Here is a 225,883-nt window from a genome sequence, read left to right on the forward strand (position 1 = left end):
AAACGGAGCCGCACCCGGCAACGTACGACGAGGCTCAGGGAACGACACCGCCCCGCGCAGCGGACCCGCGCCGCAGGCGCAACGGCGAAGAAGCCAAGCACGTACGAAGGCGCCCCGCGCAGCGGCCCCGCGCAACGGCGAGGAAGCCAACAACGTACGGCGAGGCTCAGGGCAACGACACCGCCCCGCGCAGCGGACCCGCCCGCCGCAGGCGCAACGGAGCCGCACCCGGCAACGTACGACGAAGCCCCGCGCAGCGGCCTGGCTGTCCCGTTCGCCTGCGGCCTTTACACGCTGGGCGGCAAACTGAAACAACTGTTGACGGGCTGATCAGGAGGGCGCCCCGGCGCCGGCCCGTCCCGCGCGTGCGGCACCCGGGCCGCACGGGCCTCGACGAGAGGGTGGACGTCCATGGCCGAACTGCACGATCTGACCGCGCTGGAACAGGCCGCGGAGATCCGGTCGGGGGAGCTGTCCCCGGTCGAGCTCACCGAGCACTACCTCACGCGGATCGACCGGCTGGACGACACTCTGGGCGCCTTCCTCACCCGCACCCCGGAGCTCGCCCGCAAACAGGCCACGGAGGCCGAGAGCGAGGCCGTCGCGGCCCGCCGCGAGGGCCGGGCGCTCCCGCCGCTGCACGGTGTCCCGGTGCCCGTGAAGGACCTCAACCGCGTGGCCGGGGTGCGCTGCACGATGGGCTCGGCCGCGCTGGCCGACCACGTCCCGGACACCGACGACCACGTCGTCACCGCGCTGCGCCGGGCCGGCACGATCCTGCTGGGGAAGACCAACACCCCCGAGTTCGGGCTGCCCTGCTACACCGAGAACGCCCTCGCCCCGCCCGCCCGTACCCCCTGGGACACCACGCGCTCGGCGGGCGGCTCCAGCGGTGGCGCGGCCGCGGCGGTGGCCGGCGGGCTGGCGCCGGTCGCGCACGGCAGCGACGGCGGCGGGTCGATCCGCATCCCGGCGTCGGCGTGCGGGCTCTACGGCATCAAGCCCAGCCGCGGCCGGATCGGCGCCGGCCCCCTGCTGTACGACGTGACGGGCCTGAGCACCTCCGGCCCGCTGGCCCGTACGGTCGCCGACGCGGCCGTACTGCTCGACGTGATGGCGGGCACCCTGCCCGGCGACCCGTACGCCGCGCCGGCCCTGCCGCCCGGCGAGACCTTCGTCGGTCAGGTCCGCCGGGACCCGGGCCGGCTGCGGATCGGGGTGCTCGCCCAGCCGCCGCTCCCGGACGTCGAGGTGCACCCCGACTGCCGCGCCGCGGTCGCGGAGACCACCGCCCTGCTCGGTCAACTCGGCCACGAGGCCGAGGAGGTGTCGTTCCCGACCGACGACCGGATCCTGCACGCGTTCACCCGGGTCTGGTCGGTGATGGCCGCCAACCATCCCGTCCCGCCGGACGGCGAGGAGCTGCTGATGCCACTCACCCGCTATCTGCGGGCCCGCGGCCGGGAGGTCTCCGGCACCGCCTTCGCCAGTTCCCTGCACGCCTTCCGGGTGCTCGCCCGGAACCTCGCCGACGGCCTGATGCCGCCCGACACCGGCTACGACGTGCTGCTCTCCCCCACCGTGGCCGCGCCGCCGCCCCCGGTCGGCGCACTGCGCAACGACGCCGATCCGCAGGCCGAGTTCGCCGCCGTCGGCCGCTTCACGCCGTTCAGCGCCTTCTACAACGTCACCGGCCAGCCCGCGGTCAACGTCCCGCTGTACTGGAACGCCGAGGGGCTGCCGATCGGCGTGATGCTGGCCGGCCGCTACGGCGACGAGGCCACCTTGATCGCGCTCTCCGCACAGCTGGAGGCGGCCCGCCCCTGGGCCCACCGCAAGCCGCCCCTCTGGTGAGCGAACGGGCCGGGGCGCACCGCGCGGACCCGGCCCTGGGCCACCGGCTCTAGTCCTCGTGCTCCCCGGGCGCGCAGCTCCACGTGTCCGGGGTGCAGGTGCCGGCCGTGGAATCGGCGTCAGCGGCGGCACCCTTCGGTGCGCGGGCCGGGGCCGAGTCCGTGACGCGGCGGTCCACCCGGAGCCGGCGGGCGCCGGGCCCCTGATCGCCGAGGTTGTCGTAGGGGTTGGACAGTGCGCACTTCTCCATGGAGAGGCAGCCGCAGCCGATGCAGTCGGTCAGCCGGTCGCGCAGCTCGACGAGCTGGCTGATCCGCTCGTCGAGTTCGGTGCGCCAGACCTCGGAGAGCCGGGCCCAGTCCGCGCGGTTGGGGGTGCGCTCGTCCGGCAGCTCCGCCAGGGCTTCCCGGATCACCGCGAGTGGGATCCCGACCCGCTGCGCGGCCCGTACGAAGGCGACCCGGCGCAGCGTCTCCCGGGTGTAGCGGCGCTGGTTGCCGGCCGTGCGGGTGCTGCTGATCAGTCCCTTGGACTCGTAGAAGTGCAGTGCGGAGACGGCCGCGCCGCTGCGCGCGGAGAGCTGGCCGACGGAGAGCTCGTGGACCTTGAACGGAAGCTGGGGCACGTCGGCAACCCTACGGCCTGTCCGGTGGTTCCCCGGTGCGGTCTCCGGCCGGGGCGTTGACAGCGGGCGCCCGCCCTCGCATGCTGAGCAAGCGCTTAGTAACACGGCTGAGGAGGCGGACGAGGATGGCAGAGCCCCGGGTGTTCGGGTCGGTCGAGGAGCTGCGGGCGGCGGTCGGTGAGGAGTTGGGTCCCAGCGACTGGCTGGAGGTCGACCAGAAGCGGATCGACCTGTTCGCGGAGGCCACCGGCGATCACCAGTGGATCCACATCGACCAGGAGAAGGCCGCGGCCGGACCGTTCGGCACGACCATCGCGCACGGCTATCTGACGCTGTCGCTCCTGCCGGTCCTGGTCCCGCAGTTGCTGCGGGTGGACAACGTGAAGATGGGCATCAACTACGGCACCAACAAGGTGCGGTTCCCGGCCACCGTCCCGGTCGGCTCGCGGCTGCGGGCCCGGGCCCGGATCGCGGAGGTGGCCGAGGTGACCGGCGGGGTGCAGCTCACCATGGTGGTGACGGTCGAGCGGGAGGGCGGCGAGAAGCCGGTGTGCGTGGCGGAGTCGGTCAGCCGGTTCCACCTGTAGTCGGCGCGGGGGCCGTCAGGAGGCCCCGCCCACCATCCGCAGGACGAGGTCGGCGTAGAGGGCGCCGACCTCGTCGGGCGTCCGCGGGCCCTCGACCGAGAACCAGCGGGCGACGTCCACGCAGAGCGACAGCACGGCCAGGGTGGTGCCGGGGACGTCGTCCACCCGGAACTCCCCGCTCTCCGCGCCGTCCTCGATGATCTGCCGGAGCAGCCGGTCGGTGCGACGGCGCAGCCCGGCGATCTCGGCGTAGTGGTCCGCGCCGAGCGCCTGGAGCTCGTACTGGATGACCCGGGCGGTGGTGTGGTGTTCGGCGTGCCAGCGGGCGAAGGTGCGCACCGCGTCGTGGAGCCGCTCGGTGGCGCTGCCCTGGGCCTCGGCGGCGGCGGTCATGATGCGCAGCGCCTTCTCGTGGCCGATGCCGCTGATGCGGTAGAGCAGCTCCTCCTTGGTCTTGTAGTGGATGTAGAGCGCGGCCGGGCTCATCCCGGCACGGCCGGCGATGTCACGGGTGGTGGTGGCGTGGTAGCCGCGCTCGGCGAACGCCTGGACGGCCGCACTGACCAGCCGCCGCGCGGCGTCCGGGGACACCCCGGACCACTCGTCGCTCTCCTCCGCCGCCCGCTCGGCCGCACCCATCGCGCTCCCCGCTCCTCGATCCGACAGGGGTCTTCCCCTGTCGGATCGAACACCATACCGCGTCACTGAGCAAGCGCTTAGGTCCCGTCCGGGGGACGGACCCGGCGCGTCGGCGGGCGGCGGACGGGCGGTTCAGAAGGCCGAGACGCCGGTCAGGGCGCGGCCGATCAGGAGCTTCTGGATCTGGCTGGTGCCCTCGTAGAGGGTCATCACCCGGGCGTCGCGCAGCAGCTTGCCGACCGGGTACTCGTCGATGTAGCCGTAACCGCCGAAGACCTGGAGTGCGTTGCTCGCGGCGCGCACCGCGGCCTCGGAGGCGAAGAGCTTGGCCTTGGACGCCTCGGTGGCGAACGGCTCGCCCCGGTCGATCAGATCGGCCACCCGCCAGGTCAGCAGCCGCGCCGCGTCCACGTCCACCGCGATGTCGCTGATCAGTTCCTGGACGAGCTGACGCCCGGCGATCGGGGCGCCGAACTGTTCGCGCTGCCCGGCGTATCCGAGCGCGGCGTCCAGCGCGGCCTGGGCGATGCCGACGCAGCCGGCGGCGACCGACATCCGCCCCTTGGCCAGCGCGGACATGGCGACCGAGAAGCCCTTACCCTCGGGGCCCAGCAGGGCGCCGGCGGGCACCCGCACGCCCTCCAGTACCAGCTCGGCGGTGGCCTGGCCGCGCAGCCCGAGCTTGCCGTGGATGGCGCGGCGGGTCAGGCCCGGGGTGTCGGTCGGTATCAGGAAGGCGCTGATCCCCTTGTGGCCGGGAGCGCCGCCGGTCCGGGCGAAGAGCAGGACCAGGTCCGCCCAGGTGCCGTTGGTGATGAACATCTTGCTGCCGTCGATGACCCAGTCGCCGCCCGCGCCGTCCCGGACCGCACGGGTGGTCAGGGACGCCGCGTCGGAGCCGGTGCCGGGTTCGGTCAGGCCGAAGCAGCCGAGCGCCCCGCCGGACGTGAGCCGGGGCAGCCACGCCCGCTTCTGCTCCTCGTCGCCCCATGCGGCGAGGGTCTTGGCGACCAGCCCGAGCGAGACCGAGACGATGCCGCGGACCGCGGAGTCGCCGCGCCCCAACTCCTCGGTGACCAGCGCGTACGCGAGGTGGTCGCCGCCGGAACCGCCGTACTCCTCGGGGATGGTCAGCCCCAGGAAGCCGAGGTCGCCGAGCTTGCGGACGATGCCCGGGTCGACCTGTTCGGCGCGGTCCCAGGCGGTGGCGTGCGGGGCGATCTCGCGGTCGGTGAAGTCTGCCGCGAGCCGGCGTACGGCGGTCTGCTCGGGCGTGAGCTCCAGGTTCATCTCGGGCCCCTTCTCGGCGGGAACGGGAGTGCGGAGACAGTTAATTAGCACTGCTAGTTTTTACCGAACAGCCCCTACTATGTGCGGCATGGCCCGACCCCGCAAGCCCCTGCTGAGCCGCGAACGCATCGTCACCACCGCGCTGGCGCTGATCGACGCGGAGGGGCTCACGGCGCTCTCCACCAGGCGGTTGGCGGCGCAACTGGGCGTGAGCGGCCCCTCCCTCTACAACCACTTCACGACCAAGGACGAGATCCTCGACGCGGTGGCCGACACGGTCATCGCCCAGGTCGACGTCTCGACCCTGGCGAGCGGCGCCGACTGGCGGGCCGGCCTGCTCGACTGGGCCCGCTCCTACCGCGCGGCGCTGGCCGCCCATCCGCACATCGTGCCGTTCCTCGCCCAGGGCCCGGGCCGCCGGCCGGCCGGGCTGAAGATGGCCGACGCGGCGTTCGGCGGCATGGTCGAGGCCGGCTGGCCGCCCGCCCTGGCCACCAAGGTCTGCGCGATGGTGCGGTACTTCGTCGCCGGCTCCGCGCTCGGCTCGTTCGCCCGCGGCTTCGTGGACGACCCCGGCGCCTACGACCCGGCCGACTACCCGCACCTCGGGCAGGCGCACCTCCTGGCCGAGCACCAGCGCCGCGTGGACGACGGCGCGTTCGAGGCCGGACTGCGGGCCCTGGTCGACGGGCTGACGCTGCATCACCCGGAACTGGCCCCTCCCGGCAGCGATTTCCGGATACAGATGTAAAGTACATCAGTCCCTGGCGGGCAGGGACGACGTGCGTCCTGCGGGAGGCGGAAATGCGCCGGTCGAGTACGGCCAACGAGGTGCCGACAGCCAAGAGTTACGACCTGTTAGCGACCCGCTGGGGCCGGTTCGTCACGGAGGTGCTGCGCGGTCAGGCGCAGGTCGACTTCCTGCCCAGCGCGCTGTCCGGAGTGGTGTTCTCGATCGCGCTGTTCGTCGCGGGCTGGCAGTACGGCCTCTACGGCCTGATAGGCACGGCCGTCGGCACCGGCACCGCGCACCTGCTGGGCGTGGACCGCAGCCGGGTCACGGCCGGACTCGAAGGCTTCAACTCCTGCCTGGTCGGGGTCGCCTGCGCGGTCTTCCTCAACGCCGACCACCTCTCCACCCTGCTGGTCGCGGTCGCCGCCAGTGCCGCGGTCACGGTCGTCACCGCGGCCACCGCACGGGTGCTGGGCACCTGGGGCCTGCCCACCTTCACCCTGCCGTTCTGCCTGGCGGCCAGCGCGCTGACCGTTGCCGCACCCGACTTCCGGCACGTGTGGCACCTGGAGGACGGCCTCGCCGCGCTGCCCAGGACCGCGTCCGGGCCCACCGCGCTGAGCCTCACCGACCTGTGGCACGCCTTCTTCACCAACATCGGTGAGATCTTCCTGATGCCGCAGTGGTACGTCGGCCTGATCTTCGTCATCGGCATCTTCGTCGCCGACCGCCGGCTGGGCGCCCTGGCCTGCGCCGGCAGCGCCGTCGGGATCCTGACGTCGTGGGCGCTCGGCGCCCCCGCCGACCAGGTGCGCCAGGGCCTGATGGGCTACGACGCGGTACTGGTCGCCATGGCCCTGGGCGGGGTCTTCCTGATCACGGACGCCTGGAGCGTGGGGTACGCGTTGGTCGGCGCGGTCACCTCCACCGTGCTCAGCCCGGCGCTCGGCGCGCTCTTCGCGCCGTCCGGCGGGCACGCCTTCACCTGGCCGTTCGTGCTGGTGTCGCTGGTGTTCCTGGTGGCCGCGCCGGCCTTCCCGCGGCTGCGCCGGGCCACGGGCTGACGGACCGGCGGCGGCCGGCGCGGAGCCGGCCGCCGCCGGAGACCTCAGAACACCACCAGGGCCCGGCCGCCCTTCCCGGCGAGCATCGCCTCGAACGCGGCCGGGATCCCGTCCAGTCCGATCCGGTCGGTGACCAGCGCGGAGAGGTCGAGCGCGCCGGAGCGGACGTGCTCGGCGATCACCGGGAGGTCGCGGGCCGGATCGCTGTTGCCGTAGACACAGCCGGAGAGCGTCCGGCCGAAGTAGAACAACTCCAGGGCGGAGAAGGTGACCTGCTGGTCCTTGCCGCCGATGCCCACCACCGTCGTCCGGCCGCCGCGACGGGTGGCCGACCAGGCCGCCCGGATGGTCTCCGCACGGCCCACGCACTCCACGGCGACATCGGCGCCGACGCCGCCGGTGAGCGCCCGGACCCGCTTGGCGCCCTCCTTCTCGAAGAACGCCGGGCCGTCGGCCACCAGGAAGTCGGTAGCACCGGCCGCGCGAGCCAACTCCTCCTTCGCCGGCGAGACGTCCACCGCCACGATCGGGCCGGCCCCGGCGATCCGCGCCGCCTGGAGGGTCGCCAGCCCCACCCCGCCGACGCCGACGACCAGAACCGACTCCCCCGCCCGGACCCGGGCGCTGTGGTGGACGGCGCCCCACCCGGTGAGCACCGCGCAGCCGAGCAGGGCCGCGTCGACCAGCGGCACCCCGGCCGGCAGCGGCAGCGCGGCATGCGCCGGCACCACGGTCTCCTCGGCGAACGCGGCGGTGCCCAGGCCCGGGTAGAGCGCGCTGCCGTCGGAGCCGAGGGTGGCGTACGGGGCGCCGGCGGCCCGGCCGGCGTCGGCGCACAGCCACGGTTCGGCCAGCCCGCAGAAGTGGCAGTCGCCGCAGGACGGCGCCCAGTTGAGGACCACCTGGTCGCCGACCGCCACGCCGGTCACGTCCGGGCCCACCGCGCTGACGGTGCCCGCGCCCTCGTGCCCGAGCACGGCCGGGACGGGCTGGCGCAGCGTCCCGTTGGACAGCGACAGGTCGGAGTGGCAGACACCGGCGGCGGCGAGCTTGATCCGGACCTGGCCGGGGCCGGGTTCCGGCAGCGTGATCTCGGTGATCTTCAGCGGGGCGTTGACGGCGGGCAGGACGGCGGCACGGACCACGGGATCTCCTCGGGGCGGGGCGGGACGGGACGGCGACAGGACGGCCGGGGCATGCGGCGGAGGGGGCACGGAGCGGGCGGGGTGTGCGGGGCGGGCGGGCTCAGAACTGAAGGGACTTGGTCTGGAGGTACTCGGCCAGACCGTGCGGCCCCAGCTCCCGGCCGACCCCGGACTGCTTGTACCCGCCGAACGGGGCGAGCGGGTTGAACCGGCCGCCGTTGATGTCGACCTGGCCGGTGTCCAGGCGGCGGGCGAAGGCCGCCGCCGTGGCGTCGTCGCCGGCCCAGACCGCGCCGGCCAGGCCGTAGACGGTGCCGTTGGCGATCCGTACCGCGTCGTCCTCGTCCTCGTAGCGCAGGACCGTGAGGACCGGGCCGAAGATCTCCTCCTGGGCGATGGCCATTTCCGGGGTGACCTCGGCGAAGACGGTGGGGTTGACGTAGAAGCCGGGCCCGTCGGGTGTCCGCGGGCCGCCCACCACGGGCTTCGCGCCCTCGGCGACGCCGCGTTCGAGGTAGCCGACCACCCGGTCCCGTTGGCGGGCGCTGACCAGCGGGCCGATCCGCTCACCGGGGACGTACTTCGCGGCCGCGGCGGCGGCCAGCGCGACGGCCTCGTCGTACTGATCCCGGTGCACCAGCATCCGGGTCCAGGCGCTGCACGTCTGGCCGGAGTTGGCCATGACGTTGGCGACGCCGACCGCCACCGCCCGGCCGAGGTCCGCACCGGGCAGGATGACGTTGGCGGACTTGCCGCCCAGCTCCAGTGCCACCCGCTTGACCGCGCCGCCGGCGAGCGCGCCGATGGTCCGGCCCACCGCGGTCGAGCCGGTGAAGGAGACCAGGTCGACGCCGTCGTGCTCGACGAGCGCCCGGCCCGCGACCGGGCCGAGACCGGTGACAAGGTTGACGACCCCGCCGGGTATCCCGGCCGCCTCGACGCACTCGGCGAACAGCCGGGCCACCAGCGGGGTGTCCTCGGCGGGCTTGAGGACGACCGTGCAGCCCGCCGCCAGCGCCGGGGCCACCTTGGCGACGACCTGGTGCAGCGGGTAGTTCCACGGGGTGATCGCACCCACCACACCGACCGGTTCGTGCAGCACGGTGGAGGTGCCGAGGGTCTCCTCGAAGGCGTGCGTGCGGGCGAGATCGGCGTACGAGCCGCAGACCGCGACCGGCAACCCGGCGTGCACGGCCCGGCTGAAGGCGAGCGGCGCGCCGAGTTCGGCGGTGACGGTCTGCGCGATCTCCTCGGTGCGGTCGGCGAGTTGGTCGCGCAGCGCGGCCAGTCGCTCGGCGCGGGCGGCGGGCGGGGTGGCGGCCCAACCGGGCAGGGCCAACCGGGCGGCCCGCACCGCGGCGTCCACGTCCTCGGCGGACCCGGCCGGGACGGTGCCGATGACCTGCTCGTCGGCCGGGTTGACGACCTCGATCGTGCCGCTGCCCGCGGCGGGCCGCCAGCGTCCGCCGATGTACATCGCCTCGTGGTGCTTCACGTCGTGGTCCTCCCGGGCCGGCTGGTGGTGATCGGCACCCTAGGCCGCGCCCTGGGGCACTTCCTAGGGGGACACCATCCAAACTAGCGCCGGTAGTTTCGTGGCCGCCAGCGGCACTGCGCAGCCGCCCGGTCCGCCGCCGGTCCGGGCCCGCCGCCGTTACGGCTCGCCGCCACCGGAACCGGCCGCACCGCCCGCCGGGCCCGCCGGACCGGCCTCCCCGGCCCCTGCCGCCTCCGCGATCTCCGCCGCCCCGTCCACTGCGCCGTCCACTGCGCCGTCCACCGCGCCCTCCCCGGCGCCGCCCTCCGTCCCGTCCAGATAGCGCGCCAGATAGGCCCGCAGCAGTTCCTTGGTCTCCGTGACGATCGCCGGATCGCCCACCGGATCGGTGCGGAAGGCGAGCTGGAGCAGCGCATCGGCGGTCTCCACGCCGACCAGGAAGGCGGTGCGCAGCCGGGCGTCGGCGGGGTCAAGGCCGAGCCGCTCGGCGAGCAGGTGCAGCAGCCGGTCGGCGACCTCGTAGTTGGCCTGCCGGGACTCGCGCGGGGCCGGGACGGTGAACTCCACCAGGGCGAAGCCCGGCAGCGTCCGCTTCATGGCCAGGTACTCGTCGATCACCACGTCCATCGCGGCGCGCCAGCCCGGCGGCTGGTCCGGGGCGCCCAGCCGGGTGCTGATCCGGTCCGCGTAGGCGTCGAGGTTGCGCCGGGCGAGCGCCTCGGCCATGGCGCGTTTGTTGGGGAAGAAGCGGTAGACGGAGCCGATCGGGACCCCGGCGCGGCCGGCCACCGCGCGGGTGCTCAGGTCCTCGTACCCGGTCTCGTCCAGCAGCTCGGCGCAGGCGTCGAGGATCCGGGCCAGGCGCTGGGCGCTGCGGCGTTGGACGGGCGCACGGCGGAGCAGGGCCGGGGCGGGAGTGGCGGACGGGGTGGCGAGGGCCGGGGTGGTTTGCGGGGCGGGGGCGGACGGCGAGGCGGGCGGGGGCTTCGAAGGCTGCACACGGTCATCTTGCCCGCCGTACGGACCGAGGATGGCCGAGCGGGGTGATCCGGCCACCGCGGCCGGGAGTTTCCGTTGACGGACCCCCTCCTCAATCCTAAGGTCTTGCATAGGATTCCCTGAGGTCCTCCTCGGGGCCGTGGTGCCTTGGATTCCGTGGACGTCTTGTTCGGTGAGCGGCGGGAGCGTGTGATGACAGGTACGGACAACGAGCGGGCGCGGAAGACGGCCGAGGGGCTCGTCTACTCCTCCGGCTTCGGCAACGAGCACAGCTCGGAGGCGGTCCCCGGCGCCCTGCCGCTGGGCCGCAACTCCCCCCAGCGGGCCCCCCTCGGGCTCTACGCCGAACAGCTCAGCGGCTCCGCGTTCACCGAACCGCGCCGCCACAACCGCCGGTCCTGGCTCTACCGCATCCGGCCGTCGGCCGCGCACCCGCCGTTCGCCCGCGCCAACCGCGGCGAGATCCGCTCCGCGCCGTTCACCGAGTGCCTGCCCGACCCCAACCGGCTGCGCTGGAACCCGCTCCCCGAGCCCACCGACCCCACCGACTTCATCGACGGCCTGTGGACCCTGGGCGGCAACGGCGACGCGACCCAGCGCGCCGGCATGGCGGTGCACCTCTACCACGTCAACACCTCCATGGAACGGCGGGTGTTCGGCAACGCGGACGGCGAGCTGCTGATCGTGCCGGAGCGTGGCGGGCTGCTGCTGCGCACCGAGTTCGGTCTGCTGCGGGCCGAGCCGGGCCACGTGGCGCTGATCCCGCGCGGGGTCCGCTTCCGGGTCGAGCTGCTGGACGCCACCGCCCGCGGCTACGTCTGCGAGAACTACGGCCAACCCTTCGTCCTGCCCGACCTCGGCCCGATCGGCGCCAACGGCCTGGCCAACGCCCGGGACTTCCTCGCCCCGACCGCCGCCTACGAGGACGTCGAGGGGCCGGTCGAGGTGGTCAACAAGTTCTGCGGCCACCTCTGGACCGCGACCTACGACCACTCACCGCTGGACGTGGTCGCCTGGCACGGCAACCACGTCCCGTACGTCTACGACCTGCACCGCTTCAACGTCATCGGCTCGATCAGCTACGACCACCCGGACCCGTCGATCTTCACCGTGCTGACCTCGCCCTCGGACACCCCGGGGCTGGCCGGGGTCGACTTCGTGGCGTTCGCCCCGCGCTGGCTGGTCGGCGAGGACACCTTCCGGCCGCCGTACTTCCACCGCAACGTGATGACCGAGTACATGGGTCTGATCGAGGGCGCCTACGACGCGAAGACGGCCGGGCCGGGCGGTTTCGTCCCGGGCGGCGGCTCACTGCACAACATGATGTCGGCGCACGGCCCGGACCAGGAGACCTTCGACCGCGCCAGCGCCGCCGAACTCGCCCCGCAGAAGATCGACGACGGGCTGGCCTTCATGTTCGAGACCCGCTGGCCGCTGACCCTCACCGAGCAGGCCCGGGACGCCGGACACCGCCAGCGCGGCTACGACGACGTGTGGCAAGGTCTCCAGCGCCACTTCCGCCCGTAGCACCGGGACCAGCACCGCAGACCGGGGACCGCATCGTGACCACCTTCGCTCCCGACTCACTCGCCCTGAACCGCAAGTTGCCGCTGTGGTACCAGGTCTCGCAGTCCCTCCGCGCCTCCATATTGGGCCGCTCCCCCGAGGCACCGCTCCGACTGCCCACGGAGGACCAACTCGCCGCGCACTACGGCGTCAGCGTGCTGACGATGCGTCAGGCCCTCAAGGAGCTGGAGGAGGAGGGCCTGATCAGTCGGCACCGGCGCCGGGGCACGTTCATCGAACCGCACGCGCGGCGCGGCGCACCGGTGCGACTGCTCGGGTCGGTGGACGCGATCGTGGCCCAGCAGTCCGGGATGCGCACCGTCCTCCTGGAGCACGGCCCGGTACCGATTCCCGCCGAACTGTCCGAATATTTTCCGGATATGGCGGAGGTAGCCGGTTTTCGGCGCTTGCGCAGCGACGAGGCGACGGAGGAACCGACCAACCACGCACGGAATTTCGTGCGCCCCGACGTGGCCGCCCGGATCGACCTCGCCGACCTGGCGCGGTGGCCGATGACGAAGGTGCTGCGCGACGCGGTGGGCATCCGCATCGGGCGGATCACCGACACCGTCGAGGCGCGGCTGGCCGACCCCGAGACGGCCCGCCTGCTGCACGTACCGCTGCTCAGCCCGATCCTGCACTACACCGGCATCACCTACGACGAGTCCGGGCAGGTGCTCGACGTCGCCCAGATCCACTACCGGGGCGACCGGTTCTCCTTCACGGTGACGCTGGACGCGCACTGAGCCGTGGCGGCGCGGGGCCCGCCCGCAGACGGCCGCCGCACCCCAGACCCCTCCCCGGTTCAGATCCGCTCCAGGCTCCGCCCCGTACTGCGCGGCCCCAGCAGCGCGACATCCAGGCAGAGCAGCACCAAAAGCACCGCGGAGCCGCCGAAGACGGCGACCGCGCCGAGGTCGTTCAGCACGCTCAGCGCGACGAACGGCAGCACGACCGAGGTGAGTCGGGACAGCGAGTAGGCGATGCCGATCGCGCTGCTGCGCAGGCCGGTCGGGAAGATCTCGGTCTGGTAGACGTGGAAGGCGTTGGAGAAGACGTTGCTGCACACCGTCAGCAGGAAGCCGAAGGCGACGATCGCCCAGGTGGCGGTGGCGAAGCCGAAGGCCAGGCCGCAGGCGGCGATGCCGAGCGCGGAGGCGATGATCAGCGTCCGGCGCTCGATCCGGTCGATCAGCGGGACGGACAGCGCGGAGCCGATCGGATATCCGCAGTAGCTCAGCGCCGCGTATAGCAGTGAGTCGGTGACGGTGTACCCCTTGGCCGTGAGCACCACGGGCGCCAGCGAGCCGAAACCGTAGTAGCCGACGGTCTGGAGCACCTGGAAGACCCACCACATGAGCGTCCGGCGCCGGTGGTCGCCGCGGAACATCTCCCGCAACGACACCTTCCGCTCCGGGGGGTCCTTGGTGTCCGGGACGGACGGCAGGCTGCCGCCGGTCTCCGCCGCCACCCGCCGCTCGATGTCGGTGACGATCCGGTCGGCCTCCTCCTGGCGCCCGTGCACGCTCAACCACCGTGGTGACTCGGGCAGTTGGCGACGCATCAGCTGGATGAAGGCGGCCCCCACCGCACCGGCGACCAACAGCCAGCGCCAGCCGTCCACGCCCAGCACCTGGTGCCCGGCCACCAGGCGGGCGCCCAGCAGCGCCGCCACCGGGACGCCGACGAAGCCGAGGGTGTAGGCGTGGGCGAGGTAGCGTCCACGGACCGCCCGCGGCAGGAACTCCGCCAAATAGGTATCGACCAGGACGAGTTCGGCACCGAGCCCGAGTCCGGACAGGAAGCGCAGCACGAGCAGCCAGCCCAGGTCCGGCGCACCCGCCGCGGCCAGCGAGAAGAGCGCGTAGCCGCCCAGGTTGACCAGGAACATCCGGCGCCGGCCGAGCCGGTCGGCGAGCACCGACAGCACATTGGCGCCGACGAACATGCCCAGGAACCCGGCCGCGATCACCCAGGACTTCGCGGTGTGCCCCAGCCCCCACCGCTCGGCCAGGACCGCAGCGAGCACCCCACCCAGGAAGATCTCGTACAGGTCGAAGAAGGCGCCGATGCCGACGACGACGGTGATCCGGCGGTGCCACCGGGACGGCGGCAGCCGGTCCAGGCGGGCGCCGACCCGGGCCCCCACGGTGGTCCCCCCGCACCTGTCGTGCGCGGGACCGGGGATCCCCCCACGCCGTTCGGGCGTGGGGAAGGTGTCCGTCATGGCGGTCCTCCCTCGGCAGACGTACGGCCAGGACCGTACTCCGCCAAGATCGGCAAGCGGAAGACCGCGTTCGTCCGCCGCAGGCCCCGCTTCGGCGGGCCGCCGCGGCCCGGCCGACGGTGGCGGTCCCAGTGAACGGGTACCGCGCCCGCCGCTACCATGCGGGGGCAACCAACGGTCCGGGAGGGGCTCCGCGTGACGGCGAAGCAGGGCGCGCCAGGGCTGGACGCGCCACGGCTGTCCGATCTGATGCCATGGTCCGTGGCGCCGCTGCGGCTCGGCCGCTCCTGGGTGATGGGGCCGGATCCGGCCACCCTGCGCGCCCGGTGGCAGGCGCTCGCCGACGCCGTGGAACCGGCCGCCCGCGCACGGCTGTTCCGCCCGTCCCGGGCCCGCACCCCGCACTCCGCGGTCGGCCAGCTCCCCGGGCAGGCCACCCCGACCGCACGGCTGGCCCGGGCGGTCGGCCCGTGCCCGGAACCGGTACGGGTCCTGCACGGCCCGTTCGACCGGCAGTGGCTCCTGCCCGACCACCGACTGATCGACGCGGCCCGCCCCGAGCTGTGGCGCGTGGCCGACGAACACCAGCTGTTCCTGGTGGAGTTGGGGCACGTCCCGCAGACCTCCGGCCCCGCGGTGGTCTGCTCCGCGCTCCTCCCCGACGGACGCTCCCCCGCCGGGCGCCCCGGCCGGATCCACCCGCTCTACCGCCGGCCCGGCGGCGTCGAACCCAACCTCGCCCCCGGCCTGCCCGAACTCCTCGCCCACCGCCTGGACCGCCCGGTCCGCCCGGCCGACCTGCTCGCCTGGATCGCCGCCACCGCCACGCACTCCCCCGACGGCACCACGGTGCCGCTCACCGCCGACCCGGCACTCTGGGACCGCGGGGTGACGCTCGGCACCCGGCTGCGGTGGCTGGGCACCTGGGGCGCGTACCAGGGGGGCGGCCTGGACGGGCCCTCCGGGCGGCCGCGATTGCCAGGCGGCCGGCGGCCCTACGTACGGGCCGCTCTACCGACCCGTGGACTGCCCGAGACCCTCGACTACGCCCCCGACGATGAGGCGCTGCTGCTCGGCAGCGGGCGGATCGCACCGGTGCCGGCGGGTGCCTGGGAGTTCCACGCCGGGGGCGTACGGGTGGTGGAGGAGTGGTTCGCGCAGCGCGCCGGGGCCCCGGCCGCCGGTGCCGAGTCCGCCGAGCCCGGTTCCCTGGCGGCGCTGCGGTCCACCGCCTGGCCGCAGGAGTGGACCTCGGAGCTGCTGGAGCTGGTCACCGCCCTGGCGCTGCTGGCCGAACTCGCGCCGGAGACGGTGGAGTTGACCCATGCGGTGGAGGCGGGTCCGCGATTGGGGGCTGAGGAGCTGCGGGCCGCGGGGGTGCTGCCGGTGCCGGCTGCGGCGGCCCGGCCGGCGTCCGTGTTGGACCACCAGGAGGAGGGGCCGGACGGGCAGTTCGCGCTGCTGTGAGCCACCGCGACGCGGTGCGGGTCCGGGCACACGAGGAACCACCCGCCACGAGGTGACGGGTGGTGAGAAGGCGGCACCGGGCGGCAGTGTGTGCCGGGCCGGGACGGTGGGGTCGCCTGAGCCGGTGGTGCCGCTTCAGGGACGGCTCAGCCGTGGCCGCCGAAAAGCGAACGACGGAGCCTGCGCAGCGGTGCGAACAACGACACTCGGTGGCCGCGGCTCTTCCTCATGCGCGTGTGGTCACGCGCGGTGAGCTCCTGCATCAGCGAGGTGGCCCCCTCCACGTCGCGCTGCGGGATGGCGGGACCGCCGAGCACCGCGAGGTGACGGTCGAGCCGCGTGCTGGTCGCACTGCTCCCGCATGTGATGGCAGGGACCCGCGCCCTGCTGCGCACTGTTATCTGTTCCATGACTCTCCCCACCCGTACGAGGGCACCCGGCCAACGGGCAGGGTAACCCTATCTCTCTTGGAGGACACGCGTGCAGACCGGTCAACGGATTCACCTGCCATGCCTTGACGTTGACGAACACCATACGGAATGTCACGTACAGCGCGCGTCCCAGGGCGAGTTGAGGGGCCGTGCGGGACGCCCGGGCGGGCGGGGCGCGGAGGTGGGGGCACCCTCCTCCGCGCCCTGTACACGGAAGATCACGCAGCGGAGCCGAACACCGGGAGGTAGCCGCTGGCTTGACCGGCGGCGGTGGGGTGGTAGGACTCGTCGACGGGATAGGTCACGCTGTGCAACCACGGGCTGCCGGAGCACAGCTCATGGCCGGCGAAGGTCGAGTTGACATCGGCGAAGGCGAAGCCGTGGTCGGCGGCCCGCTTGGCGATGACGCCGTTGATGGCGTCGGCGGCGGCGTCCACGGCCGCCCGGGACTTTTCGGTGAGGCCGGCGACGCAGCCACCGTTGAGCTTGTAGAAGTGCGGGTACCCGAGGGCGACGACGTGGGCGGACGGGGCCTTGTCGGCGATCGCCGCGTACACGGTGTCGAGCTTGCCGGGGAGGGTGTTGTTGATGTAGGTGCGGGCCTGGTCGATGCGGGCGAGGCAGGCGCTCTCGCCCTGGAGGGCACAGGTCGTCATGGTGTCGGCGAACCCGGCGTCGTTGCCGCCGATGGTGATGCTGACCAAGCTCGTGGCGGAGCTGAGGGGGCCGAGCTGGCCGCTGACGACATCACCCGTACGGGCCCCTGAACAAGCGGTGAAGGCGAACGGCGACGGGGAGTGCGCGGCCGCCCAGAGGGCCGGATACGCCTTGGTGCTGCGCTTACAGGCGCCGCTGCCGCTGTCGTAACTGCCGGCGCCGACGCCGGACGAGTAGGAGTCACCGAGGGCCACATAGCCACCGGTGGCGGTGAGTTGGGCTGCCGCGGCGGCGCCGGCGCCGGTGAGCGCGAGCGACGCAGCAACAAAGAACGCGGATGTCAATGCCGCGAAACGGGACACTCTCATGGAACCTCCCATAGCAGGGTCTCTGCGTGATCCGTCGTACCAGGAGCCCCGCGTGGCCGGTAGTGTCCATGCCAAAAGTCGTCCAGAGTTCGCGGCTAATCCGCCGATCTGTCAGGTTCATCACTGCGGCGCCATTGCCTTTCCATGACGCGCATATGACATCCCGTTGAGGGCCTTGCTACCTGAGGGCGACTCATCGAACCTTTTGACGATCGGTCACGGACTTTCGCAGAACGACCGATTGCGTACCACCTCGTACGCCCCACCTGCGCGCGCACCACGGCGCGCCACCGATGAGGAGGACTCCCTCGCGATGGCAGTGATGCGTTCCACCACCCCCCACGCCGCCCGTCGGCGTGCCACCACCCTGCGGATCGCCGCGGCGGTCACCGCGGCCACGGCCGCCGCCACCCTCGGCGCCCTGGCCCTGCCCGCCCAGGCGGCAACCGCCCAGGGCACCGTCGTCGGCGCCGGTGCCGCGGACGCGGTGCACGGCAGCTACCTCGTCACGCTCAAGCCGAGCGCCGGCCTCAAGGCCGCGTCGTCGGACGGCCGCAGCGTGATATCCGCCTACGGAGGCACCGTCAAGCGCACCTACACGGCCGCGCTCAACGGCTATGCCGCCACGCTGTCCGAGGCCCAGGCGAGACGGCTGGCGGCCGACCCCGCCGTCGACCACGTCTACCAGGACCGCACCGTGCACGCCCTGGACACCCAGATCAACCCGCCGTCCTGGGGCCTGGACCGGATCGACCAGGCGAAGCTGCCGCTGGACAAGAAGTACACCTATCCCACCACCGCCGGCTCCGGCGCCACCGTGTACGTCATCGACACCGGCGTCCGGATCTCCCACCAGGAGTTCGGCGGCCGGGCCGTGAACGGCTACGACGCGATCGACAACGACAACGTCGCCCAGGACGGCAACGGCCACGGCACCCACGTCGCGGCGAACATCGCCGGCAGCTCGTACGGCGTCGCCAAGAAGGCGAAGATCGTCGCCGTGCGGGTGCTGAACAACTCCGGTTCCGGCACCACCGCCCAGGTGGTCGCGGGCATCGACTGGGTCACCAAGAACCACAAGGGACCGTCGGCGGCGAACGTCTCGCTGGGCGGCGGCCCGGACGCGGCACTCGACACCGCCGTGCAGAACTCCATCAAGAGCGGCGTGACCTACGCCATCGCGGCCGGCAATTCGGGGGACAACGCGCAGAACTACTCCCCCGCGCGGGTCCCCGAGGCGCTCACCGTCGGCGCGACGACCTCGACCGACGCCCGCGCCTCGTACTCCAACTACGGCTCCCGGGTGGACCTCTTCGCGCCCGGCAGCAGCATCACCAGCGCCTGGAACACCAGCGACACCGCCACCAACACCATCTCCGGGACCTCGATGGCCACCCCGCACGTCGCGGGCGCCGCCGCGGTCTACCTCGCCGGGCACCCGACGGCCACTCCGGCCCAGGTCGCCACGGCCCTGGTGAACGGCGCCACCTCCGGGGTCGTGACCAGCCCCGGCAGCGGCTCGCCCAACAAGCTGCTGAAGCTCGTCCCGTAAGACGCCCGTCCCGTAAGGGGAACCGCCCTCTGAGGGCCACCCGGTAGCGGAACCCCACGAGGGACCGGCGGGTGTGGACGCCGACGGCTGGCCGGTCAGCCGTCGGCGTTCCGCCCGTGGGCGAGCCCGGGGACGAGGAGGGCGGTGGCCGCGACGGTCACCGCCGCCAGCAGCACCACCAGTGACGTACGGGTGCCCAGCCCGATCAGCCACGCCCCCAACAGCCCGCCCACGAGCATCGCACCCACCGAACTGCTCCGGCGGGGCACGGCGCGGCTGCAGTAGCCCAGCCGCCGGTCGCCGCCCACCACGGAACCGCTCACCAGGGCCGTCAATGCGCGGGTCTCCACCGTCGTGGAGAAGTCCGGGGCGGCCACCCGCATCGCGGTGACGTTGCGCATCCCCATCGCCACCGCCATCAGGGCGATGGCCGCATAGCGCTGACCGCCCGCCAGTTCGCGGCCCGGGCCGGTCGCCCAGCTCGCCCCCGCCGCACCGGCCAGCAGCGCCGCCTCGGCCAGCAAGGCCACCGGGAACCACGGGCGCCCCCGGGCGGCCAGGGTGGACTCCAGCCGGGCTCCGAACGCCGCCCCGACCAGGAACGCGCCGAGCGAGACCACCGTGGCCGCCACCGGCAGCCCGCCCTGTCCGGCGATGCCGAAGCCGAGAAAGAGCAGATTGCCGGTCTGGGTGGCGGTGAAGACATGACCGAGGGTCAGGAAACTGGCGGCGTCGAGCACCCCGGTCACCACGGTCAGGCACACCAGGACCACCGTCAGGGCAGCTCCGCTCGGCGGCTCCACGGACCGTCTCCTTCCACCGGGCACCTCGGATCGGCGTGGTGCCAGTCTCCGGACGACCGGCGCGGCGCCGGGCCATTGCGCCGTCTGTGGGCGCCCCGAACTGACGCACCGTCAGAGTGGCGGTGTCAGCCGGTGCGGGTCCCTTCGGTGGATGCCGTTCTCGCCCGGGACTGCGCCCCGGATTCGCCCCCCGCGCCGCACATCACCAGCAGCAGCGCCAGCGCCGCCACTCCGACCACGACCGCCACTCCGAAGGCCGTCCCCCGACGCCCCCGCAGGCGCCCGCCGGCCGCCCGCTCCGACCCGTCCGGCCGTCCCTGACGTACCTCACCACGACGTCGCACGGCGGACCACCCTAGGGCGGGCCCGGCGGGCGCGAACAGGGCGCGTTCCGGCGCACGTACCGCCCGCGGAACGCCCGCAGAACGCCCGCGGACCGCCCGCGGAACACCGCCCCGATCCAGGTGGCCGACGCGCCCCCGGATATTCCTTGTGCGCGACCGGTCGGTGTGGCGGATCATGGCGCCATGTGTGCCGATCAGGTCCCGACCTCCCGCACCGAGGAATCCCTGCCGCTCCGGCTGACCATGGACGACAGCGACTCCCCGTCCGACGTCGTCGACGCGCTCTTCCTGGGCCGGTTCGCCAACGGCGAGCAGCCCCACGCCCGGAGCCGCACCGTGGACCGGGTGAAGTCCGGGCTGACGCTGCTGCCGCCCGGGGTGCGGATCCTGCGCTCCGCCCGGGACGACGACCGCAGCGCCACCCTCGCCGAGGGCGACGGTTTCACCCTGCTGGTCTCCCGCTGGAACCGCGGCGCCGACGTGACGGTCACCGCGGTCACGGACGAGCTCGCCGAGAAGGTGCTCGGACAGGCCGCGGACGGCGCCGAGGACGCACCGGAACCGCAGCCGGAGAACGTTCCGATGGGCTTTTGGTACTTCTCCCCGCGCCGCGGCCCGCACCGCACCACCCGTCAGATCAGCGCCGGGACCTGGGAGGAGATCCGGGCCAACTACACCGCGCCGGTGGCCACCGCGATGGACCGGCTGATGACGGTGTCGCCCCAGGAGATCGCCGGCCGGCTGCTGTTGCTGCACGGCCCGCCCGGCACCGGCAAGACCTCCGCGCTGCGCACGCTCGCCCGGTCCTGGCGGGACTGGTGCCAGGTGGACTGCGTACTGGACCCGGAGCGGCTCTTCACCGACGTCGGCTACTTGATGGACATCGCCATCGGGGAGGACGACGCCGCGGGCAAGAGCCGGTGGCGGCTGCTCCTGCTGGAGGACTGCGACGAACTGATCCGCGGCGAGGCCAAGCACACCGCGGGCCAGGCGCTGTCCCGGCTGCTCAACCTCACCGACGGGCTCCTCGGTCAGGGCCGCAACGTCCTGGTCGGCGTCACCACCAACGAGGACCTGGAGCGGATGCACCCCGCGGTGGTCCGCCCCGGCCGCTGTCTGGCCCGCATCGAGGTCGGCCCGCTGACCCGCCCCGAGGCCGTCGACTGGCTCGGCACCGAGGAGGGCATCGGCCGCGACGGCGCCACCCTGGCCGAGCTCTACGCCCTCCGCCGCGGCACCCGCCCCGCCGCACTGCCGTCCCAGCCCCAGGGCACGACCTCGGGGTTGTACCTGTAACACCGTTACGGGCTGCCGGTGACAGGCGGCGGTCGGGTCAGCGCGCCCGGCCCCGCGGTTTGAGCGGTACCGGCGGGAGTTCGGGAGCGAGCAGCCGGTCACCGGCGTAGCCGTGGACGGTGCCGAAGCCGTCACCGCCGGCGTTCCACGCCGCACGGGCGGCGGCGATCTCGTCGCCGGTGCGCCCGACGAAGTTCCACCACATGACGATCTCCTCCTCGAAGGGTTCGCCGCCGAGGAGGAGCAGGTTGCCGGCTTCGGTGGCGCGCAGCGGGAGGTCGGTGCGGCCGCAGCCGAGGTAGAGCAGCGAGCCGGGGGTCAGCGGGACGCCGTCGACCTCGGGGGCGCCGGAGACGGTCAGTGCGGCGTACTCGAAGTCCGGGTCGAGGGGGAGCCGGGCGTCGGTGCCCGGCGCGAGGGTGAGGTCGGCGCCGACCAGCGGGGTGTAGGCGGTGCCGGGCGAGGCGGCGCCGGCCAGTTCACCGAGGATGACGGTGGCGCGGAGGCCGCCGCCCCCGGTGACGACGGGCAGGTCGGCGTGGTGCTCGAAGGTCGGGGCGGTGGCGCGGTGGGCGGCAGGCAGGGCCACCCAGAGCTGGGCGCCGTGCAGGGCGGGGTGCGGGCGCGGGGACTCCTCGGAGTGGGCGATGGCGCGGCCCGCGGTCATCAGGCCCAGTTCGCCGGGGCGGACGGTCTGTAGGGAGCCCAGGCTGTCGCGGTGCAGGACCTCGCCCGCACGGAGCCAGCTGACGGTCTGTAGGCCCATGTGCGGGTGCGGGGGGACCTGCATTCCGGGTTCGTCGGCGATGTTGTCGGGGCCGTAGTGGTCCACGAAGCACCAGGCGCCGACCATGCGGCGGCCGAGGTTGGGCAGGAGGCGACGGACCACCGTGCTCTCGCCGAGCGGGACCTGTTTGCCGGCCTGGAGCTCGCGTACCGGGCCGGTGTGGCGGTTGCCGCCGCAGCGGGTGGGAGTGGGGCTGAGGTCGAGGTTGCTCATGCGGCAAGGATGCCCCTACGGCCGCCCCGGGGTGACGTTCCCTCAGGTGCCCCGGGCGTGCTCCGCCAGGTCGCGGAAACGTACCGACAAGCAGGTGACGCAGCCCTCCCGCTTTTCGAACTCGCTGATGTCGACGAGGACCGGGCGGTAGCCGAGCCGGGTGAACAGCTGGGCGCTCCGGGGTGCGGAGGCGGCCATCAGGACCACGTCGTCGCCCAGGAGGACGACGTGTGCACCGGACTCCTCCAGGACGGGCCGGAACTGCGGGAAGACCGAAGGGTCCTCGCCCAGGGGCAGGTAGCCGATGACGGTGCCGTCCGGGAGGGCGGTGACCGCGGATTTGAGGTGCAGCACCCGCCTGAGCGGTACCGCCACGACCCGGGCGCCCAACGGCTCGAAGGCGGACCGGAGTTGCCGGACCCCCTCGGGGTTGGTGCGGCAGCCGCGGCCCACGTACACCGTGTCCCCGATCTTGAGGACGTCGCCGCCGTCGAGCGTGCCGGGGGCGCGGACCGCGTTGAGGGAGCAGCCGAGCGCCTCGGCGGCCTCGCGGGCGGCCGGGAGCTCGGGGCGGCGGGATTCGGCGCCGGAGCGGGCGAGCAGGGCGACGTTGCGGAAGACGACCATGGTGTCCTCGACGAAGACCGCGTCGGGGCAGTCGTCGGCGGGGGCCACCTCGGTGGTCCGCCAGCCGTGGTCGTGCAGTGCCTGGACGTACGCCTCCCACTGGCGCAGGGCCAGCGCGGGGTCCACCGGCTGCCGATCCATGTGGGTGACCAGGCCCTCGGCGAGGCGGGGGCCTGGGCGTCGGACGAGGGCGAGCCGACTGGGCATGGTCTCCTCCGGGGTGGGCGGGGGCCGGGCCGCCTGGTCAGGGCCCGGCCGCCTGGTCAGTGCCGGTTTTCGTCAGTCACCGGTGTCGTACGTGGCGCGCAGCGCGTCGGTGACGGCGGCGAGCGCGGCGGCGCGGTCCAGGCCGAGGCGCTGGGCGCGGTGGGCGTAGGCCGCGGCGGCTGCGGCGGCCTCCTTGTCGGCGGCGTCACCGGCCGCGGCGACGAAGCTGCCGTTGCGGCCGCGGGTCTCGATCACCCCGTCGGTTTCCAGGGCACGGTACGCCTTGGCGACGGTGTTGGCGGCCAGGCCCAGTTCCTCGGCGAGGCCGCGGACGGTGGGGAGTTTGTGGCCGACCGGCAGGGTGCCGGTCCGAGCCTGGTCGGCGATCTGCGTGCGGACCTGCTCGAACGGGGCCTCTGCCGCCGCCGGGTCGATGGTGATCGTCAGGGTCTGCGGGGACACGGTGGCGCTCCTGGTGCTGGTGGTGACGCGGGCGGCGGGTGCGCGGGGTGCGCGGATCCGTCGGCGCGGGGTGCGCGGTTTTGTCGCATCCATTGTGCGTCAGGAGCGGCCACCATGTCCGGAGGTGGACGTCCGCGGGCTACAGCTCCAGGGTGGTGCCGGTGGTGCGCAACCAGGTGTCCATGCCGAGGACGAGTTCGGCAGCGGGGCGGATGTCGTGGTCGGCGCCGGCGGCGGTGGCCTGGGCGAGCACCCCGGAGTCCAGGAGCGGGCGGACGGGGGCGTCGCGGTCGGTGACCAGGTCCCTGAGCTCGCCGCGCAGCGCCTCGTTGTAGCCCGGGTCCTGGGTGCTGGGGTAGGGGCTCTTGACGCGGTCGGCGACCACGTCGGGCAGGACGTCGCGGGTGGCGGCGCGCAGCAGCGACTTCTCCCGGCCGTCGAACGTCTTCATCGCCCACGGGGTGTTGAAGACGTAGTCGACCAGGCGGTGGTCGCAGAACGGGACCCGGACCTCCAGGCCGACGGCCATGCTGGCGCGGTCCTTGCGGTCCAGGAGGATCTGCACGAAGCGGGTCAGGTGCAGGTAGCTGACCTCGCGCATCCGGCGCTGGTGGCCGGTGTCGCTGTCCAGGTAGGGGGCTTCGGTGAGCGCCTCGCGGTAGCGGCGGTGTTCGTAGCCGGGCAGGTCGAGCCGCTTGAGCAGGGCGCGGTCGAACAGTGCCTCGCGGACCGCGTTGCCGCCGGAGAACCGGCCGGAGACGCCCGCGGCGACCCAGGGGAAGGTGTCGGCGTTGACGGACTCCGGGTCGTGGAACCAGCGGTAGCCGCCGAAGACCTCGTCCGCCGACTCGCCGGAGAGGGCGACCGTGGACTGCTCGCGGACCGCCTTGAACAGCAGGTAGAGCGAGGTGTCGCCGTCGCCGAACCCGTTGGGCAGGTCGCGGGCGGCCAGGACCGCGGCGCGGTGGGCCGGGTTCATCAGGGCGGCGGTGTCCAGCACGATGTCGTGGTGGTCGGAGCGGACGTGTTCGGCCAGGGCGTGCGCGTACGGGCCGTCGGGGGTGCCGCGCAGGTCGTCGGGGGTGAAGTTCTCGGTGTAGCCGGCGAAGTCGACGGCGAACGAGCGGACCGGTCCGCTGCCCTGGGCGCCCAGCGCCTTGGCGGCGAGCGCGGTGATGGCCGAGGAGTCCAGGCCGCCGGAGAGCAGGGTGCACAGCGGGACGTCGGCGATCAGCTGGCGGGCGACGATGTCGTCGAGCAGCTCGCGGACCCGGGCGACGGTGGTGTCGAGGTCGTCGGTGTGCTCGCGGGCTTCGAGGGCCCAGTAGCGGCTGACGTGGACGCCGTTGCGGTCGACGCGGACCAGATGGCCGGGGCGGACCTCGTGCAGGCCCTTGTAGACGGCGTGGCCGGGCGTCTTGGTGAAGGTGATCAGCTCGGCGAGGCCCTCGGCGTCGACGGCCGGGCGGACGTCCGGGTGGGCGTGCACCGCCTTGGGCTCCGAGCCGAACAGGACGCCGTCGCGGGTCGGGTAGTAGAAGAGCGGCTTGATGCCCATCCGGTCGCGGACCAGCAGGAGTTGTTCGGTGCGCGGGTCCCAGAGTGCGAAGGCGTACATGCCGTTGAGGCGCTGGACGAACGCCTCGCCCCACTGGAGGTAGGCGTGCAGTACGACCTCGGTGTCGCTGTTCGTCCGGAAGGCGTGGCCCAGTTGCTCCAACTCGGCCCGGAGTTCCCGGTAGTTGTAGACCTCGCCGCTGTAGGTCGTGACGATCAGGGTGCGGCCGCCCTGCTCGACGCTCATCGGCTGCTTGCCGCCGTCGATGTCGATGACGGCGAGCCGGCGGTGCCCGAACGCGGCGTGCGGGGCGAGCCATATGCCGTCGGCATCTGGACCGCGGCAGGCCATGGTCCGGGTCATCGCCTCAAGGACGGGGCGCTGGGTGGTCAGGTCGTTGTCGTAGGAGATCCATCCGGTGATTCCGCACATCCTCGCGGCTCCTCCTTCGGGGTACGGCGGGCCGCGCGTTCCCGGCGGCGGCCAGCGCGATCACCGTACGCCCGGATAGTTGCAATGACCACCTATACATGTGGGTGACCGTCCGGAATGAGCCACGCCCCTACCGGACACCAAAGATGTCCCGCCAAACCCCTTGCCGGACAAGGGGAAAGCCGCCCCGACCGCCCGCCACCAGCGGGAAAACCGGGCGGCGGAACGGACCGCACCGGCGTACCGTCCGCCACCATGACGCTCACCGTGCGCGACTTCCGCCCCTCCGACGCCAAGGCCGTCGCCGACCTGCGGCGGGCCGCCCTGCCGTTCCTGCTCGCGACTCCACAGGGCGTCGCCTGGCAGGTCACCTCCGCTCCCCCGGCGCAACGGCTGCGGTCGCTCGTCGCCGCACACGACGGCCGGGTGATCGGCCAGATCAATGCCGGACTGCTGCACGACAGCAGCCTGCCGGGGCAGAGCGCGGCCACCCCGATCGTCCACCCCGACCACCGCGGCCGGGGCGCCGGCAGCGCCCTCCTGGCCGACGCCGAGGCACATCTGACCGCGGCCGGCGCCACCCGCCTGCACGCCCGGACGGTGGACGACCCCGGTTCGCTGGCCTTCGCCGCCCGACACGGCTACCGCCCCACCCGCCGGGCCGACTTCCTCCGCCTCGCCCTCGCGCAGGCCGCGCTCCCCCCACTGCCCGTAGCCCTCCCGCCCGGCGTGCGGCTGTGCACCGGCGCGGACTTCGGAGCCGATCCGCGCCCCCTGTACGAGGCGGACGCGGAGGCCACCGCGGACGACGAACCGGGCGAGCTCGCCGCCGACGCCGTCACCTACCCGGACTGGCTCCGCACCACCTGGGAGAACCCCGATATCGACCTGGGCCTCACCACCGTGGTCACCGTCGACGGCGAGGTCGCCGCCTACACCCTGGCCGCCACCGACAACCGGGGCCGCCACCTGACCACCATGACCGGCTGCCGCCGCGCCTTCCGCGGCCGGGGCCTGGCCGAACTCGCCAAGACCGACGCCCTGCACCGCGCCCGCGAGGCCGGCTGCACCGAAGCCTTCGCCGGCAACGCCGCCGCCAACACCGACACCGCCGGCACCGCCGCCATGCGAGCCATCCCTCACGCCTTCGGCTACCGACGGTGCGGCGGGGAGGTGTGGCACGTAAGGGAGTTGGGGCGGGGGTGAGCGGGGCAGGGGCCGGGGAGCGGGCGCCGGGCCGGCGTCACGGGGGATCACCGGCCCCGCCCTCCGGGGCGGCCCCGCCGTCCAGGGGGACCGCGCGGCCCGGGGCGGTCGAGGCACTGACAACGTTCGGTGACGGCCGTGCCGGCGTGGGGCCCGGTGGGCCCGGTGGCCGGGGCCGCAGCGCAAGCGCCCCGGCAGGTTCCGGGAGTACCGTGGGAGGCGCTGGTGGTACGCGGTGGCGGCCCGGTGACGCGGGCCTTCGCAGGGTGTGGAGCCGGCAGTGGATCGGTCTTGTATGAGCGCCTCCCCGAGCAGCCGCCTTCCTGGCGACGGAGCCTTCGACCTCACCCGGACCGCCGTGGTGATGGCCGATCGGACGGGAGTGGTACGGGGCTGGACCACGGGCGCCGAGCGGCTGCTCGGTCATCCGGCGGCCCGGGCGCTCGGCCGGCCGCTGGCGGAGGTGTTCCCCGCGGCGGACGCCCGTGCGGTGCCCGGGGAGCGGGCCTGGCGGCACCGGCTCGCGGCGGAGGGCGGCTGGAGCGGGCTGGTCGCGGTGCGCGACCGCGCGGGGCGCCGACTCGATCTGGAGGTGCGGGTGCTGCCGGTGCTGGCCGGCCAGGATCCGTCCGCGCGGCTGGTGCTGGCCGCCGAGATGGCCCGGACACCCTGGTCGGGGGCGGGCCGCTCGCTGCTGAACGGGATCCTCCGGATGTCCCCGATCGGGGTGGCCATGCTCGACCCCGAGCTGCGGTACGTCTGGCTGAACGACGCGCTGGAACGGATGGGTGGTACCCCACGCGCCGAACGGCTGGGGAAGCGGCTGCGAGAGGTGCTGCCGAACCTGGCGGTGGATTCCGTCGAGGCGGAGATGCGGCGGGTGCTGCGGACCGGGGTCCCGTCCCTCGGCTACGAGTACCTCGGGCACCCCCAGTCCGACCCGCAGCGCGAGCACGCCTACTCGACGTCCTTCTTCCGACTGGAGGACGAATCCGGCCAGGTGCTCGGCATCTGCTACATGGTCCTCGACGTCACCGAAAGCTACCGCGCCCGGCAACGGATGGCGCTGCTCAACCGCGCCGGGGAGCGGATCGGCGGCTCCCTCGACGTCTGGCAGACCGCCCAGGAGCTGGCGGACGTGGCGGTGCCGGACCTCGCCGACTTCGTCACCGTCGATCTGCTCGACGCGATGCTCACCGGCGAAGAGCCCGCCCCCGGACCGGTCGAGCCCGCCGACCTGTTCGCCATGCGCCGGGCCGGGCAGCAGTCCGTGCGGGAGGGCTGCCCGGAGGCGGTGATCGCGGTCGGGGAGCGGACCGCCTACCCTCCGTCGGCGCCGGTGGTACTGAGCCTGACCGAGGGCGAGTCCGTGCTGGTCCCGACCCTGGACCTGGACCGTGCCGACTGGGCGGCCGACGACCCGGTGCGGGCCGGGCAACTGCGCGCGCTCGGCTTCCACTCGCTGATGGTGGTGCCGCTGCGAGCCCGGGGCAATTTCCTGGGCGCGGCGGCGTTCGCCCGCTGGCGGCTCACCGGCCCGTTCCAGCCCGACGACCTGGTCCTGGCCGAGGAGTTCGTCACCCGGGCGGCGATCTCGATCGACAACGCCCGCCGGTACACCCGGGAGCACGCCGCGGCACTGACCCTCCAGCGCAGTCTGCTGCCGCGCGGCCTGCCCGCGCAGAGCGCGGTGGACGCCGCGTACCGCTATCTGCCCGCCGATTCGCGGACCGGGGTGGGCGGTGACTGGTTCGACGTGATCCCGCTGTCCGGGGCACGGGTGGCACTGGTGGTCGGCGACGTGGTCGGGCACGGGGTGCACGCCGCGGCCACGATGGGCCGGTTGCGGGCCGCCGTGCAGGCACTGGCCGATCTGGACCTGTCCCCGGAGGAGGTGCTGGCCCACCTGGACGACATGGTCAACCGGGTCGCGCACGACGCACACGGCGACGACGGGGTGATCGGGGCGACCTGTCTGTACGCGGTCTACGACCCGGTCGGCTGCAGCTGCGCGCTGGCCCGGGCCGGGCACCCCGCACCGCTGCTGGTCAGCCCGGCGGGCGGCTGCCAACTGCTGGAGCTGCCGACCGGGCCACCGCTGGGGCTGGGCGGGATGCCCTTCGAATCCGTCGAACTACCGCTGCCCGAGGGCAGTTTGCTGGCGCTCTACACCAACGGGCTGCTGCTGGGGAAGGCCCTCGACCTGGACGGCGGGATCACCCGGCTGCGGACCGCGCTGGCCGATCCGCAGGCCCCGCTGGAGGAGATCTGCGAGACGGTCATCAGCAGCCTGCCCGGCACCCGGCCGGTGGACGACGTGGCACTGCTCTTGGCCCGCACCCGGGCCCTGCCGCAGGAGCAGTTGGCCACCTGGGACGTCGCCGCGGACCCCTCGGCGGTCGGCGGGGCCCGCCGGTCCGCCGCCGACCAACTGGCCCAATGGGGGCTGACAGAGCTGGAGTTCTCCACCGAGCTGATCGTCAGCGAACTGGTCACCAATGCCATCCGGCACGCGTCCGGGCCGATCGGGCTGCGGATGATCCGGGCGGAGGCGCTGATCTGCGAGGTCTCCGACGGCAGCAGCACGGCGCCGCACCTACGGCACGCCCGGACGACCGACGAGGGCGGCCGCGGGCTGTTCCTGATCGCCCGCTATGCCCGCCGCTGGGGCGCCCGTTACACCCCGCACGGCAAGATCATCTGGGCCGAACTCCCGCTGGACGCCGTCTCCGGCGCCCCGCCGGCGGAGGTGTTCGGGGCGCTCGTCGACGACCTCGACGCCCCGGCGGCCCCGCTCACCGACACCGGCCGGTGAGCCGGAGCACCACCGAGCACCGGCAGGCGCTCCGCAGACCCCCGCCCGCCCCCGCCCACCCCCGGCGACTTCCCCAACTCCCCGCCCCCGGGCCCCGAATGCCCCTTTCCGGCCGGCGTTCCTGTGCCCCCGCTTAGCCCTTCATTAACGCGACCATAAGGATCCGCCGGATCGGCCGTTGGGCCTCAAATCCGCTGCTCAGGGCGGCTAGCGTCAGTTCCGCAAGGCGGGTTCGCGGGCCCGTCGGTGCCGTTCATCGGGGGGCGGCACCGGTTCCGTACGCGCCCGACCCCCCACCCCCGCCTGCCCCCCCGTTCGCGCGGCGCACCCACCCGGTGCGCCGCGCGCCCGAACTCGAAGCGCCCGAACTCGAAGCACCCGAAACCGAAGCACCCGATGAAGGAGACCCCCACGATGACCGCTCGCCGCAAGGCCACCGGGATCGCGCTGCTCGGCATCGCCCCCGTGGCGCTCACCGTGCTCACTGCGACCCCGGCCGCCGCGCACGGGTCGATGTCGGACCCGGTCAGCCGGGTCTCGGCCTGCTACGCGGAGGGCCCCGAGAACCCGCGGTCCGCGGCGTGCAAGGCCGCCGTGCAGGCCGGCGGGGCCCAGGCGTTGTACGACTGGAACGCCGTCCGGGACGGCAACGCCGGCGGGAAGTCCAAGGAGCGGATCCCGGACGGCAAGCTGTGCAGCGCCGGCAACGACGAGTACAAGGGGCTGGACCTGCCGCGCGCCGACTGGCCGTCCACCGCGATGAAGGCCGGCAAGCACACCTTCCACTACAAGGCGACCGCCCCGCACAAGGGCACGTTCGAGCTGTACCTCACCAAGGACGGCTACGACCCGACGAAGCCGCTGAAGTGGTCCGACCTGGAGGCCCAGCCGTTCGCGAAGGTCACCAACCCGACGCTGACCAACGGCGAGTACGTCTTCGACGGCTCGGTGCCCACCCGGTCCGGCCGCCACCTCATCTACAGCATCTGGCAGCGCTCGGACAGCCCGGAAGCCTTCTACACCTGCTCCGACGTGGTCTTCGGCAAGGACAACGGCGGCGCCGGGAGCCCCTCGGCGCCCGCACCGACCGCGTCCGCGCCGACCGACCGCCAGATCGCGGCGGGTGCCGACAAGTCCTCGATGGACATGAGCCACCACGACCACGCCATGGGCGGCGGTCACGACCAGCCGTCCGCGGCGGCGCCGGCCGGCGGCCAGGCCCCGTCGTCGGACGCCGGTTCCGGCGCGGGCGGTGCGCACCCGGACGGTGCGGCGGCACCGGTCGACGGCAGGCACCTGGCCGAGACGGGTGGCGACGGCAGCACCGCCCCGCTGGCCATCGGGGGCGCCGCGGTGCTCGCCCTGGGCGCCGGGGTGTTGTTCACCGCCGCCCGCCGCAAGGCCGCCCGTCAGCAGGGCTGAGCCGCACGGCCCGCCGCGGCCGGGTCGTCGTCCACCGCTGCCGCCCGCCGGTCCCGTCAGGACCGCTCGGGCGGCAGCGGCTCGATGATGTCGTTGGCGACGTGCTGGTAGATCACCGAGCTGCGGCAGTCGACGACTTCGCGGCGCTTGAAGATCCGGTCCATCAGCAGGGCGTGCAGCCGGTCCACGTCCGGGACCGCGACGTGCACCAGGAAGTCGTCGCCGCCCGCGACGACATAGACGTTGAGGACCTCGGGCAGGGAGGTCAGGAACGCCTTGAACCGCTCGATCACCTCGCGGTTCATGGGCCGGATCCGGACCGTCAGCAGCGCCTGTACGGGGCGGTTGAGGGCGCGCAGGTCCACGGTCGCGCGGTAGCCGGTGATCACCCCGCGGGCGCGTAGTGCGCGGACCCGCTCCAGACAGGTGGAGGGGGCGATGTTCAGTTTGCCGGCCAGTTCGCGGTTGGTCTGCCGTGCATCGCGCTGGAGTTCCCGGACAATCGCCGAATCAATGTCGTCCATGACCCCATGATGCGGGGCGCTGTCGAATTTAGTTCGGCGCATAAGCAATATGGGCAAAGTTCCGATTAGCGTCTGCGGCTGTGTCCGTACAAGAAACATCTCTTCCTGCTCCTGCACGGCCGGATGTACGGCGGCTGGGTGTCGGCAGTGGTACCGCGCTGTGTGCCGGCGCCGTGCTGGGTCCCGGTGTGCTGACGCTGCCGTCGCTGGCCGCCGCCGCGGCCGGTCCCGCCTCGCTGCTCGCCTGGGTCGTGCTGCTGGCCATGTGCGTGCCGGTGGCCGCGTCGTTCGCGGCGCTGGGCGCGCGGTTCCCCGACGGCGGGGGCGTCGCCACGTATGTGCACCGGGCGATCGGGCCGCGGGCCGCGGCGGTGGTCGGCTGGTGGTTCTACGGGGCGGTGCCGCTGGGAGTGGTCTCGGCCGCCTGGATCGGCGGGAAGTACGTGGCCGACGCGGCCGGCTGGGGCGCGGCCGGGGCGGCCGCGGTCGGCGCGGCGGTGCTCGTGGGGGCGCTGGTCTCCAACGCGGTCGGGCTGCGGATGTCGGGCCGGGTGCAACTGCTGCTCGGCGGGCTGCTGGCGGCGGTGCTGCTGTGCGCGGTGCTGGCCGCCGCGCCGCGGGTGTCCGCGGCCCACTTCACGCCCTTCCTGCCCGGCGGTTGGGCTTCGGTGGGGTCGGCGGCCTCGGTGCTGTTCTTCGCGTTCGCCGGGTGGGAGGCGGCCAGCCACCTCTCCGGTGAGTTCGCCGATCCGGCGCGGGACCTGCCGCGGGTGACCCGCCGTACGCTCGCCGTGATCACCGTGCTCTACCTGGGACTGGCGGTCACCACCATCGGGGCGCTGGGACCGGCCGCGGCGCGCACCGACACCCCGCTGACCGCGCTGCTCGCCCAGAGCGTGGGCACCGCCGCCCGCCCGGTGGCGGCCGCGGCGGCGCTGTTCCTCACCTTCGGGGCGGTCAACTCCTATCTGGCCGGGGCCTCCCGGCTCGGCGCGGCGCTCGGCCGGGACGGTGCCGCGCCCCGCTGGCTGGCCAAGGGCGGCGCGCCGGGCGAGGTGCCGCGCCGGTCGCTGGCGGTGCTGGGCCTGGTGGCGGCGGCCCTCGCGGTGCCGGCCGCGTCCGGCGCCGCCGACCTGGACCTGCTGATGCGGGCCACCGCCACCTGCCTGGCCGCGGTGACCCTGGCGGGGCTGGCCGCCGCGCTGGTGCTGCTGCCGCGGCGTACCCCGCTCTGGTACGGCGGGCTGGCCAGTTCCGTGCTGACCGCGGGGGTGCTCGCCTTCTCCGGGTGGCTGCTGCTGATCCCGCTGGTGCTGGCGGGCGCGTCCGGCGGCTTCCTGACGCTGCGCCGGACGGGCCGGGGCACCCGCTGAACCGCGGGCGGGTGTGCCCGGCCCGGGGCCCGGCCCGCGCGCCGACCGCGGGCCGGGCCGGCGCTCAACTCGCGGCGGAGGCGCAGGTGGTCGGGGTGGCGTGCGCCGGGTCGAGTGCGTTGGCCGTCTCGTGGAAGGCGATCCGGTCGACGGTCCCGATGGCCACGTGCTCGGAGAGGTCGAGCGCGCACAGGTCCTGGAGCACGACGTTGTGGACGTCGGGGCCGTTGAGGAAGCCCGAGGTGTAGGGCGTCACCACCTCGTCGTACTTGGTCGCGATGACGGTGTAGTGGATGCCGGGGAGGGTGTCGCCGCCGGCGTTGAGGCGGGTCAGGAGGTCGGATCCGGTGGCCTGGTCGGTCAGTCCCGGGGTGAGTTTGTCGAGGTACTGCTTGGCGCCGGGGAAGAGGTCCAGCAGTGTGGTCAGGCCGCTGAGGGTGGTGCCGTGGTTGTCGGGGGCCAGCCCGACCAGCGTGTGCACCTTGTCGGCGCCGCCGTGGAACTTCAGGTAGACCCGGGGCATCATGCCGCCCTGTGAGTGGCCGACGAGGTCCACCTTGTCCGCGCCGGTCGCGGCCCGCACCCGGTCGACGTACGTGGCGAGTTGTTGCGCCGAGGCGTCGATCGGGCCCAGCCCGTAGAAGAGCGGGACGCCGGGCAGTTGGCCGTAGTCCAGGGAGAAGACGCAGTAGCCGCGGGCGACCAAGTAGGGGGCGAGGCCGACCCAGTTGTCGACGGCGTTGCCGAAGGTGCCGTGGACGAGGACGACGGGGAGGGGGTGGGCGATGGAGGGCTTGCACGAGAAGTCGTTCCAGCCGCTGCTGACGGTGGGGGACGCCGCCGCGGGGGTGGCCGTGATGAGTCCGAGGGCCAGGGCGGCCGCCGGCAGGACTGCGCACAGTCGTGACCAACGCAGCTGCATACGATGCTCCTTGCGGGGTGAGGGGCTTCCGAAGTGCTTCGTGAGCCGGTCACCTGCGATCCGGATCGCAAGGGCCAATGAGGTGACTGCCAAGTAAGTTACGGGCGGGTAAGCAGGGCGTACCAGTGGCGTGACGGTGAAGGAAACCGCACCCGATCCGCACCGCACGGCCGGGTGCGCAACACCGGTTGCGTGCAGGGAGGAAGGCGGCCGGACGCACTGCCCGCAAGGGCGCGGACGGTCAAGGGACTTGAGGCGCAGGATGGTCGGCGGCGCGGGAGGAGCACGGCACCCGCGGCACGCCGGGCGGCGCTACTACCGCGCGGGGCGGGACGGCCGGGCCGGTCCCGGGGCCGTCGGTCCGAGCGCCGCCGCGGGGCGTACCGCCGTGGTGCCGAAGCGGGCCCGGGCGCGGTCGACGGCCGCTTCGATGCGGTGGGCCTTGTCGTCGGTGGGGTCGAAGGTCAGTTGGCGCGCGGCGCGTTCGGCGCGGCACAGGTCCTCGGCCCGCAGCGCCAGCGCACGCACCCGGGCCCGTTGGAGGCCGAGTGCGGTGTGCAGCGCATAGGCCGCCGCGGTCAGCGCGGGGCCGTGTGCGGTCGGCGCGTCCAGTCGCCGGGTGCGGGTCGTGGTGGAGCGGTCGGCGTAGCGGACGGTGAGGGTCAGCGCGCGGGCCGCCTGTCCGCTCGCCCGCAGCCGGGCGCCGAGTCCGTCGGCGAGCGAGAGCAGCGCCCGGCGGCGCCGGTCCGGGTCCAGTTCGTCGTGGGCGAAGCGGTGTTCGGCGGCGAGCGAGCGGGCGGCCGCGTTGGGGGTGACGGGGGTGGGGTCGATGCCCCGGGCCCGTTCGGAGACCATCCGGCCGGTCCGGGCGCCCAGGATCCGCTGGAGGGTGGCGGGCGGGGCGGCGGCGATCCGGCCGACGCTGTCGAGCCCGTAGGCGGACAGCGCGCGGGCCGCCGCGGGCCCGACGCCGTACAGCGCGGAGGCCGGGCGGCGGTCGAGGAAGGCGGCGACGGACCGGGGGTCGGCGGGCACGGAGCGGATCCCGCCGGGCGGGGCGTCCTGGGCCGCGACCCGGGCCAGTTGCGGGTTGCCGCCGACGCCGATGGTGCACCGCACGCCGTGCCAGGCCAGTGCGCGCAGCCGGATCAGCGCGGCGATGCCCGCCGCGTCCCGGTCGAAGTAGCGCAGTGCCCCGCGGACGTCGGCGAGCGCGGCGTCCGGCGGCAACGCCTGGATGACCGGCGTGAACTGGCCGAGCAGGCCGAGCAGTTGCTCGTACTGCCGGGCGCTGACCGGCTCGCCGGCGGCGGTCCGGAAGCGGACGTACAGGGTGCCGGGCGGCCGCCGGGCACCGGCCGGGGGCGGCGGGGTGGCAGGGGGCTCCGGTGCTGGGCTCATCCGGCGCTCCCGGGGCTGGCGTGCCACAGCTTGCGGCCGGTGGCGGCGCGTTCGCCGGGCGGCTGGAGGTCCGCCCACGGGTGCAGCTCGTAGCCGGTCTCCAGGCGGATGGTGCGGCCGGGGCCGGTGTCTGCGGCGGCGGGCTCGGGCTCGCGGGTGGGCGCGTCCGGCGGGGTGCGGTCCGCCGGGGTGCCGTCCTGCGGGGCGCGGTCCGGTTCCGGAGCGGCGGCGAGCCGGGCGGTGACCGCCTCCAGGCCGCCCGCGCGGCGGAGTTCGGCCAGTTCGGCGAGGTTCCAGGCGGCGCTGCCGACCACGCTGAGGCTGCGCGGACCGCGCCGCTGGACCGTGCCGCGCACCAGCAGCAGCCACGAGTGGAAGACCGTGTGGGCGCAGGTCCGGTGGCTGTCGTCGAAGAAGGCGCAGTCGACCAGGCCGGTGCTGTCGTCGAGGGTGGTGAAGATAACTCGACGGCCGGAGCGGATCGGCGGGGTCTGGGTGGCCGCCTTGGCGCCGGCGACCAGTACCGTCTCGCCGTGCCGGGCGTCGCGCAGCAGCCGGGCCGGCACCGCTCCCAGCTCGGTGAGGAACTCCCGGTGGTCGGCCATCAGATGGCGGGAGGCGTCCATGCCGAGGACGCCCAACTCGGCGCTGAGCCGCTCCACGTCGCCGAGGTCGGGCAGGCCGGCCGGCTCGACCGGTTCGACCCCCGAGTTCTCGGCTCCGCTCGAACAGGGAGGGACCCCCATCGCCTCGTCGCCCGTGTGGAGCGTCAACTGCCCGCCGGGGGCGCTCCGTCCGTGGTGGTGCAGTTCGGTGAGGTACAGCAGCAGGTCCCGTCGGTTGGCGCCGAAGGCGTCCAGGGCGCCGACCCGGGCGAGGCGGTCGGCCACCGGGCGGCTCGGCCGGGCCCGCTGCCAGAGGTCCTGGAGCGAGCGGTAGGGCTGACCGTCCGCGATCCGCCGGGCCTCGGCCTGGCTCATTCCGTACACGTCGGAGAGGGCCAGTCGCAGCCCCCAGGTGCCGGGAGCACCCTCCACATCGGGCACCAGTTCGATCCGGTGGGTGACCGCCGACCGGTTCACGTCCAGTGGCAGCACCGGCACCCCGCGCCGCCGGGCGTCCGCGAGCAGCAGCCGCTTGGGGTACATCCCGGGGTCGTGGGTGAGCAGTCCGGCGTAGAAGGCCGCCGGGTGGTGCGCCTTGAGCCAGGCGGACTGGTAGGTGGGCACCGCGAACGCGACGGCATGCGCCTTGCAGAAGCCGTACGCGCCGAACGCCTCGACGATCTCCCAGGTGTGCGCGATGACGTCGGGGGCGTAGCCGCGGTGGCCGGCCCGCCGGGCGAACCAGTCGCGCACCCGGCCCTGGGCCTCCGGGTCCGACAGGGCGCGCCGCCGCTCGTCCGCCTCGTCCCGTTGACATCCGGTCATGATCCGCAGGATCTCGATGATCTGCTCGTGGAACACCACCACGCCGTAGGTTTCGCGCAGCGGTTCCTCCAGGTCGGGATGGGGGTAGCGGACCGCCTTGCGGCCGTGCCGGGCGTCGATGAAGGGCCGCACCATGTCGGCGGCGACCGGCCCCGGCCGGAAGAGGGAGATGTCGACGACCAGGTCGTGGAAGGTGGCGGGCTGGAGCCGGCCGACCAGGTCGCGCTGGCCGGGCGACTCGATCTGGAAGCAGCCCAGCGTCTCGGTCGAGCGGATCAGGCCGTAGGTGGCCGGGTCGCCGGGCGGCACCTGCGCCGGGTCGTCCAGGTCGAGGCGGACCCCGGTGGCCCGGCCGATCTCGGCGACCGCGTGGGCCATCGCGGACTGCATCCGCACGCCCAGCACGTCGAGTTTGAGCAGCCCCAAGTCCTCCACGTCGTCCTTGTCGAACTGGGACATCGCGAACCCTTCGCCGCTGGTGGGCACGACGGGCGTGCGGTCCAGCAGGGTGGCGTCGGAGAGCAGCACCCCGCACGGGTGCATGGCCATCCCGCGGGGCAGCGCGTCCAGCGCCTCGACCAGCTGCCACAGCCGTTCGTCGGTGCCCTCCCGCACCCCGCGCAGCTCGGGCAGTTCGGCCAGCGCGGCGCGGGCGTCCCGGGCCCGGATGTGCGGGAACGCCTTGGCCAGGTGGTCCACCCGCGCCGGGTCCATGCCGAGGGCGGCGCCCACGTCCCGTACGGCGTGCCGGACGCGGTAGGTCTCGGGCATCGAGACGGTCGCCACCCGCTCGGCGCCGAAGCGGTCGAAGATCGCGTGGTAGACCTCCAGCCGGCGGGCCGACTCGACGTCGATGTCGATGTCCGGCAGCGCGGCCCGCCGCCCGGACAGGAACCGCTCCATCAGCAGCCCGTGTTCGACCGGGTCGGCGTGGGCGATGCCCAGCAGGTGGTTGACCAGGGACCCGGCGCCGGACCCGCGGGCCGCGACCCGGATCCCCCTCTGCCGTACGTCGTCGACGACTTGGGCGACCGTCAGGAAGTACGAGGGGTAGCCGAGCCGCTCGATGGTGTGCAGTTCGTCGTGGAGCCGGGCCCAGTGGGTGCGGTCGCGGTCGTAGCCGCGCAGCACCATCCCGGCGGCGCAGCGGGAGCGCAGCACCCGGGCGGCGGTGCGGTGTTCGGCGCCGACCAGGGACGGTTCGGGGAAGTGGATCCGACCGAGCCCGATGTCACCCCGGGGGTCCACCCGGCACTCCCCGGCGGTCTCCTCGGTCATGGCGAGCAGCCGGTGGGCCAGGCCGCGGCGGAAGCCGGCCGCCTCGGCGATCCGCTCGGCGGTGCGGCTCATCGCGGCGGTGTCCTTGAGCCAGCGTTCGCCGCTGTCCCAGGTCTCGGGGCGACGCCGGTCGACCGGTATCAGGCGGCGGGCGGAGTCCAGGACGTCGGCGACCGGGCCCTGGCCGGGGTCGGCGTAGCGGACCGCGTTGGTCAGGACGGCGCGGACGCCCTGGTCGACGGCGAAGCCGAGGGTGCGGGCGGCCAGCCGTAGGGAGCCGGGACCGCTGCCGGGGCGTTTGTGGTCGACGGCTTCCAGGCACAGCGCGTCGCCGTACCGCTCGCGCCAGGGGGCGAGGAGCTTCGCGGCGCGGTCCGGGCGGCCGGCGGCCAGCGCCCGGCCGACCTCGGAGTCCGGTCCGAGCAGGACGGTCAGCCCACCGGTGAGGGACTCCAGGGCGTGCCAGGAGAGGACGGGTTGCGCGGCGCGGTCCGCGTGGGCGGCCGAGACCAGTCGGCACAGGGCGGCCCAGCCGGCGGCGCCGTCCCGGGCCAGGAAGACGGCGCGGGCGGCGGACTCGTCGAGGAAGGCGCCGCCGCGCACCGGGGTGCGGTGGCGGACGGTGGGTCGGGGCGCTGGTTCCCGTTCCGCGACGGCCAGTTCGGCGCCGAACAGCGGGCGGATGCCGGCCGCTGCGGCGGCCTTGGCGAACCGGACGGCACCGAAGAGCCCGTCCCGGTCGGTCAGTGCGAGGGCGTCCATCCCGCGTGCGGCGGCGCGCTCGGCCAGCCGCTCCGGGTGGGAGGCGCCGTAGCGCAGCGAGAAGCCCGAAGCGGTGTGCAGATGCGTGAACCCGGGCATCCGCACCTCCTGCACCTCATACGCCCCCCGGCTGTATTCGCGTCCCTTGTTTCGCTTCCTCCACCATAACGCTTCTTTCGAACATCCGTACGAACACACGCCCAGGGGTCGCACCGGTCGGAAGATATCGCCCAAAAGGGATATAAAGCCCCTGGAAGAGCTGCGAATCCCAGAACGGAGCGGCGCATGGCCACGACCGACGACGGCACCGGCCTCACCTTCGCCCAGGAAGTGCGGAGCGCGGTGACGGCCCGGGCGGCGCTCCTGGTCATCGGGGTGCTGGGCCTGATGGTCGCGTTCATCACGTCGTACGCCGGCGCCTTCCACCGTCCGAAGCCGGACCGGGTGCCCCTCGCCGTGGTCGCTCCCGCCCAGGTCCGCGGGGAGCTGGTGAACAAGCTCGACCGGCTGCCCGGCGCCCCGCTGGACCCGCGCCCGGTGGCCTCCGAAGCGGCCGCCCGGCGCCAGATCAACGACCGCACCCTCGACGCCGCGCTGATCGTCGATCCGCGCGGCACGACCGACCGGCTGCTGGTCGCCAGCGGCGGCGGCGCCTCGCTCTCGCAGGCGGTCGAACTGGTCGTGACGGCGGCCGAGAAGCAGCAACAGCGGACCGTCCGCACGGAGGACGTGATCCCGGCCGGCGCCGGCGACGGCCGCAGCCTGTCGTCCTTCTACCTGGTCGTGGGGTGGTGCGTCGGCGGCTATCTGTGCGCCGCGATCCTGGCGATCAGCGCCGGGGCGCGCCCGGCCAACCGACAGCGGGCGGTCATCCGGCTGGCCGCGCTGGCGCTCTACGCGATCGCCGCCGGGCTGGCCGGGGCGATCGTGGTCGGCCCGGTCCTCGGCGCGCTGCCCGGCAGCCTCTTCGGGCTGTGGGGGCTGGGCGCGCTGACCGTCTTCGCGGTGGGCGCCACCACCCTGGCCTTCCAGGGACTGCTGGGCATCATCGGCATCGGCCTGGCGATCCTGGTGATCGTGGTGTTCGGCAACCCGAGCGCGGGCGGCGCCTACCCGTATCCGCTGCTGCCGCCGTTCTGGCAGGCGATCGGCCCCGCGCTGCCACCGGGCGCCGGCACCTGGGCGGCGCGCTCGATCGCCTACTTCCGGGGCCAGGCCCTGACCGGACCGCTGTTGGTGCTCTCCGCCTGGGCGGTGGGCGGCGCGCTGGTCACCCTCGTCCTGGCGTCGCTGCGCCGGACGGCCGACGAGCCGACCGACGACGGAACGGACGGCGACGGGACGGCCGGCGACGGGGAGCGCCGGCCGGCCTGAGCACACCGCACGGACGACGGCGCCCCGCGCCTGCCACGCCCCTCCCGACGCGGCACGCACGGGGCGCCGTCCCTCATTCTCGCGGCCTCCGACCCGCGGGTGGTCCCTACGGACCGTCGGTTTCCGGCCGCCGCCGGTCCGTCACATGTGCGTACCGCCGTCGATGCGGATCTCCGTACCGGTGACGAACGCGCCGTCCTCCGAGGCGAGCATCGCGATCACGCCGGCGACCGTCTCCGGGCCGGCGAAGCCCTGGCCGAGGGCCGGGGCGAGCTTCACGAACAGGCTCATGTCGGCGTCCTCCGGCAGCCCCGGGCCGCGGCCGGTGGTCATGTTGCTGGCGATGGAGCCCGGCGCCACGCACACCGCGCGCAGCCCCTGCTTGCTGTACTCGCTGGCGATGGCGTGGGTCATCGACTGGATGCCGCCCTTACTGGCCGCGTACGCCGCCATGTACGGGTGGGCGAACGACGCGGAGGTGGAGCTGAAGTTGACGATCACCGGCGTCTGACCCGCCAGCAGGGCCGGCAGCGACTCGCGGATCATCAGGAAGGTGCCGGTCAGGTTGACCGAGATGACCTTGTTGAAGAAGTCCAGCGTGGTCGCGTGGGTGTGCGCGGAGCGCAGGATGCCGGCCGCGTTGACCAGGACGTCCAGCCCGCCGAGGTGCGCCACCGCGGCGGCCACGCCGGACTGCACCGCGGCCTCGTCCGAGATGTCCAGCCGCGCGGTCTCCAGGCGGTCGACGGTGCCGTCCGCGGCGGCCCGCTCGACGGTGGCAGCCAGGCCCGCCTCGTCGACGTCCACCGCGACGACCCGGCCACCCTCGGCGAGGATCCGGTGGGCGGTGGCCTGGCCGATGCCCGAGCCGGCTCCGGTGATCAGTGCGCGGCGTCCGTCAAAGCGGTTCATGATCCTGCTCCGTTCGCGAAGTGCCTCTTGGGGCGACGTGCCTCTTGGGGCCCTGCCCGCACCGTACGCCCACTTGGCACGATGTGCCACACTCGCACGTCATGCCGATGCGCCACTGTGCTCCGTAAGCTGGCCCCATGCCCACCGCACCGCGCACCACAGCCGCGCCCACCCCCGCGCGTCCCTCCCTCACCGAGCGCCGCAAGGCCGAGACCCAGCTGGAGATCGCCCGCACCGCGGCGGCCCTGTTCGCGGAGCGCGGCGCCGAGGTCACCGCCGACGAGATCGCCCGCACCTCAGGGGTCGCCCTGCGCACCTTCTACCGGTACTTCCGGACCAAGGAGGACGCGGTGGCCCCGCTGCTCGCGGTCGGCGTCCGGCAGTGGATCGACGACCTGGCCGCCACCACCGCCGACCCGGCCGCACCGCCGGTCCGGGCGGCGCTGGAGCAGGCCGCCCGCCGGGCACTGACCCCCACCGACGAAGCGGCCGCTGAGGCGCTGCGCTGGACCCGTGGGCTGCTGCGGGCGATGCCCGGCGACCCGGCGCTGCGCGCGGTCTGGCACCGCGTCCACCACGACTCCGAGGAGGAGCTGCGGACGGTACTGGCGCAACTCACCGGCGCCGGACGGCTGGAGGTGCGGCTGGCCGCGGCCGCCGCGAACACCGCGATGCGGGTCGCGGTCGAGGAGTGGGCCGCGGGCGACGAGCGGGCGGACGGCCCGCACGGCCCCGGCGAACTGGTCATCCGCGGAATGCGCGCACTGACCGCGGGACTGCCCGACCTGGACGAGCGTCACAACTAGCCGAGCGCTTCACAACTGGCCCAGACCTTCGGCCAATCACCGGAGATCGAAGCCCTCCCGAACGACCGGTCGGCGGCCGGATTCCTCCCTTGCGGGCCGGCCCACACGCCCCGCGGGAGCCCCTGCCCGGCCGCATCTGCCCTGGCAGCGCACCGTTCCCCCGCGCCCCGCGCCCCGACACCCCCGCCCGTTCGCGCCATTACCCTCAGCTTTCACCTAACGACCGAAAGCTATCGGGCCGTGTGCGTTTGAGATGCGGTTGGGCCAGACTCCCATCCGGCATCTGCACCCACGAAACAAAGGAGTCTTCGTCATGCGGTACATCACTGGGGCGATCGCGCTCGGCACGGCCCTGGTACTGGGTTCGCTCGCCACCACCGCACAGGCCGTCGCCGCACCGGCGCAGCCCGCGCGGACCGGCGGCCTGTACGCCCCCACCGAACTGGTACTGACGATCGGTCAGGGCGACAGTCGCGCGAGCGCCACGGCGCTGCGCGCGGCGACGCTGAGCTGTATGCCGATGGCATCCGGCAGCCACCCGTACGCGAAGGCCGCCTGCGGCCAACTGCACGCGGCATCCGGTGACTTCACCAAGGTGACCGGGCTCGCGAGCGAGCGGATATGCAACAAGATGTGGGACCCCATCGTGGTCACCGCGGACGGCGTCTGGCAGGGCCGCCGGGTCACGTTCACCCACACCTTCGCCAACAACTGTGAGATGACGTACGGAAAGGGCTCGGTCTTCGAGTTCTGAGCCGATGCGCCGACGCGTCGGAACGGCGCTGGCCCCCGGACGAAGAGAGCGTCCGGGGGCCAGTGCTGCACTGTACGCTGGGGGTCAGCCGATCTGTGCGCCGTACGCCTGGAGGGCGGCCGGAACCGGCTGGAAGAAGGTCTCGCCACCGTTGGAGCAGTCGCCGCTGCCGCCGGAGGTGAGGCCGAGGGCGCTCTCGCCGTCGAAGAGGGCGCCGCCGCTGTCACCGGGCTCGGCGCAGACGTCGGTCTGGATCAGCCCGTTGACCGTGCCCTCCTGGTAGTTGACGCTGGCGTTCAGCGCCTTGACGGTGCCGTCGTGCACCTGGGTGGTACTGCCGCTGCGCTTCACGTTCTCGCCGACGGTGGCGTCCGCGGCCTTGGTGATCTTCTGGGTGCCCCCGTAGAGGTCCACCTCGCTGGGGTGCTCGGTGCTGCCGCTGTACTTGGCGATCGAGTAGTCGTTGCCCGGGAACGTGGACTGCTCGGTGGTCGCGATCGTCTGGCCGCCCTGCTGGTCGGACCACTCCTTGACCGCGTTGCCGCAGTGGCCGGCGGTCAGGAAGTACGGCTGGCCGTCCTTGACCACGTTGAAACCGAGCGAGCAGCGGGCGCTGCTGCCCCAGATCGCGTCGCCGCCGGCGATGAGGGGCTTGAACTCGCCCTTGCTGTGGCGGATTTCGACGGTGTCACCGAGGCCCTTGGCCACCTGGGTGAGTCGGTCCAGCTTGGCGCCCTTGACCGTACGGTCGGCGGTCACCACGACCTTGTTGGCCCTGGGGTCCATCGCCCAGGCGGTGCCGGGGATAGTCGCCTTGGCGGCCAGCGTCCGCCGGGCCGTGTCGAGCTGGGCCATCGAGTGCTTGACGATTCTCGCCTCCGCGCCCTTGGCCCGGACGGTCGCGGCGGACGTCTCGTCCACGACGTTGACGACCAGCTTCTGCGCCTTCGCGTCATAGAACGCGCCGGCCGTACCGGTCTTGAACTGGGACGCCAGGGTGGTCGCGGCGGCCGGCGAGAGCTTGGCCAGCGAAGGGGCCGGAGCCGCATGGGCGTTGGCGAGGGTGACGGTCGCGGTGGCGGCGAGCGCGAGCGCGCCCGCACTGGCCAGCATCGCGCGGCGGTGGGGTATGCGTCGGTGCGTCAACTCAGAGCCTCCCGTGGGGGGATGGGCCCGGACCGTGGGGGGTCATGCGGACCCGAGAGTGAGGTGTGAGGTACCGAGCACAGACGGGTCGGCCCCGTGGCAGCCACCGCGGGGAGTCGCGTCCATGCCAACAGAACCGAGTATTCCCACCCGCCCCACTCGTGCACAAGACCGGGTTCCGGTCTCAGATACGGGAGTTCACGTTTTCACCACACGTCGTTCACGCCGATATTCGCGCGCCGGAGTCCTGAGTGCGGACATCAGAGGGCACGTGCAGCGCTCGGCGGCGCCCGAAGTGTGAGGGCCACAGCTGTCCGGAAAGCGCCCCCGGAATTCCGCGCCCGGCCGCGGGCCCGGCGCCGGCCGCACGGACGGCGGACAACGACAAGCAACGGCGAACAACGGCGGACACCGTCACAGGCGACCGTCGTACCGCGGTACGACGGTCGCCTGTGACGGTGTTACAGCGGGCCGCTACCCGAGGCGCTCGGCCTCCGGGAGGTCCTCCAGCGCCGGAAGGGCGTCGCTGACGTGGCCGTTCTCCACCGGAGCCGGGGGCTGGGCCGGAGTCGGGGGCGGGGCGGCGTCACCGCTGGCCGGCTGCTGCGCACGGGCCCGTGCGGCCTCCGCTTCCGCCTGTACGGTCTGCGCCTCAGCGTGGAGGCCGGAGCGCTCCAGGAACCGCAGCAGCTCCACGGGGAAGGGCAGGACCAGGGTGGAGTTCTTCTCGGCGGCGACCGCCACCACGGTCTGCAGCAGCCGAAGTTGCAGCGCCGCGGGCTGGTCGGACATGGCCGCGGCGGCCTCGGCCAGCTTCCGGGACGCCTGGAGTTCGGCGTCGGCGTTGATCACCCGGGCCCGGCGGTCCCGGGTGGCCTCCGCCTGGCGGGCCATCGAGCGCTTCATCGTCTCCGGCAGCGAGACGTCCTTGATCTCGACCCGGTCGACGCTCACTCCCCAGCCGATGGCCGGGCTGTCCATCATCAGCTCCAGGCCCTGATTGAGCTTCTCGCGATTCGACAGCAGGTCGTCCAGCTCGCTCTTGCCGATGATCGACCGCAGCGAGGTCTGGGCCATCTGGGAGACCGCGAAGCGGTAGTCCTCCACCTCGACGATGGCATCGGCGGCGTCGATGACCTTGAAGTAGACCACCGCGTCCACCCGGACCGTGACGTTGTCCCGGGTGATGCCCTCCTGGGCGGGCACCGGCATCGTGACGATCTGCATGTTGACCTTACGCATCCGGTCGACGGCCGGGATGATCATGGTGAAGCCCGGACCGCGCACCGAGGACGTCAGCCGCCCCAGCCGGAGCACCACACCGCGTTCGTACTGCTTGACCACGCGCGCCGCGGCCATCAGATAGACCGTTCCCGCGGAGGCCAGCGCCACCCCGGCCGCCACCAGTTCTCCGACCATCACGGCCCCCTGACGTGTGCCGTTGCGACGCGTACGGGTCGTGTACGGAAACGTCGCGTTCAGTCGCTTTTGCCTCCATGGTAGGCCCGGCCCGCAGGCCGGTCGAGGCTCGCGGCGGACCCGCTGTCGGGTCCCCGCCGGCCGGTCGGCGGGGACCCTCGTGCCATCGCGACCGATCGGTCTCAGCCGGTCAGTAGACGCTCACGCCGTACGCGCTGAGCGCCTCGGTGACGGGCTGGAAGAAGGTGGTGCCGCCGCTGGTGCAGTCGCCGCTGCCGCCGGAGGTCAGGCCCAGCGCCTTGGTGCCCGCGTAGAGGGGGCCGCCGCTGTCACCGGGCTCGGCGCAGACCGTGGTCTGGATGAGGCCGGAGACGATGTCGCCGCTGCCGTAGTTCACCGTGGCGTTCAGGGCGGTGACCTTGCCGCTGTGGGTGCCGGTGGTGGAGCCGCGACGGGTGACCGTCTGGCCGACCGTGGGGTTCCCGGCGCTGGTGATGTCCTGGCTGCCGACCGTACCGGCGTGCGCCACCGAGGCGTTGGTGTACTTCACGATGCCGTAGTCGTTGCCGGGGAAGCTGGAGCCGGTGGTCGGCCCGATGCTGGTGGTGTCGGAGGAGTTGGTGTACCAGGGCGGCTTGCCTTCGGTGCAGTGACCGGCCGTCAGGAAGTAATAGGTGCTGCCGCTGCGCACGTTGAAGCCGAGCGAACAACGCCAGCTGGGCGCGTAGATGGCGTCGCCGCCGGAGATCAGCTTGCGGATCCTGCCCGCGGTGCGCTCGATCCGGACCGCGCCGGCGTTGCTCCCCGCGGCCTGCTGGATCTTGGCGATCTGGGCCTTGGAGACGGTGCTGTCGGCGGTGACGACCAGGGTGTGGGTCGTCGGGTCGACCCGCCAGGCGGTGCCCGCGACGTCCGCGGTGCGGACCGCGTTGCCCGCGGCGGTGAGCTGGGCAGCGCTGAACGTCGTGGCCGGGGCGGGGGTCTGGGCGCCGGCGGCGGTCGGCAGGGCGATGGCGCCGACGGCCACCAGTCCGGACGCCACGGCGATCAGCCGGGTGCGTCTCGCCACGCCACTACGGGGGGTGGTGCGCTCGTTCCTCACTGATTCCTCCGAGGGGGATCGGGGGCCGCCGGTGGGCGACCCGTGAGGCGCAGCCGAAGGGCACGCGGGCGCATGCGGGGAGACCCCCCGCGGTCTTAGCGTGCCCCTGACAAACGCTCGCTGAGCGGGAGTGTCCGGTGCTCGACCCTCGTGGCGCAAGAGGGCCGCCCCGATCCCCCGCCTCGCGCACCACCCCGCCACGCGCCCCCAGCCCCCTCCCCCCTTCCCCTTCCCCTTCCCCACGCAGCCTGGAGGCGCGACCGGCCCGCGGGGAGGAACGGACCGGATCGCGGCGGTAGTTCGGCGACGCGCCGGCAGAACGGTTCCGCCGATGGCGCCGACTGGGCGGAGGTTCTTTCAGATCCCGAGCCCGACCAAGGCGCCAAGGTTCGTTTCGTAGCTCCCGCCTTGGTCGGCGCCGGTGTCCGCGGAGGCAACCGAGGCTGCTCCGAGCGAGAACAGGGCGGCCATCAGGGGAACCGCGACGACCCGAAGAACCCGACGGCGATGCGTGGATCCTCCCGGAGCAGGGCGCTTGTGGTCGACGTCGTGGGTGATCTCTGCCAGGGCTGTGAGGTCCATGCGACATGAGGTAGTGCATGCGCGTGCGTCTCGCGCAGGGCGCGCCGTGGACGCTTCGGGCGAGAACACCTTTGGCGGTAGGGCGAGGCGGTCGACGTCTTCAGCGCGATGGACGCCGCATCCGCACTCCGGCGCTCTGTCTCATCGCCGTCAACTCCGGCCCCCTCACACCAAGGCGCCACCCGCACCTACGCCACCGACTGGGGCTCAACGAAGTTCCGCTGGGCCCGCACCGCCGACCGCGCCGAGAAGGACGCCCCGGCCAAGATCGCGGCAGGGTGCCCGGACTCGACGGTCGGCTACCCCCGGCACCGCAGCCGGCCCGCTCCCGGCGGTGAGGTGTGCGAAGCGGCCCCACCGATCCGATATGATCATCACGCAGCTTCGGCCCGCGGACAGCGGGGGGAAGTCGCGCGTCTGTGGTCCAAGGAAAGACGTCCACCATCCGGTGGGAAATGCAGGTGCAAGGCCTGCCGGGCGCTCCACCAGAAGGTCCCCTCCCCACACGGGGAGGGGACCTTCGCCGTTGGCGCCCGCGCCGTGGCCTGGCGCCGCCGGCCCCGAAACGACTGCGGCCCGGCCCTCGAAGCCATCGAGGACCGGGCCGTACAGCAGAGCCGGGGCGGGGCGGGGAGGGCTCTGGTTCAGGGGGTGATCAGCTTGCGGACTGCGTCGCTGACCTCGGGCAGCTCGTGGGGCAGTGCCCACTGGTGGGCTTCGTGCTCGGTCAGGATGACGGGTTCGGTCTTCTCGACGGTGACCGCGAAATTGAACTGCCTGGTGGTGCCGCCGCGGCTGTCGGGGTAGTCGAAGTGGCCGACGTATCCGCTCACCGTCTCGATGGTCAGGCCGGTCTCCTCGACGGTCTCGCGGTACAGGGCCTCCAGGATGGTCTCCCCGTCTTCGACCTTGCCGGAGGGCATCTCCCACAGACCGCCCATGAAGTCGTCGGGGTTGCGCTTCAGGAGGAGGACCCGGTCAGCGTTGGTGACGACGGCGGCGGCGACGAAACCCGTGATGCCGTCCGTTTGGGCGTTGTTCGCCAGGCTGGCCAGGAACTCGGGGGAGGTAACGGTCATGCCAGCAACTCCTTGTGGTGGTCGCTCACCTTGACGGCCGCGCGGACGTACTGTCCGGCCAGTGCGAGATCCTGCTGACGATGCCAGACCGGCAGCTTGATCGTGTGCTGGTAGGCGTGCTCGGCGACGGGGAAGGAGCCGGCCGAGTACTGGCGGTGATGCTGGTGCGGGTGCCCGGGGAACAGCAGGTCCGGGAGCTGGTAGAGCGGGAGTTCGTGGAGGGGGCGGGTGGAGCCGGGCCGGTCGAACTCAGTCGCGCCCTCGGCGATCAGGGCCTGGTGGAACCGCCCGATGGACAGGCCGCCGAGCTCGTCAGGTCGGTAGGTGAGCGTCAATCCGTACCAGGAGGGGACCACTCCTTCGGGCATCGGCGTGATCTTTAGACCGGGGATCTGGCTGAACTGCTCGGTGAGGTAACGGGCGATCTCGGCCCGGCCCAGGAGGTAGCCGTCGAGGCGGTGGAGCTGGTCGAAGGCGAGGGCGGCGGCCAGCGGGTGGATGCGGAGTTTGAGGCCGGATCCGGTGACCGCGTACCGCGCGAGCGGATGGCCTTCCGGGATCTCAGACTTGCACCGCTTGTTGTAGTGGGCGAACGTCAGCACCCGGTAGTACGTGTCGTCGTCATCGGTTAGGACGAAGCCGCCCTCGCCACCGGACAGAGGCTTGGGGCCGTTGAGGGAAAACGCCGCGCCGAGACCGAAGGTTCCGATCTTCTGGCCGTGGGTGCCGGCGCCGTGCGCGTGCGAGCCGTCCTCCAGCAGCGCCAGGTCGTGGGCCTGGGCGATCGCAGCGAGGACGGCCATGTCGGCCGGGCGGCCCCACAGATGGGTGACCATCAGCGCCCGGGTGCGCGGGGTGATCAGTTCCTCGACCCGGGCCGGGTCGATGTTGCCGTCCGGGCCGGTCTCGCACAGCACCGGCACGGCCCGCAAGTGGAACAGCGGGGAGGCGGTGGCGTGGAAGGTCCACGCGGGCACGATCACCTCGTCCCCGGCCGTGATCCGGGCGGCCGAGTAGAGCGCGTGCAGGGCGGCGGTGCCGGAGCTGGTGGTGATCGCGTGCCGCACGCCGAAGTACGCCTTGAGGCCGTCCTCCAGCTCGGCGACGATGCCGGACCGGCTGGGGAGGGAGACGGCGGTGTCCAGCTGGGCGGCGACCTTGGCCCGGGTGGTGTCGTCGATCGGCGGCCACCCGAAGTGCGGCCCGGTGGCGGTCACCGCGGGTTCGCCGCCGAGCAGGGCGAGGGTGGAGGTCACAGCATCCCCTTCGGGTCGATGTAGCGCCCAGCCGCCTTGGACTCGTAGCAGGAGGCGATGAAGGCGGCGTGGGCGAGGTGCTGTTGGGGGCCGGAGGCGTTGGGGCATTCGCCGTCCAGGACTCGGCAGAAGTAGTCGATCTGTGCGGTCGCCGTGCTCGCCGGCGCGAGCGGGCGGGTCAGCTCCTCCACGACAGTTCCGCCCAGGTCGAGCCGCTTCAGGTGGCCCTTCGTCAGCAGGACCGAGCCGCGGGTGCCGACGATGTGCAGCCTTTCGGTCTTCGGGGCGGCCCACCGCGACAGCAGGATCGCGCCGTACAGGTCGCAGTCGTAGCCGAGCTGGATGACGGCGGTGTCCTCCGCGTCGTAGCCGGCCTCGGGCAGGGCGGTGGTGGAGAAGTCGGCGATGACCCTGCTGGGCAGGCCGAAGTACCACAGCAGCAGGTCGATGAGGTGGTAGCCCATGTCGATGATGCAGCCACCGCCTGCCTGTTTGACGTCTCCGCGCCACCCGGCGCCGGGGTCGTCGGTGTGGAAGGTGTACTGGCCGTCGATGAGGAACGGGGTGCCGATCTGGTCGAGGAACTGCATCACGCTGGTGTAGATCGGGTTGAACCGCCGCTGGAGAGTGACCATCAGCTCCACCTGGCCGGCCTGGCAGATCGCGGCGAGCTCGCGGGCCTCGGCGAGCGAGGTGGCGAACGGCTTCTCCTTCAGGACGTGGACGCCTCGGGTGGAGCACTCCTCGATCACGGCCCGGCCCGCGTGGTGCGGGACGGTGACGATCACGAAGTCGGGCTTCACCGTGTCCAGCAGTTCGTCGGGCTGAGTGAAGGCCGGGACCTGGAAGGATTCCTGACGCTCGCGCAGGATGTCCGGGTTGCTGTCGCAGATGGCAGCCAGCTCAGCCTTGCCAGAGCCGAGCAGGCCGGGGAGGTGGTCTTCGAGCGCCTGGTGGCCGAGACCTATGACCGCAGCGCGTCGCTTCATGGGCGCACTCCTTCCGCTTCGCGAGGGAACCTGTCGATGCGTGTCGAGTACAGCCCAACGGACAGTCACCAAACAGGCGTTGTCTGTAGTCCCGCGGTTGTCCCACCCTCGCGCACAGTAGGCTCCTGGTCACTGTTGATGATGGGATTGGCCCCGTGGACGACCCGATCCGGCATCCCCTCGCCTTCGCACGCGAACTGCGCGGCTGGTCCCAGGGCGACCTCGCCGCCCTCCTCGACCGCGTCGCTCGCCGCCGCGGGCTCCGCTCCGGCGCCGACAAGACGGCGATCAGCCGGTGGGAGCACTGGCGCAAGACGCCCAACCTCGAATCCCAGCTGCTGATCGCCGAAGCCTTCAACGTCCCGGCCTCAGACATGGAGGCGTACGGCTGGCCCTACTGGCTACCCGGACGCGACGCACCACTGCCGCTGGGGTCGGGCTACACCGTTCAAGCACTCCGAGACGCACAGAGAGCCGCCATGGACCGCCGCAGCTTCATGACCTACAGCGCCATCTCACTGGCCGACCTCGCTGCCCAGTGGGCCGCGATCGAACCCGACCGGCTCACCTCAGCCCTCGGCGGGAAGCGGGTCGACAACGAACTTGTGGACTGGCTGGAGGACACCAGCGCGAAGCTCACGGGGCTGCCCACCGAACAGCGGCAACACACGATTCACCTGCTGGACGCTCACCTCGCCACGGTGACCGACCTGATTGAGGACAGCCGCTACAGCGAGAAGACCCGTCAGCGGCTCCTGCTGCTGGCCGCTTCGCTCGCCACCACCTGCGGGTGGTACCGGTTCGACCATGGCCAGCACTGGGCGGCCGGCAAGCTGTGGGGGTCGGCCCTGCAGTCCGCGCACGCCGCCGGCGACCGCGACTTCGGCGCTGGGGCGCTTTCCGACTTCGCCTACCAATCGAACTGGCTGGGTGAGCCCAAGGTCTCCGTGGACCAGCTCGGATTCGCCCTGTCCGGCATCGAGCATCCCACCGCGCGATCCCTGCTCTTCCTGCGTCGGGCCAGGGCCCACGCGGCACTCGGTGACCGCTCGGCCTGCTACCGGGACCTGTCGAAGGCCGAAGCCGCTCTCGCCGTCGAGGCCACCGATCCGGCCCCGAGCTGGTGTGCGTGGATGGGCCCGGCCGACCTTGCCGTGGACTCCGGCCAGTGCCTTCTTGACCTCGGCCGTACCGACGAGGCCCACGCACGCATGGCCGAGGGCATGACCCTGCTGCCCCGTGCCAGGGACAAGACGCGCGGGATCTTCCTGACCTACCAGGCAAAGGGCTGCCTGCAGTCCAACGACGTCGAGCAGGCGCTTGCGGTCACCAGCGAATCGCTGGACCTGGCCACCCGCATCGGCGCCCCGCGATGCGTCGCACTCGTACGGGAGTTGGTTCCGGCCTTCAAGCGCTACCGCCGGGTGGACGGAGTCCCGGAGTTCCTGGAGCGACTGAAGGCCAGCTGAGCGGGCCAGTCGCCCCCCCCCCCCCGCACGGGCCACCCGTGCGGGGGTTTCCGTTCCACACCGCTCCGGCTTTGCCCAGGCCGGGGCGGAGATGCGTCAACACCGGCCGCTCAAGCGGGTGTTGACTCATCCGACCCGGCGCCCAGGTGACGGCCGACGCCGTCGATGCCGGCGGCCTGGTGCAGATCGGTGTGGGTGTCGATCCCGCCGAAGACTGCTGTCTCGTCTGCTGTCATGCCGGTGTGCGCTGCCCTTCCAACTCTCGCGTGCGGGAGGGCACGCACCGGTCGGGCAGACGGACACGACAGTGAGGGGACCTCTGGCCGGGCTCCTCTTGGGTCACGGTCACCCGGCCGGCACGTGCCGTGTGGCACCGCCCAACGGGCCGACGATTCCCGCGAAGGACAACCGGAGCGTCCGTCAGGTCACGGGCCAGACCCCCGGGCGGCGCCATGGCCGATCCCCACTGCCAGGTCACTCCCTCCGTGCGGGGTGGACCGGATCCGGCAGGTCCAAATGGGAGCGCAGGGTGTTCCCGGTGTATTCCGTGCGGTACACGCCGCGCTCCTGGAGCAGCGGGACGACCCGCGCCACGAACGGGTCGAGCCCACCGGGCGTGAGGTGCGGCACGAGGATGAAACCGTCGGCGGCGTCGCTCTGCACGAAGGCATCCATCTCGCGGGCGACGCTCTCCGGAGTGCCGACGAAGGACTGCCGCCCGGTGGTCTCGATGACGGTCTCTCGGATGGACAGCCCCTTGGCGCGGGAGAGTTCCCGCCACCTGTCGGCGATCGCCTTCGGGTCGGCGATCCGGACCCGGCCCTGGGCCAGCTCGCCGTCCGGGTCCGGATCGATGTCCGGCAGCGGCCCGTCGGGGTCGTAGGAGGACAGGTCCACTCCCCACACCTGCTCCAGCGCGAGCAGTGCGTTCTGCGGGGAGACCTGCTGCCGGCGGATCTCGGCGGCCTGCTCCTGGGCCTCGGCCGGGGTGTCGCCGAGGACGAAGGTGACCCCGGGCATGATCTTGAGGTCGGCGGGTCGCCGCCGGTACGCGGGGAGCCGGCGCTTGACGTCCGCGTAGAAGGCCCGGCCGGCCTCCAGCCCGCTGTGCCGGGTGAAGATCACGTCGGCGGCGGAGGCGGCGAACTCCCGTCCCTCGGCGGAGTCCCCTGCCTGGATGACGACGGGGTGTCCCTGCGGGCTGCGCGGGACGCCGAACTCGCCCCGGACGGTGAAGTGCCGGCCGCGGTGGTCGACCCGGCGCGGCGGCTCGCCGATCGGCCGGGAGTCCCACAACTCCCGTGCGGTGGCGAGGAATTCGGCGGCGCGGGTGTAGCGGTCGGCGCGGTCGAGGTAGCCGCCGCGCCGGAAGTTCTCCCCGGTGAAGGCGTCGGAGGTGGTGACGACGTTCCAGGCCGCCCGGCCGCCGCTGAGGTGGTCCAGGGAGGCGAGCCGGCGGGCGAGTTCGTAGGGCTCGTTGAAGGTGGCGCTGACCGTGCCGGCCAGGCCCAGGCGTTCGGTGACCGCCGCCAGGGCGTTGAGCACGGTGAGCGACTCGGGCCGGCCGAGCACGTCGAGGTCGTGGATCCGCCCCTTGTGCTCGCGCAGCCGCAGCCCCTCGGCCAGGAAGAAGAAGTCGAACAGGCCGCGCTCCGCGGTGCGTGCCAGGTGCACGAAGGACGCGAAGTCGATCTGGCTGCCCAGAGAAGGGCGGGGCGAAACCCCTCCCGCCGGGGTGGTGGTCGGGCGACGGGTGGGCGGATCCGCCCAGACGGTGGTGTTGTTGACGCCGGGGAAGTGCGCGGCGAGGTGGATCTGCTTGCGGGGACGGGGTTCCGGGCTCATCGACTGGCCTCCCGGGCGCGGGCGTAGATGCTGGCGGGGCGCGGCAGTCCGAGGTGCGCGCGCAGGGTGGTGCCCTCGTAGGAGCGGCGGAGCAGTCCGCGTTCCCGTAGGAGCGGGACGGTGCCCTCGACGAGTCGGGGCAGGTCCCGGTCGGGATCGGCGGGGCGCAGGTGGAAACCGTCGGCCGCGCCCTGGGCGAACCAGTCGCCGAGCAGGTCGGCGAGCCCGGCGGCGTCGGCCGGGGAGTGGAGCTCGACCGGCAGCGAGGCCAGCACCAGCAGCCGGTCGGGGTCGCGGCCGTGGGCCAGGGCGCGGGCGTGTAGTTCGGCGCGGGCGGCGCCGGCGGTCTGCGGGTCCTCGGCGCGGACCAGTGCGACATCGGCCCGGGCGGCGGCCACCTCCCGGCGGGCCGCCGCTACCTCGTCGGCTCCGTCGAAGCCGGGGGGACCCCCGTCGTCCGGCCCGCCGGTGTCCCCGGTCACCTCGACGACGGTCACCGGGCGGCCCTGCGGCGGCCGGGGCACGATGGACGGCCCCCGGACCGAGAAGGCGCGGCCGGTGAAGTCGACGTGGTGCAGCTTGTCGCGGTCGACGAAGCGGCCGGTGGCCAGGTCGCGGATCTCCGCGTCGTCCTCCCAGCTGTCCCACAGCCGCCCGGCGACGTCGGCGACCTCATCGGCCTCGGGCCAGACCTCGGCGGCCGGGGCGGCCGGACGGCGCCCGACGAGCGCGGCCTCGGCCTCGGTGGTGGACACCTCCACCGTCCAACCGGCCCGGCCGCGGCTGACCCAGTCCAGGGTGGCCACGGCGGTGGAGACGTGGAACGGCTCGGTGTGGGTGGTGGTCACCGTGGGGACCAGACCGATCCGTTCGGTGTCAGGCGCGATCCGGGCGAGCACCGCGAGCGCGTCCGGGCCGGGACCGCCGAAGCGGTCGCCGAGGGTGACGAAGTCCAGGGTGCCGCGCTCGGCGAGCCGGGCGAGGGCGGTGTGGTGGGCGGCGTCGTGGCGGGGCGGGACCTGCGGGGAGTCCAGCGCGACGGCCAGCCGCAGCGGGTGGTGCGGTACGGGCATGGGGTGGGCCTTCCTGTGCGGTACGGGGCCGGGGCGCCGGGTCAGTTGGCGGTCCTGGGCAGGCCGGGCGGGTTGATCCGTGAGGTCGCGACGGCCTCGCCGGTCAGCCCCCAGCGGGCCAGCACCTTGGCGTAGCGGCCGTCGTCGATGACCTTCTGGAGGGCCGCGGCGTACGCCTTGACCAGGCCGCTGCCCTTCCGGGTGGTGGCGGCGATCTCGCCCTGGAGGTGGGCGCCGCCACCGGAGAAGGTGCCGGCGCTCTCGGTCTGGCCGGCGACGCCGACGTGGTAGGCGACGGACGGGTTGGGGCCGAAGTAGCCGTCGATCCGGCCCGATTGGAGCGCGAGGTAGACGTCCGAGGGTTTCTGGAAGTACTTGATGTCCACCGGTTTGCGGCCGGCCTTCTCGTCCGCCTTGCTCCAGTCGAGCAGGATCTTCTCCTGGTTGGTGCCGGAGCTCACCGCGATGGTCTTCCCCGCGACGTCCTGGGCGCCGCGGACCTTCCAGCCGCTGCCCTTCTTGACCTCCATCCCCAGCTGGTCGAGCCGGTAGGTGGCGAAGTCGTACTTGTCCTTGCGCTCCTCGGTGACGGTGACGTTGCTGAAGACCGCGTCGAGTGTGCCGCTGTCCAGGCCGACGAAGAGGTTCTCCCAGGACAGCGGCTCGAAGTGCGGCTTCAGTCCGAGGGTGTCGGCGACGAGGGTGGCCAGGTCCTCCTCGACGCCGATGAGGGTCTTGTCGTCGGTGGCGTAGAAGCTCAGCGGGGGGCTGCTCTCGGCGCCCACGCCGATCCGCAGTTCGCCGGTCTCCCGGACCCGGGCGGGCATCAGCGCGGCGCTCTTGGGGTCCTTGGTCCCGCGGATGCGGTGCTGCTCGGGGCCGATGTTGATCTTCGGGCCGTGGTTCCCGGCGCTGACCTCCGTGCTCGCCGCATCGCCGGAGCCGCAGGCGGTGAGCAGGACGGAGCCGGCGGCGAGGGCGAGGGCGGCGGCGAGCGTACGGCGGATCACGGGGGGTCTCCTCGACGGCGGTACGGGGACGGCGGGTGCGGCGTACCCAGGGGGCGCGGTGGGCACGGTGGGTGCGGCGGGCACGGTGGGTGCGGCGGGCACGGTCAGAGCACCTTGGAGAGGAAGGACCGGGTCCGCTCGTGGCGCGGGTGGTCGAGCACCTGCCCGGGCGGGCCCTGCTCGACGATCCGCCCGCCGTCCATGAAGACGACGGTGTCGGCGACCTCGCGGGCGAAGCCGATCTCATGGGTGACGACGATCATGGTGGTGCCCTGGTGCGCCAAGTCCCGGATGACGTCGAGGACTTCGCCGACCAGCTCGGGGTCGAGCGCCGAGGTCGGTTCGTCGAAGAGCAGCAGGGTGGGCTCCAGGGCCAGCGCCCGGGCGATGGCGACCCGCTGCTGTTGGCCGCCGGAGAGCTGTTTGGGGTAGGCGTCCGCCTTCTCCGTCAGGCCGACCCGGGTGAGCAGGCGGCGGGCGGCGGCCTCGGCTTCCTTGCGCGGGCGGCGTTGTACGGCGATCGGGGCCTCGACGAGGTTCTCCAGCACCGTCAGGTGCGGGAAGAGGTTGAAGTTCTGGAAGACGAAGCCGATGCCGGTGCGCTGTTTGAGGACCTCCCGTTCCCGCAGCTCGTACAGCCGGTCGCCGGACCTCCGATAGCCCACCAGCGCCCCGTCGACGCTGATCCAGCCGCTGTCGACCTTCTCCAGGTGGTTGATGGTGCGCAACAGCGTCGACTTGCCCGAACCGGACGGCCCGAGCACCACCGTCACCTCGCCGGCCGCGACCTCCAGATCGATGCCGCGCAGCACCTCGGTGGCGCCGAAACTCTTGTGGACGGACCGGATTTCCACCATGGCGCTCATCGCGCGACCCCCTTGGCGTAGTGACGTTCGACGTAGTGCTGAAGGACGGAGAGCACGGTGGTGAGGAGGATGTACCAGGCGGTGGCGACCATCAGCAGGGGCACCACCTGGCCGTTCCGTCCGTAGATGACCTGGACCTGGTAGAAGAGTTCGCCGATCGCCATCACCGAGACGATCGAGGTGCCCTTGAAGAGCGAGATCACCTCGTTGGTGGCGTTCGGCAGGATCGAGCGCATCGCCTGCGGCAGCACGATCCGGCGGAGTCGGCGCAGCCGGGGCAGCCCGAGCGCGGCGGCGGCCTCCAACTGGCCGGCGTCCACGGCCTGTACGCCGGCCCGGACGATCTCGGCGGCGTAGGCGGCCTGGTGCAGCGCCAGCCCGAGGACCGCCGCGCCCATCGCGCCGACCAGTCCCATGGTGTCGAAGTGGAAGAAGCCGGGGCCGAACGGGATCCCGAAGTCCAGCCGCTTGTAGAGGTAGGCGAGGTTGAACCAGAACAGCAGCTGGACGATGAGCGGGATGGAGCGGAACGCCCAGATGTAGCCGAACGCCACCCAGCGCAGGAACGGGCTGGCGGACAGCCGCATCATGGCCAGCACCAAGCCCAGCGCGAAGCCGAGGGCGGTGCCGTAGACGGTCAGTTGGAGGGTGACCCAGACCGCCTTCAGGATCGTTCCGTTGGCGAAGAACCGCGCGAACACCCCCCACTGCCATGCCGGGTTGGTGATCAGGCCGTGCGCGAACTGGACGAGCAGCACCGCGGTCACCGCGACCCCCGCCCAGCGCCAGGGGTGGCGCACCGGGACGATCTTCAGCGCCGCCGGGTCGTCCGCCTCCGGTGGCCCGGCGCGCTGCGGGACGGGGCGGCCGGCCGCGGCGGATCCGGCGGGGGGCTCACGGGTGACGGCGGAATCACTGGTCAGCGGCATCGTCAGTCCTCGGGGTGAGTGCGGGGACCGGTACCGGTGGGGCGGTGCGGTCGCGGAGGAAGGTGAGCAGCGCCCGCGCGGTCGCGTCGTTCTGCCGGAAGGCGGGCGCGTTGGTACGGGGACGGGTGAAGGCGCCGCTGCCGCGGGCGTCGGTGTACGGGCCGAGGGCGAACCGGCGCGGGTGCGGGCGGCCGGCCCGGTCCAGGACCCGGCCGTCGGCGGGGTCGACGGCCAGCAGGCCGCCGGCCGTGGCGCGGGCGCCGTCGGCGTGCAGCGCGGCGAGCAGCCGGTCCCGGGTGCGGGCCACGGTCGGTTCCGGCAGTCGCGCCTCCACCAGGGCCCGGACCTCGGTCCACTCCCCCGGCAGGCTGGTGGACCCGGCCCGGAACACCCCGCGGGCCTCGTCGGCGGTGACGGTGAGCCCCGCGCCCAGGAAGCGCACCACCCCGGCCCGGGAGAGCGCCAGCAGCTGCCGCAGCCGGGGCCCGGGCGGCCCGGAGGCGAGGAAGCTGAAGAAGCCGTGCCACCAGGGCCCGTGGTCGCCGAGCCGGATCAGCTGACCGTAGACCGACAGCAGCGCGAGGAAGACCGCCAGGTCGGGGCTGTGCCCGGGGTCGTGGCGGCGGGCCAGGTCGGCCTCGATGTAGCCGCGCAGCCCCGCCTGGAGGGCCGCGCCGTCGGCGTAGCGGATCCCGTCCAACGGGTGGTCCAGCGCCTCCAGGTCGAGCCGGTCGGCCGGGTCGGGGACGGCGGCGGAGACCAGGGCCTGGAGGGCGGCGCTGCCGGGGTCGGCGGCGGCGTACTTCTCCTCGAAGTCCGGCCATGCCATCCGGGTGCGCGCGGCGTGCGCGGTGAACAGCCGGTGGTAGTGGGCGAAGCCCAACTCCTTGTCGATCAGCGGCCGGACGTCGCGCGGGAAGTCGATCCCCCCGGGCCGGGCGAGCAGCGCGTCGACCTCGGCCGGGCCGAAGAACCGCGGCAGCGGCGGCCGTGCGCCGGACGGCGGGTAGCCGATCTTGGAGTGGTAGGGGACGCCGCGCCGGGACCCGACGTGCAGCACCGGTTCCCGGCCGGAGGGGTGGTAGGTCAGCTCCCCGTCGTCGCCGGTGGTGTACGTCCCGCCGCGCCCCTCGGTCAGCAGCACCATCAGGTCGACGAAGGCCAGCCCGAAGCCGCGCACCAGGACCGGTTCGCCGGGCCGCAGCGCGCTCAGGTCACTGTCGGCGGTGAACGCCGGCGCCAGATACGTCAGCCCGCGCCGGTCCGCGAAGTCCGTCAACTCCCTTTCTTCATGGCCCATTTGGGATTCCAGGTGACCCAACGTCAGCACCACCAGGTCCGCCGGCAGCGGTGCGGCGCGGCCCGCCAACCACACCTGCTGCCGCCCCTCGCGCGTCCCGGAGACCCGCAGCGCGGTCCCCCGGTGCTCATGCACGGTGACCCGGGGCGGCAGCGCGGCCACCGCGTCCTCGTAGACCCAGCGGAGGTAGCCGCTCTGCAGCCGCCGCCCGGCGAAGTCCGTCGGACCCAGCGCCGCCACGTCGCCGGCGAGGCCGGACGGGGCGGTAAGACGCCCGTCCCGCACCGCGCGGGCCCACTCGGCGAGCGAGGGACCGGGCCGCACCGGACCGGCCTGCTCGACGGTCTCGTCGGTGAACATGGTGACGTCCTCGGCCATGGAGTTCATCCACAGCAGCGGGGACTGCGCACGGCGCCAGATCCGGCCGCCGCCGGGCGGATGCGGATCGACCAGGTGCAGGTCGAGGGGCGCGTCGCCGTACAGCTCGGGGGCGTTGGCGGCGATCCGCTCCAGCACTCCGGTGCCCCGCGGGCCGGCGCCCACGATGACCACGGACGGCCGGACCTGGTTCCGCGCGGCCGGGCTCACCGGGCACCGGCCGTCCCGCGGGCGTAATGCCGCTCGATGACGTGCTGGCCGACGCTGAGGACCGAGGTGACCAGGACGTACCAGAGGGTCGCCACCAGCAGCAGCGGGATGACCTGGTAGGTGCGGTGGTAGACCAACTGGACCGAGTAGAGCAGGTCCTGGACGGCGATGACGCTGACGATGGAGGTGCCCTTGAGGGTGCCGATCAGCATGTTCCCGGCCGGCGGCACGATCGACCGCATCGCCTGCGGCAGCACGATCCGGCGCAACCGCCGCCCGGCCCCCAGGCCCAGCGCCTGGGCGGCCTCCAACTGGCCCTTGTCGACGGAGAGGATGCCGCCGCGGACCACCTCGGCGGCGTACGCGGCCTCGTGCAGGGTCAGCCCGATGACCGCGACGGCGACCGGCGAGAGCAGATTGACGGTCTTGACGCCGAGGATGACCGGGTACAGCGCCCCGATGTTGAACCAGAACAACAGCTGCACCAGGATCGGCATCGACCGGAACAGCCAGACGTAGCCCCAACCGATGCCGCGCAGCACGGGGTTGCCGGACAGCCGCAGGACCGCGAGCAGGGTGCCCAGCGCGAAGCCCAGCACCATCACCACGACGGTCAGCCAGAGCGTCAGGCCCAGACCGCGCAGCACGGCGGAGGTCAGGAAGTAGTCGGCGACCACGTCCCATTGGAAGGCGCGGTTGCGGACGACGGAGGTGAGGGCCAGTACCAGCAGGACGAGGAGGACGGCGGCGGCCGTCCACTGGCCGAAGCGGCGGCGCGGCACGATGCGCGGGGCGGGCGGCGCCGGCTCGGCCGGTGGCGCAGCGGCCACGGCAGGGGCGTCGAGGGTGTCGGAAGGCATGCGAAGGCTCCGTGGATACGCGTCAGATCGATCACGGGAGTCGAGCGCCTTCACACAGGCAGAAACGGGCCGCGCCCCTCAGCACGACCGGCCCTTGAGGCTATGGGGTCAACACGGCTTGCTGTCAAGGGCGTCCGGCCCGCCGGCCGCACTCTGAGCGATGGATCACTTCACGGTTGACGCGGAAACGGATGCCTGTTCCACTTAGCCGCATGCATCCATGGCAGCGGCTGGTCACCCGGGACCACATCGACTTCGGTCGCGTGTGGTCGTCTTCCTGTTGAGCTGACCCCCTGCCCCTGAGGCCCGCCGCTCCAGGCCGGGCCGATTCCGCGGTTCTCCTTCCTTCCCGCCGCGCGCCTTCACACCCGCGCCGCCTCCCGGCGCACCCCTCCCTCGCTCTACCCTTTCTCCCGTCTTCGCCCCCCTTTGTTCATCCGGCACGCTCGTACGCCGTCGAGCGCCGCCACTGACCACGGAGGCGCCCCGATGACCGCCGCGCCACGGCCGCCCCGTGCGGGCCGCCTGACGATCCATCACACCACCGTCACCGACCCGCTCGCCCGCCCCCTGTTGGACGAGCTGACCCACGAATACACCACCCGGTACGGCCGGCCCGTCGACCTCGACCAGGAGTACCCGGCCGCGGAATTCGCCCCGCCCGGGGGCGCGTTCCTGCTGCTCCTGGAGGACGGCAGCCCGATCGCCGGCGGCGCCTACCGCCGCTACGCCCCGGACACCGCCGAGCTCAAACGGATCTGGACGCACCACGCGCACCGACGCCGCGGGCTGGCCCGCCGCGTCCTGACCGCCCTGGAGCAGCACGCCGCCGGCCGCGGCTACACCCGGATCCACCTCACCACCGGCCCCCGCCAGCCGGAGGCCAAACACCTCTACCTCGCGGCGGGTTACCGCCCCCTGTTCGACCTGACCGCCGACCCGGAGTCGATCGGCCCGCTGCCGTTCGAGAAGCACCTGGAGATCCCGCGCCCATGACCACCACCCGTACCACCCGCACCGCGCTGCGCACCGCCGCGCTCCTGGTCACCGCGGCCCTGGCGGTCACCGGCTGCGGCGCGGACGGCACGGCCTCCGGCGCCCAGGACGCCGGACCGGCCGCGAACGCCGAGGTCCCCACCACCGACGTGGTCTCCGCCGTACGGAAGGACCCGGCCGCCGCCGGGCTGCTGCCCGCCGACGTCCGCGCCCGCGGCACCCTCGCCCTGGCCAGCAGCGTCGGCACCCCACCCGGCGCCACCTACCTTCCCGACGGCAAGACCTTGGCCGGCCAGGACATCGACTTCGCGGACGCGGTCGGCAAGGTGCTCGGCCTCAGACTCACCCGGGAGGTGGCCAGCTTCGAGGCGATCCTGCCGGCGCTGGGCAGCGGCAAGTACGACGTGGGCACCGGCAACTTCGGCGTCACCGACGAACGCCGCAAGACCCTCGACTTCGTCACCTACATCAACGACGGCCAGGGCTTCGCGGCCCGCCGGGACAGCCCGCTGAAGAAGATCACCGCTCTGACCCAGCTGTGCGGCCTGACGGTGGCCACCGGCGCCGGCACCACCTTCGAGACCACGCTGGAGGAGAAGGCGCACCTGTGCAAGGACGCCGGGAAGCGGCCCTACGACGTCAAGACCTACGCCGACCAGGGCGCCCTGTGGATCTCGCTCCAACAGGGCCGCAGTGACGTGGTGATGAGCACCATCAACGGGCTGCGCTACGCCGTCACACAGCAGCCGGGGCTGCGCTTCCTCAACGAGTTCAAGCGCCTGGACGTCGGTTTCGCCTTCAAGAAGGGGACACCGCTGGCCCCCGCCTTCCAGGCCGCGGTCAACCGACTGAAGAAGGACGGGACGTACGACCGGATCCTGAAGAAGTGGGGCACCGGCCCCTCGGCCCTGACGACCTCCCGGATCAGCCCGCCGGAGATCCGCTGATCCGGCGGTCCGCCGCCCCGGCCACGGACACCCAAGGGGGCGGGCGGCCCTCCCCCGGCCGGCAGCCGGGGGACCTCCGAGCCCGCCCGCCCACGTAGCCGGTGGTCAGGCCGCGCTCCTTCTGGTGCTCGTGGATGAAGCCCTGGAGCGCGTCGGAGAGGTGGGCGTCGGCCGCGGTGGTGCTGGCGTTCTCGTAGTCGCCGAGCTGTCGGGCGGCGGAGAGGCCCAGGAGCGCCAGGAGTATCACCAGGGCCACCGCGAGGATGCGGATGAGCTTGGCGCGGATGGTGCGGGGCGCCACGACCGTCGCCGTGAACGCCTTGCGGAGGCGCGGGATGCGCTCCTCCGTGATGGGTGTAGTCACGTGCTGATCTTTCGGAGTGAATGTAGAGGAACAGAGGTTTTTCTGTTCCGGTGTCAACGACACTCCGTTGGGCCAGTCACCCGATGATCGGGCCATATCGCGCAGGGTTGCCCAGACCCCGGACATATGCCCTGGTCTCACGCCCGAACCTACTTCGCAGTCGAATCCCTTCGACGCCGTCAACTTGTCGATATCACCGATACGGGTACCGACCGTGATGCCTTTCGTACTGTCAGTTCACCGTCAGGGCACGCGAGCTGACGGCGCACCACCCTCTTTGCACCAGATATGTCACGAACCCCCCGTGCGGCCGCTATCCGCTTGGCACACCCTCGCCCTCATGGACGACGATAGGGCGAACGGAACGCACACGCCGCGGGTGAGAGGAGGCGTCAATGGGATCGGTACGCAAGGCGAGCGCCTGGCTGGGCCTCGTCGACGACAACGATGACGAGCGCTACTACGACGATGACTACGCCGAGGGACCCGAGTCCGCCGACTCGGGTGCCAACCCCTGGGTGACCGACCCCCGGGTCCGGGTGACCGACGAGGCCGCCCAGCACCAGGGCACCCGCATCGCCACGATCACCCCGGCCTCCTTCCGCGACGCGCGCGGCATCGGCGAACTCTTCCGGGACGGCGTCCCGGTGATCGTCAACCTGACGGCCATGGAGTCCGCCGACGCCAAGCGGGTGGTGGACTTCGCCGCCGGCCTCACCTTCGGCCTGCGCGGCTCCATCGAGCGGGTCGCCACCCGGGTGTTCCTGCTCACCCCCGCCGACTACAAGGTCGTCACCGGCGAGACCCGCGGCCCACGCAACGGCGGCTTCTTCAACCAGAGTTGAGGGGCCGCGGGCACCCCTTGCGACCGGGGGCCGGCCCGCGGCGCAACCGCAGTCGATTACCGCGTCCCCCGGGGAGCGCGACCATCAGAGGTGAGCCGACCGCTCACCGGAAGGCATCCAGTCCGGTGAGCGCCTTGCCCAGCACCAACTGGTGCATCTCCGCGGTGCCCTCGTAGGTCAGCACCGACTCCAAATTGGTGGCGTGCCGCATGACGGGGTATTCGAGCGAGATCCCGTTGGCGCCGAGAATGGTCCGGGCGGTGCGGCAGATGTCGATCGCCTCGCGGACGTTGTTGAGCTTGCCGAAGCTGATCTGCTCCGGCAGCAGGGTGCGGGTGTCGAACCGCCGCCCCAGGTGGTGCGCGAGCAGCAACCCCTTGTGGAGCTCCAGTGCCATGTCGGCCAGTTTGGCCTGGGTGAGCTGGAAGCCGCCGATGGGCCGGCCGAACTGCTCGCGGGTCCGCGCGTAGTCGAGCGCCGCCTCGAAGCAGGCCCGCGCCGCCCCCATCGAGCCCCAGACGATCCCGTAGCGAGCCTGTCCCAGGCACCGCAGCGGGGCACCCAGCCCCCGGGCCTCCGGCAGCACCGCGTCGGCGGGCAGCCGCACCTCGTCCAGGACCAGTTCGCTGGTGACCGAGGCACGCAGCGACCACTTGTGCTTGATCTCGGGGGCGGCGAAGCCGGGGCGGTCGGTGGGGACGACGAAGCCGCGGACGCCGTCGTCCGTGCGGGCCCAGACCACCGCGACGCCGGCCACCGACCCGTTGGTGATCCACATCTTGCGCCCGGTCAGCACCCAGTCGGAACCGTCCCGCTTGGCGTACGTCCGCATGCCCGCCGGGTCGGAGCCGTGGTCCGGCTCGGTCAGTCCGAAGCAGCCGATGACCTCACCGGAGGCCATCCGCGGCAGCCACTGCTGCTTCTGCTCCTCCGAACCGAAGCGCCAGATCGCGTACATGGCCAGCGAGCCCTGGACGGAGACCAGCGAGCGGATGCCGGAGTCGGCGGCCTCCAGTTCCAGGCAGGCGAGTCCGTACTGGACGTGCGAGGCGCCGGCACAGCCGTATCCGGTCAGGGACATGCCCAGGGCGCCGAGCGCGCCCAGTTCCCGGGCGAGTTCGTGGATACCGGGGAGCTCGCCGCGCTCGTACCAGTCGGCGACGTGCGGCAGGACCCGGTCAGCGGCCCACTGGCGGACGGTGGCGCGGACCGCGCGGTCCTCGTCGGTGAGCAGGTCGTCGAGGCCCAGGGGGTCATCGGGGTCGAAGGGCGGGAGCGGGGACGGCGTTGCGGGCATGGCGGGTCCTCCGGCGGATTCAGCGCTCGCGCGAAAAACTAGCAGTGGTAGTTACGCGCGTCCGACGGTACGGTCCCCGGCACCGCCCGGGCAAGGGTCCCCCGCCGGGCGGCGGACCTTTGAACCCGCCCTGGATCAGCGGCCGGTGCTCGCGGAGGCCGGCGCCCCCTCGCACCCGGCGGCCACCGGGCCCTCCTCAGCGGCGGCCACAGCACCGCCCTCGACAGCGGCCACAGCGCCCTCCTCGGCAGCGGCCTCGGCATCGGCCCGCTCCGCGGACTCCGCGGCCCGGCGCGGCAGCCGCAGCGCGATCCCCGCACCGACCAGCAGCAGCACCGCGCTGGCGACGAGGGTGACCCGCAAACCGTGGATGAAGGCGTCCCGGGCGGCCACCCGGAGCGCCTGCCGGGCATGCTCCCCGAGGCCGGCGGCGACCTTGTACGCCTCGCCGAGCGAGTGCGAGGCCGAGTGGGAGGCCCGGTCGGAGACCCCGGAGACGCGGTTCAGGCCCGGCGCGTAGGCGGCGTTCATCACGCTGCCGAGCAGCGCCACCCCGATCCCGGCGCCCAATTGGTAGGCGGTCTCGCCGAGCGCCGCCGCACCGCCGGCCTGCGCGGCCGGCGCCTCGCTGAGCATCGACTCGTACGCCCCGAACAGCGTGGACTGGAAGCCGAAGCCGAGCAGCACGAAGCCGAGGGACAGCTGCCAGAAGTGGTTCTCGCTGCCCAACGCGGTCAGCGAGACCACCGCGATCGCGGTGAGGGCGAAGCCGCCGACGACCATCACCCGCGGGCCGAGGGCCTGCAACAGCTTGGAACCGGTGAGTCCGGCGGCCATCGCGGAGAACACCAGCGGCAGCATCCGCAGCCCGGTCGCCAACGGGCTCAGCCCCAGCACCAACTGGAGGTACTGGACGGCGATCAGTTGCAGTCCGACGAGGGCGAGCATGGCGAGCACGATGCAACCGATGGAGGTGCCGAACGCCGGCCGGGCGAACAGCCGCACGTCGATCAACGGGTGGGTGCGACGACCCTGCCGACGGACGAAGAGGATCAGCAGCGCGGTGCCGACCACGATCGGCAGCAGCGTGCTCACCCCGACCACCGGGGCGCCGCTGCCCAGCCGCTTGACCCCGAAGACGATGCCCAGCACACCCAGCGCCGCGATGACCGCGCCCACCAGGTCCCAGGGCCCGTTGTGCTCGCCCCGCGACTCCGGCAGCAGCCAGCGCCCTATCAGGAACATCGCCGCCATCATCGGGATGTTGATCAGGAAGACCGAGCCCCACCAGAAGTTCTCGACCAGGAAGCCACCGAGCACCGGACCGACCGCGGCACCGACCGCGGCCACCGCGCTCCACACGCCGATGGCCACCGCCCGCTCCCGCCGGTCGGGGAAGACCTGGCGCAGGATCGACAGCGTGGCGGGCATGATCATGGCGCCGCCGATGCCGAGCAGCGCCCGGGCCGCCATCAGGGTCTGCGGATTGGGCGCGAGCGCGGCGGCGGCCGAGGCCAGCGCGAAGAGCCCGTAGCCGAGCAGCAGGACGCGGCGGCGGCCGACGCGGTCGCCGAGCGTGCCGAAGAGGATCAACAGCGAGGCCGCGATCAGCGGGTAGATGTCGACGATCCACAGCAACTCGACCGGCCCGGGCCGCAGATCCTCGGTGATGGAGGGCACCGCCACGTAGAGGATGGTGGTGTCCAGCGCGACGAAGAGCAGGCTGACGCAGAGCACGGTCAGCACGGTCCAGCGGTTCACGCCACCGCCTGTGTGCCGGGGAATACCACCCGTCCGCCCCCTGCCGGACGCGGTCGTCCCTGACATCCAGTACCTCCTGTCATGCGCTCGCCGTGCTGCGCTCGCGGCCGCGGTCCAGGGCGCGACGACGCACCGGCGGAACCGGCGGCACGGGCGAGTTGAGTCGTCAGACTACGCGAGTCCCACCGGGGCCCGCGTGGCCCACCTCACGGTGAGACGCTCGTCGCAGCCCTGACGTTCCCGCGGCCGTCTGGGACGGCCGCGCCCCCGCCACCTGGATAATCGACTGGGTGAACGATCTTGCCTCGACCGCCGCACCCGGCCGGACCCTGTGTCCGCCCGCCGTCCGTGCCGCGCTGCGCCGCGCCGTCCCCGGCCTGGCGGCGTACGCGGCGATCCGCCTGTGGGGGCTGGTCGTCCTCATGGTCTGGTCGGCCGCCAACGGCAAGGACTGGCACACCCTGCTGACCGCCCGCTGGGACTCCCTCTGGTACACCCGGGTCGCCGAGCAGGGCTACGGCTACACCGTCCACCTGGCCAACGGCGACGTCCACTCCAACCTCGCGTTCTTCCCGCTGCTGCCGGGGCTGGAGCGGGGCCTGTCGGCACTCACCCCGCTCTCCGCCGCGGACGCCGGGATGGCGGTGGCCTGGTTGACGTCGCTCGCCGCGGCCTGGGCGCTGTACGCCACCGGGGAGCGGCTGCACGGCCCGCGGGCCGGGGTGCTGCTGGCCGCACTGTGGGCCGCGCTGCCGGTCGGCATCGTCCAGTCGATGGCGTACTCGGAGTCGCTGTTCACCGCCCTTGCGGGGTGGGGCGTCTACTGCGTGCTCACCGGACGCTGGGTGTGGGCCGGCGTCCTGGCGTCGCTGGCCGGACTGACCCGACCGGTGGGCGCCGCGGTGGTCGCCGCGGTGTGGATCGCCGCGGCGGTGACGGTGGCGAACGAGCGGGCCGGCGGGGTCCGGCCGCGCGCCTTCCTCCACGGCCGGCACCGGCGGATGCTGCTCGGCGTCCTGCTGGCACCGCTCGGCTGGTGCGGATACGTCCTGTGGGTCAGCGCCCGGCGCGGATCGCTCACCGGCTACCTGGACGTCCAGGCCGGTTGGCACAACGGCTTCGACGGCGGGATCGCCTTCGGCACCTTTATCTGGCACCAGCTCACCGGGCCCGCGTTCGCCGCCGGCCTCGGCCTGTTGATCGGCGTCGCACTGGTCATCTGGCTGTACGTGCACGGCGTGCGCCAGGGCCAGCCGCTGCCCCTGGCGGTCTACGGCGGGACGGTGCTGCTGATCGCGCTCACCGCCAAGGGCTACTTCGGGTCGAAGCCGCGCCTGATGATGCCCGCCTTCCCGCTGCTGCTGCCGCTCGCGGCGGGGCTGGCCAGATGGCGCCCGCTGCGGTCGTGGCTGGTCATCGGAGTCGTGGCGGTCGGCTCGGCGGTCTACGGCGCGTTCTGGCTGAACGGCTCGGGCCCGCCGTGACCGGAAGATCCCGCTCCGTAATGTCCGCCCCAAGGAAAACGCGCCACGACACCCGTGCGAATGACGGATAAACTCCGCCGGCGAAAAACAGATAAGCACCTATGCCGGCGACACGCGGATGGCTGGAACAGAATCCAGTACCCGGGAAATTCTCTTCGAAATCCTGGGAACCCGGCCCGGATTGAGACCCATTCCACATCACATCGTCATTACAAAGCGCACGGTTTGACCAAGTGCATACATCACACGCGGTAACGTCGTTTGAGTGCGTACCGATGACAAGCTCGACCAGATGGAGGAGCACCTCCCGACCGATCGCGTCAGACCGCCGCGCATGACCCGGACCCGCCTGTGGCTGTTCTGGGGCACGCTGGCGGTGTACGCGGCGATCGTCGCCGGGGTGCTGGCCGACACCTCCCTGGTCACCCTCGACTGGCAGCTGATGCTCTTCCGGCCGTACAAGCAGTGGCCGGAGATCCACGCCTTCCTCGACTACTTCGTCGTGCTGGGGCAGCGCGGCCCGACCGCGGTGGCGGTGGCGGCCTGGCTGGGCTGGCGCTGCTGGCGGCAGCGCAACCTCCACCCGCTGCTGGTGCTCGGCGCCTCGCTGCTGCTGCTGAACATCACCGTCGGCGCCGCCAAGCTCGGGATGGGCCGCCTCGGCCCGCACTACGCGACGGTGGTCGGCTCCAACGAGATGTGGCTCGGCGGCGACATATTCCCCTCCGGCCACACCGCCAACGCCGTCGTCACCTGGGGCGTGCTGGCCTACCTGGCGACCACCCCGCTGCGCCGCCGCACCCTGTCGGTGATCGCCGCGCTGGGCGCGCTGGGCGTCGGAATGACCACCGTCTACCTCGGTACCCACTGGGTCAGCGACGTCCTGCTGGGCTGGGCCGCGGGCCTGCTGGTGCTGCTGGCGATGCCGTGGCTGGAGCCCGGCATCATCTGGGTCGAGGACCGGCTCATGGGCATCCTGCTGCGGCTCTGGCTGCGGCTGCGGCCCAATTCGCTGCGCGGCCCACTGCCGGCCGGCGCACTGACCTCCGAGGTCTCCCGGCAGCGGATCGCCCCCGACGGGGAGGTCCTGGTCCGCGAGGCGGTCGGCGCCGCCGCCGGCGGTCGCACCGCCCACGCCCCGGAGGGCTGGCCGCACCACCCGCCGCGCCCGCACACCTCCCGCGCTGAGCGCACCCCGGTCACCCCGACGGGCAGCCGCCGGCCGCCGCACGCGGACCGCGTCGCGCGCGGTACCGCACCGTTCGGCCCGCCCACCGGCCGCCCTCGCAACGGCACCGGCTGACGGACCACGGCGGCGGGTCCGGTACGCACCTCCTCCGCCCCGTACGAAGGCCCCGGCCGCTCCACCTGGAGCGGCCGGGGCCTTTCGTCGTGCCGGTCGGAAGAGCCGGGCCGGCGGCCCGTCAGCCCACCCAGCTGCGCGCCACCGCGCCGTCCTTGACCTCGAAATTGATCCGGCCGACGAGGTAGTCCATGGTGATCATCGCGCCCGGCGGGAGCGCTCTGACGGTGGCCCAGCCCCGGTCCCGGGCCCGCTCCTCCGCGGCCTCCTGGGGGAGGCCCACGTACGCCTCGGGGTCGTCCTGGATGTCCGGTGTGTCGCCGGGAAGGTTCGGTGCCATGGCAGCCACCGTAGGCGCCCGCGACGGCGCGCGGAAGGGCCGCCCCTCGCACATCCCCGTGACTCGACGGTCCCCCATTGGTCACACTTCTGTTACGACGAACGCTCCTGCGATTGCCGGAACCACCCTCACCCTTACGCGCCGTACGCCCCCGCATCCGGGTGGAAAACAAAGCGGCCGGAATTCCCCCTTGATCACACGCGGAAGGACGTGCCGCCGCTTCGGACAAGGCCGGACAGCCTGCCGGAATTAATCGTCCAACCGCCCCGGATTCCCCTTACCCGACATCCTTTTCCGGCCGTCGTGGAATTGGCCAACGAGACACATTCCACACACATTTCCCGCACATCACCCCGGGGTGCCCGACCGCGCCGGGCGGATCCCACCGGAACGGACCGGAGCGCCCCCTCGCTCTGCGTCCCGCGCCCGAGCATCATGACCGGGCACCGATACACCCCCGCCAACGAGGTGGAGCCGATGGTCAGCGAGATCTCCCGGGAGCACGCCCGGCCGCGCCCGGCACGACGTCGCGGGGCGGTGCTGGCGGACTGGCTGTCGACCACCGACCACAAGAAGATCGGGCACCTCTACCTGATCACCTCGTTCGGGTTCTTCCTCGTGGCCGGGATGCTGGCGCTGCTGATGCGCGCCGAGTTGGCCCGCCCCGGACTCCAGTTGATCAGCGCCGACCGGTTCAACCAGGCGGTGACCCTGCACGGCACGATCATGCTGCTGCTCTTCGCCACCCCAGCCTTCGCCGGCTTCGCCAACGAGATCATGCCGCTCCAGATCGGCGCCCCCGACGTCGCCTTCCCGCGGCTGAACATGCTCGCGTACTGGTTCTACCTCTTCGGCGGCCTGATGGTGCTGAGCAGCCTCCTCACCCCCGAGGGCGCCCCCTCCTACGGGTGGACCGCGTACGCCCCGCTCAACTCCATGGTGCGGATGCCCGGCATCGGCACCGACCTGTGGATCATGGGGTTGGCGCTCTCCGGATTCGGCACCATCCTCGGCGCGGTCAATTTCATCGCCACCATCATCGCCATGCGGGCACCGGGCATGACGATGTTCCGGATGTCGGTGTTCACCTGGAACGTCCTGTTCACCTCGGTCCTGGTGCTGATGGCGTTCCCGGTGCTGGCCGCGGCCCTGCTGGTGCTGGAGGCGGACCGGAAGTTCGGCGCGGTGGTCTTCGACGCCCGCTGGGGCGGGGCACTGCTGTGGCAGCACCTGTTCTGGTTCTTCGGCCACCCCGAGGTCTACATCATCGCGCTGCCGTTCTTCGGCATCATCACCGAGATCATCCCGGTCTTCTCCCGCAAACCGATCTTCGGATACGTGACGCTGATCGGCGCGACGATGGCCATCACGGCGCTGTCGGCGATGGTCTGGGCCCACCACATGTTCGCGACCGGGGCGGTGCTGCTGCCGTTCTTCTCGCTGCTGTCGTTCCTGATCGCGGTGCCGACCGGGGTGAAGTTCTTCAACTGGATCGGGACGATGTGGCACGGCTCGGTGTCGTTCGAAACCCCGATGCTGTGGTCGGTGGGATTCCTGGTGAGCTTCCTGTTCGGCGGACTCACCGGCGTCATCCTGGCCTCCCCACCGTTGGACTTCCACGTCACCGACAGCTACTTCGTCGTCGGCCACTTCCACTACGTGGTCTTCGGCACGGTGACCTTCGCGACCTTCGCGGGCTTCTACTTCTGGTGGCCGAAGTTCACCGGCAAAATGCTCGACGAGCGACTGGGGAAGATCCACTTCTGGCTGCTCTTCGTGGGCTTCCACACCACCTTCCTCGTCCAGCACTGGCTGGGCGTGGTGGGCATGCCGCGCCGCTACGCCGACTACCTCGCCGCCGACGGCTTCACCGCGCTGAACACCCTCTCCACCATCGGCGCCTTCCTCCTCGGCGCCTCCACCCTGCCGTTCCTCTACAACGTCTGGCGGACCCAGCAGTACGGAACCCGGGTCACCGTGGACGACCCCTGGGGCTTCGGCCGCTCCCTGGAGTGGGCCACCTCCTGCCCGCCGCCGCGCCACAACTTCGCCGCCCTGCCCCGGATCCGCTCCGAGTCCCCGGCCTTCGACCTGCACCATCCGGAGATGACCGAGCGACCCACCGGCATCCCGATGTCCGGGAAGCCCAGGGCCTGAGCCCGTCCCCGACGGAGCCGCACCGGATCCGGGTGCCGCGCGGCGCCCCTACTCCTGGCCGGCCGGACCAGTGACCCGTACGGCCAGGTCGTTGTCGAGCGTGTAATACGGGCCGATCCGGAGTTCCCGGTCCGCCGCCGGCACCGGCAGCGCCGGATAGCTGAACACCTGCTTCTTCTCCGGGACGTCGTCCAGCAGCCGGGCGATCCGGACCGGCGGTACGCCCGCGGCGGGGCACAGCCACAGGTCCCAGGGCTCGCTGCCCTGCCGCCAGCGGTCGGCCAACTCCCCGTGGGGGAGGGTGAAGCGGAAGTCCGGGCCGTCGACGGTCAGGGGGACGGCGACCGGGTGCAGGCCGGCGCGGCGGGCGCGGGCCTCCGCGTGGGCGCCGGCCGCCGGACTCGCCCCGTAGAGGCGGCCGGTGACGGTGATGCCCTCGGGGGCGACGAAGATGTCGCCGGCCTCGGCGTGCGGCCCGCGCAACCAGCTGCGCAGCGCGAGGTTGCCCAGCTTGGTGGCGTAGGGGATGCGCACCCCGAGCCGGCCGATGCCCGCCAGCGGCCGGCGGTCCACCAGTGACCGCAGGTCGTTGACGCCGGGCAGCAGCCGGCGCGGGTCGGCGCCGTCGCCGAGATCGGCGTAGGCGTGCCAACGGCCCTCGGCCAGTGCGACGGTGCTGGGCAGGACCGCGCGCAGCCGGCCGGGGCCGTTGGGCCCGAGCGGCAGCCGCACCTCGTCGTCGTCGGTGCCGTCGGTGGTGCCCGGGTCGTCGGCGCCGGCCCGAAGCCGCAGCACCAGGGCCGCGCTCCAGGTGGTGCCGGTGCCCTGAGGGACGTTCAGATCGAAGGTGAGGCCGCCCGCGGAGTCCGCGATGCAGTCGGCCTTCAGGTCCACGGGCACCGGCGCCCCTCCTCCCGTCGCGGCGGTCCGCCGCGGGCGCTCGGCCGCTCCGGGCCCGGTCGCGGGTGACTGCGTCGACGCGTTCATACCGTCCGAACCCCTCTCACCGCGGCCCGGGCGGTGTGCTTGGCCGCGTACTTGGTGGCGTACGCACCGCCGATCAGAGCTCCCCGCGCACGGTGCAGGGAGCCGCGCAGTCCGCTGCCGCGCCGCCGGGCGAGCAGCTCCCCGAAGAGCGCGGCGTGCCGTCCGGCAACCGCGGCCGGGTCGAAGCGGGCGGACGCGGCGAGCGCGGCGGCACCCAGCCGCGTACGGGCGTCAGCGTCGTCGATCAGCTCCAGCAGCGCCGTGGCCAGCGCCGCGGGGTGCCCGGCGGGCACCAGCCGGCCGGTGACCCCGTCCTCGACGAGTTCGCCCGGCCCATAGGGGCAGTCGGTGGCGACGACGGGCAGTCCGCAGCGCATCGCCTCGGCGAGGGCCGCGCCGGCGGGCTCCCGGCCGGCGGGGTCCACCGCGAGGGCGCCCTTGGCCCACTCGGACTCCAGGGGACCGGCCGGGCCCATCAGGAAGACGTGGTTGTACAGGCCCAGTTCGTCGATCAGGGCGCGCAGCGCGGGCTTCTCGGGCCCGCCACCGTAGATCCGCAGCCGCCAGTCGGGGCGTGCGGCGACCACCGCAGCGAAGGCCCGGACGAGGACGTCGTAGCGCTTGGCCCGGGTGAGCCGACCGGCCGCTACCACCCACCGGCCGGTGCCGTCGGCGGGTGCCAGCCGCGGTGCGGGGACCGCGCGGGGCACCGCCGCGACCCGGACGCCGGGCAGCCGCAGCCGACGCAGGTGGGCGCGGGCGTCCGCCTCGGTGGCGGTGACCAGCGCGTCCAGCCGCGGGTAGGCGCCGCGCAGCGCCAGTCGCAACTCCCGGCTGTGCGCGGCCAGGCAGTGCGGTTCCTGCCCGACCCGGAGCGGCCCGCGGCGGGTCTGCCGGGCGATGTGCACGGTGAGGCCGGGCCGGGTGCCGACCACCACGTCGGCCTCGGTCCGGCGCAGGTGGTCGGCGATCCGGCGGTCGGTGAGCTCGCTGTACTGGCCGAAGCGCGGCTCGGCGGCCGGGAAGACCCGGGCCGGCCGGGTGTGCGCCGGGTCCGTGCGGTCGCCGGCCGGGCCGTGCTCCCGGAGGTCCACCAGGTGCCGCAGCGCGACCCGGGGGCCGAGGTCGAGCGCCGGGGCGTCGCGGTGCCGCAGTACGGAGACGATCTCCACGTCATGCCGTTCGGCCAGCGCGTCCGCCAGGCCGAAGGTCGTCCGGACCGTCTCCCCGATGCCGTAGGCGTGGTGAATCAGGAATGAGATGTGCATCCGTCCCCGTGTCCCCTGGTCCCTCGCGCTCGTCCTGGTCCCCCCGCGGTCCGGGTGCCGCCCTCCTGGCGGCGCCCGGTCTCCGGCTGTTGAAAGGTTAGACCGCGAAACGGCCTTCAGGGTTGGGGGTATTGGCCAAGTCGTGCCGAAAAAGTTAGGGCATCGGTATGGCGCGGTGGGAACTCTTCCGGGGTGGGCACACCGCGCCCAGGTCGCGGGCCGCCGGTCAGCGCAGGTTCAGCCGGATGCCGATCCGCAGTTCGTCCGGGTACTCGCCGACGGCCTCCCGATTGGCCTCGTACAGCGCCCGCCAGCCGCCCTTGACGCGGTGTCGGCGTGCGATCCCGACGAGGGTGTCGTCATGCCGGACGACGTGGGTGCGGCTGCTTTCGAGCAGACCGTAACGCCGGGCGCACTCGGGCCAGGCGCCCCACCCCTGGGCGGCCTGGACCCGCTTCGCCACCTCGATCTGCTCGTCCCGGGTGGCGAGGTCGGCCCGCTTGGCGTACTTGAGGCCGCCGTACGCCTCCCACGTGGGCTGCCAGAACTGCAGGCCCCCGTAGTAGCTGTTGCCGGTGTTGATGTGCCAGTCGCCGCTGCTCTCGCACTCGGCGAGGCAGCCCCAGGGCCACTGGTCGTCGGCGCAGGCGTACGAGGACGGCCGGCCGCCGTCCTCCCCACCGCCGTCCCCGCCCGGTGACCCGTCGGCGGCGGCGCCGCCGGACAGGCACAGGACCAGGGCAGCGGCCGCCGCGATGAGCAGCCCGACGGATTCCACGCGGCGTCGCGGCGCCGAAGAGATGTCCGACATAGCCGGTGACGGTAGGCAGCGGGTCGCCGGGCGCCGGCACGCCGCGCCCTTCCAGGGGACGACCCCACCCCGTCCGGGGTACACAACGCGGCCACCTGCGCCAGGTTCTGCGCAGGAATTGGCAGTGCGTGACCATCCGGACGACGGCTTTCCACCGGTTCTTCGCCAGGCGCCGCGTGGTTCGATTCTGTTCGCGTCCGCGCGTGACTCTGCCGGGGGTCGCCCGTTGTCCTTGTACGAGCCGGGAGACCGCCCGGCAGCCGCTCATGAAGATCGAGGAGCCACCCGTGCCGCGCATGCTCGACGTCAGCGACGACGTTCGCGCCGAGATCGGCGACGAAGAAGCCGACCGGCTGCTGGCCGGAGAGGACGCCCCCGGCAGCTACGACTGCACGTCCTGCCGGACGCCCGGCAACAGCGAGCAGGAGCGCACCAGCACCGTCCTGTTCGTCGGCGAGGAGACCGCGGTGCTCGCGTTCGCCCATGCCACCTGCATCCCCTCGCAGGTCGTGCCGGTCTCCGAGGAACAGCTCCGCGGGGCCGTGCGCTCCATCACCGGCGAGGACGCCGCCCGCACCCCGAGCGCCCCGGCCGCCCCGATCCCGACCAGTGACCGCCAGGCCACCCTCGGCATCACCTGCGGCCTGGTGCTGATCAGGGAGGAGCTGCACCCGGCCCTCGTGGTCGAGCCCAACGGCCCGATCGCCCGCCCCGGTTCGACCAGCCTGGACGACGACTTCCTGCCGCTCCTCCTGGAGCACGGCTTCACCCCGGTGATGGACATGAACCAGCGCCCCGCCCCGATCGATGGCTGGTCCGCGCTGCTGGCCATGGGCAAGCTGCACGCCGTGCTCCAGCCCGGCACCACCGGCAACCAGTCCGCCTGGTGGCAGGCCCACCAGCCGCTGGCCGTCTCGGACGGCTGGCGCACCGCGGCCAACAAGGAGAAGACCGTGCTGATGTACGCGGCCCCCTCGGGCACCATCGGCCACCAGCCGCGCGAGGACCTGATGCGCCAGGCACTGGAGCAGGCCGCCGCCAAGGGCCTGCTGGTCGCCGCGGCGATGCCGCTGGCCGGAACCTGACCGTCCGCCCCTCGATCGCGGGAGCATGACCGTCCAACGGGGCGTGATTGCACCCGCGATCAGCCATTTCCCCCCGAAAGCCGCATCCCGTCGGCATCGGGGTCGTTGGCACCTACGTGCACGCATACGACCCCTCCCCCCGCGCCCACTTCCCCCACCCCATCCCCGGCATGCGTCCGGCTCGTGACCACGGGACGCCGCGCGGCGTCGACCGCGGTTCGGCCACGCCGATCTACGACGCGCTGTACGCCGAGTACCGCCGCGCCTTCCGGGCGCTGCCCGGGGACCGGACGGACGAGCCGGAGGTGCCGGAAGCGCTGCGCGGCGGCAATTGGGGCCGCGGCACGACGTCGCCGGGGCAGTGGGAGGTGGTGGGCCGGCAGCCGTTCCGGCCGCGGGGTCAGCTTCCGGCCGCCCTGCCACCGGGGCAGCGGGACGGCTCCCGGCCGCACGGCGGCCGCTGACCGGGGCCGGGCCGCCGCGGGCGGGGCGGGGAGCCGCCCGCGGACCGGGCCGCGGTTACTTCTTCTTGTTCTTGGTGCCGCGCTTCTCGCGGACCCGCACCGAGATGTGGATCGGCGTCCCCTCGAAGCCGAACTCCTCGCGCAGCCGACGCTCGACGAAGCGGCGGTAGCCCGCCTCCAGGAAGCCCGAGGCGAAGAGCACGAAGCGCGGCGGCTTGGTGCCGGCCTGGGTGCCGAAAAGGATCCGGGGCTGCTTGCCGCCGCGGATGGGGTGCGGGTGGGAGGACACGATCTCGCCGAGGAAGGCGTTCAGCCGCCCGGTGGGGATCCGGGTCTCCCAACCGGCCAGCGCGGTCTCGATGGCCGGCACGAGCTTGTCCATGTGGCGACCGGTGCGCGCGGAGACGTTGACCCGCATCGCCCAGGGGATCTGGACGAGGTCCCGCTCGATCTCGCGCTCCAGGTAGAAGCGGCGCTCCTCGTCGAGGTTGTCCCACTTGTTGTAGGCGATGACCAGGGCCCGACCGGCCTCCACGGCCATCGTGATGATCCGCTGGTCCTGGACGCTGATGGACTCCCCCGCGTCGATCAGGACGACCGCGACCTCGGCCTTCTCCACGGCCGCCGCGGTGCGCAGCGAGGCGTAGTAGTCGGCGCCCTCCTGGAGGTGCACCCGGCGGCGGATACCGGCGGTGTCCACGAACTTCCAGGTCTTGCCGCCCAGTTCGATCAGCTCGTCGACCGGGTCGCGGGTGGTGCCGGCGATCTCGTTGACGACCACCCGCTCCTCGCGGGCGAGCTTGTTCAGCAGCGACGACTTGCCGACGTTCGGACGGCCGATCAGGGCGATCCGGCGAGGACCGCCGACGGTGCCGCCGAAGGTCTGCGCGGGCGCCTCGGGGAGCGCTTCCAGCGCCGCGTCGAGCATGTCGCCGGTGCCCCGGCCGTGCAGCGCGGAGATCGGGTGCGGCTCGCCGAGGCCCAGCGACCACAGCATGGCGGCGTCGGCCTCGCCGGACTGGCCGTCGACCTTGTTGGCGACCAGGACGACCGGCTTGCCGGCGCGGCGCAGCAGCTTGACCACGGCCTCGTCGGTGTCGGTGGCGCCGACCTTGGCGTCCACCACGAAGACCACCGCGTCGGCGGCCTCGATGGCGAACTCGGCCTGCATCGCGACGGACGCGTCGATGCCGAGGACGTCCTGTTCCCAGCCGCCGGTGTCGACGACCTTGAAGCGGCGGCCGTTCCAGTCGGCCTCGTAGGTGACCCGGTCGCGGGTGACGCCCGGCCGGTCCTCGACGACTGCCTCGCGGCGGCCGATGATGCGGTTCACCAAGGTCGACTTGCCGACATTGGGGCGGCCGATGACGGCGAGCACCGGGAGCGGGCCGTGGCCGGCCGCGGCGATGTCGCCCTCGACATCCTCCAGGTCGAAGCCCTCTTCCGCGGCGAGCTCCATGAACTCCGCGTACTCGGCGTCGCCAAGCGCACCGTGCTCGTCGCCGGTGGGGATCTGCTCGTTCATGAAGTCCGTTCCTCGTTCATCCATGTGGTCGGTGGGCCGCTGAAGGGAGGGCCCACTGCTCAAGTGTCGGTCAGCGCCCGGTAAGGCGCCGGGCCTGTGCCAGGTGGGCGGTCAGCCGCTCCTGGATCCGTACGGTCGCCTCGTCCAGCGCCTTACGGGTGCGCCGCCCGCTGCCGTCGCCCGCCTCGAAAGCGTCGCCGAAGACGACGTCGATGCGGCCGCGCAGCCGCGGCAGGGCCGGGGTGAGCCGGCTGGGGCGTTCGGTGCTGCCGAGCACCGCCACCGGGACGACCTGCGCGCCGGAGCGCACCGCGAAGTATGCGAGGCCGGCTCGTAGGGAGGCGAAGTCGCCCTCGCCGCGGGTGCCTTCCGGGAAGATCCCCAGCACGCCGCCGGCCGCCAGTACGTCGAGCGCGTCGGTGATCGCCTTGCGGTCGGCGGACTGTCGGTCCACCTTCAGTTGTCCGATGCCCCGTAGGAACGGGTCCAGCGGACCGACGAAGGCTTCCTTCTTGATCAGGAAGTGCACCGGTCGGGGTGCGGTGCCCATCAGCATCGGGCCGTCGATGCCGTGGGAGTGGTTGACGGCGAGGATCACCGGACCGGAGGCCGGCACCCGCCAGGCACCCAGCACCCGCGGCTTCCACAGGCCGTACATGAGCCCGATGCCGATCCGCCGGCCGATCACGGCGCCGCGGGGGCTCGGCGCCTTGCCGCCGTCGGTCACCGGATGTCCCGCCCCGCCTTCTCGGCGCTGACACCCTCGATGAGGGTGACCACGCACTCGATGACCTGATCCAGCGTCAGGTCGGTGGTGTCGACCTCGACGGCGTCGTCCGCCTTGGCCAGCGGCGAGGTCTTGCGGGAGGAGTCGGCGGTGTCCCGCTTGATCAGCGCCTCGCGGGTGGCGGCCAGGTCGACCGCCAGCTGGGGGTTTGTGCCCTTGAGCTCGCCGTTGCGCCGGGCCGCCCGCGCTTCGGGAGAAGCGGTGAGGAAGATCTTGAGGTCGGCGTCCGGCAGGACGGTTATGCCGATGTCCCGGCCCTCGACGACGATGCCGAGCGGCGCCTCCGCGGCGATGGTGCGCTGCAGGTCGGTGATCACGGCGCGCAGCTCGGGGACGGCGCTGACCGCGCTGACCGCGGCGGTGACCTCCGGGCTGCGGATCGGGCCGGCGGCGTCCACCCCGTCGACGGTGATGGTCGGCGCCGACGGGTCGGTGCCGGAGACGATCACTGGCTTGACGCAGGCGTCGGCCACGGCGACCGGGTCGTTGACGTCGATGCCGTTGGTCAGCATCCACCAGGTGATCGCGCGGTACTGCGCACCGGTGTCGAGGTAGCCCAGGCCCAGCTTGCCGGCGACGGCCTTGGACGTGCTGGACTTGCCCGTGCCTGCGGGGCCGTCGATGGCGACAATCACTGCAGCCGGGGCGGTCCGGTCGGCGGTTTCCACGGTGACGAACACCTTTCTTGATACACACGGGGCGCGGTCCAGGGCGCTGGCTCCGGTCGTCGACCGGCAATCGGGAGTACGACGAAGGGGACCAGGGCCTCGGACAAGGTTACTGGCTCGCCCGCAGCGCGCCGTCCACGGTGTCACTGCCGGATGGACCACCCCCGCCCCCGCAGCTCCGCGGTCAGCACCGGCACCGCCTGCGGCTCGACCATGAGCTGGATGAAGCCGGCCTGCTGACCGGTGGCGTGCTCGATGCGGACGTCCTCGATGTTGACCCCGGCGCGGCCGGCGTCGGCGAAGATCCGGGCCAGCTCACCGGGCTGGTCGCCGATGTAGACCGCGACGATCTCGTAGGTGGCCGGGGCGGCGCCGTGCTTGCCGGGGACCCGCTCGCGGCCGGCGTTGCCGCGGCGGAGCACGTCCTCGATGCCGTGCACCCCGCTGCCGCGCTTCTCCTCGTCGGCGGACTCCAGGGAGCGCAGCGACCGGACCGTGGCGTCGAGGTCGGCCGCGACGTCGGCCAGGACGTCGGCGACCGGGCCGGGGTTGGCGGAGAGGATGTCGATCCACATCGCGGGGTCAGAGGCGGCGATCCGGGTCACATCGCGGATGCCCTGGCCGCAGAGTCGGACGGCGGTCTCGTCGGCGCCCTTGAGGCGGGCCGCGACCAGGCTGGAGACCAGCTGCGGGGTGTGCGAGACCAGGGCGACGGCCCGGTCGTGGGCGTCCGCGTCCATCACCACCGGGACGGCCCGGCACAGCGCGACCAGCTCCAGGGCGAGGTTGAGCACCTCGGTGTCGCCGCCGGGGGACGGGGTGAGCACCCAGGGGCGCCCCTCGAAGAGGTCGGCCGTCGCGGCCAGCGGCCCGGAGCGTTCCTTGCCGGCCATCGGGTGGGTGCCGAGGTAGCCGCTCAGGTCGCAGCCGAGCGCCTCCAGCTCGCGGCGCGGGCCGCCCTTGACGCTGGCGACGTCGATGTACGCCCGCGCCGCGCCGCGCCGGATCACACCGGCCAGCGCCGCCGCGACGTGCGCCGGGGGCACGGCCACGATGGCCAGGTCGACCACGTCCGGGGCCGGCTCGGCGGTGCCGGCGCCAAGCGCGGCGGCCGTCAGGGCCTGGGCGTGGTCGTGGTCCTCCAGGTACACCTGGACGCCGCGGGCGCTGAGCGCGAGGGCGGCCGAGGTGCCGATCAGGCCCGTTCCGATGACGAGTGCGGTTCTCACTGGGCGATGTCCTTCCGCAGCGTCGCGGCCGCGCCGAGGTAGACGTGGGCGATGCCGGCCTTGGACAGCCCGGTCTCGACGTGGGCGAGCACCCGCACCACCCGTGGCATGGCGCCGGCCACGTCCAGCTCCTGGGCGCAGATCAGCGGGACGTCGGTGATCCCCAGGGCGCGGGCAGCGGCGGCCGGGAAGTCGCTGTGCAGATCGGGGGTGGCGGTGAACCACACGCTGATCAGATCGTCCGGCACCAGGGCGTTGCGCTCCAGTATCTCGGTGAGCAGCTCGCCGACCTGCTCCCGCATGTGCTCCGCGTCGTCCCGCTCCAGCTGGACGGCTCCGCGCACGGCCCGTACCGCCACGTTGCTGCTCCCCTGCGTCGTGTGCCGCGTACACGTCCGCGTACGCACTGATCAGCGTAACCAGCGTCACTGACAGCCGTGTCCCGCGCTCCCGGGAATCCGGTGGCCGGCAGCGTCCCGGGCCGGGGACAATCCCGGCATGCCGACCGCTCCCGCAGCCCCCTCCGGTCATGAACTCGTCACCGCGCACACCGTCTACGCATGCGTGATGGGCTCGCGCGCCTTCGGGCTGGCCACCGAGGCCAGTGACACCGACCGGCGCGGGGTCTATCTCGCGCCCACCGCGCTCTTCTGGCGGTTCGAGAAGCCGCCGACCCATGTGGAAGGGCCGCGCCCGGAGGAGTTCTCCTGGGAGCTGGAACGATTCTGCGAGTTGGCCCTGCGCGCCAACCCCACCGTCCTGGAATGCCTGCACTCCCCGCTCGTGGAACACGCCGACGCCACCGGCCGGGAACTGCTCGCCCTACGCGGCGCCTTCCTCTCCCGCGAGGTGTACGAGGTCTTCGTCCGCTACGCCGCCGGGCGACACAAGCAGCTGCGGGCCGATGCCGCACGGCACGGCGCGCCCCGCTGGAAACAGGCGATGCACCTGCTGCGCATGATGGCCGGCGCCCGCGACCTGCTCCGTACGGGCGTGCTGGGGCTGGAGGTCGGCGCGGCCCGCGAGGAGCTGCTGGCGGTGCGCCGCGGCGAGGTGCCGTGGGAGGAGGTGGAGCGCCGGCTCGCGGTGCTGTCCGCGGAGACGGAGGCGGCGCTGCCCGGCTCGCCGCTGCCCGTGGGGCCGGACCGGGCCCGGGTCGCGGACTTCCTGCACCGCACCCGCCGCGCCTCGGCCCTGCGGGGCTGACCGCTCAGATGCCGGCCGCGGCGGCGCCCAGCCGGACCCGGACGACCAGGTCGTGCAGCGCGTCCCGGCCGGCCGGCGCCGTCGGCAGCGCGGTGGCGGCCTGGGCGTCGTCGAGCCGGGCGTGCAGCGCCGCGACGTCGGCGCGCAGCCGGTCCGGGGGCACCACGTCGCCCGCAGGGCCGTGTTCGGCCGCCTCCTTGGCGGCGATCAGTTCCGGTACGTAGGCGGGTGCGTCCGGTTCGCCGGCCAGGGTGGGCAGGTGGGGTTGCAGCCGGCCGGCGGCCATGAGGTGGATGCCGGTCAGCAGCACCCGCAGGGTGTACAGCAGCGGCTTCAGCTCGCCGGTCTTCTCGAAGAGCCGCCACTGGGTGCCCGCGAAACCCCGGTAGTGATGGGCGTGATGGGCGGTGAGGAGGCCGGGCGCGAGCGCGGTCAGCTCCCGGTGGACCGGCGTGGTGTGCACGACCAGGGGGGAGAGCAGCTGCTCCAGGACGTAGCCGTTGGGCCGCAGCAAGAGGCGGGCGAACTTCCGCAGGTCGTGCGTGACGAGGTCCATCTCCACGCCGTCGTGCTCCCCCATGAGGGTCCGGGTCTCCTCCGGCTCGCGCAGCCCCACGAGGTCGGCGGCCGGCAGCAGGTGGACGCCGCGCAGGTCCACGTCGGAGTCGCGGGAGGGGAAGCCGTACAGGTGGGCGCCGGAGACCGTGGCGAAGAGCAGCGGATCACGCTGTTGCGCGAGGAGGGCGGCCAGGTCGACGGCGGGCAGGCCGGCCGCCCGTAGGACCGCGTTCCGGTCCGCGGCTACGGAGGTCTCAGGCATCCCAGGCCGCCCCGAGGGCCAGGAGTTCCGTGCGGTACTCGATGCGGGCGGCCCACTCCTGGGGCCAGGCGTCGGCGCCGAGCCGGGCGCCGGCGAAGGCACCGGCGAGGCAGGCGATCGAGTCGGAGTCGCCGGAGGTGCAGGCGGCCCGGCGCAGGGCGGTGACCGGCTCGTCGGGGAAGAGCAGGAAGCACAGCAGGCCGGTGGCCAGCGCCTCCTCGGCGATCCAGCCGGCGCCGGTGGCCAGGCACGGGTCGGCCTCCCGGTCCGGTGCGGCGAGCGCCGCGTCCAGCCGGTCCAGGACGCCCAGGCAGTCGTCCCAACCGCGGGCGATGAACGCCGCCGGGGACGGGTCCTGGGAGCGCCGCCAGAGGTCGCCGAGCCAGTCCTCGCGGTAGGTGGTGCGCTGGGCGTGGGCGTGGGCGCGCAGCAGGCCGGGCAGCTCGACGGGGCGCGCGCCGTCGGCGAGAGCGCGCACGGCGTACGCCGTGAGGTCGCTGGCGGCGAGCGCGGTGGGGTGCCCGTGGGTGAGCGCGGACTGCAACTGGGCGGCACCGGCGCGCTGCCCGGGGGTGAGTCCGGGCACCAGCCCGAGGGGCGCCACCCGCATGTTGGCGCCGCACCCCTTGGACCCGATCTGACTGGCCTCCGCCCAGGTCCGGTGCACGTCGGCGAGCAGTGCACAGGCCCGGAGGCAGGTGCCGCCCGGTGCCCGGTTGTTGTCGGGCGAGCGCCACCAGGCCACGTACTCCTGCCGGACCGGCGGGGCGAGCGTCGCGGCGGTCAGCTCGCCGCCGTCCAGGGCCGTGCGCAGTCCGCCTCCCAACGCCAGGGTCATCTGGGTGTCGTCGGTGACGAAGGCGGGCTCGGGCAGGTCCATCTCCCGCCAGGGCCCGCACTTGGCGAGGATCGCCGGTACGTCGTTGAACTCCGTCGGGAAGCCGAGCGCGTCACCGAGCGCCAGCCCGATGAGCGAACCGGTCGCCGCGGTCGGTGCACCCACCGGTACGCCCGTCGATGCGCCCGTCAGCGGTGCCCGCATCGATTCCCCCATGAAAAACCACCCCTTAACGTCATGATGACACTAAGGGGTGGTGGGTGGCCTCCGCAAGCGACGGCCGGCCCCGACGGACCTCGACGGGCGCCGATCCTTAGAGATCGACCTCCCGCATCAGCATCCCGACCTCGGTGTTGGTCATCCGGCGCAGCCAACCCGACTTCTGGTCGCCCAGCGCGATCGGGCCGAAGTGCGTACGGACCAGCTTGTCCACCGGGAAGCCGGCCTCGGCGAGCATCCGGCGCACGATGTGCTTGCGGCCCTCGTGCAGGGTGACCTCGACGAGGTAGTTCTTGCCGGTGTTCTCCACGACCCGGAAGTGGTCGGCCCGGGCGTAGCCGTCCTCCAGCGGGATGCCGTCCTTGAGCCGCTTGCCCAGGTCGCGCGGGAGCGGGCCCTGGATGGCCGCCAGGTAAGTCTTGGTGACGCCGTAGCGCGGGTGCGTGAGGCGGTGGGCCAGCTCACCGTGGTTGGTGAGCAGGATGATGCCCTCGGTCTCGGTGTCCAGCCGGCCGACGTGGAACAGCCGGGTCTCCCGGTTGGTGACGTAGTCGCCCAGGCACTGGCGACCGTCCGGGTCCTCCATCGTGGAGACCACACCGGCGGGCTTGTTCAGCGCGAAGAAGAGGTACGACTGGGTGGCGACTGTCAGGCCGTCGACCTTGATCTCGTCCTTCTGCGGGTCGACCCGCAGACCCTGCTCCATGACGACCTTGCCGTTGACCTCGACCCGCGCCTGGTCGATCAGCTCCTCACAGGCGCGCCGGGAGCCCATACCGGCCCTGGCCAGCACCTTCTGGAGCCGCTCGCCCTCCTGCTCACCAAAGGTCTTGGGGGTCTTGACCTGCGGCTTGTCGTAGCGGGCGCGGTTGCGCTCCTCGATCTTGGCGTCGTACTCGCGGGGCCGCGCGGGGGCCTGGCCGCGGCCGCGCTGCTGACCGGTGCCCTTACCGCCCGGCCGGCCGCCCTGGGACGCGCCCGTACGCGGACCGCCCTTGGCGCCGCCGCGGGCCGCCGCGCCCCGGGCGCCACTCGTCCCACGGCCGCCGCGCTCGTCGCCGCCGGCGGATCCGCCCACGTCGTAGCGGCGCTCCTCGGGACGGGGGCGGCCCGCGCGCTGCTGCTTGTCGTCCCGCTTGTTGCCTGCGCCGCGGTAGTTGCCCTTACCGCCGCCGCTGCTGTTCCTGCCGCTGCTTCGCATCAATGATCCGTCTGAGAGTCGCCGCTGTCGTCTACGTCGAACGACGGGATACCTTCCGGGGAGTCGCCCTCAACCGCGTCCGCCTCCGGGAGGAACGGTGCCAACTCAGGGAGCTCGTCCAGGCCGCGCAGGCCCATCCGCTCCAGAAAGTAATTCGTCGTCCTGTACAGGATCGCACCTGTTTCAGGTTCCGTCCCCGCCTCCTCCACTAGGCCGCGCTGGAGGAGCGTGCGCATCACGCCGTCGCAGTTGACTCCGCGGACGGCCGAGACGCGGGAACGGCTGACCGGCTGACGGTACGCGACCACGGCCAGAGTCTCCAATGCGGCCTGGGTCAGCCGGGCCTGCTGGCCGTCCAGGACGAAGCTCTCCACCGCGTCCGCGTACGCGGCCCGGGAGAAGAACCGCCACCCGCCGGCCACCAGCCGCAGGTCGAAGCCGCGGCCCTGCCGGGTGTAGTCGTCGGACAGCTCGCGCAGCGCCAGCGCCACCGCCCGGCGGGGCCGCTGGAGCACCCGGGACAGGTGCTCCTCGGTCGCCGGCTCGTCGACGACCATGAGGACGGCCTCCAGCGCGGGCTTCAGCTCCAGTGCGGCCACGCCCAGCGCGCCGGCCGGCGTCTCCTCGGGCGCACCGCGCTCCCCGGGCCCCTGCTCGGTGCTCTCGTATCCCACGCCGCTCACGCCGGCTCCTCCTGCTCTTCCGTCTCCGCGCGGTCCGCCGTGTCGTCCGCGTCCTTGTCGGCCGGCCCGCCCGCTTCCCGGTCGAACTCGTCGGTGACCTGGGGGGCGGCCCCCGCCACGCCCGTCCACCGGACCATGAGCGCGCCCAGCGCCTCCTCCTGGTCCAGGGCGACCACCCGCTCCCGGTAGAGCTCCAGCAGCGCCAGGAAGCGCGCGACGACGGTGAGGGTGTCCGGGGCGTCGGCGATCAGCTCCTGGAAGCCGGCCGCGCCGGCCGCGCGCAGCTGCGCCATCACCACCTCGGCCTGCTCCCGGACGCTGACCAGCGGCGCGTGGATGTGGTCGACGTAGACCTGCGGTTCCGCACGGGGCTGCATCGCCTTCACCGCGAGCTTGGCGAATCCCTCCGCCCCGATGCTGATCACGACCTCGGGCAGCAGCTCCGCGTGGTGCGGTTCCAACCCGACGGTACGGGGGAAGCACCGCGCCTCCTCGGCCAGCCGGCCGCTGAAGATCTCCGCGATCTGCTTGTACGCGCGGTACTGGAGCAGCCGCGCGAAGAGCAGGTCCCGGGCTTCCAGGAGGGCGAGGTCGGCCTCGTCCTCCACTTCGGCGACGGGCAGCAGCCGGGCCGCCTTGAGGTCGAGCAGGGTGGCCGCGACGACCAGGAATTCGGTGGTCTGGTCGAGGTCCCAGTCCGGCCCCATGGCCCGGATGTGGGCCATGAACTCGTCGGTCACCTTGGAGAGCGCGACCTCGGTGACGTCCAGCTTGTGCCGGGAGATCAGCTGGAGCAGGAGGTCGAAGGGCCCCTCGAAGTTGTCCAGTCGGAGCGTGAACCGGCCGTCCCCGCCCGCCGGGGGCGCCTCCGCGGCCCTCTCCGGCCCGTCCACGGAAGCCTCCACGGCCGCCACCGCGGCCTCCTGTGGAGCCGTCCCCATGGACTGCACCGTCTGCGCCGCCGGGGCCGCCACGACGCCCTCCGCGCCCTCCACGACCCCCTGCGGGGCCGTCACGACGGGCGCCTCGGGGCCCGTCGCCAGAACGGCGCCCGGCCCCCGTCCAAGGGCACGGCGGGTGTGGTGCGGGGCGGGGGGAGTGTCGTCGGCGGCGGCGTCGGTCGTCGGCATGGCGGTCCAGGGTGCTGCGGTCCCGCGCCGGGGCGGGGGCTGGTCACGGCGGGACACCCCGCCGAAGTGGCAGGCTATCCCGCCGCGCGCCGGGCGCCGGCCCCCAGGGCGTGTCGGACGGGCCTAGGGCGCTTCTGACGGATCTCCGTGGCCTCGCGGTGCCCTAGCGGCCCCGGAGCCGCCGTACCAGGATGCTGGCGTCCCCGCGCGACTCCAGGTCGGCGAGGACCACGGCCACCGCCTCGCGGACGATCCGGCCGCGGTCGACCGCGAGGCCGTGCTCGCCGCGCAGGACCAGGCGGGCGTGTTCGAGGTCCATGAGCTCCTCGGCGGAGACATAGACGGTGATCTTCTCGTCGTGCCGTTCCCGGCCGCTGGGGCGGCGGTTGGCGCCGCGCGACCGACGGCGGCCCGAGGCACCGGCCGGCGCCGCGGCCTCCCGCTCGGCGCGGGCCGCGCGGTCGGCCGGCGTCCGCTGCCCCGCGGGAGCCTCCGCCTCCGGCTCGCGACCGCCGTGTTCGACCGGCGCCGCGGTGGGCGCCGTACGCGTCGCGCCGGAGGCGCCGTCACCGGCCGCCGGGGCCTCACCGTCCGGGCCGCCACCGGCCCGCCGCCGACGCGCCGCGGGGGCCTCCCCGGCCGTGTCCGGCGTGGGGTCCGACTCACCGGCCGGCGCGGGCACCCGGGCGTCCTCGCCCCCGGTGGCCGCGCCACCGGCCGGACGGCGGGGAGTGGACGACTGCAGCCCCACTCCCCCGGTCGTGCGGAACAGTTCGTCGGCTCCCGGCAGACTCACTCGGCGTGACACCGGGCGAGCACCTCCCTGGCGAGCTGGCGATAGGCCGCGGCCCCCACGGAGTTGGAGGCGTAGGTGGTGATCGGCTCACCGGCGACGGTGGTCTCCGGGAAGCGGACCGTACGGCCGATGACGGTGTGGTAGACGTGATCGTCGAACGCCTCGACGACGCGCGCCAGGACCTCGCGGCTGTGCACGGTCCGGGAGTCGTACATCGTCGCCAGGATGCCGTCCAGCTGGAGTTCGGGGTTGAGCCGCTCCTGGACCTTCTCGATCGTCTCGGTGAGCAGCGCGACACCGCGCAGCGCGAAGAACTCGCACTCCAGCGGCACGATGACCTTGTGAGCGGCCGTCAGCGCGTTGACGGTCAGCAGGCCGAGCGAGGGCTGGCAGTCGATGACGATGTAGTCGTAGTCGGGCAGCAGCGGCTTCAGGGCCCGCTGGAGCGTCGACTCACGGGCGACCTCGCTGACCAACTGCACCTCTGCCGCTGACAAATCGATATTGCTGGGCAGCAGGTCCATGTTGGGGACCGCGGTCTTGAGCAGGACCTCGTCGGCCGACATGCCCCGCTCCATGAGCAGGTTGTAGACCGTCAGATCCAGTTCCATCGGGTTGACGCCGAGCCCGACCGACAGCGCGCCCTGCGGGTCGAAGTCGACGAGCAGCACCCGGCGGCCGTACTCGGCGAGTGCGGCGCCCAGGTTGATGGTCGAGGTGGTCTTGCCGACCCCGCCCTTCTGGTTGCACATCGCGATGATCTTCGCCGGACCGTGGTCCGACAGCGGCCCCGGGATGGGGAAATAGGGAAGGGGGCGCCCGGTCGGGCCGACCCGTTCGCGGCGCTGGCGCGCGGCGTCCGGAGCGAGCGTGGCCGCGTATTCGGGGTCCGGCTCGTACTCGGCATCCGGGTCGTAGAAGTGCCCCGCGGGCAGGTCGTCGTAGTCGGCGAGACGGGCGGGTTCTCCACTGCCCCGGTCGCCGGCCATGGCGTTCACGTGTTGGCCGTCCATGCTCTGGTGGGCTGTCGTGGAAGTGCTGTGATGGGCTGCGACGGTGTGGACCGCTACGGAGCCGACAGCCTCGCGCCCCGAGGGACCCTGGCCCCGTGCAACCGCTCCTGGCCGACCACCTCCGGGAGTAAATGTCGACTCATTCACAAGTCGTCTTACCTCCTTGGATGGGACCAGGAAACTTATCGATAGGTCAGCGTGGCACCATGCCGACGGTTGGCGACTCTATGGCGTGTCGGGCGTCCGCAGCAACACAATCCGCCGGACCCGGCCCGATGTGTCGGTAACAGAACCCCCCGATGTCAAGAGTGCACAGCGCACAAGACGGATGTTTCGGGGGTACGCGAATCGGTTAAAGGGTTACGTTCGCGGCGAGTTGAGACCCGACCGCTCGGAGCCGCCCCCGGGGCGTGTCGCACATGCGACCGGCCGGGCCCTGTCGAGGGGGCCCGGCCGGTCGTGCGGCGCTTGACGCGTGCGGTTGACGCCTTTAGCCGAGGAGGGTGCGCAGTTCCACGTACTCCAGGCCGTGGGCCTGGGCGACCTCGGGGTAGACGACCTTGCCGTCGTGGGTGTTCAGGCCCTTGGCCAGCGCGGGGTCACGGCGCAGCGCCTCGACCCAACCACGGTTCGCCAGCTCCACGATGTAGGGCAGCGTGGCGTTGGTGAGGGCGTAGGTGGAGGTGTTGGGCACCGCGCCGGGCATGTTGGCCACGCAGTAGAAGACCGAGTTGTGGACCGGGAAGGTCGGCTCGGCGTGCGTGGTCGGCTTGGAGTCCTCGAAGCAGCCGCCCTGGTCGATGGCGATGTCGACAAGGACACTACCGGGCTTCATCTTGGCGACGAGCTCGTTGGTGACCAGCTTCGGGGCCTTGGCGCCCGGGATCAGGACCGCACCGACGACGAGGTCGGCCTCGACGACGGCCTTCTCCAGCTCGTAGGCGTTGGAGACGATCGTCTGCACCTTGGTGCCGAAGATCTTGTCGGCCTCGCGGAGCTTGTTGATGTCCCTGTCGAGCAGGGTGACGTGGAAGCCGAGGCCCACCGCGATCTGCACCGCGTTCCAGCCGGAGACGCCACCGCCGATGACGACGGCCTTGCCGGCCTGGACACCGGGAACGCCACCGGGCAGCACGCCGCGGCCGCCGGCCTGGCGCATCAGGTGGTAGGCGCCGACCTGCGGGGCGATCCGGCCCGCGACCTCGGACATCGGGGCCAGCAGCGGCAGCGCGCGGCTGGCGGTCTCGACGGTCTCGTAGGCGATCGCGGTGGTGCCGGACGCCAGCAGGGCGTCCGTGCACTCCTTGGACGCGGCCAGGTGCAGGTAGGTGAAGAGGGTCTGGTCCTTGCGGAGGCGGTGGTACTCCTCCGCGATCGGCTCCTTGACCTTCAGCAGCAGGTCGGCGGTGGCCCACACCTCGTCGGCGGTGCCGAGGATCGTGGCACCGGCGGAGACGTACTCCTCGTTCGGGATGGACGAGCCGAGGCCGGCGTCCTTCTCGATGAAGACCTGGTGGCCGTTTCGGACCAGCTCGTGGACTCCGGCGGGCGTGATAGCCACCCGGAACTCGTTGTTCTTGACCTCGCGGGGGATGCCGACCTTCACGTCGATCACGGTCCTTGAATGAGAGCTTGCAGAAGGAATTATCCCTCATGCGTTGCATGACGGAACTGACCGCGCCGGACGCGGCCCGACCAGTCTATTGAAGGACCTCGCGTTGTCTAGCCTTGCAAAGGGCCAATTTTTCGAAAGACCACTACCGATTTCGTAGGTCACTCGGGGTGCTCCTGACGCCATCGCTCCCCCGCCGCCCGGTGGAGCCGTGCCGCTGCTGGGTCACCGAGCCGCTCAAGGATCTCCGCAATCCGTAGCTGGAGGCGCGCCTCCAGTGCCCCGTCGGCCGCCGCACGGGCGAAATCGAGGGCCTCCAGGTGGCTCCGCAGCGCCTCGTCTAGCTGCCCGGCGTGCTCATGGACCCCCGCCGCCGCCTCCGCCGCACGCGCCTGACCTGCGGAATCGCCGAGCCTGCGGGAGGTGCGGGCGGCCGCTCGGCAGTCCTTGAGGGCCTGCTCGTAACGGCCCGCGCGGCCGTGCGCGACGCCGATCCGGGCGTGCAGCCGGGCCGCGTCGGCCCGCTCGCCCCGAGCCAGCCGCAACTCCAGCGCCCGCCCGTACCAGTCGGCGGCCCGGACCCAGTCGCCCAACTCGCTGTAGGTGTCGCCCAGTGACTCCAACGCCCGCCCGGTGGCCATCGGGTCCTTCACCGACCGGGCCGCCTCCAGTGCACCCCGGTACCGGGTGAGCGCCTGCTCCATCCGGTCGGCACCGGCGTCCAAGTCACCGAGGTTGAGCAGGGCGGCGGCCCGCTCGCGCGGCAGCGGGCGCCGCGCGGCGACCCGCAGGACCAACTCGTGCAGGGCGTAGAGGTCGGGCGCGGCCGCCTCGGGGCCGTGGTGCGCGAGCAGCGCCCGGGTGAGCGCGGCGATCAACCGCCGGTCCAGCGTGTCGAGTTGACCGTCCTCGACGGCGATCCGGGCGGCGTCCAACAGGGCGCCCCGCCGGGTGTGCAGCCAGTGCGCGGCGGCGGCCCGGGTGGCGAAGCGCAGCGGGCGGGGCAGCTCACCGGCCTTGCGGCGGGCGGGAGAACCCTCCGGCTCGGCGGCCGCCCGGCAGGACTGGACCAGCCGTACGGTCCGCTCCAACATCCGGGCCCTGGCCAACTGGACGTCGGCCGGCCGCTCCTGTTCCCGCAGCAACTCCCGGGAGAGCGGGACCAGGCAGCCGGGGAGCCGGTACCGGGGGCCGATCGCCACGTCGGCGGGCGGGGCACCCGGCCCCTCCTCCTCGGGCAGCGGCCGCAGCAGGCCGAGCGCGACGAAGTCGTGCAGGACCGCGGCGGCGGCCGGGACCGTGCAGCCGCCCAGCGCGGCGGCCGTGTGCGGATCCACCAGGCCGTCCGGGGCGAGGGTGGCCAGCCGCAGTATCCGGGCGGCGGTCCCCGGCAGCGCGTCGTAGGTGAGGCGGAAGGCGCGCTGGAGGGGGTGGGCACCGGCCGGCAGGTCCGGCGGCAGCGGGACGGCCAGCAGCGCCTGGCGCAGATCGGCGACGGAGAGCTTGGGGCGGGCGGCGAGCCAGGCGCCCGCCAGTATCAGGGCCGCGGGCTGGCCGCCGCACTCCTGCGCGACGGCCTCCGCGGTCCGCGGATCGACGGTGACCCGGGTCGGTCCCGCGTAGTGGCACAGCACCTCGACCGCGGCCGCGGTGTCCAGCCCGCCCAGCGCACACGGCCGGACGTCCGAGATGCCGGTCAGCGGGCCCTGCGAGACCACCACGACCAGGCAGTCCGGGGCGTCCGGGATCAACGGTTCGACCTCCTCGGCGCCCGGTGCGTCGTCCAGCAGGAGTACCGTCCGCCGCCCGGCCAGGGCCGCGCGCACCGCCGCCGCGAGCTCGTCCTCGTCGGCGCCCGGCGGGGCGTCGGTGCCCAGCGCGGTGAGCAGGTCGCGGGCGGTCCGGGCGAGGCCGGCCGGGGCGCCGTCGCGACCGGTCAGGACGGCGCGCAATACCCCATCGGGGTACTCGTCTGCGATCTCCCGCAGCAGCGCCTCGGCCAGGGTGGTGCGGCCGGAGCCGGGGCGGCCGGCGATCAGTAGCACCCGGCTGCGGGCGCCGCGGCGGCCGGTGAGGGTGTCCAGGCCGGCCCGCCGGATGTCGGCGCGCAGCGCCTTGAGTTCATGGCGGCGGCCGGCGAATCCGGGGAGGTCGGAGCGGAGGGCGGCACCGTCCTGGCGGGGCAGTGTCGCCCGCCGTTCGCGGGCCGCCGTACCGGGACCGCGCGCCGCCTCCGGCGCACGGTGCCCCCCGCCCACCACCTGATCCGTCACCGGTCACGCTCCCGTCCGCCTGCGCTCACCTTCCCGTCGCGGACGCGTACGGGAACCCTGCCGAGCGTAGTTCACGACCCGTCACGTCCCGTGTGGAGCAGGGCCGTTGGGTCACTCGATCGGATCGACTGATCATCCGACCGGGCGGTGGACGGAACCGCGGGCCCCGGTGACGACTCCCGGCCCCTGGGTCAGGCTTCGAAGGGGCGGGCCGGCCAGGGCGCGTCGGCCGGCCGGAGGGCGTCCAGGCCGTCGCCGGCCTGCGCCGCGGTGAGCGCCAGCACCCCGACGACCAGGCAGTTGTTGTGCAGCTCGCCGGCGAGCACCCCGCGGACCAGTTCGTCCACCGGGACCCGTGCCAGCTCCATCTCGGCCTCCTCCTCGGAGACCTCGAAGCGCTCCCCTTCGGCATCGGCCAGCCCGCGCGCCAGGAAGACCCGCACCGCCTCGTCACTGCCGCCCGGGGTGGTGTAGACGTCGGTCAGCACCCGCCAGTCCTCGGCCTTGACGTGGGCCTCCTCGTACAGCTCGCGCTGTGCGGCGCGCAGCGGGTTCTCACCGGGGACGTCGAGCAGCCCGGCGGGGATCTCCCACAGCTTCTGCCGCACGGGGTGGCGGTACTGGTGCAGGACCAGCACCCGGCCGGCGTCGTCGAGGGCGAGGACCGCCACCGAGCCCGGGTGGACCTGGTAGTCGCGGCTGACGGTGGCGCCGTCCGGCATGACGACCCGGTCGGTGCGCACGCTGGTCTTGGCCCCGGTGAACGGCGTGGTGGTCCCGGTGACCGTCCACTCCTCCGCGATGTCCTTGATCGCCATACGCGTCCTCCTGTGTGTACCTGTGCCAACGCGGAAACCGGGGTACCGCCTCCCAGGAGGAGGCCGTACCCCGGCAACCGTAACCGGCTGGGCGCCGCTTACTTCTTGGCGCCCGACTTCCGGGCTGCATCCTGCCGTTCGACGGCCGCCTTCACCAGGCCGGCGAAGAGCGGGTGCGGACGGGTCGGACGGGACCGCAGCTCCGGGTGCGCCTGGGTGGCGACCAGGTAGGGGTGGACCTCGCGCGGGTACTCGACGTACTCGACCAGCTTGTTGTCCGGGGAGGTGCCGGAGAACAGCAGGCCGGCCTTCTTCTCCAGCTCACCGCGGTAGGCGTTGTTGACCTCGTAGCGGTGGCGGTGGCGCTCCTCGACGTAGGGCTCGCCGCCGTAGACCTCGCGGACGATGGAGCCCTCGGCGAGCTTGGCCGGGTACATGCCCAGGCGCATGGTGCCGCCCATGTCGCCCTCGCCGGCGACGATGTCCATCTGCTCGGCCATCGTGGAGATCACCGGGTCGGTGGCGGCCGGGTCGAACTCGGTGGAGTTGGCGCCCTCGATGCCGGCGAGGTTGCGTGCCGCCTCGATCACCACGCACTGCAGGCCCAGGCAGAGGCCGAGCAGCGGGAGCTTGTTCTCCCGGGCGTAGGTGATCGCGCCGACCTTGCCGTCCACACCGCGGTCGCCGAAGCCGCCGGGGACGCAGATCGCGTCGCAGTCGGCGAGCTGCGCACGGGCGCCGGCCGGGGTCTTGCAGTCGTCGGAGGTGACCCACTTGATCTTGACGCGGGCCTTGTTGGCGAAGCCGCCGGCGCGCAGCGCCTCGGTGACCGAGAGGTAGGCGTCGGGCAGGTCGATGTACTTGCCGACCAGCGCGACCTTGACCTCGTGCGCGGGGTTGTGGACCCGGTCGAGCAGGTCCGCCCACTGGGTCCAGTCCACGTCCCGGAACGGCAGGTCCAGCTTGCGGACGACGTAGGCGTCCAGGCCCTCGGCGTGCACGACCTTGGGGATGTCGTAGATCGACGGGGCGTCCGGGCAGGCGATGACCGCGGCCTCGTCGACGTCGCACATCAGCGAGATCTTGCGCTTGATGGCGGTGGGCACCTCGCGGTCGGCGCGCAGCACGATCGCGTCGGGCTGGATGCCGATGTTGCGCAGCGCGGCGACCGAGTGCTGGGTCGGCTTGGTCTTCAGCTCACCGGACGGGCCGATGTACGGGAGCAGCGAGATGTGCACGACGAAGACGTTGTCCCGGCCGACCTCGTGGCGGACCTGGCGGACGGTCTCCAGGAACGGCAGCGACTCGATGTCGCCGACCGTGCCGCCGACCTCGGTGATGACCACGTCGACGTCGTCGGTGGCCAGCCGTCGGATGCGGTGCTTGATCTCGTTGGTGATGTGCGGAATGACCTGCACGGTGTCACCGAGGTACTCGCCGCGCCGCTCCTTGGCGATCACGGTGTTGTAGACCTGGCCGGTGGTGACGTTCGCCGAGCCGTCGAGGTCGACGTCGAGGAAGCGCTCGTAGTGGCCGATGTCCAGGTCGGTCTCGGCACCGTCGTTGGTGACGAAGACCTCACCGTGCTGGAACGGGTTCATCGTGCCGGGGTCGACGTTGAGGTACGGGTCGAGCTTCTGCATCGTGACCCGCAGGCCGCGCGCCTTCAGGAGCGCACCCAGGCTGGAGGCGGTGAGCCCCTTGCCGAGCGAGGAGGCGACGCCCCCGGTGACGAAGAGGTGCTTGGTCGTCGAAGATTTGGGCGGCATGGCCAAGAGGGGGCTCCCGTGGTCGCGAGGTGGAGAGGTGCGACGGGACTTCGGTCCTGAGATTCAGGGGTGCCGTCGCTGCGGTTCGGGGGTGCCGCATTTCTGCTGGGTCCCACCGGTCCACGGGGTACCAGGTTATCAGCGACCGGGCATGGTCGCGTCCGGCCACGCACCGGAAGGGGTCCTCAACCAGGCCACCCAATCGGACCACCCCCACTCGACGTGAGCATCGCGCGGAGCACCCCCCTGCGTCGTATCCTGCTCGGACACTCGCTACGAGCCGTCCGGGAAGGCACCACCCTCCCCCAGCTACGGGCTGGGTGGGGGTCCCTCCAGCGGCAGCTGGGGGAGTGCCCCCAGCCAGATTTCCGGTCCCGCTGCTCGGCGACGTTTCATGGGCAGGACGGACAGCACACAACGTCCCATGGGGGGCGTGACTCCAGTTCGACGGGAGATGCACGTGGCCGGGCGCATCGAGGACTACGCACTTATCGGTGATATGCAGACCGCCGCTCTCGTGTGCCGGGACGGCACGGTCGACTGGCTGTGCCTGCCCCGATTCGACTCGCCGGCGGTCTTCGCGGGGCTGCTGGGCACCGAGGAGCACGGCTTCTGGCAGCTGGGGCCGGCCGTTGCGGACGGCCCGCGGGCCGCGGACCGGCGGCGCTACCGAGGGGATTCACTCGTCCTGGAGTCCGAGTGGGACACTCCGCGCGGTACCGTCCGGGTGATCGACTTCATGCCGCCGCGGGACGGCGCGCCCCAGGTCATCCGGATCGTGGAGGGCGTCAGCGGCCGGGTGCCGATGCGGTCGGAGCTGCGGATGCGGTTCGCGTACGGCTGGGTGGTGCCCTGGGTCCACAAGGTGGACGGCCGGACCGTCGCGGTCGCCGGGCCAGACTCGGTGTGGCTGGACACCGCCGCCGAGACCTACGGCAAGGACCTGACGACGTACTCCGACTTCACGGTGTCGCCGGGCGAGCGGATCGCGTTCACGATCAGCTGGCAGCCCTCGCACCACGAGCCGCCGGCCCTGGCGGACCCGCAGGGGTCGCTGGAGGCGACCGAGGAGTTCTGGCGGGAGTGGGTCGAGCACTGCACGTACCACGGGCCCTACCGGGACGCGGTGGTGCGCTCGCTGATCACGCTCAAGGCGCTGACGTACGCGCCGACCGGCGGGATCGTGGCGGCGCCGACCACGTCGTTGCCGGAGTGCATCGGCGGGGTCCGCAACTGGGACTACCGCTTCACCTGGCTGCGGGACGCGGCGATCACCCTGTCGTCGCTGCTGCGCACCGGCTACCGCGAGGAGGCCCGGGCGTGGCGCGAGTGGCTGCTGCGGGCGGTGGCCGGCGACCCGGAGAACCTCCAGATCATGTACGGCATCGCCGGTGAGCGGGAGCTCGGCGAGACCGAGCTCAAGTGGCTGCCCGGGTACGAGGATTCGCGCCCGGTGCGGGTCGGCAACGGCGCCGCCGGCCAGCTCCAGCTGGACGTCTACGGCGAGGTCACCGAGGCCCTGCACCTGGCGCACATGACCGGGCTGGCCCGCAACGACTACGCCTCGCTGCTCCAGATCAAGCTGATCGCGTGGGTGGAGAAGCACTGGGACGAGCCGGACGAGGGCATCTGGGAGGTGCGCGGGCCGCGCCGGCACTTCGTGCACTCCAAGGTCATGACCTGGGTCGCGGTGGACCGCACGGTGAAGCTGATCGAGTCCGGGGACGTGGACGGCCCGCTGGAGCGGTGGAAGGACCTGCGGGAGACCATCCACCGGGACGTCTGCGAGAAGGGTTACGACAAGGAGCGGAACACCTTCACCCAGTCCTACGGCTCGCAGGAGCTGGACGCGTCGCTGCTGCTGATCCCGCAGGTCGGGTTCCTGCCGCCGGACGACAAGCGGGTCATCGGCACCATCGAGGCGATCCAGCGGGAGCTGTCCACCGAGGACGGGTTCGTGCTGCGCTACCCGACGTCCGGTGAGGGGCTCGGGGTGGACGGCCTCGAAGGCGACGAGGGCGCGTTCCTGGCCTGTTCGTTCTGGCTGGCCGACGACCTGGCGATGATCGGCCGGGTGGAGGAGGCCCGCAAGCTCTTCGAGAAGTTGCTCTCGCTCCGCAACGACCTGGGGCTGCTCGCCGAGGAGTGGGACTCCCGGCTCCAGCGCCAGGTGGGGAACTTCCCACAGGCGTTCAGCCACGTCCCGCTGATCGACACGGCGCTGCGGCTGACTGCCAGTGGGGCATATGGGGGTTGACGCCCCCCTTCAGGACGTCAACCCCCGGAGGTCTTCGCTGCCGTCGGGGTTCGGCCTTCCGGCGGTTATGAGAACGGCGTCAGGGTGAGGGTGAGCTCCTTGGGGGCGTGGTCCTCGACGTAGGAGGCGAAGCCGGCGACGTCGTCGAAGGCGAAGCCGTACGCCTTGCCGTCCCGGGTCGCGGTGTGCATGGCGCGGGCGTAGTGGTTGGTGAGCGGCTGCTGGTAGAAGGCGGCCGGGTCGGTGACCGGCTGGGCGGCGTGGGTCGCCAGGGTGGAGCGGTTGAGGGCGGCGCCGAGGACGGCGGCCACCGGGCCCCGGGTGCCGTCGTTGGGGGCGGCCAGGGTGCCGTCGCAGAAGAGGACGTCGCGGGTGCTGGGGCGGGTGAAGGTCACTCCCCCGGCTGCCGCGGGAGTGACTCCCGTGCCGGGGCCGGTGAAGGTGAGCTGGTCGCCGCTGACCCGGCCGGTGAAGGTGCCGGCGTTGGTGGTGACGGTCAGGTCCTTGGCGGCGTACGCGGACCAGGCGGCGTCGATGGCCGAGGCGAAGTAGTCGGCGGCGAACAGGCCGCTGTCCAGGCCGTGGCCGGGGGCGATCACCCGCCGGTCGCCGATGACCAGACGGTCGAAGCCCGCGGCGGCCTTGACGTCGGCGAAGATCCGGGCCCGGGCGCCGTCCTTGAGAGTGCCGGTGGTCTGGTCACCGGAGCCGGTGAGCCGCAGCGCGAGCGGGACGCTGAACATGTCGACCATGGTGGTGTTGCAGAACATTCCGCCGGAGTTGTAGGTGAACTCGGCGCAGTCGTGCAGCACGTCGTAGTTGGGGTCGGTGGCGACCCAGCCCGCCGGGTAGGCCAGCGCGGGCCTGCCGTTGCCGTCGGCGACCGCCTTGATCTTGAGTTTGGCGCCCAGGCTGGTGTAGATCCGGCCGGACATCGGGGGCAGCTGGACGGTGGTGGTGCCGGTGGCGGCGAGCGGTATCGCGTAGTCGGTGAAGCCGTCCGGGCCGTTGTCGGCGAGGGAGACGGGGGCGAGCCGGCCGTCCGGGGTGACCCGGACCTGCTGGGTGCCGTCGTTGCCGAGGACATAGATCCAGACCGAGCCGTTGGCGTAGGCGCCGGAGTTGTTCGCGAGGTGCAGCGGGAGGGTGGCCGCCGCGCGGTGGGCGGGGGCGCCGACGGCCCGGGCGGCGAGGGCGGCGGTGGCGGCACCGGCGGCGAGTCCGCCGAGCAGGGTGCGACGGGAGATCATGAGGCGGCTCCTTGTGGGGGGGTGGGTGAGCGCTCTCGGTGTGATGGTGCGGGCACCCTGCCGAGTCACCCCCGGTATCGTCAAGTGGGCCGACGGGACGGGAAGTTGGACGGCCGGTCGGCGGGTGCGGGGCGGTCGTCTCCCGGGGGCGGTGAGGGCGATCCGGATCACTTTCCTCCGGATAGCCGTACGCGCGGTAGCGTTCGCGCCATGGGGCCGCACGGGAAGATCGAAGCCGACATCACGGTACGCAGGGCGTTGGAGCTGCCGGCGCTGCGGCGCGGCCTGCCGGAGGTGCTGGCCGGTGAGGACCGGATGGGCCGGTCGGTGCGCTGGGTGCACGCCGGCGAGGTCCCCCACATCGCCTCGCTGCTCAAGGGCGGCGAGCTGCTGCTGACCACCGGGCTCGGGGTGGGCACCCGGCCGTCCGAACAGCGCGCCTTCATCCGCAAGCTCGCGGAGCGGGACGTCGCCGCGCTGGTCGTGGAGCTGGGCTCGCGGTTCGACGCCCTGCCCGCGGCGCTGATCGACGCCGCGCGGGACTGCGGACTGCCGCTGATCCAGCTGCACCGCGAGGTCCCGTACGTCACGGTCACCGAGGAGATCCACACCGAGATCATCAACAGCCATTACACCCTGCTGCGGCGCGCCGACGAACTGCTGCGGCGCTGCACCGGCGTACTGCTGCGGGGCGGCGGTGCCCCGGAGGTGCTGCGGCTGCTCGCCGTCTTCACCGGCAATCCGCTGTGCCTGGAGGCCCCCGACGGCAGCCCGCTGTACGCGGCCGGGCCGGAGGGCGACGACAGCGCGGCGGACGCCGATCCGCTGCTGGCCTGGGAGGGGCTGCGGGACTCCGGCGTACGCATCGAGCTGCCCGGCGGCGGGCCCGGGCCGGACGCGGTGCGCGCCCGGCTGGTGCTACTCCCGGTGAACGGGCCGCTGGCGCCGGTGCACCGGATCGCCGCCGAGCGCGCCGCCGATCTGCTGGCCGTGGTCATGCTCCAGTCCCGTCAGGAGGAGGTGCTGGCCGCCCGCGGTCGCGGTGACTTCCTGGCCGAGCTGGCGGAGGGCCGGATCTCCGCGTCCGAGGCGCCGGCGCAGGCCCGGCTGCTGGGCTTCCGGCCGGGCACCGACCCGGTGCTGCCGGTGGTGATGCGGCTGCCGGCCGCACTGCCCTCCCCCGGCAGTTGGGCGCTGCTCGCCCAGGCGCTGCGCGAGGAACTGGCCGCCCTCGGGGCGCCCGTGCTGCTCGGTGTGCGGCCCGTGGAGGGCCGGGTGCCGCTGCTGGTGGCACTGCGGGCGGGCCAGGACCGGGCGGCGCTGGCCGACCGGGTCGCCGAGGCGCTGCGCGCCGGGGTCGTGCGGGCCGGCCTGGACCGGCCGTCGACGCACCGCCCGGTGGTGGTGGTCGGGACGGCGGGCGACTGGGCGGCGGCCGGCCCGGGGCTGCGGCACGCGGCGGAGGCGGCGGCCGCGGCCCAGGGACTGCCGGAGGCGCCCTGGTACGACGCCCGGCGCCTGGACATCGAGCTGCTGCTGTGGCGGATGCGGGAGCACGGCGAGCAGGGGGTGCTCAGCGATTTCGTCGAGCGCGCCATCGGCCCGCTGCTGGCCCACGACCGGGGTGCCCGCCAGCCGCTGTTGCCGACCCTGGAGGCGTATCTGGCCAGCGCCGGCCGCAAGGCCGAGACCGCCCGCGACCTGAACGTCAACCGGCAGACGCTCTACGACCGGCTGGCGCGGATCGCCCAGCTGCTGGGGACGGACCTGGACGACCCGCAGACGGTGCTGGGACTGCGGCTGGCGCTGCGGGCGCGGCGGCATACCTTCCGGGCCTAGGGCGCTTCTGACGGATTCGCCGCGGACCCGGCCGCGATCCACCGGAGGTCCTAGGCGGCCACGGGGTCAGACCGGCAGGCCCGGCTGCGGCGGCTGGGTCAGTTCGTCGTAGACGCTGAGGACCTGGGCGACCGTGTCGTTCTCGCTGGGCCAGCCGGCGGCCTGGGCTCGGCCGGCCGCGGCGAGCGCGGCGCGGCGCGCCGGGTCGGCGAGCAGGTCGAGGACCGTGTGGGCCAGCGCGGTGGCGTCGCCGTAGCGGACCAGTGCGGCGGCCCGGCCGACCAGTTCGCGGGTGCCGCCGGTGTCGGTGGCCACCAGGGGGACGCCGGCGCGCAGTGCCTCCTGGGCGATCAGGGAGCGCGCCTCCCACCTGCTGGGCAGCACCACCAGGTCGGCAGCGGCGAGGAGTTCGGGTACGTCGTCGCGGCGGCCGAGCAGTTGGACGGGCAGCCGCTCGCTGTCGATCCGGCGCTGGAGCGCGGCCCGCGCTCCGCCCTCGCCCGCGATGGCGAGCAGCGGCTGGGGGTCGAGCCCGCACCAGGCGTGCGCGGCATCCAGCAGCAGGTCATGGCCCTGGGACGGGTCGAGTCGGCCGACCGCGAGCAGCAACGGCCGGTCCACCGCGCCCAGTTCGGCGCGCTCCTTGTCGCGGCGGGCGGGGTCGGCGGTGTGTCCCGCGCGACCGGGCCGGGCGCGCGGGACGGCGACCGGCGCGAGGCGGGCGTCCCGGGCGCCGCGCTCGCGCGCCCGGTCCACGAGGTCGGAGCAGACGCCCAGGACGACCGCCGCGGCCCGGGCCACCCGCCGCTCCATCAGGTGCACCATCCCGGCGCGGGCGCCCTCGGTGTGCGCCTTGGTGTGCCAGGTGATGACGAGGGGGACCGGCCCCCAGCCACCACCGGGGGAACCCCCGGCGCGCGGGCCGCACAGTCCGCGCAGCGCCATCGACGCGCGGAGACCGGCCCGCAGGCCGTGCGCATGGACCAGGTCGGCGTCCCAGCAGGCGCCGCGCAGGACGGTCATGCCCGCCGGGTCCATCCGCGGTGCGACCGGTACGAACCGGGCGCCGGCCGCGGTGAAGCCGTACGCCTCCTCGGCCTCCGGCGGGGCGCACACGGTCACCCGGACCCCGCGGGCGACCAGTCCTTCGGCCAGCGAACGGACGTGCGCCGCGCTGCCGGCGCCGCCGCGGCCGAGCACCTGGACCGTGCGCAGCGGCAACTGCCCGTGCGGCGGGGTCGGGGGGCTGGTCACGAGGTCGGGCTCCTGGGTCGGGGGCGGTACGGACCGTACCGGCGGGGCGGTTTGGCACTGCGAGGTGCTGCGATGCCTCGGGGCGCGGGAACGCGCCCGGCCTGCGGGCAGGACGGGGCGGGCACGCCCTGGCACTGCGCACCGCGCCCAGGATGCCAGTCCGGCGGCGTCAATTCGGCACCGTGCGGACGCCGTTCCGGTGGGAAGTCTCACCCCCGGATCCACCGATTCACCCACATGGGTGACTTGGCGCGTGCGTGGATGACCGCCCGAACGGGGTGAACCCACCCGTCCGGTCCCTCGCCACCGCTGTCCGGAACCCGTCCTTCACTGTCCGGATCGGGTCGCTCCGGATCTCCGCGCCGCCCCGGTCGCGCGGGGTGCCGGCGCGGGCGGCGGGCTCCGTCAGAGCGCCCCGGCCAGCCGGCTGACCCGGTCCCCGGCGGCCGCCGCGGCGACCAGTACGGCGGCGTGCGCGGCCAGCCCCGCCCGGCCTCCCCCACGCTCGGCTCCGCTGGAGCGGGGGGACCCCCATCCGGCGACGACGGCCAGCCCGAGGGCGGCGCCGAGGGCGTGCGCCCCGGCGTCCCCGAGCATCGTGCGCTCCCCGAGATCGTCCCCGGCGACCGCGGCCGCGGCGCCCAGCGGGACGGCGGACAGCGGCCCGGCCGGCCCACGGCGCAACAGCCCCGGTGCGGCCAGGGCGACGACCGCGCCGGCCGCCCGGCCCGGCCGGACGTCCAGGAGGTTGACCAGGTGGGCCGAGCCCGCGATCACCACTCCCGCCAGCAGCTTGTCGACCGGACGGTCCTTGAGCAGGGCGCCGGCGGCGAGCCCGGCGGCACCGATCCCGAAGAGCTTGACCGCCCCGCTGGTGACCTCGCCGTGCCGCAGCGCGGACAGGTGCGCCCGGAAGCCGCGCCGCGGGTCCCCGGCGCCGGCGAGGTCGTCGTAGGCCCCGCAGCCACCGGCGGCCAATACGGCCAGCGCCGCCGCACCGCGGGCCCGGGGGGACAGCCCCGGCGCGCCGGCCACGGCCAGCGCGGTACCGAGCGCGGCCGCCGGACCGGCGTGCAGGGTGACCGTCCGGCCCGCGTAGTTCTTCCGCTCCCAGCGGGCCGCGCCGCCCGGCGGCCGGCGCCGCAGCGCCCCGTAGGCCGCCCGGGTCGCGCCCGCCGCCGCGAGCAGTGCCCCGCTCCTGCCGCCGATCCCCACCGTCATATCGCTCCCTCTCGCCGGACCAGTTGCCGCTACGCGCCCGTGCGGGCGGTCGCCAACAATTCCTCGGCGTGTGCGCGGGCCGTTTCGGAGTCCTCCTGGCCGGCCAGCATCCGGGACAGCTCGCGGATCCGGTCCTCGCCCTCCAGGACGGTGACGCCGCTGCGGGTCACCGAGCCGTCGTTGGTCTTCTCCACCAGCAGCTGCCGATCGGCGAACGCGGCGACCTGCGGGAGGTGGGTGACCACCACGACCTGCGCGGACTTGGCGAGCCGGGCCAGTCGCCGGCCGACCTCGACGGCCGCCTTTCCGCCGACGCCCGCGTCCACCTCGTCGAAGAGGTAGGTCGGTACGGGGTCCGAGCCGGCGAAGACGACCTCCACGGCGAGCATCACCCGGGACAGCTCACCGCCGGAGGCCCCCTTGGCGATCGGCCGGGGCGGGGCGCCCGGGTGCGGGGCCAGCAGGATCTCGACCTCGTCGGCGCCAGCCGGGCCGTACGCCACGGTGCGGCCGTTGACCTCGATGCCGGCTGCGTGCTCGGTGTGCTCGGCTTCCGCGGCGCCCGCGGGGAGTTCGGTCTGGTGGATGGCGACGCTCACCCGGGCGTGCGGCATGGCGAGTTCGCCGAGTTCGGTGGTGACCGCGGCCGCGAAGTGCTCCGCGGACGCGGTCCGGGCGTCGGTCAACTGCTGGGCCAGTTCGCCGAGTTCGGCCCGGAGCGCGTCGCACTCGGCGGTCAGCTCGGCGATCCGGTCGTCGTCGCCGTCGAGTTCGGCGAGCCGGGCGGCGCTCTGCTCGGACCACGCCAGCACCGCCGTGATGTCCTCGCCGTACTTGCGGGTGAGGTGGTTCAGGGCGGCGCGGCGCTCCTCCACGGCGGCCAGCCGCAGCGGATCGGCGTCCAGGCCGTCGGCGTAGCCGGCCAGTTCGGTGGCGACGTCGGCCATCAGGATGCCGAGTTCGCCGAGGCGGTCGGCCAGGGCGGCCAGATCCTGGTCGTGGCCGCGGACCGTCTCCAGGGCGCGGTGGGCGCCGGCGACCAGGGTGGTGGCGTCGATGCCTTCGGGGTCCTCGGGGTTGCCGGCCAGTGCGGCGTGCGCGACGGTCGCGGCGGAGGCCAGCGCCTCGGCGTGGCCGAGTCGTTCGGCCTCGGCCGCGAGTTCGACGTCCTCGCCGGGCAGCGGTTCGGTGGCGGCGATCTCGTCCAGGCCGAAGCGGAGCAGATCGGCTTCCTGCGCGCGTTCCCGGGCCCGGGTGGTCAGCTCGTCCAGCTCGGTGGCGACGGTGCGCAGCCGGCGGTGCGCGGCGGTGTACTTGGCGAGCGGCACGGCGACCGCGTCCCCGGCGTAGCGGTCCAGTGCCTGGCGCTGGCGGGCCGGCCGCAGCAGGCCCTGCTGGTCGGTCTGGCCGTGCACCGCGACCAGGTCGTCGGCGAGGTCGCCCAGCACCCCGACCGGTACCGACCGGCCGCCCACATGGGCCCGCGAGCGGCCCTCGGCGGAGACCGTGCGGCTGATCAACAGCGCACCGTCGTCCAGCTCCGCACCGGCCTCCTCGGCCCGTACGGCCGCGGGCGACGAGGACTTGAGGGCGATCCTGCCCTCGACCACCGCCGCCCTGGCACCGATCCGCACCAGGGCAGGGTCAGCGCGCCCGCCGAGCAGCAGGCCGAGGCTGGTGACGACCATGGTCTTGCCCGCGCCGGTCTCGCCGGTCACCGCCGTGAAGCCCGGGGACAACTCGACGACCGCGTCGTCGATGACACCCAGGGACCGGATCCGCATCTCCTCCAACACGGGTACGACCTTACGAGGTCCGGGGGCCACCCCGCGACGGCCTCCCCCACACCGCCCTCCGGACCGGGCCCCCGGACCGCCCGGACCTGCCCGGACGCGCGCCCGGGACCTGCGGAAAACCCCACCAAGGAAGCGGGTGGCCGCCGCATGGTGCCGGTCGGGCCCGGCCGCCACGCTGGCAGCGCACCGCCTCGCCGCCGCCCCGAACCCGGCTCGGCCGTCGTCCCGGCCTTCGTCTCCGCTTCCGTCCCGACCCCACGAGGTACTCCCATGAGTGATCCGGCAACGTTCCGACCGGCGACCGGCCGCCACCCGGCCGGGCCCCGGACACCCCGCCGCCCGCGCACCACGGCCCTGCTGGCCGCCGCCCTGACCGCGGTGACCGCGCTCCCGGCCTGCGCCGCCCCGGCGGCCCCCGCCCACGCGGCCGGGGCGCGGGCGGCGGCGCCCTCCCTGGACGGCGTCTGGCGGACGGACGGCTACGGCACCCTCGTCACCATCAAGGGCAGGACCCTCAAGACGTACGAGACCACCGCCGTCAGCTGCCTGCCGGGCGAGGTCACCGGCACCCGGGCCGGCGCCCCCGGCGCGGACGGCACGCTCCGCTTCACGGTGCCGGACTCCGCGCCGCTCACCGTGGCCCCGGCGGGCGCCGACGGCGCCCGGATGGCCTTCGCCGACAACGCCGGCCACCACACCCTGCACCGCGCCGGGGCGCTGCCGGGGCGCTGCGGTGCCCGGCCGGCCGGCGACCCCCGGTCGGTCTTCGACGTCTTCTGGCAGACGTACGCGGAGAACTACCCCTTCTTCCGGGCCAAGGGAATCGACTGGAACGCGGTCCGGGACCGCTACCGCCCCCGGATCACCGCGAAGACCACCGACGCCGAACTCTTCGCGGTGCTGCGCGCGATGATCGAGCCGCTGCACGACGCGCACACCCGGGTCGTCGCCGGGCCCGACCGGTGGTTCGCCGGCAAGCGCCCCGGCACCGTGCTGCCCACGCCGGAGTTCACCACCCGCGTCGACACGGCGATCGCCGCGAACCTCGGCCCGCACACCGTCCAACGGCCCTGGGCCCAGGGCAAGCTCTCCTACGCCGATCTGCCCGGCCGGATCGGCTACTTCCGGGTCACCCAGTTCGCCGGGTACACCAAGAAGGGCGACTACGCAGGCGATGTCGCCGAACTCGACCGCGCCCTGGACGCGATCTTCACCAAGACCCGCACCCAGGGCCCAACCACGCTGCACGGCCTCGTCCTCGACCTGCGGGTCAACGGCGGCGGCTCGGACGCCCTCGGCCTGCGGATCGCCTCCCGGCTCACCGACCGGCCCTACCTCGCGTACCGCAAGCGGGCCCGGAACGACCCCGCCGACGCGCAGAAGTTCACCGCGCCCGAGCCGGTGTCGGTCCGTCCGCACCGGGGACCGGTCTACACCGGCCCGCTCGCCGTCCTCACCGGCCGGTTGACGATCAGCGCGGGCGAGGGCTTGACCCAGTCCCTGATGGGCCGCTCCCCCGCGCCCACCAGGATCGGCGAGAACACCCAGGGCGTCTTCTCCGACGTACTGGGGCGGGCGCTGCCGAACGGCTGGAGCTTCGGCCTGCCCAATGAGGAGTTCCTGACGGCCGACGGCCGTACCTTCGACGGGCCCGGGATCCCGCCCGCGGTCCGCACCCCGGTCTTCACCGAAGCGGAGCTGTCCGCCCGGCGCGATACGGCCCTGACCCGGGCCCGGGAGCTGCTGGGGCGCGGCGGCGCGTAGCCGGATAGCGGGCGGCGGGCTGCCGGACCGTGCGACATCGCTCGGCCCGGCAGCCCGCCGCGGCCCCGGCCAGGGCCCACCGGGCGGGCCCTAGTGCGGCGCGCCCCGCCAGCCGGCCACCGGGAGCGCGAACTTGGCCACCAGGCGGTCGGTGAAGGAGGCGTGGTGCAGCCGGGCCAGGCGGACCGGGACGGCGCCGCGGCGGACCTCGACGCGGGCGCCGGCGGGGAGTTCGACGGTGCGCCGGCCGTCGCACCACAGCACCCCGTGCGGGGTCTTGGGCTGGACCTCGACGGCCAGCACCGACCGCGGCGAGGTGACCAGCGGCTTGGCGAACAGGGCATGGGCGCTGATCGGCACCATCAGCAGCGCCTCGACCTCCGGCCAGACGACCGGGCCGCCGGCCGAGAAGGCGTACGCGGTCGAGCCGGTCGGGGTCGCGCAGACCACCCCGTCGCCGCCGAAGCGGGAGACCGGCCGGCCGTCGACCTCGGTGACCACTTCCAGCATCCGCTCGCGGGCGGCCTTCTCCACGGACGCCTCGTTGAGCGCCCAGTCGGTGTGCACCACGGCGCCGTTGTTGCGGACCAGGACGTCGAGGGTCATCCGCTCCTCGACCTCGTAGGAGCGGGTGACGACCCGGTCGACGACCTTGTCGAGGTCGTCGCGCTCGGCCTCGGCGAGGAAGCCGACCCGGCCGAGGTTGACGCCGAGCATCGGCACCCCGGACGTCCGGGCGAAGTCCGCGCCGCGCAGCAGCGTGCCGTCCCCGCCGAGGACGACCAGGAGTTCGCAGCCCTCGGCCGCGCACGGTTCGGTCGCCACGCGTTCCACCGAGTCCGGCAGCGGCAGGTCCGCGGCCTCCTCGTCCAGAACCCGCACCCCGATCCCGCTGCGCAGCAGCCCCTGGACCACGAGCTCGGCGCTACGGATGGCCGCCGGGCGGCCGGTGTGCGCGAGGAGGAACACCGTCCGCTCGGCGCGGCCGGTGTCCTGTGCTGCGCTGCCTTCAACTGCCTGGGTAGTGGTCAACTGGGCCCCTCCGCCACTGCACGGTCGACATCCGCCGGGTCGAGTGCAGGCGCCCCGGCGCGCAGCCACAGAAAGTACTCGACATTGCCCGAGGGTCCGGGCAAGGGGCTCGCGGTCACGCCGAGGACGCCCAGTCCCAGCCCGGCCGCGCGGTCCGCGACGCCGCGCACCGCCTCGGCCCGCAGCGCGGCGCTGCGCACCACCCCGCCGCTGCCCAGCCGCTCCTTGCCGACCTCGAACTGCGGCTTGACCATCAGCACCAGGTCGGCGTCGGGCGCCGCGCAGCGGACCAGCGCGGGCAGGACCAGGCCCAGCGGGATGAAGGACAGGTCGCCGACGACGAGGTCGACGGGGTGCGCGTCGATCTGATCCAGGGTCAGCTCACGGACGTTGGTGCGGTCCTTGACGGTGACCCGCTCGTCGCTCTGCAACTGCCAGGCGAGCTGCCCGTAGCCGACGTCGACGGCGACCACGTGGCCGGCGCCGGCCCGCAGCAGCACGTCGGTGAAACCACCGGTGGAGGCGCCGGCGTCCAGCGCCCGCCGGCCCTCGACGCGCAGACCGCGCGGGACGAAGGCGGCGAGCGCGCCGGCGAGCTTGTGGCCGCCGCGCGAGACGTAGTCGGGGTCGTTCTCGTCGTCCCGGACGACCACGGCCGCGCTGGTCTCCACCTGGGTGGCCGGCTTGGTCGCGGTCGCCCCGCCGACGGTCACCCGGCCCGCGGCGATCAGCTGGCTCGCGTGCTCCCGCGAGCGGGCCAGCTTGCGGCGCACCAGCTCCGCGTCGAGACGGCGTCGTGCCACTCCTGCCACCTGTGGTTCAGCTCCTACTGGTCGTGACGGTCGTGCGTCGGGGACGGTGCGGGCGGCCCGGGGTGCTGGTCGAGGGAGGCCAGCACGTCGCGCAGCCCACGGTGGACATCCTCGTACATGTCCAGGTGGCCGCTCACCGGGAGGTGGTCGGCTTCGGCCAGGCGTTGCAGGCCGGCGTCGACCGCGGCCCGGCCGGTGGGGGTCACCGCCACCCCGAGCGGCCGCGGACCGGCCGGCTCGGCGGGCGTCGCGGCCTCTGGGGTCTCCTGGGGCGCCGGCTCCGGATCGGGGGAGCCCGGCCCGGTCGCCGCTGCTGCGCCCGGGGGGCCGGGTGCCGCCGGCTCCGGGCCGTTCATCGGGTCTGCCATGCCCCGACGCTACCTCGGCCGTGCGCCCCCGGCCGTCCGTGGCCTGGCGTATCGTCGGGCGCGATGGCAACTCTCGACCAGTGCCGCGCCGCGCTCGACCGGCTGGCCCACAACCTGTCCTCGGCGGACGGCGAGGTGCGCAGCGCCGCGGCGCTCGACCGCTCCGTCAGCTGCCGCATCACCGACCTCGACACCACCTTCGTCGGCCGGCTGGCCGAGGGCGGTCTGCAGGACGTGACCTGTGTCGCCGGGCCGCCGCCGGACAAGGCCGAGATCCGGCTGACCATGACCGGGGACGACCTGGTCGCGCTGGTGGACGGCCGGCTGAACTTCGCCCGGGCGTGGGGCAGCGGCCGGGTGAAGCTGGAGGCCGGGCTGCGCGATCTGCTGCGGCTCAGGTCGCTGCTGTAGCCGACGCCGGGACCGACGCCGACGCGGCGGCGGCGGCCTCCCGGGGCCGGCGGGCGGCCGGGACGACCAGCGGGGTGCCGGTCTCGGGGTCGTCGATGACCCGGCAGTCGATGCCGAAGACCCGGCCCACCAGGTCGGCGGTGACGATGTCCGACGGCGCGCCCTCGGCGATCACCTCGCCGTCCTTCAGGGCGATCAGGTGGGTGGCGTAGCGGGCCGCCTGGTTGAGGTCGTGCAACACCGCGACCAGGGTGCGGCCCTGCTCCTCGTGGAGGCTGGCGCACAGGTCCAGGACCTCGATCTGGTGCTGGATGTCGAGGAAGGTGGTCGGCTCGTCGAGGAGGAACAGCGGCGTCTGCTGGGCCAGCGCCATGGCGATCCAGACCCGCTGCCGCTGTCCGCCGGAGAGCTCGTCGACGTACCGGTCGGCCAGCTCGGCCACACCCGTCGCGGCCATCGACTCCCCGACGATCCGCTCGTCCTCGGCCGACCACTGGCGCAGCAGTCCCTGGTGCGGGTAGCGGCCGCGGGCCACCAGGTCGGAGACGGTGATGCCGTCCGGGGCGACTGAGGACTGCGGCAGCAGCCCCAGCGTCCGGGCGACCTGCTTGGCCGGCAGCGCGGAGATCTTCTGCCCGTCGAGCAGCACCGCGCCGACGGTCGGCTTGAGCATCCGCGACAGCGCGCGCAGCAGCGTGGACTTGCCGCAGGCGTTGGGGCCGACGATGACGGTGAAGGAGTGGTCGGGGATGGTGACCGAGAGGTTCTCGGCGATGGTCCGCTGGTCGTAGGCGAGGGTGACGTTCTCGGCCGCGAGACGGCTCACTACAGGGCTCCTGGGGTGGTGGGGTGGTCGGTTCGCTGAGGCTGCCGGGGATGCCGGGGGGTGCGGTGAGGGGTGCCCGGCCGCTCGCTCATACGCGTCCCGTCTTCCGCTCGGTGACCAGCAGCCACAGCAGGTAGCCGCCGCCGAGGGCGCCGGTCAGCACGCCGACCGGCAGTTGGTCGGCGCCGAAGAGCCGCCGGGCGGCCCAGTCGGCGGCGACCAGCACGGTGGCGCCCATCAGGGCGGCGGGCAGGAGGTCGGGGCCGGGCGAACCGGTGAGTCGGCGGGCGAGTTGGGGCGCGGCGAGGGCGGCGAAGGCGATCGGGCCGGCCGCGGCGGTGCCGGCCGAGACGAGGACGACGGCGGCCAACAGGACGGCGCTCCGGACCCGTTCGGACCGGACGCCCGGCGCGGCGGCCGCTTCGTCGCCCCTCTCCAGCATCCGCAGCGGCCGCGCGTACCGCAGCAGCACCGGGATGAGCACCGCGCAGACGGCGGCCAACGGCCAGACCTGGCTCCCGTCGCGGCCGCTGAGCGAACCGGTCATCCAGGTGGCGGCCCGGGCCGCGTCGTAGCGGGTGGCGTGCGTCAGGAGGTGGAGCACGACGGCGTAGAGGACGGCGGCGATGGCGAGCAGGACGTCGGATGCGCCCAACCCCGCGGCACCGGCGGCGGGTCGCCGCCCCGGTGCGGTGGAGGCCGTCACCGCGTCGGGGGGACCGCCAACGGGGGGACTGTCTACCAACACGCTAGTTAGGTTAGCCTACCCTCACAGACAGTCGATCTACCGGCCCGGTCGGTTCGACGCGTCCACCCTGCCCGTTGGAGGCCCGCCGCCTCCGGAGAGAAGCACCACCACCATGCAGACCCTCCGAAGCGTATCCCCGTCCCGACCCGGCATCCTGACCGCGGGCGGCGCCATCGACATCGGCGCCCTGCCCGCCGCCTGCGGGAGCGGCAAGGCGTCGGCGGGCTCCGCGAGCAGCGACGGCAGGGGCGGCGGCCCGTGGTCCTTCACCGACGACCACACGCAGAAGGTCTCCCGGCCCCAAACCCCGCACCGGATCGTCGCGTTCACCGGCACCGCCGCGGCCCTGCACGACTTCGGGATCGACGACCAGATCGTCGACGTCTTCGGCCCCACCAAACTGGCGAACGGCAAGCCCGACCCGCAGGCCGGCGCCGCACCGCTCATGGAATCGCTCGCCCGGGCCATCGAGCACGCGAAGAAGGTCACCTGACGCACCACCGGGCCGACCCCACTGCCGGCCCGGACCGCCCACCAGCCCGTACCGACCCGGGAGGATCCCTCATGACCGCGACCGCCGCCCCCACCACCGCGCCGTTCCGCTTCTTCGACGTCCAGGTCGTCCGCACCCGGCGGCTCGGCCCGTCCATGGTCCGGATCACCTTCACCGGCGAACGGCTGGAGGAGCTGGCGTCCGGCGGCCGGGACCAGCGCTTCAAACTGTTCCTCCCGCAGCCCCACCAGGCCGCACCGGTCTTCGAGGACATGGGGGACGGCTGGTACGCCGCCTGGCGGGCCCAGGACCCGGCCGAGCGCCCCGTGATGCGCTCCTACACGATCCGCGAACAGCGCCCCGACCCGTGCGAGTTCGACGTGGACTTCGCGCTGCACGGGGCCGACGACCCGGCCTCCCCCAGCGGAGGCCCGGCCAGCCGCTGGGCGGTCCGGGCCCGGCCGGGCGACCGGCTGACCGTCCTCGCCCCGGCCGTCGAGGACAACGGCGGGGTGGACTTCCGGCCACCGCCCGGCACCGACTGGATCCTGCTGACCGGCGACGAGACCGCCCTCCCGGCCATCTCCGGGATCCTGGCCTGGCTCTCCCCTGGCACCGTGGCCAAGGTGTGGATCGAGGTCGGGCACGAGGGCGACCGACAGTCGCTGCCGACCTTCGCCGACGCCGAGGTCACCTGGCTCGTCCGGGACCCGGCGGCGGCCGGCCACGGCGCACCCGTCCTGGACGCGCTGCACGCCGCCGACCTGCCCGCGGGCACCCCGTACGCCTGGATCGCCGGCGAGGCCGGCACCGTCAAGGCGGTGCGTCGCCACCTCGTCGGGGAGCGCGGCTTCCCCCGCCGCGCGGTCAAGTTCACCGGCTACTGGCGGCGCGGCGCCACCGAGGAGGACCTGATCGCGGAGCTGACCGCGGCGGCGGCCGCCGCCGGCCAGGAGTGAGCCACCCCGCCCACCGCCCCGACGTACGGCCCTGCCGCTCCACGCGGCAGGGACCGCCCGCCGCCGCGACACCCCCTCCTGACGGCTCGTCACATACCGAGAAGGTGCAGCGCCTTGGACGCGTCCGCCGGGCAACTCCCGGCGCCCGCCGCGGTCCAGGCCGCCGCGCACAGCGCCCGCAGCCCGTCCAGCGGCTCCCCCTCGCCGTCCAGGACCAGTTCGTCCCCCGCCGCCTCGGCCCGCCAGCCGCCGCAGCCGAAACCGGTGCCGTCCGCGGTCACCTCCGGCTGCGGCCGCAGCAGCCCGCGCAGGTCCGCGTCCACGTATGTCGGCCGGTGCTCGGGCGGCGCGGCCAGTAGCGCGGCCGGGGTGGTGACGCCGGTGAGCACCAGCAGGGAGTCCACCCCGCCGTTCCACGCGCCCTCGATGTCAGTGTCGAGCCGGTCCCCGATCACCAGCGGCCGCTGCGCACCGGTCCGCAGCACGGTCTCCCGGTGCATCGGCGGCTGCGGCTTCCCCGCGACCTGCGGCGCCCCGCCGGCGGCGATCCGCACCACCTCCACCAGCGCGCCGTTGCCCGGCGCGATCCCGCGCTCCTTGGGGATGGTCAGGTCGGTGTTGGACGCGAACCACGGCACCCCGCGCTGCACCGCGTACGCGGCCTCGGCCAGCCGCTCCCAGTCCAGCGTCGGGTCGTAGCCCTGGACCACCGCCGCCGGGTCGTCGTCCGCCGACGCCACCGGCACCAGCCCGCGCTCGCGCAGCGCCACCCGCAGCCCCTCGCCCCCGATGGCCAGCACCCGGGAACCGGCCGGCACCTGCTCGGAGATCAGCCGGGCCACCGCCTGCGCCGAGGTGATCACATCCTCCGCGGTCGTCGGCAGACCGAATCCGGACAGCTGGTCGGCGACCGCCTGCGGAGTGCGGGCCGCGTTGTTGGTCACGTACGCGAGGTGCATACCGCCCTCGCGCGCCGTGGTCAGCGACACCACGGCATGCCCGATGGCCCGACCACCGGCGTAGACCACCCCGTCCAGATCCAGCAGCGCCGTGTCGTACGCCGCGCTCAACGCGCGCCGGCACCCGCCGGGCCCGCGCCGCTCGCTCCCGTCCGCCCGACGCTGCTCGCTCCCGCCCGCCCACCCGGTGGTCTGCTCGTTCATGCCGTCCCGCTCCTCGCTCCTCCGTGCCGTACGGAAGGTCCGCCCGCCCGCCGGGACGGACCGCGCCCGGCCCCACCGGGTCGGTCCGTCCGCCGCCGCGCGGCTCTCGATGTTTCCGGCCGATTCCCGGCCGCTCCCCCGATCATCCCGCACCCCCTCCAGGCATAGCATTCTTCAATGACCAGTTCCGACGGCCTCCGCCTCCTCCCGTTCCGCGGCCTGCGCTACGCCCCGGACCGGGTCAGCAGCCTCACCGCGGTCACCTCCCCGCCCTACGACGTCGTGGTCCGCCCGGACGGGGTCCGCGAGTTGGAGACCTCCGATCCGTACAACATCGTCCGGCTGATCCTGCCGCACGCCGTGGACCCGGCCACCGGCCACCACCAGGCCGCCGAGACCCTGCGGTGCTGGCGCGCGGAGGGCATCCTCACCCCGGATCCGGAACCCGCGCTGTACGTCTACGAGCAGCGCGGCGGCGACGTCCTCCAGCGCGGCCTGATCGGCGCCCTCCGACTGGACGGCCCGGTACTGCCGCACGAGGACGTCATCCCGGAGGTGGTCGCGGACCGGGCCGCCCTGATGGGTGCCGCCGCCGCCAACTTCGAGCCGCTCCTGCTGTCGTACCGCGGCCAGCACACCGCGAACGGCGCCACCGCCGTCATCGAGCGCACCGTCCTGCGCGCCCCACTGCTCGCCACCACCACCGAGGACGGCTTCGCGCACCGCCTGTGGGCGGTCACCGACCCGGCGGAGCTGGCCGCCGTCGACGCGGACCTGGCCCACCGCCGGGCCCTGATCGCCGACGGCCACCACCGCTGGGCGACCTACCAGCGGCTGCACGAACAGCGGCCGGACGCCGGGCCGGACTCCCCCTGGGCATCCGGACTGGTGCTGCTGGTCGACACCGCCCGCTATCCGCTCCAGGTCCGGGCGATCCACCGGGTGCTGCCGCATCTGCCGCCGGCCAAGGCGCTGGCGGACCTGGCTGGCGCGTTCCGGGCCCGTCGACTGCCGGGCGAACTGCCCGCCGCGCTGGAGGCACTGGCACAGACCCCGGGCAACGCCTTCGTACTCTCCGGCGGCCCGGACTCCTTCCACCTCCTGGACCGCCCCGACCCCGGACTGCTCGACCGGGCGGTCCGCACCGACCGGCCCGAGGCGTGGCGGCAGCTGGACGCGACGGTGCTGCACTCCGTCCTGCTGGACGAGGTCTGGCGGATCCCCGACCACCCGTCGGACATCAGCTACCTCCACCACGCCGAGGCGGCGGTGGCGCAGGCCGCCCGGCACGGCGGGACGGCCGTCCTGATGCGCGCCACCTCGGAGGAGACGGTCCGTCAACTCGCCGAGCAGGGCGTGACGATGCCCCGCAAGTCCACCTCGTTCGGCCCCAAACCGGCGACCGGTCTGGTGCTGCGCACATTGGACGACGAAGGGAGCTGATCCTCTCTCCCTGCCGCCCGAAAGGCGCGGGAAGCACCCCCGGGACCGGCCCGGGCCGGGGGCCCGCACCCAACCGGTGATCCAGTTAGGTTAGGCTTACCTCACTGCGTCATCGGGCGGGCTCTCCTGCCCCTGTGCACACGTCCGCACCCTGCACAGGACGCGGTTGACCCCGCTCCAGGGAGGGCATTTCATGAGTCGCCTCGCGCACTCCGCCGAGGACCCGGCCGACAGCCGCAGCTATCTCCTCAACAACCACACCGCCGACCGCTACCGCGCCGCCGTAAGCGCGAGCGTCACGCGGATCAGCGACCGGATCGCCACCACCGACCGCCCCTTCACCGGCATCTCGGTCGACGAACTGGCGCCCACCGTCGACGCCGTGGACCTCGACACCCCGCTCCACGACCCGGCCGCCGCCCTGGACGAACTGGAGCAGGTCTACCTCCGCGACGCGATCTACTTCCACCACCCGCGCTACCTCGCCCACCTCAACTGCCCCGTGGTGATCCCCGCCCTGGTCGGCGAGGCGGTGCTGTCCGCCGTCAACTCCTCCCTCGACACCTGGGACCAGAGCGCCGGCGGCACCCTCATCGAACGCCGCCTGATCGACTGGACGGCCGCCCGGATCGGCCTCGGCCCAGCCGCCGACGGCATCTTCACCAGCGGCGGCAGCCAGTCCAACCTCCAGGCCATGCTCCTCGCCCGGGACGAGACCTGCCGCCGGGAGCTGGCCCGCCAGGGCTCCCCCGAGTTCCCGACTCCTCCCCCGTCCGAAGACGCCCGGCTCACCCACCTCCTCCCCCGGCTGCGCATCCTCACCTCCGCCTGTAGCCACTTCAGCATCCGCAAGTCCGCCACCCTGCTCGGCCTGGGCGCGGAGGCCGTCATCGCCGTACCGGCCGACGACACCAAGCGGGTGCGCACCGACGCGCTCGCCGCCGAACTGGAGCGCTGCCGCCGCGACGGCCTGATACCCATGGCGATCGTCGCCACCTCCGGCACCACCGACTTCGGCTCCATCGACCCGCTCCCGGAGATCGCCGACCTGGCCGCCCAGTACGGCGCCTGGATGCACGTGGACGCCGCCTACGGCTGCGGTCTGCTGGTCTCCCGCCGCCGCGACCTGCTCACCGGCATCGAGCGCGCCGACTCGGTGACCGTGGACTACCACAAGTCCTTCTTCCAGCCGGTCAGTTCCAGCGCCGTTCTGGTCCGCGACCGCAGCACGCTCCGACACGTCACTTACCACGCGGACTACCTCAACCCGCGCCGGATGGTCGAGCAGCGCATCCCCAACCAGGTCGACAAGTCGCTCCAGACCACCCGCCGCTTCGACGCCCTCAAACTCTGGCTGACCTTGCGCACCATGGGCGCCCAGGGCATCGGCGAACTCTTCGACGAGGTCATCGACCGGGCCGCCGACGCCTGGAAACTGCTGCACGACGACCCGCGCTTCGAGGTCGTGGTGGAACCCCAGCTGAGCACCCTGGTCTTCCGCTACCTCCCCGGCGGCACCCCGGACCCCGAGCTCACCGACCGGGTCAATCTGCACGCCCGGGAAGCCCTCTTCGCCTCCGGTGACGCGATCGTCGCCGGCACCAAGGTCGACGGCCGGCACTACCTCAAGTTCACCCTGCTCAACCCGGAGACCACGCTCGACGACATCGCCACCGTCCTCGACCTGATCGCCGAGCACGCCGGCCGCCACCTGGCCGAGCAGCCCCAGGCCGGCCCGCCCGCACCGGCCCTCAGCGCCCGCTGACCTCCCCACCGACCGACCATCTCCGGAGAGAGACCCCCGTGACCGTCCCCCACGAAGCCCCCTATGACTTCCTCGCCATCGGACTCGGCCCCTTCAACCTCGGCCTGGCCTGCCTGACCGCGCCCATCGGGGAGCTCAACGGCCTCTTCCTCGACGACCGGCCGGGCTTCGACTGGCACCCCGGCATGATGCTGGAGAGCACCCACCTCCAGGTGCCGTTCATGGCCGACCTGGTCACCCTCGCCGACCCCACCTCGCCCTTCTCCTTCCTCAACTACCTGAAGGAATCGGGCCGGATGTACTCCTTCTACATCCGCGAGAACTTCTATCCGCTGCGCGCCGAGTTCAACGACTACTGCCGCTGGGCCGCCGGAAAACTCGACACCGTCCGCTTCTCCCACAAGGTCACCACCGTCGAGTACGACGAGACCGCCGAGGTCTACGTCGTCCACGCCGACCACCAGGGCGAACGGCACACCTTCCGGGCCCGCAAGCTCGTCCTGGGCACCGGCACCCCGCCGCACCTCCCGGACGCCTGCCGGGACCTGGGCGGCGACGCGCTGCACAACGCCGGCTACCTGGACGCCAAGCCCGCCCTCCAGGCGAAGGACAGCATCACCATCGTCGGCAGCGGCCAGAGCGCCGCCGAGATCTACTACGACCTCCTCCAGGACATCGACGCCCACGACTACCACCTGACCTGGGCCACCCGCTCCCCCCGCTTCTTCCCCCTCGAATACACCAAGCTCACCCTGGAGATGACCTCCCCGGAGTACGTGGACTACTTCCACGCCCTCCCCCCGGCCACCCGCGACCACCTCAACGCCTCCCAGAAGCACCTCTACAAGGGCATCGACTCGGAGCTGATCAACGACATCTTCGACCTGCTCTACCAGAAGCGGCTGGCCGGCCCGGTCCGCACCCGTCTGCTGACCAACTCCGGCCTCCAGCAGGCCCGTTACGACGAGGCCACCAGCACGTACACCCTCGGCCTGCGACAGGAGGAGCAGGGCCGGGACTTCACCCTCACCACCCAGGGCCTGATCCTCGCCACCGGCTACCGCTACCGCGTCCCCGACTTCCTGGACCCGGTCCGCGACCGCATCGCCTGGGACACCGCCGGCCGCTACGACGTCGCCCGCAACTACAGCATCGACACCGCCGGCCAGGGCATCTACGTGCAGAACGCCGAGCTGCACACCCACGGCTTCGTCACCCCCGACCTCGGCATGGCCGCCTACCGCAACTCCTGCATCGTCCGCGAGCTGCTCGGCCGCGAGTACTACCCGGTCGAAAAGGCCATCGCCTTCCAGGAGTTCGCCGCTCCGGCCGGTCCGCACCACCCGATGGAGATATCCGCATGAACACCCCCGCCTTCACCCGCACCGACCCCGCGCTGGGGGAGTTCATCCTGCGGCCCGTCGACCCCCTCGCCGACGCCCCGGTCCTCCACTCCTGGGTCACCCACCCCAAAGCCGTCTTCTGGCTGATGCAGGACTGCGACCTGGCCGCCGTCGAGAAGGAGTTCACCCGGATCGACGCCGACCCGTACCACGACGCCTTCCTCGGCCTGCACAACGGCGCCCCGGCCTTCCTCATGGAGCGCTACGACCCCGCCCACCGCGAACTGGTCGGCATCCACGCCGCCCGGCCCGGCGACATCGGCATGCACTTCCTGACGGCCCCCACGGACACCCCCGTCCACGGCTTCACCCACGCCGTCCTCACCACCGTCATGGACATGCTCTTCGCCGACCCCGCCGTCCAGCGCGTGGTGGTCGAACCGGACACCCGCAACACCGCGGTCCACGCCCTCAACGAGGCCGTCGGCTTCGAGGTGGTCCGCACCGTCTCGCTCCCCTCCAAAGACGCCTACCTCAGTACCTGCACCCGCGACCAGTTCCTGGCCACCCGAGGAGACCGCTGATGTCCGCCCCCACCGCCCCGCACCAGCCCGCCCAGGACGCCGTCGCCCACCTCACCCCCGACCTGTGGGCGCGCGCCAACCGCGCCCTGGTCCGCAAGGCACTCGCCGAGTTCGCCCACGAACGGCTGCTGACCCCCGAGCCGCTGGACGGCCCGGACCACTACGCCGTACGCAGCGACGACGCCACCACCACCTACCGCTTCACCGCCCGCAGACAGGCCCTCGACCACTGGCAGATCGCCCCGGACAGCATCACCCGCCACCGCGACGACGCCGAACTCCCCCTGGACGCCCTGGACTTCATCACCGAATTCCACACCTCCCTGGGCCTGTCCCCGACCGTCCTCCCGGTCTACCTGGAGGAGATCAGCTCCACCCTCTCCGGCACCGCGTACAAGCTCGCCGGCAAGGCCCCCACCGCCGCCGAACTCGCCACCGCCGACTTCCAGGCCGTCGAGACCGGCATGACCGAGGGCCACCCCTGCTTCGTCGCCAACAACGGCCGCCTCGGCTTCGGCGTCCACGAGTACCACGCCTACGCCCCCGAGGCCGCCGCCCCGCTGACCCTGATCTGGCTGGCCGCCCACCGCGACCACAGCACCTTCACCGCCGGCGCCGACCTCGACTACGAGACCCTGATCGGCGCCGAACTGCCGGCCGAGACCCGCAGCCGCTTCACTACCACCCTCACCGCCCTCGGCCTCGACCCGGACGCCTACTACTTCTTCCCCACCCACCCCTGGCAGTGGTGGAACAAGCTCTCCGTCACCTTCGCCGCCGAGGTCGCCCAGCGCCGCCTGGTCTGCCTGGGCCCCGGCGACGACCAGTACCTCGCCCAGCAGTCCATCCGCACCTTCTTCAACACCACCAGCCCCGAGAAGCACTACGTCAAGACCGCCCTCTCGGTCCTCAACATGGGCTTCATGCGCGGCCTCTCCGCCTCCTACATGGAAGCCACCCCGGCCATCAACGACTGGCTGGCCCGCCTGATCGACGCCGACGACACCTTCCGGGCCGCCCGCTTCTCGATCATCCGCGAGCGCGCCGCCATCGGCTACCACCACCGCCAGTACGAGGCCGCCACCGACAAGGGCTCCCCGTACCGCAAGATGCTCGCCGCCCTCTGGCGGGAGAGCCCGGTCCCCACCCTCGCACCGGGCCAGCGGCTGGCCACCATGGCTTCCCTCCTCCACGTGGACCGCGCCGGCGACTCCTTCGCCGCCGCCCTCATCGCGGAGTCCGGCCTGGCCCCCGAGGTGTGGCTGCGCCGCTACCTCGACGCCTACCTCACCCCGGTCCTGCACTCCTTCTACGCCTACGACCTGGTCTTCATGCCGCACGGCGAGAACGCCATCCTGGTCGTCGAGGACGGCGCGGTGGCCCGCGTGATCTTCAAGGACATCGCCGAGGAGATCGCCGTGATGTCCGCCGACGCGGTCCTGCCCCCCACCGTCGAACGCATCCGCGCCGACGTCCCCGAGGACAAGAAGCTGCTCTCCGTCTTCACCGACGTCTTCGACTGCTTCCTCCGCTTCCTGAGCGCCACCCTCGCCGACCTCGACGTCCTCGACGAGGACACCTTCTGGCGCACCGTCGCCGCCACCGTCACCGACTACCAGGCGGCCCACCCCCACCTCGCCGACAAGTTCGCCGAGTACGACATCTTCGTCCCCGAGTTCGCGCTGTCCTGCCTCAACCGCCTCCAGCTGCGCAACAACGAGCAGATGGTCGACCTCCAGGACCCGGCCGGCGCCCTCCAACTCATCGGCACCCTCCACAACCCCATCGCCCCGTACGCCCCCTGACCCCCACCACCCCCACACAGCAAGAAGGGGCGGGCCCACCGGGCCCGCCCCTTCTCTGTTACTCCGTTACACCGGCCGCAACGACTACTCGGCCTTCTCGGACCCCTTACCGGACTCCGCGTCCCCCGCGGCCTCGCCCGCGTCTGCGCCCGCTTCAGCTTCCGCTTCCGCGTCCGCCTCCTCGTCCAGCGCGTCGGTGAACTGCACCCCGTCCAGCTCGGCCAGCCGGTCCGAAGCGTCCGTGGTCCCGGCCTGATCGGCCTCCAGCGCCCTGGCGAACCAGTCCCGCGCCTCGCCCTCGCGCCCGACCTCCAGCAGCGCATCCGCGTACGCGTACCGCAGTCGCGCCGTCCACGGGTGCACCGCACTCGACGCCAGCTCGGGGCTCTGCAGCGTCACCACTGCCGCGTCCGTCTGGCCCATGTCCCGCCGGGCGCCGGCCGCGACCAGCCGCATCTCGACCTGCCCGGCCCGGTCCAGCTTCTGCACCTCGGGCTCACCGGCCATCGCCAGCGCCTTCTCCGGCCGCCCGAGCCCACGCTCGCAGTCCGCCATGACCGGCCACAGCTCCGCACTGCCGGTCATCCGCCGCGCGGCCCGGAACTCCTTCAGCGCCTCGCCGTACTTCCCGGCCCCGTACGCCGCGAAGCCGGCAGCCTCCCGCACGGCCGCGACCCGCGACGCCAGCCGCAGCGCCACCCGCGAGTACTCGTACGCCGTCTCCGGGTCCTCGTCGAGCAGCCGCGCGACCATCACCAGGTTCTTGGCGACGTCCTCGGCCAGCGTCTTCGGCAGGCTCAGCAGCTCCTGCCGCACCGCCTTGTCGATCTCCTCACCGGTCACGTCCTCCGGAATCGGCAGCCGCTTGATCGGCTCCCGGTCCCGGTCCCGGTCCCGCCGCTCGTCCCGACGGTCATCCCGCCGCGGCCCGTCCCGACGGTCATCCCGGCCACGCCCACCGCCGTACGGCCGACGCGCCCCACGCTCGTCATCCCGCCGGAAACCACCACGGTCGTCGTCCCGCCGGTATCCGCCACCGCGCTCATCGTCCCGACGCGGCGCCCGCGAACGGTCATCCCGCCGGAACCCCCCACGGTCATCGTCCCTACGGAAGCCCCCACGGTCGTCATCCCTGCGGAACCCGCCCCGGTTGTCGTCCCGCCGGAAACCGCCCCGGTCATCCCGACGCTCCGGCCGGTCATCCCGACGGAACCCGCCGCGATCATCCCGCCGCTCCGGCCGATCGTCCCGCCGGAACCCGCCGCGCTCGCCCCCACGGTCATCCCGCCGGAAGCCCCCACGGTCGTCATCCTTACGGAACCCGCCCCGGTTGTCGTCCCGGCGGAAACCGCCCCGGTCATCCCGACGCTCCGGCCGGTCATCCCGACGGAACCCACCACGGTCATCCCGACGCTCCGGCCGGTCATCCCGACGGAATCCGCCACGGTCGCCCCCACGCTCGTCACGCCGGAAGCCCCCACGGTCATCGTCCTTACGGAACCCGCCCCGGTTGTCGTCCCGGCGGAAACCGCCCCGGTCATCCCGACGCTCCGGCCGGTCGTCCCGACGGAATCCGCCACGGTCGCCCCCACGCTCGTCACGCCGGAAGCCCCCACGGTCGTCGTCCCGTCGGAAACCGCCCCGGTCGTCCCGACGCTCCGGCCGGTCGTCCCGACGGAACCCACCACGGTCATCCCGACGCTCGGGCCGGAACCCACCACGGTCACCACCGCGGTCATCCCGGCGGAAACCTCCACGGTCACCGCCACGGTCACCGCCGCGCTCACCACGGTCATCGCGCCGGTAACCACCGCGCTCACCGCCACGGCTATCCCGGCTATCCCGGCTGTCACGACTGTCGCGCCGCGGCCCCCGGTCATCCCGCCGGAAACCACCACGGTCGCCGTCGTCGCGCCTCGGCCGGCGCTCCGAACGATCGTCGGAAGAGTTGGTGGACATCGACGTGACTCCTGTCTTCGGTACTGCATTCATTCTCACGCACCGATCCGTTCGGCGCGCTCCGGCAAAGCAAAAAGGACCCTTGGTCCCAGCTGAACGCTGGGACCAAGGGTCCTTGAAAGATTGTTCGGCGGCGTCCTACTCTCCCACAGGGTCCCCCCTGCAGTACCATCGGCGCTGAAAGGCTTAGCTTCCGGGTTCGAAATGTAACCGGGCGTTTCCCTAACGCTATAACCACCGAAACCCATTCGGGTTCTAGCGAACAAGCACACTCTTCAATTAAAGAAGTTGAACTGGTTCAACCGACGCTGCGACTGTTCGCAACCCGGGAACCACACAGTGGACGCGAGCAACTGAGGACAAGCCCTCGGCCTATTAGTACCAGTCAACTCCACACCTTACGGCGCTTCCATATCTGGCCTATCAACCCAGTCATCTACTGGGAGCCTTACCCCATCAAGTGGGAGGGAGCCCTCATCTCGAAGCAGGCTTCCCGCTTAGATGCTTTCAGCGGTTATCCTTTCCGAACGTAGCCAACCAGCCATGCCCTTGGCAGAACAACTGGCACACCAGAGGTCCGTCCGTCCCGGTCCTCTCGTACTAGGGACAGCCCTTCTCAAGACTCCTACGCGCGCAGCGGATAGGGACCGAACTGTCTCACGACGTTCTAAACCCAGCTCGCGTACCGCTTTAATGGGCGAACAGCCCAACCCTTGGGACCGACTCCAGCCCCAGGATGCGACGAGCCGACATCGAGGTGCCAAACCATCCCGTCGATATGGACTCTTGGGGAAGATCAGCCTGTTATCCCCGGGGTACCTTTTATCCGTTGAGCGACGGCGCTTCCACAAGCCACCGCCGGATCACTAGTCCCTACTTTCGTACCTGCTCGACCCGTCAGTCTCACAGTCAAGCTCCCTTGTGCACTTACACTCAACACCTGATTACCAACCAGGCTGAGGGAACCTTTGGGCGCCTCCGTTACTCTTTAGGAGGCAACCGCCCCAGTTAAACTACCCACCAGACACTGTCCCTGATCCGGATCACGGACCCAGGTTAGACATCCAGCACGACCAGAGTGGTATTTCAACAACGACTCCACACCAACTGGCGTTGGCGCTTCAAAGTCTCCCACCTATCCTACACAAGCCGAACCGAACACCAATATCAAGCTATAGTAAAGGTCCCGGGGTCTTTCCGTCCTGCTGCGCGAAACGAGCATCTTTACTCGTAATGCAATTTCACCGGGCCTATGGTTGAGACAGTCGAGAAGTCGTTACGCCATTCGTGCAGGTCGGAACTTACCCGACAAGGAATTTCGCTACCTTAGGATGGTTATAGTTACCACCGCCGTTTACTGGCGCTTAAGTTCTCAGCTTCGCCCCACCGAAATGGAGCTAACCGGTCCCCTTAACGTTCCAGCACCGGGCAGGCGTCAGTCCGTATACATCGCCTTACGGCTTCGCACGGACCTGTGTTTTTAGTAAACAGTCGCTTCTCGCTGGTCTCTGCGGCCACCCCCAGCTCAGGAAGCAAGTTCCCTCACCAGAAATGGCCCCCCTTCTCCCGAAGTTACGGGGGCATTTTGCCGAGTTCCTTAACCATAGTTCACCCGAACGCCTCGGTATTCTCTACCTGACCACCTGAGTCGGTTTAGGGTACGGGCCGCCATGAAACTCGCTAGAGGCTTTTCTCGACAGCATAGGATCATCCACTTCACCACAATCGGCTCGGCATCAGGTCTCAGCCTTAACGTGTGACGGATTTACCTACCACACGGCCTACACCCTTACCCCGGGACAACCACCGCCCGGGCTGGACTACCTTCCTGCGTCACCCCATCGCTTACCTACTACCACCTTGGGTCAACGGCTCCACCACGTCCCTTTGTCCGAAGACTCCAGGCCGGCTTCACGGCTTTAGCATTAATGGATTCGATATTGGGCGTTTCAAAGCGGGTACCGGAATATCAACCGGTTGTCCATCGACTACGCCTGTCGGCCTCGCCTTAGGTCCCGACTTACCCTGGGCAGATCAGCTTGACCCAGGAACCCTTAGTCAATCGGCGCAAGAGTTTCCCACTCTTGTATCGCTACTCATGCCTGCATTCTCACTCGTGAACCGTCCACAACTCGTTTCCACGGCTGCTTCACCCGGCACACGACGCTCCCCTACCCATCACGATCCCCGTTGGGGGTAATATCGCAATGACACGACTTCGGCGGTGTACTTGAGCCCCGCTACATTGTCGGCGCGGAATCACTTGACCAGTGAGCTATTACGCACTCTTTCAAGGGTGGCTGCTTCTAAGCCAACCTCCTGGTTGTCTCTGCGACTCCACATCCTTTCCCACTTAGCACACGCTTAGGGGCCTTAGTCGATGCTCTGGGCTGTTTCCCTCTCGACCATGGAGCTTATCCCCCACAGTCTCACTGCCGCGCTCTCACTTACCGGCATTCGGAGTTTGGCTAAGGTCAGTAACCCGGTAGGGCCCATCGCCTATCCAGTGCTCTACCTCCGGCAAGAAACACACGACGCTGCACCTAAATGCATTTCGGGGAGAACCAGCTATCACGGAGTTTGATTGGCCTTTCACCCCTAACCACAGGTCATCCCCCAGGTTTTCAACCCTGGTGGGTTCGGTCCTCCACGAAGTCTTACCTCCGCTTCAACCTGCCCATGGCTAGATCACTCCGCTTCGGGTCTTGAGCATGCTACTCCACGCCCTATTCGGACTCGCTTTCGCTACGGCTTCCCCACACGGGTTAACCTCGCAACATACCGCAAACTCGCAGGCTCATTCTTCAAAAGGCACGCAGTCACGACGCACCAAGCAAGCTTGATGCGCGACGCTCCCACGGCTTGTAGGCACACGGTTTCAGGTACTATTTCACTCCGCTCCCGCGGTACTTTTCACCATTCCCTCACGGTACTATCCGCTATCGGTCACCAGGGAATATTTAGGCTTAACGGGTGGTCCCGCCAGATTCACACGGGATTTCTCGGGCCCCGTGCTACTTGGGTGGTTCTTAAGCAAGCCGCTAATGTTTCAGCTACGGGGGTCTTACCCTCTACGCCGGACCTTTCGCATGTCCTTCGCCTACATCAACGGTTTCTGACTCGCCGACCGGCCGGCAGACCGATCAAAAGAACTCCCACAACCCCAACCACGCAACCCCTGCCGGGTATCACACGTGACTGGTTTGGCCTCATCCAGTTTCGCTCGCCACTACTCCCGGAATCACGGTTGTTTTCTCTTCCTGCGGGTACTGAGATGTTTCACTTCCCCGCGTTCCCTCCACACTGCCTATGTGTTCAGCAGCGGGTGACAGCCCATGACGACTGCCGGGTTTCCCCATTCGGACACCCCCGGATCAAAGCTTGGTTGACAGCTCCCCGGGGCCTATCGTGGCCTCCCACGTCCTTCATCGGTTCCTGGTGCCAAGGCATCCACCGTGCGCCCTTAAAAACTTGGCCACAGATGCTCGCGTCCACTGTGCAGTTCTCAAGCAACGACCAGCCACCCGTCACACACCCACAAAGGATGCTTCACCGAGGCCGGCATCGCGAAGGTCCAGACCACAGTCCGTACCCTCAGACACCCAACAGCGCGCCCAACACGACCAGTCAAAACTTGCGTTCCACGCCGAAGCAGTACTAACAAACCCAACCCATCGTGCCGAATAGTCAACGTTCCACCCATGAGCTAACCACCGTCGAACATTCGCCGACGTAGTGGCTCTGGACAATCTTACGACCGTCTAGATGCTCCTTAGAAAGGAGGTGATCCAGCCGCACCTTCCGGTACGGCTACCTTGTTACGACTTCGTCCCAATCGCCAGTCCCACCTTCGACGATTCCCTCCCACAAGGGGTTGGGCCACCGGCTTCGGGTGTTACCGACTTTCGTGACGTGACGGGCGGTGTGTACAAGGCCCGGGAACGTATTCACCGCAGCAATGCTGATCTGCGATTACTAGCAACTCCGACTTCATGGGGTCGAGTTGCAGACCCCAATCCGAACTGAGACCGGCTTTTTGAGATTCGCTCCACCTCGCGGTATCGCAGCTCATTGTACCGGCCATTGTAGCACGTGTGCAGCCCAAGACATAAGGGGCATGATGACTTGACGTCGTCCCCACCTTCCTCCGAGTTGACCCCGGCAGTCTCCTGTGAGTCCCCATCACCCCGAAAGGCATGCTGGCAACACAGAACAAGGGTTGCGCTCGTTGCGGGACTTAACCCAACATCTCACGACACGAGCTGACGACAGCCATGCACCACCTGTACACCGACCACAAGGGGGGCACTATCTCTAGCGCTTTCCGGCGTATGTCAAGCCTTGGTAAGGTTCTTCGCGTTGCGTCGAATTAAGCCACATGCTCCGCTGCTTGTGCGGGCCCCCGTCAATTCCTTTGAGTTTTAGCCTTGCGGCCGTACTCCCCAGGCGGGGAACTTAATGCGTTAGCTGCGGCACGGACGACGTGGAATGTCGCCCACACCTAGTTCCCAACGTTTACGGCGTGGACTACCAGGGTATCTAATCCTGTTCGCTCCCCACGCTTTCGCTCCTCAGCGTCAGTATCGGCCCAGAGATCCGCCTTCGCCACCGGTGTTCCTCCTGATATCTGCGCATTTCACCGCTACACCAGGAATTCCGATCTCCCCTACCGAACTCTAGCCTGCCCGTATCGAATGCAGACCCGGGGTTAAGCCCCGGGCTTTCACATCCGACGTGACAAGCCGCCTACGAGCTCTTTACGCCCAATAATTCCGGACAACGCTCGCGCCCTACGTATTACCGCGGCTGCTGGCACGTAGTTAGCCGGCGCTTCTTCTGCAGGTACCGTCACTCTCGCTTCTTCCCTGCTGAAAGAGGTTTACAACCCGAAGGCCGTCATCCCTCACGCGGCGTCGCTGCATCAGGCTTTCGCCCATTGTGCAATATTCCCCACTGCTGCCTCCCGTAGGAGTCTGGGCCGTGTCTCAGTCCCAGTGTGGCCGGTCGCCCTCTCAGGCCGGCTACCCGTCGTCGCCTTGGTGAGCCATTACCTCACCAACAAGCTGATAGGCCGCGGGCTCATCCTTCACCGCCGGAGCTTTCCACACACAGAAGATGCCTCCGTGTGTCATATCCGGTATTAGACCCCGTTTCCAGGGCTTGTCCCAGAGTGAAGGGCAGATTGCCCACGTGTTACTCACCCGTTCGCCACTAATCCCCTCCCGAAAGAGGTTCATCGTTCGACTTGCATGTGTTAAGCACGCCGCCAGCGTTCGTCCTGAGCCAGGATCAAACTCTCCGTGAATGTTTTCCGGCCTGCGTTTAATGAAAAACTGCCGGTGTGACACTCGCGTTGAGCGGAACCACGAGGAGGAATAATCCTCACGGTTCACAGCGTCCTCGCTGTGCGCCTCCCAAAAACTTGGAAGGACTTTCAAAGGAACCTCATCTCCATGATGGAGACGGGGTATCAACATATCTGGCGTTGACTTTTGGCACGCTGTTGAGTTCTCAAGGAACGGACGCTTCCTTTGTGCCTGTTTCACCAGGCCCTCCGGGCGCTTCCCTTCGGTCTTGCGTTTCCGACTCTATCAGATCCTTTCGGCCCTGATTTTCGCCGGTGCGATTCGGCCTTTCGGCTTCTTCGCGGTTCCAACCTTACCAGATCCGTTTCCGTCTCTGGCCCCCTGCTGGAGCGGGGTCTGGCCGCTTCGCTTTCGCTTTTCGGCCTTTCCGATTTTATCAGATCCTTTTTCGCTTCCGGCCCGCTTCTCAATGAGGCGCTACCGGTTCGAATTCGGTTCCGATTTCCCGTCGGAGGGGGTTTGCCTTTCGGCGTGGTCACTACTTTAGCGACTTTCCCTGACGGCTCATAATCGGGCCGCTCGGGTCGAATTTCGGCAACGCCGAAAAGGACCCGTCAGGGAGTCGTTCGAAGTAGTGGTTTCTGCCGCCTCCGGGTTACGCAGATAGCGCTGCCCGTGTCCAGCGGCTCGGGCCACGTTAGGCGTTTGGCGGGACAGAGTCAAGTAGCCGTGGGGGTGCGCCGCCTGGGGGCGTGGGGGCGGTAGGGGCTCACAGTGGGGTCGCCGTCGATCCAGTAGCGCCAGGGGTGGTCGGCGCCGTCGCCGCCGACTCCGGTGCGGGGGCCATTCCGTACCCGGGCGCGTGGGGCCGGGGTGCCGTGGAGGATCGAGATCGGGGTGTCGGCGGGGGCACAGACGTCGGTGCCGTCCAGGGAGCGGTCGATGTCGAGGGCGGTGGCCAGGCGGGCCGGGCCCTTGGCGAGCTCGTTGGTGTTGCGGGCCTTGGGGCGGCGGTCGGCGGCCAGGTGCGTGCCGGTGAGGATCTCGCCGGCGCGCAGCAGGACCGCGCTGGCCTTGCCCTCGGGGCCGCAGACCAGGTTGATGCTGAACCACATGCCGTAGATGAAGTAGACGTACGCGTGGCCGGGCGGGCCGTACATCGTGGCGTTGCGGGCGGTGCGGCCCCGGTAGGCGTGGGAGCCCGGGTCGCGCTCTCCGTCGTACGCCTCGACCTCGGTGAGGCGGAGTTCGATCGGGCCATCGGGGCTGTGGCGTACCAGGGTGCGGCCGAGCAGGTCCGGGGCGACGTCCAGGACGGGGCGGTTGAAGAAGTCGCGCGGGAGGGGCGTGCGGTCCGGTACGTCGGTCATGGGTTCCGAGCGTAGTGGAGGGGGGCGGGCGGGTGTCGGGGCCGGTTTGGGCGGGTGTGGAAACGGAATTGGGCTGATCGGTCGGGGGTGCGTAAGGATCGGCCCACGATCGGCCGGCTATACGGGACGCGTTGTGTCAGGGGAGGACGAGCATGGGGTTCAGGAAGCTGCTGGCGAGTCTGGGGGCCGGGGGCGCGTCCGTGGAGACGGTGCTCTTCGAGGAGAACGTGGTGCCCGGTGGGGTGGTGCAGGGGGAGGTGCGGATCCAGGGCGGGTCGGTGCCACAGGCCGTCCAGGGGCTGTCCGTCGGGTTGCGGGCGCGGGTCGAGGTCGAGCGCGGGGACGAGCAGGTGCGGCGGGACGTCGAGTTCCACCGGGTGCGGTTGGGCGGGGCGTTCGAGGTGCAGGCCGGGGCCGTGCACACCGTGCCGTTCGGGCTGGAGATCCCCTGGGAGACGCCGATCACCACGTTCCTGGGGCATCCGCTGCACGGGATGGGTGTGGGGGTGGCGACGGAGCTGGCGATCGCGCGGGCGGTGGACTCCAGTGATCTCGACCCGGTGCAGGTGCATCCGCTGCCGGCGCAGCAGGCCGTCCTGGACGCCTTCGAGCGGCTCGGGTTCCGGTTCAAGACCGCCGATCTGGAGCAGGGGCAGATCCACGGGACGCGGCAGCAGCTGCCGTTCTTCCAGGAGATCGAGTTCTCGGCGCCCCCGCAGTACCGCGGGCTGAGCGAGGTCGAGCTGTCCTTCGTGACGGACGACCGAGAGATGGACGTGGTGCTGGAGATGGACAAGAAGCCGGGCCTGTTCAGTGAGGGGTCGGACACCTACCGGTCGTTCACGGTGGGGCTGCACGACTTCGAGGGGACCGACTGGGCGGGATATCTCAACCGCTGGTTGGCCGAGGTCGGTGGGCGGCGCAACTGGCTCTAACCTGGCCGGACAGAGTGTCAGCAAGCGACCAGGAGGTCCGAGGTGTCCGAGCTGAAGCGGCGGCCGCTCCCGCACGATTTCCACCCGCCGGTGGCGGAGTTCACCGTGGTGAGCGAAGAGGTGGAGCCGGGCGGGACGCTGCGGCCGGAGCAGGTCCACGCCGGGGGGAACCGTTCGCCGCAGCTGCGGTGGGAGGGCGCTCCGGCGGGGACCAAGAGCTACGCCGTCACCTGTTACGACCCGGACGCGCCGACCGGTAGCGGGTTCTGGCACTGGGTGCTGTTCGACGTTCCGGCGTCGGTGACGGAGCTGCCAGCCGGGGCGGGCAGCGGTGACATGAAGGGTCTCCCCCAGGGGGCCGTGCACGTCCGCAACGACTACGGGACGCGGGACTTCGGGGGCGCGGCGCCGCCGCCCGGTGACGGGCCGCACCGCTACGTGTTCACCGTCTACGCGGTGGACCAGGAGAAGCTGGGTCCGGACGCGGACGTCTCGCCCGCGGTGGTGGGCTTCAACCTGCGGTTCCATGCGATCGGGCGGGCCCAGCTGATCGGCGAGTACGAGGTGCCCGCCGCCGGGTGAGACGGGCCGGGCCGTCGGGCCCGGAGAAATGCGTTGCGCCCCGGCGCTTCCGCCACCCACAGTGGTACGCGTACCGCCGCCTCCATGAGGCGTCGGGCAGCTGGTACCGCAGTGGCGGGAGCGTCGGGGCGTAGGTGTGTTCGCCCCTTGTTCGCCGGAGTCCCACGCACAGGGCGTCCGCGCCGGCTGCCGTTCGCTCCGGGTTCCGGGTATGCACGGGGGCCGGGACCCGGAGCGCACTCTCTTCGCGTGCCCCTCGCGGCGGCTCCGCCTCGGCTGTGACACACCTCTTCTTCATGCTGCGCTCACCCGCCATTTCCCTTGTGGCACACGGAAATTGCGTTGTCCGGGAAATACCTGCCCCTGCACAGTGGAGCCACTTCGCCACGGCGGCGATCAGGGTCCGGGAGGTGGACGGGATGCGCGAGACGCTGGTGCTGAATGCGAGCTTCGAGCCGCTGGCGACGGTATCGCTGCGGCGTGCGGTGGTGCTGGTGATGCAGGACAAGGCGGTCGTCGAGCACGCCCACCCGGGGATGCGGATCCGGGCGGCTTCGATGGACGTACCGGTGCCACGGGTGATCAGGCTCAGCAGGTACGTCCGGGTGCCGTTCCGAAGACAGGCGCCGTGGTCGCGGCGCGGGGTGCTCGCCCGTGACCAGCACCGATGCGCGTACTGCGGGAGGCGGGCGACGACCGTGGACCATGTGCTGCCGCGGTCGCACGGCGGTGGGGACACCTGGCTGAATACCGTCGCTTCGTGCGCGGAGGACAACCACCGCAAGGCGGACCGGACGCCGGAGCAGGCGGGGATGCGGCTGCTCCGGCGGCCCTTCGAGCCGACGCCGGCGGATGCCCTGGTGTCGGCTCTGGGGGTGTCCGTGCGGGACGAGCTGCCGGACTGGCTGCGGGCGCTCCCGGCATGACACCGCAGAAGGCGGGTGGCGATCGCCCAACGTCCCCTATTTCAGGAGGAGTTGGACGATGGCCACCAGCCCGACCGCGACGATCACGGCACGCATGGCGGCCGGCGGCAGACGGCGGCCGATCTTGGCGCCGATCTGTCCGCCAAGGGCGGAGCCGACCGCGATCAGGATGACCGCGGTCCAGTCGAAGTGGGCGACGAAGAGGAAGAAGATCGCCGCGACGCCGTTGACGAGGGCGGTGAGGACGTTCTTGAGGGCGTTGAGGCGCTGGAGGTCGTCGCTGAGCAGGACGCCCATCAGGGAGAGGTAGATGATGCCCTGGGCCGCGCCGAAGTAGCCACCGTAGACGCTGGCGAGCAGCAAGCCGGTGAACAGGGCGATTCCGCCGTCGCGGTGGGCGGTGGTGCCGTTGCGGGCGCGGTGCGCACGGACCATGGCGGCCAGCCGGGGCTGTGCTACGACGAGTACCAGGGCGACGGCGATCAGGCCGGGGACAACTGCCTTGAAAGCGCTGGACGGCAGGGCCAGCAGCAGGATCGCGCCGGCCAGGCCGCCGATGAGGGCACCGACCCCGAAGCGCAGCACCCGGGGCCACTGGCCGCGCAGTTCGCGGCGGTACCCTATGGCGCCACTGATCGAACCGGGCACCAGACCAAGGGAGTTGGAGACGTTGGCGGTCACCGGCGGGAGGCCGACGGCGAGCAGGACGGGGAAGGTGATCAGGGTGCCGGAACCGACGATGGTGTTGATGGTGCCGGCGCCGAGGCCGGCGGCGAAGACTGCGACTGCTTCCCAGAGGGACACGTCGTTCTCCTTACATGATCAAGGGTTGCCTCCCCGCCGTGGAGGTCGAGGGGCAACCCTGATCATGCACGAGACCCTGGCATCGTCAGTCGATGGGGGGTGCCTGGCGCTCGGGGCTGCTGGGCTTGGGGATGCTGCCGCCGCCCGCGGGGTTGAAGTTGCCGAGGGCGCCGCCGAGGCCCTTGAGGGCGTCGCCGATCTCGCTGGGGACGATCCAGAGCTTGTTCGCGTCGCCCTCGGCGATCTTCGGGAGCATCTGGAGGTACTGGTACGACAGCAGCTTCTGGTCCGGGTCACCGGCGTGGATGGACTCGAAGACCACCCGGATCGCCTGGGCCTCACCCTCGGCGCGCAGGGCCGCGGCCTTGGCCTCACCTTCGGCGCGCAGGATCGCGGACTGCTTCTGGCCCTCGGCGGTGAGGATTTCGGACTGCCGGACGCCTTCGGCCTGGAGGATGGCGGCGCGCTTGTCGCGGTCGGCGCGCATCTGCTTCTCCATCGAGTCCTGGATGGAGGTCGGCGGCTCGATCGCCTTGAGCTCGACGCGGTTGACGCGGATGCCCCACTTGCCGGTGGCCTCGTCGAGGACGCCGCGCAGGGCCGCATTGATCTCCTCGCGGGAGGTCAGGGTGCGTTCGAGGTCCATGCCGCCGATGATGTTGCGGAGGGTGGTGACGGTGAGCTGCTCGATCGCCTGGATGTAGCTGGCGACTTCGTAGGTGGCGGCCCGGGCGTCGGTCACCTGGTAGTAGATGACGGTGTCGATGTTGACGACGAGGTTGTCCTGCGTGATCACCGGCTGCGGCGGGAACGGCACGACCTGCTCGCGGAGGTCGATGCGGTTGCGGATGGTGTCGATGAACGGGACGACGATGTTCAGGCCGGCGTTGAGGGTGCGGGTGTAGCGGCCGAAGCGCTCGACGATGGCGGCGCTGGCCTGGGGGATGACCTGGATCGTTTTGATGAGTGCGATGAACACGAGCACCACCAGGATGATCAGGACGATGATGATCGGTTCCACAGCGGCTCCCGTGCCCTTCGTTGCTGGTCCATCCGGCCGCGGCCGGCTTGTTGTTGATCAGTCTTTCAGAGGTGCGGGGCGTAGCGCATCGGGTTCGGTCAGATGACGAGGGCGGTTGCGCCTTCGATCTCCACCACGTCGACCTGCTGGCCCGGTTCGTAGACCCGATCGCCGTCGAGGGCGCGGGCGGACCAGACTTCCCCGGCGAGTTTGATGCGGCCGCCGTCCCCGGCGTCGACCCGCTCCAGGACGGTGGCGGTCTTGCCCTTGAGGGCGTCGATGCCGGAGGCCAGCCGTGGGCCCTGGCCGCGGTGGCGGTTGGCGATCGGCCGGACGACGGCGATCAGCGCGACCGACACCGCTACGAACACCAGGAATTGCGGAACGGTGCCGCCACCGAGCGCTGCGGTGACGGCACCGGCGACGGCGCCGACCGCGAACATCCCGAATTCGGGCATCGCGGTCATGACGAGCGGAATGCCCAGTCCTACGGCGGCGATCAGCCACCACACCCATGGATCCACGGCCTCATGGTAGATCCGCCGGGTGGCTCGGGGACAGGGCGCGATCGGTCAGTGACGGGCCATTACTTGAGGGGCAGGCCCTGGGCGGTCCAGCGGTCGCTGCCGTTGTGGTCGACGATGAGCGGGAGGCCGAAGCAGTGCGAGAGGTTGCTGGAGGTCAGTTCCAGTTCGAGCGGGCCGGCGGCCAGGATCTTGCCCTGACGGATCATCAGGACGTGAGTGAAGCCCGGCGGGATCTCCTCGACGTGGTGGGTGACCATGATCATCGAGGGGGCGTAGGGGTCACGGGCGAGCCGGCCGAGGCGGCGCACCAGGTCCTCGCGGCCGCCGAGGTCGAGGCCGGCGGCGGGCTCGTCGAGGAGGAGCAGCTCGGGGTCGGTCATCATCGCGCGGGCGATCAGGGTGCGCTTGCGCTCGCCCTCGGAGAGGGTGCCGAACTTCCGGTCGAGGTAGGCGTTCATGCCGAGGCGGTCGAGGAAGGCCCGGGCGCGCTGCTCGTCGATGTCGTCGTAGTCCTCCTGCCAGCTGGCGGTCATGCCGTAGGCGGCAGTGAGGACGGTCTGCAGCACGGTCTGGCTGCGCGGCAGCTTGTCGGCGAGCGCGATGCCGGCGATGCCGATGCGCGGGCGCAGGTCGAAGACGTCGACGCGGCCCAGCTGCTCGCCGAGGATCCGGGCGGTGCCGGCGCTCGGGAAGAGGTAGCTGGAGGCGACGTTCAGCAGAGTGGTCTTGCCGGCGCCGTTGGGGCCGAGGATCACCCAGCGTTCCCCCTCCTTCACCGACCACGAGACCTGGTCCACCAGAGCCCGTCCTTCGCGGACCACGGATACGTCCACCAGCTCCAGCACATCGCTCATGAGCGCACTGTCTCCCATTGCTTCTCGGTCGTCGTGTGCGCCTGTAGGCGCAGCCCCCCTGCAAACCTACGCCACTCGTTGTCAGTGCCGTTCCCTAGGCTGGGGACCATGCTCGATGAACCTCGTTCCGGACGGCTGGCAGCATGGGGAAATGCCCTTTTGGCCGGACTTGTCTCACCTGATGACGCCGTACATCGCATCGCGGACGACGACGCGGTGCACCGCGTCTCGGGCCTGCCCGGGGAGGACGCCCCGGTCGGCCTGACGCTCGCCCTGGGGCGGCTGCGGACGCTCGGCGCGCTCGGCCTGCGGGTGGCGCTGCCGGTGCCGGGGCATCCGCTGGGGTTGAGCGGGCCGCCGGAGTTCAATGCGCGGGCGCTGGAGGCCGGCGAGGCGGTGCTCGCCCAGGGCGCCGGGCTCGGGCTGGTCCCGGAGGTGTTCGAGGCGGGTCCCGAGGGCGCCGCCGGCCCCGATGTGCACGTCGAGGTGGTCTGGCACTGCCTGCCGGCGCGGGAGGCGCCGCCGGCCGACGTGCCGTCGCTGGGCGAGGCCGAGCGGGAGCTGGCGGAGGCACTGCGGGAGGCGACGGAGGTGCTCTCGCGGCTGGACGTGGCCGGATCCGGCCCGGTGGCGGACGCGGCGCTGGCGGCGTACCGAGCCCGGGCGGAGGCCGGCCGCCAGGTGCTGGCGCCGGGCTACCCACCGCGGGCCGTACGGGTGCTGGAGCTGGCCCAGCGGGTCGGCACCCTGATCGGCATCGCCCAGGGCGCGGGCGGGGACGGCCGGGAGCACGGCGCCGCGGTCAGCTCGTCGGAGATCGCGGCCCGCGCCGAGGCGCTGCGGCCGGTGGAGCGCACCGCCCGGCGGGCTCAGGTGGCGGCGTACAACTCCGCGGTGGAGGAGCAGGAGCGACGCCGGGGGTGAACGGCAACAGGTCCCGCCGGCCATGGCGCGGCCGACGGGACCTGTCAGGAGAGCTGGGGCTGAACTGCCCTGGGCGGCCCGGGGAGTCGCACCCCGGGCCGGTGGCGTCAGTTGTTGACGGCCGGGTTGCCGAAGGCGGAGTTGAGCACGCCCACGACGTTGACGCTGTTGCCGCTGATGTTCGCGGGGATGTGCACCGGGGCCTGGACGAGGTTGCCCGAACCGACGCCCGGGGAGTTCAGGGCCTTGCCGTCGGCGTGCCCGCCGTCGTGGGCGAACGCCGAACCGGCGGCGGCACCGACGGCGAGACCGGTGGTGGCAAGGACAAGGGCGGCCTTTTTGACGCTGTTCATGGTGGCGTGTTCCTCACGTGGTGGCACAGGGCCGGAATGACGGTGTATGTGGAGGACGGACCGGCCGCACGGCCAGGGCTGGGCGGGGCCGGTCCGGAGTGACCCGCGCGGGCCGGTGCACGGCCCGGCGCAGGGGTCAGCCGGTCGGAGCAGACGCTCCTGGGCTCACTTGTTGATGCAGGTGTTGCCGAAGGCCGGGTTGAGCAGGCCGACCACGGAGACGGTGTTGCCGCAGACGTTCACGGGAACGTGGACCGGCGCCTGGGCGACGTTGCCCGAGAGGACGCCCGGCGACTGCACCGCCGCACCCTGGGCCTGCGAGCCGTCGTGCGCCGAGGCGACGCCGGCGCCCGCCAGGACGAGACCGGCACCCGCCATCGTGATGGCCGCAACCCGCTTGATGTTCTTCACTTCTCTTGCTCCTCGTTGCCGATGCCGTGGCCAGCCGCCACGACTGCACTGGGAAACGGCCCGGCACGGAGCTGGGATACGCCAAACGGGCTACGTATACACGACAGTATGAATCTAGGATCCGCGAGGCGACGGTCGGTTCATAGCTTTGACGGACCGTCAGGGTGCCCGTCTCCCCCGTGATTCAGGCCCCGATGCCGTGCCGCACGGCCCACAGCGCGGCCTGGGTGCGGTCGGCGAGGTCGAGTTTCATCAGGATGTTGGAGACGTGGGTCTTGACAGTCTTCTCCGAGAGCACCAACGCGCGGGCGATCTCGCGGTTGGACCGGCCGTCCGCGATCAGGCCCAGCACCTCGCGCTCCCGGTCGGTGAGGGAACTGCCGCGCCCCTGGCCGCCGTTGCCGACCTCCTGGGAGAGCAGCGCGCCGGCCACCTCGGGCTGGAGCAGCACGTGTCCGGCGTGCACCGAGCGGATGGCGCCGGCCAGGGCTTCCGGGTCGATGTCCTTGTAGACGTAGCCGGCCGCACCGGCGCGCAGGGCCGGGATGACGGTGCGCTGTTCGGTGAAGCTGGTGACGACCAGGACCTTGGCCGGGTTGTCGAGGGTGCGGAGCTGGCGGAGGGCCTCGATGCCGTCCATGCCGGGCATCTTGATGTCCATGAGGACGACGTCCGGGCGCAGTTGCTCGGTGGCGGCGATGCCCTCGGCGCCGTCCGACGCCTCGCCCACCACTTCGATGTCGTCCTGGACCTCCAGGAACGTCCGTAGGCCGCGGCGTACGACCTGGTGGTCGTCGACGAGCAGGACGCGGATCGCGCGCCCCTCGCCCGTGGCCCGTTCCGTACCGCCCTGGGTGCTGTCAGCCACCGGGCACCTCCATCTCGACAGTGGTGCCCGTGCCGGGCTCCGATTCCACGGTGAGCTTGCCACCGACGCCGCCGGCGCGGTCACGCATCGACACCAGTCCCAGGTGCCGGCCGGCCCGGCGGACCGCGCGGGTGTCGAAGCCCCGCCCGTCGTCGGCGATCCGCAGCAGGGCGCCCTGGCCGTACCGGGTGAGGCTGACCTCGACGCGCTCGGCGCCGGAGTGCCGCAGCGCGTTGTGCAGCGCCTCCTGGGCGACCCGGAGCATCGCCTCCTCCTGGGCGTTGGGCAGGGCCCGTACGCCCTGGGCGGTGAAGGTGACGCGGGCGGAGTGGGCGCGGTCGAGGACCTGGGCCTGGGAACGCAGGGTGGCCACCAGGCCGTCCTCGTCGAGGGCCGCGGGGCGGAGCTCGACGACGGCGGCGCGGAGCTCGTCGGCGGCCTCCGCGGCCAGCGCGGCGACCTGGTGGAGCTCGTCCTTGGCGCGGGCCGGGTCGCGGTCGACCAGGGCGGTCGCGGCCTGGGCTGTGAGCCGGAGCGAGAAGAGCTTCTGGGAGACGGCGTCGTGCAGCTCGTGGGCGAGCCGGGCGCGTTCGCCGGCGATGGTCAGTTCGCGGCTGCGCTCGTAGAGGCGGGCGTTGGTGAGGGCGATGGCGGCGTGCTGGGCGAGTATCCCCAGGAGCCGCTCGTCCTCTTCGGTGAAGCCGCAGCCGCCGGTGGGCTTGGGGCAGCGCTTGTTGGCCAGGAAGAGGGCGCCGAGGATCTCGTCGCCGTCGGCGACCGGCAGGCCGAGGAAGTCGGACATGTCCGGGTGGGTGGCGGGCCAGCCGCCGAAGCGGGGGTCCTCGCGGACGTCGGCGAGCCGCTCGGGGGTGGCGTTGTGCAGCATCGCGGCGAGGATGCCGTGCTGGCGGGGCAGCGGGCCGATGGCCTTCCACTGCTCGGCGCTGACGCCGTCCACGACGAACTGGGCGAAGCCCCCGTGATCGTCCGGCACGCCGAGTGCGGCGTACTCGGCATCCAGCAGCTCGCGGGCCGAGGCGACGATCGTCTTGAGGACGTCGCGCACCTCCAGATGCCTGCTCATGGCCAGGATCGCGGTGCTCACCGCGGGGATCCCGGCTCCCGGTCCGTTGCTCATGTGTTCACCGTACCGGCGGGTCGAGCGGTCCGTATCGGTCCGCCGACGCTCCGTGCCTAGGTCAGCGGGCCTAGGCCGAACGCCCCGACCCGGCCGCACAGGGACGCTCCCCCGCGATCCCTATTCACCCGCTTTGGGTAGTTATGGTCCTTATTTGCTCCCTATATATAGGGGTGCGTCTTGTGCACGTAGTGACCCCTATATATATAGAGGCATCCCATATGGGAGTCCGGCGAGGCGTCCGAGGGGGTGTGGTGGGCAGGGGGACGTGGAAATCCGAGCTTGTCCCCTTATATAGGGACAGGTCGGGTGGACTCGGCAGGCGGCTCCGCGTCGATCTCGCCAGGGAGGCGGGCGGTATCGGCACGCCTGCGGTGATCCGGGGCTCTTGGCGTCGGCGCGACCCCAGACTCGGGGCATGTCCTCTTCATCTCAGGCGCGCACCGCGCCGACCTCCCCGACGAAGCACTGGACGCCGACCCACGGAGAGCCCTACCGGCCGGTGCCGTACCGGCCCGAGCGGATGCCCGCGGCCGAGTCACTGGCCCGCGCCGCCGAGCTGCGGGAGCAGATGGACCGGCGGCGGACGGTCCGGCAGTTCGCCGCCGACCCGGTGCCCGAGCAGGTGGTCCGGGACGCGATCGCCTGTGCGGCCACCGCACCGTCCGGGGCGCACCAGCAGCCGTGGACGTTCGTCCTGGTCAAGGACCCCGAGGTGCGCCGCCGGATCAGGGCGGCGGCGGAGGCCGAGGAGGAGCGCTCCTACGAGGGGCGGCTGGGCGAGGAGTGGCTGGCGGCGCTGCGGCCGCTGGGTACGGACGAGGTCAAGCCGCATCTGACCGACGCCCCGTATCTGATCGTGGTCTTCGAGCAGCGGCACTGGCTCGGCCCGGACGGCACCAAGCGCAAGCACTACTACGTGGACGAGTCGGTGGGGATCGCGGTCGGGATGCTGCTGTCCGCGCTGCACCTGTCGGGGCTGGCGGCGCTGGTGCACACGCCCAGCCCGATGCGGTTCCTCCAGGAGGTGCTGGGGCGGCCGGCCAACGAGAAGGCGTTCGCGGTGATTCCCGTCGGGTACCCCGCAGCGGACTGTCAGGTGCCCGATTTGGTACGGAAGACCCTTGACCAGGTGCTCGTCGAGGTCTGACGGCGCACAGCGCGCGCACAGCGTGTGCGACTGCAACTACTACCGGCGAGATAAACCCCTGCCCGGTGTGACCCCGCGCATAGGGCGCAGGTCACTTACGACCCTGGTTAGTGGACCAACAAATCGGCCTTGAACTGGGAATATTCCGTCCTGGACGCAATCCCGGCAAGCCCGGTTCCACTAACCGGGGTCGTACGTCACATCATTGCCCGGCGAATTTCCGGCCGCTAAGAATGGCTCCCGTCGCTCGGCGCCGTGATTGAACTCGGCGTTCTGCCGCCGCTCATGGCCCGTGTGACGTCCCCCATTGGAAGAGGTCGAGCCGCCATGTCCAAGTACCCCGTCTCCGGTCTGAACCTGACCCGTGTCCACAAGCTCACCGCCGCCGGCATCGCCGCTGCGGGTGCCGCCGCACTGGTCTTCACCGCCGTCCCGGGTGCTGACGCCAGCCAGGGCAAGGCCGAAGCCGCCTCCGCCAGCCTGAACGTCAAGCCGGTGGCCTTCAGCGCCGTCGACACCGCCGCCCGCGCCCAGCAGGCCACCATCGCCCAGCAGGCCGACGCCTCCGCCGCCCAGGGCAAGGCCGAGGCCGCGGCCGCCAAGCAGAAGGCCGAGGCTGCCGCCAAGGCGAAGGTCGCGAAGGAGCGCCAGGTCAAGGAGGCCGTGAGCCGCGCCGCCGTCCGCCAGGCGATCCCCGCCGCGGTCCAGAAGCCGGTGAAGGTCTACCCGAACAACCTGGACGGCTGGATCCGCGAGTCGCTGGACATCATGGCCAAGCACAACATCCCGGGCAGCTACAACGGCATCTACCGCAACCTGATGCGCGAGTCGTCCGGCAACCCCATGGCGATCAACCTCTGGGACTCCAACGCCCAGGCGGGCATCCCGTCCAAGGGCCTGCTCCAGGTCATCGACCCGACGTTCCGCCAGTTCCACGTCTCCGGTACCTCCTGGAACATCTACGACCCGGTCGCCAACATCACCGCCGCCTGCAACTACGCGGCCAACCGCTACGGCTCGATGGACAACGTCAACTCGGCCTACTGAGCCGGGCGTTCGCTGCAGACCGCGGCGCCGCACACACCGCCGAGGGGCGGCACCCGAAACCGGGTGCCGCCCCTCGGGCGTGCCGTGGCGGTGACCGCGCGCTACTTGCGCATGACCTCCGGCTCGTGGCGGCGCAGCAGCCGCGCGACGATGAAGGCGAGCGCCACGCCCAGGGTGACCAGGATGACCACGTCCATCACGTAGACGCCGGTCTGGTGCTTCCACAGCGGGTCCGGGTGGCCGGGCTCCCACGGCAACAGGGTGTTCATGTCCTCGGTGGCGCCGAGTGCGGCGACCGCCCAGCGGGACGGCATCAGCCAGGAGACCTGGGAGACGCCGACGGTGTCGAAGAGCTGGAAGAGGACGCCGGTGAAGACGACCTGGACGATGGCGAACATCACCAGCAGCGGCATGGTCTTCTCGGCGGTCTTGACCAGCGACGAGATGATCAGGCCGACCATCATCGAGGTGAAGCCGAGGGCGATGATCGCGATCGTCATCTCGATGGCCGGGGCCTTGGCCACGAGCAGGCCCTGGGTCGGCATCGGCCGGGTGGAGAAGCCGATGGCCGCGATGATCACGCCCTGGAGGGCGGTGGCCACGCCGAGCACGATGATCTTGGACATCAGGTACGCCGACCGCGACAGGCCGGTGGCCCGTTCGCGCTCGTAGATGACCCGCTCCTTGATCAGCTCACGGACCGAGTTGGCCGCGCCGGAGAAGCACATGCCGACCGCGAGGATCAGCGAGATGGTGCTCGCGTCGCGGTTGGTCTGGTGCTTGGCGACCGGGCCGTACCCAAGGCCGTAGTCGCTGGGGATCAGCAGCGAGACCACGCCGAGGACGGCCGGCAGGATCACCATCAGGGCGAGGAAGCCCCGGTCGGAGGCGAGCACCGAGACGTAGCGCCGCATCAGGGTCCACAGCTGGGAGCCCCAGCTCTGGGACTTCTGTATGCGGGCCGGTGGGGCCTGGACGTCGACCGACTGCGGCGGGGCGGCGTCGAGGTCCGCGGCGTACATCTGGTAGTGCGGGGATCCGCGCCAGCGGCCCGCCCAGTCGTAGTCGCGGTAGTTCTCGAACGCCGAGAAGACGTCGGCCCAGGTCTCGTACTGGAAGAAGTTCAGTGCCTCCTCGGGCGGGCCGAAGTAGGCCACCGAACCGCCCGGGGCCATCACCAACAGCCGGTCGCACAGGGCGAGTTCGGCCACCGAGTGGGTGACGACCAGGACCGTGCGGCCGTCGTCGGCGAGACCGCGCAGCAGCTGCATGACGTCGCGGTCCATGCCCGGGTCGAGGCCCGAGGTCGGCTCGTCCAGGAAGATCAGCGACGGCTTGGTCAGCAGCTCCAGGGCGACCGAGACGCGCTTGCGCTGACCGCCGGAGAGCGAGGTGACCCTCTTGTCCTTGTGGACGTCGAGCTTGAGCTCGCGCAGCACCTCGTTGATCCGGGCCTCGCGCTCGGACTGCGCGGTGTCGCCGGGGAAGCGGAGCTTGGCGGCGTAGCGGAGCGCCTTGAGGACGGTCAGCTCCTTGTGGAGGATGTCGTCCTGCGGGACCAGGCCGATGCGCTGACGCAGCTCGGCGAAGTGCTTGTAGAGGTTCCGGTTGTCGTAGAGGACGTCGCCCTGGTTGGCGGGGCGGTAGCCGGTCAGCGCCTTGAGCAGCGTCGACTTGCCGGAACCGGAGGGGCCGATGACGGCGATCAGCGACTTCTCGGGGACGCCGAACGAGACGTCCTTGAGGATCTGCTTGCCGCCGTCGACGGTGACGGTGAGGTGGCGGGCCGAGAAGGAGACCTCGCCGGTGTCGACGAACTCCTCCAGGCGGTCGCCGACCAGCCGGAAGGTGGAGTGACCGACGCCGACGGTGTCGTTCGGGCCGACCGGCGCGCTGCCGGACTTGGGGACCGGCTGGCCGTTGACGTAGGTGCCGTTGTGGCTGCCCAGGTCGCAGATCTCGAAGCGGCCGTCGGGGGTCGCGCGGAACTCCGCGTGGTGGCGGGAGACCTGGAGGTCGGAGACGACCAGCTCGTTGTCGAGCGCACGACCGATCCGCATCACCCGGTCCATGTCCAGGCGGTGGAAGGTGGTCGGGCTGCGGTCGCCGCCCTGGGCCTGCGGGGCCGGGTGTTGCTGCTGGGGCTGCGCGGACTGCTGCGCCGGGACGGCCTGTTGGGGCGCGCGCTGCTGCGGCTGTTGGGCCTGCTGGGGCGGGACGTACGGCTGCTGGCCCTGCGGCGGGGCCTGCCAGTCCTGTTGGGCCGGCGGCTGCTGCTGCGCGGGCGGCGCCTGCCAGCCCTGGTACGGCGCGGCCGCGGCGGGCTGCGCGAAGGCGTCGGCGGGCGCCGCGGCGGCGGACAGACTCAGCCGGGGGCCGTCGGTGGCGTTGCCCAGATGGACGGCGGTACCAGGGCCGATCTCCAGCTGCTGGATGCGCTGGCCCTGGACGTAGGTGCCGTTGGTGCTGCCGTGGTCTTCGATGAGCCAGCTGCGGCCGGACCACCGGAGGGTGGCGTGCCGCCAGGAAACCCTGGCGTCGTCGAGCACCATGTCGCCCTGCGGATCACGCCCCACGCTGTAGGACCTGGACGGATCGAGCGTCCAGGTCCTTCCGTTCAGTTCCAGTACGAGTTCAGGCACTCCATGCCCCATTTACATAGTCCCCCGAGTGACGCCCTGTATGGGAAGTCTAGGGATGGCGAAACATCGTGAGGAACTATTTCAGGCTCGGCCCGTGGACCGGAAACCGGGACGGGACCGGGGTACGGGGCACTCCTGCCGGCATCCGGCGAACCCTCCCGGAGAGCCGGAAGGGCCCGTTATGCCGGAAATGCCGGCAATTCAGGCCATTCGGTGCACCGGGGCGACACCGACCACCCTCCCCGAGATCGAAAACGCCATACCAAAAGGGGAGTTGGAGCGCCAGCCGGGTCCCCCGGGCCGGTACAACCGAGCGGACGCGGACACGAGTCCATAACGATCACGCCCGACCCCAGGACCCGGGCGTACGACCGGCCCGGTGGCGGCCCGGCCCCCGGGGCGGCGGGGTCCGAACCCCGGACACTCGTACGGCCTCCGCCGCCCGCCGGTTACCGTAAAGGCACCATGAGCGCATCGCAGATCCCGCCTGCCGCCGCCACACCAGGCGAAGACGAACCGACACTCCTCGTCAAGATCTTCGGGAAGGACCGGCCCGGCATCACCGCGGGCCTGTTCGACACCCTCGCCGCCTACGCCGTCGATGTCGTGGACATCGAGCAGGTGGTGACCCGGGGCCGCATCACCCTGTGCGTGCTGGTCACCACCCCCTTCCCCGGTCAGGGCATCACCGGGTCCTCCGAAGGCGACCTCCGGGCCACCGTGCACAGCTGGGCCGAGTCGCTGAACCTCCAGGCCGAGATCATCTCCGGCCGCGGCGACAACCGTCCGCGCGGTGTCGGCCGGTCCCACGTCACCGTGCTGGGGCACCCGCTCACCGCGGAGTCGACGGCCGCGATCGCCGCGGCCATAACGGCCACGGGGGGCAACATCGACCGTATTTTCCGGCTCGCCAAGTATCCGGTGACGGCCGTCGAGTTCGCGGTCTCCGGCGCCGAGACCGAGGCGCTGCGCACCGTGCTGGCCCCGGAGGCCGCGAAGCTCGGGGTGGACGTCGCGGTGGTCGCGGCCGGACTGCAGCGCCGGGCGCAGCGGCTGGTGGTGATGGACGTCGACTCCACGCTCATCCAGGACGAGGTCATCGAGCTGTTCGCGGCGCACGCCGGCTGCGAGGCCGAGGTCGCCGAGGTGACCGCCGCCGCGATGCGTGGTGAGCTGGACTTCGAGCAGTCGCTGCACGCCCGGGTCGAGCTGCTCCGCGGGCTGGACGCATCCGTGGTGGACCTGGTCCGCAAGGAGGTGCGGCTCACGCCGGGGGCCCGCACCCTGGTCCGGACCCTCAAGCGGCTCGGGTACCAAGTCGGCGTGGTTTCGGGTGGTTTCACCCAGGTCACCGACGCGCTCCAGGAGGAGCTGGGGTTGGACTTCGCCTCCGCCAACACCCTGGAGATCGTCGACGGCAAGCTCACCGGGCGGGTCACCGGCGACATCGTGGACCGGGCCGGCAAGGCCCGGCTGCTGCGACGGTTCGCCCACGAGGCCGGGGTGCCGCTGGTGCAGACCGTCGCGATCGGCGACGGCGCCAATGACCTGGACATGCTCAACGCGGCCGGGCTGGGGGTCGCCTTCAACGCCAAGCCGGTGGTCCGCGAGGCCGCGCACACCGCGGTCAACGTGCCCTTCCTGGACACCGTGCTCTATCTGCTGGGGGTCACCCGCGAAGAGGTCGAGGCGGCCGACACCCACGTGGAGTGAGCCGCGGGGCCACCCACCCGCCGCCCCGGCGCCGCGGCGGCCCGGGGGGACCACCGCCTCCGGTCCCGGCCCGGACAGCCGGAAGGCCCCGGTGCGCACACTGCGCACCGGGGCCTCTTCGTCGGTCACCCGCCGCCGCGGGCCGCTCACCGTCCGGGACCGGCACCGCGGTGGCCGCTGCACGGCCGCCGCGGTGCCCGTCCCGCGAGGCGCCGCAGCGGCCTCAGGCGTGCGGGGACCAGAAGGCGACGAGCCGGCCGACGCCGTGCTCGACCGACTTCCAGCTGCCGTTGAAGGTCAGCACGGCCATCGCCGACGTCGGGAAGCCGCTGCGGTTCATCCGCGCCAGCAGATCCCCCTCGGCCTCTCCCGCCAGGGCGTCGGCGAGGGCGTGCACCCCGGGGTTGTGCCCGACGACCATCAGGTCGCTCACTTCGTCGGAGGTCTCGTTCAAGATCGCGATGAGCTCGCCGAGGGAGGCCTCGTACAGCCGCTCGTCGTAGAGGGTCTTGGGTCGATGCGGAAGCTCGGAGACGACCAGCTTCCAGGTCTCGCGGGTGCGGACGGCAGTCGAGCAGAGGCTCAGGTCGGGGGCGATCCCGGCACCGGCCAGCCAGCGGCCGGCGACCGGGGCATCCCTGCGACCGCGATCGGCGAGCGGACGCTCATGGTCGCTCTCGTCCGACCATTCGGCCTTGGCGTGTCGGAGCAGGACAATCCGGCGGGGTGTATCGACGCTCATGCGTCCCAGCTTCGCATGAAACCCGCCGCCCGGCGCGGGGTGTTGAAGCGCTCCGCTCCGCCGGGTGACCCGCCCCCGGCCACTGCCGGGAGGCACCCTCGCGCGGGCACCGTTCACCCCCCGAGCCGGAGCACCCCGGCGAGGAACTCCAGCAGCGGTGCCAGGCTCTCCGGGGCCCGCGCCGCACCGGCCGCACTCGCCGTACCGGGACTCGCCACCAGCACCAGCAGGGCTATGAAGGAGACCACCGGCAGCGCCAATCCCCACCACGGCAGGGCCTTCCGCACCCGCGGTGCCTGCACTGCGGACGGGCGGCTGAACGCGGCGGACATGGCGGACTCCAGGAGGTAGCGCGGGAACGGCGCGACCGCGAACGGCGGCGTGCCCACCGCGGTTCCGCGGTGTGACGCTGACGCTACGGATCTCCGGCGGCCGTTCCTATCCGGGAAGCCACCCATTGATCCCTGAGACCGGCCCCCTAGGGGATCGGGGGATAACCCCACCCCGGGCCACGGCGACCTGACCACGGCGACCGTGCCGAGCGCGGCCTGGCGCCCGCCCGCGGCCGGATCATGGCGCGGCGATGCTCGCAATGATCCCGACGACGACGGTCACCCCGAGCATCAGGCCCAGGACGAGCAGCAGCTTCTTCTGGCTGCCCTGCGGATTCGGTTCGAGCACTGGCATGCGCCCAGTGTCGCACCCGCCCGCCGAACCACTCCGGCCAGGGCCCGCGACCGGGTACGAGCGGCGCGCGACGCCGTCCACGGAACCGCGTCCCAGCCAGCGGCCGGCGGGCGCTCGGCCCGCGACCGCCGCCGTCACCGCTCGTCCTCGATGCGGCGGTTCCGCCCCGCCAGGACGCCCACCACGATCTGCGGCACCATCAACCCGACCATCAGCGCGATCGGCAGCCCCCAGCCACCGCTGTGCTGGTAGAGCGTGCCGACCAGCAGCGGCCCGGGGATGGAGATCAGATAGCCGACGCTCTGTGCGAACGCGGAGAGCTTGACCACCCCGGCGGGGCTGGTGGAGCGCATCCCGATCATCGTCAGGGCAAGCGGGAAGGCGCAGTTGGAGACGCCCATCAGCAGCGCCCAGACCCAGGACCCGGCGGCCGGCGCCAACCACAGACCGGTGTAGCCGGCCAGCCCGCAGCTGCCCAGGACCACCACCAGCGGCCCCTGGTGCCGCATCCGGGCCGCCAGCCGCGGCAGGACGAAGGAGAGCGGCACGCCGACGGCCATGGTGGTGGCCAGCAGCACCCCCGCGGTGCCCGCCGAGACCCCGGCGTCGCGGAAGATCTGCGGCATCCACCCCATGGTGATGTAGGCGGCGGTCGCCTGGAGGCCGAAGAAGACGGCCAGCGCCCAGGCGGTCGGCGACGAGGTGATCCGTATGGGGGTTTCCCCGGAGCCGGACGTAGCGCCGGCCGGTGCCGGTGCCGTCGCGGCCGGCCGCCGCCGCAGCACCACCAGCCACGGCACCACCGCGAGCACGGCGAGCAGCGCCCACACGGCCAGTCCGGTGCGCCAACTGCCGCCCAGCGCAGCCGTCATGGGGACGGTGAGCGCCGCCGCCAGCGAGGTCCCCAGGGCCAGCGCCATCGAGTAGAGCCCGGTCATCGGCCCGACCCGGTCGGGGAACCAGGTCTTGATGACCACCGGCAGCAGCACGTTGCTGACCGCGATGCCGGCCAACGCCAGCGCGCTGCCGGCCAGGAAGCCGGGCGTACCACCGGCGTACGGGCGCACCACGACGCCCACCGCGATCGCGACCATCCCGGCGCAGACGATCGCGCCGGACCCCCAGCGCCGGGCCAGTCGGGGCGCGGCGAAGCCGAAGACGGCGAAGCACAGGGCCGGCACGGAGGTCAGCAGGCCGGCGACGGTGCCGCTCATGCCGAGCCCGTCGCGGACCTCCTTCAGGAGCGCGCCGAGGCTGGTGATCGCCGGCCGGAGGTTGAGCGCGGCGAGGACGAGACCGGCGATCACGATCCCCGACAGCCAGCGGGCGGCGGGCCCTCGGTCCGGGACCCGCTCGGGTGCGGCGGCGGACCGCGCCGCGCCGGCGTCGGCGGGCGGGGCGGCGGGGGTCAGGGGCTCGGCGGCCGAGCCGAGGGTCGCGAGGTCTTCGTCTGCCATAAGGGACATCATAGAATCATGGGATGAATACTTGTCCAGCCGATATCGGTAGCCTCAGCTCGCCCCCACGGCGCCACGGACGCCCACGGCCCGCCGTCGTCCGCGCCGCCGCCGTCCGCCCGGCCCACCGGCCCCCGCACCCTGGAGCCCAGCCATGCCCCTGACCTCGCCCCGCCGGTCCGCGCTGGCCGACCAGGTGATCGCCCAGCTGCGCGCCCAGATCACGTCCGGCGACTGGCCGGTGGGGTCCCGCATCCCGACCGAACCGGAACTCGTCGAACAACTCGGAGTGGCCCGCAACACCGTCCGCGAGGCCGTACGGGCGCTGGCCCACAACGGCCTGCTCGACATCCGCCAGGGTTCGGGCACCTACGTGATCGCGACCAGTGAACTGGCCGGGGTGATGAACCGCCGGTTCGCCGACGCCGACCCCCGCCACGTCGCCGAACTACGCTCCGCCCTGGAGGCCGAGGCCGCCCGGCTCGCCGCACACCGCCGCACCGCACAGGACCTGCGCCAGCTCGACGCCCTGCTGGAGCGCCGCGAACGGGCCTGGGGATCCGGCGCCGCGGAGGCGTTCGTGGAGGCCGACGCGACCCTGCACATGGCGGTGGTGGCGGCCTCCCACAACGACGTACTGGCCGCGCTCTACGCCGACCTCGGCGGCGTCCTGCGCAACTTCCTACGGGCCGACGTCGGCACCGTGCTGCGCCCCGAGGCCCACATGGACCACTCCCGCCTGGTCGAGGCGATCCGCACCGGGGACGGCGAACGGGCCGCCGCCGAAGCCGGCGCCCACCCCTTCGGATGCCGACCGGGGGCCGGAGCCCAAGGGGCGGTCGAACAGACCCCGTAGGGGGTGCGGAGGCCCCCTACGGGCCGCAACGGGGCGGAGGCGAGGGGTATTCCCGGCCGGGACGGCGGATGTTCCCCCGGCGTGAACGCGCAACTGCCCGCCCCGGCGGACCGGGACGGGCAGCGTCGAGCGCGGTGGGCGTCAGGCGCCCATCATGTGCACACCACCGTCGACGTGCACGATCTCGCCCGTCGTGCGCGGGAAGAAGTCGGACAGCATGCCGACGACACCGCGGCCGGCCGGCTCCGGGTCGGCCAGGTCCCAACCGATCGGGGCGCGGTGGTTCCACACGTCCGCCAGCTCCTCGAAGCCGGGGATGGACTTGGCGGCCATCGACTTGATCGGGCCGGCCGACACCAGGTTGCAGCGGACGCCCTTGGGGCCCAGGTCGCGCGCCAGGTAGCGGTTGGTGCTCTCCAGCGCCGCCTTGGCCACGCCCATCCAGTCGTACTTCGGCCAGGCGATCTGCGCGTCGAAGGTGAGGCCGACGATCGAGCCGCCGTGCTCCATCAGCGGCAGGCAGGCCATCGCCAGCGACTTGTAGGAGAACGCCGAAACCTGCACGGCCGTCGAGACGTCCTCCCAGCCGGCCTCCAGGAAGTTGAAGGCGCCCTGCGGGCCGAACGCGATGGAGTGCACGATGCCGTCGAGGCGGGCGTCCTCGCCCTGGTGCTCACGGACCTTTCCGGCCAAACCGTCCAGGTGCTCCTGGTTGGTCACGTCCAACTCGATGACCGGGGCGGGCTTGGGCAGCCGCTTGGCGATCCGCTCCACCAGGGAGAGCCGGCCGAAACCGGTGAGGATGACGTCGGCGCCCTCGTTCTGGGCGACCTTGGCCGCCTGGAACGCGATCGACGACTCGGTCAGCACACCGGTGACCAGAATGCGCTTGCCTGCGAGGATTCCACTCATGGTGATCAGTGCCCCATGCCCAATCCGCCGTCGACAGGAATGACGGCTCCGGTGATGTAAGCGGCCTCGTCGGAGGCCAGGAAGCGGACCGAGGCGGCGACCTCCTCGGGCTGCGCGTAACGCGCCAGCGGCACCTGCTTCACGATGTTCTCCCGCTGCTCGTCGCTGAGCGCCCGGGTCATGTCGGTGTCGACGAAACCGGGGGCGACGACGTTCACGGTGATGTTACGGCTGCCCAGCTCACGGGCGAGCGAGCGGGAGAAGCCGACCAGCGCGGCCTTGGAGGCGGCGTAGTTCGACTGCCCCGGCGCGCCCATCAGGCCGACCACCGACGAGATCAGGACGATCCGACCCTTGCGGGCCCGCAGCATCGCCCGGTTGGCGCGCTTGACCACCCGGAACGTGCCGGTGAGGTTGGTGTCGAGGACCGTGCTGAAGTCCTCCTCGGACATCCGCATCAGCAGCTGGTCCCGAGTGATGCCGGCGTTGGCCACCAGCACCTCGACCGGACCCTGCTTCTCCTCGATCTCCTTGTACGCCTGCTCGACCTGCTCGGTGTCCGTGATGTCGCACTTCACGGCCAAAAATCCCGCCGGCGGCTCGCCCGAGCGGTAGGTGATGGCGACCTTGTCGCCTGCCTCGGCGAAGGCACGGGCAATGGCCAAGCCGATGCCGCGGTTGCCTCCGGTGACCAGAACCGAGCGGCTCAAGAGATCACCCTTTCCGTTTTCTGTCCGTCTTGCGTTCGGTACGAAACTATCGGTCGGGGAGCCCGTACGAGGAATCGAGCCCACACAGGGGCGCGCCCCCGTTCACTGTCGGGTCTCCACAGAAGCACGGCATGATGCATCCGCCGACTACGGGAGGATGCCGTGCCAGCCACACCCCATGACCTTGACGAGACCTTCCGCGCACTCCCCCTGCGCGCCCTGGCCGACGCCGCACTGGCGCGGGCCCGCGCACTGGGCGCGGAACACGCCGACTTCCGCCTGGAACGGGTGCGCAGCGCGATGTGGCGCCTGCGCGACGCCCGCACCTCGGCCACCTCCGACACCACCGACCTGGGCTACGCGGTGCGCGTGGTGCACAACGGCGCCTGGGGCTTCGCCTCCGGCGTCGACCTGACCATGGACGCCGCGGCACGGGTGGCCGGCCAGGCCGTGGCGATGGCGAAACTGTCCGCCAAAGTGGCCGAGACCGCCGGCGTCGATACAGCAGCGCGAAGCGCTTCCGGTGAAGGGTGGCGGTGGGCGACGGGGGGGCGGGTGGAACTGGCCGAGGAGCCCGTACACCCGGACCGCACCTGGGTCTCCTCCTACGACGTTAACCCCTTCGACGTCCCGGATGCGGAGAAGACCGGCCTGCTGGCCGAATGGAGCGCCCGGCTGCTGGCCGCACCGGGCGTGGCGCACGCCGACGCGCACCTGCTGGCCGCCCAGGAGAACAAGTTCTACGCGGACACTGCGGGCACCAGCACCACCCAGCAGCGGATCCGGATCCACCCGGAGCTCACCGCGGTCGCGGTGGACCCCGCCACCGGCGACTTCGAATCGATGCGCACCCTCGCACCACCGGTCGGCCGCGGCTGGGAGTACCTCACCGGCGGCTACGACTGGGACGGCGAACTGGCCCGGATCCCCGAGCACCTCGCCGGGAAACTCCGCGCCCCGAGCGTCGAGCCCGGCACCTACGACCTGGTGATCGACCCGTCCAACCTCTGGCTGACCCTCCACGAGTCGGTCGGGCACGCCACCGAGCTGGACCGGGCCCTGGGCTACGAGGCCGCCTACGCCGGCACCTCCTTCGCCACCTTCGACCAGCTCGGCACGCTCGCCTACGGCTCACCGCTGATGCACGTCACCGGCGACCGGACCGCCGAGCACGGCCTCGCCACCATCGGCTACGACGACGAGGGCGTCGCCGCCCAGTCCTGGGACCTGATCAAAGACGGGATCCTCACCGGCTACCAACTCGACCGCAGGATCGCGAAGCTGACCGGCTTCCCGCGCTCCAACGGATGCGCGTACGCGGACTCCCCCGGCCACGTGCCGGTCCAACGGATGGCCAACGTCTCGCTCCGCCCGGTGCCGGACGGCCCGTCGACGGAAGAGCTGATCTCCGGCGTGGAACGCGGCATCTACCTCGTCGGCGACCGCTCGTGGTCCATCGACATGCAGCGCTACAACTTCCAATTCACCCAGCAACGGGCCTTCCTCATCCGCAACGGACGGCTGGCCGGGCAACTGCGCGACGTCGCCTACCAGGCCACCACCACCGACTTCTGGGGATCGATGACCGCGGTCGGCGGCCCGCAGACCTATGTCCTGGGCGGCGCCTTCAACTGTGGCAAGGCCCAACCGGGCCAGATCGCGGCGGTCTCGCACGGCTGCCCCTCCGCCGTCTTCGAAGGCGTGAACATCCTCAACACGACACAGGAGGCCGGGCGTTGAGCGCACAGCACCGATCCGGCCGGGGTGCCGGGGGGCGTCCCCCGGGCCGGCACAGTCTCAACACGACACAGGAGGCGGGGCGATGAGCCCGCGCGGTACGCGCAGCAACCGGCCGTACGAGATCGTCGAGCGGGCCCTGGAACTGTCCCGTGCCGACGGCTGTGCGGTCATCGCCGAGGAGCACTCCAGCGCCAACCTGCGCTGGGCCGGCAACGCCCTCACCACCAACGGCGCCACCCGCGGCCGGACGGTCACCGTCGTCGCGACCGTGGACGGCACCCGGGGCACCGCCTCCGGAGTGGTCTCGCGCTCGGCGGTCACCGCGCACGAGCTGGAACCGCTGGTCCGGGCCGCGGAGGCGGCCGCCCGGGACGCCGGCCCGGCCGAGGACGCCCAGCCGCTGGTCGCGGACGGCACGCCGACCGCCGGCTTCACCGACGCCCCCGCCGAGACCTCCCCGGACGTCTTCGCCGCGTTCGCCCCGGCCCTCGGTGAGTCCTTCCGGCAGGCCCGGGCCGGCGGCCGCGAACTGTACGGCTTCGCCCAGCACACCGTCGTCTCGTCGTACCTGGGCACCTCCACCGGCCTACGGCTGCGCCACGACCAGCCCACCGGGACGCTGGAGCTGAACGCCAAGTCCCCGGACCGCACCCGCTCGGCCTGGGCCGGCCGGGCCACCCAGGACTTCACCGACACCGACCCGCGCGCACTGGACGCCGCACTCGCCCGGCGGCTGGGCTGGGCCGAGCGCCGGATCGATCTGCCCGCCGGCCGCTACGACACGCTGCTGCCGCCCAGCGCCGTCGCGGACCTGCTGATCTACCAACAGTGGTCGGCCACCGCCCGGGACGCCGCCGAGGGCCGTACGGTCTTCTCCCGAGCCGGCAACGGGGAGGGCGCCGCCCGGACCCGGATCGGCGAACGGCTCTCCGACCTGCCGCTGACCCTGCGCAGCGACCCGACGGCCCCCGGGCTGGAGTGCGCCCCGTTCGTCCTCGCCCACACCTCCGGTGCGGACGCCTCGGTCTTCGACAACGGGCTGCCGTTGGCCGCCACCGACTGGGTGCGCGATGGGGTGCTCAACCGGCTGGTGGCCACCCGGCACGGCGCCGCGCTCACCGGGCTGCCGGTGGCACCGGCGGTCGACAACCTCCTGCTGGAGGGCGGCGGTTCGCGCACCCTCGACGACATGGTGGCGGCCGCGGGCCACGACGGCCCGGCGCTGCTGTTGACGTCCCTCTGGTACCTCCGCGAGGTCGATCCGGCGACGCTGCTGCTGACCGGGCTCACCCGGGACGGCGTCTACCTGGTCGAGAACGGCGAGGTCACCGGCGAGGTCAACAACTTCCGGTTCAACGAGTCGCCGGTGGACCTGCTGGGTCGGGCCACGGAGGCCGGCCGCACCGAGCGGACGCTGTCGCGGGAGTGGGGCGACTACTTCCCGCGGACCGCGATGCCGCCGCTGCGGGTGCCGGACTTCAACATGAGCTCGGTCAGCCGGGGCGTGTGAGTGGGGGCGCCGCCCGGCCTCCGGGCGGCGCCCCCCCCTGCGGCCGGCGCGGCGGCCGGCCCCGCGAGTACGGCGGCCAGGCCGGCGGATATCGCGGTGAGCGGCCCATCCCGGCCGAATAGACTGTCCCCTGTCCTCCCCTCGGGGAACCACGATCGATCAGGGACGCCATGACACGCCTCGGCGAATCCGTCGCCCGCGCCAGCACACTGCTCTCCACCGACCTCTCCTCGGACGACACCGTCCGGGAGCTGCTCCAGGAGACCGGTGAGCGGCGCTATCTCGACCTGACGGACCTGTCGCCCAAGGAGCAGGCCGAGCTGATCGCGTCCCGCACTGTCGAGGTGCTGCCGGGCGTCACCAAGCTGGCCGAGCGCATCGAGGAGCGCCGGACGGCCGGCAAGGGCCTGCACATCAAGCTGGGCATCGACCCGACGGCGACCGATGTGCACCTCGGGCACGCGGTGCCGCTGATCATCCTGAGCCGGTTCCAGCGCCTCGGCCACGACGTCACGCTCATCATCGGCGACTTCACCGCCAAGATCGGCGACCCGTCTGGTCGTACGGCCGAGCGGCCGCCGCTGACCGACGACGACATCGCGCACAACCTCGCCACCTACCGCGAGCAGGTGCGCCCGTTCTTCGACTTCGAGAAGGTCAGCTTCCGGCAGAACAGCGAGTGGCTGGCGCCGTACACCTTCCCGGAGCTGCTGGGGCTGCTCGCCCAGGTGCCGGCGTCGCAGCTGCTCCAGCGCGAGGACTTCCGCAACCGTCTGGCGGCCGGCTCCGGCCTGACCATGACCGAGCTGCTGTACCCGATCGCGCAGGGTCTGGACTCGGTGGCGCTGGAGTGCGACGTCGAGCTCGGCGGCTCCGACCAGCTGCTCAACCTCCAGATGGGTCGCAAGCTGATGGAGCTGCGCGGGCAGCGGCCGCAGCTGGTGGTGACCATGCCGCTGATCGAGGGCACGGACGGCAGCGGCGCCAAGATGTCCAAGTCCAAGGGCAATTACGTCGGGCTGGGCGCGCCCGCCGATGACGTCTTCGGCAAGATCATGTCGGTGCCGGACCGGCTGATGGAGCCGTACCTCAAGGCGTGGACCGAGTGGACCGACGACGAGATCGCCCTCGCCCTGGGCCGGGTCGCCGAGCGGTCGGTGCACCCGATGGACCTCAAGAAGATCCTCGCGGGCGAGGTCGTGGCGGCGCTCTACGGGCTGGACGCGGCGATGGCGGCCCGGGCCGGTTTCGTGGCCCAGTTCTCCAAGAAGTCGTTCACGGACGTGGAGTCGCTGCCGGTCGTGGACGCCGGGGAGCACGGCGACCTGCCGGTCGCGGCGGTGCTGACGACGGTGCTGGAGTTCACCCCGAGCGCCTCGGCGGCGCGACGGTTGGCGAAGCAGAACGCGCTGCGGCTGGTGATCGAGGGCGAGTCCGGCCAGTCGACGGTGGTGCTCGCCGAGGCCGACGCGGTGCGCCCGCTCTCCGAGGTCCTGTCGGAGAAGCTGTCCGGCACGGAGGGCGTCGCGTACCTGAAGGCCGGTCGCAAACTGGCCCAGATCACCGGTCGTTAGGGCTCGTCCCGCGCCTGTGCCGCCGTGATGGCTGACGTGCCCCCGTCCACTCTCCTGTGGGCGGGGGCAAGCCGTGCGGCCCCGAAACCCCCTGCCGCCGCAAGCACCCGCGCCGCGAGAGGCCACCGCACGGCTACGACGTTCGGGGTACCGGTCCGTGCGCCAACGACGTGACCCGGTCTCGTAGCGCCGGGAAGGGCGGCGTACCGTGGGATCTGACCGGAATGCGGGGAGAATCCGGCGCGACGGAGCAGGTGGTGGAACGAGATGCGGAAGCAGAGCGGTGGAGTCGAAGCCTTCCGGATCACGGGAGCGCGCCAGGGGCTGACCGAGGACGTACGGGGACGCCAGCGGCGGTACGTGATCTCGATGGCGGTGCGGACCGTGGCCGTGGTGCTCACGGCCGTGCTGTGGAACATCGAGCGACCGATTGCCATTGCAACGCTCGTGATCGGGGTGGGGCTCCCCTACATCGCGGTGGTCATCGCCAACGCCGGTCGGGAGAACGTCCCTTCGCTGCCGTCGACATTCGTCAAGCCCGTGCGGCAGGCGCTGCCGTCGGGGCCCGCGGAACCCGTTGCGGAACGGCCGGCGGAGGAGTCCTCGCCCTCGCGCGAGGAGCGCGGCTGAGCTTCGCCGGGGCCGATCGCTCAGCAAAGCTCAAGAAAAGCTCAGATCAATCATGCGGTTCCGCTGCACCGCGCACCATTCCCCGTGACATACTGCGTACGCGCTCCGCATCCCCCGTCGGAGCGACGGACCGACGCCGGGCGGCTCCCCCCGTGGCTGCCCGGCGTCGTCATGTCCGCAGGGGAGAAGACCCCGGAGCGGGCGCGGGGACGGGACGTAGGGTTGAGGCGTGAACTCCCCGAACGATTCCCAGAACATCACCATCTGCTCGGCCAAGGGCTGCCGCGCCGACGCGGTGTGGGTGGTGGCCTGGAACAACCCGAAGTTGCACACGCCGGACCGGCGTAAGACCTGGCTGGCGTGCGACGAACACCGGGAGCAGCTGTCGCAGTTCCTCGCCATGCGCGGGTTCCTCAAGGACGTGGTGACGCTGGCGGAATGGGAGCGGCTGCGGTCAGCCTCCGATAGCTGACATGGGGCGGTCCGGCTGGAGGAAGGTGGGGTCGTCGAGGCCGGATCCCGCCTTCTTGCCCCACATGGCCAGCTTCCAGACGCGGGCTATCTCGGCGTCGGGGGCGCCGGAGCGCAGGGCGGCGCGCAGGTCCGTCTCCTCGGTGGCGAAGAGGCAGGTGCGGACCTGGCCGTCGGCGGTGAGCCGGGTGCGGTCGCAGGCGCGGCAGAACGGGCGGGTCACCGAGGCGATGACGCCGACGCGGTGCGGGCCGCCGTCGACGATCCAGCGCTCGGCGGGGGCCGAGCCGCGCTCGTCCTGGCCCTCGGGGGTGAGGGCGAAGCGGGTGCGCAGCGAGGTGAGGATGTCACCGGCGGTGATCATTCCGTCGCGCTTCCAGCCGTGTTGGGCGTCCAGCGGCATCTGTTCGATGAAGCGCAGCTCGTAGTCGTTTTCGATGGCCCAGGCGAGGAGGTCGGGGGCCTCGTCGTCGTTGAGGCCGGGCATCAGGACGGTGTTGACCTTGACCGGGGTGAGGCCGGCGGTGCGGGCGGCTTCGAGGCCGCGGAGGACGTCGGCGTGCCGCTTGCGGCGGGTCAGGGTCTGGAAGACGTCGGGCCGGAGGGTGTCGAGGGAGACGTTGACCCGGTCCAGGCCGGCGTCGCGCAGGGCGGCGGCGGTGCGCGCCAAGCCGATGCCGTTGGTGGTCAGCGACATCCGGGGGCGGGGGGCGAGGGCGGCGACCCGCTCGACGATGCCGACCAGGCCGGGGCGGAGCAGTGGCTCGCCGCCGGTGAAGCGGACCTCCTCGATGCCGAGGTCGCGCACGGCGATGTCGATCAGCCGGACGATCTCGTCGTCGGTCAGCAGATCGGGCTTGGCGAGCCATTGCAGGCCCTCTTCGGGCATGCAGTACGTGCAGCGCAGGTTGCACCGGTCGGTGAGCGAGACGCGCAGGTCGGTGGCCACACGGCCGTAGGTGTCGATGAGCATTGGGCCCCCTCCCCGAGAGTGTGGATCGGTCCGTCGATCAGTACGTCTTCGAGACTACGCGATGGGTCTGACACTGAGGAGGCGTGAGAAGCACGAGGTGGGCGGGGTGACGTCGTAGGTCTCTACGACGTCACCCCGCCCGTGTCCTGTAGGGACGGCTCAGTGTGCGCCGGTGCCGGTCAGGGAGCGGACCTCCAGTTCGGCGTACTTGGCGGCGTCCGGTGCTTCCCGGGAGAGGAGGGAGCCGAGCCAGCCGAGGAGGAAGCCCAGGGGGATGGAGATCAGGCCCGGGTTCTCCAAGGGGAACACCGCGAAGTCGGCGCCGGGGAACATCGAGGTCTCCTTGCCGGAGACGACCGGCGAGAAGAGGACCAGGAGGACGGAGGAGAGCAGGCCGCCGTAGATGGACCAGAGGGCGCCCTGGGTGGTGAAGCGCTTCCAGAAGAGGCTGTAGAGGAGGGTGGGGAGGTTGGCGGAGGCGGCGACCGCGAAGGCGAGCGCCACCAGGCCGGCGACGTTCAGGCTGCGGGCGAAGACGCCGAGGACGATGGCGACCGCGCCGATGCCGACGGTCGCCCAGCGGGCCGCGCCGACCTCTTCCTTCTCGGTGGCCTGCCCCTTGCGGAGGACGTTGACGTAGAGGTCGTGGGCGAAGGAGGAGGACGAGGCGAGGGTGAGGCCGGCGACCACCGCGAGGATGGTGGCGAAGGCGACGGCGGAGATGACGGCGAGCAGGATGGCGCCGCCGGTGGAGCCCGCGCCACCGCCGATCTCCTGGGCGAGCAGGGGGGCCGCGGTGTTGCCGGCCTTGTTGGAGGCGGTGATGGTGGCGGGCTTGAGGAGGGCGGCGGCGCCGAAGCCGAGGGCGAGGGTCATCAGGTAGAAGACGCCGATGATGCCGATCGCCCAGTTCACCGACTTCCGGGCGGCCTTGGCGGTGGGGACCGTGTAGAAGCGGATGAGGATGTGCGGGAGGCCGGCGGTGCCCAGGACGAGGGCGAGGCCGAGCGAGATGAAGTCGATCTTCGAGGTGGCGGTGGCGCCGTATTTGAGGCCGGGTTCGAGGAAGGCGGAGCCCTTGCCGCTGTTCTCGGCGGCGGCGCCGAGCAGCGCGGAGAGGTTGAAGTGGAACCGCCACGCCACCAGGAAGGTGATCAGCAGGGTGCCGGCGATCAGGAGGACGGCCTTGACCATCTGGACCCAGGTGGTGCCCTTCATGCCGCCGATGGTGACGTAGAGGATCATCACGATGCCGACGAGGACGACGACGAGGATCTTGCCCGCTTCGCTGGTGATGCCCAGGAGGAGGGTGACCAGGGCGCCGGCGCCGGCCATCTGCGCGAGCAGGTAGAAGATCGAGACGACGATGGTGGAGGTGCCGGCGGCGGTCCGGACCGGGCGTTGGCGCATCCGGTAGGCGAGGACGTCGCCCATGGTGAAGCGGCCGGAGTTACGCAGGGGTTCGGCCACCAGGAGGAGCGCGACGAGCCAGGCGACGAGGAAGCCGATGGAGTAGAGGAAGCCGTCGTAGCCGAAGAGGGCGATGGCGCCGGCGATGCCGAGGAAGGATGCGGCGGACATGTAGTCGCCGGAGATGGCCAGGCCGTTCTGGAAACCGCTGAACTGCCGTCCGCCGGCGTAGAAGTCGTCCGTGCCCTTGGTCTGCCGGCCGGCCCAGACGGTGAGGCCGAGGGTGGCGGCGACGAAGAACGCGAAGAGGGTGACGATCAGGGTGCGGTGGTCGCCGGCGCCGCCGGCGGCGAGGTGGGGGAGGTTCATGCGCCGGCCTCCTGTACGCCGGTCGGCTCGGGGCCGTCTTCCGGGGCTGCGGCCTGTTGGGTTGCGGCCTGTTGGGCGGGGGCGAGGGCCTCCAGGCGGGCCTTGATGGCCTCGGCGCGGGGGTCGAGTCGGGCGGCGGCATGCCGGGAGTACCACCAGGCGATCAGGAACGTGGTGGCGAACTGGGCGATGCCGAGCACGAAGGCGACGTTGAGGTGGCCCGCGACCTTGAGGGCCATGAAGTCGCCGGCGTAGCTCGACAACAGCACGTAGCCGAGGTACCAGAGGACGAAGGCGAGGGTGAGCGGGAAGGCGAACGAGCGGTGTGCGCGGCGGAGTTCGGCGAACTCCTGGCTCGACTGGACCTGCGGGTAGTCGGGCGGGTCGTGCTGTCCCGGGTCGGCGTTGGGTGCGGTGATCACGGGTCTCCTGACGCTCGATGAGCTGGTGCGGGGCTGACGATAAGGCCCGGATAAGTGACGTGGATCACGCATCGTAGGGCCGCCGGACGCGATGCGACAGACGATGGATGGTTGAATTCCCGAAGAAATCGGGGGAATGGGGGCACCGGCCGCCACCGCTCGGGCGACGCTTCGTTGAGCCGGTCATGACTCCGCCGCCCCAGCAGGACCCGTCTCCGTACGCCCCGCGCCGGCGCCCGTACGGCAGTGTCCGGCTGTCCGTGCCGATCGCCGTCGCCCCCGCGCGGCCGCGTCCCGGGGTGGATGCCCGGCGCTGGTACGGCCCGCGGATCCCGCTGCCGCCGCTGAGCATGGGCACGCTGCGGCGGCGCGACGGAGCGGGGCGGCGGGACTGAGGGCGTCGTGGGCCCGACCTCACGCGAACCCCCATACCAGATCGACTGCCTGACTCGCCGTCAATTCGCCGTACCTGTGAGGATTTCTCCGCGTTCCATTGCTGCGCGCCGGTGATCGCCGATAGCTTCACCTGTCATGCACCCGCCTGTGCGCGCCCCCGCGTACGGGCGGTCCGACGGATGAGGTGGAGTACCCATGGCACGTCCCCTTGCACATCGCCGGAACAGACGCATGCGGGCCCTGGCCGTACCGCTCGGGCTGGCGCTGACCGCAACGACCGGGTTCCTCGGATCCCTCCCGGACGCGGCCGGCGCCGCGCCGCCGGACAGTGGCCCGCTACTGTCGTACGTCGTGAACACCGTCCCCGGCCACGCCACCGTCGACAAGGTCGAGCGGGCGATAGACCGGGCCGGCGGCAAGGTGATCACCGCCCATGAGCGGATAGGCGTGATCGTCGTCCATGCGGCCAACCCCCGGTTCGCCGCCACCATCCGGACGGTGCCGGGCGTGCAGTCGGCGGGCGCGACCCGCACCGCGCCGCTCAAGCAGTCCGGCACCGCCGACGTCGGCACCCCGCAGCGGATCACCAAGGCCCAGCTCGCGGCAGCGGAGCGGACCGCGAAGGCCAAGGGCGAGGAGCCGCTGGAGCCGCTCCAGTGGGACATCCCCGCCATCAAGGCCGACCAGGCCGCGAAGGTGAACCCGGGCAGCCGCAAGGTGACCGTCGCGGTCATCGACACCGGCGTGGACGACACCCACCCGGACCTCGCACCGAATTTCTCCGCCCGGCAGTCCGCCAACTGCGTGGGCGGGGTGCCCAACACCTCGCCGGGGGCCTGGCGGCCCTACGACCCGGTCGCGGACGCCCACGGCACGCACGTGGCGGGCACCATCGCCGCGGCCCGCAACGGCATCGGGGTGACCGGCGTCGCGCCGGGTGTGAAGGTCTCCGCGATCAAGGTGAGCGAGCCCGGGACCAGCCTGTTCTATGCGGAGAGCGTGGTGTGCGCCTTCGTCTTCGCGGCCGACCACGGGGTCCAGGTCACCAACAACAGCTATTTCGTGGACCCGTGGATGTTCAACTGCAAGGACGACGCCGACCAGGCGGCCATCGTTGACGCGGTCGGCCGGGCGGCGAAGTACGCGCAGGACAAGGGCGTGGTCAACGTCGCGGCGGCGGGCAACGCCAACGCCGACCTCGCGGCCGACAAGCTCACCGACACCGGCAGCCCCAACGACTCCACGCCGGTCAGCCGCACCCTCAGCCCCAAGACCTGCTGGGACGTGCCGACCCAACTGCCCGGGACGGTCACGGTCGCGGCGACCGGTTCGCACCGCCTGAAGTCCGGCTACTCCAACTACGGCCTGGGGCAGATCGACGTGGCCGCGCCGGGCGGCGACTCCCAGCAGGTGCCCGAACTGCCGGCCAAGAACGGCAACGTCCTCTCCACGATCCCCGGAGGCGACTGGGCCTTCTACGCCGGTACGTCCATGGCCTCCCCGCACGTCGCGGGCGTGGCGGCGCTCCTGAAGAGCACGCACCCGAAGGCGAGCCCGCAGGAGATCCAGTGGCTGCTCAAGGAGCAGGCCGACAATCCCGGGTGCCCGGCGGGTGACGCCACCTGCACCGGCACCCCGCGCGTCAACAGCCACTTCGGCTACGGGATCGTCGATGCGCTGAACGCGGTGAAGTAGCCGGCGGCGCGGCGGGCCGGGTGGGGCGCGGGCGAATGGTCGATCATCCGCCGGTGGCCCCGCCCGGCGCGGCACGCCGCCGCGTCCCTCACACCGCCCGGCGGGTCACACCGTGCGCCCCAGGTAGGCGGCGAGCCGGTCCGTCGCCGTGGCGCCGGGTGGGGCGGGGCGCTCCGGGGCGAACGAGCCGCCTTCGGTGCGGGGCGCGGCCCCGTAGATCCGGTGCGCCGCCGCCAGGGTCTCCTCGGCGACCTCCGGGGCCAGGGCGGTCGGGGCGCCGAGCGCACGGGCCAAGTCCCAGCCGTGCGCGAGGAGTTCGACCACCACCTGTTGGACGAGCAACGCGCCGGGCGCCTCGTAGGGGCCGAAGGCGCGCGTCAGCATGCCGCTGCTCCGGAAGGTGGCGAGCGCGGTGCGGGTGGCGTCCTCGAAGGCGGTGCGGGGGTCGTGGCCCAAGTGGTCGGCGGCGTGGTCGGTGCGCGGTGCCCCCTTCGCGATCGAGGTGACCATCAGGCTCTCCCACACGAGGTGGTCGAGCAGTTCCCGTACGGTCCATCCGGTGCACGGTGTGGGCCGGGCGAGGTCCGCCGGCCGCAGGTCCGCGACCAGTGCGCCGACGGCCTGGCCGACCCGCTCGTAGGCGTACAGCACCCGCTCCGGGTCGGTGGCGCCGAACGCGGTGCGGTCCACCTGGAGGGGGGTGCGGTGGGCGCGCAGGGCGGCGGCGGTCCAGGTGCCGGCGGTGTCCCAACGGGGCGGTGCGGGGCGGCCGGTGGCGGTGCACAGCAGCCGCCAGTAGTGCTCGACGAGGGGTTCGGCGGCCCTCTCCAGCTGTTCCAACAGGCGGGTCCGGGCGGCCGGGCCGTCCTCGGTGGGCGGGTCGGGGGTACCCGACTGGGTGGGGAGCCAGGCGGCCACCAGTTCGGCGACGAGCGGGGCGGCGGCCGGTGAGTCGGGTGCGATGCCGTCGGCGACGGCGGCCTCGGCGCGGGTGTGCATCAGGGTGGCGACGCGCCGGGCGTCGGCTACGGGGTCGGACGCAGTGGCGGACGCGGTGTCGGACATGGTGGCGGACGCGGTGTCGGACGCGGGCGCGGTGGCGCCGAGGGCGAGTGTCGCGGCGTGACCCGCGTGGTCGGGGTGGCTGGGATGGCCGGGGTGGTCGGTAGGGGGAGTCGTCCGGGCGCTGTAGGCGGCCAGGCGGCGCAGGGCGGCGCGGAGTTCGGGGTCGCGGACCAGGGCGGCCAGCTCGATCCAGGCGTGGAGTTGTTCGGGGGTGGGGTCGTCGGGGAGGTCGGGAGTGGCCGCCAGTAGGCCGCTGCGGTAGGCGGGGGCGGGCACGCCGTCCAGGGCGTCGTCGATGAAGTCGGCGACGATCCGGCGGCGTTCCTCGGCCGACAGGCGGGCGAGTCGGGTCATCTGCGGCAGCTCCTCTGCTGCGCTGCCCCGCGCGGCCACCGCCCGGAGGACCGCGCGCTGCGAGCGCAGCGCGGCGATCTGTGCGTCCAGGGCGTCCGCCGAGCGCTCCGCCGTGTCGGCGAGGGTGCGCTCGCGGTGCAGGACGGCGCGGATCGCGGCGGTACCGACGCCCAGGTCGCGCAGGCTGCGCACGATCTCCAGGCGGGCCGGGGCGTCCGGTCCGTAGCGGCGGTAGCCCGCGGGGGTGCGGGCGGCGGGCGGCAACAGGTCCTGGTCCGACCAGTTCCTGATCGTCTTGACGGAGACGCCGGTCAGGCGCGACAGCGCGCCGATCGACAGCAGTCCCGTGCCGTCCTCGTACATGCCCCCACCTTCGGGTCTCCCACGGGGGGAGACTCAAGGGGCACGGTACGCGACCGCCGGGCGGGGCACCGCGGACGACGGGGACGCCGGGTCGTCCGGGCCGGTCGCGGCCGCCAACACCCCGATGGCGAGGGCCCATTGGGCCGACGCATAGGTGAGCATGATCCAGAACTGTGGGGCGGGGAGCTGCGGCCACTGGGCGATGCCGCCGGCGATCAGGGAGTCGGAGAGCAGGAAGAGCAGCCCGCCGACCGCGGCCCAGGGGGCCGTCCAGAGCGCGCCGAACGCCATCACGGTGAGCAGCAGGCTGTATCCGGCGACCGGGATCCGCAGATCGGCGGGGAGGTCGGGCCACAGCAGGAGCACGGTGGCGACCAGGGCGGCCGCGTACAGCCCGGCGGCGCCCACGGTGCGCGAGCGGCGCTCTCCGGTGCGAGCACCGGCCCCGCTGGAGCGGCTGAGACCGCGCCCCCGTCGGCCGTGCCGGGCGAACAGCACCAGGTAGCAGACGTGTCCGGCGGCGAACGACCCCATGCCGACGAGGAACGCGGTGCCGCCGCCGACCTGGAGGAAGGTGTCGCCGCCGCAGCCGAACAGCAGCGCCACGACCAGGAGCGGCGGCCCGCCGCGGAGCAGGACGTGTGCGGCGAGCAGCGGCATCAGGACCGGTTTGGTGAGGTGGACGGCGGTCTCCGCCAGGGACGCGGGGCCGCTGCCGGGCGCGGCGGCGGCGTGCGCCACGAGGGCGGCGAGGTGGCCGACGGCCAGGACGGCGAAGACCAGGAGCAGGGCCCGTGCGGCGCGGGGCCGCGGCGCGAGCGGTCTCACGCGGCGGACTCCCCCGCGGCGGGCCCGGCGGCCCCGGTCCGGTCCGTGGCCGAGCGGCTGCCGGCCGGTGCCCCGGTCTTCTCCACCGCGGCGGCGTCGGCTGCGGCGGCGGCTGCGGCGTCGTCGGCTGCGGCTGCGGCATCGGCCGCGGCACGGACCCGGGCCGGCTGCCAGCCCGGTCCGCGGAACACCCGTCCGGCGCGCTCGCCCCAGCCGTCCGCGGCCCGGATGTCGCGGGCGATGGCGGCGTACTCGTGGGTGGCGACCCGCAGCGGGTTGAAGGAGTTGACGTTCTTGGTGAGGCCGTAGACGGGCCGCTCGGTCTCGGGGACGAACGAGCCGAACATCCGGTCCCAGACGATCAGGATCCCGCCGAAGTTGCGGTCCAGGTAGCCGCCCTGGGAGGCGTGGTGGACGCGGTGGTGCGAGGGGGTGTTGAACACGAACTCGACGGGGCGGGGCAGTGTGCCGATCCGCTCGGTGTGGACCCAGAACTGGTAGACGAGGTTGGCACCGGAGGTGAAGGCGATCGCGGCCGGGTGCACGCCCAGCGCGATCATCGGCACGTAGAACGGCCAGACCGTCCAGGTCGTCCAGGGCTGCCGCAGTGCGGTGGTGAAGTTGAAGTTCTTGCTGGAGTGGTGGACCACGTGGCAGGCCCACAGGACCCGGATGACGTGGTGGCCGCGGTGCGACCAGTAGTAGAAGAAGTCCTGGGCGAGCAGCATCAGGGGCAGCGTCCACCACAGGATGGGGATGCGCAGCGGGGTCAGCTCGTAGATCGCGGCGTAGATCGCCACGATCGGTATCTTCCACAGCGCGTCGAAGACCAGGCTGCCCAGCCCCATGGTGACGCTGGTGGCCGCGTCCTTCGCCTCGTACCCCTCGGCGTCGTCGTCGGGGTGCAGGCGGTAGCTCACCATCTCCACGACGGTGAGCAGGACGAAGGCGGGTACGGACCACAACACGACATCGGGCAGGTGCGGCATGCCCCGCACCATAAATGCGCCGACGGGCGTCCCGCTAGAGGTTGTTACTCAGAAGTATGTAAGACGTGGCGTCAGCTTCGGGGTGCGGGCGTACCGACGGTAGCCCCGGGTCCGGGCGGCGGTGGGCGCCGGCGCCCGGACCGAGGACCTCCACCGGCGGTGGAGTGCTCACCACACCCGCACCGAAGCTCCTGTCGCGAAGGCCGGACTGGTGGCGTCGGGGGGTGGTGTGGTGAGGGGTTCGGAGATCTCGGTGGTGGTGGGGCCGACCCGGGCGGCCACGGGGGCCAGGGCGGTGAGGTCGAAGCCGTAGACGCGGGCGGCGTTGCCGCCGGTCATGGCGGCGATCTCGGCCGGCGAGAGGCCGGCGTAGGCGGCGCGCAGGGCGTGCCGGGAGTAGGGGTGGGTGCCCTCGTCGTGGGGGTAGTCGCTGCCCCACATGATCTTGTCGAGGCCGATCCGGTCGCGCAGCGGGACCTCGTGGGGGCGCATGAAGCTGGCGCCGACGTAGCAGTTGGCGTGCCAGATCTCGGTGGGGGTGCGGTCCAGGGAGGCCGCCAGACCGGCGCCGAAGCGGGATTCCGCGGTGCTGGCGCGGGCCGTGGAGGCGACCAGGCGGCCGTGGTAGTAGTCCAGCATGTCCAGGACGCCGGGGATCCAGCCGGAGCCCTGTTCGGTGAGGACGAGGGTCAGCTCCGGGTGGCGGGTGAAGACGCCGCCGAAGATGAGGTGCCACAGGGCGCGGTGGGAGAACCAGGTGGTCTCCACCATGAAGACGGCCCGGGCGGCGGGTTCGTCGCCGAGCGGTGGGGAGGCCGAGCCGCCGTGGTGGTTGACCGGGACGCCGAGGTCGGCACAGACCGCCCAGAGCGGGTCGTAGAACGGGGAGTGGAGCTCCGGGAGGCCGGAGCCGGGTGGGGTGCCGGGGAGCATGAGGCCGCCGGTGAGCCCGGCGTCCTTGGCCCGGCGGACCTCGCGGACCGCCTCGTCGACGTCGTTGAGGAGGATCTGGGCGACGCCCGCGCGGCGCCCGGGGGCCTCGGCGCAGAAGTCCGCGAGCCACCGGTTGTGGGCGCGCAGGCCGGCCCAGCGCAGCTCGAAATCGGTGCCGGTGGGTGCCGGTGCCATCAGCGACGCGCTGGGGAAGAACGGCGGGATGGTGTTGGGGAAGACGACCTCGGCGACGATGCCGTCGGCTTCCTGTTCGGCCAGCCGCCGGTCGGAGTTCCAGTTGCGGTCGGCGGTGTCGGCGAGCAGGTCCTCGTGCGGGTTGACGTAGGTGGCGGCCCAGGCGTCGAACTCCTCGTGGTACCGGGAGGGGAGGTAGGGCCGGTAGTCGAGGAGGTCGGCGCCGGCGTGGCAGTCGGCGGAGATGACGGTGTAGCGGGGCGCGTCGGTGGTCGCGCCCGGCACGGCGGTGGGCTCAGGCACGGGTCACTCCTACGTACGGGAAGTCGTGGCCGGTCAGCCAGTGGCGGCCGGTCTCGCGGGCGCGGCGCCAGGACGCCTCGACCGCCATCTGGTCGGCGGGCTGGCCCAGTTCCGCCGGGGTGGGGCCGATGCGGCGGGCGTGCGGGGCGAGCCGGGCCGGGTCGAAGCCGAAGACCTCGGCGGCGGACGTGCCGAGGATGCGGCGGGTCTCGGCGACCGGTATGTCGTGGAAGGTGTTCGTCAGCCACTCCCGGGTGCGCGGCCAGGTGCCCTCCGGGTGCGGGAAGTCGCTGCCCCAGAGGATGTTGTCGACGCCGATCTCGTAGCGCTGGGCCAGTTCGCGGCGTTTGGTGTTGGTGGCGCAGACGAAGACGTTGCGGTCGAGGTACTCGTGCGGCGAGCGCCGCAGTCCGGCGAACGGGGAGAGCTTCTTGCCGCCGTGCGCGCCGAGGTAGAGGCGGTCCATGAACCACAGGAGGTTCGGCAGCCACCAGCAGCCGGACTCGGCGACGCCGAACCGCAGGTCGGGGTGGCGTTCGAAGACCCCGGACCAGAGCAGGAACCACAGCGGGCGGGCCGGCCACCAAGTCACCTCGCTGACGAAGATGCCGAGGTGGTCGCCGTACTCCTCGCGCGGTGCGGCGCCGGAGTGGGTGACGACCGGCATCCCGGCCTCGGCCGCGGCGGACCACACCGGGTCGTAACACCGGTCGTGGTAGGGGGCGTTGGTTCCCCACATGGCGGGGATCATCAGGGCGCCCAGGCCGTCGGCGCGGGCCCGGTGGATCTCGGCGACGACGGTGTCGGGGTCGGCGGTGACGGGTAACAGGGCGACGCCGCAGTGGCGTTCGGGGTCGGTGGCGCAGAACTCCGCGAGCCAGCGGTTGTGGGCCCGGGCGCCGGCCATGCCCAACTCCGGGTCCTGGTCACCGGTCAGGCCGAGGCCAACGCCGAAGGGCGCGGCGGTCGAGCTGTCCACGGCGTCCGCGTCCGGGAAGACGACCTCGGCGGCCACCCCGTCGCCGTCGAGTTCCTTCGCCCGCTGCGCCGGGTCCCAGCCGCCGCGCAGCCCTTCCTCGTGGTCCTCGAACCACTGGGCGGCGAAGGTCTCGTTGCGGACGCCGAGCCGGGTCATGGCCGCGCGGCGGGCGCCCCGGCCGGCCAGGAAGTCGTCGAAGGCGCGGTGGAAGCGGCGCTCCAGATAGGGGCGGTACTCCTCGGTGGGCAGTCCGGCGTGGCAGTCGGAGGAGATGATCAGGTACGGGTCCTGGGGGCCGGGGTCCGGCGGCGGGCCGTCGTGCGGTGCGGGGTGCGGCGGCGCGGGGTGCGCTGCGGTGGTGTCCTGGTACGGGTCGCTCATGGCGGTCCCTCACTCGTCGTCGAGGATGAAGTGCTCCAGGTACGTGGGTGCGGTGCGGTCGAGTTGGGACCGCGCCCGCGCCCGGATCTGTGCGTCGGTGTGCTCACTGGGCGGCAGCATCCAGAAGCGGCCGGCCCGGATGCCGTCGACGACCTGCGCGGCGACGTCCTCGACGGGCGTGAACGCCACCTCCTGCCCGCCCTCCGCCATGGCCGCCTCCCACTCCGCGAGGCGGCGGTAAGGCGTCCGGCGGGGGCGGGACTTGGCGTGCCGGGCGGGCCGGTTGCGGTGCGACTCCCACAGGCCGGTACGGAGCATGTGCGGGCCGGGGAAGAGCACCGACGCCCCGATGGGCGCGCCCTCGGCCGTCAGGTGTGCGTACAGCGACTCGGTCAGCGTCACCACGGCGGCCTTGGTGACGGCGTAGACGGAGGCGGTGGGCAGCGGGGCGATCCCGCCGTCCGTGGACGCGGTGTTGACGACATGGCCGGGCTCCCCGGAGGCCACCATCCGGGGCAGGAAGCACTGGACGCCGTGGAAGACGCCCCAGACGTTGACCTCGAACGCCCACCGCCAGTCGCTGGGGTCGTGCTCCCACATCCGGCCCTCGGCGCCGGAGCCCACCCCGGCGTTGTTGCACAGCACGTGGACGGCGCCGAAGGTCTCGTAGGCGGCGCCGGCCAGCGCCTCGACCTCCGCCCGTACGCCGACGTCCACGGTGCGGGCCAGCAGTTCGGCGCCGTCCGCGACCAGTTCGTCGGCGGCGGCCCGCAGCGGGGCCTCCTCGACGTCGGCGAGGACGACCTTCAGGCCCTCGGCGGCGAAGCGGCGGGCCATCGCCCGGCCGATACCGCTCGCCGCACCGGTGACCACTGCGACCTGCCCGGCCCGCAGCTCCATCACACGCTCCCTTCCGGCGGGGCGTCGAGGACCTGCCGCGGGTCGTCGTAGCGCTGGTGGATGTAGGGCAGCAGGGCCTCGGCGCGGACCCGCCCGACGACCTTGCCGCTCTGGTCGGAGGTCTTCTCGCCGAGGGTGATCCCGACGAGGGCGTGTACCGGGAGGTCGGCGACCGGGTCGTACATCGACTCGCGCAGCACCACGTCGCCGGTGATCCGCTCCAGCTTGCGGACCTTCTCGGTGCGCCGGCAGTGCACCAGGACCGGGTCGCCGTCGAAGCCCGAACCGTCCACGGCGGGCAGGAACTTGAAGTAGAAGTCGGTCCGCACGTCCGGTGCGGGCAGCGGCAGCGGGCCGCTGACCGCGCCGCGCACCTCCACGAAGGCGATGCCGTGCCGGGTGAGGGCGGCGCGGACGGTCAGACCGTCGCGGTCCACGGTGACCTCGCCGAGCTTCTTGGGTTCGCCGAAGACCTCGCGGCCGCCGGTCAGCGCCCGCTCGTGGGTCATCGGCATGACCAGCGGGTACCAGCCCTCGGTGCCGTCGTGGGCGGCCGCGACCGCGACCGAGCCGGCGCCCAGCGGATAGCCGGGCAGGTCGACGGCGCTGACGGTGGCCCGGACCAGCGGGCGGTCGGTGGGGGTGAGCGGGGGCGGCAGGACGGCCGCGACCGCCTCCGGGTCGGTCTCCCACAGGGCCACCACGCCGGTGGACCAGATGTCGGGGAGCCGGGCGCCGGCGGCCCGGGTCGCGGCGATCTCCGTCTCGGTGCGGGCTCCGTAGCGTATGCGTGCCATGGCGTACCACCCTTCGTCGTCCGTAACGCGCGGGGGTCGTGCGAGGCGTCTGTAACACAGTTACACCGCCTCCGATGAAGGGTAAAGAGCCGTGCAGCGAACGGAGTTGGGCGATAGTGGGGTGCTATGACACGTACTGCGCTAACCGGTGAGGAGGTCCTGGCGGCGGCCGCCCGGCTGGTCCGGGCGCACGGCCCGGCGGCCCTGACCATGCGCCGGCTCGCCACCGAACTCGGCACCGCCGTCACCTCCATCTACTGGCACGTCGGCAACCGCGAGTCCCTGCTGGACGCGCTGGTGGCCCGCACTCTCCAGGAGATGGGCGAGATCCGGCCGACCGGCGGCACGCCCCGGGCGCGCGTCCTGTCGGTGGCCCGCGCGCTGCGCACCGCGCTGGGCGAACGCCCGCACCTGATCGCGATGGTGCACGAACGCGGGCTGACCGAGCGGATGTTCCTGCCCGCGCAGCAGGCGCTGGTCCACGAGGTGCACGCGGCCGGGCTGCGCGGGGAACTCGCCGCCGAGGCGGTGCGCGCCGTGCAGTTCCTGGTCGTCGGCTCGGTCCTGGTGGAGCGCAACCGCGCGCGCTCGCCCGCGCAGCACCCCAGCGAGCGCGAGCTGTGGGACTCCCCCGCCGCCGGACGGGATCCGGCGCTGGCCCGCGCGCTGGCCGCACCGGCCGACGCCGAACGGCTCTTCCTGGTGTCCCTGGAGGCACTGGTGGCCTCACTCCTCGGGCCGGACCGACAGCGCGCCTGAGGGCGTGGGGCGGGCGTGAGGACGTGAGGACGTGAGCACGTGGGGGACGGCGGGCGGCAGCGGTTGCGGGTGGCCGTGCGGAGGTCCGGGCCGGGTCCGTACGGCGTCCGGGCCGGGTCCGTACCGCGTCCGGGCCGGCGTCCGCGCGGGCCCGCCCGGCAGGCGCCCGGCCGCGGCTGCGCGCGGCGTCCCGGCCGGATGCGCCCCCGGCGATGCGGTGGCTGTCAGTGGCGGCCCGTATCCTCAGTGACCATGCTCGAAGACCGCAGCGCAGCCGCCCCCTCGATCGCGCCGAAGATCGGCCGGCAGCCGGGCCCGCAGACGCCGCCGGCTGATTGGCCGGCCGGGTATCCCCAGGGGTACGCCGTGGTCGACGTGGAGACCACCGGCCTGGCCCGCGACGACCGGATCATCTCGGCCGCCGTGTACCAACTCGACGCCCACGGCGAGTTCCAGGACTCCTGGTACACCCTCGTCAACCCGCAGCGCGATCCCGGACCGGTCTGGATCCACGGTCTGACGAGCGAGGTGCTGGCGGACGCGCCGCTCTTCCCGGAGATCGTGCCGGAGCTGTCGGCGCGACTGGCGGACCGGGTGCTGGTGGCGCACAACGCCATGTTCGACTGGTCGATGCTGGCCCGGGAGTACGCCCGTGCCGCGGCGGTCGCCCCGGTGCGCCAGCGGCTGTGCACCATCGCACTCTCCAAGGAGCTGGGCCTGCCGCTGCCCAACCACAAGCTGGAATCCCTCGCCGCGCACTTCGGCGTCATACAGGAACGCGCCCACCACGCCCTGGACGACGCCCGGGTGCTGGCCGAGGCGTTCCGCCCCAGCCTGCGCCGGGCCGCGCAAGCGGACGTCCGGCTGCCGCTGCTGACCTGCCAGCCGCTGACGGAGTGGTCCGACGCCCCCGCCCCCCGCGCGCACAGCAGCGCCTCGTCGTACCGCCCCGCGTCCTGGCGGCCGGCCCGCAAGCGCCCCGCCTGCCCGTACCCCAACCCGGGGCGCTACGAGCCCGGCGGCCAGCTCGTCCAGGGGATGCGGGTCGCCTTCTCGGGGGACACCTCCGTCGATCGCGAGCTGCTGGAGGACCGGGCGATCGAGGCCGGGCTGCACGTGGCGACGAGCGTGTCCCGGCTGACCAGCCTGCTGGTGACCAACGACCCGGACGGCCGGACGTCCAAGACGGTCAAGGCCGCCACGTTCGGCACGGCCGTCGTCGACGAGGCGGCGTTCATGCAGCTGCTGCGCGACGTGGCGCCCGCGGGCCAGGCGCCGGGGACACCTGCGTCCGGGTGAAGCCCGGCCAACACACCCGCCGGCGCCTCGCCCGGTAGCGGCCCCACCCGCACTCTGTGGCGCATGGCACGTTGTGAGGTTTGCGGAAACGACTACGGCATGACGTTCGAGGTGCACGCGCAGGGCGCGGTACACGTTTTTGACTGCTTCGCCTGCGCGATCCATCGGATGGCGCCGATCTGCGAGCACTGCCGGGTGCAGATCATCGGGCAGGGCGTGGAGGCCGAGGGGCAGTGGTACTGCGGTGCGCACTGCGCCCGCTCGGCGGGGCGGGTGGGCATCGTCGACCGGGTCTGACGCGGGTCTAGGCCGCGGTCCACGGCGGTGCCCGGGGGCTCCTCCCCGCGCCTCTGGGGGACCCCCGGGCCGGGCGTCCAGGGACGCGGGGTACCGTCGCAGCCGTGTACCGCTTCCTGTTGACCCGGCAGTGGGTGATCCTCACCCTCGTGGGCCTCGTCCTGATCCCCGTCATGATCAAGCTGGGGTTCTGGCAGTTCCACCGCCATCAGCACAAGGTGGCGCAGAACGCGCAGATCGCGCACAACCTGGCCGCCACCCCCGTCCCGGTGACCGAGCTGGCCGCGGTCGGCCGGGCGCTGCCGCACGGCGACATGTGGCGCCGGGTCACCGCCACCGGAAGCTACGACACCGCGCACGAGGTCGTCGTCCGCCAGCGCACCGCCGCCGACGAGCAGTCCATCGGCTACTACGTCCTGACGCCGCTGGTCCTCGGCAACGGCGACGTCGTCGTGGTCAACCGCGGCTGGATCCCGGCCGGCGACGACCTCACCAAGTTCCCGCACATCCCGGCCGCCCCCAAGGGGACGGTCACGGTCATCGGCCGGATCATGGCCGACGAGACCACCGCGGAGAGCGGGATCAAGGACACCAAGGGCCTGCCGCCCCGCCAGGTCATGCTGATCAACAGCAAGCAGCAGGCGAAGCGGGTGGGCCGCCCGACGCTCGGCGGTTACCTCGAGCAGACCGGGCCCAAGAGCGACACCCCCGAGCAGGTGCCCGAACCGGACCACGACTCCATCGGCCCGCACATGGCGTACGCGATCCAGTGGTGGCTGTTCGCGGCGGCGGTGCCGGTCGGCTGGGTCGTCCTGGTGCGCCGGGAGCGCCGCGACCGACTGACCGCCGCGGCCGAGGCCGCCAACGCCGGGGCGAGCGGCGACACTCCCGAACCCTCCGATGCCGAGCCCTCAGCTGCCGAGCCCGTCGGCATCGAGGCCGCGGACGGGGAGCCCGTAGCCCGGACGGCCGTCGCCCCCGAGTAACGCAGCCGCCGCGCGGGAATGGCCGCGGAGTGCACCCACGCATCGAGGACTACGCACTCATCGGCGATCTCCAGACCGCCGCGCTCGTCGGCCGGGACGGCTCCATCGACTGGCTGTGCCTGCCCCGCTTCGACTCCCCCGCCTGCTTCGCGGCCCTCATCGGCAGCCGGGACAACGGCCACTGGACCCTGGCCCCGCGGTCCGGTGCGGCCCGCGCCGAACGCGCGTACCGCGGGGACTCGCTGATCCTCGACACCGTCTGGGAGACCCCCGAGGGCAGCGTCCGGGTCACCGACTTCATGCCGCAGCGCGACCGCATGCCCGACGTCGTCCGGGTCGTCACGGGGCTGCGCGGCCGCGTCGAGATGCGCAGCGTGCTGCGGCTGCGGTTCGACTACGGGCGGGTGGTGCCCTGGGTGCGCGCCACCGAGGGCTGCCGGGTGGCGGTCGCCGGCCCGGACTCCGTATGGCTGCGCACCCCGTCCCAGGGCACCACCTACGGCAAGGACTTCAGCACCCGCTCGGACTTCACCGTCGCGGCCGGCGAACGCACCGCGTTCGTGCTCAGCTGGCACCCCTCGCACGAGCCCCGGCCCGTCCAGATCGACCCGTTCCAGGCGCTGGCGGACACCACCGACGACTGGCACGCCTGGTCCGCCCGGTGCCGCTACGACGGCCCGTACCGCGCCGCGGTGATCCGCTCCCTGATCACCCTCAAGGCCCTCACCTACGCGCCCACCGGCGGGATCGTGGCGGCCCCCACCACTTCACTGCCCGAGGAGCCGGGCGGCGTCCGCAACTGGGACTACCGCTACTGCTGGCTGCGCGACGCCAGCCTGACCCTGAACTCCCTGATCTCCGCCGGGTATCTGGACGAGGCCGGGGCCTGGCGGGACTGGCTGCTGCGCGCGGTGGCCGGCGTCCCCGACGACCTCCAGATCATGTACGGGCTGGCCGGGGAACGGCGGCTCCCGGAGGCCGAGGTGCCCTGGCTGTCCGGGTACGAGGGATCGGTGCCGGTGCGGATCGGCAACGCCGCCGTCGCACAGCACCAGCTCGACGTCTACGGCGAGGTGATCGACTCGTTCCACGTCGCACGCATCGCGGGGCTGCCGGCCGAAGCGCACGCCTGGGGCATCCAACGGGCGCTGGTGGACTACCTGGAGTCGACCTGGCGCGACCCCGACGAGGGCATCTGGGAGATCCGCGGCCCGCGCCGGCACTTCGTGCACTCCAAGGTCATGGCCTGGGTCGCGGCCGACCGCGCGGTGCGGCTGCTGGAGCAGTACCCGAAGCTCGGCGGGGACGTGGACCGTTGGCGGGCGATGCGCGACGAGGTGCACCGGGAAGTCTGCGCACGCGGCTACGACGCCGAGCGGGGCACCTTCACCCAGTCCTACGACTCGACGGAACTGGACGCCGCGACGCTGCTCATCCCGCGGGTCGGCTTCCTCCCGGGGAACGACCCGCGGGTGGTCTCTACCGTCGACACCGTGCGCCGCGAGCTGTCGCTCCCCCACGGCCCTCAAGGCATAGGAGGTGCCCCCATCGGTCTGGTACGCCGTTACAGCACCGAGGGGCGGACGGTGGACGGGCTGCCGGGCGGCGAGGGCGCGTTCCTGGTCTGCTCGTTCTGGCTGGCGGACGCGCTGCTGCTGACCGGGCGCCGGGCGGAGTCCCGCAAGCTGTTCGAGCGGCTGTTGGCGCTGCGGAACGACGTGGGACTGCTCTCCGAGGAGTACGACCCGGTCGCCGGGCGCCAGTTGGGGAACTTCCCGCAGGCGTTCAGCCACATCGGCCTGGTGGGGACCGCCTTCGCACTGCACCGCGGCCGGGGGGCAGACTAGGGCCATGGATCTTGGACTCACCGACCGGACGTACCTCGTCACCGGCGCCACCCGGGGCCTGGGCTTCGCCACCGCCCGCGAACTGGTCGCCGACGGCGCCAATGTGGTGATCACCGGACGCTCGGAGGAGGCCGCGACCAAGGCGGCCGCCGCTCTGGGCGAGCGGGCTCTGGGCGTCGCCGCCGACAACTCCGACCCACAGGCCCCGGCCCGCCTGGTGGCGGCCGCCCGGGAGCGCTTCGGCCGCTTCGATGGCGTCCTCATCAGCGTGGGCGGCCCGGCGCCCGGCACCGCCGCCGACAACACCGACGACCAGTGGCAGACGGCCTTCGAGACGGTCTTCCTGGGCGCGGTGCGGTTCGCCCGCACCGCCGCCGCCGAACTGCGCGAGGGCGGCGCCATCGGCTTCGTCCTCTCCGGCTCCGTGTACGAGCCGATCGCCGGGCTCACCATCTCGAACGGCCTCCGTCCGGGCCTCGCCGGCTTCGCCAAGTCCCTCGCCGACGAGTTGGGGCCGCGCGGCATCCGCGTCGTCGGCGTCCTCCCCGGCCGGATCGCCACCGACCGGATGACCCAGCTCGACGCGCTCTCCGGCGACCCCGAGGGCTCCCGCGCCCGCAACTCCGCCACCATCCCGCTGCGCCGCTACGGCGACCCCGCGGAATTCGGCCGCACCGCCGCCTTCCTCCTGTCCCCCGCCGCGTCCTACCTGACGGGCGTGATGGTCCCGGTGGACGGCGGGGCCCGGCGGGGCTTCTGAGGACCGGGGGCGACTTCCGGGGCCCGGAGAGCAGCCGCCGGGGGCCCGGCCGGCCCTCCGGGCGGATGACGGACGAGTGACGACAGACGGGTGACAACGGACGGGTGGCGACGGACGTGTGGCGACAGGACCTGGACTCCGAGACCCAGGTCCCGCCCCCGCCCCTGCTCCACCGGACAAGCCCTAGCTGACCCGTTCCGCCCGGTGGCGCAGCGCCCGCAGGCGGACCTCCGTCGGTAGGTGGTCCAGACCCGCCGAGGTACGGGCGTGCGCCACCGCCCCGTCGGACAGCCGCCGCACCACGGTCCCGGGGTCGGCGTGCGGGGCGAGGACCAGGAAGGCACGCACCCGGGGGGCGGTGCGGCGGCCGGTCAGTGCGACGGCCGCCCGGTCGACGCCGTCCACCGCCACCGTCTCGGCCGCCAGAACGGCCTCCAACGCCCGCCCGCGCACCGTCGCGCCCGCCCCGTCGCCGCTGTCGACCAGCACCGTGCCGAGCCGGCGCCGCCGGAGCTGGGCGAGCAGCCACCACAGCAACAACAGCAGCAGCACGGCCAGCCCGGCGATGACCACCGGCCACCACCAGCCGCAGTCCGTGAACCGGGTGCGCTGCTCCGCGGGGAGCAGGACGTCGTCCGGGCCGGCCCAGGGCCAGCCGGCGGGCAGGTCGAGGTGCCATCGGGCGGGCAGGTCCAGGCCGCCCAGCAGGACCAGCCCGCCGGTGCCGAGCAGCAGCAGGCCGACCAGTCCGAGCAGCACCCGGTTGACGGTCGCGCGGGCGGTGCGCATCGCCCGCTCACCTCCCCTTGGGGCGTTGGACGTCGACGCTCAGCCGCAGCCGGTGCGTCAGGTCCAGTTGCCGCAGCCCGTCGTCGAGCACCGTGCCGAGGTCGCCGCGGACCTCGTCCAGTTCCCGGAAGTGCACCACGGCCCGCGCCCGCGCCCGGCGTCGGCCGACGGTCAGGTGTACCGACTGCACACCGGAGACCTCCATCGCCCGGTCGCGCAGCACCAGCGCGGCGGCCGGCCGGTCCAGCCCGGCCCGGATGTCGGGGGCGGTGCGCCGCATCGGCAGCACCGCCCGCAGGCCCGGGGTGGCGGCCAGCACGAGCAGCCAGACCCCGAGGGCCATCGCGGCCGCCGCGGCGCCCATGACCCAGGGGTCGTCGAGGTGTCGGACGGCGAGTTCGCGCGCCAGCCGCCGGCGCCAGGCCATGGCGGTGCGGCCGGCCCGCACCGCGGCCACGTCGTAGAGCAGCAGGCCCGTGGCGCCCAGCAGTGCCAGTGCGACCAGCGCCGCCGGCACCCGGCGGGCCGACCAGAAACGCCCGGCCGGCCCGCCGTCGACCGGTCCGGGGACCGTGGCGTCCGGTGCCGCCGCCGGCAACCCGCCCGCGGCACCGGGCCGTTCACCAGGCCGTTCACCGGACCGCCCGTCGGCGCCTTCGCGGGCCTCCGCTTCCCCTGCGCTCCCGGGCCCCGTCATCGCAACCGCTCCCGGTCGACCAACAGCGGCGAGTTCAGCCGCTCGACCTGCACCGCCACCTCGGCCACCGTCATACCCGCCAACGTCCGCACGTGGTCCGCCACCTGACGCCGCACCAGGCTGCACCGCGCGCCGATGGGGACGGGGTAGGGCAGCTCCACGGCGATCCGCAGTCGGGCCTCGCCGAACGGCGGGTGGACATCGCGGCGGGTCACCGTCACCGTGGCGTGGGCGTCGGTGGGACCGCAGGGGGACGCCTCGCGCAGCGCCTCCCGGGCCGCCCGCGCGGCGATCTTGGCGACCACCCGGTCGGCGACCCTGGTCGCGCCGCGCTCACCGGCCGGTACGTCGGCGGCAGCGGCCGACGGGGAGACCGTCGCCATCCGGGTTCACCGCCGCCGGTCGTCGCGGTCGCCGGTCCGGGTGCGGAAGAACTCCCCGGCCTCCAGGTCGCCCTCCAGGAACCTGCCGGCCACGAACCCGACGGCGCCCAGCGCCGCCACCAGGACGAAGGCCCCGAACCCGCCGAAGTACCCGGCGAAGCCCAGCGCCATCCCCGCCACGAGACCGATCACGGCCATGCTCATCGTGCGCTCCTTCGCTACCGCTCCGGCCGGGCCCGGTCACTGGAGCCGCGGCTCCGCTCCCTCGACCCCGCCTTCCTCGTCTTCCTCGTCGGGCAGCTTCACGTCGCTCACCGCGATGTTGACCTCGACGACCTCCAGGCCGGTCATCCGCTCCACGGCGGAGATCACGTTCTCCCGGACGGCCTGGGCCACCTCCGCGATGGCGACCCCGTAGTCGACGACGATCTCCAGGTCCAGCGCGGTCTGCACCTCACCGACCTCGGCCTTCACTCCACGCGTCGCGGTGGCCGACCGTCCGCCGCCGGGCACCCGGTCGCGCACCGCGCCCAGCGTGCGGGCGAAGCCGCTGCCCATCGTGTGGACGCCCACCACATCGCGGGCGGCGAGCCCGGCGATCTTCTCCACGACGCCGTCGGCGATGGTGGTCCGGCCGCGGGTTCTGGGGTCGCCCCCGCCCCGTTTCACCGGCGGTTTCGTGGTGTCCGCGCCCTGCTGGCTCTCGGTCATCGCCATGCGTCCCTTCTGCGCCGCATCACGGACCCGCCGCTTGGCGGATCACGGGCCTGCCGTGGTGACGGACCTGGCGCACACCGAACGACTTGCGCCTTTCACGCCATTAACGCCGTTCGCGCTATTCACGCCATTCGCCCTGTTCCCCACAGTAGGGGCGGGCGGGCGGGTGCGCTCCGGGGACGCGGCAGCGGAGTGCCGTGGGCAGCCGGGGCGGGCGGGCTGCGGCAGGCTGGGAGGTGGTTCGGGAAAGGGGTGACGCGGTGACCGCGAACGACGTGGCACGCGCCGTGCGGGAACAGCTCGGCCTCGGCCGGGTCCTGCCGCTCGGCGGCCCGACGGACGGCGCGTGGATCACCGAACGCGCCGCCCGCACAGCGCTCCTACGGGCCCCCGGCGCCCCACCCGGCATCCGGCTGGGCACCTTGCGCCTCTCCCTCGCCGCCCCCGACGACGCCCCGGCACCGACCGTGCCGGCACCGCCCAGCGCCCTGCCGCCGGGCCCACTGCGCATCGCGGCGGACTTCGCCGCACCACCCGGCCGCCCCCTGCCGGCGCTCACCGAACAGCTCCGGACGGCCCTGCTGACCGCGGCGGAGGAGGGCCTGGGCCTACGGGTGAGCGCGGTGGACCTCCGGGTCAGCGACCTGTTGGACGAGGCGGCGGAGCCGACGGCAGCGGCGCCGGACGCGACCGAGGGCGGTCACCGGGCCAGTACGGGCCCGGGCGACGCCGAGGACCCGGAAGACCTCGCCGCCCGGGTGCTCGCCGTCCCCGGGGTGGCCGGGCTCGCCCCGGCACTGGCGGGTCGCTCCCGCCCGGTGGCCCGCAGCGGCGACGGGGACCACGTACTGATCCAGTTGGCGACCGCCGCCGGCCATCGCCCGTTGGACGTGGCCCGCGCCGTCCGCCGGGCGGTCACCGGTCAGCCGCCGGCGCCGACGACGGCCGCGGTGCTGGTCACGGCGGTGGCCGGCGCCTGACGACCGGTGCGCGCGGGGTGGGCGGTCAGTCGCCGACCCCGGCCAGGTCCCGCAGCCGCCGCGCCTGGGCGGCGCGCTCGGCCCGGCGCTGCTCCTCGTAGGTGCGCCCCGCGGCGCCGGCCAGCAGGGCCTTGGTCTCGATGACGGCGTCCCGGGGCGCGGCGGTGAGCGCGGCGGCCAGGTCGGCCACCGCGGCGTCGAGTTCGTCACCGGGCACGACGAGGTTGGCGAGGCCGATCCGCCCGGCCTCATCGGCGTGCACGAAGCGTCCGGTGGCGCAGATCTCCAGCGCCCGGGCGTAGCCGACCAGGCCGACGAGGGGATGGGTGCCGGTCAGGTCCGGGACCAGGCCCAGGCTGGTCTCGCGCATGGCGAACTGCGCGTCCTCGGCGACGACCCGCAAGTCGCAGGCGAGGGCCAGTTGGAAGCCCGCACCGATGGCATGGCCCTGGACGGCGGCGATGGAGACCAGGTCGTTCCGCCGCCACCAGGTGAACGCGTCCTGGTACTCGGCGATCGTGGCGTCCAGCGCGTCGTCCGTACCGCGCGCCAAGTCGAGGAACGACGGCTCGCCGTCGAACCCTTCGGGCGTGAACGCCTGCCGGTCCAGCCCCGCGGAGAAGGACTTGCCCTCACCGCGCAGCACCACGATCCGGACGTTTCCCGGCAGCAGCGAACCCGCCTCGACCAGCACCCGCCACATGGCAGGGCTCTGGGCATTGCGCTTGGCCGCGTTGGCGAGGGTCACCGTGGCGATCGCGTCGTCCACGGTGAGCCGCACACCGTGCTTGTCGAGCAGAGTCATGAGGGCGCCTCCGAGTCAGCCACCGCACCTGCGTGCGTAAGTGACTGAACGGTAACCTCCCGGCCGAACCATCGGACGGCCGGGGGGCACCGCCTGCACCCGGAGCCGCGGTACTCAGACTGCGGCGGCCTTCTTGCCTCGCGTGGCTCCGCCGCGGCCGCGCAGGACCACGCCGGATTCCGTGAGCATCCGGTGCACGAATCCATAGGAGCGGCCGGTTTCGTCGGCCAGCGCCCGGATACTCGCTCCGGAGTCGTACTTCTTCTTCAGGTCTGCCGCGAGCTTCTCGCGCGCGGCGCCGGTCACCCGGCTGCCCTTCTTCAGAGTCTCGGCCACCCGTGCCTCCTCGTGGGAAGTGCGCTCTGGACTCTCATGATCACCCCTCCCCGGCTTCCTGGCCACCCATTCCGCAAGGTCTGTGGGACATCCTTTGCCGTCCCGCCGGCGCCCGGTGCGCTCGGAATTCCCTCTTCCGTGCGCCTCGCGGCCCCCGCGCGCACCCCGGTATGCAGGAAGTGCCAGGTCAGGTGGTGTGCCGCAGAAATGGCAACGGCCGGGCCCAAAAGGCCCGGCCGGTCGCCGCAGGCTCGCCGGTGTACGAGCCGTTCTCACTCAGATGACGGATCACCCATGGGCCGAATGATCCAGCAGGCGTGATCCATCCGGCGGCACCGGTACGGCGGTGATCAGGCCAGTGCGACCAGGTCCGCGTAGTCCTGGCCCCACAGGTCCTCGACACCGTCCGGCAGCAGGATGATCCGCTCCGGTGCCAGCGCGTCCACCGCGCCCTCGTCGTGCGTCACCAGGACGACCGCGCCGCTGAAGGTGCGCAGCGCGCCGAGGATCTCCTCGCGGCTGGCCGGGTCGAGGTTGTTGGTGGGCTCGTCGAGGAGGAGGACGTTGGCGGAGGAGACGACCAGGGTCGCCAGGGCGAGGCGGGTCTTCTCACCACCGGAGAGCACGCCGGCGGGCTTGTCGACGTCGTCGCCGGAGAACAGGAAGGAGCCCAGCACCTTGCGGACCTCGACGAGGTCCATGTCGGGCGCGGCGGAGCGCATGTTCTCCAGGACCGTGCGGTCCGGGTCCAGGGTCTCGTGCTCCTGGGCGTAGTAGCCGAGCTTGAGGCCGTGGCCGGGGCGGACCTCGCCGGTGTCGGGCGTCTCCACGCCCGCCAGCATCCGCAGCAGGGTGGTCTTGCCGGCGCCGTTGAGGCCCAGGATGACGACCCGGGAGCCCTTGTCGATGGCCAGGTCGACGTCGGTGAAGATCTCCAGGGAGCCGTACGACTTGGACAGGCCCTCGGCGGTCAGCGGGGTCTTGCCGCACGGCGCCGGGTCCGGGAAGCGCAGCTTGGCGACCTTGTCGGAGGCGCGCACCGCCTCCAGGCCGGCGAGCAGCTTGTCGGCGCGCTTGGCCATGTTCTGGGCGGCGACGGTCTTGGTGGCCTTGGCCCGCATCTTGTCGGCCTGGGAGTTGAGCGCCGCGGCCTTCTTCTCGGCGTTGGCGCGCTCGCGCTTGCGGCGCTTCTCGTCGGCCTCGCGCTGCTGCTGGTAGAGCTTCCAGCCCATGTTGTAGACGTCGATCTGCGAGCGGTTCGCGTCCAGGTAGAACACCTTGTTCACGACGGTCTCGACCAGGTCGACGTCGTGCGAGATGACGATGAAGCCGCCGCGGTAGGTCTTGAGGTAATCGCGCAGCCACGCGATGGAGTCGGCGTCGAGGTGGTTGGTGGGCTCGTCGAGCAGCAGGATGTCGGAGTCCGAGAAGAGGATCCGGGCCAGCTCGACGCGGCGCCGCTGACCGCCGGAGAGGGTGTGCAGGGGCTGGCCGAGGATGCGGTCGGGCAGGCCGAGGCTGGCGGCGATGGTCGCGGCCTCGGCCTCGGCGGCGTACCCGCCCTTGGTGAGGAACTCGGTCTCCAGCCGCTCGTACTTCTTCATGGCCTTCTCGCGGGTGGCGCCCTGGCCGTTCGCCATCCGGTCCTCGTTCTCCCGCATCTTGCGCAGGACGGTGTCCAGGCCGCGGGCGGAGAGGATGCGGTCGCGGGCCAGTATGTCCAGGTCGCCGGTGCGCGGGTCCTGCGGGAGGTAGCCGACCTCGCCGGAGCGGGTGACCGAGCCGCTGGCCGGCATGCCCTGGCCGGCCAGGACCTTGGTGAGGGTGGTCTTGCCGGCGCCGTTGCGGCCGACCAGGCCGATGCGGTCGCCCCTGGCGATGCGGAAGGAAGCGGATTCGATGAGGACGCGGGCGCCGGCGCGCAGCTCAAGGCCGGAAGCGGTGATCACGGGAAAACTCCAGGGCAGGAAGACGGCGGGTTGGACGGACGGTCCGAGAGCGGTCTACGCCGTCTAATGAACCCAAAGGAGAACTGCCATGGAGGCAGTCTAACGGGCCGGTGCAAGTCGTTATCCGGCGATGTCAGACCCCACTGCGAGACTGTGAGCCAGGACACAGGACTCCGGGCGGCGGACGGCCGTCCGGTGACGCGAGGGGCACGGTGATCAACATGGCGGGCCGGCCGGGGGTGTTCCCGACGGTGCTGTACGGGGCCGCCCCGGGCGCCCGCCGGCAGCCGGCGGAGGCGTTCGGATGCACCGTCGCCGCGCGGTGCGACGGTGCCGACGGCGCGGTACCGCACGCCGAACTCGCCTACGGGAAGGGGAGGTTGAGGCTCGGTGCGAAGGGCCGCGGTGGCCGGTTCGACGAGGCGGTGGGGGACGTCGGGAGCACCGTTCGGCGCTTCGGCACCTACCGGCCGGGCGGGACGGGGCCATGACCCGCCGGTGCCCGGCCGGGGTGCCCGGACGGTTACGCGCCGCCGGTGTGCACCTGGAAGGCCGCCCGGCGGACGGCCTTGGCGAGCGCCGGGTCGGGGTGGGCGGCGGCCAGCGCCACCAACACCTGGACGGTGCGCGGGTGGCCGACCGCACGGACCTCCTTCAGCAGCCGCGGCACCGAGCCCTGGACGGCCGAGTCCAGGTGCCGGACCAGCAGTTGGGTCTCGCCGTGGTCGGCGACGGCCGCCGCGGTGTCCACCCACAGCCAGGTCGACTCCTCGCGGGTGAGGACGTCGGGCGCGGTCTCCGGGTCGCCGCCCTCGTGCTCGAAGAGCCACAGCAGGGCGTAGGGCCGCAGTACCGGTTCCTCGGCGACGGCGCGCACGGCGGGTTCGGCGGGGGCGCCGACCGCGCGCAGCGCCTCGAAGGCCAGCCCGCGCAGCAGCGCATCCTCACCGCGGGCGGCGGCCAGGAGTTCCTCGACGGCCGCACCGACGGAGCGGGCGGCCAGCCAGGCGCGGTATTCGGCGCGGGCCGGGCCCGGGGTCAGCCGGGCGCAGCCGCGCAGCATCGCCTCCGCGGACTGCTCGATGTTGCCGGCCGGGCTCTGCGCGGCGACGCAGATCTGCTCCAGCTTGACCCACACCGACCAGTTGCCGAGCGGTGTCAGCTGCGCCTCCTGGCCGTAGTGGCGGCCCTCGTCGGCGCCCTGGTCGGCGTTGTCGGGGGCGCCGTCCGGCGGCATCAGCGCGCCGACCGCGAGCAGCGCGTCCAGCGCCCAGCGCAGGAGGTCGGTGAGCGGCGCCCCCGCGGCGTCGCTCACCGTTCCCCCGGCGTCGGTGCCGTCCGCGGCCGGGTCCGCCTCGTAGGGGACCTCGCAGCGTTCGGTGCGCAGTTCGGCGACGCGCTGGCCGAGCATGTCGAGCAGCACCGGCAGCCGTACCGGCCCGGCGGACAGGTGCAGCAGGGACAGCAACTGCGGGACGGCTTCGACGACCTCGGCCACGGCGGCGGGGCCCGCCTCGGCCGGGGTGGGCAGCGCCAGCGACCAGGCGTCGAAGAGCGCGACCCAGCCGCGCAGCGCGGCGGTGTCGTCGCGGTCCCAGGCGCGCAGTCGCCAGCCGGGGCGGGCGAGGCCGTCGTGGAGTTCGACCAGTCCGGCGAGCCGGGCCCGATCCCAGTCGGCGCGGACGTGTCGGGCGGGCAGGCCCAGGGCGTCGGCGGCGGCGACGACCGCGGCCTCCGGGAGCGATCCGTCGGGGCCGGCGCGGAGGCTGCCCGCGCGGTCGGCCCAGCGTGCGAGCCGGGCCGCGCCGGCCAGTACGACGCGCGCCTGACGGGCCAGTTCCGCGGGCGGCGGGGTGCCCTCGGGGGGCCTGGGCGCCGGGCGGGTGGCCCGGGTGCTCACCGCCCGGCGGGCGGCCGCAATCGGTTGTCGGGGGACGAGTCGGAGCCGGGAGTCGCGCGGAGTACGGGACGTCACAGGAGCAGTGTTGCCGCTGATGGCCCGAAAGCCCAATCGGAACCCGGTCTGCGGCTCTTCGGGCCCGCGTCACCGCGCCGTCCCACCCCTGATGAGGGCCGTTGTCCCCCCGTACACCTCCGGGCCTGGCCGGGGTCCTTCGGGGGCGGTGCCGGCCGCCGGCCGGCGGTGTCACATGAGCGGGGTGAGGAAGCGGCGCAGGGTCTCCTCGTAGCGGTCCGGGGCGGCGTTCCACATCGCGGCGTGCGGGGCGTGCGGGACGGGCTGAAGGGTGACCAGTTCCGGACGGCGGGCGGCGAAGCGGCGGGAGGCGTCCCAGGGGGCGAGGGTGTCCTCGGGGCCGTGGAAGAGGAGGACGGGCGCGTCGAGTTCGTCGGGGTCGACGGCGTCGGCGGGGCGGTCGACGGGCAGCCCGGTGTGGCCCTCGGCGGCGCGGACGGCCAGCGGCAGCAGGGCGCGCGGGATGTGGCGGGCGGTGGCCAGGGCGCGGACGGTGGCGTGCCGGTCGAGGACCGGGGAGTCCAGGACGAGGCCGGAGACGCGGTGGCGCAGCCCGGAGTTGACGGCGGCGCGCAGTGCCATGGTGGCGCCGGTGGACCAGCCGTAGAGGACGACCGCGCGGGCTCCGTAGCTGACGGCGTAGCGGATGGCGGCGTCCAGGTCGCGCCATTCGGTGTCGCCGAGGTGGTGGATGCCGTCGGCGGTGCGCGGGGCGCCGGCGTCGTTGCGGTAGGCGAGGTCGAGGACGGGGAAGTGGTGGCGCCGCAGGAACGGCAGCACCACCATGGGGTGTTCGCGGGTGGTGCCGATGCCGTGGACGGTGATGACCCAGGTGTCGCGGGCGCCGGGCACGAACCACGCGGGCAGGGCGCCGAGTTCGCCGGGGATGTCGACGTCGGCGCAGGTGATGCCGAGGGTGTCGTAGGGGTTGCCGACGTGCACCTGCGGGGTCAGCCGCATCCGGGCGCCGGGCCGCAGGGTGCCGTGGGTGACCCGCTCCAGCCGGCGCACCACGGCGTCGGCGGGGTGCGGGGTGCCGTGGACGACGGGGCCGACCACCGCGTGGCAGCCGGCGCCGGAGAGACCGTAGGTGCCGGGTCTGAGGGAGACCAGGCTGCGGGTGAGGGCGATGTGCCCGCCGGCTGCGGAGTGGACGGTGAGCCGGGAGTCGCCGGGGAAGGGATGGCCGGGCGACGGTTTCAGGGCAACATCGCCGGCGTACCGCCCGGCCGCCACGGCGGCCACCACGGCACCGATCACGGTGGTGGCGGTCACCGCCGCCACGGTCCCCAGTCGCACCTCTCCAGTGTGCGCAGCGCCGCCGGTCCCGGCCACCGGGCGCCCGGTGGCGGCGGCCGGACCAGCGGTGTTGTGCGGTGCAGGGGGCCGTGCGGGGTGCGGTGAGGGGTCGCGGCGGAGGGTTACGCGGGGTCGTCGGTGGGCTGGCCGTAGCCGCGCAACCGTCGGCCCGCGGCGTCGAGCTGGGCGGGCGACAGCAGGCTGGGGGTGTGGCCGGGCACGGTGACGGCGGTGAGCCAGACCCGGCACATCCATTCCAGTTGGGCGGTGCGGTCCAGTGCCTGGCCGAGGTCGGCGCCGTAGGCGATGGTGCCGTGGTTCTGGAGGAGTGCGGCGGTGCGGTCGCGGAGCGCGTCGAGCATGTGGGCGGCGAGTTCGTCGCTGCCGTAGAGGGCGTAGGGGGCGACCCGGACGGGGCCGCCGAGCGCGGCGGCCATGTAGTGGATGGGCGGGAGTTCGGTGACGAGGGTGGAGACCGCGGTGGCGTGCGGGGCGTGGGTGTGCACGACCGCGGTGGCGGTGGTATTGCGGTAGACGGCCAGGTGGAGCGGGAGTTCGCTGGTCGGGCGGAGTCTGCCGATGATCGCGCGGCCGTCGAGGTCGACGCCGGTGAGGTCGGAGGGGCCGAGCCGGTCGTAGGGGACGCCGCTGGGCGTGACGAGGATCAGGTCCTTGACGCGGACCGAGACGTTGCCCGAGGTGCCGACGACGAGGCCGTCGGCGGCGGTCCGGCGGGCGGTGGCGACGAGCTCGCTCCAGGCGTCGGCGAGGTGGTCGGGGTGGTCCTTCATGCTGTCCTCCGGTGCGACGCTGCGGGACGTGCGGAAACACACGAGGGCGCTGCACGACACCGTACGAGCAGGCCGGGGCACTGTACGCCATGGCGCCAACTGTCCGGTATCCGCCATATGGGGGCAACTGGCGACCTTAGGGCGATTGGCCGGGGATCGACCGTTTTGCGCCGATCACCCCTTAACGTCGAGTGAATTACACCCCTCACATGTCATTACCCAGGGGGACCCATGACCTGTGACCGCTCCACCCCCCGGACCGGGCTGGCGACCGCGATAGCGGTGGCGTCACTGGCCGGCACCGCACTCGCCGAACACCCTTCCCGGGCCGTCGCGGACAGCCAACCCCTAGGACACGACGTCTCCTCGTACCAGAAGCAGATCGACTGGCGGGCGGTCCGCGCGAAGGGCGCGCGATTCGTCTACGTCAAGGCCACCGAGTCGGACAGCTACCGCAATCCGCGCTTCTCCGCGCAGTACACCGGCTCCCGGGCGGCCGGACTGCTGCACGGCGCCTACCACTTCGCCGTGCCCAGCGCGTCGTCGGGCAGCCGGCAGGCCCGGTACTTCCTCCGGCACGGCGGCCGCTGGAAGGCGGACGGCTGGACGCTGCCGCCCGCCCTCGACATCGAGCACAATCCGTACGACGCCCGGCAGCCGTGCTTCGGGCTGGACCGGACGGCGCTGGTCCACTGGATACGGGCGTTCAGCGATGAGGTGCGGCGCAGTACCGGCCGGTGCCCGGTGATCTACACCACCGCCCGCTGGTGGGACCGTTGCACGGGCGGCAGCCGGGCCTTCGGCGCGACCCATCCGCTGTGGCTGGCGGGCTACTCGGGGGCGGCGCGGCTGCCCGCCGGCTGGTCGTTCCTGACGCTTCGGCAGTACGCCTCGCACGGGCCGCTGCCCGGGGATCAGGACCGCTGGAACGGGACACTGGCCCAGCTCAGAAAATTTGCCGACGGATGAGACGGAAGTGACGGCAGGGGCGCCTCCGCGTGAACACTGCGGTGGTGTCACCGCGGCGCCCGGCCGAGTTCACTTTCCGTTCACCCGTCGTCCGTACGGTCCCGACGACACTGACCTTCGAGCGGATTGCCTGGGTGAATGGAACACATCACGCTTCTCATCGGGATCGTGATCGTCACGGCCTTGGTGTTCGACTTTACGAACGGCTTCCACGACACGGCCAACGCAATGGCCACCACCATCTCCACCGGCGCCTTGCGACCCAAGGCCGCGGTGGCGATGTCGGCGGGACTCAATCTCGTCGGGGCGTTCCTCTCCGTTGAGGTGGCCAAGACCATCTCCGGCGGCATCATCGACGAGAGTGCCGGCATCAGACCTGAAGTGATCTTCGCCGGTCTGGTCGGCGCCATCGTCTGGAACCTCCTGACCTGGCTCGCCGGCCTTCCCTCCAGCTCCTCCCACGCCCTCTTCGGCGGTCTGATCGGCGCGACGCTGGTGTCCGTGGGCACCGGCGGCGTGCACGGCCAGGCCGTCGTGATGAAGGTCCTGATCCCGGCGGTGGCCGCGCCGTTCGTCGCGGGGCTCGCCGCGATGGCGGCGACCCGGCTCACCTACCGGCTGACCCGCGGCCGCGCCGAGGCCGACACCGCCAAGGGCTACCGCGCCGGGCAGATCGCCTCGGCGGCACTGGTCTCGCTGGCCCACGGCACCAACGACGCGCAGAAGACGATGGGCGTGATCACCCTCGCGCTGATCACCGGCGGGGTCATCGCCCCGCACTCCGACCCGCCGATGTGGGTGATCGCCTCCGCGGGCCTGGCCATCGCGCTCGGCACCTACCTGGGCGGCTGGCGGATCATCCGCACCATGGGCAAGGGCATCACCGACATCCAGCCGCCGCAGGGCTTCGCCGCCCAGACCGGCGCCGCGGCCACCATCCTGGCCTCCTCCCACCTCGGCTTCGCGCTCTCCACCACCCAGGTCTGCTCCGGCTCCGTGATGGGCTCCGGGCTGGGCCGCAAGGGCGGCGTGGTGCGCTGGTCCACGGCCGGGCGGATGGTCGTGGCCTGGGGGCTGACCCTGCCGGCCGCCGGCCTGGTCTCCGCGGGAGCCGCGTACCTCGCCGACCAGGGCAGCTGGGGCGTGACCACGGTCGCCGTCCTCGCACTGGCCGTCTGCGGCGGCATCTGGGCCGCCTCCCGGCGCAAGCCGATCGACCACACCAACGTCAACGAGGGTCCGGCGGCGGAGCCGGCCGGTGTCATCACCACGGCGCTGCAGACCGTCTCCCCTCCCCCGGCGGGCCCGATCGCCCCGGCGGCCACCGCCCCGGCGACCGCCGAAGCCGCGGACGGGGCCGCCGCTCCTGCCCACCCCGCCCCGGCTGTCGCTCCCGCCCAACCCGCGTCAGCCACCTCCTGACGCCGACCTCCCTGACCTAAGGACTACGCAATGCACATCGACTGGGCAGCTCTCGGCCAGGTCTTCGGCGTCAGCCTCGTGGTGACGGTGGGGATCGTGGGCCTGTTCACCGTCGGGATCGTGGGGACCTCCCGCAAGCCGGCCGTGGACGGCGACGCGGGGGCCACGACGGCACCGGGCGCGGGGGCGCGCGCCGGGGCACTGGCGGCCTTCGCGCTCTGCGCGGCCGCGGTGGCGTACGGGATCTACCTGATCGTCGCCGCCTGAGACCGACGCCGGCCCGGCCGGCGACGGACGGGGCGTCCGGCGGGCGCGGCAGCAGCCGCGGCCCCGGGCGCCCCGTCCGCGTTCCCGGGGCCTTGCCTCCGTGCGTCGACGGGCGCCCTGTGGTGTTGGCCACAGGGCCGGCGGCGGGGCTGCATCGCAGGTCAAGGGCGAGTTGACGGACCCTCGCGGGCGTGGTGGACTGCCGGGGCCAATCGGCGACAGCAGAGGAAGTCCGGTGCGAATCCGGCGCGGTCCCGCCACTGTCACCGGGGAGTGCTCCTCCGACGAGGGCCACGGCCCGTACGCACTCCGTACGGGCGGGAAGGCCGGGGGAGGCACCGATCCGGGAGCCAGGAGACTCTGGTCGCCGTCACGTCGAGCCAGGGCGCGGACCCTGAGTGAGGACATACCACCATGCCTGGCTGCCCGTCGAGAGCTCCACTGCCCGCTGCCGCAGGGCCCCTTCGAGGGTGCACGGCGGCCTGATCCGATGCGCGGCGAACACGCGGGATATGCGTGCGGCGCGGCCCTCGGCTTCCTCGGTGACCTGATCGCGGCGGATCCACGGCGCGGCCATCCGGTGGCCGCGTTCGGCCGGGCCGCAGCCGCCGTCGAACGCCGACTGTGGCGCGACCACCGCGGCCACGGGGCGGCCCACACCGTGCTGTGCGCCGGCGGTGCGACCGCCGGTGCCGCACTGCTGGAGCGCGCCGTACGGCACCACCCGGGCGCCCGGGCCGCGTTGACCGCGGCGGCGGTGTGGGCGGTGCTGGGCGGCACGTCGCTCGGCCGGGAGGCACGGGCCGTCGGCGGTGCGTTGGCGGCGGGCGACCTGGCCGCGGCCCGGGCGCGGCTGCCGCACCTGTGCGGGCGCGATCCGCAGGCGCTGGACGGGCCGCAGATGGCCCGGGCGGTGGTCGAGTCGGTCGCCGAGAACACCTCGGACGCTGTGGTCGGCGCCCTGGTGTGGGGCGCCGTCGGCGGAGTGCCCGGTCTGGTGGCGTTCCGGGCGGTGAACACCCTGGACGCGATGGTCGGTCACAAGTCGCCGCGCTACCGGCGGTTCGGCTGGGCCGCGGCCCGCCTCGACGACGTCGCCGGCTGGCCCGGCTCCCGACTGACCGCGGCACTGACGGTACTGGCGGGCCCGGACCGGCGCGGCGCGCTGCGGGCCTGGCGGGCGGACGGCGGGGCGCATCCGAGCCCCAACGCGGGCCCGGTGGAGGCGTCGTTCGCGGGTGCGCTGGGCATCCGGCTGGGCGGCACCCTGGCGTACGGCGGGCGGGTGGAACACCGGCCCGTGCTCAACGGCGGCGGGCGGCCGCCCGAGGTGCCCGACATCGAGCGGGCGGCGCGGCTGTCCCGGCGGGTGAGCCTGCTGGCGCTGGGCGTCACGGTGGCGGGTCGGTTTGCGGCGGGCGCGGTACGGCGCGGCATCAAGGGAAGGGTGACCCGGTGAACGGGCGGAGGAAGGCGGCCGGCGGGGCCATGGGCGGCGGGCTGCTGGTGGCCGGGACGACGTCCGACGCGGGCAAGAGCGTGGTGACCGCCGGCATCTGTCGCTGGCTGGTGCGGCAGGGCGTCTCGGTGGCACCGTTCAAGGCGCAGAACATGTCGCTGAATTCGTTCGTGACCCGTCAGGGCGCGGAGATCGGCCGGGCGCAGGCGATGCAGGCGGCCGCGGCCCGGGTGGAGCCGACCGCGCTGATGAACCCGGTGCTGCTCAAGCCCGGCAGCGACCGCAGCAGCCAGGTGGTGCTGCTGGGGAAGCCGGTGGGTGAGCTGAGTGCCCGTGGCTACCACGCGGGCCGGCAGGAGCAGTTGCTGGGCACGGTGACCGACTGCCTGGCGGAGCTGCGGCGCACCCACGACGCGGTGATCTGCGAGGGCGCCGGCAGCCCGGCCGAGATCAACCTACGGCGGACCGACATCGTCAACATGGGCATCGCCCGGGCCGCGCGGATCCCCGTCGTGGTGGTCGGCGACATCGACCGCGGCGGCGTCTTCGCCTCGTTCTTCGGGACCACCGCGCTGCTGTCCGAGGAGGACCAGTCGCTGGTCGCCGGCTACCTCGTCAACAAGTTCCGCGGCGATGTGACGCTGCTGGAGCCCGGGTTGGAGATGCTGCGCGGGATCACCGGACGGCGCACCTACGGTGTCCTGCCGTACGCGCACGGGCTGGGCATCGACGAGGAGGACGGGATGGGGGTCCCCCCTGGTCGAGCGAAGTCGAGACCTTGGGGGAGGGTGTCGCTGCGCGGGGCGGTCCGCGAGTCGGTGGTGGCGCCGCCGGCCGGGGAGGACGTGCTGCGGGTCGCGGTGTGCGCGGTGCCGCTGATGTCCAACTTCACCGACGTGGACGCGCTGGCGGCCGAACCGGGCGTGGTGGTGCGGTTCGTGGACCGGCCCGAAGAGCTGGCCGACGCGGACCTGGTGGTGCTGCCGGGGACCCGCGGCACGGTCCGCGCGCTGGCGTGGCTGCGCGAGCGCGGACTGGCGGACGCGGTGGTCCGGCGGGCCGCGGAGGGCCGCCCGGTGCTGGGCATCTGCGGCGGCTTCCAGATGCTCGGCGAGCACATCGAGGACGAGGTCGAGTCGCGGGCGGGCGCGGTCGAGGGGCTGGGACTGCTGCCGGTCCGGGTCCGGTTCGCGGTGGAGAAGACCCTCGCCCGGCCGTCCGGTCGGGCGCTGGGCGAGCCGGTGGAGGGGTACGAGATCCACCACGGTGTGGCCCAAGTGGCCGGCGGCGAGACGTTCTTCTCCGATGACCGGGGCAACGACCTGGACGGCTGCCGGGTCGGCGCCGTGTGGGGCACGCACTGGCACGGCTCCCTGGAGAGCGACGGTTTCCGGCGGGCGTTCCTGCGGGAGGTGGCCCGGGCGGCCGGCCGCCGTTTCGTACCGGCGCCGGACACCCGCTTCGGGGCGCTGCGCGAGGAGCAGCTGGACCGGCTGGGCGATCTGATCGAGGAGCACGCGGACACCAAGGCGCTGCTGCGACTGATCGAGGAGGGGGTGCCGGAGGGGTTGCCGTTCATTCCTCCGGGGGCGCCATGAGGGCGGATGCAGGGGACACGACAGGAGCCGGCCGGCGACGTGAAGGACGACAGGGCATGACAACGACGCAGAACCCGACCCGGCAGTACCCGTTCACGGCGGTCGTCGGCATGGCCGACATGCGGCTGGGACTCCTGCTGAACGCGATCTCGCCAGCCATCGGCGGGGTGCTCGTCCGGGGTGAGAAGGGCACCGCGAAGTCGACGATGGTGCGCGGACTGGCGGAGCTGATGCCGGCCGTGGACGTGGTCGCCGGCTGCCGCTTCTCGTGTGCGCCGGGCGCGCCGGACCCCGCCTGCCCGGACGGTCCGCACGGCGCGGCCGACGCCGAGCAGCGGCCGACGCGGATGGTCGAACTGCCGGTGGGCGCGTCCGAGGACCGGCTGGTCGGCGCGCTGGACATCGAACGGGCCCTGTCGGAGGGCGTGAAGGCGTTCGAGCCGGGCCTGCTGGCCGATGCGCACCGGGGCGTCCTGTACGTGGACGAGGTCAACTTGCTCCATGACCACCTGGTGGACCTCCTGTTGGACGCCGCCGCCATGGGCGCCTCCTACGTGGAGCGCGAGGGCGTCTCCGTGCGCCACGCCGCCCGTTTCCTGCTCGTCGGGACGATGAACCCCGAAGAGGGCGAGCTGCGGCCGCAGTTGCTGGACCGGTTCGGGCTGACCGTGGAGGTCGCGGCGTCCCGGGATCCGGAGCAGCGGGTCGAGGTGGTCCGGCGCCGGCTGGCGTACGACGACGATCCGGCGGGCTTCGCGGCGCGCTGGGGGGACGAGGAGCGGCAGCTGCGGGAACGGATCGCGCTGGCGCGGGAGTTGCTGCCGTCGGTGCGGCTCGGCGACGCGGCACTGCGGCAGATCGCGGCGACCTGCGCGGCGTTCGAGGTGGACGGGATGCGGGCGGACATCGTGATGGCCCGTACGGCGACCGCGCTGGCGGCGTGGGCGGGGCGGACCGAGGTGCGGCCGGAGGACGTCCGGCAGGCGGCGCTGCTGGCCCTGCCGCACCGGCGGCGGCGCAATCCGTTCGACGCGCCGGGGCTCGACGAGGACAAGCTCGACCAGGTGCTGGAGGAGTCCGGCGGCACGGACGGCGACGACGACCCGGAGCCGGAGCCGGAGGGGCCGGACGGGGGCCCGGACGGCCCGGACGGCCCGGGCGGGGGGCCGGACGGTGGGCCCGGCGGGCTGCCGCCGCAGGACGGCGGGCCCCGGGAGCAGCCGGGGGACGCGCCGCACCCGGACGTGCCGCGGCAGGAGCCGGAGCGGCCGGCGCCGTCCGAGAGCCCGGAGCGGGCGCCGGAGGGCGAGCCGGCGACGTCCGGGTCGGGCCGGGAGCAGGCCGCGGTGGGCGCCACCGAGCCGTTCCGGACGCGGCGGTTGGACGTGCCGGGGCTGGGCGAGGGCGCGGACGGCCGCCGGTCCCGGGCGCGCACCGCGCACGGCCGGACGACCGGGGCGCGGCGCCCCCGAGGGGCCCTGGGCAAGCTGCACTTGGCGGCGACCGTGCAGGCGGCGGCGCCGCACCAGTGGGCCCGCGGGCGGCGCGGGCCGGGCCTGGTGGTGCGCCGGGACGACCTGCGGGAGGCGGTGCGCGAGGGGCGCGAGGGCAACCTCGTGCTGTTCGTGGTGGACGCGTCCGGGTCGATGGCGGCGCGGAAGCGGATGGGCGCCGTCAAGGGGGCGGTGCTGTCGCTGCTGCTCGACGCGTACCAGCGGCGGGACAAGATCGGGATGATCACCTTCCGGGGTTCCGGCGCCGAGTTGGCGCTGCCGCCGACGTCCTCCGTCGAGGCGGGCGCGGCGCGGTTGGCGCAGCTGTCGACGGGCGGCCGGACGCCGCTGGCGGAGGGGCTGCTGCGGGCCCACGAGGTGCTGCGGGTGGAGCGGATGCGGGACCCGTCCCGTCGGCCGCTGCTGGTGGTGGTCACCGACGGCCGGGCCACCGGCGCATCACAAGGGGCGGCGCGACGGGGGTCCCCCCGGGCGGAGTCCGGGGGAGTCTCGGCCAGCGGTGGTGGTCGGGCGACGGGCGGGCCGGTGGAGCGGGCGCACCGGGCGGCGCAGTTGCTGGCCGCCGGGGGCACCGCGTCGGTGGTGGTGGACTGCGAGGCGGGTCCGGTCCGGCTGGGGCTGGCCGGGGCGCTGGCCCGGGAGCTGGGCGGTACCGCCGTCACCCTCGACGAACTGCGCGCGGACAGCGTCTCCGCGCTCGTACGGACCGTGCAGGGCAGGCCCGGCCGCGGCGGCAGCAGTGCCGGCCCGGATCGGGATCACGTCAACAGGAAGGTCGCGTAATGCCACAGGGACAGCCCTCCGTCGTACCGGAGGACGGGCTCACCACCCGCCAGCGCCGCAACCGCCCGCTGGTCCTGGTCCACACGGGCCAGGGCAAGGGCAAGTCCACCGCCGCCTTCGGGCTGGCGCTTCGGGCGTGGAACCAGGGCTGGCCGGTCGGGGTGTTCCAGTTCGTGAAGTCGGCGAAGTGGAAGGTCGGCGAGGAGCGGGCGCTCACGGTGCTGGGCGCCACCGGGGAGGGCGGCACCGTCGCCTGGCACAAGATGGGCGAGGGCTGGTCCTGGGTGCAGCGCGACTCCCAGTTCAGCAACGAGGAGGCGGCCCGGGAGGGCTGGGAGCAGATCAAGCGGGACCTGGCCGCGGAGACCTACAAGCTGCTGGTGCTGGACGAGTTCGCCTATCCGCTGAAGTGGGGGTGGGTGGACGTCGAGGAGGTGGTGGCGGTGCTGCGGGACCGTCCCGGGACGCAGCACGTCGTCATCACCGGGCGGGACGCGCCCGAAGCGCTGCGGGACTTCGCGGACCTGGTGACGGACATGACGAAGGTCAAGCACCCGATGGACGCGGGGCAGAAGGGCCAGCGGGGCATCGAATGGTGAGCAGGTCATGAGCGGCGGCGCCCTCCCCCGGCTGGTGATCGCGGCGCCGTCCTCGGGCGCCGGGAAGACGACGGTGGCCACCGGCCTGATGGCGGCGTTCGCCGAGGCGGGTCTTGTGGTGTCGCCGCACAAGGTGGGGCCCGACTACATCGATCCGGGCTACCACTCGCTGGCCACCGGCCGACCCGGCCGCAATCTGGACGCCTATCTGTGCGGCCCGGAGCGGATCGCGCCGCTGTTCCTGCACGGGGCGGCGGGCGCGGACCTGGCGCTGGTCGAGGGCGTGATGGGCCTGTTCGACGGGGCGTCCGGGATGGGTGAGCTGTCCTCGACCGCGCAGGTGGCGAAGGTGCTGCGGGCGCCGGTGGTGCTGGTGGTGGACGCCTCGTCGCAGTCCCGGTCGGTGGCGGCGCTGGTGCACGGCTTCGCGTCGTGGGACCCGGAGGTGCGGCTGGCCGGGGTGATCCTCAACAAGGTCGGTTCGGACCGGCACGAGGAGTTGCTGCGGGACGCCATGGGTTCCTCGGGGGTGCCGGTGCTCGGGGCGCTGCGCCGTACCGAGCAGGCGCGCACGCCGTCCCGGCACCTGGGTCTGGTGCCGGTCGCCGAGCGGCGGGCCGAGGCGTTGGACTCGGTACGGGCGCTGGCCGCGCGGGTGCGCGAGGGCTGCGACCTGGAGGCGCTGCTGGCGCTGGCGCGCAACGTGCCGGAGCTGCCGGACCGGCCGTGGGACCCGGCGGAGGCGGTGACGGCGCCGGCCGCGGGGGCCGGGCGGCCGGTGGTCGCGGTGGCCGGCGGGCCCGCGTTCACCTTCTCGTACGCGGAGCACGCCGAGTTGCTGACCGCGGCGGGCGCCGAGGTGGTGCCGTTCGATCCGCTGCGGGACGAGCACCTGCCGGCCGGCACCCGGGGGTTGGTGATCGGTGGCGGCTTCCCGGAGGTGTACGCGCCGGAACTGTCGGCGAACGCGCCGCTGCGGGCGGCGGTGGCGGAGCTGGCCGCGTCCGGGGCGCCGGTCTCCGCCGAGTGCGCCGGGCTGCTCTACCTCTCCCGGTCGCTCGACGGGAAGCCGATGTGCGGGGTGCTGCCCGCCGACGGCCGGATGACGGAGCGGCTGACCCTCGGCTACCGGGAGGCGGTGGCGCTGAGCGACAACGCGCTGGCGGTGGCCGGGACCCGGGTGCGGGGCCACGAGTTCCACCGGACGGTGCTGGAGCCGGGCGCGGGCGCGTCCCCGGCGTGGGGCGTGACGCATCCCCGGCGCGCGGTGGAGGGCTTCGTGACGGGCGGGGTGCACGCCTCGTACCTGCACGTGCACTGGGCGGCGGAACCGGCGCTGGCCGGGCGGCTGGTGGCGGGGGCGGCACGGGGCGCGGTGCCGGTCGCCGGCGGTGCCCGGTGACCCTCGGGGACGGCACGGACGGCACGGCCGGGCCGGACACCGACCCGGTCCTCGACCACCTCGTCTACGCCACGCCCGACCTGGACCGGACCGTCGCCGAGGTCGCCGAGCTGACCGGCGTACGGCCGGTGCGCGGCGGTCACCACCCCGGGCGCGGTACGTGCAACTACCTGCTGGGGCTGGGCGGCGGCGGGTACTTCGAGATCATCGGGCCGGATCCGGCGCAGCCGGCGCCCGGGCGGCCGCGGTGGTTCGGCATCGACGCGCTGGACGGGCCGCGGCTGGTGGCGTGGGCGGTGCGGGTCACCGGGATCGCCGGGCGGGTGGCGCGGGCCCGGGCGGCCGGTTACGACCCGGGGGACCCGGTGGCGATGTCCCGCCGGACGCCGGACGGCACCGAGCTGGCCTGGCAGTTGACGCCACCGGGGGCGGGCGGTGGGCTCACGCCGTTCCTGCTGGACTGGGGCGGCGGCCCGCATCCGTCGGGCGCCGGGCTCCCGGTGGTGCCGTTGGTCTCGCTGGCCGCGAGGCACCCGGATCCGGCGGCTGCGCGGGCCGAGTGGGCGGCGCTGGGCGTCCGGTGGCCGGGTGCGCCGATCACCACGGGCCCGGTGCAGCTGACCGCCGTCCTGGCGGGGCGGCACGGCCCGGTGTCGTTCGGGCGGGGAGCCGTCGCCCCGTGAGCGACGCACGGGCGGCCGCGGTCCCGGAGTGGGCGGGCGCGGTCCTCGTCGTGGGGGTGGGGGCTCGTCGGGGGGTGGCGGCGGAGGAAGTGGTGGAGCTGGTCGGCGCCGCGTTGGCGGTGGTCGGTCGGTCGCCGGCCGCGCTGGTCGCCTTGGCCACCGTCGAGGCCAAGGCGGCCGAGCCCGGTGTGCTGGGTGCGGCGCGGCGGCTCGGGGTTCCGTTGTGGTCATTCCCGGCGGCGGAGCTGGCGGCGGTGCGGGTGCCGGCGCCGTCCGCCGCGGCCCGGGCCGCGGTCGGTACGCCGAGCGTCGCCGAGGCGGCCGCGCTGTTGGCCGCGGGGCCGGGTGCCCACTTGGTGCTCGGCAAGCGGGTGTCGGCGCCGGAAGGACGGCCGGCCGCGGCGACCTGCGCCCTGGCCGCCCCGGACACTTGGGACACTCCGGCCATTACCTCCGGTACGACGGGCGCGACCGACACTCCCCCGGCGGCTGCCGCTATCGTCATCCCCTCCCCCAACCCACCGGTGCACGCACCGGCTCCACCGGAGCGGCTGACGCAGCGCTCCACGACCGGCACGGATCGGCGGGCGGCGGAGGTCGGCGGCTGCCACCCCGAACAGGAACTTCTCGGCACCAAGGAGACGTTTTGACCACCCGTCCCGCACTGCTCATCGCCGGTCACGGCACCCGTCACGAGGGGGCGGCCGACGCCCTGCGCGCGCTGGTGCGCGCGCTCGCCGAACGGCATCCCGACGTACCGGTCGCCGGGGGTTTCTTCGGCGCCACGGCGTCGCCGCTGCCGCTGTCCGGCGCGGTCGACGAGCTGGTCGCGCGGGGCGCGACCCGGTTGGTCGCGGTGCCGCTGCTGATGGCGCCCACCGGGGCCCTCCGGGAGACCCTGCCGGACGCGGTGGCGCGGGCGGTCGCCGCGCACCCCGGTGTCCGCGCGGTCTGCGGTCCCGAACTGGGGCCGGATCCCCGACTGCTGGGGGCGCTGGAGCGGCGGTTGGACGAGGCGCTGGGCGGCGGTGCACGCCGGCCCGAGGACCGGGCCCGTACGACGGTGCTGCTGGTGGGGCGGGGTGCGGCCGATCCGCACGCCAATGCCGAAGTGGTCCGGGCCGCCCGGCTGTTGTGGGAGGGCCGGGGCTTCGCGGGCGTGGAGAGCGCGTTCGTGACGCTGGCGGCGCCGGACGTGCCGGCCGGGCTGGACCGGTGCCGGGTGCTGGCCGCGGCGGCGCCGGGGCCGTCCCACGGGCGCCGGACCGTGGTCCTGCCGTACTTCTTCTTCGCCGGTGACCTGCTGGCGCGGCTGCGGATGCAGACCGAAGGCTGGGCGGCGGCGCACCCGGGCGCCGAGGTGTTGGGCGCGGAGCCGATCGGTGTGGCACCGGAGTTGGCCGAGGTGGTCATGGAGCGCTACCGGGCAGCGGTCGCCGACGAGGCGGCGTTCGGCGGCCGGGCGGCGGCGGAGGACGCCCGGCCGGCGGGCGGCGCGCTGCCGGGGACCGCCCTGAGCGCCGCGGCCGCCGGGGGCCCGGCGTGACCGGGCCGGCACTGTCCGCGGCGCGCACCGGGTCCGGCTCCGGGGAGGTGGACCTGCGGCACCACGGTGACGCGGAGGTGCGCGGCGCGGACCTGACGGACCTGGCGGTCAATGTCCGGGCGGGCACTCCCCCGGCTTGGCTGAAGGCCCGGATCGCCGCGTCGCTGGACGGGTTGGCGGCGTATCCGGACGGCCGGGAGGCCCGCCGGGCGGTCGCCGTGCGGCACGGGCTGCCGGTGGACCGGGTGCTGTTGACGGCCGGTGCCGCCGAGGCGTTCGTGCTGCTGGCGCGGGCGGTGCGGGCCCGTCGGCCGGTGGTGGTGCATCCGCAGTTCACCGAGCCGGAGGCGGCGCTGCGGGACGCCGGGTACGAGGTCGGGCGGGTGCTGCTGGCCGAGCGGGACGGGTTCCGGCTGGATCCGGCTGCGGTGCCGGACGACGCGGATCTGGTGGTGGTCGGCAATCCCACCAACCCCACCTCGGTGCTGCATCCGGCGGCCGTGCTGGCCTCGTTGGCGCGGCCGGGCCGCACCCTGGTGGTGGACGAGGCGTTCATGGACGCGGTGCCCGGGGAGCGGGAGTCGCTGGCCGGGCGGGTGGGTGACCTGCCGGGGCTGGTGGTGCTGCGCAGTCTGACCAAGACGTGGGGGCTGGCGGGGCTGCGGATCGGCTACGTGCTGGCGGACGAGGAGACGGTGGCGGCGCTGGAGCGGGCGCAGCCGCTGTGGCCGGTCTCCAGCCCGGCGCTGGCCGCCGCGGAGGCGTGCTGTGCGCCGGGGGCGTTGGCGGAGGCGGCCGCGGCGGCCGAGCGGATCGCCGTGGACCGGGCCCATCTGCTGGCCCGGCTGGGCGAGTTCCCGGCGGTGGCGGTGGCCGGTCCCGCGGCGGGGCCGTTCGTGCTGGTCCGGCTGCCCGGTGCGGCGGCGGTCCGCGCCGGGCTGCGGGCCCGCGGTTTCGCGGTGCGCCGCGGGGACACCTTCCCGGGCCTGGGCCCGGATTGGCTCCGCTTGGCCGTCCGGGACCGGGCGACCACCGACCGGTTCGTGGCCGCCCTGGCGGACGTGCTCGGCGGACCGCCGCGTTGACTTCCGCTCCCCTCCCTAAAGGGAGGGGATTCCTACCACGGTCTTCTGACCGTCTCGGTGGGTTCCTGGTTCATCGCGCTGTGCCGGGACGGGTCCCGGTCTTACCCGCGCTCCGCAGGCTGACACGGCCAGTCCGGCCGCCTTGGCGACGTTGACCGCCGCGTTGATGTCCCGGTCCAGGACGGCCCCGCACGCCCCGCACTCCCACACGCGGATGTGGAGGGGTTTAGGGCCGTCCTTGATGCCGCACTGTGAGCAGACCTGAGAGGTCGGCTCGAACCGGCTGATCTTGGCGAGGGTGCGCCCGTACCGGGCGGCCTTGTACTCCAGCATCGCGACGAACGTGGACCATCCGGCGTCGTGGACGGACTTGGCCAGGCGCGTGCGGGCGAGTCCCTTGACCGCCAGGTCTTCAACGGCAACCGCTTGGTTTTCGCGGATGATCTTCGTTGAGAGCTGGTGGTGGAACTCGCGGCGTGCGTCGGCCACCTTCGCGTGTGCGCGGGCGGCCTTGAGCCGGGCCTTCGTCCTGTTCCTGCTTCCCTTAGCCTTCCGGCTCAGGTCCCGCTGTGCCTTCTTCAGCTTCTTCTCGGCCCGGCGCAGGAAGCGGGGGCTGTCGATCTTCGTGCCGTCGGAGAGGATCGCGAAGTGTGACAGGCCCAGGTCGATACCGACCTGCCCCTCTGCCTCGGGTAGGGCCTCGCCGGGCCCGGTCTCGATGACGAACGAGCAGAAGTACCGCCCGGCCGCGTCCTTGACCACGGTCACCGTGGACGGGGCGGAAGGAAGGGGTCGGGACCACTTGACCCGCACATCCCCGACCTTCGGGAGCGACAGGTCACCACCCATCGTGATCTTCCAGCGGGCGTTCGCGGTGAACCGTACGGCCTGCCGGTTGTCCTTGCGGGACTTGAACCGGGGCGCGCCCATGCGCGGGCGCTTGCCCTTCAGCCCGTCGAAGAAGTTCCGGTATGCGGTGTCCAGATCCCGAAGGGACTGCTGGAGCACGACGGCAGACACTTCGCCGAGCCAGGCCCGTTCCCCGGTCTTCTTCGCCTCGGTGATCAACAGCTTCGACAGGTCCCCGGTCTTCGGGAACGCCTTCCCGTCGGCGCGGGCGGTCTCGCGAGCCCGAAGCGCATCGTTGTAGACCACCCGTGCGCATCCGAACGCCCTGGCAAGGCTTGAGCACTGAGGGCCGTTCGGATACATCCGGAAGGAGTACCGAAGCTGCATGTCGATCAGCGTACTACAGTTGGTTTATGGCTGAGTACGACAACATCCGCACTGGCAGGCACTGCGCGTTCGTCATGCACGCACACTTGGTTTTCGTGACGAAGTACCGGCATAAGGCCTTCAACGACCGGCACCTGACGCGCATGGAAGAGATCATGCGGGCGGTCTGCAAGGACTTCGAATGTGAGCTGGTCGAGTTCAACGGCGAGACCAACCACGTTCACCTGCTGGTGAACTTCCCGCCGAAGGTCGCCCTATCGAAGCTGGTCAACTCCCTCAAGGGCGTCTCCTCCCGCAGGCTCCGCCAGGAGTACCCCGAGCTGGTCCGGCACTACTGGCGGGCACAACGGCTGTGGTCCGGCTCCTACTTCGCCGGATCGGTCGGCGGCGCTCCACTGTCGACCGTCCGTCAGTACATCGAGCAGCAAAACCGCCCGCTCTAGCCTGCGAGTCAGAGCAGCGCTCAGAATCGCTTCACCCCCCCGCAAACGGGGGAGCACTGCGATTAGTCCCGGGTAGCGGGGCGCGGGCGGTCGCCTGGGGGTGGTCCCCTCGCCGGGGTGGTCCGCCGGGCCACGCCCTAGGGGTGGGTGCGTCGCGCGGGCCCACGCGACGCACCCGGTCGTACCCGCGCCGGCGCCCCCACGGCACCGGTGCGGATACGGACTCGTCAGCCGCGCCCGTCCGACGCGGCGTTCCGGCGGCGGCGGGTGTAGCCCAGCGCCCCGGCACCACCGGCGACCAACAGGGCCGCGCCGCCGGCGAGATACGGGGTGGCGGAGCTGCCGCCGGTCTCGGCGAGGTGCTTATCGGTGGCCGGGCGGACGCCGCCGCTGCCGGAGTTCACCTGGGTACCGCCGCCGGGGTGCGTACCGGGGCCGTGGGGCTGGCCGGGGGACGGCGGGGTGCCGGGCTCACCGGGGGTGCCGTGCGGGGTGGTGCAGGTGGCCTGGGCCAGGGTGACATCGCCGTGCACCTCCGCCACGTTGAGCTTGAGCGGGTTGACGGAGACCCGGAGGCGGAGTGCGGTGGCGGCGGCGCTCGCCGAGGTGGTGCTCTTCTGCGACAGGTCGAGCCGGACGTCGCCGACCCCCGGGACCGTGACCTCGGTGGTCCCGCCGGCACGGAGCGCGACCCGCTTGCCCAACACCACGACGTCACCCAGCACCTGGGCCTCGGCCCGCGGCCGCTGTCCCGCCTGGCAGACGGCGCGGGCGGTGACCTGCTGGACCTGGGCCAGCGGCAGTGCCGGGAGGCCGGGCAGTTGGACCTTGGCCCGGACGAGGTTGGCGTAGCCCTCGGCGGTCCGCCCGTCGGCGGTGGCGCGGGCGGTGGCGACGTCGGCGCGCAGCAGGCTGACCGGCCGGCCCCCGTCGATGCCGTCCAGGCGGACGGTGAGCGCGGTCTTGTCGGCCGAGGCCGGGGCGTGGACGTCGTTGAGGACGGCCCGGACGGGGATGTTCAGGGTCTTGTCGAGCAGGCCGACGTCCAGGGCGGTGCGCAGCACCACCGCCCCCGAAGTGCCGTGGGTGCGGCCGTCGTTGCCACTGGCGTGGGCGGCGGGCGCGGCGGCGGCGAGGGCGACGGCGGGACCGGCCGTCAGGACGGCGGCGGCCAGGATGGCGCCGATCCGTCCGGTCGTGCCGGTGGTACCGGCGGAACTGGTGGACACGTGTGTGGAACCCCCACAGGAGAGATGGAGCCGCCGACCGCGCCAATGGGGGACATCACGCGGGCCGACGGCTTCGACCCGCACATCGTGTACGCACTGAGGGTGAACAGACAGCCACGCGAGGTGAGTTCACCCCAAAGGGTGGTTTCCGTGTCCTTATTCGATTCCTTCCGGCTCGTCCGCCCCGGCGGACACCCCACACCACAGCCGTACCGGGCCACGGTGGCCCGGTACGGCCGGCAGTGCGCCCACACGGTCAGCGCATCAGGGCCCCGCCGTTGACGTCGTAGGTGGCGCCGGTGACGAACGACTCCTGGGAGGCGAGGAAGAGGGCGACCCGGGCGACCTCCTCCGGGGTGGCGATCCGGCCCATCGGCACCTGGTCGGTGAGCTCGGCGAGCGCCTCCGGGCCGATCGAGCGGACCATCGGGGTGTCGATCATGGCCGGCGCGACCGCGTTCACCGTGACGCCGTACGGGGCCAGTTCGGCCGCGAAGACCCGGGTGAGGGCGATCAGCCCGGCCTTGCTGGTGCCGTAGGCGGCGCCGGTGGGGCGGGGCGTCTGGCCGGCGAGGGAGGCCATGTTGACGATCCGCCCGAAGCCGCGGTCGCGCATGTCGGCGGCGACCGCGCGGGTCAGCAGGAAGACCGCGCGCAGGTTGACCGCGAAGACCTCGTCCCACTCCTCGGGGGTGATCTCCCACAGCGTCCGGGCGAGCGGCCGGGCGGCGTTGTTGATCAGCACGTCGACCGGGCGCCAGGCGCGGACCCGGTCGTAGGCGGCGGCGAGCGCGTCCGGATCGCCGAGGTCGACCTGGACCGGCCGGATCCGTTCCCTGTCGGGGTCGAGCCGCTCGACGAGGGCGCGGTTGGCCGCCTCGTCGATGTCCAGCGCGGCGATGTGGGCGCCCTCGGCGTGGCAGGCGCGGACCAGGGCGGCGCCGAGCCCCTGGGCGCTGCCGGTGATCAGGACGGTCCGGCCGTCGAGTCCGGTGTCGAGCACAGCGGGCCTCCTTCAGGCCGTACCGAAGAAGAGCGGACGCCCGACCCGGGCCTCGATGCGCAGGTAGCGCCACAGCCGCCCGTCGCCGACCGGGGTGTCGCGGACGATGCCGCACACCGCGGCGACGGTGTCCAGGTCGGGGACGTCGGCGAGGACGTACGAGGTCCACGGCCAGGCCGGGGCGGCGCCGACCATCAGCTGGTCGTCGTCGAGGGTGCCGAGCACCGTGACGCCGAAGCGCTCACCCAGTCGGTCGAAGGCGGGGGGAATCGCGGCGGCCACGGTGGCGCGCAGCGCGTCGTCGGCGGCGAAGAAGTCCTGGGTCACCCCGATGCAGAAGAGCGTGCGCAGCGGCCCGCCGGAGGTCGGACCCCCGCCGGGTGCGGCCGGGGGAAAGGGTGCGGGTGCGGGTGCCGGGTCGGCGGTGGTCATCGCGGAGCCTCGCGGGAGCGGTCGGTGCCGACGGTGCGGGCGGGACGCCGGTGGCGTCGGGCGCGGGCACCGTCGGTGAATAATTAGAGGATCGTCAACGTATTGACGATCACCGACCGTATCACTCGTTTAGAGAGTTCTCGAACAATGTCTCGTACGGACCCGGGCGCGGCCCCTCCCCCGAGCCCTCAAGGGGCGGGCGGGGCCCCCGACGCCACCTCCGCACCGGCCGACCCCGACCAGCCGGAGACCGCGCGGATCCGGCTCGGCGACCTGCTCCAGGCGTTCAGCGACCCGCTGCGGCGGCGGGTCGTGCATCGACTCGCCACGGAAGGCGAGGTGGGCTGCGGGGAGATCGAGCTGCCGGTCAGCCGGGCCACCGGCTCCTACCACTTCCGGATCCTGCGGACGGCGGGCTGGACCCACACCCGCCGGGCCGGCCGCGAGCGCTACGTCTCGCTGCGCCGCGCCGACCTCGAAGCGCGCTTCCCCGGCCTGGTGGAGGCGCTGCTGCGGGCCGACGCGGCGGAGCGGGGCACGGCGGCGGACGCACCGCCGCACGACGCTCGGCCCTAGGACCCGTCCGGTGGGTCAGGGGCGGACAGGCCCCAGGACCCGTCCGGCCGTGATCCCACCGGAACGGCCCTGGAAGCCGTCCGGCCGCGCCCCGAGGGTGCTCAGCCGACCACCCGGCCGCGCAGCACCACCAGGCGCGGCGCCGCCAGCACCCGGACGTCGGCCCGCGGGTCGGTCTCGAAGACGACCAGGTCCGCCGGGGCACCCTCGGTGAGGCCGGGGCGGCCCAGCCACTCCCGGGCGCCCCAGGTCGTCGCCGAGAGGGCGGCCTCGACGGGCAGCCCGGCCTTCATCAGTTCGGCGACCTCGTCGGCGACCAGGCCGTGCGGCAGCGAACCGCCGGCGTCGGTGCCGGCGAAGATCGGCACACCGGCGTCATAGGCGGCCCGTACGGTGTCGTAGCGCCGGTCGTGCAGCCGGCGCATGTGGTCCGCCCAGCGGGGGAACTTCGCCCCGCCGGCGAACGCGAGCTGCGGGAACGTCGCGATGTTGACCAGGGTGGGGACGATGGCGACCTGGCGCTCGGCGAAGAGCGGGATGGTGTCCTCGGTCAGGCCGGTGGCGTGCTCGATGCAGTCGATCCCGGCCTCGACCAGCGGGGCGAGGGACTCCTCGGCGAAGCAGTGGGCGGTGACCCGGGCACCGAGCCGGTGCGCCTCGGCGATGGCGGCGGCCACCTCGCCGGGCGGCCAGCAGGCGGCCAGATCGCCGACCGAGCGGTCGATCCAGTCGCCGACGAGCTTGACCCAGCCGTCGCCGCGCCGGGCTTCCTGGGCCACGTAGGCGACCAGGTCCGCCGGCTCGATCTCGTGCGCGTAGTTACGGATGTAGCGCTTGGTGCGGGCGATGTGCCGGCCGGCGCGGATGATCCGTGGCAGGTCGGGGCGGTCGTCGATCCAGCGGGTGTCCGAGGGCGAGCCGGCGTCCCGGATCAGGAGGGTGCCGGCGTCACGGTCGGTGAGCGCCTGCTTCTCGCTGGTGGCGGCGTCCACCGGCCCGTGCGCGTCCAGTCCGACGTGACAGTGGGCGTCGACCAGGCCCGGCAGCACCCAGCCGGCGACGGTCCTGGCATCCCGTGCCATGGCCGGTCGCTCGAACGTCACCCGGCCGTCGATGACCCACAGCTCGTCGCGGACCTCGTCCGGTCCGACGAGCACCCTCCCCTTGAGGTGCAGCACTGCACCTTCACTCATGGACGTCATGCACGCACTGTATGCGGGGGCCGCGGCCGGCGACCACGGTGCGCTTGGCGCCCGCACCGGACATCCGGCGCGTGGATATCCGAAATCGCGCCGCGGCTATCCGCCCTATCATCTTGCGACACTTCCCGCATCTTGTCGGAGTCGAGCTCCGGTAGCTTCTCGCGGACCTTTTGGTGAACCTTCCGCGGCGCCTTCTGGCGGCAAATTCTCACTTCCCCAGAAGCCAGCTTCCCGTATTCGTATGCCCGCTTTTCCGGACCTCAAACGCCAAGATTTCGCTAGCATCAAGTCTCATAATTCAGGCACTTCACACGAGCGTTACTGAGCTGTGACCGACTACACAGCGTGTCCGTTTCGCCCCGAACTTCTATGACGAACCAGGACAACTTGCCACTGGATCGCGCGCTCGCACGCCCCCGCGTGATAACACAAAAACGTCTCCCGCGTAACCGGGACCCGCGATGCAATTTACTTTTCCCCTGGGTAAATTCAATTGCATGACCGCCGCACAAGCAGACCATGCCGGTGCCCGAAGCGATTTCAAGGAATTCCCGGAGGGCTTCAAGCTCGACACCCCACAGGTGGAGGACGGGGCAGCGATCTGGCGCATCGCCTGCGACTCGAAGACGCTGGACCTCAACTCCTCCTACAGCTACCTCCTGTGGTGCCGCGACTTCGCCGCCACCTCCGCCGTCGCCCGTGACACGGCGGGCCAGCCGGCCGCGTTCGTCACCGGCTACGTACGCCCCGACCGCCCGGACACCCTCGTCGTCTGGCAGATCGCCGTCGACGAGGCGCACCGCGGACGGGGCCTGGCCGCCGCCCTCCTGGACGGGCTGACCACCCGCGCCATCGACGAACTGGGCATACGTCGCGTGGAGACCACCATCACGCCCGACAACGACGCGTCCAACCGACTGTTCGCATCGTTCGCCGAGCGGCACTCGGTGCCGGTCATGCACGAGGTGCTCTTCGACGCCGCGCTCTTCCCCGAGCAGGGCCACGAGCCGGAAGTCCGACACCTCATCGGCCCGTTCGAGGCGCCGCCCGGCAGCAACCGCTGACCCGGGCCGCGCGCACGGCGCCGCCCCCAGACTTCTCTCCCCCCGCACTCATCTCCCAGGAGCATGCTGTGACCATCACCCAGCCCGATCTGAGCGTCTTCGAAACCGTCGAGTCGGAGGTGCGCAGCTACTGCCGTGGCTGGCCGACCGTCTTCGACCGCGCGCAGGGCAGCCGCCTGACCGACGAGGACGGCCACACCTACCTGGACTTCTTCGCCGGCGCCGGGTCGCTCAACTACGGCCACAACAACCCGGTCCTCAAACGCGCCCTGATCGACTACATCGAGCGGGACGGCATCACCCACGGCCTGGACATGTCCACCACGGCCAAACGGGCCTTCCTGGAGTCGCTGCAGAACATCATCCTGCGGCCGCGCGACCTGCCCTACAAGGTCATGTTCCCGGGCCCGACGGGCGCCAACGCGGTCGAGGCCGCGCTCAAACTGGCCCGGAAGGTCAAGGGCCGGGAGTCGATCGTCTCCTTCACCAACGCCTTCCACGGCATGTCGCTGGGTGCGCTGGCGGTCACCGGCAACTCGATGAAGCGGGCCGGCGCCGGCATCCCGCTGGTGCACGGCACCCCGATGCCGTTCGACAACTACCTGGACGGGCAGACGCCGGACTTCCTGTGGTTCGAGCGGCTGTTGGAGGACCAGGGTTCGGGCCTGAACAAGCCCGCGGCGGTGATCGTGGAGACCGTGCAGGGCGAGGGCGGGATCAACGTCGCCCGCGCCGAGTGGCTGCGCGCCCTGGCCGCGCTCTGCGAGCGCCAGGACATGCTGCTGATCGTCGACGACATCCAGATGGGCTGCGGCCGCACCGGTGCCTTCTTCTCCTTCGAGGAGGCGGGCATCGTGCCGGACATCGTCACCGTCTCCAAGTCCATCAGCGGCTACGGACTCCCGCTGGCCCTGACGATGTTCAAGCCGGAGCTGGACATCTGGGAGCCCGGCGAGCACAACGGCACCTTCCGCGGCAACAACCCAGCCTTCGTCACCGCGGCCGCCGCCCTCGACACGTACTGGGCCGACGGTCAGATGGAGAAGCAGACGCTGGCCCGCGGTGAGATCGTCGAGACGCACCTCAAGGCCATCATCGCCGAGCACCCCGGCGTCTTCGCCGAGTACCGCGGCCGCGGTCTGGTGTGGGGCCTGGAGTGCACCGACAAGGAGCTCGCCAACAAGATCGCCAAGCGCGCTTTCGAGCTGGGGCTGCTCATCGAGACCTCCGGCCCGCAGAGCGAGGTCGTCAAGCTGCTGCCCGCGCTGACGACCACCCCCGAGGAGCTGGACGAGGGCCTGCGGACCCTCGCCCGCGCGGTGCGCGACTGCGCCTGACCGCTCCCCGTCGTCCGACGGCCCGCACCGTTCAACAGAAAGGCACCCGACGCACCATGATCGTCCGCTCGTTCAAGGACATCGAAGGCACCGACCGCCACGTCAAGGCCCAGTCCGGCACGTGGGAGAGCAAGCGCATCGTGCTCGCCAAGGAGCGGGTCGGCTTCTCGCTCCACGAGACCGTCCTGTACGCAGGCACCGAGACGTCGATGTGGTACGCCAACCACATCGAGGCCGTGGTCTGCGTCGAGGGCGTGGCCGAGCTGACCAACGACGAGACCGGCGAGCAGCACCTCATCACGCCCGGCGTGATGTACCTGCTCGACGGGCACGAGAAGCACACCATGCGGATCAAAGAGGACTTCCGCTGCCTGTGCGTCTTCAACCCGCCGGTCACCGGCCGCGAGGACCACGACGAGAACGGCGTCTACCCGCTGCTCACCGAGCCCGAGCCCGAGGCGAGCTGAGCACAGACACCGGACCGTCCACCGTCCGGCGTCACCGTGACGCAGTGAGATTCCGTACGAGAGGAGAGGAAGGCACCACCATGACCACCGCACCCGAGCGCACCGCCGACCTGTACCCGACCCGTGGGACCTCCGAGGTCATCACCCCGCGGCAGGACCCGGTGGTGTGGTCGCAGCCCGGAGCGGCGGGCCCCTTCGCCGCGTCCGAGCTGGGCGACTTCGAACGGGACGGCTTCTTCGCCCTCCCGGAGCTGCTCACCGCGGACGAGGTCGCGGTGTACCGCGCCGAGTTGGACCGGTTGGTCAACGACCCGGTGACGCGTACCGACCCGCGCTCGATCGTCGAGCCGACGACCCAGGACGTCCGCTCGGTCTTCGAAGTGCACCGGATCAGCGAGGTGTTCGCGAAGCTGGTCACCGATCCGCGCGTAGTCGGCCGGGCCCGCCAGATCCTCGGCTCGGACGTCTACGTCCACCAGTCGCGGATCAACGTCAAGCCGGGTTTCGGCGCCTCCGGCTTCTACTGGCACTCGGACTTCGAGACCTGGCACGCCGAGGACGGGCTGCCGAACATGCGCACCGTGTCGGTGTCGATCGCGCTGACCGAGAACTTCGACACCAACGGCGGCCTGATGATCATGCCCGGATCGCACCGGTACTTCGTCGGGTGCGAGGGTGCCACCCCGAAGGACAACTACAAGAAGTCGCTCCAGATGCAGGATGCGGGCACGCCGTCGGACGAGGCGCTGACGACGATGGCGGACCGGCACGGCATCCGCCTGTTCACCGGCCGGGCCGGCTCGGCGACGTGGTTCGACTGCAACGCCATGCACGGCTCCGGCGACAACATCACGCCGTACCCGCGCAGCAACGTCTTCATCGTCTTCAACAGCATGGAGAACACCGCGGTGGAGCCGTTCGCGGCCCCGGTCCGGCGCCCGGAGTACATCGGGGCACGGGCCCCGTTCGTGCCGGTCGGCTAGCGACCCGCGCACCGCCCGCGCGGCGGCGGGCGGTGCGTACGACAGACGGCCGCCGCACAGCACCCCCGTGGCGCTGTGCGGCGGCCGCCGCGCTCCGTTAACTGACGTACCGTCAGTTGCCCTCCAGGGCAGGGTAGTCCAGGTATCCGCGGTCGTCGCCGCCGTAGAAGCTGGCCCGGTCCGGGGTGTTGAACGGGCCGCCGGCCGCCAGGCGGCGGGGCAGGTCGGGGTTGGCGATGAAGAGCGCGCCGTACGCGAGCAGATCGGCCTCGCCCTGCTCGACGAGCGGCAGTTCCTCGGGGCCGGTGGGCCGGCCGTCGGTCGCCGGGTTGAGCAGGAACGGGCCGCCGAACCGCTTCCGCAGCCGGGCCAGCAGCTCCAGGTCACGGACGTCGCAGGTGTGCAGGTAGGCCAGGCCCAGCGGGGCGATGGCCTCGACCAGTGCGGTGTAGGTGGCCTCCGGTGCGGGCTCGGCGATGTCGTTGAACGGGTTGCCGGGCGAGAGTCGCAGACCGGTGCGGTGCGCGCCGATCGCGCCGGCGACCGCTGTGACCACCTCGATCGCGAACCGGGCGCGGGCCACGTCGGAGCCGCCCCACTGGTCGGTGCGCAGGTTGGCGTTGGGGGCCAGGAACTGGTGGACGAGGTAGCCGTTGGCGCCGTGGATCTCGACCCCGTCGAAGCCGGCCTCGATGGCGTTGCGGGCCGCGGCCGCGAACCCGTCAACGGTCGCGCGGATCTCCTCGTCGGTCAGCTCGCGCGGGGTGACGAAGTCCGTCGGGCCGTTCTGGGTGAAGCCCTGGCCTGCCGCCTTCACCGCGGACGGGCCGACCGGCTCCAGCCCGTCGGGCAGCAGCACCGGGTGGCCGATCCGGCCGCCGTGCCACAGCTGGGCGAAGATCCGGCCGCCGGCCGCGTGGACGGAGTCGGTGACCCGGCGCCAGCCGGCGACCTGCTCGGCGGTGTGCAGGCCCGGCGTGAGCGGGTACCCGCGGCCGACCACCTCGGTCTGGGTGGCCTCGGTGACGATGAGGCCGGCCGAGGCCCGCTGGGTGTAGTAGCGGACCATGGACGGGGTGGGCACCCCCTCTTCGGTGGCGCGGTTGCGGGTCATCGGCGCCATGACGATGCGGTTGGCGAGCGGGACACCGGCGAGGTCTATGGGGTCGAACGCAGTGCTCACTGACGGCCTCTCAGCTGTGGGTCACGGGTCATCAACTCGCCTGCCGAGCTGAAGCTTTGGCCATTACATCAGCCGCCGCGTCCCGCCATGCACCCCCCTGGCCTGCGGAAACGCCGCGGCAACGGACGGCAATCGGGCCGTCACGGGACCAGCAGCGCCAGCGCCTGTGCCACGTCCTGGGAGGAGTTGTAGAGGTGGAACGCCGCCCGGAGCAGCCCGCCGCGGACCGACACCCGCACCCCGGCCCCGGCCAGCCGCGGTTCGGCGTCCGCCAGCCCCGGGGTGGAGACGATCGCGGACCCGGGCGCGGGCCGCGGGGCGAACCCGGCCGCCACCAGCCCGGCGCGGTACTGCTCGGCCAGCGCCACGTTGTGGGCGTGGACGGTCGCCACGCCGATCTCCGCCAGCAGCCCGAGGGACTGTGCGGCGCCCACGTAGGAGTAGTGGGCGTGCGGCTCGTCGTAGCGGCGGGTGGTCGCCGCCGGCCGGTCGATCGGGCCGTAGTTCGACTCCCCCGGGTCCTCCCCGGCGACCCATCCGGCGTGCACCGGCACCGGCCACCCCGGGCCGCCCAGGTCGCCGCGTGCCGCCCGCTCCCCGCCGAAGACCATGAACGTCGCCCCCTTCGGGCACAGCAGCCACTTGTACGCCCCGCACACCACGTAGTCGAAGTCGGCGACCGGCACCGGCAGCCACCCGGCGGCCTGCGTGATGTCGACGTACGTCAGCGCCCCATGCGCCCGGGCGGCGTCCCGGATGGCGGCCAGGTCGGCGATCCGGCCGTCCAGCGCGTGCACCGCGCTCACCGCGACCAGCGCCGTCCCGGGCCGCACCGCATCGGCGAGCGTCTCCCGCGGCACCGCCCGCACCGTGCAACCGCCGTGCGCCGTCAGCGGATTCACCAGCGAACTGAAGTCCCCCTCGGCGACCAGCACTTCGCTGCCGGCCGGCAGCGAGGCCGCGACGAACGCCGACTGCACCGCGACCGAACTGCCCACCGCGACCCGCTCAGCGGGCACCCCCACCAGCCGCGCGAACGCCTCACGCGCCCGCTGCGCCGTGCCGAGGTAGTCGCGCCCCATCGTCCCGTACGACGCCGACTCCGTCAGCGCGTCCCGTAGCGCGGCGGCGGTCCGCGCGGGCAGCAGCCCGCTGGCCGCCGAGTTCAGGTAGACCGTCTCGGGTGCGAACTCGTCCCCGCCCAGTGCCGTGTGTCGCTGCATGGCCCCCACTCTGGCCGGTAACCGCCTCCGGCGTCCACGGCACAGGCCCGGGACGCCGGAGGCGGTTCCGGTCGGCTCACGCCTCCGGGACGGCGCAGCTCCCGTCCGTGCAGGTGTCCGCGTCGCCGGTGGCCAGCACCTGGACGGCGGAGTCGGCGTGCGCCCGCTCCAGCGCCTGGCGGAAGACGTCCACCGGCTGGGCGCCGGAGATGCCGTAGCGACGGTCGATGACGAAGAAGGGGACGCCGGTGGCGCCCAGTTCGGCGGCGGCGTGCTCGTCGGCGCGGACGTCGGCGGCGTAGGCGTCCGGGTCGGCCAGGACCCGGGCGGCCTCGTCGGCGGGCAGACCGGCCTCGACCGCGATCCCGGTCAGCACGGCGGGGTCGCCGAGCTGCCGAGCCTCGGCGAAGTTGGCGTCGTAGAGGGCGGTGAGCAGCGCGTCCTGCACCCCATGGGCCTTGGCCAGGTGGAGCAGGCGGTGCAGGTCGAAGGTGTTGCCGTGGATGCGGTCGGAGCGGTAGCCCAGCCCCTCCGCGGCCGCCGCCTCGGCGACCCGGGCCTCCATCGCCTCGGCCTGGGCCCGGCTGACGCCGTACTTCGCCGCGAGCATGTCGAGGATCGGCTGGTCGGTGGCGGGCGGGGCGTCCCGGTCCAGCTCGAAGGAACGGTGGACGACCTCGACGTCCGCCCGGTGGGCGAAGGCCGCCAGACCGGCCTCGAACCGTGCCTTGCCGATGTAGCACCAGGGGCAGGCGATGTCCGACCAGATTTCGACGCGCATGGGGATGACTTTCCTCGGGGGGACCGGCCGGCGACCGGTCAGGTGTACGGAGGGGTGTAACGGGGCGGGGGCGGGGGTTATTCCGGGGCGGGCGGCATGCCGGATCTTGCGGCGTTACGGGCGGTACCGTCCCGATATGGGTATGCCACCGCCGCACGCGACCGACGGGTTCTGGGAGACGACCGGGGCCGCCAAGACCTTCACGCACCCGATCGATCCCGGACTGCTGACGGAGTACGTGCCGCGGTCCGCGCGGGTGCTGGACTACGGATGCGGATACGGGCGGCTCACCGCCGAGCTGAGGGGGCTGGGGTACCAGGCGGTGCGCGGGGTGGACCGGTCGGCGGCGCTGATCGCGCGGGGGCGGCGCGAGCACCCGGGGCTGGCGCTGCTGCGGTGGGCGGGGTTCCCGCTGCCGTTCGCGGACCGCAGTTTCGACGCGGCGCTGTTGTTCGCGGTGCTGACCTGCGTACCGGACGATGCCGGACAGCGGGCGATCGTCGGGGAACTGGCGCGGCTGGTGCGGCCAGGCGGGGTGCTGTACCTGAGCGACGTGCCGTTGCAGGACGACCCGTTCAACCGCGAGCGGTACGGGCGGTTCGCGGCCCGGTACGGGACGTACGGGGTGTTCGAGACGGAGGACGGCGGGGTGTTCCGGCACCACGCGCCACAGTGGCTGCGGGGGCTGCTGCGGGCGGCGGGTTTCACGGGGCTGCGGGAGTGCCGGGCGACGGTGCCGACGCTGGACGGCCGGACCGCCGAGCGGCTTCAGATCATGGCGCGGCGGGAGCCGGCGGGCCCTTGGGAGGGGTCAGGCACAGGGTGAGCGCGAGGTGGACGGCGTCGGGGGCCGGGCGGCGGTCCGGATCGGGACACCAGCCCAGGCTGCTGTAGAAGGTGCGGGCGCGGTGGTTGTGCCAGAGCACGTCGAGGACGGCCCGGGAGCAGCCGGCGGCGCGCCAGGCGTGCAGGCAGGCGCTGTGCAGGGCGCGGCCCACGCCGGTGCCCCAGTGGGCCGGGTCGACGTGCAGCTGGTGGAGCTTGACGGTGCTTGCGGGGGCGGTGCGAGGGGGTTCCCCCCGCACCGAGGCGTGGAGGCGGTAGGAGGCGGCGCCGACGACGGTGCCGTGGCGCACGGCGCAGAGGGTCGGGGCCTCGTCGTGGTGCAGCACCCGGGCCCAGGCGTCCCGCCAGCGGGCGTGTTCGGCGGGCGCGTCGAAGGGCGCGTCCGGTATCCGGCCGCGGAGGTAGGCGGCGCGGGCTGCGGTGTGCAGGGCGGCGATCGACTCCAGGTCGGCGGTGGTGGCGGGGCGGACCTGTGGGGCGGGGTGCGGCGGGGCGGCGGGGGCCATGCGTCGACCTATGCCCCCTCGGCCCGGCCGTCGACGCGGCGCGGCAACCCCAGCGGGTTGGCGTCGCGCAGCTCGGGCGGGAGGAGGGCCGGCGGGGTGTCCTGGTAGGCGACGGGACGGAGCCAGCGCTCGACGGCGGTGGCGCCGACGGAGGTGGCGGTGGAGGTGGTGGCCGGGTAGGGGCCGCCGTGGTGCTGGGCGGGGGCGACCGCGACGCCGGTGGGCCAGCCGTTGACCACGACCCGGCCGGCGAGCGGGGTGACCGCGGCGAGCAGCCGGGCGCCGCGGCCCGCGGGGTCGGTGCCGGCGCCCTCGGCGGCGGAGAGCTGGAGGGTGGCGGAGAGGGTGCCGGGGATCCGGGCGAGGACCGCGGCGGCCTCGTCGTCGCCGGCGCAGCGGGCGAGGACGGTGACCGGGCCGAAGCACTCCTCCAGCAGGAGGTCGTGCGGGCCGCTGGTGGCGAGGTGGCTGGCGGGGACGGTGAGCACGGCGGCGGTGACGGTGTGTCCGCCGTCCTCGGCGTCGGGGGTCAACGGGGCCTGCACTTCCGGGAGTTGGGACCTTTCCTGGACGCCGGCGAGGAAGGCGTCGCGCATCCGGTGGTCGAGCATGGTGCCCGGCCCGGTGGCGCCGGCGGCCGTGGTGAGCGCGGCCAGCAGCCGGTCGCCGGCCGCGCCGTCGGGCACCAGGACCAGTCCCGGCTTGACGCAGAACTGTCCGGTGCCGAGGGTCATCGAGCCGGCCAGGTCGGTGCCGATCTCGTCGGCGCGTTCGGCGGCCGCGGCCTCGGTGACCACCACGGGGTTGAGGCTGCCCAGTTCGCCGTGGAAGGGGATGGGGTGCGGGCGGGCCGCGGCGGCGTCGTACAGGGCGCGGCCGCCGCTGACCGAGCCGGTGAAGCCGGCCGCGGCGACGAGCGGATGGCGGACCAGGTCGAGCCCGGCCTGGAAGCCGTGCACCAGGACCACGGTGTCGGCGGGCAGCCCGGTCTCGGTGGCGGCGCGGCGCAGCAGGGCGGCGCACCGCTCGGAGGTGGCCGGGTGGTCGGGGTGGGCCTTGACGACGACCGGGCAGCCGGCCGCGAGGGCGCTGGCGGTGTCGCCGCCGGGTACGGAGAAGGCGAGCGGGAAGTTGCTGGCGGCGTAGACCGCGACCACGCCCAGCGGGATCTTGTAACGACGCAGGTCGGGGCGGGGCGGGACGAGGCCGGGATCGGGGTGGTCGATCCGGACGTCGAGGAAGGCCCCCTCGTCGACCAGGTCCGCGAAGGACCGCAACTGGTAGGTGGTGCGGGCGAGTTCGCCGGTCAGGCGGGCGGTGCCGAGGGCGGTTTCGGCGTCCGCGGCGGCGATGACCTGGTCGGCGTCGGCCTCGAAGAGGGCGGCGGCGCGGCGCAGTAGGGCGGCCCGTCGGCCGCGGTCGGCGAGCGGGCCGCGGGCGGCATGGGCGGCGTGGACCGCGGCGTCCACCGCGTGGGCTGTGGCCTCCACCGCAACCCGCTCCCGACGCTTCCCGGTTCGGGGGTCGACGCTCCAGACTGGTACTGCCACCGGTGCTGCTCCCGCTGCTGTCACCGTGCGTCCCTCCCGGGCCAAGTCGTTGCCGCGCGAACCCTTGCCGCACACGGGACGGCGTTCTATATGCTGAACGTCGTCCCAGATGATGAATCCTTGGGACTCTATGGCTGTCCGAACAGAGGGGTCAAGGGCGATGTCAGCTGCCGAGGCCGGTGGAGCACAGGTCAAGTCCGCGGTGCGGACGGTGGAGTTGCTCGAATACTTCGCGGGCAGCCCCGGCATGCACAGCCTCGCCTCCGTCCAGGAAGCCGTCGGATACCCCAAGTCCAGCCTCTACATGCTGCTGCGCACCCTGGTCGACCTCGGCTGGGTGGAGACCGACGCCACCGGCACCCGTTACGGCATCGGCGTCCGCGCGCTACTGGTCGGCACCTCGTACATCGACGGCGACGAGGTGGTGGCCGCCGCCCGGCCGACGCTGGACCGGCTCTCCGACGACACCGCCGAGACCATCCACCTCGCCCGGCTCGACGGCGTCAACGTCGTCTACCTCGCCACCCGCCAGTCGCAGCACTACCTGCGCCCGTTCACCCGGGTCGGCCGCCGGTTGCCCGCGCACTCCACGTCGCTGGGCAAGGCGCTGCTCGCCACCCACACCGACGACCAGGTGCGGGCGATGCTGCCGCCCACCCTGCCCGCGCTGACCGAACACACCCTCACCGACCGCGAGCAGCTGATCGAGGAGCTGCACACGGTCCGCGAACAGGGCTTCGCGGTGGACCGCGAGGAGAACACCCTCGGTCTGCGCTGCTTCGGCGTGGCGATCCCCTACCGCACCCCGGCCCGGGACGCGATCAGCTGCTCGGTGCCGGTGGCCCGATTGACCTCCGGCCACGAGCAGACGATCAAGGACGCGCTGTTCGACGCCCGGGACCGGCTGACGCTGGCCACCCGCCGACTCTGAACGACGCCGGGTACGTGCTGTTCGCGGCGCTGACCGTGGCCGGGGGGCTGCTGCTCGCGTACGGCGGCGGGGCCGGCCGCCGGGGCGGGCGGGTGCCGCTGCCGGCCCCGCTGACCGCCACCTGGATCGGCTCCGGGGCGCTGGCCTGCTGGGGCGGTTGGCTGGCCCTGACCGCACTGCCGTTGCCGGCGGGGGATCCGCGACTGCCCGCGCCGCCGATGAGCCTCACCTACGCTGTGCAGATGATCGTGGGGATGCTGGTGGCCGTCGCCGGGGCTCATTTCTTCGCCGAACGTGCGGCACGGACCACCGGCGTCCCGGGCGCCACGGGCAGCACCGGCGCCCCGGGCAACGCGGGCGCCACGGACACCGTGGGCAGCATGACGGGCGCGGCCACCGCCGGGCGCACTCCCGGAGCCGTCCGGTGCGGCTGACCGCGGGCCGGTTGGTGCGGCGCTGGGTCCATCTGGTGCTGGGCGGGGCGCTGTTGATGCCGTTCTACCTGCTGGCGTCGGTGGCGCTGCCGCTCCTCGTGGCCGGCGCGGACCCGCTGCGCCACCTGGGCTGGCAGTTCGCCGCGTTCGCCGGTGCGCTGCCGTTGGCCGCGCTGGCCGCCCTGCTCTTCCCGCTGCTGCGGCCGTTGGAGGTGGCCGCCGTCCGGGCGCTGTGCGCGGCCCCCGCGGAGCGGCTGGCCGAGGGACCGGCCGGGTCCTGGGCCGCCCGGCGGCGCAGCGCGCTGTGGTTCACGGCGCACCTGCTGGCCGGCGGGATCGTCAGCGGGATGACGCTGGCCGCGCCGCCGGCCGCGGTGGTGCTGCTGGCCGCACCGTTCGGCGTCGACGTACCGCGGCTGGGGTGGTCGCGGGCCGCCGACGGGTGGGCCGCGCCGCTGGCCGGTCTGGCCCTGTTGGCGCTAATGCTGGGCACCACCTGGGGCGCGGGGGCACTGTTGGCCCGCTGCGCGCCGGCGCTGTTGGGCCCCACCACCGCCGACCGGCTGGCCGCCGCCGAACGCCGGGCGGCCGAACTCGCGGCCCGCAACCGGCTGGCCCGCGAACTGCACGACGCGGTGGGCCACGCGCTGAGCGCGGTCACCCTCCAGGCGGGGGCGGCCCGCCGGGTGCTGGACACCGACCCGGAGTTCGCCCGGCAGGCGCTGGCCGCCATCGAGGACACCACCCGCGAGGCGGTCGCCGAACTCGACACCGTACTGGGCCTGTTGCGGGCCGAGGACGACACCGGCCCGGCCGGCCCGGCCGGCCCGGCCGCGCCCGCGCCCACCCTGAACGCCCTGGAGGCGCTGCTCGACCGGACCCGCGCGGCGGGCGTCCAGGTCACGGCGGAGCTGTCCGGGGACCGCGCGGGGGTACCGCCGGTGGTCTCGCGGGAGGCGTACCGGATCGTCCAGGAGGGGCTGAGCAATGCCCTGCGGCACGCCGGACCGGTTCCGGTGACCGTGCAACTCGTAGTGGAAGAGGGGGAGTTGACGTTGGTGATGGAGAATCCGGTGGCCGTGGCGGCGGAGCCGGGCGGGGCGGGGCGCAACGGCGGCGGGCGCGGGCTGCGCGGCATCGCCGAACGGGCCCGGCTGCTGGGCGGCGCGGCGTCGGCCGGGGTCGCGGACGGCGGCTGGCGGCTGACCGCCCGACTGCCGCTCGCCGGGCCCGGCCGCGGGGACGGGGGCCCGGCGTGATCCGGATCGTGCTCGCCGACGACGAGCGGATGGTGCGCACCGCGCTCCGCGTCATCCTGGGCGCGGAGGCCGACATGGAGGTGGTCGGCGAGGCGGCGGACGGCGCGGCGGCGGTGCCGCTGGTCCGCGAACTGCGCCCGGATGTCGTGCTGATGGACGTCCGGATGCCCGGGATCGACGGGATCCGGGCGACCGAGCGGATCCTGGCCGGCTCGGCGGACCCGCCCCGGGTCCTGGTCGTCACCACCTTCGAGAACGACGCCTACGTCTACGACGCGCTGCGGGCCGGTGCCAGCGGGTTCCTGCTCAAGCGGGCCCGCGCGGACGAGCTGGTCCAGGCGGTGCGGCTGGTGGCGCACAGCGATTCGCTGCTGTTCCCGGCCGCGGTGCGGGCGCTGGCCGCCCGGCACGCCGGGGAGCGGGCCGCGGCCGAGACGGCGCGGGCGCTGCGGGACCGGCTGTCGGAGCGGGAGGGTGCGGTGCTGCGGCTGATGACCGCCGGGCTGACCAACGCCGAGATCGCCGAGCGGCTGGGCGTCGGCCCGGCCACCGTGAAGACGCATGTCGCCGGGGTGCTGGCCAAGCTCGGGGTGCGGGACCGGACGCAGGCGGTGATCGCCGCGTACGAATGCGGGTTCGTCCGGCCGGGTTGATCGTGGGCCCCGGACGGCGCAGCCGGTCAGCTCCGCTCACCCGTTCATCGTAGGCCAGCAGGACCGCCGGGCCGGCGCGGGCTTATCTCGTGGGAGGAGGCGCGGAACTCCACCGACTTCCCCAGTGGCACACCTGTGCCACGACCGCGCTTCGCGGAGGTTGTTCCCATGCGTTCCACCCGACTGCTCATCGGTGCCGTGCTGTCCACTGCCACGCTGGGTCTGGCCGCCACCGCGGCGTACGCCGGCGACTTCGGCACCATCGAGGTCTCGCCGGGCATGGCCAAGGCCGGTTCCACGGTCTCCCTCTCCACCATGGGGTGCGGGAGCAGCCGCTCGGCGAGCGTGGATGCCGCCGCCCTCGGCGGCGGCACGGTCGCCTTCGCCCCGGGCTCCGCCAAGGGTTCCCTGGTGGGGAAGGTGATGGTCAAGTCCGGCACCAAGCCCGGAAATTACGGGATCGGCGGCAAGTGTGCCGACGGCAAGGAGCTCACCGGTACGGTCCGGGTCGGCACGCAGGACGCGTCCGCCGGTCCGAGCATGAGCCCCGGGATGAGCATGAGCCCGAGCATGAGCATGAGCCCCGGCATGGGGCACGGCAGCGCCAAGCCGAGCATGCCCGCCAAGGAGCACTCCGCGATGCCCGCGCCGGGCGGTGCCGGCCCCACCATGCCGCCCAAGGGCAAGATGAAGACCGGTGAGGGCTCCACCAGCGAGGACGGTGTCAACACCACCGAGATCGCCGCGGGCGCCGGCGTGGTGCTGGTGGCGGCCGCCACCGGGGTCTGGCTGGTCCGCCGGCGCCGGTCCGGCGGCCGGTACTGACCCGGCCCCCGCTCCCGGCCGCCCATGCCGTCCGACGGCTCCCCACGGCCCGGCTCCCCGCCGCCACCGCCCGGTGACGGCGGGGCCCCAGGGCGGGCGGACCGGGAACGAGAAACGCGGCCGGCGGGCCGAGGACGCGGCGGCAGGGGCCGCGCGCGGCTGACCGGTGCGCTGGCGGCCGCCGCCACCGCCGCCGCGTGCGGTGCCGGCGGCTGGTTGATCGCCAACGGCACCCGGGACACCGCGCCGCCCCAGCCGTCCGCCGCACAGGGGTTCACCGCCCGGCCGCCGGGCGCGGGGGCGGCGACCGGGCGGCCGGCCGCGGAGCCGCTGCCGGCCGCGGAGCCGCTCCGGGTGGCGGTGCCGTCGCTGCGCATCGACGCACCGTTGACCCGGCTGGGGCTGGCCGCGGACGGCAGCCTGGCACCGCCGCCGGAGGGCAACCGGAACCTGGCGGGCTGGTACGCGGAGGGCACCCCGCCGGGCACCACCGGCACCGCCCTGATCGCCGGCCACGTGGACACCCGCGCGGGCCCCGCGGTCTTCTACCGCCTGGGCGCCCTGAAGAAAGGGCACACCGTGCGGATCCTGCGGGCGGACGGGCGGACCGCGGTGTTCACCGTCGACGCGGTGGAGGTGTACGACGGCCGGCACTTCCCGGACGAGAGGGTCTACGGCGAGGCGCGCCGCCCCGAACTCCGCCTGATCACCTGCGGCGGCGGTTTCAGCCGGTCCCGGCAGGAGTATCTGGGCAATGTCGTGGTCTTCGCCCATCTGACGGGCAGTCAGCTCGGTGGTGCGGACTCCGCGCCGCTGCCCTGGGCCCGGCCGCCGGCGGACCGGTTCAGCGCCCGCAGCGCCCCCCGCACCGCCGCCAGATCCGCCGCGCCGGCCAACCCCGCGTGGTAGAGCCGCAGTTCGTCCGCGCCGAGCGCGGCGGCGTGGGCGGCGTCGGCGGCCAACGTGCCGGGGCTGCCGCCCATCCCCGCGACCACGGTGAGGTTGGCGGCCACCGTCGTGCCCGCCGGGCGTGGTGCGAACGGCCCGAGCGCCGCGGTCCGGGCCGCGGCGTCCCCGGTGCAGGGCACCACCACCCCGTCCGCGTACGCCAGGACCGCCGCCGGGTCCACCCCGGCGTTGGCCCCGCACCGGTGCGGGGCGGGGTCGGCGTGCAGCAGCACCCGGAAGCCGTCCACCGAGGCCCGGGCCGCGGCGTCCCGCACGGCGTGCACCACCGCGCGTTGCAGTGCGCCCGCCGCCCGGTCCCGCCAGGCGCGCACCGCACCGGCCGTCTCCGGGCCCAGCAGTTCCTCGACGGCGGCCCACTCCCCCGCCCGGCCGCCGCCGTCCGGTGGCGCGGCGCCGGCCCACACCGGCTCCAGGGCGCGCCGCACGGCCGCCGGCACCTCACCTTCCGCCAGGCCGAGTCCGGCGTATCCGGCGCGGCACACCGGGCAGCAGCACAGGGACATCAGGTACTGCGCGGCGCCGCCCAACCCGACCCCCGCGAGCTTGTCGTGGCCGTGCAGGTGTGCCAGTCCGTACCAGCCGCAGGATTCCAGCTCCACGCCCCGGGCGCCGGGCCGGACGGCGGCCTCGGCGGCGAGGCGGACGAGGTAGTCGCGCACTTCGGGGCGGGCGATGCAGGGCGCCCACGGGTAGCGGTCGCCGTAGGCGTTGCGGACGACCGAGGACGGATGTTCGGCGCCGAGGCGGGAGTTGTGGGCGAGGACGACCCAGCTGTGCACCTCCAGGCCGGCGGCGGTCAGCGCCCGCGCGGCGGTGTCGAAGGGGTCCGGGTCGGCGACCCAGTCCTGGGCGTACGGGCGCAGCGCGCGGCCCGCCCAGCGGTCCGGGTCGGGCGGGTAGAGGACGGCGGAGTGCCGGGCGGTGACGATGCGGTGGCGGGGGTGGCGCGGGGTGAGGGCGCGGGTGGAGTGGTAGGCGGCGGCCAGGGTGACCTGGTGGAGGCCGAGTTCGGCGAGGTGGGCGGGGGCGCGCGGGTCGCCGACCACGTCCCAGGGGTAGAGGAAGGCGGCGGCGCGCATCAGGCGCCGGCCCCAGGGACGGCCGCGGCCAGCGCCAGGCCGTGGTCGAGGAGCCGGGCGAGGCGCTCGACGTGTGCGGGCCCGGGGTCGGACAGCGGTGGCCGCACCCCGCCGACGGCCGGCCCGCCGCGCAGTCCCACGCCCGCCTTGACCAGCGAAACGGCGTATCCGCTGCCCTCGTTGCGGAGTTCCACCAGCGGCCGGTAGAAGCCGTCCAGCAGGCGGGTGACGGTGGACTCGTCGCCGTCGTTGAGCGCCCGGTGGAAGGCGAGCGCGATCTCGGGGGCGAAGGCGAAGACGGCGGAGGAGTAGAGGTGGACGCCCAGGCCCCGGTAGGCGGGGCCGGTGAGTTCGGCGGTGGGCAGGCCGTTGAAGTAGCGGAACGGTCGGCCGGGGGCGTCGGTGCGGACCGCGCTGATGATGCGCTGGAGCAGGTCCAGGTCGCCCAGGCCGTCCTTGAGGCCGATGATGCCGGGGGTGCGGGCGAGGGCGGCGACGGTGTCCGGTGCGAAGACGGCGTTGTCGCGCTGGTAGACGATGACCGGGAGCGGGGTGGCGGCGGCGAGCGCGGCGTAGTGGCAGAGCAGTCCGGGCTGGTCGGCGTGGACGAGATAGGGCGGCATGGCGAGCAGCCCGTCGGCGCCGGCGGTGTGCGCGAGGCGGGCGAAGTGGCTGGCGAGCGCGGTGCCGTAGCCGGTGCCGGCCAGCACCGGGACCCGGCCGGCGGTCTCCGCGACGGCCGCGGCGACGCAGGCGGCGTACTCGTCGGGGGTGAGGGCGTGGAACTCGCCGGTGCCGCAGCAGGCGAAGACGGCGCCCGCGCCGGCGTCGATGCCGCTGCGCAGGTGGGCGCGGAAGGCGTCCAGGTCCAGTGCGCCGCCGGGTGCGTACGCGGTCACGGGGAAGAACAGCAGGCCGTCGAGGCGGTCGGCGAGGTGGGGGGACCTCCCGGCGGCGGGGCGAGGGTGTGCGGTCACGGGCTCTCCCTGACGTACACAGACGCGATCTCGTATACGTTTATGATCGATGTCCATATCTCTGAACGGCGTCACGGTATTGCAGCCGAACAGGGCGGGTCAAGGGTCCCAAACCCGTGCCGTACAAGCCGATTTGACCGCCCCGTCAAGAGTCTTGACCGGCCAGGATCGATCTCCCTAGCGTGTCCCTCCATCTGGCGCGTCCGCCCATATGAATCTGGTCCGTGCACCCGACCCCGCCGCCCGGAGGAGTACCGCCCTTGACCGCACCCCGCACCGTCCTGCTCACCGGCGCCGCCGGCGGCGTCGGCACCCTGATGCGTGCACTGCTGCCGCCCTACGGCTACCGGCTGCGCCTGTTCGACCAGCGCCCGATCGACGGCGAACCGGACACCATCACCGCGGAGTTGGCCGACACCGAGGCGCTGCGCGCGGCGGTCCGCGGGGTCGACGCCGTCGTCCACCTCGCCGGCATCTCCCTGGAGTCGTCGTTCGAGGAGATCCTGCGGGCCAACATCGAGGGCACCTACCGGCTCTACGAGGCGGCCCGCGAGGCCGGCGTGCGGCGGGTGGTCTTCGCCTCCTCCAACCACGCCGTCGGCTTCACCCCGCGCCCGCCGGACGGCTCCGCCGCCATCCCGGTCGACACCCCGCACCGCCCGGACACCTTCTACGGCCTCTCCAAGGGGTTCGGCGAGGACCTCGCCGCCCTCTACTGGGACCGGCACGGCATCGAGACCGTCTCCCTGCGCATCGGCTCGTGCTTCCCGGAGCCGACCACGGTGCGGATGCTCTCCCTCTGGCTGAGCCCGGCGGACTGCGCCCGACTGCTGCACGCCGCGCTCACCGCCGACCACGTCGGCCACACCGTCGCCTACGCCTCCTCCGCCAACACCCGCCTGTGGTGGGACCTGTCCACCGCCCGCGCCCTCGGCTACGACCCGCAGGACGACTCCGAGCCGTACGCCGCCCAACTCCTCGCCGCCCAAGGGGAACTCGACCCCGAGAACCCCGAACACACCCACCTCGGCGGAACCTTCTGCACGAACCCGCCCCTTTGGCGGCATTGACCGCGATTCCCGGGCAATCCGCCACCGTACGGAACCTCGTCCCCGCCCCCCGGCGTCCTTGAGGGCACAACGCCTGCCGGCACCGCAACCAGGTGCCGGCGGGCGCGAGCACACGACGCGAGAACGAGGTAACACACCATGGGCATCGTCAGCTGGCTCCTCCTGGGCCTGATCGCGGGCGTCATCGCCAAGGTCCTGCTGCCGGGGCGGGACCCGGGCGGCCTCGTCGGCACCACCCTGATCGGCATCGCCGGCTCCTTCATCGGCGGCTGGCTCTCCACCCGCATCCTGCACCGCCCGATACCCAAGGACTTCTACGACCCGGCCATGTGGATCTCCGCGGTGGCCGGTGCCCTGGTCCTGCTGATCGCCTACCGGCTGCTCTTCGGCAACTCCCGCGCCCGACGCTGACCAGCGCGGACGCCCACCCCGGCCGCCCCGGGGCGGCGCCCGCGGGGAACCGCGTACACCCCCGGACCGTTAGGGCTGGCATGACCGCAATGACTCCTGGCTCGAACCTCCCGCTCACCGCCGCGCGGGTGGCGGTGACCGTCACCGCCCCCGTGCGGCTGGACGTGTCGGGCCTGCTGCTCACCGCCGGCGGCAAGGTGCGCTCCGACGCCGACTTCGTGTTCTACAACCAGCCCGCGGGGCCGGGGGTGAGCCACGGCACGACGCCGGGCGGCGACACCATCACGGTGGACACCGCCGCGGTGCCCGCGGACATCGACAAGGTCGTGATCACCGCGAGCCCGGACGCGCCCGGCGCGACCTTCGCCGGCACCGAGCCGACCGGCACGGTCCGCGACGCGGACGGCGGCGGAGTCCTGGCCACCTTCACCCCGCCGCGGCTCGGCCCGGAGACCGCACTGGTGGTCATGGAGATCTACCGCCGCGGCGGCGGCTGGAAGGTCCGCGCGGTCGGCCAGGGGTACGCGAACGGGCTCGCCGGCATCGCCACCGACTTCGGGGTGAGCGTGGAGGAGCCGACCGCCCCGCCGGCGGCCCAGGCGACCGCCCCGACCGCTCCCACCGTTCCGCCCGTCCCGCCCGTCCCGCCCGTCCCGCAGTCCCCGCCGGCACCCCCGGCGCCCGTCCCCGCGGAGCAGTGGGCACCGCCGGCCGGCGCCCCGGCCCCGCTCGCCCCGCCGGCGCAGGCCCCCGCCCCGGCGGCCCCGCCGGCCGCCGGCAAGGTCAACCTCGACAAGGGCCGGGTCAGCCTCCAGAAGAACCAGACCGTCTCGCTGGTCAAGGACGGCCGCCCGCTGCTCAGCACGGTCCGGATGGGCCTGGGCTGGGAGCCCGCCCGCCGCGGCCGGAGCATCGACCTGGACGCCTCGGTGATCGCCTACGGCCCGGACCGCGGCAAGATCGACAGCTGCTACTTCGGCAAGCTCCGGATCCTCAACTCGGCGATCCAGCACTCCGGCGACAACCTCACCGGCGACGGCGCCGGCGACGACGAGGTGATCACCGTCCACCTCGGCGGGATCCCCCCGGAGGTCTCCGGCCTGGTCTTCGTCGTCAACTCCTTCTCCGGCCAGAAGTTCTCCGACGTCACCAAGGCGTACTGCCGACTGACCGACGCACAGACCGGGGAGGAGCTGGTCCGCTTCGACCTGGCCGGCGCCGAAGCGCGGACCGGCGTGATCATGGCCAAGCTGATCCGGCAGTTCTCCGGCGAGTGGGAGATGACCGCGCTGGGCTCGTTCGTCGACGCCCGCACGGTGCGCGGCATGGTCAAGCCCGCGGCCGCCGCGCTGTAGCCCGCTCCCGCGGTGGATGCGGTGCCGGCGCCCGCATCCACCGGGGCCGGCACCGCGCCGGTCAGCCCCGGCCGGCCAACCCCGTCAGCCGCGCCAGCCGCTCGAAGGACTCCAGCAGCGCCGCCCGGTCGTAACTACTGGTGGTCACCAGCACCTCGTCCGCCGCGCTCCGCTCGATCAGCGTCCCGAGCTCCTGCGCGACCTGCTCCTCCGTGCCGTGCACATGGCCCCGCAGCGCGTCCGCGTAGAAGCCCCGCTCCCGCTCCGACATTCCCTCCCCGGCGGCCCCCGGTGCAAGCACCGGCTCCACTGGAGCGGCGGACGCCGCGCCCCCCGACGCGTCCACCGCCGGCCGCAGCGGCGGGAACACCCCGTGCGTCCGCGAGTACGCCAGCGCCCGCGCCTCCGGTACGAGCAGCCGCCGGGCCGCCTCCGCCGTCCCGGCCACCGCCACCGTCCCGGAGATCACCACGTACGGCCGCGCCCAGAGCCCCGACGGGCGGAACGTGGCGCGGTACTCCTCGATCGCCGCCAGCAGCTTCGCCGGGGCCCGGAAGTCGCCGATCACCAGGGCCAGCCCGGCCCGTGCCGCCACCCGCGCCCCCGCACCGGTGGCCAGCACGAACGCCGGCACCGTCAGCCCCTCGGCGGGCCGGGCGTGGACCTGCGGATGGGCGGTCTGGGTACCCGTGAAGTAGCCCAGCAGCTCGACGAGCTGCGCCTCGAAGTCCTCGGCGGCGTCCTTCTCCGTGCCCAGCGCCCGACGGATCCCGCCGGTGAAGCCGACGGAACGGCCCAGCCCCATGTCGATCCGGCCCGGGAAGAGCGAGGCGAGCACGCCGAACTGCTCGGCGACCACCAGCGGGCGGTGGTTGGGCAGCATCACCCCGCCGGTGCCCACCCGGATGGCGGTGGTGGCCGAGGCCACCGCGGCGGCCAG

At 72.8% G+C, this 225,883-nt stretch carries 204 protein-coding genes, 3 rRNA genes, 4 pseudogenes and 1 riboswitch (1 of these 212 cut by a window edge); of the genes and pseudogenes, 88 read left to right on the forward strand and 123 right to left on the reverse strand.

Annotated features, from left to right (window positions below):
* The first annotated feature begins 411 nt into the window (after positions 1–411).
* Positions 412–1,854, forward strand: coding sequence for an amidase (locus tag ACO0M4_RS36165; protein WP_430375385.1), 1,443 nt, complete (start codon positions 412–414; stop codon positions 1,852–1,854).
* A gap of 49 nt (positions 1,855–1,903) precedes the next feature.
* Here ACO0M4_RS36165 and soxR read toward each other — a convergent pair whose 3' ends face one another.
* A complete protein-coding gene (gene soxR, locus ACO0M4_RS36170; RefSeq protein ID WP_430375386.1) occupies positions 1,904–2,479 on the reverse strand; it encodes a redox-sensitive transcriptional activator SoxR in 576 nt (191 codons plus the stop codon).
* A gap of 125 nt (positions 2,480–2,604) precedes the next feature.
* Here soxR and ACO0M4_RS36175 point away from each other — a divergent pair, with 125 nt between their 5' ends.
* Entirely contained in the window at positions 2,605–3,066 is a 462-nt protein-coding gene (locus ACO0M4_RS36175) for a MaoC family dehydratase (RefSeq protein ID WP_430375387.1), read from the forward strand.
* Between the two features lie 15 nt (positions 3,067–3,081).
* Here the strand turns inward: ACO0M4_RS36175 and ACO0M4_RS36180 are convergent, their stop codons facing one another.
* On the reverse strand, positions 3,082–3,705 hold the full coding sequence (locus ACO0M4_RS36180) for a TetR/AcrR family transcriptional regulator (protein WP_430375388.1): 624 nt from the start codon (positions 3,703–3,705) through the stop codon (positions 3,082–3,084).
* Between the two features lie 132 nt (positions 3,706–3,837).
* A complete protein-coding gene (locus ACO0M4_RS36185; RefSeq protein ID WP_430375389.1) occupies positions 3,838–4,995 on the reverse strand; it encodes an acyl-CoA dehydrogenase family protein in 1,158 nt (385 codons plus the stop codon).
* Between the two features lie 88 nt (positions 4,996–5,083).
* Between ACO0M4_RS36185 and ACO0M4_RS36190 the strand changes: the two genes are divergently transcribed.
* On the forward strand, positions 5,084–5,746 hold the full coding sequence (locus tag ACO0M4_RS36190; RefSeq protein WP_430375390.1) for a TetR/AcrR family transcriptional regulator: 663 nt from the start codon (positions 5,084–5,086) through the stop codon (positions 5,744–5,746).
* A gap of 53 nt (positions 5,747–5,799) precedes the next feature.
* Complete coding sequence (locus tag ACO0M4_RS36195) at positions 5,800–6,792, forward strand: urea transporter (protein ID WP_430375391.1); 993 nt, start codon at positions 5,800–5,802, stop codon at positions 6,790–6,792.
* 44 nt (positions 6,793–6,836) lie between these two features.
* Here the strand turns inward: ACO0M4_RS36195 and ACO0M4_RS36200 are convergent, their stop codons facing one another.
* From ACO0M4_RS36200 to ACO0M4_RS36210, 3 genes and pseudogenes are all read right to left on the reverse strand, one after another.
* Complete coding sequence (locus ACO0M4_RS36200; RefSeq protein ID WP_430375392.1) at positions 6,837–7,937, reverse strand: zinc-binding dehydrogenase; 1,101 nt, start codon at positions 7,935–7,937, stop codon at positions 6,837–6,839.
* 100 nt (positions 7,938–8,037) lie between these two features.
* Positions 8,038–9,432 (reverse strand): aldehyde dehydrogenase family protein, encoded by a 1,395-nt coding sequence (locus ACO0M4_RS36205; protein WP_430375393.1) that lies wholly within the window; start codon positions 9,430–9,432, stop codon positions 8,038–8,040.
* Between the two features lie 315 nt (positions 9,433–9,747).
* Positions 9,748–10,338: pseudogene (locus ACO0M4_RS36210) on the reverse strand (TetR/AcrR family transcriptional regulator); the annotation flags it as partial.
* Positions 10,339–10,626: 288 nt separating this feature from the next.
* Between ACO0M4_RS36210 and hmgA the strand changes: the two are divergent.
* Positions 10,627–11,961, forward strand: a complete 1,335-nt coding sequence (gene hmgA / locus ACO0M4_RS36215; RefSeq protein ID WP_430375394.1) for a homogentisate 1,2-dioxygenase — start codon at positions 10,627–10,629, stop codon at positions 11,959–11,961.
* A gap of 35 nt (positions 11,962–11,996) precedes the next feature.
* Positions 11,997–12,746, forward strand: coding sequence for a GntR family transcriptional regulator (locus ACO0M4_RS36220; RefSeq protein WP_430375395.1), 750 nt, complete (start codon positions 11,997–11,999; stop codon positions 12,744–12,746).
* 59 nt (positions 12,747–12,805) lie between these two features.
* On the opposite strand, the gene ACO0M4_RS36225 is transcribed toward ACO0M4_RS36220, so the two are convergent.
* Positions 12,806–14,227, reverse strand: a complete 1,422-nt coding sequence (locus tag ACO0M4_RS36225; protein ID WP_430375396.1) for an MFS transporter — start codon at positions 14,225–14,227, stop codon at positions 12,806–12,808.
* 195 nt (positions 14,228–14,422) lie between these two features.
* On the opposite strand from ACO0M4_RS36225, the gene ACO0M4_RS36230 reads away from it, so the two are divergent.
* The gene (locus ACO0M4_RS36230; protein WP_430375397.1) at positions 14,423–15,694 is read left to right on the forward strand and encodes a type ISP restriction/modification enzyme; all 1,272 of its coding nucleotides are present in this window, start codon (positions 14,423–14,425) and stop codon (positions 15,692–15,694) included.
* A gap of 146 nt (positions 15,695–15,840) precedes the next feature.
* Here the strand turns inward: ACO0M4_RS36230 and ACO0M4_RS36235 are convergent, their stop codons facing one another.
* Together ACO0M4_RS36235 and ACO0M4_RS36240 are read right to left on the reverse strand one after the other, a co-directional pair.
* On the reverse strand, positions 15,841–16,104 hold the full coding sequence (locus ACO0M4_RS36235; RefSeq protein ID WP_390019353.1) for a hypothetical protein: 264 nt from the start codon (positions 16,102–16,104) through the stop codon (positions 15,841–15,843).
* A gap of 239 nt (positions 16,105–16,343) precedes the next feature.
* Positions 16,344–17,150: an SGNH/GDSL hydrolase family protein gene (locus ACO0M4_RS36240; protein WP_430375398.1), complete on the reverse strand. Its 807-nt coding sequence runs from the start codon at positions 17,148–17,150 to the stop codon at positions 16,344–16,346.
* A 313-nt stretch (positions 17,151–17,463) separates the two neighbouring features.
* On the opposite strand from ACO0M4_RS36240, the gene ACO0M4_RS36245 reads away from it, so the two are divergent.
* Positions 17,464–18,702: a S8 family peptidase gene (locus tag ACO0M4_RS36245; RefSeq protein ID WP_430375399.1), complete on the forward strand. Its 1,239-nt coding sequence runs from the start codon at positions 17,464–17,466 to the stop codon at positions 18,700–18,702.
* A 95-nt stretch (positions 18,703–18,797) separates the two neighbouring features.
* Here ACO0M4_RS36245 and ACO0M4_RS36250 read toward each other — a convergent pair whose 3' ends face one another.
* Together ACO0M4_RS36250 and ACO0M4_RS36255 are read right to left on the reverse strand one after the other, a co-directional pair.
* Entirely contained in the window at positions 18,798–19,505 is a 708-nt protein-coding gene (locus tag ACO0M4_RS36250; protein WP_430375400.1) for a YoaK family protein, read from the reverse strand.
* Positions 19,506–19,630: 125 nt separating this feature from the next.
* The gene (locus tag ACO0M4_RS36255) at positions 19,631–19,849 is read right to left on the reverse strand and encodes a hypothetical protein (protein ID WP_430375401.1); all 219 of its coding nucleotides are present in this window, start codon (positions 19,847–19,849) and stop codon (positions 19,631–19,633) included.
* A 183-nt stretch (positions 19,850–20,032) separates the two neighbouring features.
* Here ACO0M4_RS36255 and ACO0M4_RS36260 point away from each other — a divergent pair, with 183 nt between their 5' ends.
* On the forward strand, positions 20,033–21,145 hold the full coding sequence (locus ACO0M4_RS36260) for a DUF5925 domain-containing protein (RefSeq protein ID WP_430375402.1): 1,113 nt from the start codon (positions 20,033–20,035) through the stop codon (positions 21,143–21,145).
* 37 nt (positions 21,146–21,182) lie between these two features.
* On the opposite strand, the gene ACO0M4_RS36265 is transcribed toward ACO0M4_RS36260, so the two are convergent.
* The 4 genes from ACO0M4_RS36265 to asnB form a co-directional block, all read right to left on the reverse strand.
* Positions 21,183–22,145 carry a pirin family protein gene (locus tag ACO0M4_RS36265; RefSeq protein WP_430375403.1) on the reverse strand — a complete coding sequence of 321 codons (963 nt, stop codon included), beginning with the start codon at positions 22,143–22,145 and terminating at the stop codon, positions 21,183–21,185.
* A 42-nt stretch (positions 22,146–22,187) separates the two neighbouring features.
* Positions 22,188–22,979, reverse strand: coding sequence for a dimethylargininase (gene ddaH, locus ACO0M4_RS36270; RefSeq protein WP_430375404.1), 792 nt, complete (start codon positions 22,977–22,979; stop codon positions 22,188–22,190).
* A gap of 72 nt (positions 22,980–23,051) precedes the next feature.
* Positions 23,052–23,441: a GntR family transcriptional regulator gene (locus ACO0M4_RS36275; RefSeq protein ID WP_430375405.1), complete on the reverse strand. Its 390-nt coding sequence runs from the start codon at positions 23,439–23,441 to the stop codon at positions 23,052–23,054.
* 139 nt (positions 23,442–23,580) lie between these two features.
* Positions 23,581–25,431 carry an asparagine synthase (glutamine-hydrolyzing) gene (gene asnB / locus ACO0M4_RS36280; protein WP_430375406.1) on the reverse strand — a complete coding sequence of 617 codons (1,851 nt, stop codon included), beginning with the start codon at positions 25,429–25,431 and terminating at the stop codon, positions 23,581–23,583.
* A gap of 255 nt (positions 25,432–25,686) precedes the next feature.
* Here asnB and ACO0M4_RS36285 point away from each other — a divergent pair, with 255 nt between their 5' ends.
* The 3 genes from ACO0M4_RS36285 to ACO0M4_RS36295 all read left to right on the forward strand — a co-directional run bounded on the left by ACO0M4_RS36285 (position 25,687) and on the right by ACO0M4_RS36295 (position 30,874).
* A complete protein-coding gene (locus tag ACO0M4_RS36285) occupies positions 25,687–26,637 on the forward strand; it encodes a GNAT family N-acetyltransferase (RefSeq protein WP_430375407.1) in 951 nt (316 codons plus the stop codon).
* A 295-nt stretch (positions 26,638–26,932) separates the two neighbouring features.
* Positions 26,933–29,452 (forward strand): SpoIIE family protein phosphatase, encoded by a 2,520-nt coding sequence (locus ACO0M4_RS36290; RefSeq protein ID WP_430375408.1) that lies wholly within the window; start codon positions 26,933–26,935, stop codon positions 29,450–29,452.
* A gap of 414 nt (positions 29,453–29,866) precedes the next feature.
* Positions 29,867–30,874: a lytic polysaccharide monooxygenase gene (locus tag ACO0M4_RS36295; protein ID WP_430375409.1), complete on the forward strand. Its 1,008-nt coding sequence runs from the start codon at positions 29,867–29,869 to the stop codon at positions 30,872–30,874.
* A gap of 56 nt (positions 30,875–30,930) precedes the next feature.
* Here the strand turns inward: ACO0M4_RS36295 and ACO0M4_RS36300 are convergent, their stop codons facing one another.
* Positions 30,931–31,398, reverse strand: a complete 468-nt coding sequence (locus ACO0M4_RS36300; RefSeq protein WP_390019271.1) for an Lrp/AsnC family transcriptional regulator — start codon at positions 31,396–31,398, stop codon at positions 30,931–30,933.
* An 80-nt stretch (positions 31,399–31,478) separates the two neighbouring features.
* Between ACO0M4_RS36300 and ACO0M4_RS36305 the strand changes: the two genes are divergently transcribed.
* The gene (locus ACO0M4_RS36305) at positions 31,479–32,771 is read left to right on the forward strand and encodes an APC family permease (protein ID WP_430375410.1); all 1,293 of its coding nucleotides are present in this window, start codon (positions 31,479–31,481) and stop codon (positions 32,769–32,771) included.
* A 64-nt stretch (positions 32,772–32,835) separates the two neighbouring features.
* Here ACO0M4_RS36305 and ACO0M4_RS36310 read toward each other — a convergent pair whose 3' ends face one another.
* The 3 genes from ACO0M4_RS36310 to ACO0M4_RS36320 form a co-directional block, all read right to left on the reverse strand.
* On the reverse strand, positions 32,836–33,693 hold the full coding sequence (locus tag ACO0M4_RS36310; protein ID WP_430375411.1) for an esterase/lipase family protein: 858 nt from the start codon (positions 33,691–33,693) through the stop codon (positions 32,836–32,838).
* 315 nt (positions 33,694–34,008) lie between these two features.
* Entirely contained in the window at positions 34,009–35,094 is a 1,086-nt protein-coding gene (locus ACO0M4_RS36315; protein ID WP_430375412.1) for a DNA polymerase Y family protein, read from the reverse strand.
* Complete coding sequence (locus tag ACO0M4_RS36320; protein ID WP_430375413.1) at positions 35,091–38,663, reverse strand: DNA polymerase III subunit alpha; 3,573 nt, start codon at positions 38,661–38,663, stop codon at positions 35,091–35,093. The genes ACO0M4_RS36315 and ACO0M4_RS36320 overlap by 4 nt, the downstream gene beginning before the upstream one ends.
* A 186-nt stretch (positions 38,664–38,849) precedes the next feature.
* Between ACO0M4_RS36320 and ACO0M4_RS36325 the strand changes: the two genes are divergently transcribed.
* Positions 38,850–39,938 carry a DUF3533 domain-containing protein gene (locus tag ACO0M4_RS36325; protein WP_430375414.1) on the forward strand — a complete coding sequence of 363 codons (1,089 nt, stop codon included), beginning with the start codon at positions 38,850–38,852 and terminating at the stop codon, positions 39,936–39,938.
* A gap of 141 nt (positions 39,939–40,079) precedes the next feature.
* Here ACO0M4_RS36325 and ACO0M4_RS36330 read toward each other — a convergent pair whose 3' ends face one another.
* Positions 40,080–40,850 carry an SDR family NAD(P)-dependent oxidoreductase gene (locus ACO0M4_RS36330; protein ID WP_430375415.1) on the reverse strand — a complete coding sequence of 257 codons (771 nt, stop codon included), beginning with the start codon at positions 40,848–40,850 and terminating at the stop codon, positions 40,080–40,082.
* A gap of 137 nt (positions 40,851–40,987) precedes the next feature.
* Here ACO0M4_RS36330 and ACO0M4_RS36335 point away from each other — a divergent pair, with 137 nt between their 5' ends.
* Together ACO0M4_RS36335 and ACO0M4_RS36340 are read left to right on the forward strand one after the other, a co-directional pair.
* Entirely contained in the window at positions 40,988–41,656 is a 669-nt protein-coding gene (locus ACO0M4_RS36335) for a TetR/AcrR family transcriptional regulator (protein ID WP_430375416.1), read from the forward strand.
* Positions 41,657–41,969: 313 nt separating this feature from the next.
* Positions 41,970–42,410 (forward strand): subtilase-type protease inhibitor, encoded by a 441-nt coding sequence (locus ACO0M4_RS36340; RefSeq protein WP_430375417.1) that lies wholly within the window; start codon positions 41,970–41,972, stop codon positions 42,408–42,410.
* Positions 42,411–42,494: 84 nt separating this feature from the next.
* Here ACO0M4_RS36340 and ACO0M4_RS36345 read toward each other — a convergent pair whose 3' ends face one another.
* From ACO0M4_RS36345 to ACO0M4_RS36375, 7 genes are all read right to left on the reverse strand, one after another.
* Positions 42,495–43,523 carry a S1 family peptidase gene (locus tag ACO0M4_RS36345; RefSeq protein ID WP_430376018.1) on the reverse strand — a complete coding sequence of 343 codons (1,029 nt, stop codon included), beginning with the start codon at positions 43,521–43,523 and terminating at the stop codon, positions 42,495–42,497.
* 507 nt (positions 43,524–44,030) lie between these two features.
* Positions 44,031–44,975: a slipin family protein gene (locus ACO0M4_RS36350; RefSeq protein WP_430375418.1), complete on the reverse strand. Its 945-nt coding sequence runs from the start codon at positions 44,973–44,975 to the stop codon at positions 44,031–44,033.
* A 190-nt stretch (positions 44,976–45,165) separates the two neighbouring features.
* On the reverse strand, positions 45,166–46,077 hold the full coding sequence (locus tag ACO0M4_RS36355; protein ID WP_430375419.1) for a S1 family peptidase: 912 nt from the start codon (positions 46,075–46,077) through the stop codon (positions 45,166–45,168).
* 357 nt (positions 46,078–46,434) lie between these two features.
* Entirely contained in the window at positions 46,435–46,659 is a 225-nt protein-coding gene (locus ACO0M4_RS36360; RefSeq protein ID WP_430375420.1) for a hypothetical protein, read from the reverse strand.
* 644 nt (positions 46,660–47,303) lie between these two features.
* Complete coding sequence (locus tag ACO0M4_RS36365; RefSeq protein ID WP_430375421.1) at positions 47,304–47,738, reverse strand: NUDIX hydrolase; 435 nt, start codon at positions 47,736–47,738, stop codon at positions 47,304–47,306.
* Positions 47,735–48,994 carry a DegT/DnrJ/EryC1/StrS family aminotransferase gene (locus ACO0M4_RS36370; RefSeq protein ID WP_430375422.1) on the reverse strand — a complete coding sequence of 420 codons (1,260 nt, stop codon included), beginning with the start codon at positions 48,992–48,994 and terminating at the stop codon, positions 47,735–47,737. Before ACO0M4_RS36370 ends, ACO0M4_RS36365 begins: the two co-directional genes overlap by 4 nt.
* Positions 48,991–49,983, reverse strand: coding sequence for a Gfo/Idh/MocA family protein (locus ACO0M4_RS36375; RefSeq protein ID WP_430375423.1), 993 nt, complete (start codon positions 49,981–49,983; stop codon positions 48,991–48,993). Before ACO0M4_RS36375 ends, ACO0M4_RS36370 begins: the two co-directional genes overlap by 4 nt.
* A gap of 155 nt (positions 49,984–50,138) precedes the next feature.
* Between ACO0M4_RS36375 and ACO0M4_RS36380 the strand changes: the two genes are divergently transcribed.
* Positions 50,139–51,452, forward strand: coding sequence for a helix-turn-helix transcriptional regulator (locus ACO0M4_RS36380; RefSeq protein WP_430375424.1), 1,314 nt, complete (start codon positions 50,139–50,141; stop codon positions 51,450–51,452).
* A gap of 110 nt (positions 51,453–51,562) precedes the next feature.
* Here the strand turns inward: ACO0M4_RS36380 and ACO0M4_RS36385 are convergent, their stop codons facing one another.
* The 8 genes from ACO0M4_RS36385 to ACO0M4_RS36420 form a co-directional block, all read right to left on the reverse strand.
* Entirely contained in the window at positions 51,563–51,688 is a 126-nt protein-coding gene (locus ACO0M4_RS36385) for a hypothetical protein (protein WP_430375425.1), read from the reverse strand.
* Positions 51,689–51,926: 238 nt separating this feature from the next.
* Positions 51,927–53,297 (reverse strand): LLM class flavin-dependent oxidoreductase, encoded by a 1,371-nt coding sequence (locus ACO0M4_RS36390; RefSeq protein WP_430375426.1) that lies wholly within the window; start codon positions 53,295–53,297, stop codon positions 51,927–51,929.
* Positions 53,294–54,370 carry an LLM class flavin-dependent oxidoreductase gene (locus ACO0M4_RS36395; RefSeq protein ID WP_430375427.1) on the reverse strand — a complete coding sequence of 359 codons (1,077 nt, stop codon included), beginning with the start codon at positions 54,368–54,370 and terminating at the stop codon, positions 53,294–53,296. Before ACO0M4_RS36395 ends, ACO0M4_RS36390 begins: the two co-directional genes overlap by 4 nt.
* Before the next feature lie 41 nt (positions 54,371–54,411).
* The gene (locus ACO0M4_RS36400; RefSeq protein WP_430375428.1) at positions 54,412–55,380 is read right to left on the reverse strand and encodes an ABC transporter substrate-binding protein; all 969 of its coding nucleotides are present in this window, start codon (positions 55,378–55,380) and stop codon (positions 54,412–54,414) included.
* A 104-nt stretch (positions 55,381–55,484) separates the two neighbouring features.
* On the reverse strand, positions 55,485–56,246 hold the full coding sequence (locus tag ACO0M4_RS36405; protein WP_430375429.1) for an amino acid ABC transporter ATP-binding protein: 762 nt from the start codon (positions 56,244–56,246) through the stop codon (positions 55,485–55,487).
* Complete coding sequence (locus tag ACO0M4_RS36410; protein ID WP_430375430.1) at positions 56,243–57,175, reverse strand: amino acid ABC transporter permease; 933 nt, start codon at positions 57,173–57,175, stop codon at positions 56,243–56,245. Before ACO0M4_RS36410 ends, ACO0M4_RS36405 begins: the two co-directional genes overlap by 4 nt.
* The gene (locus ACO0M4_RS36415) at positions 57,159–59,063 is read right to left on the reverse strand and encodes an FAD/NAD(P)-binding protein (protein WP_430375431.1); all 1,905 of its coding nucleotides are present in this window, start codon (positions 59,061–59,063) and stop codon (positions 57,159–57,161) included. The genes ACO0M4_RS36410 and ACO0M4_RS36415 overlap by 17 nt, the downstream gene beginning before the upstream one ends.
* Positions 59,060–59,923 (reverse strand): amino acid ABC transporter permease, encoded by an 864-nt coding sequence (locus tag ACO0M4_RS36420; protein WP_430375432.1) that lies wholly within the window; start codon positions 59,921–59,923, stop codon positions 59,060–59,062. Before ACO0M4_RS36420 ends, ACO0M4_RS36415 begins: the two co-directional genes overlap by 4 nt.
* Positions 59,924–60,412: 489 nt before the next feature.
* Between ACO0M4_RS36420 and ACO0M4_RS36425 the strand changes: the two genes are divergently transcribed.
* Positions 60,413–60,919 (forward strand): GNAT family N-acetyltransferase, encoded by a 507-nt coding sequence (locus ACO0M4_RS36425; RefSeq protein WP_390019223.1) that lies wholly within the window; start codon positions 60,413–60,415, stop codon positions 60,917–60,919.
* Positions 60,916–61,866 (forward strand): ABC transporter substrate-binding protein, encoded by a 951-nt coding sequence (locus ACO0M4_RS36430; protein ID WP_430375433.1) that lies wholly within the window; start codon positions 60,916–60,918, stop codon positions 61,864–61,866. The genes ACO0M4_RS36425 and ACO0M4_RS36430 overlap by 4 nt, the downstream gene beginning before the upstream one ends.
* On the opposite strand, the gene ACO0M4_RS36435 is transcribed toward ACO0M4_RS36430, so the two are convergent.
* The gene (locus ACO0M4_RS36435) at positions 61,844–62,230 is read right to left on the reverse strand and encodes a hypothetical protein (RefSeq protein ID WP_430375434.1); all 387 of its coding nucleotides are present in this window, start codon (positions 62,228–62,230) and stop codon (positions 61,844–61,846) included. The two genes, ACO0M4_RS36430 and ACO0M4_RS36435, sit on opposite strands and share 23 nt — an antisense overlap.
* Before the next feature lie 395 nt (positions 62,231–62,625).
* On the opposite strand from ACO0M4_RS36435, the gene ACO0M4_RS36440 reads away from it, so the two are divergent.
* Positions 62,626–63,075, forward strand: a complete 450-nt coding sequence (locus tag ACO0M4_RS36440) for a cell division protein SepF (protein ID WP_430375435.1) — start codon at positions 62,626–62,628, stop codon at positions 63,073–63,075.
* Between the two features lie 103 nt (positions 63,076–63,178).
* Here the strand turns inward: ACO0M4_RS36440 and ACO0M4_RS36445 are convergent, their stop codons facing one another.
* On the reverse strand, positions 63,179–64,372 hold the full coding sequence (locus ACO0M4_RS36445) for an acyl-CoA dehydrogenase family protein (RefSeq protein WP_430375436.1): 1,194 nt from the start codon (positions 64,370–64,372) through the stop codon (positions 63,179–63,181).
* 135 nt (positions 64,373–64,507) lie between these two features.
* Positions 64,508–66,199, reverse strand: coding sequence for an MFS transporter (locus ACO0M4_RS36450; protein WP_430375437.1), 1,692 nt, complete (start codon positions 66,197–66,199; stop codon positions 64,508–64,510).
* A gap of 224 nt (positions 66,200–66,423) precedes the next feature.
* Here ACO0M4_RS36450 and ACO0M4_RS36455 point away from each other — a divergent pair, with 224 nt between their 5' ends.
* Both ACO0M4_RS36455 and ACO0M4_RS36460 read left to right on the forward strand, forming a co-directional pair.
* Entirely contained in the window at positions 66,424–67,617 is a 1,194-nt protein-coding gene (locus ACO0M4_RS36455; protein ID WP_430375438.1) for a hypothetical protein, read from the forward strand.
* A gap of 265 nt (positions 67,618–67,882) precedes the next feature.
* Positions 67,883–68,920: a phosphatase PAP2 family protein gene (locus ACO0M4_RS36460; RefSeq protein WP_430375439.1), complete on the forward strand. Its 1,038-nt coding sequence runs from the start codon at positions 67,883–67,885 to the stop codon at positions 68,918–68,920.
* 121 nt (positions 68,921–69,041) lie between these two features.
* Here ACO0M4_RS36460 and ACO0M4_RS36465 read toward each other — a convergent pair whose 3' ends face one another.
* Entirely contained in the window at positions 69,042–69,260 is a 219-nt protein-coding gene (locus tag ACO0M4_RS36465) for an I78 family peptidase inhibitor (RefSeq protein ID WP_430375440.1), read from the reverse strand.
* 477 nt (positions 69,261–69,737) lie between these two features.
* On the opposite strand from ACO0M4_RS36465, the gene ctaD reads away from it, so the two are divergent.
* Positions 69,738–71,417, forward strand: a complete 1,680-nt coding sequence (gene ctaD, locus ACO0M4_RS36470; protein ID WP_430376019.1) for an aa3-type cytochrome oxidase subunit I — start codon at positions 69,738–69,740, stop codon at positions 71,415–71,417.
* 48 nt (positions 71,418–71,465) lie between these two features.
* Here the strand turns inward: ctaD and ACO0M4_RS36475 are convergent, their stop codons facing one another.
* The 3 genes from ACO0M4_RS36475 to ACO0M4_RS36485 form a co-directional block, all read right to left on the reverse strand.
* Entirely contained in the window at positions 71,466–72,317 is an 852-nt protein-coding gene (locus ACO0M4_RS36475) for a hypothetical protein (RefSeq protein ID WP_430375441.1), read from the reverse strand.
* An 83-nt stretch (positions 72,318–72,400) separates the two neighbouring features.
* Positions 72,401–73,672 carry a glycosyltransferase gene (locus tag ACO0M4_RS36480; protein ID WP_430375442.1) on the reverse strand — a complete coding sequence of 424 codons (1,272 nt, stop codon included), beginning with the start codon at positions 73,670–73,672 and terminating at the stop codon, positions 72,401–72,403.
* Positions 73,673–73,898: 226 nt separating this feature from the next.
* Positions 73,899–74,483 (reverse strand): transglycosylase family protein, encoded by a 585-nt coding sequence (locus tag ACO0M4_RS36485; RefSeq protein ID WP_430375443.1) that lies wholly within the window; start codon positions 74,481–74,483, stop codon positions 73,899–73,901.
* 287 nt (positions 74,484–74,770) lie between these two features.
* Between ACO0M4_RS36485 and ACO0M4_RS36490 the strand changes: the two genes are divergently transcribed.
* Both ACO0M4_RS36490 and ACO0M4_RS36495 read left to right on the forward strand, forming a co-directional pair.
* Entirely contained in the window at positions 74,771–75,568 is a 798-nt protein-coding gene (locus ACO0M4_RS36490; RefSeq protein WP_430375444.1) for a hypothetical protein, read from the forward strand.
* Between the two features lie 170 nt (positions 75,569–75,738).
* Positions 75,739–76,032, forward strand: coding sequence for a hypothetical protein (locus tag ACO0M4_RS36495; protein WP_430375445.1), 294 nt, complete (start codon positions 75,739–75,741; stop codon positions 76,030–76,032).
* Positions 76,033–76,087: 55 nt separating this feature from the next.
* On the opposite strand, the gene der is transcribed toward ACO0M4_RS36495, so the two are convergent.
* The 5 genes from der to aroH all read right to left on the reverse strand — a co-directional run bounded on the left by der (position 76,088) and on the right by aroH (position 80,600).
* Positions 76,088–77,557 carry a ribosome biogenesis GTPase Der gene (der, locus tag ACO0M4_RS36500; RefSeq protein ID WP_430375447.1) on the reverse strand — a complete coding sequence of 490 codons (1,470 nt, stop codon included), beginning with the start codon at positions 77,555–77,557 and terminating at the stop codon, positions 76,088–76,090.
* Between the two features lie 70 nt (positions 77,558–77,627).
* Positions 77,628–78,284 carry a lysophospholipid acyltransferase family protein gene (locus tag ACO0M4_RS36505; protein ID WP_390019182.1) on the reverse strand — a complete coding sequence of 219 codons (657 nt, stop codon included), beginning with the start codon at positions 78,282–78,284 and terminating at the stop codon, positions 77,628–77,630.
* Entirely contained in the window at positions 78,281–79,024 is a 744-nt protein-coding gene (gene cmk, locus ACO0M4_RS36510; protein ID WP_430375448.1) for a (d)CMP kinase, read from the reverse strand. The genes ACO0M4_RS36505 and cmk overlap by 4 nt, the downstream gene beginning before the upstream one ends.
* Positions 79,025–79,155: 131 nt before the next feature.
* On the reverse strand, positions 79,156–80,241 hold the full coding sequence (locus ACO0M4_RS36515) for a prephenate dehydrogenase (protein WP_430375449.1): 1,086 nt from the start codon (positions 80,239–80,241) through the stop codon (positions 79,156–79,158).
* Complete coding sequence (gene aroH / locus ACO0M4_RS36520; RefSeq protein WP_430375450.1) at positions 80,238–80,600, reverse strand: chorismate mutase; 363 nt, start codon at positions 80,598–80,600, stop codon at positions 80,238–80,240. Before aroH ends, ACO0M4_RS36515 begins: the two co-directional genes overlap by 4 nt.
* 139 nt (positions 80,601–80,739) lie before the next feature.
* On the opposite strand from aroH, the gene ACO0M4_RS36525 reads away from it, so the two are divergent.
* Complete coding sequence (locus ACO0M4_RS36525) at positions 80,740–81,447, forward strand: nucleotidyltransferase domain-containing protein (RefSeq protein ID WP_430375451.1); 708 nt, start codon at positions 80,740–80,742, stop codon at positions 81,445–81,447.
* 4 nt (positions 81,448–81,451) lie between these two features.
* Here the strand turns inward: ACO0M4_RS36525 and ACO0M4_RS36530 are convergent, their stop codons facing one another.
* From ACO0M4_RS36530 to ACO0M4_RS36580, 11 genes are all read right to left on the reverse strand, one after another.
* A complete protein-coding gene (locus ACO0M4_RS36530; RefSeq protein ID WP_430375452.1) occupies positions 81,452–82,267 on the reverse strand; it encodes a nucleotidyltransferase domain-containing protein in 816 nt (271 codons plus the stop codon).
* Positions 82,260–83,309, reverse strand: a complete 1,050-nt coding sequence (locus tag ACO0M4_RS36535) for an ADP-ribosylglycohydrolase family protein (protein WP_430376021.1) — start codon at positions 83,307–83,309, stop codon at positions 82,260–82,262. The genes ACO0M4_RS36530 and ACO0M4_RS36535 overlap by 8 nt, the downstream gene beginning before the upstream one ends.
* A 109-nt stretch (positions 83,310–83,418) precedes the next feature.
* A complete protein-coding gene (locus tag ACO0M4_RS36540; protein WP_430375454.1) occupies positions 83,419–84,525 on the reverse strand; it encodes a pseudouridine synthase in 1,107 nt (368 codons plus the stop codon).
* Positions 84,525–85,208, reverse strand: a complete 684-nt coding sequence (gene scpB / locus ACO0M4_RS36545) for an SMC-Scp complex subunit ScpB (protein WP_430375455.1) — start codon at positions 85,206–85,208, stop codon at positions 84,525–84,527. The genes ACO0M4_RS36540 and scpB overlap by 1 nt, the downstream gene beginning before the upstream one ends.
* On the reverse strand, positions 85,205–86,338 hold the full coding sequence (locus tag ACO0M4_RS36550; RefSeq protein ID WP_430375456.1) for a segregation and condensation protein A: 1,134 nt from the start codon (positions 86,336–86,338) through the stop codon (positions 85,205–85,207). The genes scpB and ACO0M4_RS36550 overlap by 4 nt, the downstream gene beginning before the upstream one ends.
* A 163-nt stretch (positions 86,339–86,501) precedes the next feature.
* Entirely contained in the window at positions 86,502–87,134 is a 633-nt protein-coding gene (locus ACO0M4_RS36555; RefSeq protein WP_430376023.1) for a hypothetical protein, read from the reverse strand.
* A complete protein-coding gene (locus ACO0M4_RS36560; RefSeq protein ID WP_390019158.1) occupies positions 87,131–88,147 on the reverse strand; it encodes a ParA family protein in 1,017 nt (338 codons plus the stop codon). The genes ACO0M4_RS36555 and ACO0M4_RS36560 overlap by 4 nt, the downstream gene beginning before the upstream one ends.
* 490 nt (positions 88,148–88,637) lie before the next feature.
* Positions 88,638–89,753: an alanine dehydrogenase gene (gene ald, locus ACO0M4_RS36565; RefSeq protein WP_430376025.1), complete on the reverse strand. Its 1,116-nt coding sequence runs from the start codon at positions 89,751–89,753 to the stop codon at positions 88,638–88,640.
* Positions 89,754–89,920: 167 nt separating this feature from the next.
* On the reverse strand, positions 89,921–92,032 hold the full coding sequence (locus tag ACO0M4_RS36570; RefSeq protein ID WP_430375457.1) for a tetratricopeptide repeat protein: 2,112 nt from the start codon (positions 92,030–92,032) through the stop codon (positions 89,921–89,923).
* A gap of 191 nt (positions 92,033–92,223) precedes the next feature.
* Entirely contained in the window at positions 92,224–92,850 is a 627-nt protein-coding gene (locus ACO0M4_RS36575; protein ID WP_430375458.1) for an NUDIX domain-containing protein, read from the reverse strand.
* A gap of 98 nt (positions 92,851–92,948) precedes the next feature.
* The gene (locus ACO0M4_RS36580) at positions 92,949–94,619 is read right to left on the reverse strand and encodes a CTP synthase (protein ID WP_430375459.1); all 1,671 of its coding nucleotides are present in this window, start codon (positions 94,617–94,619) and stop codon (positions 92,949–92,951) included.
* 454 nt (positions 94,620–95,073) lie between these two features.
* On the opposite strand from ACO0M4_RS36580, the gene ACO0M4_RS36585 reads away from it, so the two are divergent.
* Positions 95,074–96,876: a glycoside hydrolase family 15 protein gene (locus ACO0M4_RS36585; RefSeq protein ID WP_430376026.1), complete on the forward strand. Its 1,803-nt coding sequence runs from the start codon at positions 95,074–95,076 to the stop codon at positions 96,874–96,876.
* A 65-nt stretch (positions 96,877–96,941) separates the two neighbouring features.
* Here the strand turns inward: ACO0M4_RS36585 and ACO0M4_RS36590 are convergent, their stop codons facing one another.
* Positions 96,942–98,126 carry a beta-1,3-glucanase family protein gene (locus tag ACO0M4_RS36590; protein ID WP_430375461.1) on the reverse strand — a complete coding sequence of 395 codons (1,185 nt, stop codon included), beginning with the start codon at positions 98,124–98,126 and terminating at the stop codon, positions 96,942–96,944.
* A 210-nt stretch (positions 98,127–98,336) separates the two neighbouring features.
* Between ACO0M4_RS36590 and ACO0M4_RS36595 the strand changes: the two genes are divergently transcribed.
* Positions 98,337–99,965 (forward strand): PucR family transcriptional regulator, encoded by a 1,629-nt coding sequence (locus tag ACO0M4_RS36595; protein ID WP_430375462.1) that lies wholly within the window; start codon positions 98,337–98,339, stop codon positions 99,963–99,965.
* Positions 99,966–100,031: 66 nt separating this feature from the next.
* On the opposite strand, the gene ACO0M4_RS36600 is transcribed toward ACO0M4_RS36595, so the two are convergent.
* From ACO0M4_RS36600 to recN, 3 genes are all read right to left on the reverse strand, one after another.
* Positions 100,032–101,219 (reverse strand): glycosyltransferase family 4 protein, encoded by a 1,188-nt coding sequence (locus ACO0M4_RS36600; RefSeq protein WP_430375463.1) that lies wholly within the window; start codon positions 101,217–101,219, stop codon positions 100,032–100,034.
* Between the two features lie 405 nt (positions 101,220–101,624).
* Positions 101,625–102,440, reverse strand: a complete 816-nt coding sequence (locus ACO0M4_RS36605) for a hypothetical protein (RefSeq protein ID WP_430375464.1) — start codon at positions 102,438–102,440, stop codon at positions 101,625–101,627.
* A gap of 29 nt (positions 102,441–102,469) precedes the next feature.
* Positions 102,470–104,224 (reverse strand): DNA repair protein RecN, encoded by a 1,755-nt coding sequence (gene recN / locus ACO0M4_RS36610; protein ID WP_430376028.1) that lies wholly within the window; start codon positions 104,222–104,224, stop codon positions 102,470–102,472.
* Between the two features lie 282 nt (positions 104,225–104,506).
* Here recN and ACO0M4_RS36615 point away from each other — a divergent pair, with 282 nt between their 5' ends.
* On the forward strand, positions 104,507–106,000 hold the full coding sequence (locus tag ACO0M4_RS36615) for a S41 family peptidase (protein ID WP_430375465.1): 1,494 nt from the start codon (positions 104,507–104,509) through the stop codon (positions 105,998–106,000).
* A 90-nt stretch (positions 106,001–106,090) separates the two neighbouring features.
* Here the strand turns inward: ACO0M4_RS36615 and ACO0M4_RS36620 are convergent, their stop codons facing one another.
* The 3 genes from ACO0M4_RS36620 to ACO0M4_RS36630 are packed head-to-tail and all read right to left on the reverse strand — an operon-like array spanning position 106,091 to position 108,212.
* Complete coding sequence (locus ACO0M4_RS36620) at positions 106,091–106,969, reverse strand: NAD kinase (RefSeq protein WP_100607054.1); 879 nt, start codon at positions 106,967–106,969, stop codon at positions 106,091–106,093.
* A gap of 59 nt (positions 106,970–107,028) precedes the next feature.
* A complete protein-coding gene (locus ACO0M4_RS36625; protein WP_430375466.1) occupies positions 107,029–107,844 on the reverse strand; it encodes a TlyA family RNA methyltransferase in 816 nt (271 codons plus the stop codon).
* Positions 107,845–107,858: 14 nt separating this feature from the next.
* Complete coding sequence (locus ACO0M4_RS36630; protein WP_430375467.1) at positions 107,859–108,212, reverse strand: hypothetical protein; 354 nt, start codon at positions 108,210–108,212, stop codon at positions 107,859–107,861.
* Positions 108,213–108,275: 63 nt separating this feature from the next.
* Between ACO0M4_RS36630 and ACO0M4_RS36635 the strand changes: the two genes are divergently transcribed.
* Positions 108,276–108,623: an SCP2 sterol-binding domain-containing protein gene (locus ACO0M4_RS36635; RefSeq protein WP_430375468.1), complete on the forward strand. Its 348-nt coding sequence runs from the start codon at positions 108,276–108,278 to the stop codon at positions 108,621–108,623.
* Here ACO0M4_RS36635 and ACO0M4_RS36640 read toward each other — a convergent pair.
* Positions 108,607–109,449, reverse strand: coding sequence for an ABC transporter ATP-binding protein (locus tag ACO0M4_RS36640; protein ID WP_430375469.1), 843 nt, complete (start codon positions 109,447–109,449; stop codon positions 108,607–108,609). The genes ACO0M4_RS36635 and ACO0M4_RS36640 overlap by 17 nt on opposite strands.
* A gap of 88 nt (positions 109,450–109,537) precedes the next feature.
* Positions 109,538–110,083, reverse strand: a pseudogene (locus ACO0M4_RS36645) (iron chelate uptake ABC transporter family permease subunit); the annotation flags it as partial.
* Between the two features lie 226 nt (positions 110,084–110,309).
* On the opposite strand from ACO0M4_RS36645, the gene ACO0M4_RS36650 reads away from it, so the two are divergent.
* Positions 110,310–110,690, forward strand: a complete 381-nt coding sequence (locus ACO0M4_RS36650) for a hypothetical protein (RefSeq protein WP_430375471.1) — start codon at positions 110,310–110,312, stop codon at positions 110,688–110,690.
* Positions 110,691–110,761: 71 nt separating this feature from the next.
* The gene (locus ACO0M4_RS36655; RefSeq protein WP_430375472.1) at positions 110,762–111,649 is read left to right on the forward strand and encodes a siderophore-interacting protein; all 888 of its coding nucleotides are present in this window, start codon (positions 110,762–110,764) and stop codon (positions 111,647–111,649) included.
* Between the two features lie 89 nt (positions 111,650–111,738).
* Here ACO0M4_RS36655 and ACO0M4_RS36660 read toward each other — a convergent pair whose 3' ends face one another.
* Complete coding sequence (locus ACO0M4_RS36660) at positions 111,739–112,812, reverse strand: HAD-IIA family hydrolase (RefSeq protein ID WP_430375473.1); 1,074 nt, start codon at positions 112,810–112,812, stop codon at positions 111,739–111,741.
* 177 nt (positions 112,813–112,989) lie between these two features.
* On the opposite strand from ACO0M4_RS36660, the gene ACO0M4_RS36665 reads away from it, so the two are divergent.
* From ACO0M4_RS36665 to ACO0M4_RS36685, 5 genes are all read left to right on the forward strand, one after another.
* The gene (locus ACO0M4_RS36665; RefSeq protein WP_430375474.1) at positions 112,990–114,255 is read left to right on the forward strand and encodes a DUF1015 family protein; all 1,266 of its coding nucleotides are present in this window, start codon (positions 112,990–112,992) and stop codon (positions 114,253–114,255) included.
* A 193-nt stretch (positions 114,256–114,448) separates the two neighbouring features.
* Positions 114,449–116,020 carry a pyridoxal phosphate-dependent decarboxylase family protein gene (locus ACO0M4_RS36670; RefSeq protein ID WP_430375476.1) on the forward strand — a complete coding sequence of 524 codons (1,572 nt, stop codon included), beginning with the start codon at positions 114,449–114,451 and terminating at the stop codon, positions 116,018–116,020.
* 38 nt (positions 116,021–116,058) lie between these two features.
* Positions 116,059–117,384 (forward strand): lysine N(6)-hydroxylase/L-ornithine N(5)-oxygenase family protein, encoded by a 1,326-nt coding sequence (locus ACO0M4_RS36675; RefSeq protein ID WP_430375477.1) that lies wholly within the window; start codon positions 116,059–116,061, stop codon positions 117,382–117,384.
* Positions 117,381–117,947, forward strand: a complete 567-nt coding sequence (locus ACO0M4_RS36680) for a GNAT family N-acetyltransferase (protein WP_430375478.1) — start codon at positions 117,381–117,383, stop codon at positions 117,945–117,947. The genes ACO0M4_RS36675 and ACO0M4_RS36680 overlap by 4 nt, the downstream gene beginning before the upstream one ends.
* Positions 117,947–119,752: an IucA/IucC family protein gene (locus ACO0M4_RS36685; RefSeq protein ID WP_430375479.1), complete on the forward strand. Its 1,806-nt coding sequence runs from the start codon at positions 117,947–117,949 to the stop codon at positions 119,750–119,752. The genes ACO0M4_RS36680 and ACO0M4_RS36685 overlap by 1 nt, the downstream gene beginning before the upstream one ends.
* 84 nt (positions 119,753–119,836) lie before the next feature.
* Here ACO0M4_RS36685 and ACO0M4_RS36690 read toward each other — a convergent pair whose 3' ends face one another.
* The 6 genes from ACO0M4_RS36690 to ACO0M4_RS36715 form a co-directional block, all read right to left on the reverse strand.
* Positions 119,837–120,613, reverse strand: coding sequence for a hypothetical protein (locus tag ACO0M4_RS36690; protein ID WP_430376030.1), 777 nt, complete (start codon positions 120,611–120,613; stop codon positions 119,837–119,839).
* Positions 120,592–121,650 carry a hypothetical protein gene (locus ACO0M4_RS36695; RefSeq protein WP_430376075.1) on the reverse strand — a complete coding sequence of 353 codons (1,059 nt, stop codon included), beginning with the start codon at positions 121,648–121,650 and terminating at the stop codon, positions 120,592–120,594. The genes ACO0M4_RS36690 and ACO0M4_RS36695 overlap by 22 nt, the downstream gene beginning before the upstream one ends.
* 186 nt (positions 121,651–121,836) lie before the next feature.
* Positions 121,837–121,953 (reverse strand): 5S ribosomal RNA (gene rrf, locus ACO0M4_RS36700).
* A 113-nt stretch (positions 121,954–122,066) separates the two neighbouring features.
* A 23S ribosomal RNA gene (locus ACO0M4_RS36705) occupies positions 122,067–125,188 on the reverse strand.
* 299 nt (positions 125,189–125,487) lie between these two features.
* A 16S ribosomal RNA gene (locus ACO0M4_RS36710) occupies positions 125,488–127,016 on the reverse strand.
* The 16S, 23S and 5S rRNA genes sit together here, the layout of an rRNA operon.
* Before the next feature lie 720 nt (positions 127,017–127,736).
* Entirely contained in the window at positions 127,737–128,387 is a 651-nt protein-coding gene (locus tag ACO0M4_RS36715) for a DNA-3-methyladenine glycosylase (protein WP_430375480.1), read from the reverse strand.
* 152 nt (positions 128,388–128,539) lie between these two features.
* Here ACO0M4_RS36715 and ACO0M4_RS36720 point away from each other — a divergent pair, with 152 nt between their 5' ends.
* The 3 genes from ACO0M4_RS36720 to ACO0M4_RS36730 all read left to right on the forward strand — a co-directional run bounded on the left by ACO0M4_RS36720 (position 128,540) and on the right by ACO0M4_RS36730 (position 130,830).
* Positions 128,540–129,322 carry a sporulation protein gene (locus tag ACO0M4_RS36720; protein WP_430375481.1) on the forward strand — a complete coding sequence of 261 codons (783 nt, stop codon included), beginning with the start codon at positions 128,540–128,542 and terminating at the stop codon, positions 129,320–129,322.
* Positions 129,323–129,364: 42 nt separating this feature from the next.
* A complete protein-coding gene (locus tag ACO0M4_RS36725) occupies positions 129,365–129,904 on the forward strand; it encodes a YbhB/YbcL family Raf kinase inhibitor-like protein (RefSeq protein WP_430375482.1) in 540 nt (179 codons plus the stop codon).
* 419 nt (positions 129,905–130,323) lie between these two features.
* Complete coding sequence (locus tag ACO0M4_RS36730; protein ID WP_390012753.1) at positions 130,324–130,830, forward strand: HNH endonuclease; 507 nt, start codon at positions 130,324–130,326, stop codon at positions 130,828–130,830.
* 36 nt (positions 130,831–130,866) lie between these two features.
* Here ACO0M4_RS36730 and ACO0M4_RS36735 read toward each other — a convergent pair whose 3' ends face one another.
* The 4 genes from ACO0M4_RS36735 to ACO0M4_RS36750 all read right to left on the reverse strand — a co-directional run bounded on the left by ACO0M4_RS36735 (position 130,867) and on the right by ACO0M4_RS36750 (position 134,054).
* Complete coding sequence (locus ACO0M4_RS36735) at positions 130,867–131,634, reverse strand: sulfite exporter TauE/SafE family protein (protein ID WP_430375483.1); 768 nt, start codon at positions 131,632–131,634, stop codon at positions 130,867–130,869.
* A gap of 85 nt (positions 131,635–131,719) precedes the next feature.
* The gene (locus ACO0M4_RS36740) at positions 131,720–132,655 is read right to left on the reverse strand and encodes an SPFH domain-containing protein (protein WP_383906835.1); all 936 of its coding nucleotides are present in this window, start codon (positions 132,653–132,655) and stop codon (positions 131,720–131,722) included.
* 98 nt (positions 132,656–132,753) lie between these two features.
* A complete protein-coding gene (locus ACO0M4_RS36745) occupies positions 132,754–133,167 on the reverse strand; it encodes an NfeD family protein (protein WP_430376032.1) in 414 nt (137 codons plus the stop codon).
* Between the two features lie 74 nt (positions 133,168–133,241).
* The gene (locus ACO0M4_RS36750) at positions 133,242–134,054 is read right to left on the reverse strand and encodes an ABC transporter ATP-binding protein (RefSeq protein ID WP_430375484.1); all 813 of its coding nucleotides are present in this window, start codon (positions 134,052–134,054) and stop codon (positions 133,242–133,244) included.
* Between the two features lie 90 nt (positions 134,055–134,144).
* Here ACO0M4_RS36750 and ACO0M4_RS36755 point away from each other — a divergent pair, with 90 nt between their 5' ends.
* Positions 134,145–134,960: a hypothetical protein gene (locus ACO0M4_RS36755; RefSeq protein WP_430375485.1), complete on the forward strand. Its 816-nt coding sequence runs from the start codon at positions 134,145–134,147 to the stop codon at positions 134,958–134,960.
* 107 nt (positions 134,961–135,067) lie between these two features.
* On the opposite strand, the gene ACO0M4_RS36760 is transcribed toward ACO0M4_RS36755, so the two are convergent.
* The 4 genes from ACO0M4_RS36760 to ACO0M4_RS36775 all read right to left on the reverse strand — a co-directional run bounded on the left by ACO0M4_RS36760 (position 135,068) and on the right by ACO0M4_RS36775 (position 137,730).
* Positions 135,068–135,313: a chaplin gene (locus tag ACO0M4_RS36760; protein WP_430375486.1), complete on the reverse strand. Its 246-nt coding sequence runs from the start codon at positions 135,311–135,313 to the stop codon at positions 135,068–135,070.
* 165 nt (positions 135,314–135,478) lie between these two features.
* Positions 135,479–135,691, reverse strand: a complete 213-nt coding sequence (locus tag ACO0M4_RS36765) for a chaplin (RefSeq protein ID WP_430376034.1) — start codon at positions 135,689–135,691, stop codon at positions 135,479–135,481.
* A gap of 217 nt (positions 135,692–135,908) precedes the next feature.
* Positions 135,909–136,592 (reverse strand): response regulator, encoded by a 684-nt coding sequence (locus tag ACO0M4_RS36770; protein WP_430375487.1) that lies wholly within the window; start codon positions 136,590–136,592, stop codon positions 135,909–135,911.
* Positions 136,585–137,730 carry a GAF domain-containing sensor histidine kinase gene (locus ACO0M4_RS36775; RefSeq protein ID WP_430375488.1) on the reverse strand — a complete coding sequence of 382 codons (1,146 nt, stop codon included), beginning with the start codon at positions 137,728–137,730 and terminating at the stop codon, positions 136,585–136,587. Before ACO0M4_RS36775 ends, ACO0M4_RS36770 begins: the two co-directional genes overlap by 8 nt.
* 418 nt (positions 137,731–138,148) lie before the next feature.
* Here ACO0M4_RS36775 and ACO0M4_RS36780 point away from each other — a divergent pair, with 418 nt between their 5' ends.
* Both ACO0M4_RS36780 and ACO0M4_RS36785 read left to right on the forward strand, forming a co-directional pair.
* On the forward strand, positions 138,149–138,880 hold the full coding sequence (locus ACO0M4_RS36780) for a nitroreductase family protein (protein WP_430375489.1): 732 nt from the start codon (positions 138,149–138,151) through the stop codon (positions 138,878–138,880).
* A 327-nt stretch (positions 138,881–139,207) separates the two neighbouring features.
* On the forward strand, positions 139,208–139,927 hold the full coding sequence (locus tag ACO0M4_RS36785; RefSeq protein ID WP_430375490.1) for a transglycosylase SLT domain-containing protein: 720 nt from the start codon (positions 139,208–139,210) through the stop codon (positions 139,925–139,927).
* 101 nt (positions 139,928–140,028) lie between these two features.
* On the opposite strand, the gene ACO0M4_RS36790 is transcribed toward ACO0M4_RS36785, so the two are convergent.
* A complete protein-coding gene (locus ACO0M4_RS36790) occupies positions 140,029–142,581 on the reverse strand; it encodes an FHA domain-containing protein (RefSeq protein WP_430375491.1) in 2,553 nt (850 codons plus the stop codon).
* A 453-nt stretch (positions 142,582–143,034) separates the two neighbouring features.
* Between ACO0M4_RS36790 and serB the strand changes: the two genes are divergently transcribed.
* Complete coding sequence (serB, locus tag ACO0M4_RS36795; protein ID WP_430375492.1) at positions 143,035–144,282, forward strand: phosphoserine phosphatase SerB; 1,248 nt, start codon at positions 143,035–143,037, stop codon at positions 144,280–144,282.
* 223 nt (positions 144,283–144,505) lie between these two features.
* Here serB and ACO0M4_RS36800 read toward each other — a convergent pair whose 3' ends face one another.
* From ACO0M4_RS36800 to ACO0M4_RS36815, 4 genes are all read right to left on the reverse strand, one after another.
* Positions 144,506–145,024: a SixA phosphatase family protein gene (locus ACO0M4_RS36800; RefSeq protein ID WP_430375493.1), complete on the reverse strand. Its 519-nt coding sequence runs from the start codon at positions 145,022–145,024 to the stop codon at positions 144,506–144,508.
* A gap of 113 nt (positions 145,025–145,137) precedes the next feature.
* A complete protein-coding gene (locus tag ACO0M4_RS36805) occupies positions 145,138–145,413 on the reverse strand; it encodes a hypothetical protein (RefSeq protein WP_430375494.1) in 276 nt (91 codons plus the stop codon).
* A 181-nt stretch (positions 145,414–145,594) separates the two neighbouring features.
* A complete protein-coding gene (locus ACO0M4_RS36810) occupies positions 145,595–145,711 on the reverse strand; it encodes an SGM_5486 family transporter-associated protein (protein WP_279634891.1) in 117 nt (38 codons plus the stop codon).
* Between the two features lie 134 nt (positions 145,712–145,845).
* Positions 145,846–147,177, reverse strand: coding sequence for a CynX/NimT family MFS transporter (locus ACO0M4_RS36815; protein WP_430375495.1), 1,332 nt, complete (start codon positions 147,175–147,177; stop codon positions 145,846–145,848).
* A gap of 145 nt (positions 147,178–147,322) precedes the next feature.
* Here ACO0M4_RS36815 and ACO0M4_RS36820 point away from each other — a divergent pair, with 145 nt between their 5' ends.
* Positions 147,323–148,024: a FadR/GntR family transcriptional regulator gene (locus ACO0M4_RS36820; RefSeq protein ID WP_430375496.1), complete on the forward strand. Its 702-nt coding sequence runs from the start codon at positions 147,323–147,325 to the stop codon at positions 148,022–148,024.
* 141 nt (positions 148,025–148,165) lie between these two features.
* On the opposite strand, the gene fabI is transcribed toward ACO0M4_RS36820, so the two are convergent.
* Positions 148,166–148,936: an enoyl-ACP reductase FabI gene (gene fabI / locus ACO0M4_RS36825; RefSeq protein WP_430375497.1), complete on the reverse strand. Its 771-nt coding sequence runs from the start codon at positions 148,934–148,936 to the stop codon at positions 148,166–148,168.
* A gap of 5 nt (positions 148,937–148,941) precedes the next feature.
* Positions 148,942–149,646, reverse strand: coding sequence for a 3-oxoacyl-[acyl-carrier-protein] reductase (gene fabG, locus ACO0M4_RS36830; RefSeq protein ID WP_430375498.1), 705 nt, complete (start codon positions 149,644–149,646; stop codon positions 148,942–148,944).
* 162 nt (positions 149,647–149,808) lie between these two features.
* Here fabG and ACO0M4_RS36835 point away from each other — a divergent pair, with 162 nt between their 5' ends.
* The 5 genes from ACO0M4_RS36835 to ACO0M4_RS36855 all read left to right on the forward strand — a co-directional run bounded on the left by ACO0M4_RS36835 (position 149,809) and on the right by ACO0M4_RS36855 (position 155,572).
* Positions 149,809–151,386, forward strand: coding sequence for a TldD/PmbA family protein (locus ACO0M4_RS36835; RefSeq protein ID WP_430375499.1), 1,578 nt, complete (start codon positions 149,809–149,811; stop codon positions 151,384–151,386).
* Between the two features lie 82 nt (positions 151,387–151,468).
* Positions 151,469–152,896 (forward strand): metallopeptidase TldD-related protein, encoded by a 1,428-nt coding sequence (locus ACO0M4_RS36840; protein ID WP_430375500.1) that lies wholly within the window; start codon positions 151,469–151,471, stop codon positions 152,894–152,896.
* Positions 152,897–153,066: 170 nt separating this feature from the next.
* Positions 153,067–154,470 carry a tyrosine--tRNA ligase gene (tyrS, locus tag ACO0M4_RS36845; protein WP_430375501.1) on the forward strand — a complete coding sequence of 468 codons (1,404 nt, stop codon included), beginning with the start codon at positions 153,067–153,069 and terminating at the stop codon, positions 154,468–154,470.
* A gap of 267 nt (positions 154,471–154,737) precedes the next feature.
* On the forward strand, positions 154,738–155,100 hold the full coding sequence (locus tag ACO0M4_RS36850; RefSeq protein WP_430375502.1) for a DUF3099 domain-containing protein: 363 nt from the start codon (positions 154,738–154,740) through the stop codon (positions 155,098–155,100).
* Between the two features lie 229 nt (positions 155,101–155,329).
* Positions 155,330–155,572, forward strand: a complete 243-nt coding sequence (locus ACO0M4_RS36855) for a hypothetical protein (RefSeq protein ID WP_430375503.1) — start codon at positions 155,330–155,332, stop codon at positions 155,570–155,572.
* Here the strand turns inward: ACO0M4_RS36855 and moaA are convergent.
* The 3 genes and pseudogenes from moaA to ACO0M4_RS36870 all read right to left on the reverse strand — a co-directional run.
* A complete protein-coding gene (gene moaA, locus ACO0M4_RS36860; protein WP_430375504.1) occupies positions 155,555–156,544 on the reverse strand; it encodes a GTP 3',8-cyclase MoaA in 990 nt (329 codons plus the stop codon). The two genes, ACO0M4_RS36855 and moaA, sit on opposite strands and share 18 nt — an antisense overlap.
* Positions 156,545–156,703: 159 nt before the next feature.
* Positions 156,704–158,323 carry a solute symporter family protein gene (locus tag ACO0M4_RS36865; RefSeq protein WP_430375505.1) on the reverse strand — a complete coding sequence of 540 codons (1,620 nt, stop codon included), beginning with the start codon at positions 158,321–158,323 and terminating at the stop codon, positions 156,704–156,706.
* An 89-nt stretch (positions 158,324–158,412) separates the two neighbouring features.
* Positions 158,413–158,745, reverse strand: a pseudogene (locus tag ACO0M4_RS36870) (DUF485 domain-containing protein); the annotation flags it as partial.
* Positions 158,746–158,930: 185 nt separating this feature from the next.
* Between ACO0M4_RS36870 and ACO0M4_RS36875 the strand changes: the two are divergent.
* Together ACO0M4_RS36875 and ACO0M4_RS36880 are read left to right on the forward strand one after the other, a co-directional pair.
* On the forward strand, positions 158,931–159,140 hold the full coding sequence (locus ACO0M4_RS36875) for a hypothetical protein (RefSeq protein WP_430375506.1): 210 nt from the start codon (positions 158,931–158,933) through the stop codon (positions 159,138–159,140).
* A 196-nt stretch (positions 159,141–159,336) separates the two neighbouring features.
* Positions 159,337–160,836, forward strand: a complete 1,500-nt coding sequence (locus ACO0M4_RS36880; protein WP_430375507.1) for a S8 family serine peptidase — start codon at positions 159,337–159,339, stop codon at positions 160,834–160,836.
* A 105-nt stretch (positions 160,837–160,941) separates the two neighbouring features.
* Here the strand turns inward: ACO0M4_RS36880 and ACO0M4_RS36885 are convergent, their stop codons facing one another.
* From ACO0M4_RS36885 to ACO0M4_RS36915, 7 genes are all read right to left on the reverse strand, one after another.
* On the reverse strand, positions 160,942–162,618 hold the full coding sequence (locus tag ACO0M4_RS36885; RefSeq protein ID WP_430375508.1) for a TIGR03086 family metal-binding protein: 1,677 nt from the start codon (positions 162,616–162,618) through the stop codon (positions 160,942–160,944).
* A gap of 33 nt (positions 162,619–162,651) precedes the next feature.
* Positions 162,652–163,446: a lysoplasmalogenase gene (locus tag ACO0M4_RS36890; protein ID WP_430375509.1), complete on the reverse strand. Its 795-nt coding sequence runs from the start codon at positions 163,444–163,446 to the stop codon at positions 162,652–162,654.
* The gene (locus ACO0M4_RS36895) at positions 163,443–164,435 is read right to left on the reverse strand and encodes a sterol desaturase family protein (RefSeq protein ID WP_430375510.1); all 993 of its coding nucleotides are present in this window, start codon (positions 164,433–164,435) and stop codon (positions 163,443–163,445) included. Before ACO0M4_RS36895 ends, ACO0M4_RS36890 begins: the two co-directional genes overlap by 4 nt.
* A gap of 168 nt (positions 164,436–164,603) precedes the next feature.
* Positions 164,604–165,866 (reverse strand): amidohydrolase family protein, encoded by a 1,263-nt coding sequence (locus tag ACO0M4_RS36900; protein ID WP_430375511.1) that lies wholly within the window; start codon positions 165,864–165,866, stop codon positions 164,604–164,606.
* A complete protein-coding gene (locus ACO0M4_RS36905) occupies positions 165,859–167,226 on the reverse strand; it encodes an amidohydrolase family protein (RefSeq protein ID WP_430375512.1) in 1,368 nt (455 codons plus the stop codon). Before ACO0M4_RS36905 ends, ACO0M4_RS36900 begins: the two co-directional genes overlap by 8 nt.
* Before the next feature lie 9 nt (positions 167,227–167,235).
* The gene (locus ACO0M4_RS36910; RefSeq protein ID WP_430375513.1) at positions 167,236–168,126 is read right to left on the reverse strand and encodes an SDR family NAD(P)-dependent oxidoreductase; all 891 of its coding nucleotides are present in this window, start codon (positions 168,124–168,126) and stop codon (positions 167,236–167,238) included.
* Complete coding sequence (locus tag ACO0M4_RS36915; RefSeq protein ID WP_430375514.1) at positions 168,126–168,923, reverse strand: acetoacetate decarboxylase family protein; 798 nt, start codon at positions 168,921–168,923, stop codon at positions 168,126–168,128. Before ACO0M4_RS36915 ends, ACO0M4_RS36910 begins: the two co-directional genes overlap by 1 nt.
* A 126-nt stretch (positions 168,924–169,049) precedes the next feature.
* Between ACO0M4_RS36915 and ACO0M4_RS36920 the strand changes: the two genes are divergently transcribed.
* From ACO0M4_RS36920 to ACO0M4_RS36945, 6 genes are all read left to right on the forward strand, one after another.
* The gene (locus ACO0M4_RS36920) at positions 169,050–169,682 is read left to right on the forward strand and encodes a TetR/AcrR family transcriptional regulator (protein WP_430375515.1); all 633 of its coding nucleotides are present in this window, start codon (positions 169,050–169,052) and stop codon (positions 169,680–169,682) included.
* Between the two features lie 252 nt (positions 169,683–169,934).
* Positions 169,935–170,981, forward strand: a complete 1,047-nt coding sequence (locus ACO0M4_RS36925) for a DEDDh family exonuclease (RefSeq protein WP_430375516.1) — start codon at positions 169,935–169,937, stop codon at positions 170,979–170,981.
* 63 nt (positions 170,982–171,044) lie between these two features.
* Positions 171,045–171,278, forward strand: a complete 234-nt coding sequence (locus ACO0M4_RS36930; protein WP_039637610.1) for a hypothetical protein — start codon at positions 171,045–171,047, stop codon at positions 171,276–171,278.
* Positions 171,279–171,382: 104 nt separating this feature from the next.
* Positions 171,383–172,264 carry an SURF1 family cytochrome oxidase biogenesis protein gene (locus tag ACO0M4_RS36935; RefSeq protein ID WP_430375517.1) on the forward strand — a complete coding sequence of 294 codons (882 nt, stop codon included), beginning with the start codon at positions 171,383–171,385 and terminating at the stop codon, positions 172,262–172,264.
* A gap of 29 nt (positions 172,265–172,293) precedes the next feature.
* A complete protein-coding gene (locus tag ACO0M4_RS36940; RefSeq protein WP_430375518.1) occupies positions 172,294–174,111 on the forward strand; it encodes a glycoside hydrolase family 15 protein in 1,818 nt (605 codons plus the stop codon).
* Between the two features lie 4 nt (positions 174,112–174,115).
* Positions 174,116–174,871: an SDR family oxidoreductase gene (locus tag ACO0M4_RS36945; RefSeq protein ID WP_430375519.1), complete on the forward strand. Its 756-nt coding sequence runs from the start codon at positions 174,116–174,118 to the stop codon at positions 174,869–174,871.
* A 183-nt stretch (positions 174,872–175,054) separates the two neighbouring features.
* Here ACO0M4_RS36945 and amaP read toward each other — a convergent pair whose 3' ends face one another.
* The 5 genes from amaP to ACO0M4_RS36970 are packed head-to-tail and all read right to left on the reverse strand — an operon-like array spanning position 175,055 to position 177,451.
* The gene (gene amaP, locus ACO0M4_RS36950) at positions 175,055–175,660 is read right to left on the reverse strand and encodes an alkaline shock response membrane anchor protein AmaP (RefSeq protein ID WP_430375520.1); all 606 of its coding nucleotides are present in this window, start codon (positions 175,658–175,660) and stop codon (positions 175,055–175,057) included.
* A gap of 7 nt (positions 175,661–175,667) precedes the next feature.
* Positions 175,668–176,357 carry a DUF6286 domain-containing protein gene (locus tag ACO0M4_RS36955; RefSeq protein WP_430375521.1) on the reverse strand — a complete coding sequence of 230 codons (690 nt, stop codon included), beginning with the start codon at positions 176,355–176,357 and terminating at the stop codon, positions 175,668–175,670.
* Positions 176,354–176,740, reverse strand: a complete 387-nt coding sequence (locus ACO0M4_RS36960) for a hypothetical protein (protein ID WP_430375522.1) — start codon at positions 176,738–176,740, stop codon at positions 176,354–176,356. Before ACO0M4_RS36960 ends, ACO0M4_RS36955 begins: the two co-directional genes overlap by 4 nt.
* A 6-nt stretch (positions 176,741–176,746) precedes the next feature.
* Entirely contained in the window at positions 176,747–176,944 is a 198-nt protein-coding gene (locus tag ACO0M4_RS36965) for a hypothetical protein (protein ID WP_016573898.1), read from the reverse strand.
* Positions 176,945–176,980: 36 nt separating this feature from the next.
* Complete coding sequence (locus ACO0M4_RS36970) at positions 176,981–177,451, reverse strand: Asp23/Gls24 family envelope stress response protein (RefSeq protein ID WP_430376036.1); 471 nt, start codon at positions 177,449–177,451, stop codon at positions 176,981–176,983.
* A 266-nt stretch (positions 177,452–177,717) separates the two neighbouring features.
* Here ACO0M4_RS36970 and ACO0M4_RS36975 point away from each other — a divergent pair, with 266 nt between their 5' ends.
* Positions 177,718–178,437 carry a hypothetical protein gene (locus tag ACO0M4_RS36975; RefSeq protein WP_430375523.1) on the forward strand — a complete coding sequence of 240 codons (720 nt, stop codon included), beginning with the start codon at positions 177,718–177,720 and terminating at the stop codon, positions 178,435–178,437.
* A 25-nt stretch (positions 178,438–178,462) separates the two neighbouring features.
* Here ACO0M4_RS36975 and ACO0M4_RS36980 read toward each other — a convergent pair whose 3' ends face one another.
* From ACO0M4_RS36980 to ACO0M4_RS36990, 3 genes are all read right to left on the reverse strand, one after another.
* The gene (locus tag ACO0M4_RS36980; protein WP_430375524.1) at positions 178,463–179,242 is read right to left on the reverse strand and encodes an enoyl-CoA hydratase/isomerase family protein; all 780 of its coding nucleotides are present in this window, start codon (positions 179,240–179,242) and stop codon (positions 178,463–178,465) included.
* A 114-nt stretch (positions 179,243–179,356) separates the two neighbouring features.
* Complete coding sequence (locus tag ACO0M4_RS36985) at positions 179,357–179,578, reverse strand: helix-turn-helix domain-containing protein (protein ID WP_430375525.1); 222 nt, start codon at positions 179,576–179,578, stop codon at positions 179,357–179,359.
* Between the two features lie 350 nt (positions 179,579–179,928).
* Positions 179,929–181,527: an ABC-F family ATP-binding cassette domain-containing protein gene (locus ACO0M4_RS36990; RefSeq protein ID WP_430375526.1), complete on the reverse strand. Its 1,599-nt coding sequence runs from the start codon at positions 181,525–181,527 to the stop codon at positions 179,929–179,931.
* A gap of 221 nt (positions 181,528–181,748) precedes the next feature.
* Between ACO0M4_RS36990 and ACO0M4_RS36995 the strand changes: the two genes are divergently transcribed.
* A complete protein-coding gene (locus ACO0M4_RS36995; RefSeq protein ID WP_430375527.1) occupies positions 181,749–182,018 on the forward strand; it encodes a hypothetical protein in 270 nt (89 codons plus the stop codon).
* Between the two features lie 32 nt (positions 182,019–182,050).
* Here the strand turns inward: ACO0M4_RS36995 and ACO0M4_RS37000 are convergent, their stop codons facing one another.
* The 3 genes from ACO0M4_RS37000 to ACO0M4_RS37010 all read right to left on the reverse strand — a co-directional run bounded on the left by ACO0M4_RS37000 (position 182,051) and on the right by ACO0M4_RS37010 (position 185,592).
* The gene (locus tag ACO0M4_RS37000) at positions 182,051–183,502 is read right to left on the reverse strand and encodes a hypothetical protein (protein ID WP_430375528.1); all 1,452 of its coding nucleotides are present in this window, start codon (positions 183,500–183,502) and stop codon (positions 182,051–182,053) included.
* A 171-nt stretch (positions 183,503–183,673) separates the two neighbouring features.
* Positions 183,674–184,801, reverse strand: coding sequence for an alpha/beta hydrolase (locus ACO0M4_RS37005; RefSeq protein ID WP_430375529.1), 1,128 nt, complete (start codon positions 184,799–184,801; stop codon positions 183,674–183,676).
* Between the two features lie 122 nt (positions 184,802–184,923).
* The gene (locus tag ACO0M4_RS37010) at positions 184,924–185,592 is read right to left on the reverse strand and encodes a class II aldolase/adducin family protein (RefSeq protein WP_430375530.1); all 669 of its coding nucleotides are present in this window, start codon (positions 185,590–185,592) and stop codon (positions 184,924–184,926) included.
* A gap of 231 nt (positions 185,593–185,823) precedes the next feature.
* On the opposite strand from ACO0M4_RS37010, the gene ACO0M4_RS37015 reads away from it, so the two are divergent.
* The 12 genes from ACO0M4_RS37015 to cobC all read left to right on the forward strand — a co-directional run bounded on the left by ACO0M4_RS37015 (position 185,824) and on the right by cobC (position 198,919).
* Positions 185,824–186,561 carry a GH25 family lysozyme gene (locus ACO0M4_RS37015; protein ID WP_430375531.1) on the forward strand — a complete coding sequence of 246 codons (738 nt, stop codon included), beginning with the start codon at positions 185,824–185,826 and terminating at the stop codon, positions 186,559–186,561.
* Between the two features lie 138 nt (positions 186,562–186,699).
* Complete coding sequence (locus ACO0M4_RS37020; RefSeq protein ID WP_430375532.1) at positions 186,700–187,983, forward strand: inorganic phosphate transporter; 1,284 nt, start codon at positions 186,700–186,702, stop codon at positions 187,981–187,983.
* Between the two features lie 30 nt (positions 187,984–188,013).
* Entirely contained in the window at positions 188,014–188,250 is a 237-nt protein-coding gene (locus ACO0M4_RS37025) for a hypothetical protein (protein ID WP_430375533.1), read from the forward strand.
* A gap of 225 nt (positions 188,251–188,475) precedes the next feature.
* A riboswitch (cobalamin riboswitch) is annotated at positions 188,476–188,610 on the forward strand.
* Between the two features lie 130 nt (positions 188,611–188,740).
* A complete protein-coding gene (locus ACO0M4_RS37030) occupies positions 188,741–189,709 on the forward strand; it encodes a cobalamin biosynthesis protein (protein ID WP_430375534.1) in 969 nt (322 codons plus the stop codon).
* A gap of 29 nt (positions 189,710–189,738) precedes the next feature.
* A complete protein-coding gene (locus ACO0M4_RS37035; protein WP_430376038.1) occupies positions 189,739–191,307 on the forward strand; it encodes a cobyric acid synthase in 1,569 nt (522 codons plus the stop codon).
* Between the two features lie 56 nt (positions 191,308–191,363).
* On the forward strand, positions 191,364–193,604 hold the full coding sequence (locus ACO0M4_RS37040; protein ID WP_430375535.1) for a putative cobaltochelatase: 2,241 nt from the start codon (positions 191,364–191,366) through the stop codon (positions 193,602–193,604).
* Complete coding sequence (gene cobO, locus ACO0M4_RS37045) at positions 193,604–194,203, forward strand: cob(I)yrinic acid a,c-diamide adenosyltransferase (RefSeq protein ID WP_100600993.1); 600 nt, start codon at positions 193,604–193,606, stop codon at positions 194,201–194,203. Before ACO0M4_RS37040 ends, cobO begins: the two co-directional genes overlap by 1 nt.
* A gap of 7 nt (positions 194,204–194,210) precedes the next feature.
* Positions 194,211–195,605: a cobyrinate a,c-diamide synthase gene (locus tag ACO0M4_RS37050; protein ID WP_430375536.1), complete on the forward strand. Its 1,395-nt coding sequence runs from the start codon at positions 194,211–194,213 to the stop codon at positions 195,603–195,605.
* Positions 195,602–196,288 (forward strand): VOC family protein, encoded by a 687-nt coding sequence (locus ACO0M4_RS37055; protein ID WP_430375537.1) that lies wholly within the window; start codon positions 195,602–195,604, stop codon positions 196,286–196,288. Before ACO0M4_RS37050 ends, ACO0M4_RS37055 begins: the two co-directional genes overlap by 4 nt.
* A complete protein-coding gene (locus ACO0M4_RS37060) occupies positions 196,285–196,938 on the forward strand; it encodes a cobalamin biosynthesis protein (protein WP_430375538.1) in 654 nt (217 codons plus the stop codon). Before ACO0M4_RS37055 ends, ACO0M4_RS37060 begins: the two co-directional genes overlap by 4 nt.
* Positions 196,935–197,834, forward strand: a complete 900-nt coding sequence (locus tag ACO0M4_RS37065) for a sirohydrochlorin chelatase (protein ID WP_430375539.1) — start codon at positions 196,935–196,937, stop codon at positions 197,832–197,834. Before ACO0M4_RS37060 ends, ACO0M4_RS37065 begins: the two co-directional genes overlap by 4 nt.
* Positions 197,831–198,919: an Rv2231c family pyridoxal phosphate-dependent protein CobC gene (gene cobC / locus ACO0M4_RS37070; RefSeq protein ID WP_430375540.1), complete on the forward strand. Its 1,089-nt coding sequence runs from the start codon at positions 197,831–197,833 to the stop codon at positions 198,917–198,919. The genes ACO0M4_RS37065 and cobC overlap by 4 nt, the downstream gene beginning before the upstream one ends.
* 15 nt (positions 198,920–198,934) lie before the next feature.
* On the opposite strand, the gene ACO0M4_RS37075 is transcribed toward cobC, so the two are convergent.
* Positions 198,935–200,155 carry an RNA-guided endonuclease InsQ/TnpB family protein gene (locus ACO0M4_RS37075; RefSeq protein ID WP_430375541.1) on the reverse strand — a complete coding sequence of 407 codons (1,221 nt, stop codon included), beginning with the start codon at positions 200,153–200,155 and terminating at the stop codon, positions 198,935–198,937.
* Between the two features lie 26 nt (positions 200,156–200,181).
* Between ACO0M4_RS37075 and tnpA the strand changes: the two genes are divergently transcribed.
* Positions 200,182–200,598, forward strand: coding sequence for an IS200/IS605 family transposase (gene tnpA / locus ACO0M4_RS37080; RefSeq protein WP_430374829.1), 417 nt, complete (start codon positions 200,182–200,184; stop codon positions 200,596–200,598).
* A gap of 227 nt (positions 200,599–200,825) precedes the next feature.
* Here the strand turns inward: tnpA and ACO0M4_RS37085 are convergent, their stop codons facing one another.
* The 3 genes from ACO0M4_RS37085 to ACO0M4_RS37095 all read right to left on the reverse strand — a co-directional run bounded on the left by ACO0M4_RS37085 (position 200,826) and on the right by ACO0M4_RS37095 (position 203,262).
* Positions 200,826–201,827 (reverse strand): SCO1860 family LAETG-anchored protein, encoded by a 1,002-nt coding sequence (locus tag ACO0M4_RS37085; RefSeq protein WP_430375542.1) that lies wholly within the window; start codon positions 201,825–201,827, stop codon positions 200,826–200,828.
* A gap of 256 nt (positions 201,828–202,083) precedes the next feature.
* On the reverse strand, positions 202,084–202,830 hold the full coding sequence (locus tag ACO0M4_RS37090; RefSeq protein WP_430375543.1) for an SDR family NAD(P)-dependent oxidoreductase: 747 nt from the start codon (positions 202,828–202,830) through the stop codon (positions 202,084–202,086).
* Between the two features lie 12 nt (positions 202,831–202,842).
* A complete protein-coding gene (locus ACO0M4_RS37095) occupies positions 202,843–203,262 on the reverse strand; it encodes a hypothetical protein (RefSeq protein WP_430375544.1) in 420 nt (139 codons plus the stop codon).
* Positions 203,263–203,409: 147 nt separating this feature from the next.
* On the opposite strand from ACO0M4_RS37095, the gene ACO0M4_RS37100 reads away from it, so the two are divergent.
* The gene (locus ACO0M4_RS37100) at positions 203,410–203,838 is read left to right on the forward strand and encodes an ArsR/SmtB family transcription factor (RefSeq protein ID WP_430375545.1); all 429 of its coding nucleotides are present in this window, start codon (positions 203,410–203,412) and stop codon (positions 203,836–203,838) included.
* 101 nt (positions 203,839–203,939) lie between these two features.
* Here the strand turns inward: ACO0M4_RS37100 and ACO0M4_RS37105 are convergent, their stop codons facing one another.
* Positions 203,940–205,031: an amidohydrolase family protein gene (locus ACO0M4_RS37105; RefSeq protein WP_430376040.1), complete on the reverse strand. Its 1,092-nt coding sequence runs from the start codon at positions 205,029–205,031 to the stop codon at positions 203,940–203,942.
* Between the two features lie 506 nt (positions 205,032–205,537).
* Between ACO0M4_RS37105 and ectA the strand changes: the two genes are divergently transcribed.
* From ectA to thpD, 4 genes are all read left to right on the forward strand, one after another.
* Positions 205,538–206,104, forward strand: coding sequence for a diaminobutyrate acetyltransferase (gene ectA / locus ACO0M4_RS37110; RefSeq protein ID WP_430375546.1), 567 nt, complete (start codon positions 205,538–205,540; stop codon positions 206,102–206,104).
* A 68-nt stretch (positions 206,105–206,172) separates the two neighbouring features.
* Complete coding sequence (gene ectB, locus ACO0M4_RS37115; protein WP_430375547.1) at positions 206,173–207,441, forward strand: diaminobutyrate--2-oxoglutarate transaminase; 1,269 nt, start codon at positions 206,173–206,175, stop codon at positions 207,439–207,441.
* 56 nt (positions 207,442–207,497) lie between these two features.
* Positions 207,498–207,908 (forward strand): ectoine synthase, encoded by a 411-nt coding sequence (locus tag ACO0M4_RS37120; RefSeq protein WP_430375548.1) that lies wholly within the window; start codon positions 207,498–207,500, stop codon positions 207,906–207,908.
* A gap of 80 nt (positions 207,909–207,988) precedes the next feature.
* Complete coding sequence (gene thpD / locus ACO0M4_RS37125) at positions 207,989–208,891, forward strand: ectoine hydroxylase (RefSeq protein WP_430375549.1); 903 nt, start codon at positions 207,989–207,991, stop codon at positions 208,889–208,891.
* A gap of 112 nt (positions 208,892–209,003) precedes the next feature.
* Here thpD and ACO0M4_RS37130 read toward each other — a convergent pair whose 3' ends face one another.
* The 3 genes from ACO0M4_RS37130 to ACO0M4_RS37140 all read right to left on the reverse strand — a co-directional run bounded on the left by ACO0M4_RS37130 (position 209,004) and on the right by ACO0M4_RS37140 (position 212,078).
* Positions 209,004–210,074: an alkene reductase gene (locus ACO0M4_RS37130; RefSeq protein WP_430375550.1), complete on the reverse strand. Its 1,071-nt coding sequence runs from the start codon at positions 210,072–210,074 to the stop codon at positions 209,004–209,006.
* Positions 210,075–210,214: 140 nt separating this feature from the next.
* Positions 210,215–211,297 (reverse strand): aminotransferase class V-fold PLP-dependent enzyme, encoded by a 1,083-nt coding sequence (locus ACO0M4_RS37135; protein ID WP_430375551.1) that lies wholly within the window; start codon positions 211,295–211,297, stop codon positions 210,215–210,217.
* Between the two features lie 76 nt (positions 211,298–211,373).
* Positions 211,374–212,078 carry a DsbA family oxidoreductase gene (locus ACO0M4_RS37140; protein ID WP_430375552.1) on the reverse strand — a complete coding sequence of 235 codons (705 nt, stop codon included), beginning with the start codon at positions 212,076–212,078 and terminating at the stop codon, positions 211,374–211,376.
* Between the two features lie 136 nt (positions 212,079–212,214).
* Between ACO0M4_RS37140 and ACO0M4_RS37145 the strand changes: the two genes are divergently transcribed.
* A complete protein-coding gene (locus ACO0M4_RS37145; RefSeq protein WP_430375553.1) occupies positions 212,215–212,904 on the forward strand; it encodes a class I SAM-dependent methyltransferase in 690 nt (229 codons plus the stop codon).
* On the opposite strand, the gene ACO0M4_RS37150 is transcribed toward ACO0M4_RS37145, so the two are convergent.
* Both ACO0M4_RS37150 and ACO0M4_RS37155 read right to left on the reverse strand, forming a co-directional pair.
* Positions 212,852–213,430: an N-acetyltransferase family protein gene (locus ACO0M4_RS37150; RefSeq protein ID WP_430375554.1), complete on the reverse strand. Its 579-nt coding sequence runs from the start codon at positions 213,428–213,430 to the stop codon at positions 212,852–212,854. The genes ACO0M4_RS37145 and ACO0M4_RS37150 overlap by 53 nt on opposite strands.
* 8 nt (positions 213,431–213,438) lie before the next feature.
* On the reverse strand, positions 213,439–214,980 hold the full coding sequence (locus ACO0M4_RS37155) for an aldehyde dehydrogenase (NADP(+)) (protein WP_430375555.1): 1,542 nt from the start codon (positions 214,978–214,980) through the stop codon (positions 213,439–213,441).
* Between the two features lie 160 nt (positions 214,981–215,140).
* Here ACO0M4_RS37155 and ACO0M4_RS37160 point away from each other — a divergent pair, with 160 nt between their 5' ends.
* From ACO0M4_RS37160 to ACO0M4_RS37185, 6 genes and pseudogenes are all read left to right on the forward strand, one after another.
* Positions 215,141–215,911: an IclR family transcriptional regulator gene (locus tag ACO0M4_RS37160; RefSeq protein WP_430375556.1), complete on the forward strand. Its 771-nt coding sequence runs from the start codon at positions 215,141–215,143 to the stop codon at positions 215,909–215,911.
* A gap of 14 nt (positions 215,912–215,925) precedes the next feature.
* On the forward strand, positions 215,926–216,345 hold the full coding sequence (locus ACO0M4_RS37165; RefSeq protein WP_430375557.1) for a hypothetical protein: 420 nt from the start codon (positions 215,926–215,928) through the stop codon (positions 216,343–216,345).
* A complete protein-coding gene (locus ACO0M4_RS37170) occupies positions 216,336–217,604 on the forward strand; it encodes a sensor histidine kinase (RefSeq protein WP_430375558.1) in 1,269 nt (422 codons plus the stop codon). Before ACO0M4_RS37165 ends, ACO0M4_RS37170 begins: the two co-directional genes overlap by 10 nt.
* Complete coding sequence (locus tag ACO0M4_RS37175; protein WP_430375559.1) at positions 217,601–218,257, forward strand: response regulator transcription factor; 657 nt, start codon at positions 217,601–217,603, stop codon at positions 218,255–218,257. The genes ACO0M4_RS37170 and ACO0M4_RS37175 overlap by 4 nt, the downstream gene beginning before the upstream one ends.
* 168 nt (positions 218,258–218,425) lie before the next feature.
* Positions 218,426–219,082: a hypothetical protein gene (locus ACO0M4_RS37180; RefSeq protein WP_430375560.1), complete on the forward strand. Its 657-nt coding sequence runs from the start codon at positions 218,426–218,428 to the stop codon at positions 219,080–219,082.
* Between the two features lie 24 nt (positions 219,083–219,106).
* Positions 219,107–219,802 (forward strand): annotated as a pseudogene (locus ACO0M4_RS37185) (class F sortase); the annotation flags it as partial.
* Positions 219,803–219,867: 65 nt separating this feature from the next.
* Here the strand turns inward: ACO0M4_RS37185 and ACO0M4_RS37190 are convergent.
* Together ACO0M4_RS37190 and ACO0M4_RS37195 are read right to left on the reverse strand one after the other, a co-directional pair.
* Positions 219,868–221,130, reverse strand: a complete 1,263-nt coding sequence (locus ACO0M4_RS37190; protein WP_430375561.1) for a hypothetical protein — start codon at positions 221,128–221,130, stop codon at positions 219,868–219,870.
* Positions 221,130–222,107, reverse strand: coding sequence for a 5-dehydro-4-deoxyglucarate dehydratase (locus ACO0M4_RS37195; protein ID WP_430375562.1), 978 nt, complete (start codon positions 222,105–222,107; stop codon positions 221,130–221,132). Before ACO0M4_RS37195 ends, ACO0M4_RS37190 begins: the two co-directional genes overlap by 1 nt.
* Before the next feature lie 260 nt (positions 222,108–222,367).
* Between ACO0M4_RS37195 and ACO0M4_RS37200 the strand changes: the two genes are divergently transcribed.
* From ACO0M4_RS37200 to ACO0M4_RS37210, 3 genes are all read left to right on the forward strand, one after another.
* A complete protein-coding gene (locus tag ACO0M4_RS37200; RefSeq protein WP_430375563.1) occupies positions 222,368–223,177 on the forward strand; it encodes an NAD-dependent epimerase/dehydratase family protein in 810 nt (269 codons plus the stop codon).
* A 138-nt stretch (positions 223,178–223,315) separates the two neighbouring features.
* Positions 223,316–223,588, forward strand: a complete 273-nt coding sequence (locus ACO0M4_RS37205; RefSeq protein ID WP_390012916.1) for a GlsB/YeaQ/YmgE family stress response membrane protein — start codon at positions 223,316–223,318, stop codon at positions 223,586–223,588.
* An 89-nt stretch (positions 223,589–223,677) separates the two neighbouring features.
* The gene (locus ACO0M4_RS37210; protein ID WP_430376041.1) at positions 223,678–224,943 is read left to right on the forward strand and encodes a TerD family protein; all 1,266 of its coding nucleotides are present in this window, start codon (positions 223,678–223,680) and stop codon (positions 224,941–224,943) included.
* A gap of 61 nt (positions 224,944–225,004) precedes the next feature.
* On the opposite strand, the gene ACO0M4_RS37215 is transcribed toward ACO0M4_RS37210, so the two are convergent.
* Positions 225,005–225,883, reverse strand: partial view of an MsnO8 family LLM class oxidoreductase gene (locus tag ACO0M4_RS37215; RefSeq protein ID WP_430375564.1) — the 3' portion only. It continues 180 nt past the right edge of the window; 879 of the gene's 1,059 nt are visible here — the last part of the coding sequence; the start codon falls outside the window, past its right edge; it ends in the stop codon at positions 225,005–225,007.

It is taken from the genome of Streptomyces sp. RGM 3693 (genome assembly GCF_050471125.1).
GTDB lineage: Bacteria > Actinomycetota > Actinomycetes > Streptomycetales > Streptomycetaceae > Streptomyces.

Excerpts from the sequence above, each read along its gene's own strand:
- ACO0M4_RS36360 (WP_430375420.1), bottom strand. The coding sequence starts at position 46,659 with ATGGACCTCACAGCCCTGGCAGAGATCACCCACGACGTCGACCACAAG.
- ACO0M4_RS36755 (WP_430375485.1), top strand. The coding sequence starts at position 134,145 with ATGCTCGATGAACCTCGTTCCGGACGGCTGGCAGCATGGGGAAATGCC.
- ACO0M4_RS36765 (WP_430376034.1), bottom strand. The coding sequence starts at position 135,691 with ATGGCGGGTGCCGGTCTCGTCCTGGCGGGCGCCGGCGTCGCCTCGGCG.
- ACO0M4_RS36335 (WP_430375416.1), top strand. The coding sequence starts at position 40,988 with ATGCCCACCGCACCGCGCACCACAGCCGCGCCCACCCCCGCGCGTCCC.
- ACO0M4_RS36840 (WP_430375500.1), top strand. The coding sequence starts at position 151,469 with ATGAGCCCGCGCGGTACGCGCAGCAACCGGCCGTACGAGATCGTCGAG.
- ACO0M4_RS37040 (WP_430375535.1), top strand. The coding sequence starts at position 191,364 with ATGACAACGACGCAGAACCCGACCCGGCAGTACCCGTTCACGGCGGTC.
- ACO0M4_RS36465 (WP_430375440.1), bottom strand. The coding sequence starts at position 69,260 with ATGGCACCGAACCTTCCCGGCGACACACCGGACATCCAGGACGACCCC.
- ACO0M4_RS36430 (WP_430375433.1), top strand. The coding sequence starts at position 60,916 with ATGACCACCACCCGTACCACCCGCACCGCGCTGCGCACCGCCGCGCTC.
- ACO0M4_RS36225 (WP_430375396.1), bottom strand. The coding sequence starts at position 14,227 with ATGACGGACACCTTCCCCACGCCCGAACGGCGTGGGGGGATCCCCGGT.
- ACO0M4_RS36315 (WP_430375412.1), bottom strand. The coding sequence starts at position 35,094 with ATGAGCCCAGCACCGGAGCCCCCTGCCACCCCGCCGCCCCCGGCCGGT.
- ACO0M4_RS36445 (WP_430375436.1), bottom strand. The coding sequence starts at position 64,372 with ATGCCCGCAACGCCGTCCCCGCTCCCGCCCTTCGACCCCGATGACCCC.
- ACO0M4_RS37025 (WP_430375533.1), top strand. The coding sequence starts at position 188,014 with ATGCACATCGACTGGGCAGCTCTCGGCCAGGTCTTCGGCGTCAGCCTC.
- ACO0M4_RS36175 (WP_430375387.1), top strand. The coding sequence starts at position 2,605 with ATGGCAGAGCCCCGGGTGTTCGGGTCGGTCGAGGAGCTGCGGGCGGCG.
- ACO0M4_RS36930 (WP_039637610.1), top strand. The coding sequence starts at position 171,045 with ATGGCACGTTGTGAGGTTTGCGGAAACGACTACGGCATGACGTTCGAG.
- hmgA (WP_430375394.1), top strand. The coding sequence starts at position 10,627 with ATGACAGGTACGGACAACGAGCGGGCGCGGAAGACGGCCGAGGGGCTC.
- ACO0M4_RS36945 (WP_430375519.1), top strand. The coding sequence starts at position 174,116 with ATGGATCTTGGACTCACCGACCGGACGTACCTCGTCACCGGCGCCACC.
- recN (WP_430376028.1), bottom strand. The coding sequence starts at position 104,224 with ATGCGGATCCGGTCCCTGGGTGTCATCGACGACGCGGTCGTCGAGTTG.
- ACO0M4_RS36730 (WP_390012753.1), top strand. The coding sequence starts at position 130,324 with ATGCGCGAGACGCTGGTGCTGAATGCGAGCTTCGAGCCGCTGGCGACG.
- ACO0M4_RS36245 (WP_430375399.1), top strand. The coding sequence starts at position 17,464 with ATGGCAGTGATGCGTTCCACCACCCCCCACGCCGCCCGTCGGCGTGCC.
- tyrS (WP_430375501.1), top strand. The coding sequence starts at position 153,067 with ATGACACGCCTCGGCGAATCCGTCGCCCGCGCCAGCACACTGCTCTCC.
- fabI (WP_430375497.1), bottom strand. The coding sequence starts at position 148,936 with ATGAGTGGAATCCTCGCAGGCAAGCGCATTCTGGTCACCGGTGTGCTG.
- ACO0M4_RS37105 (WP_430376040.1), bottom strand. The coding sequence starts at position 205,031 with ATGAGTGAAGGTGCAGTGCTGCACCTCAAGGGGAGGGTGCTCGTCGGA.
- ACO0M4_RS36340 (WP_430375417.1), top strand. The coding sequence starts at position 41,970 with ATGCGGTACATCACTGGGGCGATCGCGCTCGGCACGGCCCTGGTACTG.
- ACO0M4_RS36195 (WP_430375391.1), top strand. The coding sequence starts at position 5,800 with ATGCGCCGGTCGAGTACGGCCAACGAGGTGCCGACAGCCAAGAGTTAC.
- ACO0M4_RS36495 (WP_430375445.1), top strand. The coding sequence starts at position 75,739 with ATGCGTCCGGCTCGTGACCACGGGACGCCGCGCGGCGTCGACCGCGGT.
- ACO0M4_RS37030 (WP_430375534.1), top strand. The coding sequence starts at position 188,741 with ATGCGCGGCGAACACGCGGGATATGCGTGCGGCGCGGCCCTCGGCTTC.
- ACO0M4_RS36800 (WP_430375493.1), bottom strand. The coding sequence starts at position 145,024 with ATGAGCGTCGATACACCCCGCCGGATTGTCCTGCTCCGACACGCCAAG.
- ACO0M4_RS36395 (WP_430375427.1), bottom strand. The coding sequence starts at position 54,370 with ATGCCCGTACCGCACCACCCGCTGCGGCTGGCCGTCGCGCTGGACTCC.
- ACO0M4_RS37120 (WP_430375548.1), top strand. The coding sequence starts at position 207,498 with ATGATCGTCCGCTCGTTCAAGGACATCGAAGGCACCGACCGCCACGTC.
- ACO0M4_RS36190 (WP_430375390.1), top strand. The coding sequence starts at position 5,084 with ATGGCCCGACCCCGCAAGCCCCTGCTGAGCCGCGAACGCATCGTCACC.
- ACO0M4_RS36875 (WP_430375506.1), top strand. The coding sequence starts at position 158,931 with ATGACTCCGCCGCCCCAGCAGGACCCGTCTCCGTACGCCCCGCGCCGG.
- ACO0M4_RS36585 (WP_430376026.1), top strand. The coding sequence starts at position 95,074 with ATGCACGTGGCCGGGCGCATCGAGGACTACGCACTTATCGGTGATATG.
- ACO0M4_RS37035 (WP_430376038.1), top strand. The coding sequence starts at position 189,739 with ATGGGCGGCGGGCTGCTGGTGGCCGGGACGACGTCCGACGCGGGCAAG.
- ACO0M4_RS36550 (WP_430375456.1), bottom strand. The coding sequence starts at position 86,338 with ATGCCGACGACCGACGCCGCCGCCGACGACACTCCCCCCGCCCCGCAC.
- thpD (WP_430375549.1), top strand. The coding sequence starts at position 207,989 with ATGACCACCGCACCCGAGCGCACCGCCGACCTGTACCCGACCCGTGGG.
- ACO0M4_RS36345 (WP_430376018.1), bottom strand. The coding sequence starts at position 43,523 with ATGCTGGCCAGTGCGGGCGCGCTCGCGCTCGCCGCCACCGCGACCGTC.
- ACO0M4_RS36655 (WP_430375472.1), top strand. The coding sequence starts at position 110,762 with ATGACCGCGACCGCCGCCCCCACCACCGCGCCGTTCCGCTTCTTCGAC.
- ACO0M4_RS36605 (WP_430375464.1), bottom strand. The coding sequence starts at position 102,440 with ATGACGGTGGGGATCGGCGGCAGGAGCGGGGCACTGCTCGCGGCGGCG.
- ACO0M4_RS36670 (WP_430375476.1), top strand. The coding sequence starts at position 114,449 with ATGAGTCGCCTCGCGCACTCCGCCGAGGACCCGGCCGACAGCCGCAGC.
- ACO0M4_RS36685 (WP_430375479.1), top strand. The coding sequence starts at position 117,947 with ATGTCCGCCCCCACCGCCCCGCACCAGCCCGCCCAGGACGCCGTCGCC.
- ACO0M4_RS36165 (WP_430375385.1), top strand. The coding sequence starts at position 412 with ATGGCCGAACTGCACGATCTGACCGCGCTGGAACAGGCCGCGGAGATC.
- ACO0M4_RS36785 (WP_430375490.1), top strand. The coding sequence starts at position 139,208 with ATGTCCAAGTACCCCGTCTCCGGTCTGAACCTGACCCGTGTCCACAAG.
- ACO0M4_RS36385 (WP_430375425.1), bottom strand. The coding sequence starts at position 51,688 with ATGACAGCAGACGAGACAGCAGTCTTCGGCGGGATCGACACCCACACC.
- ACO0M4_RS36235 (WP_390019353.1), bottom strand. The coding sequence starts at position 16,104 with ATGGAACAGATAACAGTGCGCAGCAGGGCGCGGGTCCCTGCCATCACA.
- ACO0M4_RS37150 (WP_430375554.1), bottom strand. The coding sequence starts at position 213,430 with ATGGCCCCCGCCGCCCCGCCGCACCCCGCCCCACAGGTCCGCCCCGCC.
- ACO0M4_RS36630 (WP_430375467.1), bottom strand. The coding sequence starts at position 108,212 with ATGGCAGACCCGATGAACGGCCCGGAGCCGGCGGCACCCGGCCCCCCG.
- ACO0M4_RS36530 (WP_430375452.1), bottom strand. The coding sequence starts at position 82,267 with ATGCCTGAGACCTCCGTAGCCGCGGACCGGAACGCGGTCCTACGGGCG.
- ACO0M4_RS36895 (WP_430375510.1), bottom strand. The coding sequence starts at position 164,435 with ATGCCGCACCTGCCCGATGTCGTGTTGTGGTCCGTACCCGCCTTCGTC.
- ACO0M4_RS36185 (WP_430375389.1), bottom strand. The coding sequence starts at position 4,995 with ATGAACCTGGAGCTCACGCCCGAGCAGACCGCCGTACGCCGGCTCGCG.
- ACO0M4_RS37095 (WP_430375544.1), bottom strand. The coding sequence starts at position 203,262 with ATGACCACCGCCGACCCGGCACCCGCACCCGCACCCTTTCCCCCGGCC.
- ACO0M4_RS36410 (WP_430375430.1), bottom strand. The coding sequence starts at position 57,175 with ATGCCGCTGACCAGTGATTCCGCCGTCACCCGTGAGCCCCCCGCCGGA.
- ACO0M4_RS37075 (WP_430375541.1), bottom strand. The coding sequence starts at position 200,155 with ATGCAGCTTCGGTACTCCTTCCGGATGTATCCGAACGGCCCTCAGTGC.
- ACO0M4_RS36880 (WP_430375507.1), top strand. The coding sequence starts at position 159,337 with ATGGCACGTCCCCTTGCACATCGCCGGAACAGACGCATGCGGGCCCTG.
- asnB (WP_430375406.1), bottom strand. The coding sequence starts at position 25,431 with ATGTGCGGAATCACCGGATGGATCTCCTACGACAACGACCTGACCACC.
- ACO0M4_RS36680 (WP_430375478.1), top strand. The coding sequence starts at position 117,381 with ATGAACACCCCCGCCTTCACCCGCACCGACCCCGCGCTGGGGGAGTTC.
- ACO0M4_RS36325 (WP_430375414.1), top strand. The coding sequence starts at position 38,850 with ATGGCCACGACCGACGACGGCACCGGCCTCACCTTCGCCCAGGAAGTG.
- ACO0M4_RS37180 (WP_430375560.1), top strand. The coding sequence starts at position 218,426 with ATGCGTTCCACCCGACTGCTCATCGGTGCCGTGCTGTCCACTGCCACG.
- ddaH (WP_430375404.1), bottom strand. The coding sequence starts at position 22,979 with ATGCCCAGTCGGCTCGCCCTCGTCCGACGCCCAGGCCCCCGCCTCGCC.
- ACO0M4_RS37015 (WP_430375531.1), top strand. The coding sequence starts at position 185,824 with ATGACCTGTGACCGCTCCACCCCCCGGACCGGGCTGGCGACCGCGATA.
- ACO0M4_RS36910 (WP_430375513.1), bottom strand. The coding sequence starts at position 168,126 with ATGGAGCTGCGGGCCGGGCAGGTCGCAGTGGTCACCGGTGCGGCGAGC.
- ACO0M4_RS36995 (WP_430375527.1), top strand. The coding sequence starts at position 181,749 with ATGGCGGGCCGGCCGGGGGTGTTCCCGACGGTGCTGTACGGGGCCGCC.
- ACO0M4_RS36535 (WP_430376021.1), bottom strand. The coding sequence starts at position 83,309 with ATGCGGGCACCGCTGACGGGCGCATCGACGGGCGTACCGGTGGGTGCA.
- ctaD (WP_430376019.1), top strand. The coding sequence starts at position 69,738 with ATGGTCAGCGAGATCTCCCGGGAGCACGCCCGGCCGCGCCCGGCACGA.
- ACO0M4_RS36375 (WP_430375423.1), bottom strand. The coding sequence starts at position 49,983 with ATGAAGCGACGCGCTGCGGTCATAGGTCTCGGCCACCAGGCGCTCGAA.
- ACO0M4_RS36865 (WP_430375505.1), bottom strand. The coding sequence starts at position 158,323 with ATGAACCTCCCCCACCTCGCCGCCGGCGGCGCCGGCGACCACCGCACC.
- ACO0M4_RS36580 (WP_430375459.1), bottom strand. The coding sequence starts at position 94,619 with ATGCCGCCCAAATCTTCGACGACCAAGCACCTCTTCGTCACCGGGGGC.
- ACO0M4_RS36420 (WP_430375432.1), bottom strand. The coding sequence starts at position 59,923 with ATGCCTTCCGACACCCTCGACGCCCCTGCCGTGGCCGCTGCGCCACCG.
- ACO0M4_RS36525 (WP_430375451.1), top strand. The coding sequence starts at position 80,740 with ATGCCGACCGCTCCCGCAGCCCCCTCCGGTCATGAACTCGTCACCGCG.
- ACO0M4_RS37020 (WP_430375532.1), top strand. The coding sequence starts at position 186,700 with ATGGAACACATCACGCTTCTCATCGGGATCGTGATCGTCACGGCCTTG.
- ACO0M4_RS36980 (WP_430375524.1), bottom strand. The coding sequence starts at position 179,242 with ATGACTCTGCTCGACAAGCACGGTGTGCGGCTCACCGTGGACGACGCG.
- ACO0M4_RS36665 (WP_430375474.1), top strand. The coding sequence starts at position 112,990 with ATGACCAGTTCCGACGGCCTCCGCCTCCTCCCGTTCCGCGGCCTGCGC.
- ACO0M4_RS36575 (WP_430375458.1), bottom strand. The coding sequence starts at position 92,850 with ATGGCGATCAAGGACATCGCGGAGGAGTGGACGGTCACCGGGACCACC.
- ACO0M4_RS36780 (WP_430375489.1), top strand. The coding sequence starts at position 138,149 with ATGTCCTCTTCATCTCAGGCGCGCACCGCGCCGACCTCCCCGACGAAG.
- ACO0M4_RS36485 (WP_430375443.1), bottom strand. The coding sequence starts at position 74,483 with ATGTCGGACATCTCTTCGGCGCCGCGACGCCGCGTGGAATCCGTCGGG.
- ACO0M4_RS36290 (WP_430375408.1), top strand. The coding sequence starts at position 26,933 with ATGAGCGCCTCCCCGAGCAGCCGCCTTCCTGGCGACGGAGCCTTCGAC.
- ACO0M4_RS36310 (WP_430375411.1), bottom strand. The coding sequence starts at position 33,693 with ATGCAGCTGCGTTGGTCACGACTGTGCGCAGTCCTGCCGGCGGCCGCC.
- der (WP_430375447.1), bottom strand. The coding sequence starts at position 77,557 with ATGAACGAGCAGATCCCCACCGGCGACGAGCACGGTGCGCTTGGCGAC.
- ACO0M4_RS36480 (WP_430375442.1), bottom strand. The coding sequence starts at position 73,672 with ATGCACATCTCATTCCTGATTCACCACGCCTACGGCATCGGGGAGACG.
- ACO0M4_RS36425 (WP_390019223.1), top strand. The coding sequence starts at position 60,413 with ATGACCGCCGCGCCACGGCCGCCCCGTGCGGGCCGCCTGACGATCCAT.
- ACO0M4_RS36815 (WP_430375495.1), bottom strand. The coding sequence starts at position 147,177 with ATGTCCCTTATGGCAGACGAAGACCTCGCGACCCTCGGCTCGGCCGCC.
- ACO0M4_RS36350 (WP_430375418.1), bottom strand. The coding sequence starts at position 44,975 with ATGGTCGGAGAACTGGTGGCGGCCGGGGTGGCGCTGGCCTCCGCGGGA.
- ACO0M4_RS36885 (WP_430375508.1), bottom strand. The coding sequence starts at position 162,618 with ATGTACGAGGACGGCACGGGACTGCTGTCGATCGGCGCGCTGTCGCGC.
- ACO0M4_RS36180 (WP_430375388.1), bottom strand. The coding sequence starts at position 3,705 with ATGGGTGCGGCCGAGCGGGCGGCGGAGGAGAGCGACGAGTGGTCCGGG.
- ACO0M4_RS36440 (WP_430375435.1), top strand. The coding sequence starts at position 62,626 with ATGGGATCGGTACGCAAGGCGAGCGCCTGGCTGGGCCTCGTCGACGAC.
- ACO0M4_RS36260 (WP_430375402.1), top strand. The coding sequence starts at position 20,033 with ATGTGTGCCGATCAGGTCCCGACCTCCCGCACCGAGGAATCCCTGCCG.
- ACO0M4_RS36390 (WP_430375426.1), bottom strand. The coding sequence starts at position 53,297 with ATGAGCCCGGAACCCCGTCCCCGCAAGCAGATCCACCTCGCCGCGCAC.
- ACO0M4_RS36560 (WP_390019158.1), bottom strand. The coding sequence starts at position 88,147 with ATGGACGGCCAACACGTGAACGCCATGGCCGGCGACCGGGGCAGTGGA.
- ACO0M4_RS36775 (WP_430375488.1), bottom strand. The coding sequence starts at position 137,730 with ATGAGCAACGGACCGGGAGCCGGGATCCCCGCGGTGAGCACCGCGATC.
- tnpA (WP_430374829.1), top strand. The coding sequence starts at position 200,182 with ATGGCTGAGTACGACAACATCCGCACTGGCAGGCACTGCGCGTTCGTC.
- ACO0M4_RS36365 (WP_430375421.1), bottom strand. The coding sequence starts at position 47,738 with ATGACCGTTACCTCCCCCGAGTTCCTGGCCAGCCTGGCGAACAACGCC.
- ACO0M4_RS36660 (WP_430375473.1), bottom strand. The coding sequence starts at position 112,812 with ATGAACGAGCAGACCACCGGGTGGGCGGGCGGGAGCGAGCAGCGTCGG.
- ACO0M4_RS37210 (WP_430376041.1), top strand. The coding sequence starts at position 223,678 with ATGACTCCTGGCTCGAACCTCCCGCTCACCGCCGCGCGGGTGGCGGTG.
- ACO0M4_RS36285 (WP_430375407.1), top strand. The coding sequence starts at position 25,687 with ATGACGCTCACCGTGCGCGACTTCCGCCCCTCCGACGCCAAGGCCGTC.
- ACO0M4_RS36300 (WP_390019271.1), bottom strand. The coding sequence starts at position 31,398 with ATGGACGACATTGATTCGGCGATTGTCCGGGAACTCCAGCGCGATGCA.
- ACO0M4_RS37050 (WP_430375536.1), top strand. The coding sequence starts at position 194,211 with ATGAGCGGCGGCGCCCTCCCCCGGCTGGTGATCGCGGCGCCGTCCTCG.
- ACO0M4_RS37100 (WP_430375545.1), top strand. The coding sequence starts at position 203,410 with ATGTCTCGTACGGACCCGGGCGCGGCCCCTCCCCCGAGCCCTCAAGGG.
- ACO0M4_RS36715 (WP_430375480.1), bottom strand. The coding sequence starts at position 128,387 with ATGACCGACGTACCGGACCGCACGCCCCTCCCGCGCGACTTCTTCAAC.
- ACO0M4_RS36240 (WP_430375398.1), bottom strand. The coding sequence starts at position 17,150 with ATGAGAGTGTCCCGTTTCGCGGCATTGACATCCGCGTTCTTTGTTGCT.
- ACO0M4_RS36915 (WP_430375514.1), bottom strand. The coding sequence starts at position 168,923 with ATGGCACGCATACGCTACGGAGCCCGCACCGAGACGGAGATCGCCGCG.
- ACO0M4_RS36540 (WP_430375454.1), bottom strand. The coding sequence starts at position 84,525 with ATGCGAAGCAGCGGCAGGAACAGCAGCGGCGGCGGTAAGGGCAACTAC.
- ACO0M4_RS37135 (WP_430375551.1), bottom strand. The coding sequence starts at position 211,297 with ATGCAGCGACACACGGCACTGGGCGGGGACGAGTTCGCACCCGAGACG.
- ACO0M4_RS36615 (WP_430375465.1), top strand. The coding sequence starts at position 104,507 with ATGAGTGATCCGGCAACGTTCCGACCGGCGACCGGCCGCCACCCGGCC.
- ACO0M4_RS37160 (WP_430375556.1), top strand. The coding sequence starts at position 215,141 with ATGTCAGCTGCCGAGGCCGGTGGAGCACAGGTCAAGTCCGCGGTGCGG.
- ACO0M4_RS37145 (WP_430375553.1), top strand. The coding sequence starts at position 212,215 with ATGGGTATGCCACCGCCGCACGCGACCGACGGGTTCTGGGAGACGACC.
- ectA (WP_430375546.1), top strand. The coding sequence starts at position 205,538 with ATGACCGCCGCACAAGCAGACCATGCCGGTGCCCGAAGCGATTTCAAG.
- ACO0M4_RS36820 (WP_430375496.1), top strand. The coding sequence starts at position 147,323 with ATGCCCCTGACCTCGCCCCGCCGGTCCGCGCTGGCCGACCAGGTGATC.
- cobO (WP_100600993.1), top strand. The coding sequence starts at position 193,604 with ATGCCACAGGGACAGCCCTCCGTCGTACCGGAGGACGGGCTCACCACC.
- ACO0M4_RS36960 (WP_430375522.1), bottom strand. The coding sequence starts at position 176,740 with ATGGCGACGGTCTCCCCGTCGGCCGCTGCCGCCGACGTACCGGCCGGT.
- ACO0M4_RS36295 (WP_430375409.1), top strand. The coding sequence starts at position 29,867 with ATGACCGCTCGCCGCAAGGCCACCGGGATCGCGCTGCTCGGCATCGCC.
- ACO0M4_RS36970 (WP_430376036.1), bottom strand. The coding sequence starts at position 177,451 with ATGACCGAGAGCCAGCAGGGCGCGGACACCACGAAACCGCCGGTGAAA.
- ACO0M4_RS36750 (WP_430375484.1), bottom strand. The coding sequence starts at position 134,054 with ATGGGAGACAGTGCGCTCATGAGCGATGTGCTGGAGCTGGTGGACGTA.
- ACO0M4_RS36720 (WP_430375481.1), top strand. The coding sequence starts at position 128,540 with ATGGGGTTCAGGAAGCTGCTGGCGAGTCTGGGGGCCGGGGGCGCGTCC.
- ACO0M4_RS36265 (WP_430375403.1), bottom strand. The coding sequence starts at position 22,145 with ATGAGCAACCTCGACCTCAGCCCCACTCCCACCCGCTGCGGCGGCAAC.
- amaP (WP_430375520.1), bottom strand. The coding sequence starts at position 175,660 with ATGCGCACCGCCCGCGCGACCGTCAACCGGGTGCTGCTCGGACTGGTC.
- ACO0M4_RS36810 (WP_279634891.1), bottom strand. The coding sequence starts at position 145,711 with ATGCCAGTGCTCGAACCGAATCCGCAGGGCAGCCAGAAGAAGCTGCTG.
- ACO0M4_RS36955 (WP_430375521.1), bottom strand. The coding sequence starts at position 176,357 with ATGACGGGGCCCGGGAGCGCAGGGGAAGCGGAGGCCCGCGAAGGCGCC.
- ACO0M4_RS36790 (WP_430375491.1), bottom strand. The coding sequence starts at position 142,581 with ATGGGGCATGGAGTGCCTGAACTCGTACTGGAACTGAACGGAAGGACC.
- ACO0M4_RS37010 (WP_430375530.1), bottom strand. The coding sequence starts at position 185,592 with ATGAAGGACCACCCCGACCACCTCGCCGACGCCTGGAGCGAGCTCGTC.
- ACO0M4_RS37205 (WP_390012916.1), top strand. The coding sequence starts at position 223,316 with ATGGGCATCGTCAGCTGGCTCCTCCTGGGCCTGATCGCGGGCGTCATC.
- ACO0M4_RS36450 (WP_430375437.1), bottom strand. The coding sequence starts at position 66,199 with ATGTCAGGGACGACCGCGTCCGGCAGGGGGCGGACGGGTGGTATTCCC.
- ACO0M4_RS36405 (WP_430375429.1), bottom strand. The coding sequence starts at position 56,246 with ATGAGCGCCATGGTGGAAATCCGGTCCGTCCACAAGAGTTTCGGCGCC.
- ACO0M4_RS37190 (WP_430375561.1), bottom strand. The coding sequence starts at position 221,130 with ATGCGCGCCGCCGCCTTCCTCTACCCCTGGGACGTGGTCGGCGACCCG.
- ACO0M4_RS36965 (WP_016573898.1), bottom strand. The coding sequence starts at position 176,944 with ATGAGCATGGCCGTGATCGGTCTCGTGGCGGGGATGGCGCTGGGCTTC.
- ACO0M4_RS37140 (WP_430375552.1), bottom strand. The coding sequence starts at position 212,078 with ATGCGCGTCGAAATCTGGTCGGACATCGCCTGCCCCTGGTGCTACATC.
- ACO0M4_RS36650 (WP_430375471.1), top strand. The coding sequence starts at position 110,310 with ATGCAGACCCTCCGAAGCGTATCCCCGTCCCGACCCGGCATCCTGACC.
- ACO0M4_RS36590 (WP_430375461.1), bottom strand. The coding sequence starts at position 98,126 with ATGATCTCCCGTCGCACCCTGCTCGGCGGACTCGCCGCCGGTGCCGCC.
- ACO0M4_RS36330 (WP_430375415.1), bottom strand. The coding sequence starts at position 40,850 with ATGAACCGCTTTGACGGACGCCGCGCACTGATCACCGGAGCCGGCTCG.
- serB (WP_430375492.1), top strand. The coding sequence starts at position 143,035 with ATGAGCGCATCGCAGATCCCGCCTGCCGCCGCCACACCAGGCGAAGAC.
- ACO0M4_RS36320 (WP_430375413.1), bottom strand. The coding sequence starts at position 38,663 with ATGCCCGGGTTCACGCATCTGCACACCGCTTCGGGCTTCTCGCTGCGC.
- ACO0M4_RS36760 (WP_430375486.1), bottom strand. The coding sequence starts at position 135,313 with ATGAACAGCGTCAAAAAGGCCGCCCTTGTCCTTGCCACCACCGGTCTC.
- ACO0M4_RS36905 (WP_430375512.1), bottom strand. The coding sequence starts at position 167,226 with ATGAGCGACCCGTACCAGGACACCACCGCAGCGCACCCCGCGCCGCCG.
- moaA (WP_430375504.1), bottom strand. The coding sequence starts at position 156,544 with ATGCTCATCGACACCTACGGCCGTGTGGCCACCGACCTGCGCGTCTCG.
- ACO0M4_RS36635 (WP_430375468.1), top strand. The coding sequence starts at position 108,276 with ATGGCAACTCTCGACCAGTGCCGCGCCGCGCTCGACCGGCTGGCCCAC.
- ACO0M4_RS36595 (WP_430375462.1), top strand. The coding sequence starts at position 98,337 with ATGGGGCCGCACGGGAAGATCGAAGCCGACATCACGGTACGCAGGGCG.
- ACO0M4_RS36850 (WP_430375502.1), top strand. The coding sequence starts at position 154,738 with ATGCGGAAGCAGAGCGGTGGAGTCGAAGCCTTCCGGATCACGGGAGCG.
- ACO0M4_RS36925 (WP_430375516.1), top strand. The coding sequence starts at position 169,935 with ATGCTCGAAGACCGCAGCGCAGCCGCCCCCTCGATCGCGCCGAAGATC.
- ACO0M4_RS36920 (WP_430375515.1), top strand. The coding sequence starts at position 169,050 with ATGACACGTACTGCGCTAACCGGTGAGGAGGTCCTGGCGGCGGCCGCC.